The following is a 230,686-nucleotide window of genomic DNA, read 5'->3' on the forward strand; positions in this document are numbered from 1 at the left end:
TGAAACATTCACAGTCTGGAAGAAACCTAAACCTTCCAAACGACGCTTTGCACGTTGAACCATAGTTTGATTAAAAGCATCACCTTCACTTAAATCAAACTCACGACGAATAACATAATCACGGGTTTTATTATTACCACGAATCTCGATTCGCTGAACATAAGCGCGAGGACCTTGATCTACGCTATAAACCAGTGAAATTGTATGATTATTAAAATCACGATTACCTAAAGGCTCAACTTTAGCAAAAGCATAGCCAGAATCAGCAATACGATCACTCAATGCAAGAACTGTATCTTCAATCCGCTTAGCACTATAAACATCGCCATTACGGGTTTTAAGCGCACGCGACATACTTTCGGTATCAACACCAGGAACGGTACTTTCAACCTGAACGTCACCTAAACGGTACCGCTGCCCCTCATCAATTACAAAGTTAATTGTATATTTATTGGTTGTCGGATCAAGAGTAGCATTCGATGAAATAATACGGAAATCTGCATAACCACGATTGAAGTAGAAACGACGAAGCGCCTCTTCATCCGCCTCTAAGCGATCTTGAGTATAAACATCACCACGTGTCAACCATGACAACATATTACTGCGTTTTGTAGTAATAACATCGCGCAAGCGACGATTACCGAAAGCGTGATTACCTTCAAAAACAATATCATTAATCTTGGTGCGCTCACCTTCATTAACGTCAAAAACGACATTAACACGACCTTGGCCTAGATTAACAACATTAGTGCTAACAGTTACATTTTCACGACCAACTGAAGCATAAGCCTGCTTAATTGTATCTTCATCAGACAAAAGCTTTGCACGATCAAATGGCGAACGAGGCTTCAACGATAAAACACGCTCAAGATCCGCATCTTTAATACGCTTATTACCGTGGAAAAGAACCTGATTAACCACTTCATATTCAACAACATTAACAACAAGAGCATTACCCTGCTGACGAATAGTCACATCAGAAAAAAGCCCCATATTGAAAAGACGCTTCAAGGCCTCATCAATATCATTATTGGAAAAATTACGGCCAGACGTGATGCCAATATTATCGCGTATAGTCTGCGCATCAACACGCTTATTACCGCGAACTTCAACCCTACTAACAACAGCAGCTTGCGCAACACTAGCAGTAGAGACAGAAACCACAACCGTTGAAGGAACTGCAATCGCCACTGTTAAGGCAATAGCTGAGGCTGCACCAAGAAATTTTGTTTTGGCCGTCATTGGCTTTTATACCCTTGTTTCAATTATTTCGGATCAACCGAATAGATATTACATTTATTAGCGTTTTTTCTGCTACAAGCAACTAGTTTTGTAAAATTCTTTCAGTTTCACAATGATAGTGACTTAGAAGTCACGCCTGCCACTATGCTGAACACGCCGTTTTAAAATTCTTGCTCTTTTATACAACAAAAGCATTATTGTTTTCTTAATAACCAAGGTCAAATTAATTTAACCCCAATCAACAAATGATACTGATCGCCAATCTCTAATGCAGCACCTAAACTTGTAATGTAACATTAATGATAAAAGCGATTAATTAAAAATCCTTTAGCCCTCATATCTTAAAATGATTAATCTTGAAACAAGAAAAATCTATTTTTTATAAAAAATGGTCAATTCTTCGCAGAATATAGCCAATTTTTCATTTTTTTTCATCATAGAACCATGTCAGCATTGTGGTTTATCGATACAATAAACAGCTATTTTAAATCTAACATTAAAATACACTCTACACCTCAACCGGCGATTTCAGCACTTTTGCGAACGACCAGCATCTTAACATGGAATCATATTATTAATCACAGCAAAGAAGATAAAAGCAAGCACTACCATCAAACCGGCCTTAAAAACTACCTCTTGAACAGCTGGCTTCACAGGCTTACCAATTACTCCTTCAATTATATAAAAAAGTAAATGCCCACCATCGAGGGGAGGAATGGGTAAAAGATTAAAAAGACCGATACTTAAAGAGAAAAAGGCAATCAATCTTACTAATTGGACAAATCCAGATTCCGTTACCTTCCATGTAATTTGGATACTTTTCACTGGCCCACTCAATTGGCAGCGATCCGCCCTACCCTCTATTAAGCGACCCAAAAATTTTCCTGTTTGCACGACAATATAGCTGCTCTCTTTGAAGCCTTCACCAATTGATTGAAAAAATCCATAACGAATATGACTAAGAGTCTCTGGAGTTACTTTACTCGAAACGCCAATTTGACCAACTCTGATTTTCGCGCCTGTTCCATCATCAATAGGAACTTCTTTTGGTACAACATTTAAATTTAATGTTTCACCACCCCGTTCAACAACAAAAGCAATAGTATCACCTTCATGCATCATAACATAACGCGATACTTCGTCAAAACTGGTGATTTTTTCACCCTGCACCGTAACGATTTTGTCGCCTGGCTTAAATCCGGCAGCGGATGCAGGCATATCAGGTAAAACATCAGTAACTATAGGAGCCAAAATGGGTCGTCCATAGAAAAAGAAAAGAATAGCCAACAAAACAACTGTTAGAATTCCATTAAATAACGGACCGGCAAAAACTGTTGCGGCTCGCCGCCATGCCGTGGCGGCGGCAAAAGAATCAGAGCGCTGCATTGCAGATGCTTTAGAAGGCATACTTGCAGCATCTTCATCACCTATAAACTTGACATAACCACCCAATGGAATTGCTGCAATACGCCAACGCGTACCACGCTTATCATTAAAGCCCCACAATTCGGGACCAAAACCAATGGAAAATGCTGATGCACCAATACCACACCAACGCCCCACAAGATAATGGCCCATCTCATGTATAAAAATAATAACAACAAAAACCGCAACTACGCCAAAAAGACGAATGATAATAGTTACAAATGAAAAAAATAAATCTAGGAGTTCCAAAAATCACCTTCAAGCAATAAACCAACACTTTTCACTGCGATCATACGACCAATCACAATGAAAATTCCAAGCTAATAAGCTAAAGCACTAAAAGCCAACTCACTTAGAAAGAAATAACAAACAAAAACCTTTACCCTGAAGCCATTGATCAAACTGAAGAAAATTAATGCTTCAATTATTTCCCAACAAAACAGGTTACTTGAAGCCCTTTCAATTGTTCGCAAAGCTGATTAGCTGCAGCCTGATTGGTAGCTGCAATACGAACGCGATAATAAGTACCGCGCCCAGGTATATCAGCGGCAACGATAACGACCTGACGATTACCTATGGCAGAGTTAACCTGCGCTTGCCTTTTTATATCAATAAGTGATTGCTGGGCAGCTTCACGACTAGGCTGTGAAGCGATCTGCACATAAAAAGTACCTGCAGGAAGATTTGAACCGCCCTGCGTAGATTGGCGCTGCTCAGTAGAGGTGGCAGCGTTGGAAGATTGTACTGAAGGTGTTGCTGCATCATTTGCCGCTGAAACACTATCAGCCGTAGTAGGCGATACCCCTAATTGATTTGCCGAAACTCCATTATTATTCGATAATGATGCAAGACCAGCATCATTACTGTGCACGTCCCCTTGCCCATCGCCATTTCCTAAAGTTTGAACATCTGACAATGACGCCGTATCATCATCTTGATTAACAGATTGCTGATCATTATTACCATCTAATACCGACGCCATATTATCAGCCTCCGTACCACTATGGATCGCATTATCACTACCTATACCGGAGCTGCTGGCCAATAAATCTTCATTCGGCATCGCCTGTTGCCCATCATTTTGGGTTTGCAAATGCTCTCTAAATGATTGACCCGGTGTCACCACATCATCTTGCTCATTGGCAATAATAGCATTTATATCATCCCCACTGACGCTATTGCTATCGCGAATAGTAACGGTTGGCACTTCGTGAATTGACAAACTATTTTCAGCAGCTTGCAATACACGCGCCTCAACTGAATTTGGCTCAAGACTTGTCTCATTAGCACGAGGAGCCTGCTCGTCAACCTTATCCAGATCAACAGGAGCCTCACTTTTATCAACCAATTCAGACTGCTGTGCTTGAGCTCCAACTCCGTTTTCAACACGATTATAGACATTTTGATCCTGATTGGTATCGGACGCATTCGAATCGACTTCGGGAGCTGCCCTGACAGCACCCTCATCGCGCTGTATAACAACAGGCTTAGTTGGAGCATCGTTACCGCTAAAGAAAACATAATAGACGCCAACACCTGCAAAAATGAGCGCTAAAAAAGCTAATAAAAATAGTATTTTTTTACCGCTGCCTGCCTTTTGGTCGGCATTTCTCACACTGCTATCTGAGGCTGCCCAATCATATTTGCTTGCATCACCTGCAGCATCGTCAAGAGGTAAAGCCCCCGATTGCGTCAAAGCAACATCAGCAAACTGAGTACCCCTTAAACCATTATTTTCCGAAGATCCATAATTGACATCGTTATAAGATGAAAGACTAGCATCGTGAAGACCAGGCGCTAAAACATCTGAAAATTCATGATCCAATGGATTTTGAACTTTATCCAACGGATCAACGCCACCATAACTAACAGTGGGCAAATCAAAATTTTGCGTTTCAGGAACTGCGTTTTGATCTGGGCGAACGGTTTTCACATTTGGATCACGCTTATATCGTTTTTTACCATCACCCTTAATGGTAAGGTTAAAATCGTTAAGCGCGTCTTCAAAATCACCATCATTACTTGAAGTCGTTGCATTTTGATTAACATTAGGCGGCACTTTGGCGGATGTAAAAGGATTAATACCCCGACCAATCGGCGCGCTATTACTGCGCTCTTTAACGTTACCTGCAGATTTATTGGCTTCAACAGGGTTAGCCCGACCTAAAGCAAAACCCGATTTTTTATTTGCTTTACTTGCTTGTAAAGCTGAATCCTGCGCAACATTTTTCGAAGGCAAAACGGCTACCGCTTGACCATAACCAAGGAATGACTGCTGTTGAGTTGCCATGCGCATTGGCGCGATAACTGCTCCTAATGGTCGACCTTGCTCAAAGTAATCGCTCTCAAAAACATCATTTTCATTAGCTGGAAAACCAAGTTCCACGTCATGATCAATAGGCCGCGAAACATTATTTTGACCATTGGAAAAATTATCAAAAAACTGAGGACCGGCATCATAAGACGAGTCATTTGACCTAAGTGCCGCATCATCACTCGCTAAATGTGGATTTGAATTGTTTTCATAAACGCCACTATTAGCCTCTACTCCAAACTCATTATCAAATTTCGCAGTTTCATCCACTGATGGTGTCCACGGCTGCCCTTGGCTCTCTGCAGTTACATCTGCCGAAATATCAGTCCAATATTGTGTCTCATTAGCAGAAAATTCATCATTTATAGCATTCGCAACAGCTACATCATCACTTTGAGCAAAAGGAGCATCATAATATTGTTCATTGCCAACTACAGGATGTCTTTGCGATGCATAGACATCCTCTTCATAAAGGGGCTGACCTTGTTGATTATTTAATTGACCAGACGCATCATAACCATAAACTTGTGCATTAGAAGAAGCCATTTGATCATCTTCAGACCACTGATAATTGGGTGCATTATTGTCCTGATAATCTAACTCTTCATATAATTCATCTGATTGCGACTGATAAGCATTAGGATCATTTGCATAATAGTTATTATCTACAGTGCTGCCACCCTCAGAAACATAATTTTTTTGCGGATATCCATCATCATAAACAGTATCTTCATTAGACCAATAGGCGTCTTCTTGACCTGGATAAACTGCGTCTACATTTTCTGCATAGCCGTCTTCAATAGGTTGATTATACGCCATGGAGGAGTAAGCGTTTGTACCATAAGGATTAAGACCTGCTTCTTGTCCAGCATCATATTGTTGATCTTGTTGACCCGACACTAGCGATGGATGGGATTTAACCTGATTAGCAGACGGCGAATTATTCCGACCGAACAAACGTGTCAACTCCATCATGGGATCAGACCCATTGGAGTTATTATTCTTTTTATCACCAGGTTTACGCTCAAAGTCGGTCATTTTGCATCCTAATTCATCAGGCAAAATCAATATTGCCTAATTTTTAAAATATTTGAAGGCAATCTAAAGAAAAGATTCTAAATTTCAATAACCTAATTATTGACTTTATGAAATATACATAAGGTGTCTTTTTAAAGCAAACTAGCCTAGAAAATGAATTTCCCCGATTTCAACCCCAAGTCGCTAAAATTAGACAACATATTATTTATAACAAATAAGTGGAGCATTTACATCTATCAATTCCCCACTTTATATGATTATCGAACAAATTTCTTAACTTATCGTAATTGTGTTAGGGCTTCAGAACCAATAATGCTCAAACCAGAAGCGATAACATCGCGCACTGCACACACCAAACCAAGACGAGCAAGGGTGACTTCCTTGTCATCAGCTTGCACAAACCTAAGTCCATGAGCATCATTTCCCTTATTCCAATGCGCATGAAATGAACTTGCAAGATCATAAAGATAGAACGCAACGCGGTGGGGCTCTTGATGTAATGCACCCTGCTCGACAACACGTGGATATTCTGCCAATTTACGAATAAGTACCATTTCACTCTCATCAACAAGGCGATGAAGATGCGAAGCCGTAATACTATTATCTATTTTATCAAAGCCATGAACATCATAGGCTTGCCTCAAAATAGAATGGCATCGTGCACTGGCATATTGCACATAAAACACCGGATTATCTTTAGATTGCTCAGTCACCTTATCAAAATCAAAATCGAGCGGTGCATCGGCCTTACGATAAAGCATCATAAAGCGTACAGGATCAGGTCCAACCTCATCGATTAAATCGCGCAAGGTTACAAAGTTACCAGTTCTTTTACCCATAGTAAAAGGAACACCATTTCGATAAAGCTTTACCAATTGGCAAATAAGCACGGTTAAATGAGCTTGATCGCCTGCAACAGCTTTTGCCACAGCCTCCAAACGCTTGATGTATCCACCGTGATCTGCTCCCAGAACATAAACCATTTCGTTAAAGCCTCGTTCAAACTTATCTTTAAAATAAGCAACATCGGCAGCAAAATAGGTGTATGTACCATCAGACTTCATTAATGGACGATCAATATCATCACCCACATCGGTTGAGCGCAACAAAATCTGCTCACGATCTTCCCAATCTTCACTAGGCATACCTTTTGGTGGTGGTAATTTACCTTTATAAACAAAACCACGCATTGTCAGGTCATTAATGGTCGAACGAATAGCTTTTTCATCATCAGCGTGCAAAGTGCGCTCTGAGAAAAATACATCGTGATGAATATTAATTGCGGCAAGATCATCACGTATAAGCTGCATCATAGCATTAATGACACGCTCTTTCACCAAAGCCAAACGTTGTTCATCATCACTCTTGAGCAAACTATCACCAAACTCTGCAACGAGTTCCTTTGCAACAGGCACAAGGTAATCACCTGGATAGAGCCCCTCAGGAACCGGTAGAGAAACAAGACCCAAGGCCTCTTTATAGCGCCAAATCACAGAATCTGCCAGAACATTAATTTGTCCACCAGCATCATTAATGTAATATTCTTTAACAACATCAAACCCTGCGAAGGTCAACAAATTAGCGAGCGCATCGCCAACAACCGCGCCGCGGCAATGCCCAACATGGAGCGGACCGGTTGGATTAGCTGACACATATTCAATATTGACCTTTTTACCTAGCCCCATGGTAGAATGACCAAATAATTTGCCCTCAACATTAATTTGCGCTAATAGGCTGCGCCAAAAATCATCCGTCAAGCGAATATTAATAAAACCTGGACCAGCCACATTTACGCTTGCAACATCTTCGCTTTGCTCGATCAATGGCACCAAACGTGCAGCTAATTCGCGAGGATTTACGCCAACCGCTTTGGCGAGAACCATAGCCGCATTTGTAGAAAGATCTCCATGGGACGGGTCACGCGGGGCCTCCACAGCGACACGCGCAAAATCTAAACTCCCATCATCTTGCGATTTAAGCCCAGACTTTTCCAATATTTCTTTAACGCGCTTCTCAAATACGGTAAAAATATTCATTCACTAAATTCCACTGTCTACAAGACGAGCCTCGATAGGATTCATCGCCAACCAACTTTTTGCACTGTTTAAATGAAATTTTACCTCTGGTCAAACAGGCGTTTATATTCTTTTATCGCATATTGATCAGTCATACCTGACAAAAAATCAGAAATGACCATCGCACGACCGCAATCCCTATGACTTTTTGCCTGCAATTGCCAATCATTCGGCAAAAGTTTAAAATCGTCCATATAAGCACCAAACAATGCTTTGACCATCATTTCACCTTCACGTCGTCGCACTAAAACCTTTTCATGATAATAAAGATTATCAAATAAAAATTTTTTCAATTCCTTTTCTTCCCGTCTCATTCCTTCGGAAAAACTGACGACCGCATGGCTTGCACGGTAGATGTCTTCAACACTTGTTGGTCTAATAGCATTTAAACGCTTGATAGATTCGCCAATTACATCTTCAACCATAACGGTTATTTGACGACGAACAATTTCATATGCAACACGCTCATAAGCTACTTCACCGCTGACAAACGCAGTTTTTTTAAAACCATCTTCTGCATTCTCAATGACTGTTTCAACTTCATTGATCAAGCGAGCGGTCAAACCAATACTTCTAAGTTGATCAATAGTAATTAAGCCCGCGCGCAAGCCATCATCTATATCATGAGCATTGTAGGCAATATCGTCTGCAATTGCCGCACATTGCGCTTCTGGGCCAGCAAATTGGTCCAAATGCAAATTAAAAATATTATTAAAATTTTGAATAAAAGGAGAAATCTTTTTCTTATCTGCATATTGGCCAAGCAATGGACCATTATGTTTGACTAATCCCTCAAGCGTTTCCCAAGTAAGATTTAATCCATTAAAACCAGCATAGCGATGTTCAAGAGCCGTTACAATATGCAAAGCCTGTGCATTATGGTCAAAACCGCCATAAGGTTCCATAACTTCATTCAATGCATCTTCTCCGGCATGCCCAAAAGGCGTATGGCCAAAATCATGGGCAAGTGCAATAGCTTCTGCTAACTCCTCGTCAAGACGCAAGGCACGAGCAAGGGCGCGCGCAATTTGTGACACTTCAATACTGTGAGTTAGCCGTGTTCGGTAATGGTCATCTTCAGCAGCAACAAAAACTTGCGTTTTATGCTTTAATCGCCGAAATGCATTGGAATGAATTATCCTATCTCTATCTCTTTGGAAAGGTGTTCTGGTTGGACTTTCATTTTCTTCGATTAACCGTCCACGGCTTAAAGCTGGTAAAGTGGCAAAAGCGGCGCGAGGCTCATAGCCATAACCTATGCTGTTTATTTCGTCTTTTTTCGTTAATCCCATTGCACTTTCCCTAATCTCACCTTAGATTTAAGGCAGAATTCGACCTGCTTGGTTATAAGCTAGTGCATTTTCGGATAAGTATGAAGTATTTTATTAACAAAAATGCAAAAAAACAAAGCATTAGGCACATTAACGATTCAATTTAAAGTAAATGCGCTTAAGTTGTTTAGCATGAGGAATAAAAAATGAGTGTCGCAGTATCAGATTCTGCTGCCAAGCGGATAAATATAATTCTTGCCAAGGAACCCGATAAGAAAGCCCTGCGCATTTCAGTTGAAGGTGGTGGCTGTTCTGGTTTTTCATATAAATATGAACTTGTTGACGCTCAAAATGAAGACGATTTTGTTATTGAGAAGAATGGTGCACAGATTTTAATCGATTCCATTTCACTCCCTTTTATCGAAGGATCTGAAATCGACTTTGTTGATGATTTGATGGGGCAATCCTTCCAAATCAATAATCCCAATGCTGTTTCATCTTGCGGTTGTGGTACAAGTTTTTCAATTTAATTTAAAATTAATGCATATAATTTGGGTTGTGAAATAATCATTCTATAAGTTTTGAAGATTTTAGACATTAGAATATTTATGAAATGCATTATCTTTATTATAAAAAAATTCAGTATGAGCAAAAATTTGTAGCCACTTTTTAAAACCCTGCAATATTTAAGAAAATTTCTTAATATATCAACATATTATGCGAAAATATTAAAATTTAATATTAAGGTGATAAATTTGTATTTTACTTGTCGTTTCTTATTCATTTTAAGCCTTATCACCTTTTGGGCGCCCTTAGCTTATAGCCAAACAATCAGCGGTGGTAGCGATGGCATTGACGATTTACCAGCAATAAGCGCGCCAAATCATAATAATGGCGAAGCAAGCCCATCTGGCACGATGGATTATTCTATTAATCCATTATTAGGCTCAAGTACCATTAACCTTGAAGCAAGACTTACTGAAAAAACACAACCAATTACTAAAGGCATTGTTTGGCGCGTTTTTTCACCAATTGCAGGAAGCAATAATACTCTGCCACTTATTGCAGCGAAAGAGGGTGGCAATGTTACCTTTAACTTGCCTGCTGGCGAATATCTTATTCACGCAGCGTTTGGACGCGCCGGCATTACTAAAAAAATTCTCGTTGAAGACAATAAAACATATCATGAAAATTTAGTATTAAATGCGGGCGGCATAGAGCTTAAAGCGACAATTCCTAACGGCAAGCTAAATGAAAGCCGTATAAAGTTTTCCATTTATGTGGGTGACAATGAAAACAATGAGCAATCGCTAATAATTCCCAATGTAAAGGTAAATTCGATTATTCGTTTGAATGCAGGGCAATACCACATTGTTTCGAGCTACGGAAATGCCAATGCAGTCACCCGAACAAATGCGACAGTTGAAGCAGGCAAATTAACCGAAGTAAACCTTGAGCATTATGCAGCACAAATAACACTCAAATTAGTGAGGGAGCCTGGCGGAGAGGCATTAGCCGACACTAGCTGGGTTATCCAAAATGACTCAGGCGATATCGTTCGTGAAGCCGCAAATGCATATGTATATATTGTCTTATCTGAAGGTGATTATGTTGCAATTGCCAAAAATAAAGATCAGATATTTCAAAAGGAATTTTCAGTCCAGTCTGGTAAAGATAGTGAAGTTGAAATTGTTGCATCACCACAAAATTATGTTCATGGCAGTGGTGATATTGACTAAACTAGACAATTATATTGAATAATAAGCCTAACAACGCATAGTACTAAACTCATGAATAAAATGGATGGGTTAAATTAAATAGCTCTAGTACATCAATTAACAGTGCAAAGATAATGCTTTTATCTGCCAATAAGGTTAATTAATGCCACATAACCGCAGAAAAAGTGTAAAAAGATAACAACATTATGGAAAAAACTTAAATTGCCTAATCTTGTTAATCTCCCACAACCATTAAAGTGGCTATTATTGCTGGTTGTTACGGCAATTTTCATCATTGCCCTTGAACTCATTCAGATACCTGCGGCCTTATTATTAGGACCAATGATATGCGCCATTATTCTTGCAATCAGCAACATTGAAACCAAAATACCCAAATTTTTCTTTGCTCTGGCACAAGGTGTTGTCGGTTGTATGATTGCACGCGCTATAAAGCCCGAAATAGTTTTAGAGGTTTGGCATGACCTGCCTTTATTTCTAGGCGGCGTTTTCTCGGTAATTTTTGCATCAACTCTTATTGGTATATTTTTAGCAAAAAAACAAATATTACCTGGCACCACCGCCATTTGGGGTTCTGCTCCAGGTGGAGCATCGGCCATGGTGGTTATGGCAGAAGCCTATGGAGCAGATGAACGTCTTGTTGCGGTTATGCAATATATGCGTGTTGTTATGGTCGCAGCACTAGGCTCTATTCTTGCCAGATTTTTTTCACCTAGTTCCAATACCACTTTTGACATTATTTTTTTTCCTGCAGTTTCATGGAACGCATTTGCAATTACTTTGATAATTGCGTTTGGCGGGGCAATAGGTGCAAAATATTTAAAAATTCCTGCTGGGGGGATGCTGCTGCCATTTCTTATAGCTGTTATACTACAAGATTTTGGATTGGTGACCCTTGAGCTACCCCCTTGGCTGCTAGCCATAAGTTATATCATTATTGGTTGGACTGTAGGCTTAAGGTTTACCCGTAAAATACTATTGCATGCTTTACATGCAATACCAGTATTATTCATATCAATATTAGCATTAATTATGCTTTGTGGTGGTTTTGCACTTTTTTTAAGCTATTTTACCAATGTTGATCTTTTAACTAGCTATTTAGCAACCAGTCCTGGCGGTGCGGATTCAGTTTCAATCATTGCTGCAAGTACAACAGTCAATTTACCCTTTGTCATGGCTTACCAAACTGTGCGTTTTATCATTGTTACCATCACCGGTCCAATTATTGCTCGTTGCACCGCCAAATATATTATGACGCAAAACAGCAAGAATGATCTCTAATCAGTAACTTCTTCCCATTTATCGCGCAAAAGATATTCAAGCGGCTTAAATTTTTGCTTATAATCCATTTTATTGGAGCCCTTAACCCAATATCCAAGATAAATATAAGGAAGCATCAATCTTTCTGCCCGCTTAATATGGTCTAAAATCATCATTGTGCCCAATGAGCGTTTAGTTTGCTTAGTGTCATAAAAAGAATAAACCATTGAAAAGCCATCACCTAAGACATCGGTTAAAGCGACCGCAATTAAATGAGAATTTTCCTTATCATTTTGTTTTAAACGATATTCAAATAGACGTGTATTGATAGGACTTTCTTCCACCATAATCTTAAAATCTTGACGGCTCATATTAGCCATACCACCATCCATATGGCGGCCATCAAGATAAGAGCGAAATAAGGAAAACTGCTCATCGGTTGTCTTAGGAGCCACCACTTCACAAACCAGATCACGATTCATATTAAAAATCCGCTTCATGGATTGTGACATTTTAAAATCGCAGACAGGTATACGCACTGAAATGCATGCATTACATCCATCACAAATGGGACGATAAGCAATATTTTGCGAACGCCTAAAACCATTAAATGTCAAAAGATCATTTCTCTCAATTGCACTATCGCCATCAAGATAGGTAAAAACCTTGCGCTCTGTTCTTCCACGCAAATAGGGACATTTCCCAGGCGCAGTCAAAAAAAACTGTGGTGTCTGTGTTAATTGATCTGTCATTAGCATTAGGTTTCTTCATGATCTATCATGTCAATCTAGCCCATCTTACGAGCAGCTATCAAGTTGAATTGCATTTTGAATGGATTAATTCTTCATTGCCGAACAAACTTGATTTTTATACTCTTCTTATCCAAATATGATAAGTGTAAAAGTTGATTTTTCCCATTAAAACACTCATTTTTGATTAATTGCGAAGATTAAACCGAAAGACAAATATTCAATTGAATGCTTGCACTATTTTATTTTATAATAAATTTAATCTAAGAGGCTTCACAGCCTCAAAAAATTATTCTAAAACGCAAATAAGCATGTACAATTAGATTATTATCTAAATGTCAGATATTAACAACCCACCCGCATCCGTTCGCGGGACTGGAATATAGAGGCTTTTATGTCACAAACAATTTCCCTTAAATTTCCTGATGGTTCTGTGCGCGAATATGATTCAGCCATAACAGGACTCGAGCTTGCCCAATCCATTTCCAAATCATTAGCTAAAAAAGCAGTTGCTTTTGCTATTGATGGTGAATTGCGCGACCTTGCCGATCCCATTCAAAAATCTGGCGATATTGAATTGATTACGCGCGAAGACCCAAAGGCGCTGGAACTCATTCGCCATGATTGCGCCCACGTTCTTGCAGAAGCTGTGCAAGAGCTTTTTCCGGGCACTCAAGTTACGATTGGTCCTGTTATCGAAAATGGCTTTTATTACGATTTTGCTCGCAATCAACCATTTACCAGTGAAGATCTACCCGTCATTGAAAAAAAGATGCGCGAGATTATTGCACGCAATAAGCCATTCACCAAAGAAATCTGGGCGCGCAACAAGGCAAAGCAAGTATTTGCAGATAAGGGCGAACTTTACAAAGTTGAATTGGTTGATGCGATTCCTGAGGATCAGGACTTAAAAATCTATTATCAGGGCGATTGGTTTGACCTTTGCCGCGGCCCCCACATGACATCAACTGGCCATATTGGCAATGCTTTCAAATTGATGAAAGTTGCTGGCGCCTATTGGCGTGGCGATTCCAATAATCCAATGCTAACCCGCATTTATGGTACGGCCTTTGCTAGCGATAATGATCTAAAAGCATATTTAACCATGCTTGAAGAAGCTGAAAAACGCGATCATCGCCGCTTGGGGCGTGAGATGGATCTCTTCCATTTTCAAGAAGAAGGTCCAGGCGTTGTCTTTTGGCATGCCAAGGGCTGGAAAATGTTCCAGAATTTGGTAAGCTATATGCGCCGCCGCCTCGACGATGACAATTATATGGAAGTAAACGCACCGCAGGTGCTTGATAAATCCCTTTGGGAGATATCAGGCCATTGGGGTTGGTATCGCGACAATATGTTCAAGGTAACACCCGCAGGTGATGAAGCTGATGATAATCGCGTTTATGCGTTAAAACCAATGAACTGCCCCGGCCATGTTCAGATATTTAAACACGGTTTAAAATCTTATCGTGATTTACCGATTAAAATGGCGGAATTTGGTGCAGTTCATCGCTATGAGCCTTCTGGATCGCTCCATGGCTTGATGCGTGTTCGTGGCTTCACACAGGATGATGCGCATATTTTCTGTACCGATGAGCAATTGGCAGAAGAATGCCTCCGCATTAATGACCTTATTCTTTCTACCTATGCTGATTTTGGCTTTAATGAAATTATGGTCAAGCTTTCAACCCGACCTGAAAAGCGCGTTGGTTCTGATGAGCTATGGGATCGTGCTGAGCAAGTCATGAGCGACGTATTAAAGACCATTGAAGAAAAATCCAACGGCCGCATTAAAACTGGTATCCTACCGGGTGAAGGCGCGTTTTATGGCCCTAAATTTGAATATACGCTAAAAGACGCTATTGGCCGTGAATGGCAATGTGGTACTACCCAAGTTGACTTTAACTTGCCGGAACGCTTTGGCGCATTTTATATCGATAATGAATCAGAAAAACGTGAGCCGGTTATGATCCATCGCGCAATTTGTGGCTCTATGGAACGTTTTCTTGGCATTTTGATTGAAAACTACGCTGGCCATATGCCACTTTGGTTTGCACCACAACAAGTTGTTGTCGCTGCAATCACATCTGAAGCAAATGACTATGTTCAAAGCGTCACTGCCAAACTAAAAGCTGCAGGCTTATTGGCAACAGCTGATTTACGCAATGAAAAAATCAATTATAAGGTACGTGAACACTCACTACAAAAAGTACCCGTCATATTGGTTTGCGGCAAAAAAGAAGCGGAAGAAAACACTGTCAACATGCGCCGACTTGGCTCGCGCGACCAAGAAGAACTAAGTTTGGTTGATGCAATTGCTAGACTTAAGCAAGAAGCAACACCGCCAGATTTATTGCGTAAACAACAAGCAATTGTTTGATCCTGTATAAAAATCAATAAAAAAGGCGCTTTAAGCGCCTTTTTTATTATCTAGCTTTTCATAAGCTTTATTAATTTTCCTTTGGGTGCTCATAATTAAATACAAACACCCAAAATAAATATTTAATAAAGCATAACAGTGCATCGCCTCACATCAAATTACTGATTGGCCTTTACATCAAGTTTAAGCAAATCAATAAGATCCTTGCGTGAGGTCACTGCGGTAGAAGTAATCACTGCAAAAGGCGTGCTATGATCAGGCTTTGCCGTAATTTCGATATTTTCAGGATTATCTAAATATTTGCCAATTTCGGTCGATACTTTTTCTGCAAAATCAGGATGCTGTAATTGAGCTAAGCCAAATGGCACAATCATTTTAATTTTTGCGACAAAATCTTCACGCTTTTCATTTGGTTCTTTTTGCAGATCAATAATTTTATTGGTAATAGAATTATCTACAAATTTTATATCAATGCTATTAAGGCTAAGCTGTTGAAGCAATCCAATGATCGACATTGCAGCGATTTGTTGATCTTTGTCTGAAGTTGATTTTGCTTGATTGCTAAGACGAATAAGTTCATTAGCAAGATCTTTGGTAAGACCGCCAAGACCAATCGTAATATTCAATTGACCAGCTTCATTCATATTACCTTGCAGTGCCACATCAACATGACCATCAACAAGGTTAGCATCAAATTTATAATTGCCCTGAATTTCAATATTATTGAAACCCATTTTCGTAAACGTTTCTTTTTGTTCACTATTTGGCAAACTTGATACGTCTACGCGTAAATTACCAATTTCACCGCTAAACTTAATGAATTTTTCTGGATCATATTCTGAAAATCCAAATGAAAGATCATCAAGATTTAAAACAGGCTTACCTTTTTCTTCGGCGACCATTTTCTTGAGTAAGATTGTTCCATATGGAAGCTGTCCTTCATAGGCCGCATCATTTTTTTCTGACTTAATTAATAATTTGGTTATTTCCAAGCCATGCAAGGTTGTAACCATATCGGAATTTTCTGTTGCTTCTTGTGCCATCTCTTCAACGAAAGTACGACCGACAAGATAGCCACCATCTTTATCTTCTTCAACATTTTCAAAAACAATTTCTTTAGCTATACCTTTTTTAGCATTTGGAACGTCTTTAGAAATAATTGTTGCGTTGTTAATTTTTACTGTCGTGCCATCAACGGTGATTTTTCCAGCTTCAATAACTTGACCATTCTTTTTCATTTCGGCTTGAACGCGGGCAAAAAAAGCATCACCATCAAGAGCCAATGCAGGTAAAGCAAAGCTTACACCAAGCGCCGCGGTAAGAGACAATATTTTAATTGATTTATTAATTCGTGAAACAATTTTCATAGCATAACTTTCTTAGTTAAAGATAAATAGTGATACGTCATGATGCGGTGTTAAAAAAAGAAAACTTTATCCAATCTTAAACTTTGCCCCCGAAAAAGCACCCCCATGATAGCTAGGTTAAGTGTTAGCAACAACAGTTTAGACCTGCAAGCCCATTCTTTAATAATGACAATTTTGTAAGATTGAATAATATCGTTTTCGCTTAAAAGTAAGCGTTGATTTATTCTAATAATTGATATGATGACTGATTATAAAGATGAGATAGCAAACATATATCATCCACAAAAATATTTGATATCATCACACTTGGTAATTTACCTAAACAGATATTGGTAGGCTATTCCAACTGGTATGCCTCTTTCAAGCATGCAACTTGCCTGAGTAAGCAGTAAAAGCATTATTATACACACCTACCGGCAAAGAAAAGCCCCATCAATTTAGAACAAATGAATGAGGCTAATAATTTAAATAAGCAAATAACGAGATTTCATCTATTTTTATATAACGACAGTTAAATCAATTCGTTATAAAATTTCGATTTCAATCAAAATGGTACTTCATCATCAAGATCACGCGAGAAGTTACCCCCACCGCCTTGATTGCTAAAATCATTACCGCCGCCAAAGCCACGATCTGCATTAAAATTACCAGAGTTATTTGAATTGTTGAAATTAGAATTACGGTTATTATTGTAACCACCGCTATTATAATTACCGACTTCGCTGCGCCCTGCATTACCGCCATCGCCGCGACTATCTAACATTTGCAATTCGCCGCGATATTTTTGTAAAACAACCTCAGTTGTATAACGGTCATTGCCGTTTTGATCTTGCCATTTACGGGTTTGCAACTGCCCTTCAATATAAAGCTTAGCACCTTTTTTGACATATTGCTCAACGACCTTAACCAAATTATCATTGAAAATCACAACATTGGTCCATTCAGTGCGCTCTTTACGCTCACCAGTATTTTTATCGCGCCAGCTTTCTGAGGTAGCGATGCGAAAACTTGCAACGGCATCACCAGAACCCATACGGCGAATTTCTGGATCGGCTCCAAGATTACCAACCAAGATTACCTTGTTTACGCTACCGGCCATTACTATCTCCATATATTATGCAAATTAAAGAGGTGAATCAGTTCACCTTATCTCTTTCCCTTATCGGGATAAAATATTCAACCTATTGTTTTTAAGTAAAAACATATCACATTCTTAACAAGAGAGATAAATATTTTATGTTTTGAAACGTCACCTTATACGCTTTATTCGAGAGGTTAAAACAAATAGCGATAAATAAACATCCTTTCCACAGATGTTAACATTTTTGTGCCTTGCCCTCGTAAAATGCCATTTCAATCTTATATTAGATTAAACCATTAAAACAATTTATTTTGCCATATTGTAATATAGGCGAAATTGCATTATTTAGCAATTGTTCTTTTTTTGTTCTACTCTTTAATTTTGGATTTTTTATGTCTGAGCAGAAATTTATTTCTATCCGTGGCGCGCGCGAGCACAATCTTAAAAACATTGATATCGACCTGCCCCGTGATAAACTCATTGTTATGACAGGCTTATCAGGTTCTGGTAAATCGTCATTGGCGTTTGATACTATTTATGCAGAAGGGCAAAGGCGCTATGTTGAAAGCCTTTCTGCCTATGCGCGTCAATTTCTTGAGATGATGCAAAAGCCGGATGTTGATCAAATTGATGGTCTTTCACCTGCAATTTCAATTGAACAAAAAACAACGAGTAAAAATCCGCGTTCGACAGTTGGGACCGTTACCGAAATTTATGATTATATGCGGCTGCTATTTGCCCGTGTTGGTGTCCCCTATTCGCCTGCGACTGGCTTGCCTATTGAGAGCCAAACAATTAGCCAAATGGTTGATCGCATTATGGCTTTAGAAGAAGGAACGCGGCTTTATATTATCGCACCGCTCGTACGCGGTCGAAAAGGCGAGTTTAAAAAGGAATTTGCCGAACTACAAAAGAAAGGCTTTCAACGGGTTAAGGTTGATGGCACTTTTTATGAGATTAGCGATGTGCCTAATCTTGATAAAAAATTCAAGCACGATATTGATGTCATTGTTGACCGCGTTGCTGTGCGTGATGACCTTAAAACCCGACTTGCCGATAGTATAGAAACAAGTTTGCGCTTGGCTGATGGCTTAGCCATTGCCGAATTTGCCGATAAGCCCTTGCCTGATGATGAGTTAGCTTCCAATTCAGCGAATAAATCCAAAAACGACACGCATGAAAGCATTTTATTTTCAGAAAAATTCGCCTGCCCTGTTTCCGGATTTACCATTGCTGAAATTGAGCCAAGGCTCTTTTCCTTCAATAATCCAGTAGGTGCTTGCCCGACTTGTGATGGCCTTGGACAAAAACAAGCAATTGATGCAGCATTAATTGTACCTGATGATAGCATAAGCCTTAAAGCTGGAGCTATCGCCCCTTGGGCGCGATCTTCATCACCTTATTATAATCAAACATTGGAAGCTATTGGCCGCGCTTATGGGTTCAAACTAACCGATATATGGAATAAACTAACGCCGCAAGCCCAACAGGCTGTACTTTATGGCACGGGCAAAAAGGATATTGAGTTTGTTTACGATGACGGTGCGAGATCTTACAAGGCTGTAAAACCTTTTGAAGGTGTTATCCCGAATATGGAACGCCGTTGGAAAGAAACAGATTCAGCTTGGTCTCGCGATGAGATTGAGCGTTATATGACTGCAACGCCCTGCCCTGCTTGTCACGGCTACCGGTTGAAGCCAGAAGCTTTGGCGGTAAAAATTGGTGGAATGCATATTGGGCAAGTAACCGCCATGTCAATTGCCAAGGCTGATGGCTGGTTTGGCAATATTGACAAAGGTTTTACTGACAAGCAACGGGGCATTGCTGAACGAATTTTGAAAGAAATTCGCGAAAGGTTGCGTTTCTTAAACGACGTTGGTCTTGAATATTTAACATTAGCGCGCAATTCCGGTACGCTTTCTGGTGGTGAAAGCCAGCGTATTCGCTTGGCATCGCAAATTGGCTCGGGCTTGACAGGCGTACTTTATGTGCTTGATGAGCCCTCGATTGGTCTTCATCAACGCGACAATGAACGCTTACTTGAAACATTACGTCATTTGCGTGATTTAGGTAATTCAGTAATAGTGGTTGAGCATGATGAGGATGCGATTTTAACCGCTGATTATGTAGTGGATATTGGTCCTGCAGCTGGTATTCATGGTGGCAACATCATTGCTAAGGGAACGCCAAAGGAAGTCATGGATAATTCGGCCTCCTTAACCGGGCAATATTTATCAGGCAAAATGTTTGTGCCTTTACCAAAACAAAGACGAAAAATTGATAAGAAAAAAGCAATTAAAGTTATTGGTGCAACCGGCAATAATTTAAAAAATGTTAGCGCTGATATTCCGCTTGGCACCTTTACCTGTGTAACCGGTGTTTCAGGTGGCGGCAAGTCTACCTTTCTTATTGAAACCTTGTATAAAGCTGCGTCACGCCGCATCATGGGTAGCAGGGAAATACCATCAGAATTTCAACGTATTGATGGGTTGGAATTTATTGACAAAGTGATTGATATTGACCAGTCACCGATTGGCCGCACACCACGTTCCAATCCGGCAACCTATACTGGGGCATTTACACCAATTCGCGATTGGTTTGCTGGCTTACCTGAATCAAAAGCACGCGGCTATCAAGCTGGACGCTTTTCTTTTAACGTTAAAGGCGGTCGCTGTGAAGCTTGCCAAGGTGATGGTGTTATTAAAATTGAAATGCACTTCCTGCCAGATGTTTATGTCACCTGCGATGTATGTCAGGGCAAACGCTATAATCGTGAAACTTTAGAGGTAACCTTTAAAGAAAAATCCATTGCTGATGTTCTTGATATGACCGTAGAGGAAGGTGCAGCATTCTTCTCAGCCGTGCCTGCTGTGCGTGACAAGCTTGATACATTGGTGAAAGTTGGTCTTGGATATATAAAGGTAGGACAGCAGGCAACCACACTATCAGGTGGTGAAGCACAGCGCGTTAAACTAGCCAAAGAATTATCACGCAAAGCCACGGGCAAGACCCTTTATATTCTTGATGAACCAACAACTGGTTTGCATTTTCATGACGTTGCAAAATTATTGGAAGTTTTACATGAATTGGTTGATCAAGGCAATACCGTTGCGGTTATTGAGCATAATCTTGAAGTCATCAAAACCGCCGATTGGGTAATTGATCTTGGACCTGAAGGCGGAGACGGCGGCGGCGAAATTGTTGCAGTTGGAAGACCTGAGGATATTGTAAAAGAAGACAGGTCTTATACTGGGCACTTCCTCAAAGAACTATTGGAACGCCGCCCGACTTGAATAAAACTCCCACCATATATCTTAATAACAAAGATGATATATGGTGGGTAATTTATTGTAATATATTAGATAAAATTATTTAGTTTAATACAACGACACCAATATTCAATGCCGCTGCTAAAGCAAGCCAAAATGCATATGGAATAAATAAAACGGAAACCAATTTGTCACTATTCCATGCCTTTAAAATAATCATCACTACTAATAGCAACATGATTAAACACGCAAGAAGCGCGATAACTGTTTGATGCAAACCAAAAAACAGCGGTGTCCATGCAAAGTTGATCACCAATTGCGCAGACCACATTGTTTTTAAGAGATCATTTGGCCTATCAATAAATATCCGCCAGCCCACAAAGCCAATGATTATATATAGAATTGACCAAACAGGAGCAAATAACCAATTAGGAGGGGTAAAAAAAGGCTTATTTAATTCTTGATACCAAGAAGTTGGCGCAAATTTATATCCAATAGCGCCGCCAATAATAAAAATCGCAACAATAAACAAAACTGCATATAATGATTTGCGCATATTTTTCTTTTCCACTTTTCGCGATTTATAAAAGCCTTAAAGTTAAAGCTCTATTATTTTACTATCTAGCAAATCATGTAAATTACAATTTGACTAAAAATTAAACGTTTTAGCTTGGAAATTGGTTGCAGATTATTTCAATTTAATAAAAAAACAATAGATAGAATATATCTATTGCTTAAACTCTTGCTTCAACAAAAACCTATTGATATTCAATCTTATGGCAAAAAATGTGATTCCTTCAGCTCTTGATGAGCATATCGAAAAAGTCGGTTTGAAATCTGCTCTTGAAGAGCGTTATCTTGCTTATGCATTATCAACCATTATGCATCGTGCCCTGCCCGATGTGCGTGATGGTTTAAAACCTGTGCATAGGCGCATTATTCACGCGATGCGGCTTCTTCGCTTATTTCCCGATCAAGGCTATGCCAAATGCGCTCGTATTGTTGGTGATGTCATGGGTAAGTTTCACCCGCATGGTGATGCATCAATTTATGATGCACTTGTGCGCCTAGCACAAGATTTTGCCGTTCGCTATCCGTTAATTGATGGCCAAGGTAACTTTGGCAATATTGACGGTGATGGTGCAGCAGCAATGCGTTATACCGAAGCCCGAATGACTGAAGTATCTACATTATTGCTTGAGGGTATCACTGAAAACGCGATTGATTTTCGTCCAACCTATAATGAGGAAGATGAAGAACCAATCGTATTGCCGGGTGCTTTTCCCAATATCCTTGCTAATGGTTCATCAGGTATTGCCGTTGGTATGGCAACATCCATTCCTCCGCACAATGTTGCCGAACTTTGTGATGCGGCCTTACACATTATTGCCCATCCCGAAGCAACATCGGATGATTTGATAAAGTTTATTCCAGGGCCAGATTTTCCAACTGGCGGTATTTTGGTGGAAACTAGCGAATCCATTGCTGAATCTTACCGCACAGGACGCGGCTCATTCCGCTTACGTTCGCGTTGGCACAAGGAAGAAGGGGCACGCGGCTCATATGTTATTGTGGTAACAGAAATCCCCTATCAAGTTCAAAAAGCCCGTCTTATTGAAAAAACAGCAGAGCTTTTAATTCAACGTAAACTACCATTACTTGAAGATATTAGGGATGAATCTGCCGAAGATATTCGCATAGTTTTAGAGCCTAAAAACCGCAGTGTTGACCCAGAGATTTTAATGGAATCGCTGTTTAAACTAACGGATTTTGAAACGCGGATTTCACTTAACTTAAATGTTTTGACCTTAGGCAAAATTCCAAATGTCTTATCATTAGATCAAACATTAAAACAATGGCTTGAACATCGAAAAGAAGTTCTTATTCGCCGTACGCAATATCGCTTAAAAGAAATTGAAAAGCGCTTGGAGCTTTTGAGTGGCTATCTCATTGCCTATCTTAATCTTGATGAGATTATTCGTATTATCCGCGAAGAAGATGAGCCTAAAAAGCAACTGATTGCCACTTTTAATTTAACCGACAATCAGGCGGAAGCTATTTTAAATATGCGCTTACGCTCACTGCGTAAACTCGAAGAAGTAGAAATTCGGACTGAATTTGACAAGCTAACGGTTGAAAAACAAGAACTCGAGGAACTTATTGCCTCCAATGTCAGACAATGGAAGGCAATTTCTTCCGAAGTTTCAAAAGTAAAATGGATTTTCTCACAAAATACCGATCTTGGCAAACGTCGCACTAGCTTTGAAAAAGCGCCAGACCATGACATTGATGACATTCAACAAGCGATGATTGAAAAAGAACCAATCACCATTGTTGTTTCCGAAAAAGGTTGGTTACGCGCTTTAAAAGGTCATATTTCGGATTATTCTAGTCTATCATTCAAAGAAGGTGATAGCCTAAAACTCGCCTTCCCCGCACAAACAACCGACAAAATTTTAGTATTGAGCACTGGTGGTAAGTTCTACACTATTGCGGCAAATAGCTTGCCTGGTGGGCGAGGACATGGCGAACCAATCCGTATTCTTGTTGACATGGATAACGACCAAGACATTTTGACTGCTTTTGTGCATGAAGCAGATACTAAGCTGCTCATCACGTCACATCTTGGCCACGGCTTTATTGTGCCTGAAAATGATGTCATTGCAACAACCCGCAAAGGCAAGCAAGTGATGAATGTGAAAGCTCCTGATGAAGCGGCAAGTTGCATTAGAGTAAATGGTGACAGCGTTGCAATTGTTGGTGAAAATCGTAAATTACTAGTTTTCCCGATTGAACAAATTGCTGAAATGTCGCGTGGCAAAGGTGTTCGTTTGCAACGCTATCGCGATGGTGGCATGAGCGATATTATCACCTTTAATTTAGATGATGGCTTAACCTGGAAAGATTCAGCTGATAGAAGTTTTGTTCGCAGCAAGGAAGAACTGATTGAATGGATTGGTAACCGTGCCGGTGCGGGGCGTATGGTACCCAAAGGTTTTCCACGATCTGGCAAGTTTAATTAATAGTTCTTAAGTTTAAAAATTAACGCGCCGGTTTATTCGGCGCTTTTTTATGAAATAACTAGTTTAAAGCAAAACCATATATACAAAGCAATTTATAGCGGGCTGGATAATTAACAATAGTTAAACTTAATAACGTGAGATTAATAGAATTATTGACGTCTATAAACCCTATATTAACGTATCTATCATTGGAAACCATTTAAGACTACTAATAATAAAAACAGTAAATTAAGAATTTATTGCCACTTAATAAGAGGGTTCCATTTTAGCAATAAATGAAACGGCATAGAGATTCTTACTTCCGTAGCCTACTATTTTTTGTTATTCATGAACGAAAAAGCCACATAATGTTGATTATACATATAATAAATAGGACGGCAAAAAAACCTTTCTTGGCAAAGCGATCCATAATGGAACGATTAAAACCGCAAACCCGCTAATCCATTACCTTTGAAATGATATGACCTTTTCTAAACATTACGAGTTGATACAAAGGCTAAAACTGTAAAGATGGTTTTGCACTGCCTATGCTCCCTGCAAAAAGACAGCGTAGAAAATACCAATGGATGCATCTCACCATGGCTACTATGAGAATTAGATCTTGACGCTGTATCCCAGAAGGATATCATGAAATATCTATACCCAACAGTGAAAGTGCCTTAACTTTTAAATATCCTTTCAAGCCTTCAAAAAAGAACTTGGAAAAGACATAAAATTAAGATCAAATAAAACCGTGTTGCACTTTGCGCGGTAATCGACCTACCATTAATAAGCTTTTTTAGTTTATTAATTAGTAGCACTCTAAATTGGAGAGAATAACATGCCAACTAATTATGATGAAAACAACATTTTTGCAAAAATTTTACGTGATGAAATCCCTTCTATCCGTGTTTTTGAAGATAGTAACGTTGTTGCGCTTATGGATGTTATGCCCCAGGGGGACGGCCATGTTTTAGTTATCCCACGCAAAGCTTCGCGCAATATTCTTGATGCAGAACCCGAAGCATTAATAGCCTCAGTTCTTGCTGTGCAAAAAATTGCCAATGCGGTAAAAAAAGCTTTTAATAGTGATGGTGTAACAATTATGCAGTTCAATGAACCAGCCGGTGGACAAAGCGTTTTCCACCTTCACTTTCATATCATTCCACGCTTTGAAAATATCGCCCTAAAACCACATACTGGTAAAATGGCTGATCCAGAACAACTGGAAGAGCAAGCAAAAAAAATACGAGCTGCACTTAACTAACTATTTATAGAGCAAAAAAACAAAGCTTAGGACTTATTAATCAAGATAAAAGATGACGGCTATAGCGATGCAAATTGCTGAGAAAAAGTATGAGCGAAACTTTATTTGGCATATATAGTTGCAATACGCTGCAGATTTTCGAATTTTGCAAACAAGTTCTCAACTTTATGCCGCAATTTATAAATTGTTTTGTCAAAGCAGATGGTTGCTCTTCTACCTGCTAGGGGAGGAATACGGGGCTTAATTTTCAATCAAGCAAGGCTTGCCTGAACCAGTCACGTCAATACCTTTGTCAGCAATGAGTTCTTGCGCATCAGGTAGAATTAGTAACAGAAGGGCTACGCCTTTATAGTCACTCATTTGTTGTTTTCACAAGAATAGACATGTTGGCTTTCTATGTTGGTCAACCACCCTATGCAGTTTTGAGTTAAAGTCACCTTTTGTGCATGCAATAAAGGGGTGAACATCGCCTTTTTCAATAAACTTGCCAGAGTACAATGCGTTTTATGCAAACCATAGCCAACAGCTACATCTTTCTATCGCAAGCAATGCTTGTTAACCCGCTAATAATGCGCTTATCATCGACATGCGCGCCAATCGGATAGTGGAAAATAAGGCGATATCCGCGTCATCTGATCTTTACTCAACGCACGAAAATCAATCTTTGGCTACCTGCGCAGCCCCCAATAATCCTTAATCAACTAAAATAGGAATTCACAAAATTAATAGGTTCTGCAGCTGGGATAGGCAAGCTAATCAAAAAACAAAAAATCAGTTTGCGTAAATTTTCTTTTTTTGAGCTCGTTTTTGGTTTAAAAAGCTGCAACTATGAGTCCTATGATAAAAATATCACAATCATCTAATACAATAACAAACTATAAGCATATAAAATGTATTTTAGAACTGGAAGTAAGATAGGCATCCAGTTCCAAAAATCGCAAAAAATTAATTCACATGTTTAAGAAAATCACGAAGACGAGGATTTTGGGGATTATTAATCATTTCAACTGGGTTTCCATCAACACTGATTTTACCATTTTCCATAAAAATTAATCGCGTTCCCACATCCCGTGCAAAACCAACCTCATGGGTTACAACTATCATTGTCATACCCTCAGATGCTAGTCCCTGCATCACTTTTAAAACTTCTTGTCTAAGCTCGGGATCAAGAGCCGACGTAGGCTCATCAAACAACATCAGTTTTGGCTTTACTGCTAACGCCCGTGCAATAGCCACGCGTTGTTGTTGTCCACCCGATAATTGTGACGGATAATGGTTTTCGCGCTGTGACAGGCCCACCTTATTCAACAACTCGCGTGCAATTGCATAAGCTTCACGTTTGGGCAGCTTTCGCACTTCACGAGGACCAAATGCAACATTTTCTAATGCCGTCATTTGCGGGAAAAGATTAAATTGTTGAAAAACCATACCAGCTTCTTGGCGGATGGTGCGTACTTTACTGCGCCCGCCAAGTACACTGATATTATCGACAACCAGATCACCACCATTAATTTTTTCAAGCGCATTAATACATCTAAGCAGTGTGGATTTGCCCGAGCCAGATGGCCCAATCAATACAACCACCTCGCCTTTTTTAATCTTTAAATCAACCTTATCAAGCACTATGAGTTGGTCGAAACGCTTTGATACTTGTTTAAATTCGACAATTGTTTCACTCATAATATATGTATCCGCTTTTCAATAATTCTCAATATGATCTTTATCAAGAATTGCAAGCTTTAAACTAAACTCGCTGGTAACTGTTAATTCTAAATTGTCATTTTCCATTCATAGTTCATTCTTTGGATAAAATATCTAGTTTTAGCCACGATTTTACCGGAGGAAATGCAAATAATAATTTAATTATACCAAGTTTTTACATAGTCTTAGCAAAGCCATTTTCATTTGTCTTTGAAGAAAGATGAATAGTCTTTTAATAATATTGACTTAACAATCCAATTTTCTATAATAAACAAATAATAAGAATTAACTTGGCTTCAATATATAGGTGTTTAGTAGCAAACTTTCTAAAAATTCTTATAGTGTTTTTAATTAAATTATGGACAAATTTCATACAAAAAAGGAGAGCATTTCGCCCTCCTTGATTAATAAATTTAAAAATAAGATAGAACTTCAAGCTAATTCAAAATAATTCTTAGCAAATTCTCAAACATATTGAACCTAAAAACTTTACGGCAGCTCAACTATTTTTCCATTTTCAAGAGTAATTCGGCGATCCATTTGCTTGGCAAGTGCATGATTATGAGTTGCAATCAATGCGGCAAGCCCAGATTGCTTAACCAAAGCTTGTAACGCCTGAAATACATAATTGGATGTAACTGGATCAAGATTACCTGTTGGCTCATCAGCTAGCAACACCATCGGTACATTCGCAACTGCGCGCGCAATGGCCACCCGCTGCTGCTCACCACCAGATAATTCCGATGGGCGATGCTTAATGCGATGCCCTACCCGCATATATTCAAGAAGCTTTTCGGCGCGAGCCGCAGCCTCCTTCTTCTTTAAGCCACTAATTAATTGCGGCATCATTACATTTTCAAGTGCAGTAAATTCTGGCAACAAATGATGGAACTGATAGACAAACCCAACTTCGGAACGGCGAATGGCCGTACGTTCATTATCGGATAATTTTGAACAGCTCTTACGACATAATTCTACTTCACCACCATTAGGCTTTTCTAACAAGCCTGCAATGTGCAATAAAGTTGATTTACCCGCACCTGAAGGTGCAACCAAGGCAACTGTTTCACCGCTATTTAAGGTAAAATTCGCTTTGTCTAATATTGTTAAAGCTTGATCGCTATCATTATAGGTGCGATCAACATTAATGAGTTTTAAAACAGGCTCAGCCATTATTCATACCTTAATGCTTGAACGGGATCGAGGCGAGACGCACGCCATGCAGGCAAGATGGTTGCCAATAATGACAGCGATAAGGTCATAATAATGACCATTCCAATTTGACCGACATCCAAACGCGATGGTAATTGCGTTAACATATAAATCTGCGGATTAAAGACTTCCTCTCCAGAAACCCAAGTAACGAATTTCTGAATATGTTCGATGTTAAGGCTAGTAACGACACCGAGTAAACTGCCCAACAATGTGCCTATCACTCCAATGACCGCGCCAGTCATAATGAAAATACGCATTATAGCACCGCGCCTTGCACCCATAGTGCGCAAAATAGCGATATCATGCCCCTTATCTTTAACCAACATAACGAGTCCAGAAATAATATTAAGAGCGGCGACAAGAACAATCAGTGATAAGATAATAAACATAACATTGCGTTCAACTTGCAATGCTGAAAAAAATGTCTGATTGCGCTGTCGCCAATCAATCATATAGACATTTGGAATGGTACCATTTTCGATCATTGGCTGAACTTCTTGATCAATTGCCAATCGAATATTATCAACCTCATCGGGGTTTTCAATAAAAACCTCAAGTGACTGAACTTTATTTTCTTGATTAAAGAATAGCTGAGCTTGCGATAAAGGCATAAATATCACCGCTGAATCAAACTCAAACATACCAACTTCAAAAATACCACCTACTTTATATGCTTTTTCGCGGCGGGTAACGCCAAAGGGGGTAACATCCCCTTCAGGACCAAGAATGGTGACATAGTCATCAACGCTAACGCCAAGCTTTTGTGCAAGTCCGCTACCTAACAAAATAGTTTCACCATCATCAAACTTATTGATGCCGCCTACCTTGATATTATCAGCAACTGCTGACATTTTTTTTAGATCAGCTTCGCGCATGCCGCGTACAATGGCTCCGCTACCATTTTTGCCATATGTAGCAAAGGCTTGCCCTTCAAGCACAGGTAGAATAAATTTAACACCGTGTAACTTTTCAAGCTGCGGAATGAGATTATTATAATTATCAAATGATCCAGTGTCTGACTGGACAATTAGATGGCCATTAAAACCTAAAATGCGATCAAGCAAATCAGCTCTAAAACCATTCATAACCGACATCACTACAATCAATGCACAGACACCAATCATGATACCTATAAGGGATATGATGGAAATAATTGAAGTAAAAGCTTGTTTCTTGCGTGGTATCATATAGCGGAAGGCCACCATCCACTCAAAATAAGCGAATGGTTTGCCTTGTTGAATTGGCTTTGTATCTTTACTCATTGGGCTTCAATAATCCGGTTTAAGGCTGCATCAAGAGATAGAGTGATTTTTTCACCGCTTTTGCGATTTTTAACTTCAACTTCTCCATTAGCTGCACCGCGTGGTCCGACAACAATTTGCTCTGGCAGACCAATAAGATCCATAGTCGCAAATTTTGAACCAGCACTTGCATCTGTATCATCAAGCAACACGTCAAAACCGGCATTATTAAGACGCTCATAAAGAATATTTGACATTTCATCACATTGTTCATTGCCAGGCTTCATATTGATGAGGCCAATGTCAAATGGTGCCAGCGCTTTCGGCCAAATAATACCCTTATCATCGTGAGATGCTTCAATAGCTGCAGCAATCAAACGCGAAGGCCCAATACCATAAGATCCCATCGAAACCAGATGATCCTTACCATCAGGACCAGTCACTTTTGCCCCCATTGGCTCTGAATATTTAGTGCCAAAATGGAAAATATGGCCGACTTCAATACCGCGAGCAGCAACTTTCTTATCATCTGCAACAGATGCCCAAGCGGATTCATCATGCATTTCTTCGGTTGCGGCATAGGGCGCTGTCCATTGTGCAACAATATTGGCAAGAGATTCGCTATCATTAAAATTAGTGTCGGCACCAGGAACTTGCATATCAAGATATTGTTGGTCGCAGAAAACCGCGCTTTCACCAGTATCAGCAAGAATAATAAATTCATGGCTCAAATCGCCACCAATTGGCCCGGTATCGGCGCGCATAGGAATAGCATGAAGGCCTGCGCGAGCAAAAGTGCGAAGATAAGCTACAAACATGCGATTATAAGCAGCCTTGGCGCCATCATAATCAAGATCAAAAGAATAAGCATCTTTCATCAAGAACTCACGCGAACGCATAACGCCAAAGCGTGGACGTATTTCATCGCGGAACTTCCATTGGATATGATAAAGATTAAGCGGTAAATCCTTGTAAGAACGCACATAGGACCGGAAAACTTCCGTCACCATTTCTTCGTTAGTAGGGCCAAACAGCATATCGCGATCTTGGCGATCCTTAATGCGCAACATTTCCTTACCATAATCATCATAACGACCACTTTCACGCCAAAGATCCGCGGGCTGAATGGTGGGCATCAAGATTTCTAATGCACCTGAGCGATTTTGCTCCTCGCGAATGATTTTACATACTTTGTCCAATACTTTCTTACCCATCGGCAGCCAAGAATAGATACCTGCTGTTTGCTGATGTATCATGCCTGTACGAAGCATCAACCGATGAGAAACGATTTCCGCTTCTTTAGGATTTTCCTTAAGGATAGGGAGAAAATATTGTGAAAGACGCATAGGTAATACCAATCCTGTAATGTAAACACGCGATTCGCGATTTTTATTTTTTCTACAATAACGACAATCATTAAAGAATGAAATATAAGAACGTAAGCGCGCAGTTTTATCGAAAAAAGGCGAGAATACGGCTTCCAGTCATATTGTGGCAAAATTACGCCATTTATATTTTTTCTAATGACAGCCATAATAAAACATGATAGAAAACTGGTGATAACAAACTTAGGTAGATTAAACTACCTAAATGACGCGAGAGTATTTGGGAGGATCAGGTTTTAGGGCGCGTATACCGCTGCCCCCTTAAGTTTAAGGATTAAAACCATCGCGTATAATTATCAAAGCAAGGCTTTCGAGCCTTGCTTTTTTTATGCCCTATTTTTAAACTATTTTAATTTCAGTTTTATGACATATTTTTTACTTATGTATAGACATACCTATATTATTAAAACTGATACTAATCTAAAAAATATCTATTTTGTGTCGCCAGTGCGCTAAATCTTACAATATGTCTAATCCATTAAACAAACTCATGTGATATATTAGATTAAAAAACTTTTATAGCTTGGCTAATACAAACACGCCGCCACTCACAGCGGTTATACACCCTGTAGTTTTTGGATAAGTCAGCGGCAAAGATTTTATCGAACGTATAGCAAGATAACCCCATGCTTCAGCCTCGATAAATGCTGAATTAAAACCAATATCATCGGCTGCAATAATATTTATATCGCAAGGTTCTGCAAGTTGTTGCAAATATTTGATGATCGCTTTATTTTTAACGCCACCACCACTAATGATCATTTGCCTTGGCTTTTCACTTAAAAACTTAAAAGAAGAGAAAATCTGTTTGGCAGTTAAAAATGCCAAGGTCGCTGCGCCATCGTTTAGCGATATAGTTTTATCGGTAAGGGGTTTGAAATTTCGCCAATCAAGGGATTTTTTGGTATTTTGTTGATAAATATTATCCAACATAATACTACTAAGGACTTGCTGATTAACTTTTCCTGCTAGTCCCGCCTGACCATCCTTATCAAAATGTCCTTGATTATTAAAAGCCATCCATTGATCAATCAACACATTACCAGGCCCACAATCAAAAGCAATGATATTATCATCTCTTTCTAGATCTGCTGTGTTTGTACCAATGTTAGGTTAGATATGCCGCCAATATTAATAAAAGCAACCGGAAAGTTTAAATAATCATGCTGCATAGCGGCAAGAGCCGCATGATAGATCGGCACAAGCGGCGCACCCTGCCCTTGATGGAGCATATCATTGGCACGCATATCGTAAACCACATCAATGCCAGTTTCACGAGCAAGTAAAGAGCCATCACCCAATTGCAAGGTGACCCCCTCATCAGGTCGGTGCAAAATGGTTTGTCCATGAAAGCCAATAACATCAATCAGTTCTGACTTTAGTTCAAGCTTTTTTAAAAGTGATTTAACCACCATTACATGTTCTAGGGTTAAGTCGCGCTCAAGCGCATCAAGCCCATTAGGGCGCGCAGTGCGATCTGTAATTTTCTGTGCAAGATCGAGGCTTTTTTTAAGGCGGTTACGGAAATCGTTTGAATAAGAGTGACTGAAAGTCGATATAACGCGCGATTGGCCTAAACCATCGCTTTCAATAAGCGCTGCATCAATACCATCCATTGATGTACCGCTCATTAATCCGATCGCCATTTTTAAAATCTTGTTTTTTCATTTTGCACCCAACACTGATTCCTTGTTATTTATAGCCGATTCATGCTAGCAAGGCATAGCGCGTTTCATTGCGTGTATAATTTCAATTTTATAAATTCAGGAAAGATCGATGTCGGGCTTTAAATCAGATTTTCTTCGCGTCATGCAAGAGCGTGGTTTCATTCATCAAGTTTCAGATGAACAAGGTCTAGATGACCTTTTTGCGAAAGAAACCGTTTCAGCCTATATCGGCTTTGATCCAACAGCGAACAGCCTTCACGTTGGCCATATGATGCAAATCATGATGCTTTATTGGCTGCAAAAAACTGGACACCGTCCCGTTGCACTTATGGGCGGCGGCACGGGTATGGTTGGCGATCCATCCTTTAAGGATGAAGCTCGCAAACTAATGACTGTTGAAACAATTGCAGACAATATTGAGGGCATTAAACACGTCTTTTCAAATTACATCACTTTTGGCGATGGCCCAAATGATGCAGTTATTGCAAATAATGCTGATTGGTTGCGCAACCTCAACTATCTTGAATTTTTGCGTGACGTTGGCCGTCATTTTTCAGTTAATCGCATGTTGTCTTTTGACTCGGTTAAATTGCGCCTTGATAGAGAGCACTCACTGTCATTCCTTGAATTTAACTATATGATTTTACAGGCCTATGACTTTGTTGTACTTAATCAACGTCATGGCGTGACCCTGCAAATGGGCGGCTCGGACCAATGGGGCAATATTGTCAATGGTATCGAACTTGGCCACCGTATGGGAACAAGCCAATTATATGCGCTAACTACCCCACTTTTAACCACCGCTTCTGGCGTAAAAATGGGTAAGTCCTTAAACGGTGCGGTTTGGCTAAATGCCGACCTTGTTAGCCCATATGAATTTTGGCAATATTGGCGCAATACCGAAGATGCAGACGTTATTCGCTTCATGAAGCTTTATACAACTCTGCCAATGGACGAAATTGCGCGCCTTGCTCAATTACAAGGCGCAGAAATTAATGATGTCAAAAAAATCTTAGCAACAGAAATTACTGCAATGCTACATGGCCGCGAAGCTGCCGAGCTTGCTGCTGAAACGGCTCGTCAAACCTTTGAAGAGGGAAAGCTAGGTCAAGATTTGCCAGTAATGGAAATTGCAAGTTCTGAACTTTCAGATGGTGTCGGCATCTTATCTCTATTGGTAAAAGCTGGTCTTGTAAAATCAAACGGTGACGCTCGTCGCAATATTCAAGGCGGCGCGATCCGTGTTAATGACATTGCAGTAAGTGATGAAAGCCGCATAATCAATAACAGCGATTTAGGCACTGAGAATGTGATTAAGCTATCATTTGGTAAGAAAAAACACATATTGGTAAAACCAATTTAATTCTTTTTGCGATGTAAGACATTTTAAAAGCCGCTTAATATCTTAAATATTAAGCGGTTTTTTATTAAACATCATAGAACTAACAGCTTATTACCCAAAGGAAATCAATGATTGCTGATCGCTAGTAATAATGCACTTTTTATCTATAAAATTACGCAATGTTTGCGGATAAAGTCGATGCTCTTGCTTTAAAACACGCGCACTTAAACTATCAGCATTATCTGAGGCTAAAACAGGCACTACTGCTTGGGCCAAAATAGGCCCCTCATCCATACCTTCCGTAACGATATGCACAGTGCAGCCGGCAATTTTTACCCCCGCATCAATTGCTCGCTGATGGGTATGGAGACCTGGAAAAAGTGGCAATAAGGAGGGATGAATATTTAAAATCTTTCCTTCATAAGGCTTGATGAAACTTCCAGAAATAATACGCATATAACCCGCAAGACAAATAATATCAGGAGCCAACGCATCTAATTGCTGCAAAATTGCATCTTCATGAGCTTGCTTTGAAACAAAAGACGCGCGTTCAAAAACAAAGGTCTCAACACCCTGTAATTTTGCTTTATCCAAACCACCTGCATTGGCTTTATCTGAAAAAACAGCAATAATTTCTGCCGGATAATCTGCAGCTTTGCTTGCTTCAATGAGTTTTTCCATATTCGAGCCGCCGCCCGATATAAAAACGACAACCCGTTTACGACTCATAATGCTAATTGCCCCTTATAGACAACACCCTTATCTTGCCGCGCTATAAGTTGGCCAATCTCGCTGACTGTTTCGCCACCATCTTCTAATGCTTTTTTAACCGCATCAACATTTTGTGGTGCAACAACAACAATCATGCCAATACCACAATTAAAGGTACGTAGCATTTCATGCATTTCAATATTGCCAGTATTTGCTAACCACTTGAATACTGAAGGCACGGTTACGCTATTAAGATTAATTTCCGCACTTAAATTTTTAGGCAAAACGCGCGGAATATTTTCAGGAAAACCACCACCTGTAATATGGGCAAGAGCTTTAATAGATTGGGTCGCTTTTATCGCTGATAATATCGAACGCACATAAATACGTGTTGGCGTTAATAATGCGCGGCCAAGTGGCAAAGCTGTATGAAACGGCGCAGGATCGTTCCATGACAACCCCGAATGTTCAACAATCTTGCGCACTAATGAAAAACCGTTGGAATGAATACCTGAGGAGGAAAGGCCTAAAATAATATCACCCTCAGCAATATCCTTATGCGGTAATAATGAACCTCGCTCTGCTGCACCAACAGCAAAGCCAGCAAGATCATAATCGCCATCGCGATACATGCCCGGCATTTCAGCCGTTTCACCACCAATTAATGCAGCCCCCGATTGACGGCAACCTTCTGCAATACCCGATACGATCGCGGCACCTTGGTTGGGGTCGAGTTTACCAGTTGCAAAATAATCAAGGAAGAAAAGCGGCTCAGCTCCCTGCACGACAAGATCATTTACACACATAGCAACAAGATCAATGCCAACGTCATCATGATAGCCCGCGTCAATCGCGATTTTAAGCTTTGTACCAACACCATCATTAGCAGCAACGAGAATCGGATCTTTAAAACCGGCGGCTTTTAAATCAAACAGCCCACCAAAACCACCAATTTCTGTATCGGCCCCTGCCCGGCTTGTTGAGCGCACCAATGGCTTAATGAGGTCAACCATATCGTTCCCCGCATCAATATCCACACCTGATTGTGCATAAGTGAGGCCGACAGTTTGGTCTTTACTATCTTTAACCATTTTTAGGTTTCCTTGCATTAAAATAGCGCAATAATTATGCATTTGCCATGCCACGCCCAAAGCCGCAAGAAAAAATCGCATAATTTTCAAAAAAACACACTTTTAAGCAAAAGACTTATGGATAGCAGCCTTGACCAATGACACTTCAACACATATCTGATGGACTTATGCTCCTTAGTATTCATCTAAGATTTGGTCACTATGTGGTCATGAAGCAATGTTAAAACGCTCAGGCAAAAATGAGTTATGATAAATTAGGCGGTCAATATGCAAGATGAAACGCAAGATGCTGGCAACAAAAAAAGCGATGATGTCGTAACGATTTCCGCCAGCCAATTGCGGCAATTAAAGCGGAAGGAGCGCCAAGAAGCGCGAGCCTTGCGCTCTAAGGCCAATTTTGTTCTTGTACCTTTACAGGGTAATGTGCGTAAACAAGCTTTTTTTTGGCTTGGAACACTACTATTTTTCATTATGTTTCTGATTGTTTTCAGCGATGTATTATTGCCTTTTGTTGCCGGTATTGCCCTTGCCTATTTTTTAAATCCTGTAGTAGAATTTTTGGAAAAAGTTGGCTTTTCTCGAATGTGGGCCACTGTTGCGATTGTCATATTTGTCGTAGTCATATTTGCTCTGGCAATTATCATACTTGTACCTTTGCTTGCCCAGCAATTGGCCGGCTTTGCTAGTAATATTCCAAGCTATATAAAGCCATTACGCGAATTTTTGAAAAATCAAGATCTATCTTGGTTACATCAATTTAATATTGATACCTCTACTCTGCAAGGTAGCCTACAAAGCTTACTTGACAAGCTTTCAACTATTGTGACAGGACTTTTCCAATCACTTTGGGATTCAGGTCGCGCCATTGTTAACGTGTTCATCTTATGGATCATGGCGCCAGTCGTGGCATTTTACATGCTACTCGATTGGGATAGAATGGTTGACACGGTCGATTCATGGATCCCACGGGATCACCTTTCAACTATTCGTAGTATTTTTGCGCAAATGGATCGCGCTGTTGCTGGCTTCATTCGTGGTCAAGGTTCGGTATGTTTGATCCTAGGTTGCTATTATGCCATCGGGCTAACCATTTCCGGATTGAACTTTGGTCTATTGATCGGTCTTTTTGTTGGTTTTATTAGCTTTATTCCTTATGTGGGGTCGGCTATTGGGCTTTTATTGGCCGTTGGTATGGCAGCATTTCAGTATTGGCCAGACAGTTGGGGCTGGATTGTTGTCGTTGCGTGCCTTTTCTTTGTTGGACAATTTGTTGAAGGCTATATTTTGCAGCCAAAGCTAGTTGGTTCGTCGGTAGGACTTCATCCTGTTTGGTTAATGTTTGCCCTTTTTGCCTTTGGTGCAATATTTGGGTTTACCGGTATGCTGATTGCTGTACCGGCGGCAGCGGCGGTTGGAGTTCTTGTACGTTTCGCTCTTCATACATATTTAGAATCACCCGTTTATAAGGGTAATGATGGCGCGGAGCGTGGTGAATGAATGTAACACCAAGGCAACTACCTTTGGCTTTAGAGCCCGAGGCACGCTATAGTATTGACGATTTTGTTGTAACACCTGCCAATCATACCGCATTTAACCTATTGGAAAGTTGGCCAAACTGGCCCTCACCCGTGACGGTACTTGTTGGCCCAAAAGGCTCAGGCAAAACTCATCTATCAGCAGTATGGGCTGCGCAGAGCTATGCGCACGAATTTAATCATAAAAAGATAGACGCAGCTATAAGGGCGGCATTATCTGGTACACCGATCTTGATTGAGGATATGGCGCCACATAAATTTGATGAAACGGCGCTTTTTCATCTTATCAATACGATAAGGCAAACACGTATTGAAAATGCGCAAAGTTCGCTTTTAATGACATCGCACTTGCGACCAATTGATTGGCAGGTTGCCCTGCCTGATCTTGCCTCACGATTAAATGCGGTTTCATTAATAGAGCTCTCACCTCCTGATGAAATGCTATTAAGTGCGGTCATTACCAAGCTATTTGCCGATAGGCAGCTTAATATTGACCCTAATTTGATCCCATTTATTGCTAGCCGCATTGAGCGATCTTTAGCTGCGGCGGCAAAATTTGTTGCTCTTACCGATGCCATGGCACTTGAAGAAAAAAGTCGCATAAACCGTAGCTTAGTTGCCAATGTATTAGCAAAAATGGAATTTGATTCTTGATCATTATCCATAACGCAATTAAACTTAATTTATATTAGAAGGTTCACAATTGTGGTTCAAAGTAGGTTTTCCTATAATTGTGAATAAAAAAAACTATTAAAAGGCTTTTCAACATAATTGAAAAATTCTAAGCTGCTTATTTTACATAAGCACAAAATGATAAGATCGGGAGCATATAGCGTAATGGGTGTTGACATAAGTCGTTTAAGCAATGGATTAACAATTGCAACCCATACCATGCGGCAGGTTGAAACTGTTGCGCTTGGCATTTGGATAAAGGCTGGCTCACGCAACGAAAAGAGCAACCAACATGGCATAGCCCATCTGTTAGAACATATGGCTTTTAAAGGTACTGCAAAACGCACATCTTTACAAATAGCTACAGAAATTGAAGATGTCGGCGGCGAAATAAATGCCGCAACTAGCGTTGAAACCACTGGTTATTTTGCCCGCGTTCTTGCTGATGACGTTCCGCTTGCAATTGATATCCTGTCCGATATTATTACCAATCCTCTTTTTGACGAAGAAGAGCTAGAGCTTGAAAAAAACGTAATTTTACAAGAAATAGGTGCAGCTCACGACACGCCCGATGATGTTGTTTTCGACCATTTTTCGGAAACGGCATTTAGACACCAGACTATAGGCCGCCCCATTTTAGGCACTGCAGAAACAGTTTTAAGTTTTAGCGCTGATGATTTACGCAAATTCATGCAAGATCATTATTGTGCGAGTCATATGATTGTTGTTGCTGCTGGGGCTGTTGAGCATGAAAGCTTCGTTAAAGAAGTTGAAATGCGTCTTGGCGACTTTAGAAGCCATTCATCTGGTACAATTCCTGATCTTGCCAATTATGTTGGCGGCGATTTTCGTGAATATCGCGATTTAAAAGATGCGCAATTGCTACTCGGTTTTGAAGGCCGCGCCTACCATATGCGCGATTTTTATGCTTCGCAACTTTTAGCAATTGTTCTTGGCGGCGGCATGTCCTCACGTCTATTTCAAGAAATACGTGAAAATCGTGGCTTATGCTATTCTATTTACTCATTTCATTGGGGCTTTTCTGATACCGGACTATTTGGTATTCATGCGGCAACTGGGCATGATGGCTTAGAGCCACTTGTACCCGTTATTCTTGATGAACTTTATAAGGCCAGTGAAAATATTACCGAAGCCGAGGTTAGGCGCGCCAAAGCGCAATATCGTGCAGGGCTGATGATTTCGTCTGAAAGCTCGATGAGTAAAGCACACCATATTGCGCGGCAATTATTGCTTTATAATCGCGTTATTCCAAATTCTGAACTGCTAGAGCGACTTTCGCAAGTCAATAGTGATAGATTAACCGATCTTGCGCGTCGTTTATTTTTAGATTCAAAACCAACAATGGCTGCAATTGGACCGATTGGCAAACTTATGCCATTTGAAGATATGCAAATGAAATTACGGATCCATTAAATTGCATGAAGGCAATATTTGATAATTTTTACCAAGCTTTATAATAAAGTCGTCATGTTAAAATGACAAAATTACATCTGCATTCACAGGTAAAGTTTTCAATGGCAGTCAATCTTGCTATTCAATTTTTGCATGTTGGCAAATGGAAAGCAATTACTTATATAGAAATGCAGCATAACATTTATTGACTATTATTCCTTTAACTTTAGGAGCACTTTATGAAACACCTCGACCGCCTTGATAATATATTTGGTCAATACGACATTTTCTTTTGTGATGTATGGGGTGTTTTACATAATGGAATACATGTTTTTCCAAAGCCGCAAGCAGCCCTAAAAGCAGCGCGGAACGCAGGAAAACATGTTATTCTTATAACCAACTCACCAAGACCGCGCGATGGCGTTGCACAACAACTTGCGGATATGGGCGTTGATGACAATTGTTATGATGACATTGTCACCTCTGGTGATGTAACAAGAGATTTAATCGCAGAAGGTCCTAAAAAGCTATTCCTTATTGGACCAGATCGTGATCTAGCCTTATTTGATGGGCTTGACTGTGAATTGGTTGAAGAATTTGAAGCAAGTGGTGTGGTGGTCACTGGCCTTTATGAAGACGAAACTGAAACACCTGATGATTATGCAGAACTATTACAGCGTTTACGTATGCGCAATTTACCGATGATATGTGCCAACCCTGATATTATGGTAGAGCGTGGCGACAAGCTTGTTTGGTGCGCGGGTGCACTGGCCCGCGACTATGCACAATTGGGTGGGCGCACAATGATTGCCGGCAAGCCACATCATCCAATATATGAATTAGCTTTAAAGAAAATGCGCGCTATTTTAAACCAAGAAGCCAATAAAGAAAAAATCTTAGTTATTGGAGATGGCGTTTTAACCGACATTAAGGGCGGTGTTAATAATGGCTTTGATACGCTTTATATTGCGCGTGGTATTCATGCCAATGAATATTGTATTGATGGTGAGATCAATCAAAAGCTGCTTGAGGAATTCTTTGCCCCTTATTCTTTAGTGCCCAATTTTGATATGATGGAGCTTGAATAGGCGTGCAACCCAAAAAAATTATCCGTCTGCCTGACGTTGGTGTACTGCCAAGCCAGTTACAGGGCGGCGTTATTGCCATTGGTAACTTTGACGGTGTTCATCGTGGTCATCTAGCTGTGTTAGAAACTGCGCTTGAAAAGGCGCGGCTGCTTGGAAAACCAGCTATTGTTCTTACCTTTGAACCGCATCCGCGCAGTTTTTTTAATCCAACTAAGCCCTTATATCGCCTTACTCCTGCCGATGAACGTGCTGAAATTTTAGAAAAACTCGGATTTGACGCAGTCATTGAACAACGCTTCACCAAGGATTTCTCATCCCATCAGGCAAAAGAATTTACGGATACGATCTTGCGTGACTGCTTAAAGGCAAGTGTCGTTGTTACGGGTGATAATTTTCACTTTGGAGCAAAGCGCTCTGGGACCCCCGAATTTCTTATCAATGAAGGTAAGAATTGCGGTTTTGATGTCGTTATTGTTGATGGCTTTCTTGATGAAAATCGTGAACTCGTATCTTCTAGCCGCATTAGGCAAGCTTTAAGTTGCGGCGCAGTAGAAGAAGCAGCAGGTCTTCTTGGTTACCGCTATACCATTAAATCCAATGTCGTTCATGGTGCCGCTCTAGGGCGACAAATTGGGTTCCCCACCGCCAATATGCGGTTAGATAGTGATACTGGTTTAAAATTTGGCGTTTATGCGGTACGTTTTCGCACGCAAAATGGCAAAATTTTTAACGGTGTTGCAAGCTATGGATTAAGGCCGACAGTTAATGAATTAAAGGAACCATTATTAGAGACCTTCATTTTTAATTTTAATGAAGATATTTATGGGCAAACATGTTTTGTTTCATTCTTTTCCTATTTGCGTGGAGAATTAAAGTTCGACGGACTTGAGCCTATGATTGAGCAAATCAAAAAAGATGAAGAAGAAGCACGTGAAATACTAACACATATTGCCCCACTCAATCCAATAGACAAATATTTAGCTTTTGATAACTGGGATAAATAGTAATATTTTTTAATTTTATTTGCTTATAATTTGAAAAAAATTATAGATTGCTCCAACAGCACATTATCTATAGCAATATATTTGCGAAAAAATATTATAATAGGGATTTTAACATGCGGTTATTATGGATTTGTCTCACTGCAGTTGGTGTTATTGCTTTAATTTTTTATCTAGGCAATGACAATATTAGTTCATCCTCCCTAACAAATAGTGATCTAGCCAGAATAACAACTGGAGGTTTATTTGCCACAATCCTTGCGGCAGGACTACTGTCGTCTGGCATTACCCTTAGCCATGTTCTTAAAAATATACTTATTTGGGTAGCTATTATAGGCGTTCTACTTATTGGTTATAATAATCGCTTTCATCTGCAAGATATTGCCCATAATATCAGTGGCGGCTTAGTTCCAGCAAGCGTGCTTTCAGTTGACCTAACTAGTAGGAATACAGTTACCATTGATCGTGGAAGCAACGGACACTACCAAATAACCGGTAAAGTTGATGATCATAGGGTAAAATTCTTAATAGATACTGGCGCAACATCGATAGTCCTTACCAATGAAACAGCTATTGATATTGGTATAGACATTCAAGGGTTAAATTATACCACACCCGTATCAACAGCAAATGGCAGTCTTAACACAGCGCGTGTAAGATTAGATAGTATAAGCATCGGTTCAATTACCCGTAAAAAATTAAATGCTTTAATTGCACCATCAGGTGCTTTATCAGATAATTTGCTTGGTATGAATTTTATTAATACACTTTCAAGTACCTCTATTAGAGGTAACCAACTTATCTTGATTGACTAAGAAACGTAAAATTTAGAGCATTTTCAATTAAGTGCTCTAAATTTTTTGTATTTTAATCTAAAAAAAAGCGCATACTTATTAAAATTATCAAGCTCGAGATATCCGCTTTAAATCTATTATCTATCCCTCTAGAGCAAGATTACTCATCCAATATCCTTTGCAAGCGCCGTTTTTCTTCAACTGTAAGTTCAACTTGCTGGGAAGGTTTCTTTTGCCTAAAATTATAAAGAATATAAGCAAAAGCTGCTAAAAGAATTAAAATTGGAGAAAGCCATAATAGTATAGTAGAACCTTCAAAACGTGGCTTTAACAAGACATATTCACCATAGCGGGCAACAATATAGTCTATTGCTTTTTGATTACTATCACCTTCACTTAGGCGTTCTCGCACCAACATTCGCAAATCACGAGCAAGTGGCGCATTAGAATCATCAATGGACTCGTTTTGGCATACAAGACAACGCAGATGCGAAGAAATCTCGCGTGCTCTTGCTTCTAGATTAGCATCAGGCAATATTTCATCAGGCTGAACAGCTTGAGCAACACTCATAAAGCCAACAAACAAGATAAATATCACCAATCGGATAGTATTTTTCATCTCTATGCCTATTTTTTATCCAAAAGCAAAGCGGTCGAAAGCTTTTGGCGAGTTTTAGCCCCTTTAGGCGCACCAATGCGTAGTCGTCGATCTGAAAGAGACAGAAGCCCCCCTAACATCATTAAAAATCCACCACCCCAAATCAATAACACATTAGGCTTCGACCAAATATGCACAATCATGGCATTATCTTCGACATAATTACCTGGTGCAATATAATATTGTGATAATCCTCGCCATAAAAGGCCAGCTTCAGTCGTTTGCATGGTTTGGGATGGAAAAGTTCTTTTAGATGCGGTTACTTCACCAATATATTTATCTGCATCGCGATTAAACATGGTAAAATGCATCCGATTTTCTTGATAATTCGCGCCATTTAAAGACTGATATCCATCAAAACGAATAGTTTTCCCTGCAATTTCTACACTTTGACCCGGCTTCATAGTTAAGATACGCTCTTGGCCAAAAGTTGCAACTGCAACAATCCCGAAAAGCGTTACGCCTAATCCCATATGGGCGAATGCCGCCCCCCAATCCGCACGAGGCAAGCCCTTAAGGCGCGCAATGCGCGTTTTGAATGATGTACCCCATTTGCCACTTTTCAGCACAACTTCAGCAAATGAACCAAAGATGACAAAAACTCCAAGCCCTATCCCTACACATGATAAGATTTCTTTATAACCACTTAGGTAAAAGCTAACAATCATCGCAATAAGCGCCAAAATAAAACACATAGAAAGGCGGCCAGCTGCGAGCATAAGATCACCACGCTTCCAAGCAAGCAATGTTCCAAATGGAACACCTACCAACAAGGGAATGAATAGTGGCCCAAAGGTCATATTGAAAAATGGTGCGCCAACTGAAATCTTTTGGTCCCATAGCATTTCAGCGATTAAAGGATAAAGTGTGCCAATTAAAACTGTAGCGCTAGCAGTGGTTAAAAAAACATTATTAAAAACCAAAGCACCTTCGCGGGATATTGGCTGAAAAAGTCCACTATTTTTGATATTTGGTGCACGTATTGCAAATAATAATAAAGCAACACCAATGAAAAAACCTAAAATGGCTAAAATAGCAATACCGCGTTTCGGATCGACAGCAAAACTATGTACAGAAGTCAATATGCCTGAACGTACTAAAAATGTGCCAAGCAAAGATAAGGAAAATGCAATAATTGCCAGAAGAATAGTCCAAACTTTTAATGCTGCGCGTTTTTCAAGCACAATAGCCGAATGTAGCAAGGCAGTTCCCGCAAGCCATGGCATCAAAGATGCGTTCTCCACCGGATCCCAAAACCAATAACCGCCCCAACCAAGCTCATAATAAGCCCAATAAGACCCCATGGTAATACCACCAGTTAAAAACACCCACGAAATAAGTGCCCAAGGGCGCACCCACCGGCCAAAAGCCGCATCAACTCGGCCGGTTATAAGTGCAGCAATCGCAAATGAAAAACAGACTGAAAAACCAACATAGCCAAGATAGAGCATTGGAGGATGCAAGGCCAAGCCAATATCCTGCAAAATAGGATTAAGGTCATTACCCTGTAATGCAGGAGGATCAATTCTTGCGAATGGATTAGATGTAAACAGAATAAATGCTAAAAATGCACTCGCAATTGCACTTTGGCAGCATAACGTCAATGTCGAAAGATTTAACGGTAAGTTTTTGCCAAAAATTGCAACCAAAGCACTAAAAAAGGCAAGAATAAGCACCCAAAGAAACATTGATCCTTCATGATTTCCCCAAACACCGGTAATTTTATATAATAAGGGTTTTTCTGAATGAGAATTTTGTACAACATTGAGAACAGAAAAATCTGAAATTACATAAGAATAAGTTAGTGATAAAAAAGCAAAGCCAATTAAAATGAATACGATAATACTAATCGAACGGTTGGCAAGCATAAGTCCAACATTATTGCGATAAACCGCAATAGGTACAATGAAGGTTTGAAAAAAGCTAAGACAAAAGGCAAGAATTGTAAGGAATAAACCAATTTCATTTATCATGTTTTTGATATTCCTCCCAAAGGCCTTGGGCCTTCAACCGATCAGCTACATCTTTGGGAACATATTTTTCGTCATGCTTGGCTAAAACACGGCTAGCTATAAATACCTTATCACCATTAAAGTTACCTTCAACGATAACACCTTGATCTTCCCTAAAAAGATCAGGCAAAATACCATTGAACTTAACATATTCTACTTTGCCAAAATCAGTTACATTAAAAGATACCTCCGTACCTTCACCGCGAACAACGCTACCCTTCTCAACAAAACCGCCAAGTCGTAATGGCCTTTGCGAGGCTATATCCTCTTCAGTGATCTCTGATGGCATACGAAAATAACTTGCCGTATCCCCTAAAGCAAAAACCACAAGACCAACTGCTGCAGCCATGACAAAAAGCGCTAAAAACAATAACATATAGCGTTTTCGGCGCGCTTTTTTTAAATGCATTTGAAAACTATTGGATTTTGCACTCATTGACATGTCAGTGTGCCTCTTTTGCATGCGAGGGAGAAAAGCCTTTATCTTGTAGAGTATTAATCAATTTTTCTCTATTTTCAGGAGATAAGAGACGTAGAGCTTTTTCATAAGTAGAACGAACTTTTTCAGGTTGCTCCAAAAGAAAATAAGCATTGATCAACATCAACCAACCTTGTAAATCCTGCGGGCTTTCTTGTAGTTTATCTTCGAGTTTGCCAACATTATCGGCAATAAAATCATGCTGCTCTTTTGTCAATTTAGTAGGAGCTTGTGGCTCTATTCCCTTTAGCTGATCGATAACCAGCTGCATATCAGCCACCCAAGCCTGCCCCTTACCATGATCATTTACAAATTTTTCTAACAATTCAATAGCTTGTTGCTGTTCACCATTTTGAATGAGACCACGTGCTAGGAAAATTTGAGGCTGCGGATTTTCTGGATTTAATTTGGCGGCCTGTTGTAAAGCAATTTCTGCATCCTTATTGACAACACCGTTTTCCAATCCCATGAGAGCAATGCCATAACTTAAAAACCTTTTTGAGCTTTCGCCATTCACGCCGAGAGATCGATTAAACATATTCGCAGCATCGCGAAAACGCCCTGTCTCTAAATAAAGATCACCAAGTTTATCAAGTAGGTCACCTTGATCTGGATTACGAGCTAACAGAGCTTCGCTCTTTACAATTTTTTCAGAAAGATCAAGGGTTGAATCATCCTTAGACATCAAGATTTCAAAAGGTCGCTGAGGCATATCGGGGCTTCCCAAAAGCGAATAAATCCCCCAACTGCCGGCTATAATAAACAAAATACCAATAAAAACTATTATTTTCATACCATGATCTTTTGAACCATTGGTCGTATTTAGCCCATTTTTCATCGGCGTTTTTTCGCTAGAAAGAATACGCCTTGCAAGCTCTAGCCGCGCCTCTTTAGCATTTTCATGAGAAATTTGCCCATCAGCTTCTTCTTCATCGATTTCTATGAGCTGACTCTTATAAACAGCTATATCGCTTTGAGCATTATCTTCAGATTTGCTTTTTGATAAAATAGCATCGCGGCCAAGTGCATACACCAGCAAAAAAACGACACCAATAGTTATTAGAATTAGAATAAACCAAAAGAACATAGCCTATAAAAACCAATTGTCATCAAATGTCCAATCACAATGCTTTTAATTTTTACTTTTTTCACCTTTTATTTCTAATTTTCTAACACGCTTTAAAAAATACGTAAAAAGGACTTGCTCGCTATTGGTAACAAGCAACTTTTTTAGATCAACAAACCCCAATTGATTACTAATCATACAAAAAAGTAAATTTATTACAATTCTAACAATACTTTATAATATTAACAATTAAAAATATATTTCAATAAATTAAAGTATAATTATAATAATTTTAATGCGTTACTTAAATAACACAACTTAAATTTTTTTTAATAATTAGCACCATTTTAATACAAACGATCTTGATAAAACATGACTAATAAAGTCAAGAATAAGAGGTAAAAATTTAAAATGAGGGTATTTTTATGGAGTTTTCAAATAACAGGGCGGCCACCAGTAATGGCCGCATCATTAGTAATATGGCAATCAAAGCAGGGCTTGTTGCATCTTTGGCAACACTTCCAAATGCAGTAAGCGCTCAAGTTCAGAATTCAACGAATAGCAACACAACAAATGTTGCAAGTAATGATGGTGACAATTCCACTTTGGAAACAATAACCATCAGTGGCAATGCAAGTATTTCTAATATTAACGCAGCACAATCTGGCTCCTCGCGTTTACCAGGAACAATTCGTGACATTCCACAAGTTGTTAATGTTGTACCAGAGCATGTCATGATTGAGCAAAACGTCATGACACTAGAACAAGCGTTGCAAAATGTGCCCGGTATCACCACAACGATTGGTGAAGGCGGTGGTGGCATGAATGGCGACCGCTTTAGAATCAGAGGCTTTGACGCAACGGGCGACACTTACAGTGATGGATTACGCGATATCGGCGTTTACGTTCGCGACAGTTTCAACATGGAACAAGTTCAGGTATTTAAAGGCCCTAATGGCGAAAATTTTGGCGTTGGAACTACAGGCGGAGCTGTTAACTCGACGTCAAAACGCGCTCGTTTAGGTACTTTTGGCGCGGTAAATTTTTCAACAGGTAACGGTCCGCTTTATCGTCCCACAATCGATTACAATCAGCAAATCAATGATACAACGGCTGTCCGATTTAATGTAATGGGCAATTGGCAAGATGTTGTTGACCGCAATCATGTTACATCTAACCGTTGGGGCTTAGCGACATCTGCAGGTTTTGGACTTGGTACAAATCAAACATGGCATTTAGGTTACTTTTACCAAAAAACTGATCGCCTTCCCGATTATGGTATTCCATTTGTTGCTGATCCAAATGGCATTTCACGCCCAGTGACTGAATATGGTGTGCCAAAAAACATTTTTTACGGAAAAAATAGCGATCGTGATAAATCCGAGATTCACATGGTCACTTCAAATTATCGCAATGAGATCAATGAGTGGCTGACCTTTACAAATGACACACGCTATACTCATTTCAAACGCTATTTTAGCGCAACGCCTATTCGCTGTGCGGTTGCTGCTCAATGTACCAATGCCCTATTTGGCGGCGGTGGAAATCCGCTTATGGCCTATGGCGGTGGTGGCGGTGTCACTTACGATCAAAAAAGCTGGGGGTTACAAAATATTTCAACTGCTGTTGCAAAATTTGAAACTGGCGCATTCCGCCACCAAGCCGTATTTGGTCTTGATATGATGTATCAAGATGATCAACGCCAAGGTTATAGATACACATCTCCCAAAAGCTTACGCGCACCAAGGCTTTGGACAGAAAACATGGATTCTAGCTATTATAGCCTTGTGCCAAACCCTGATAATTACAAGGACTCAAACTCACGTTCTGTGGCAATTTTTTTAAGCGACCGCATGTGGCTTAATGAACAATTCTCGATTATGGCAGGCTTACGTTGGGATTATCAAAAAATTAATTATGATGTAACCACAGCGGCGGGAATAAATTCGCTGATGGCAAAAGCAGATTATATTAGCCCTAAAGCAAGCGTTATTTGGGAACCAACAAAAGCACAAACTTACTATTTTTCATGGTCTGTATCTAATAACTTACCTTTTGGACAATATATCACTTCTGATTTCAATCCAGTTACGGCTGCGCGCATTGATTGGGATCCGGAAAAAAGTGAATTATTCGAACTTGGCGGTAAAATTGACTTACTCGATGGCCGCATTGGTTTAACTGGCGCATTATTTCAAGTAGAGAAAAATAACGCGCTTTATAATAATCCTGATGGCTCAGTTACAAGATCTGGCGAAAAACAGCGGGTACGCGGTTTTGAAGCAGGTCTTACAGGAAAAATTACAGAACAGTGGGATGTTTATACTTCTTATACCTATTTGCAAAGTAAAATTCTCGACTCCGCAACAAGTTCAGTGATCGGCAACAGCGTTCCTGGCGCTGCAAAAAATGCCGCATCCCTTTGGACAACCTATGATCTTGCTCCGCATTTTAATAGTTTGAACGGCAAATTGCTGATCGGTGGCGGAATGACCTATCGCGATGCAGTTCCAGTTGCTAGCAATGGCCTAAGCCGCATTCCCCATAGTTTTACTCTTGACGCAATGGCATCTTATGAAACTGAAAAATGGCGTTTTAGTGCTAATGCTTATAACCTTACCGATAGAACCAATTATACATCCTATATGGGCGGGTCGCGGGCTATTCCAACATCAGGGCGCAGCTTTGTTATTAATATAGGCGCAAAATTTTAATTAGCCGATAAGCCGACACTATATATTTTCCGGCAAAAACGCCAAATTTAAAGCCATTTCCAACCGCCGGAAATGGCTTTTTGCTTTCCATCTATTTAAAAAAGTAGCCTCATGAATTACACAAAAATCATTTAATATCGTTTTTAATTTGCCATCACATTAATGAATTTCACTCATAACTATTAGTGAAAATAAACTATTATCGAAAAGAATTATATACCTTAAAATTAAGCCATGAAGATATTTGTATTTATAGCATAACCATCCCTCATAAATTTACCGTAACCTTTAACACGTCATATGTGATGCGGCACAAAGCAATTTTAAAAAGGCCGATGTAAATTTTCCATAATTAAAACCGCACATAAATACAAAGACTTGCAATTTTTTTATCTAAACCCAATCTAACTGGAATGATCTTAAACAATAATTTTAATATTTAAATTGGAGCTTTTAAATGTTTATTTGTGACGGCTTTGCCGTATCCTCAGCTAACGACACGTTTCAGCCCTTTAGTTTTGAACGTCGCGATCCCCTTGCTTTCGACGTTGACATTGATATTGCTTTTTGCGGTGTTTGCCATTCAGACTTGCATACCGCACGTGGTGAATGGGCTGGCACCCAATATCCTTGTGTTCCTGGCCATGAAATCGTTGGTACCGTTCGCCGGATTGGCAGTAAAGTAACCAAATTTAAAGTCGGCCAACGTGTTGGTGTTGGTTGCATGGTCAATTCTTGCCAAAACTGTGATTATTGCAACCAAGGATTGGAACAATATTGTGAAAATGGTAATACATTAACCTATAACAGCCAAGATCCGGAAACTGGTCCTGATCGTCATACTTTTGGTGGCTATTCCAAGCGCATTGTCGTAAATGAAAATTTTGTTTTATCGATCCCTGATAATCTTGATCTTGCTGCGGCAGCACCACTTCTTTGCGCAGGTATTACCACTTTTTCTCCCCTTCATCATTGGAAGGTTACCAAGGGAACAAAAGTAGGGGTAGCGGGACTTGGTGGCCTTGGTCACATGGCGGTTAAACTCGCACATGCCATGGGAGCTGAAGTCACCATGCTCACAACGTCCGTCAATAAAGTTGACGATGCACATCGTCTTGGCGCTGATAATATTGTATTGACTAGAGACGCAGCAGCTTTGGCAAAAGCTGATAAAAGCCTTGATCTGATCATTGATACCGTTGCAGCGCAGCATGACATCAACCAATATTTTAATCTGCTTAAAGTCGATGGTACATTAGTACAAGTCGGAGCACCGGTTGAGCCCCTCCCCGTACAGGTATTCAACCTTATTCCCTATCGCCGCTCTTTCGCCGGATCGGCCATTGGTGGCATTGCAGAAACACAAAAAATGTTAGACTTTTGCGGCAAGCATAACATTACCGCAGATATCGAACTCATAGCACCAAATCAAATAGAAAACGCTTATGCACGCATGTTAAAAAGCGACGTGAAATATCGTTTTGTTATTGATATGTCGCAAGCCTAGGCTGCTAGATGCACTCTCATTTATCGTTATAAATGAGCATTTTTTTAATTTAAAAAATATGCTTTTTACTTTTTATAAGGGATTAATATCATGGAAATAATTCGCTCTGGCACCCGATCATCGGTTAAATTATCGCCTGATTATTTTACTGGGACCGCCCGTCTTGATGCAGTCATTGATGAGCATCAAGGTGCCAACGTCACATGTGGTCATGTAACTTTTGAACCATCTGCCCGTACTAATTGGCACACCCACCCAAAAGGCCAAGCGATTATTATTACATTTGGTCTTGGCCTTGTACAAAAAGACGGTGGTCCGATTGAAGAAGTGCGCCCCGGTGATGTTGTGTGGTTTGAACCTGGAGAAAGACATTGGCATGGAGCCTCCCCAAACACAGCCATGTCACATTTTGCTGTGCAAGAGCTTGAAAATGGCAAAACCGTTGAATGGTTAGAACCAGTCAGTGATGCACAATATTCACGCTAATAAACACTTAAAATCATTTATCACACATAACTGAATGATAAAAAAGCCGCCCTTGTCAAACAATGGCGGCTCCTTATAAAACGTTTTTAGATTCAAGATTCAGTAAATGCTAATTCACTAGCGCCATCCATGTGATAAATATCACCGCGGAACTGCACTACCCCATTACCGGTTGACCAGGCTGAAATATATACAAAGTGCAAAGGAATTGGATCTTTAACGGCAATAGGCGTATTAACACGCTGGCCAATAACCTGCTCCATACGCGTTCTATCCCAATCTGGTGTATTTTTCAAAACCCAGACGTTAAAATCTCTAATATTATGAATACGAATACAACCAGAAGAGTCAAAGCGCATCAAATTATTGAAAAGGGTTTGCTGCGGTGTATCATGCATATATACCGAATGAGTATTATGGAAATTAATTTTGGTTGATGACATCGCATTGATTTTGCCAGGATCCTGACGGAAACGCAACCTCGTTGCTTCATCGGTATTCCAGTTAACCGATTGAGGGGAAACCTCTTGCCCCTGACCATTAAATAAATGGATATTATTATCGGTTAGATAATTTGGACTTTTGCGCATCAAAGGAATAATATCCTTTTTAATAATTGACGCAGGAACTGTCCAAGTTGGATTTAAAATCACTTCATGAATTTTTGAATCAAGAAGTGGCGTTTGGCGATCTATCTTACCAACAACTGCCGTGTAACGCTGAGCAACAGAACCATCTTCAACAGCTTCAATTTGCGCTGCAGGGATATTCACCATAACAAAGCGCTGTTCACGCGCTGTTTTTTCTGCTTCTTTTTGCAAGCGATCAAGATTAACGCGTAATTGCTGCAAGCGTGCATCAGCACTAACATTCATGGCGCGGTAGGTTATATCTCCGACAACACCGTCTGCAGGCAAACCATGACGCGCTTGAAAACGACGTACAGCGGCATCAACATAAGTATCAAAAGCTACGGACAAACCAGCTTCACGCGCTAAATCACCAGAAATAAACAAACGTTGACGCATAATTTCTACAGCAGGATGATTCATGCCCAGCTGTAATTTGCCTTGCTCGGCTGGAACGTGAGGCCAACCACCTTGCGCAACGATGGCCTCATATTGAGAAATGGCAACTTGTGTGTAACTTACAGTGGCACCACTTAGAACAGGTATATTAGAGGCAACCTGCTGCCCACCAGCTGCTTGCGTGTCAAACTGGTCACCCCAAGAAGACGCCCTTTGCGCTGTTGCACTACCTACCAAACCGAAAAGCCCCAACCCTAAAGCTGAACCCAACACCATCCGGCGATTTACCTGTTTTTTCATTTCTCGACATCCATGTAATAAAGCTACCAAATTTATAAGTGGATAGCCTTAAAATAACCTAAACAGGCTAATAATTATTAAGCCTGCCGCATTTGCTGAAATTTTGCTACTATTTTATGGTGATAAAATGTCAAGAATAAAATTCTTGACATAAAAACGCATATTTCAAATGAATGAAGCTTCTGTAAAAAAGCGCTAAAACACTTTAATAGCAACACAACAATTGATATAGAAAATTAGGTCAATGGTGACCAGCTACCATCATCATTTCGGCATGCACTACCACGATTAGTTTGCGGCACACCGCGAATCACAAAACTATGGCTATATTGACGGCAATTTTGTGATCCAACACGATAAGGCTGACCCGGCGTTACTGTACCTGATGCAACTCCATCATTGGTCGCCCAATTAATGGTATTGCCAGAACGTGTATATTCTAATGCCTTATATTCAGCCTCTAAAGCAAGGCTGCGCTGTTTCGCAGGAATTCTTGAAATAGAATCACCAAGAAGTCCTGTCCCCATTGCAGAATATATAAGGTTTTCTGTTGCTGTAGTTGTGGTCTGTGGTTGCTTGATACAACCCGCAACAAGTGACGGAATACACAACATTGTTATAAGGACGGCCGATTTTTTCATTTTCAATACCATGAATCACTGTAACTAAAATTTAGCTACATAAAAATATAAACACTTAATATCTAGAGCATTTTTGAAAATCTGTGAAGCGATTTGAGTGAAAAATATGATAAATCAATCAAATAATGCATTTCAATAAAGTGATTTAAGGGTAATATTGCTGTTTCAACGCTCCATCAATTGTAGAAAGCCTATTTTCACGCCAGATCAATACCTTAACCGCTTAAACTACATCTAAAAAATTAACAATTGACTTTATCAAGCATCATAATTTGAATTCTAAACAACTATAACTTAATTAAAAATTTTATTTTTTACTAAGTAAAGTTTTGACAATTATCATTCATTTTATGCAATGCTAATTTGCCGCTCCCAATAATTTTACTGGTAATCATTTATAATTCGGCCATTTTAGCATGTTGATAGAATTGAGAATGCCCCGACAAACTTGTCACTAACCATTATTAACATTTATAGATGCAATTTGTAACAGTAAAACATTAGTATTTTAGCAGCTATGTCGTTTAAGATCCCCCCAGCGCTAAAAGAAATATTTTACAATATGCCTCATTATTTTTAAAACTAATAATTCGAGATAGATAAAGCCATGAGACGTTTGCATATCAATACAATGATTTATGGGTTAGGCAGCCATATATCGGCATGGCGCCTACCTAATAGTGACCCACTCGCGGTCACCAAGCTAAATTATTGGGAAAATCTAGCCAAGAACGCTGAAACCTATGGTTTTGATGCCTTGTTTTTTGGTGATGTACTGGCTCTTCATCATAATTCTCCGGCAGAAATTATCGGTTCACTCGATCCTATTCTTATCTTATCGGCTATTGCCTCTATCACCCAGTCAATCGGCCTTATCGGTACTTCGTCCACGACCTATGATCACCCTTATCACATAGCCCGCAGATTTGCGTCTCTTGATCATATTAGCAATGGTCGAGCAGGTTGGAACATAGTTACTTCATCAACTTTGTTAGAGGCTAAAAATTTTGGACGAGATGTGCTTGCTCCTCATGAAGAGCGCTACGCAAGAGCACGTGACGTGGTTGAGGCCACATCACACCTTTGGACGAGTTGGAAACCAAATGCGCGTATAGGCGACAAAGAAAATGGTATTTACTATAGTGAGGGTGCAGTTGAAAAAGCCAATTATCGCGGCCATTACATAAGAAGTTCCGGACCACTTAATGTACCTCCGCCCCCACAAGGGCATCCTGTACTTACGCAAGGGGGCATATCCGATCATGGTCGAAATTTTGCCAGTCAATATGCTGACATATGCTTCACAGTACAATCCGATCTCGATGATGCAAAATTCTTTTATAAGGATATAAAGCAACGCGCACTGCAATTAGGGCGAAGCAAAGAAAAAATTTTGGTATTTCCAGGAATCGTACCGGTTATTGGCGATAGTTACGAAGCGGCAGAGCAAAAAATTGCAAAACTCAATGACCTTGCACCTGCAAATTTTGGTTGGCATGAACTATTCAAGATATTGGGTATTGATCTCTCCTCCTATAAACTTGACGATCCGTTACCAACATTTCTACTAGATCAGGCAGATGAACCAGAAAATTCGCACCGCGCAAGGCTTTTGCTAAAAGAAGCACGACAAAAAAATTATAGCCTACGTGAATTCAAAGCTCGCTTTTTATGTTCACGCGGTCATTTTCTTTCAATCGGCACGCCTGATAAAATTGCTGACGACATGCAAAAATGGTTTGATGAAGAAGGAGCCGATGGCTTTAACGTTATTTTTCCAACATTGCCCGACGAACTGGACCTGTTTGGCAAAACCGTAATTCCCATCCTTGAAAAACGCCGATTACGTACACCACCCATTGCAGGCGAAACTTTGCGGCAACGATACAATCTGCCTGACTATGAGTTAACAAGGGCTGCATAATAGGACAATATTTATATTACGTTCTATTGAGAAAGACTGTGCTCACTATCTAGACGTAATTTTCCCTGTCATTTGACTGGAGCCTTTTCAAGGCAGCCCCCATAAAATTTGTCAATTTATACTTCAATAAAGAGAGATTAATCTTCGGCCACTGGTAAATAAATGCGAATACGCAAGCCCCCCAATTGAGAGCGATCAAGTTTAAGTTCGCCACCATATTCTCGCACCGTATCAACGACAATAGACAAGCCCAATCCGGTACCCGGAACAGTTTCATCTAACCGCCTACCCCGCTTTAAAGCTTCATTGACGTCATCGTCCTTTAGCCCTGGTCCATCATCTTCAATGCAAATTAAAAACCTTTTTTGGGATTTATCATCACGATGTAATGGAGCTACTTCAATTTTTATAAAATCCATCGCCCATTTGGCAGCATTTTCCAAAAGATTACCAATAATTTCTTCAATATCTTCTTTTTCACCGGCAAAAATAATTTGCTCTTCTGGAAAATAACTTTCAATTTTCTTATCGGGATTAAGTTTACGCATAACTCGAATAATCGGCTCTAACGTAGGCACAATGGCGGTGCGATAAACAACACTATCACGTTGAGCAGCAATTCTTGCTCGTTCAAGATAATGTCTAATCTGTGTTTGCATTGCCAAGCTTTGCTCCCGAATTATCTTACCCTGTTGACCGCCAATTTTTTCTGATTCATTACTTAAAACAGCTAATGGGGTCTTAAGTGAATGAGCAAGATTACCAACTTGGGTGCGAAAACGCTCCACAATACGTTGATTATTATCGATGAGCGCATTCATCTCACGCGCAAGAGGTGCAATTTCTAGCGGCAAATTTGTATCAAGCCGATCTGCTTTACCCGTACGAATAGCCTTTAAGGTTTTACGCACCCTAAAGAGCGGTGAAAGACCAAGCAATATAACAATAACATTGATAATGATACTGGCGATACAAAGGCCAACAAGATAAAAACTCATTGTATCACGGAATTTTATAAATTGTTTTTCAACTTCATAAAGATTGCCAATGATGCGAAACCTTGCCACTCGATCTTCCTGATCAAGTAGCACATCGCCTTCTACAACCAATACATCCTGCCCTTGAAAGCCTTTGGCAGTGTAAGAGCGCATAAAGTGGCTATCAAAAGGCACGTCACTTTCAGAAGGTGACAATACACGCCCAGCCCCACTACTATAGGACTGTAACCTGCCACGCAAATTAGAAGAAACAGCTGTTACTTCCCAAAACCAACCCGAATTTGCATCGGTATATCTTATATCGCCAAGCTCTGGCTTACCACGCAAAACACCTTGCGGCGAAACATCTACAAAACCGATAAGTGAGTATAAATGGGCAGATAACAAATCTTCAAAGCTTTGTTCATTTGCTTCACGATAAAGGGCTGATGCAGTAAAGGCGACAATTATCAAAGCCACCATCACCCAAAGGGTTGAGAACAACCCCAAGCGTAAGGTAAAAGATCTTCTGGAAAAAAAATTCAAAACAGCGCCTTTGGTGATTTTTACCTCGATAAAAAAGCAAATGGAAAGATTAGATAAAAGCTACTTACTATACAGCAGATGGCTTCTTTAACCGATAGCCCATACCACGAATAGTCTCAATAACATCAACACCGAGCTTTTTACGCAAACGCCCAACAAAAACCTCAATAGTATTGGAATCGCGATCAAAATCTTGATCATATAAATGCTCAACCAATTCAGTACGCGAGATCACCTCACCTTCATGATGCATAAGGTAAGCAAGCAAGCGATATTCATGTGAGGTAAGTTTTATAATTTGGTTATCAACTGTCACTTTGGAAGTCTTAGTATCCAATAAAACTGGGCCACAATGAAACTCGCTCGATGCGTGACCGCTAGAGCGCCTGATTAAAGCGCGCAACCTAGCTAAAACCTCTTCCATATGAAATGGCTTGGCAACGTAATCATCAGCGCCAGCATCAATACCAGCAACTTTATCAGACCATCTATCACGTGCCGTCAACAATAAAACCGGCATGCGATGCCCGTCTTTTCGCCACTCTTCCAAAACCTTGATGCCGTCCTTGATTGGTAAACCAATATCAAGAATAACGGCATCATAGGGCTCTGTATCACCAAGGAAGTGCCCTTCCTCACCGTCAAAAGCACAATCAGCAACATAGCCAGCCTCAGTCACTGCCTCCACAAGCTGGCGGTTCAATTCCCGATCATCTTCAACAATTAAAATACGCATTAAAAAATCCGATTTCAGAGAAAATAGCAACCAAACTAAAATTCAAATGGCTTAATAAATAAATTTTAATTAGCTGGTACTGCAACTTCTACACGGCGTGGCTGCTCTCCATCCTTACCTCGAATGATAACCACCACGACGCAAACATCTTTACCATTTTGAACGGTTGGCGTCGCCTTAGAAAGCTGACCACCTTGTTCATCGGCAATTTTTTGACCCACAGCGTTGCAATCTGCTGCCAAAGCAGGAGAAATGCAAATGCTAGTTAAACCAAGTGCGATAATTGAATATGTAAGTTTTTTCATCATGACCCTCTTTTAATATAGTTTACCTGAATATTGCATGAACAACGACCAACTGCCCTTTATAAATATTCAGCATAGAAAAACGCTTAGCCTTCAGACATTGAAACTACTTAATAATATTTTTGCAAGTAGAATCACTTTTCGAAAAATGACATTAATGAATTGATTTAACCATTTACACTTTTTGTGCAAGATCTGACTGGCTAAAGCTTAAAATCCATTTATTTTGTTTGTTCCGTCAAGGTTAAGCAACGCCAACCACAAAAAAGCATTATAAAATTGCACGAATTATATTAGCTTCTACTATAATTAGCATTAACCAAATTGCGATTTTTTTAAGTCTCAATCAGCAATTTTTAACGATAATGATTGTAATGGACACGGTGAAAGGTTACAAACTTTTACAGAAAGTTTAATTAAAGAATATAAGAATATAGCGGATTTTAATCAATATAATTACTCTATCTAACCCATGGGCAGGGACAGCACAATGTTCGGTCGGAAAGAAAAGTCAAAGAGTACAAAAACCGGTAAAGGCTTTCGCAGTCCTTTATTTATCGGTTTAGACGCTTGGGTCGATAATGCATTATATAAATTTGCTTATTCGTTCGGTCGAATTTGGGATCGCCTTTCAATATTTTCAAATAAATTCAGAGTTCGTGGTACAAAACGGTTTTTCGTTGAACTTGCTGACGAAGCAATGACACTTGGTCTCATTGGTTTGACATTATTTGTTGTTTTAGGGCTTTCCGTCTATAAAGCCACCGATGGCGACTGGCGCGCACCAGATGAATTTGCCATGACAATGCTTGATCGCCATAATAATATAATTGGGCAACGTGGCGCAATGCATGCAGAAAATGTTGCGATTGGTGACATGCCAGATTTCGTTATAAAGGCAGTTCTTGCCACAGAAGATCGCCGTTTTTTCGAGCATTGGGGCATAGATTTTTATGGCCTTTCGCGTGCACTTAGCCAAAATATGCGAGCAAATGGTGTAGTTCAGGGCGGCTCCACCCTCACCCAACAATTGGCCAAAAATGTATTTCTATCCAATGAGCGGACCTTCAAACGCAAAGTTAAAGAAGCTTATTTAGCGCTTTGGCTAGAAGCTAATCTGAGCAAGAACGAAATATTACAGCTTTATCTTGATCGCGCCTATATGGGCGGTGGCAATTTTGGTATTGCATCAGCAGCAAAATATTATTTTGGTAAAGATATAAGAGATGTAACCCTTTCAGAAGCTGCAATGCTTGCTGGGCTTTTCAAGGCGCCAGGAAAATACGCCCCGCATATTAATTTGCCAGCCGCCCGTGCCCGTGCCAATGTCGTTTTATCCAATTTAGTAGATGCTGGCTTTATGGGTGATGGTGAGGTAGCAGCGGCGCGTCTTCACCCTGCAACAGTAGTTGCTAGCCTTAACAATGATTCACCAGACTATTTCCTTGATTGGATCTATGACGAAGTGCAAAAAATGGGTGATAAATTATCAACCCGCATGCTTGTTGTGCGCACGACCCTTGATCTTGGCTTACAAAAAGCTGCAGAAGAATCAGTCGAATATCACATTGCTCAATATGGTAAACAGTATCGCGCGACACAAGCATCAACAGTCATCATTGAAAATGATGGCTCTGTGCGAGCAATGGTTGGCGGCATTGACTATGCCAAAAGCCAGTTTAACCGTGCTGCCCATGCGCAGCGCCAAGCTGGTTCATCCTTCAAGCCTTATGTTTATGCAATAGCTATGGAGCATGGTCTTACGCCACAAACAGTAATATCAGACGCGCCAATAAATTGGGCAGGATGGCAGCCACGCAATTATGGCCGCGGTTATGCTGGGCGCGTAGATCTTGCAACAGCGCTAGTCAAGTCTTTAAACACTGTACCGGTGCGCATTACCTATCAATACCTTAATCGTTCCACTAAGGAAATTGTTGATCTTGTTGAAGCGATGGGAATTGAATCCCCCATTAGCTCGCATAAAACCATGGTTCTTGGCACCTCTGGCATGACACCGCTTGATCAAGCCACTGGCTTTAATGTTTTTGCCAATGGCGGCATGGCAGGCAACCGTCATGGCTTTACCCAAATCATGACTGAAGACGGCCGCATTTTATGGGATTGGCAACGCGATGGCGAAAAACCTCACCGCGTTATGAGTGAAAAAGCCACCCAAGCAATAAATTCGATGCTCGTACAAGTACCAGAACGGGGAACCGGTCGCCGTGCCGCCCTACCGATGACGCGGGTTGCGGGCAAAACCGGTACATCACAAAATTATCGCGATGCATGGTTTGTCGGCTATACGGGAAATTATTCCGCCGCGGTTTGGATGGGGAATGATAATTTTACACCGATGAGCAGATTAACTGGCGGCGTGGTGCCGGCTATGATTTGGCAGCGCATGATGCTATATGCCCATCACAATATTGAATTAAAGCCTCTTTATGGCGTTGAAACCAATATTTCGTCCAATCAGAATATCGCGACGAATACTGAACAACCATCGCCATCAGCTAACCTACCACAGGTTTTGGCACCTGCTTCTATTGCAGTATTAAAAGAAATTAATGGCCTTTTATCATCGCCTCCATCATTTAATAGTATGGACCGTACGCGTCTTGTTTCATCAGATATCAAGCAAATACGATAAAATACTTTATAAAATAATTTTATTTTTGATAGTTAATCTTAAATTATGGTATTTGCGTTTTTTATGATGCAAGGATTTATGGTATGATCTGTTAAACTTGTTAAAAACTTATAGCAGTATTTTTTAATTTCGACTATTTTGCAAGCCTTTTATTCAAACCATTGGTATTCATGTTACGCTATATTATTTCGGTTTTCATTGCCCTTATAATCGCCATTCCAAGCGGCTTTTATGGCAGCGAATATATATTCAAAAACTTTGGTGGATTTTCACAATTTTCAATTGGTAGCTGGCATGCGGCACCACTTGCAGGAACCATTGAAGCGGACGCTTATGCCAAAGCACATCGCTTAGCGCTAAACAACCTTACACTTGGAAGAGCTGGAGGGCTGACCTTTCATGCTTGGCGCGACGACAATGACCAACCACTTAATTCTAATTGTCATTATAGGATTATTGGTCAATTGCCTTCCTTGCGGTTCTTTACCCTTTATGCGATTGATGAAAATGCACAGCCACTCAATGCGTCACCACCTTATTTGGCCGAATTAAATTCCGATGCGCTTATTTTTGAAAGTAATGGCGATATAGATATTGCAATCTCGTCAACAGCAAAGGCCGGTAATTGGCTATATGTGGCACGAAATAAGCGCTATGGCCTTGTGATGACACTTTACGATACTCCGGTGGCTTCCGAAACAGGGTTAGTCAATCCAATATTGCCAAAAATTGAACGCATACAGGACGGGCGCTGTGGTTAGAGTTTTTTATATTGCGCTTATGGCAATATTGGGTACAATTATTGTCCATATTACTCTTTTATTTTTATATCCGGCATTGGAGCAGGATGCTTTTTGGAATGAAATAAAACAATTGGCACCAACCAACCAGTTTATTGCATTATCTAACCAAAACTCTATCGTACAAGGTGCAGATCCAATTGCAAAGCTACGCCTATGTCATTTTGATTTAACGAATAATCCCGTTCACTTTCAAGCAAAAGGTGTTGTGGCCTTTTGGTCACTTTCGATCTATAATGACAAAGGTGATAATCTTTACAGCATCAATGATCGGACCTCTCCCAACCAAATATTGGATCTTGTTCTTGGTGATCCAATTCAAATTATGGACTATAGGCAAACAATAGCTGACAAGCCAAAAAAGCCAGTCCTTACTCAACAAAATTTAGATCATGGATTTGCAATTCTGCGTGTTTTACAGCCAAGTGAAGATTGGCAAAAAAATATCGACATATTTTTAGGCTCGGCTAGCTGTAATGAAATAATAAATTAGCCGTCACTCTAACTGCTTTGGGCTACACGTAGAGATGTGAAAAACGCCATTATATTTTGACTATATGTTCCTTATTGATAAGCGATGATGTTGAACAAAAGTAAGATGCGCTCTATATAGCAATATTAGTATTGAAAATAATTGAAGCCATGGCCAGAACCAATTTATCGATGGTCAATTAGCTGTTTTATGATGTTATCACGCTATATTGGAGATTTTTTATTTTCATAAAAAACAATGAAAACATATGATTAAAAAATATTTATAAACTTATAAGTGAAAGAGATTGACACTTGATGAATAATAGCCAACCCGTGGCACTCATTACCGGTGGCGCTAAACGCCTTGGGGCTGCAATAGCAGAAGATCTTGCGCGTCATGGTTTTCAAGTTGCAATACACTGCAATGGATCTCAAGAACAAGCTGCAAGTTTCGTCAACAAGTTACGTCATGAAGGGTTTCAAGCCAAATCATTTCAGTGCGATCTTTTAACTGCCAATTTAGATATATTCATGCAGTCAATTAATGATCAAATGGGGCCGGTCACCTTATTGGTTAATAACTCTTCAATTTTTTTAGAAGACAGTATTGGTAATTTTAACGAAAAAATCTGGAACGATCATTTTAATCTACATGTCAAGGTGCCGGTTATGCTAGCCAATGCAATGCATAATTTGCTCACGGATGAGCAAAAGGGACTAATTATTAACATGATCGATCAAAGGGTATTAAAACTCAACCCCAATTTTATTTCCTATACCCTATCTAAAGCAGCATTATGGACAGCAACCCAAACCTTAGCGCAAGCACTTGCACCGCGTATTAGAGTCAATGCCATTGGCCCTGGACCCAGCGTCAAAAGTCCACGTCAAAGCGAAGAAGACTTTGACAAGCAATGCCATTCCCTTTTGTTAGAGCATGGGCCGAAAATATCTGAATTTGGTGCAACCGTACGTTATTTGTGGCAAAATCATTCGATTACAGGGCAAATGATTGCTCTTGACGGCGGCCAGCATCTTGCTTGGCAAACTCCTGATATAATTGGCCAAATTGAATGAACGAGCTAAAAAAGCAACCTCATGGCGATATAGAGTCGTTAAGACTTCAGGACCCTGCCGATAATGATCTTGCAGGGCAAGATTATGCACAAGTTAACAATAATGATGCAAACACAACCGATATGCAATTGCTTGAAGAACAAGACGGATCAATCCAAGCTATAGAATGGGAAAACTCTGGCGAGGAACGCGATAGCGATGGTCTAACAGGCGCGGAGCTTATTGCTGCTTTCGTTAAACGCTTACCCAACAAGGCAGGTGTTTATCGTATGTTTGATAAAAATAATGAGGTACTTTACGTTGGGAAAGCCCGCAATTTAAAAAAACGCGTCTCCAATTATACACGCCCGACAGGTCATTCTAATCGTATTAGCCGCATGATCCGCGCGACCTGCAATATGGAATTTGTGGTCACGAATACAGAGACGGAGGCACTTTTATTAGAAGCTAACCTTATCAAAAGGTTACGTCCAAGATATAATGTTTTACTTCGAGATGATAAGTCCTTTCCTTATATTGTTCTCACTAAAAATCATCGAGCCCCTGGCTTATTTAAGCATCGCGGTGCACGCAGCCAAAAGGGCGATTATTTTGGACCTTTTGCCTCCGCAGGAGCGGTAAACCATACAATAAACAGTTTACAGCGTGCTTTTTTACTACGTACTTGCACTGATTCAGTATTAGAGACGCGCACTCGCCCTTGCCTGTTATATCAAATCAAACGCTGTTCTGGCCCATGTACCCATGAAATATCTGAAAGTGATTATGCGCTTTTAGTCAAAGAGGCCAAGGATTTTCTCTCAGGTAAAAGCCATGCCGTTAAAGAAGATATGCTGAAATCAATGCAGCAAGCCTCACAAATGTTGGATTTTGAGCATGCTGCTGTTTATCGCGACCGCCTTGCTGCCCTTGCCCATATTCAAGGCCATCAAGGTATTAATCCGCAAGGGGTTGATGAAGCTGATGTATTTGCCTTACACTTTGAAGGTGGGCAAAGCTGTATTCAAGTATTTTTCTTCCGAACCGGCCAAAATTGGGGTAACCGCGCCTATTTTCCAAAAGCTGATCCATCCATTTCCACAAGTGAAATATTATCAGCTTTTATCGCACAATTTTATGACGACAAGCCTATTCCATCCCTTATTTTAACCAGTGAAGTGATCGAAGAGGAAGATCTTCTCTCCCAAGCCCTAAGCCTTAAAGCAAATCGAAAAATCACGATAGCCCAACCACAGCGCGGCGAAAAAAAAGATCTGGTAGATCATGCGTTAACCAATGCCCGTGAAGCACTAGGGCGGCGATTAGCAGAAACATCAACGCAAGCGCGATTGTTACAAGGCTTTGCTGAGACATTTAAACTAGACCATGTGCCAAAACGCATCGAGGTATATGATAATTCACATATTATGGGCACCAACGCCGTTGGCGGCATGATTGTTGCTAGCCCTGAAGGTTTCGTTAAAAATCAATATCGTAAATTCAACATCAAATCGCAAGACATCACGCCAGGCGATGATTACGGAATGATGCGTGAAGTGATGGAACGCCGGTTTTCTCGACTATTGAAGGAAAAGGGACTACCTGTGGAGAATACCACACAGGATGATGATAGTTTTCCGCAATGGCCAGATGTTATTTTGATTGATGGTGGACAAGGTCAAATGAAAGTTGTGCATGAAGTATTGCGCGAACTAGAAATAAATGACGCGGTGATTGCTATCGGCGTTGCTAAAGGTATGGATCGAGAAGCTGGCCGTGAACGTTTTTTTGTGGAAGGCAAGCCATCATTTACACTACCACCGCGTGATCCGGTTTTATATTTTGTACAAAGACTACGAGACGAAGCCCACCGTTTTGCTATTGGTAGCCATCGCGCCAAACGTAAAAAGGAAATGATTAAAAATCCACTTGATGAGATTGAAGGTATTGGGCCTGCCCGCAAACGCGCACTACTCAGCCATTTTGGCACCGCAAAAGCAGTATCACGTGCCGCGATTGAAGATCTTATGCGGGTTGAAGGAATTTCTCAATCCATGGCAAAACTGATCAATGATCATTTTAATGAAAAATAATATTTATTGTTTTGTAAAAATTTTTTCTATCACCTACAGGCTATCTCACTCTTAATAAAATACTTATGTTTTTAAAGTGAAGTACTTATTCTTAAAGGTAATATTAATCATGGAAATGCAGATACAGATTATTATTGGCAGTGTGAGAAAAGGGCGTATCGGCCCCCAAATTGCAAGCTGGGTAAAAGATGAAATAAGTGCCAATTTTTCAGCTGAGGTTATTGATTTGAAAGATTGGAATTTGCCAATGGATGACGAACCTAATTTGCCCGCTGAGGGCATTTATCTCAATTGCCATACACGTTTATGGAGTGAAAAAATATCAAGTGGTGATGCTTATATATTTGTATTTCCGCAATATAATTGGGGCTATCCAGCAGCATTGAAAAATGCGATAGACCACCTTTACCATGAATGGGGTAATAAGCCTGCGCTTATAATCAGTTATGCCAATAAAGGCGGCGGCAAGGCAGCAACCCAATTAAGACAAGTATTGCAAGGCGTGCACATGAACGTTGCAATGAATAATATTGAAATTAAATTATCAGAAATTGACTTTAGCAAAGAACTTGGCAACAATGCTTACCCGCAAGATCTAGCTAATTATAGAGAAAAACTTGCAGCAGCAATGAACGAAATAAACAAAATCTATAGCAAAGCATAGCTCTAGCCATTTATTTCTATATAGATCTATTAAATTAGGTTTCAGTCGTGGCGTTAGGTAATTATTAATAAAGCACTTACTTTAGTCCTAATCTGAACCATTTGGAATTAACTTCTTTTCTAATCGTTTAACATAGAAAGAAACGCCGTTCTCACTCTCTATCTTTTTATGCACATTATTAATGAGAACAAATAGATGGTGGCGATCCTTAGCAGATATTTGCTTATTAACTAGCATTGATGCTTCATCAATGACCAATAACCGATCATTAAGTTTAAGATAGATATTTTCGGCTACAACCAAGGAGGAACGGGCGTTTACTTTATCGGTTAACTGCAATAATATATCGCTTTCAATCATATTACCCAATTCATTATCGCCACCTTTATAAGACAAGCTTGCTAAACATAGCAGTGCAGCTAAAACAGTAGGCTCATCTTGGACCGATAAAAGCGAAGATAGCTTATCTTCAATTGGTTGGCGAGGAAGAGAAGGCTTATTTTTATTTTTGTTATAATGATAAGCACCGAACAAAATTCCTAATAAAAGAACCAATAATAATAACGGCATAACACCCCTATACGCTAAAACGCTTTACACATATTATATTTTTTCAATATATATATTATTATTTCACAACTTAATAAATGTTATATTCAATTTCAAGCCTTTTTATTACTGAATATAAAATATAGATTATAATCATACTCAATATTTAAAGATGTACCAATATTTTAGCCAATATCGGCAAGGTGAGTAGCTCACCAAATTACATGATCATAATATATCTCAGCAACAAATTTTGGGCGGTCACTTATAAAAGACTATATGTTTTGAACCTTTAAATGCAGTTACACAATCTCAGTCAGCAGTGTTTCAAAGGTGTAATATTTTCTAAAAAACGTAGCATAGCAGGACTTTGATAACGAGCCTTATTGCACAAAATTGAAAAAGGTCGCTTCTGCAATTTAAACGGAAGAACTTCCAAACTATTAGTTTTAATATAATGTTGAACTACCAATTGTGATAAAGGGGCTGCATAATTACCCGACAAGACAGCGCTAAGCACCGCCTCATTTGATGGCAAGGTGAATTTCACCCTAATTCTACTAGCATCTAAGCCGGCCGCCTCAATAGCTTGATAAAAACTACTTCTTGTACCAGAGCCCTCCTCGCGCATAATCCAGTTTAACTCATAAAGTTTATAGTTGATATCCCTACTACTATTATCAAATTTAAAATTAAATACACTGGCAAGGCGCGGAGATGTTACAACTAATAATTGATCATCCATGATCTGTTTACGTTGTAAGCCACTAAATTGTAGATCGGTTTCAATAAACCCAATATCACAAATGCCTTCTTGCACAGCGCGAGCAACCTTATCGCTATTAACAATAGTAAGATCAATCGTAACAGCAGGATATTCATCATTGAAAGAAGATAATATTGATGGCAACCAATAATTAGCAATTGTATGACTGGCATAAAGCGTCAAACTACCACGGCTCAAACCAGATAGCTCTTCTAATATTCGTTCAGTCATAGCGGCACGCTGCAAAGTTGCGCGCGCCTCCTCTAGAAAAACCTTACCAGCTTCAGATAGTTTAATTTGCCTACCTACACGATAAAACAACGCTAGATTAAAATTGTCTTCCAAATTGTGGATAGAGGTTGATAAGGCCGACGGCGTTAACCGCAATGAAGTTGCAGCTTGGGTTAAATGCTCTCGTTCGGCAACAGCTACAAAAATGCGTAATTGCTCTAATGTTATCATGACAACCGTTCAATTAAATTTAACAATCTATACTATATTTTAAAATGGACGAAATGATTATTTTCTATATTGATAGGAATAAATAAAAAATTTTTAAAAGCAGTATCTATCATGAAAAATTCACCTACGGACTTATTATTCCGTTTTTTCCCCGGCATTGCATTATGCGGCGTTATTTCTGCTGCAAGCTTTGGCCTTCAAGCTGTTGGACAATTATTTTTTGGCCATTACTTTCCAGAAGCACTGGTATTGGCAATTATTTTAGGCGTTATTTGCCGTAGCATATTTGGTTCGGTGCAGTTTCCTGCCTTTAGGCGCTTTGATGAAGGCATCGGTTTTTCGGCTCATTTTTTGCTTGAACTTGCGGTGATGCTATTAGGGGCTTCTATTTCGACCACCATTATCATGCAAAGCGGATTACCGGTCCTTGCTAGCGTTGCCATTGTTGTTTTCTTGTCCATTTGTATTTCATATTGTATTGCCCGTGCACTAAAACTGTCATCAACCATATCACTTTTACTCGCTTGCGGTAATTCCATCTGCGGTAACTCTGCAATTGCGGCTGTTGCACCAGTTATCGGGGCTAAAAGTGATGATGTTGCCCCTTCTATTGCATTTACCGCTGTGCTTGGTGTTATAGCTGTCTTGTGCCTACCTTTACTCGTACCAATTTTTGGCTTTAATAACTATCAATATGGTATTTTTGCTGGCATGACTGTTTATGCCGTACCACAGGTCCTCGCAGCAACAGCACCGATTTCTGCTGTTTCCGTACAAACCGGTACTATTGTAAAGCTTATTCGTGTGCTTATGCTTGGACCTGTTATTTTTATAATCAGCCTTATTAAGGGCAGCAGCCAAGCTAAGAAAACTCCCTTATCCCGCATGGTGCCATGGTTCATTATTGGCTTTATAGCGCTCGCCATTTTTCGCTCATTAGGATTCATACCAAATGCTGCCCTTACACCTATCAATATGACAACCGTCATCTTGACTAATATTTCAATGGCTGCCTTGGGCCTTGGTGTGGACATTCGTGCCCTCGCCCGTTCTGGTGCGCGTGTTATTTTCGCAGCATTTTTATCGCTTATCGCGCTTTGCACCTTGGCAATGATCTTTATATTTTATGTTTTATGAAACGCACTTTATAATGAAGTTAGAGCTTTTCTAACAAAGGTTAGATCAACCTTTGCATCTGGACAATGCAACAAAATAAAAAATTTAGAGCACGTCACGGCTTTAACATTCAGAATACGCGCTTAAGCGCTTTTTTTAGCAGATATTGCATTACCTTTATTCAAAATAAATCCGCAAACAAAATCTATAAATCATGAATATAAAAATTAAGACTAAAGCAGTAAAATGATAAATTTTAATTTTTTTCCTAAAAATTACTATTAACAGCAAAAACAATGAGCAGAAAAAGATCATCAGTTCTCTAGAAATATCATCAGTTAAAGGCAAAGCTCGAAACGATTGAACCTCCCCTTGGGCTAACATCCACTCATAATCATGAACGGATGAAAAATAAACGAATAAAAAAACAACGATAGATAATAAGTAATAAATAATATAAGCAGGGCTAAATATATTACGCAACAAAACCTCCGCAATAAAATTGATTTTTAAAAAATAAAATTACTACCGATCTCATTTCTAAGCTACAATGAAAATCTCATCATTAATTTTTTCCTTTAATCATCAATTAAAGCTAAGGATATTAAAATAGCGGCGGCAGGCAAATCATCCCCTCGTCAACAAAGCCTAATTATATAACACAACAGATAATAAGATATGCAGAGATTGCAAATGCTGCATTGACAGCCGCGATTACTGTTTCCCCGCAAAGAACGTTCACAAGAAATTTCTGAAATAGGGTAATTTTTTATGTGACGCTCTTTCAAACATATCACTAATCCCGCAAGGCTTATAAGGCTCATATCTATAACAACTATATGTTGGAGCAATATATTGCCCAAAGATTGCCTTAAACCAAATTTTGCTCAATACAAACATTATCTATAACAATATTTCTTATACGAAAATCTTTCGAACAATAAGCTAATTCACTAAAACGAACTTTTATAATGAATTTTGCAACGTGAAACTTATGTTAGGATAAAAGCATTGTAACATAAGGTAATCAGACTGGCTTGTGATACCTAGCCTAACAGACTTGCGAAAACTCACAATTAATCAAGTATTTGCGCTCTAAACTTCAGATCCAACAATCGGCGACCTATTGCTTCGTAAATCCGGTGGACCAAAGAATTTCAAAGCTTTCGGGGGGTAGGTAATCAGTTTTTAGCATTTCAAATTTTGTAGGCGAAATCTTTTTTACATTTTCACCACAAAAACTAATCAAAGAGTTTGCATCTCCCTTATCTACAACCAAGCGAAAATTTTTCACTTTACCTAAATTGTTTGCAGGTGAAAAAGTTAAAAAATGATCCATCCAAAACGTAAACCCATTTTGATGTCTCTTTTTAATTGCCGGTAGATAATCGTCTTTTACGCAATACTCATTTTCAGTATCATTAAATCCACCGAACTCGCCCGCAACTGCAGGTTCATATTGTAAAGTGATTTTCACCTCTTTACCTGGTCTAAAACGATGAGACCAAAAATAAGTGGTCTGCTCTAAGCAATCATCATTGCCATCCACACAAGCCCCTTCAGCTTCATCAACGTTGATAGTTGTAAAAGACGGAAAAATTTCAGTATTATTATGAAAAAAACGAAAATTACCGGGGTGACTTTCATCAAGATCAGGATATTGATCTACAGATGGTAAAATAAATTTAACATCAGTCAAAACATCATTATTTCCCGTGTTCTTAAATATATAGTCGCTCTTTACCAATCCTAAAGACAAATAAAGATCTTGCGATACAACCTCTATATTTTTTTTGTCGGTTATTGTTAAGCCTCCGACAGCATAACCACCCCACGCCAAAACAATAGAAGGCTGAATTAAAAGCAATAAAATGCCAAAAATTAACGACTTCAAATCCCCCACTCCAATTTTACTTAATAATTAAAATTAAAATACGTATCTAATCATAAAAAAAACAATTCGCCGCTAATTGCTAAAAAAGCCAACATAGATCATTTTTAAACAGTAGCAAACCAATTGCCAACAGCAAAACTAATCGTTCAAAAAGTATAAGCCTTTTTCACATAGTTAAAAAGCAAAAAATCTTGTAAGTCTGATCAAACTGCGATGATAACTTTTTGTTGCAAATCCGCCAAAATTAAATTCTACACCCCTAATTTCATTTAAGTGAATTTATAATATTTTCGGCGAAGATAGATCAACAATCTTAGACGTTAGATAAAATCAATGACAATGGGTTTTACTGATAAACAAAGTAAAAATTATTTTCCAAGCACATACCAGATATACGGCAGAAAAGTTTCAGAGACCGAGTTTAAATAATTTAGGTTTTGTAAAATTTCTTTGATTTAAAATATTATCAATTATTACCGGCGGTAAACCGCTCGGCAACAACATAAATAAAAGAACACATCTATCCAAACTAGAAAAAGTACGGATTTAATGACTATAAATAGTTTAAGCGTTATTCTAATAAATTCTATTAATCACTGCCTAAACTTAGTAATCTAAAAGAACGACTTTATAGCGCTAACGATAACGAAAAAAGCCGGGAGAAAAACACCCGGCTTTCAAAAATTATATTTATAAAGTTTACTCAGCAACTGCTGATAATAGCTTAACGGAACCGCCAGCCTTTTCAACTTTTTCAATAGCGGATTTAGAAGCACCAGCAATTTCAAAAGCAACTTTGCCAGTCAATTCACCATCAGCAACAAGACGAACACCGTCTTTAACGCGGCGAAGAACACCGGCAGCTTTTAAAGCTTCTACAGTTACAGCTTGCTTGCCATCAAGTTTGCCTGCATCAATCGCAGTTTGAACGCGACCAAGTGAAACAACATTGAAGTCTTTAGCAAAAATATTATTAAAACCGCGCTTTGGTAAACGACGGTAAATAGGCATCTGACCGCCTTCAAAACCATTGATCGCTACACCTGAGCGCGACTTTTGACCTTTAACACCGCGTCCAGCTGTTTTACCAGAACCAGAACCGATACCACGGCCAAGGCGCTTACGGGCTTTAGTCGCGCCATCTACGTCGCGTAATTCATTAAGTTTCATAACTATCTCCTGCCCTTGTTATCAAGCCTCATCCACTACGCGGACGAGATGTTGAACCTTGGCAATCATACCACGTACTGCAGGGGTATCCTGCAATGTACGACGACGGTGCATTTTATTAAGACCAAGACCAATCAACGTTGCACGTTGTTCAGCCGGACGGCGGATTGGGCTACCAGTTTGTTCAACCGTTACCGTCTTGCCGTTCTGAGATTTTTTCTCAGCCATTGTACTATTCCTTTTTATCAAGCCGTAAGGCTATTATTCTTCTGTACCAACAAGACTTTGGCGACGTGCTTGCAAAGTCGAATACTTAACGCCGCGCTGCGCAGCTACATCCTTAGGATGCATCTGGCGCTTCAAAGCATCAAATGTCGCACGAACCATGTTGTATGGATTTGAAGAACCAAGCGACTTAGCAACAACGTCTTGCATGCCAAGTGTTTCAAACACTGCACGCATTGGACCACCTGCAATGATACCAGTACCAGCTGATGCACTGCGCAACAATACTTTACCTGCGCCATGACGACCTTCAACATCGTGATGAAGGGTACGACCTGAGCGAAGTGGAACAAAAATCATTTCACGCTTTGCAGCTTCTGTTGCTTTGCGAATTGCTTCAGGTACTTCGCGAGCTTTACCATGGCCAAAGCCTACGCGGCCCTTTTGATCGCCAACAACAACAAGCGCGGCAAAACCAAAACGACGACCACCTTTAACAACTTTAGCAACACGATTAATGTGAACGAGCTTATCAACAAACTCGCTATCACGTTCTTCGCGATTACGTTCTTTCTGTGCCATTCCTAATTCCTTTTTCTTTTCCGGAAGCACTATACAAACCTTGTAATTTAACAAGGAACTAAAATCACACTGTAAGCTTTATAAGTGGGAAATCCCAATAAGCTAACAATATGAACAAATCTAAGGCGCCTAGCAAAAAGCAAGGCGCCTCGAATTATTAGAAGCTTAAACCACCTTCGCGGGCAGCTTCAGCAAGAGCCTTAATACGACCATGATAAATATAAGCACCACGATCAAAGACAACTTCCTTAACACCAGCTTTTGCAGCACGTTCAGCAATCAATTTGCCTACTGCACTCGCTGCGCTGCAATCTGCACCACCTTTGATAGTGCCTTTTAAGTCACCATCAAGTGTAGATGCCGCAGCAACTGTATGTCCGCGCACATCATCAATGATCTGCGCATAAATATTCTGATTCGAGCGATGCACACTCAACCGTAAGCGGCCATTAGCGACCAATTTAATCTGACGGCGAATGCGATAAGCACGACGCTGTAGAACTTCTTTACGCGAAGCCATAACGCAGATTCCTTATTTCTTCTTGCCTTCTTTACGGACGATACGCTCACCAGCATATTTGATGCCTTTACCTTTATAAGGTTCTGGACCGCGATATTCACGGATCTCAGCAGCAACTTGTCCAACCTTTTGTTTATCAATACCAACAACAACAATTTCCGTTGGCTTAGGAACGCTCACCGTAATATCGGCGGGCACTTCATAAACAACTTCATGGCTGAAGCCGAGAGAAAGCTGAAGGTTTTTGCCCTGCATAGCAGCACGATAACCAACACCATTTATTTCTAGCTTCTTTTCGAAGCCGTCCTTAACACCCTGCAAGATATTTACAAGCATTGTGCGGGACATACCCCATTTTGATCGGGCATCCTTGGACGCATCACGCGGTGTTACAGTTAAAGCATTATCTTCAAGCTTAACTAGAACTTCGTCGTTAACAACAAATGATAATTCGCCTTTAGCGCCTTTTGCTTTAACAACTTGTCCATCGACCGTCGCGGTTACACCAGCAGGAACCTGAACGGGTTTTTTTCCAATACGAGACATTGTTCAACCTGTCTTTCCTGGGTTAAAGCTAATACCACATCAGAAGATGCGGCAAAGAAGCTCTCCACCTACATTCTGTTCACGAGCTTCATGATCGGCCATCACACCTTTTGGCGTTGAAAGGATATTAATACCCAATCCATTTGCCACATGAGGAATAGACTTAACCGAAACATAAACGCGGCGACCTGGTCTTGATACGCGTGAAATTTCACGAATCACAGGCATACCTTCGTAATACTTCAATTCGATTTCGATTTCAGATTTACCGTTATCAAAATCGCTTTGGGTATAACCACGAATGTAACCTTCTGACTGAAGAACATCAAGAACGCGAGCGCGAAGCCTTGAAGCAGGAGTTACAACTTTCGTTTTACGGCGGCCGATCGCATTGCGAATGCGTGTCAACATATCACCGAGAGGATCTGATACAGACATATCTTATCTCCTTCTTACCAGCTAGACTTGACAATACCTGGCACTAAACCAAGTGAGCCAAGTTCACGCAATGCGATACGTGACATTTGCAATTTACGATAATAAGCGCGTGGACGACCTGTCACTTCACAACGATTGCGAACACGAACTTTCGCTGAATTGCGTGGAAGCTCTGCAAGCTGAATAGTCGCTTTAAAACGCTCATCAAGCGAAACAGACTGATCCATAACAACAGCTTTAAGCTTTGCACGACGATCAGCGTATTGCTTAGCCATCTTCTGACGACGCTTATTTTTCTCTACGGCACTAACTTTGGCCATTTCTATACCTCGCTACGCTTGCCGTTACGACCGGAATGGGAAGTTGAATGCGCGTAACAACTCACGTGCTTCATCATCCGTATTAGCCGTCGTACAAACGATAATATCCATGCCCCAAATTTGATCTACTTTATCGTAGTTGATCTCTGGGAACACAATGTGCTCCTTGATACCCATAGCGAAGTTGCCACGACCATCAAAGCTTTTCGGATTGAGACCACGAAAGTCGCGAACACGCGGCAATGCGATAGTCACAAGACGATCTAGGAATTCAAACATGCGATCTTTACGCAAAGTAACCTTTGCACCTAAAGGCATATCTTCACGAACCTTAAAGGTCGCAATAGAATTGCGAGCACGTGTAACAACAGCGCGCTGACCAGCAATGAGAGTTAGATCTTCAGCAGCAATACCAGGCTTTTTAGAATCGCCAGTAGCCTCACCGACACCCATATTCAAGACAACCTTGTCTATGCGTGGAATCTGCATTTCATTTGCATATTTGAATTTTTCGAGAAGCTCCTTACGGATCTCTTCACGATATTGCTTTTTCAAGCGCGGTTCAATTTTAGTATCAGCCATCGATCAGATCTCCAGAACGCTTAGCAACACGGACTTTACGACCATCAGCTTCCACACGGAAACCAACACGAGTAGGCTTACCGTCACTTGGATCAGCAATAGCGATATTCGACAAATTAATCGGCGCTTCCTTAGAAACAATACCGGCTTCCTGAGTCTGCGTCTGACGCTGATGACGCTTCACCATATTAATACCGCGAACAAGCGCCGTATTTTCCTTAGGGCTTACTTTGATAACTTCGCCACTTTGACCTTTATCTTTTCCGGTCAAAACTACGACTTTATCCCCTTTACGAATTTTCTGCATTTGTACCGCTCCTTAAAGCACTTCGGGAGCAAGCGAAATGATTTTCATATGGTTCTTCGCGCGAAGTTCGCGTGGAACCGGTCCGAAAATACGCGTACCGATTGGCTCTTTTTTGTTATCAATGATAACAGCAGCATTTTTATCAAAACGAATAACGCTGCCATCGGCGCGACGAATATCCTTAGCGGTACGAACCACTACTGCCTTCATCACGTCACCTTTTTTAACGCGGCCGCGCGGAATAGCTTCCTTAATAGAAACGACAATAATGTCGCCCACAGAAGCATATCTCCGCTTCGAACCGCCCAGCACCTTGATGCACATGACACGACGGGCACCGGAATTGTCCGCAACGTCGAGGTTTGTTTGCATCTGAATCATGACTGGCCGCCTTCTTTTATGTTGTAGTCCCGGACGCCATACAGCATCCTGACTAGCCTGTCAAACCACGATTTAAACATTTTCATGAATAAGCGAAAAAAGGTTGCGTATAACGCACCCTTTTTACACTTCTCACAATAAATGCGCTAATTATTTTGTTGCGCTGCTGTTAACAACGACCCAACATTTATCTTTTGAAATTGGCGCTGATTCTTGAATTGAAACAAAATCACCAATTTTGTACTGATTGTTTTCATCATGCGCTTTATACTTCTTAGACTGACGAATAGTCTTTTGAAGAAGCGGATGAGAATAACGGCGTTCGACCTTGACTACAATAGTCTTGTCGCTCTTGTCGCTAACGACAACGCCCTGCAGAATGCGTTTCGGCATGATCTATTCCTTATGCCTTGCTATCGGCCGCCTTCTGGCGGGCAATTGTTTTAATACGCGCGATGTCACGGCGAACCTCTTTCACGCGCGCGGTCTTTTCTAACTGGCCTACTGCTTTTTGAAAGCGCAGGTTAAACTGCTCTTTCTTAAGCGAAGCCAATTCTTGATTAAGCTGGTCGAGCGTCTTGGCCCGAAAATCAGCGGCTGTCATCGCAAAACCCTTTACTCAGCAATACGCTGGATGAAACGTGTCTTAATTGGAAGCTTTGCAGCTCCCAAACGAAGAGCTTCACGTGCGATTTCTTCAGATACGCCATCAAGCTCAAACATGATACGACCAGGGGCAACGCGAGCTGCCCAATAGTCTACACTACCTTTACCTTTACCCATACGAACTTCGGTTGGCTTAGAAGTAACCGGAAGATCTGGGAAAATACGGATCCATACGCGACCAGCACGCTTCATATGACGCGTGATGGCACGACGGGCGGCTTCAATCTGACGCGCAGTTACGCGCTCAGGCTCAACTGCCTTCAGACCGAAAGCACCAAAATTCAATTCCGTTCCGCCTTTTGAATTGCCGTGAATACGACCTTTAAACTGCTTACGGAACTTTGTGCGCTTGGGCTGCAACATTGTTCTTTACTCCAAAAATCTCTGTTTTACCGTCAATCAAGCGTTGTCGCGACGACGGTTCGACGGAGCACCTTGACTATCGCTTTCAAGAGCGCGGCGTTCAGAAGCCATTGGGTCATGTTCAAGAATTTCGCCCTTGAATACCCAAACTTTAACACCACAAATACCATAAGCGGTTTCGGCTTCAGCTGTACCATAATCGATATCTGCACGCAATGTATGCAAAGGCACACGACCTTCACGATACCATTCCATACGAGCGATTTCAGCACCACCTAAACGACCGGAACAGTTGATACGAATACCTTCTGCACCCAAACGCATAGCTGACTGAACAGCACGCTTCATAGCACGACGAAATGCAACGCGGCGTTCTAACTGCTGAGCAATTGATTGAGCGATCAAAGTCGCATCAACTTCTGGCTTACGAACTTCAACGATATTCAATGACGCATCAGCGTTAGTCATATCGCTTAACTTACGGCGAAAACGCTCAATATCTGCGCCTTTTTTACCGATAATTAAACCAGGACGTGCAGCATGAATGGTTACGCGGCATTTTTTATGAGGACGTTCAATAACAATCTTGGCAATACCAGCTGTTTTGAGCTCATTCATCAAATACTTACGGATAGCTAGATCTTCATGCAATAGTTTACCATACTCACCAGTATTTGCAAACCAACGTGAATTCCATGTGCGATTGATACCGAGACGAAGCCCGATGGGGTTAATCTTCTGACCCATTATGCGGCCTCCCCTGTTGCAGCGACTTCACGCACCACAATGGTAAGATGCGAGTATGGCTTTTCTACACGGCTTGCACGACCGCGACCGCGAACGTGAAAGCGCTTCATTACGATTGACTTACCTACATGTGCTTCAGCGACAATCAACGAATCTACATCAAGATCATGATTGTTTTCTGCATTTGCAATAGCAGACTCAAGAGTCTTTTTTACAGTTGCAGCGATACGCTTACGCGAGAAGGTCAAATCCGCCAGTGCCGTATTGACGTTTTTTCCGCGGATCATGGCAGCAACCAAATTTAACTTTTGGGGACTGACACGGATTGTACGAGTAACTGCTTTAGCCTCGTTATCTTTGAGCTGGCGCGGAGCCTTGGCTTTGCCCATTCTTATTTCCTCTTCGCTTTTTTGTCCGCACCATGACCATAATAGGTCCGGGTCGGAGCGAATTCGCCGAATTTTTGTCCGACCATTTCCTCGGATACGGAAACAGGAACGTGCTTGTTACCGTTATATACACCAAAGGTCAAGCCCACAAATTGCGGCAAAATAGTGGAGCGACGGCTCCACATTTTGATAACTTCATTACGACCACTCGCGCGTACCTTCTCAGCTTTCTTGAGAAGATAGCCATCGACAAACGGTCCTTTCCAAACTGAACGAGCCACTTTAGACTACCTCTCTTATTTCTTACGCTGATGACGTGAGCGCATGATAAACTTATCAGTCGCTTTATTCGAACGCGTACGTTTACCTTTTGTTGGCTTACCCCAAGGTGAAACTGGATGACGGCCACCAGAAGTACGACCTTCACCACCACCGTGTGGATGGTCAACAGGGTTCATAGCAACACCGCGTACATGAGGACGCTTACCGCGCCAACGTGAACGACCAGCCTTACCATCATTGATATTACCATGATCGGCATTAGATACTGCGCCAACTGTTGCAAAACAGCTACCTGAAACCAAGCGTTGTTCACCTGAATTCAAACGCAAAATAGCCATGCCTTGATCGCGACCAACGAGCTGGGCGTAAGTACCAGCAGAACGGGCAATTTGACCGCCCTTGCCTGGCTTCATTTCCACATTGTGGATAATTGTACCAACTGGCATCGCGCTAAGTGGCATTGCATTACCAGGCTTTACGTCAACGCTAGCGCCGGCAATAACCTGATCTCCAACAGCTAAACGCTGTGGTGCAATGATGTAGCTTAACTCACCATCCTGATAACGGATAAGTGCGATAAAGGCTGTACGATTAGGATCATATTCTAAACGCTCAACTGTTGCTGGAACTTCGCGCTTTAAACGCTTAAAGTCCACAAAACGATATGTACGCTTATGACCACCACCTTGGAAACGAACGGTTACCCGTCCAGTATTATTACGACCGCCTTTAGAGGAAAGACCTTGGGTCAAAGCCTTCACAGGCTTTCCCTTATAAAGACCTGACCGGTCAACAATAACAAGCTGACGCTGGCCTGGCGTGGTCGGATTGAAATGCTTAAGTGCCATTATTCCTACTCCACGGCCTCTTATAGACCGGTCGATACGTCAATTGTCTGACCTTCAGCCAATGTGACAATCGCTTTTTTGACATCGCTCTGGCGCCCGACAATGCCACGGAACCGCTTAACCTTACCCTTACGGACAAGAGTATTAACAGCTACTACTTTAACGCCAAATAGCGCTTCAATTGCAGCCTTAATTTCTGGTTTCGTAGCCTTAGGGGCAACGTTGAATACAACCTGATTATTTTCTGAAATCAGGTTGGACTTCTCGGTAATAACCGGACTGACGATCACGTCATAGTGTCTAAGATCCGTCATTTAAACCGCTCCTCAAGGGCTTCAACTGCAGCCTTGGAAAGAACAAGCTTACCACGACGCAGAATGTCATAAACATTAATGCCCTGAACCGGCAACACATCAACATTAGGAATGTTAGATGCAGCGCGGCTGAAATTAACATCGATTTCAGATCCACCGATGAGCAAAGCGTTTTGAAGACCTAAATTTGCAAATAAGCCGGTCAAAACTTTAGTCTTTGCATCTTTAACTGCAAGCTCGTCAATAATGATAAGATCATTATTTTTTGCCTTAGCCGAAAGAGCATGTTTCAAACCAAGCGCACGAACCTTTTTAGGAAGATCATGAGCATGAGAACGCATAACTGGGCCATGCGCTTTACCACCGCCACGAAACTGTGGAGCACGAGCGGAATGGTGACGAGCGCGACCTGTACCTTTTTGTTTGTACATTTTCGCGCCAGTACGGGAAACATCAGCGCGGGTTTGCGCTTGATGAGTACCTTGTTGACGACGAGCAAGCTGCCAACGAACAACACGCTGAAGAAGATCTTCGCGTGGCTCAAGACCGAATACTAAATCCGATACATTGAGCTTGCCGGCTTCGCTGCCCTCAAGTGTAGTAATATTGAGATCCATTATTCGGCTCCCTCAGCTGCGGGTGCGGCAACTTCAGCTGCTGCGTTACCTGACTGGCGTAGAGCTGCAGGCTTTGGTGCATTAGCAGGAAGAGCATGCTTTACGGCATCACGAACAAGAATCCATGCGCCCTTTGAACCAGGAACTGCACCACGAACAAGAATAAGTCCGCGAGCAAGATCTGTAGACACAACTTCAATATTCTGAGTGGTGATACGTGTCTGGCCCATATGACCAGCCATTTTCTTACCCTTAAAAACTTTACCCGGATCTTGACGCTGACCAGTAGAACCATGTGCACGGTGGGTGATGGAGTTACCATGCGATGCACGATGACCACCAAAATTGTGGCGCTTCATAACACCAGCAAAACCCTTACCGATCGAGGTACCGGTTACGTCAACTTTTTGACCCGGAACGAAATGTTCTGCAGTAATTTCCGCACCAACATCCAGAAGGTTTTCTGGAGTTACGCGGAACTCTGCCAATTTTGCTTTAGGTTCAACCGAAGCTTTGGCAAAATGACCACGCAATGGCTGCGTTGTATTTTTAACCTTAGCAAGGCCTACACCTAATTGGACAGCGGTATAGCCGTTTTTATCGACTGTACGCTGTGCGATAACCTGACAATTCTCCATACGAAGAACAGTAACAGGTACATGCTCACCTGCATCATTATAAATGCGGGTCATGCCCAGCTTTTGTGCAATTACACCTGAACGCATTGGATTTAATCCTTCCGTCCCAAGCTTAAAGCTTGATCTCGACATCAACACCAGCAGAAAGATCGAGCTTCATAAGAGCATCAACTGTCTGTGGAGTTGGGTCAACAATATCAAGAAGACGCTTATGGGTGCGCATTTCAAACTGCTCACGGCTCTTCTTATCGATGTGTGGCGACCGGTTAACCGTGAATTTCTCGATCCGTGTTGGAAGAGGAATAGGTCCACGTACATTGGCGCCGGTACGCTTGGCTGTCGAGACGATCTCTCGTGTCGACGCGTCAAGGATCCGATGATCAAACGCCTTAAGGCGAATGCGGATGTTCTGACCGTTCATTATTATAGTTCCTTGTTATGCGGAACACTTCACAAGGAAGTGTTCCTCAACGAAATTTTGCCAATTATTCAATGATTTTCGCTACAACGCCCGCACCAACGGTACGACCACCTTCACGAATAGCGAAGCGGAGCTTCTCTTCCATTGCGATTGGAACGATCAAAGCTACATTCACAGAAATATTATCACCAGGCATAACCATTTCTGTACCTTCAGGAAGCGTAACAATACCTGTCACGTCTGTCGTACGGAAATAGAACTGAGGACGATAATTTGTGAAGAATGGAGTATGGCGACCGCCTTCTTCCTTCGTCAAGATGTAAGCCTCAGCTTGGAATTTTGTATGAGGTGTTACTGAACCTGGCTTTGCCAAGATCTGACCACGCTCGATACCTTCACGATCAACACCGCGAAGCAACGCACCAATGTTATCGCCAGCCAAACCTTGATCAAGAAGCTTGCGGAACATTTCAACGCCAGTAACAGTGGTTTTTGAAGTTGGACGAATACCAATGATTTCAACTTCTTCACCAACCTTAACAATACCACGCTCAACACGGCCAGTTACAACAGTACCACGACCTGAAATTGAGAACACGTCTTCAATTGGCATCAAGAAAGGCTGATCGATTGGACGCTCTGGAGTTGGAATATAAGCATCAACTTCGCTCATGAGAAGACGGATTGCATCTTCACCAATGGTCTTATTGCTGTCTTCAAGTGCTGCAAGAGCTGAACCCTTAACGATAGGAATTTCATCGCCTGGGAAATCATATTTTGAAAGAAGCTCACGAACTTCCAATTCAACGAGCTCAAGAAGCTCTTCATCATCAACCTGATCAACCTTATTAAGGAAAACCACGATTGCAGGAACACCAACCTGACGAGCAAGAAGAATGTGCTCGCGGGTCTGTGGCATTGGACCATCTGCTGCAGAAACAACAAGAATAGCACCATCCATCTGAGCCGCACCGGTGATCATGTTCTTAACATAGTCAGCGTGGCCTGGGCAGTCAACGTGAGCATAGTGACGATTTTCTGTCTCATACTCTACGTGTGCAGTTGAAATGGTGATACCGCGTGCCTTTTCTTCAGGTGCAGCATCAATCTGGTCATAAGCGCGAAACTCACCAAAATACTTGGTGATCGCAGCCGTCAAACTGGTTTTACCATGGTCAACGTGACCAATTGTGCCGATATTAACATGCGGCTTATTACGTTCAAATTTGCTCTTAGCCATTTGAGCTCTCCGTATAATGCCCTAAGGCAATGTTTAAAACTGTAACGCAATCAGCGATTACGCATATTTCTTTTGAATTTCCTGAGCGACAGCTGCAGGAACAGGCTCGTAATGATCGAACTGCATAGTATATTGTGCACGACCCTGACTCATTGAACGGAGTGAATTAACATAACCGAACATATTTGCCAATGGCACATTTGCATTAACAACTGTTGCAATACCACGAGCTTCAGTACCTGAAATCTGACCACGACGGGAATTCAGATCGCCGATAACATCACCAACGTAATCCTCGGGAGTTACAACTTCTACCTTCATGATTGGTTCAAGAAGCTGAGCACCTGTTTTCTGCGCACCCTCGCGGAATGCTGCACGAGCAGCAATTTCGAAGGCAAGAACAGAAGAGTCAACATCGTGATAAGCACCATCAATGAGTGTTGCTTTAACACCAAGCATAGGGAAGCCAGCAAGCGGACCTGCACCCATGACGCTATCAATACCTTTTTGAACACCAGGAATATATTCCTTAGGAACAGCACCACCAACGATCTTTGATTCGAAGATGAAGTCGTCACCATCATGAGGTTCAAAAATAATCTTAACGCGAGCAAACTGACCAGAACCACCAGACTGTTTTTTATGAGTATAGTCAATTTCAGCTGCACGAGTGATTGTTTCACGATATGCAACCTGCGGTTGACCAATATTTGCTTCAACTTTAAACTCGCGACGCATACGGTCAACAAGAATATCAAGATGAAGTTCACCCATACCAGCGATGATTGTTTGACCTGATTCTTCATCCGACTTAACGCGGAATGATGGATCTTCAGCTGCAAGACGATTAAGTGCAAGACCCATCTTTTCTTGGTCAGCCTTAGTTTTAGGCTCAATTGCAATTTCAATAACTGGCTCTGGGAATTCCATACGTTCAAGAATAACAGGCTTCAATGGATCACAAAGAGTGTCACCAGTTGTTGTTTCCTTAAGACCAGCCAAAGATACGATATCACCAGCATAGGCTTCTTCGATATCTTCACGAGAATTGGAGTGCATTTGCAACATACGGCCAATACGCTCACGTTTACCTTTAACGGTATTCTCAAGAGAAACACCCTTGGTCAACTTACCGGAATAAATGCGGCAGAAAGTCAAAGAGCCAACGAATGGATCATTCATGATTTTGAAAGCAAGCATAGAAAGCGGAGCTTCATCTGAAGATTCACGAGTTGTTTCAGTTTCAGTCTTAGGATCAATACCCTTAATCGCAGGAACATCAAGCGGTGAAGGAAGAAAATCAACAACACCATCAAGAAGTGGTTGCACACCCTTATTTTTAAAGGCGGAACCACAGAAAACAGGATGGAATTCAACAGCACAGGTACCACGACGAATAAGCGAACGAAGCTCGTCATTTGTAGGCATCTTGCCTTCAAGATAGGCTTCCATTGCAGCTTCATCAACTTCAACAGCAGCTTCAATCAATGCTTCACGATATTCAACAGCACGATCTTTAAGATCATCAGGAATCTCAACCACATCCCAAGCAGCACCAAGCTGTTCGTTCTGCCAAATAAGAGCCTTCATTTCAATAAGATCAACAACGCCTGCAAATTCACTCTCAGCACCAACAGGCAACTGCATAACAACAGCCTTTGCACCAAGACGAGTCTTTACCATATCTACCGAACGATAGAAATCTGCACCGATCTTATCCATCTTATTAACAAAGATCATGCGAGGAACATTGTACTTTTCAGCCTGACGCCAAACAGTTTCAGTCTGCGGCTCAACACCAGCATTCGCATCAAGAAGAGCAATAGCACCATCTAGAACACGCAATGAGCGCTCAACTTCAATGGTAAAGTCAACGTGACCTGGCGTATCAATGATATTAAAGCGACGCTTCTTACCATCACGACCTTCCCAGAAAGTAGTTGTAGCAGCAGAAGTAATGGTAATACCACGCTCTTGCTCTTGCTCCATCCAATCCATGGTCGCAGCACCATCGTGCACTTCACCAATTTTGTGCGACTTACCGGTATAGTACAAAATGCGCTCAGTGGTAGTTGTCTTACCAGCATCAATATGCGCCATAATACCAAAATTACGATAGTCTTCAATTTTAAATTCGCGGGCCATTTTCTTTGCCTTTGATTAGAAATGCCGAATTACCAGCGATAATGGGAGAATGCACGGTTAGCTTCAGCCATACGATGCGTATCTTCACGCTTCTTAACAGCCGAACCACGATTATTGGAAGCATCCAACAATTCACCCGAAAGACGATCAATCATTGTTGTCTCATTACGCGAGCGTGCCGCATTGATAAGCCAACGAATTGCCAAAGCCTGACGACGATCTGGACGAACATCAACAGGAACCTGATATGTTGCTCCACCAACACGGCGTGAACGAACCTCAACATGAGGAGAAACATTTTCAAGCGCCTGATGAAACAAAGCAACAGGCTCTGATTTTGCCTTAGCTTCAATAGCATCCAAAGCGCCATAAACGATACGCTCTGCCACAGATTTCTTACCGTCAAACATAACGGCATTCATGAATTTTGTAATAACCAAATCACCAAACTTTGGATCTGGATTAATTTCGCGCTTTTCAGCTTTATGACGACGGGACATATTATCGGTCTCTCAATCTTACTTCGGACGCTTCGCGCCATACTTGGAACGGCGCTGCTTACGATTCTTAACACCCTGCGTATCAAGAACACCACGAATGATGTGATAACGCACACCCGGAAGATCCTTAACACGACCCCCACGAATCATCACAACAGAGTGCTCCTGAAGATTATGCCCCTCACCAGGGATATAACCGATAACCTCAAATCCATTCGTTAGACGCACCTTAGCAACCTTACGAAGAGCCGAGTTAGGCTTCTTTGGGGTCGTTGTATAAACACGTGTACAAACGCCACGCTTTTGCGGATTGGCCTGCAAAGCAGGAACCTTATTACGCTTCACCGACGCTACACGCGGCTTGCGGATCAACTGGTTTACGGTAGGCATTGAACCTTCCTCTACTAAAAACTCTTCAAATAACCCAAAAGGGCTGCTTCACACATGCAAAAAAACCGGACAGAACCACAAAAGTAGCTTGCCCGACAAAAACAGAGGAAGCCAAAGGCCTCATGCAATGCATGCACATATACAAATTATGTAAAACCAACCCTGTTTGAAGCTAACTTCTTAGCGAGACGCCTAGAAAAATGCCGCTTCACATTGGTTTAGATGGGCTTCTGATACATGGATTATCGCATCGCGTCAAGTGCAATATGTGTAAAACTCGGCTTTTTTTGCGGTTTTTCTCGTTTTTTTTCAGCTTTTATCACAAAACTGAAACATGGTTAACACGGAGTTAAGGTTATTTATGTTTTTTGAATAGAATATCGTAATAGCGAGTCGATTTTTACAAAAACAGGAAAACAAGTAAGTATTATAATTAAGACAATAGACATAATTTTATACTGCAAAACACGATTTACATTGTCAATGATAAATGGCTTGAAGTGACAGATTTGCCTTGCTCTTTTCCGAATATACGCTTTAAAATGCAAGCACAATAATATACAGCCCCACAAAATGGTAAGGACGCTATGAAAATCGCAACTTGGAATATTAATGGCGTAAAAGCACGAATTGAGAACTTGCTTGTTTGGCTTAAGCAAGATGCACCTGATATTGTGTGCTTACAAGAAATAAAGAGCATTGACGAGGCTTTTCCACGTTCCCAGATTGAAGCTCTTGGCTACCATGTCGAAACTCATGGGCAAAAAAGCTTTAATGGCGTGGCTTTATTATCCAAAAAATCCCCAGATGAAGTTCTACGCGGACTACCAGGCGATGAAAGCGACGAACAGGCACGATTTATTGAGGGGGTATTTTCGACCTCTACAGGTTCTATTCGTATTGCTAGCCTATATTTACCCAATGGTAATCCTGTTGATACAGAGAAATATCCTTATAAATTAGCTTGGATGGAACGTCTTGCAAACCTAACAAAAGACCGACTTACCTTTGAAGAACCTTTCATCCTTGCTGGCGACTACAATGTTATAACTAACCCTATTGACGCTAAATCGCCTGAAAAATGGACAGATGACGCCTTGTACCTACCACAAACAAAGGCCGCCTTTCGTAAAATTATCAATTTAGGCATGCAAGACGTTATTAGACTGGCAACCAATGATAAGGTTTTTAGTTTTTGGGACTACCAAGCTGGTGCATGGCCGAAAAATGAAGGTATCCGCATTGATCATTTCCTAGCATCACCCGAAGCGATTGATAAAATAACGGCCTGCGGAATAAGCAAAAGCCTTCGCGGTTGGGACAAGCCGTCCGATCACGTTCCGGTATGGATTGATATCAAAGACTGATAAAAGCAGACAATGTCTTGCTTAACGTCAAAACGGTTAAATAACTGGCTTCCATAAAAATTGCACTACCGTCGCAACGTAAATACTAAAAACACAAAGGAATTACAGTGCGCAGATCAGAAGTAGTTTTAGAGTTTGGCTTATTTGACAACCCAATTTCACCCAAAGAAATATCAGAACGGCTTGACATAAAACCTTACACAGAAATGGAAAAGGGCGGGAAAAATCCGAAAAATGTTGTTCCAAGAACAAATTTATGGATTTATCAAACAAGCGCCCTTCCCACACTTGAAGATGAGTATATCGAATTTATTTCAATATTTAAAAGTAAATGGCGGCTATTAAAAGAAATTACAAATGAAGGTGGCAATGTTGAGATATCGATAATTGTAAATATATTGGATGAATATCCCAGCATAATAATACCAAAAGCATTAATACAAACAGCCAGTGAATTTAGGTCATGCATAGATATAGCATTTTATGACTATATTAATGATGATGATGAAGTCTCAAAAGTAAAACTAGACTTTATAGATATTCAAAAATCGTCCCAATTAAATATCAATTCGGCCATATCTTCGGGTTGGCTTGAAGATATAGGCAAAGCGTGGGATAAATTAAAATTAGTACCAATAAATTCCAACACACATAAGAACAAACTTATAATAAATGTGAATAAGAAAGTTAGATTGCCATCGGGTTACATCACCAATGAAATTGTCAATGAATTAGCAAACTTAAATCTAGATATTGAGTTAAAATATGTTGATCTATATGAATAAAACTTTGACATAAATTTATAAGATTAGCAGTAGTATAGATAATCAAATTCAAACGCCACGCCAAACACCCAATGCAAGACAAGTGAAAAAACCTTACAGAAAAAAACGGCAGTCTATCACTGTTTCTACAAAGGTTTATTAGGCAGGCCATTTCTGACAATTACCATTGGCAGATAAATTTACACAGTACAACAAAAAAGCAACCACTCTTACACTTCATGGTTTATGCTCCATTGGTTATAACCTGTTTAAAATAAAAGGATTCGATAGTTAAAAAAATATAGCTATATTGCGGCTATCCACCGCACTTATATCAACAAGTTATAATGTATTTAATCTTATTTAATCCCTGATATTTAGCGCTAGGGCATATTTATTTTTTTTAAAGGGCTTATTTTTCTTTCACAAATGTGCCACTATTTTTCTAAGGCTATACGTCTTTAAACAAAATGAACACTTTGATCGTCATATTTAGGAGGAAATTCATGAAAAAGGCACTTATCGCCTTCGCAGCTACAACCCTATTAGGTCTTAGCACTGCGGCACAGGCACAAACTGCTGACACTCTTGAAAAGCTTAAGCAAACAGGTGAAGTCACTTTAGGTGTGCGCGAATCTTCTGGTCTTGCCTATACATTAGGCAATGGTAAATATGTCGGCTTTCATACCGAAATGGCAGAACGTATCATTGACGACATCTCAAAAAAAATTGGCAAGCCCTTAAAAATTAATTATTTACCAATTACTTCAGCCAATCGTATTCCGCTTGTACAAAATGGTACTTATGATTTTGAATGTGGCTCAACCACCAATAATCGTTCACGCGCAGACGAAGCTTCTTTTGCCTATACCACCTATGTAGAAGAAGTAAGAATTGCAGTTAAGAAAGAATCTGGAATTAACTCGATTAACGACCTTAACGGTAAAACCGTTGCTACCACTACTGGAACGACCTCCGTGCAAACCTTGCGCCGTAACCAACGAGCTGAAAATATTCGCTTCAAAGAAATGCAAGGTAAAGATCACGCCAACAGTTTCCTTTTGTTAGAAAGCGATAGAGCGGATGCATTTGTTATGGATGGCTCCATTCTAGCTGCCAATATCTCCAAAGCTAAAAATCCTGCCGACTTTAAAATTCTAGATGAAGTTTTGTCAGTTGAGCCTATAGCGTGTATGCTGCGCAAGGGTGACGATAATCTTAAAAAGGAAATTGATGAAAGTATTGTGCGCCAAATTACAGATGGTTCACTTGAAAAGCTTTACAACAAGTGGTTTCTTGAGCCAATTCCACCAGCAAATGTTATTGTGAATCTCCCACTTTCTGCAAGCACGCGTAATGCGTGGGAGCATCCTAACGATAAGCCTATGGAAGATTATCCAGAAAATAAGTAAAATTAATTCCTTGCTAAAAGGCAGTTTACGCTGCCTTTTAGCAAAACACTAAGAAACAGCCATATCTAACTGTATTATATAACAATATTAACCTAAAGCTTGCCAGTAATTATTAAAGCTGATGCGAAGCTAAAAGGGGCTATATTAGTTAACTGTTGTATGATTAAAATTAATAAAATCAATTAATAACATAGACTTAATCAGCCAACTTAACCTTAGAAATATTAAACTTGAAAATTTAGCACTCATATTATATAAGGTTCAATGTTCTAATGAGGATAAGGAACTGTTCTTTCAAATGAAATGATATAAAAATAACTCGGTGAAAGCTGATGCTGCATCAAGAATGATGCTCAGAATATCTGACTTAATTGGTCTTTGTAGAGCCATTACTATAATTTTATAATGATTTTCAAAGCTATTAAGTTATTTCTAATTGAACAGGCAAAAGTTTTCCTACATTGTTGGTTCTCTTAAGGTAGTACCGCAATTTATTGTGTAGTTTTATTTCAATTAATAGTCCCTGCATCAAAGCATTTTAACATTGTAATTAGTATGTTTTGAATTGTACTTTTTAATCCTGCCAACCATTAAATGTTGAAACAGATAAATAGCATAAGGGATATTGATAGACCATACTACAATGAATTTATAAGTGCTAGCCATAGGTGAATTTTATTCTCCACTGGCAACCTATTGGCACTTTTTAGCTTAAATATGTCGTTGAATTTTATGGCTTTGTGTAACCGATTTCACCCTTTAAAGCAGTTAGATATTGCTTTTATGACAGAGGTCACTCCAATTTTAGTTAAACTAAAATTGATAAACCCCATAAAATCAAAGAAATATAATGTTTTTTTCCTTTAAAACATTATGAAATATCAAAGTTAAAAATGAAGTTTCGTTTTTAACACAGTGGAGCAGCTCAATGGCGCTTGATTTTAGTTTTTTGTGCAAGGATACAGCCGATCCGATATCTTCTGCATCAACCATACCAGGATGCTTTGGTAATCCTAATGACTTCACACAGACCTATATGGATCTGCTTGTAACTGGCTTTATTAATACGGCCATTCTATCTGTTAGCGCCCTCTTGGTTGCTATCGCATTGGGCTTTGTTATAGGCACGATGCGAACGCTTCCCAATAATCCCGTATTGAAGTTTTTAGCTACTTGCTGGGTAGAAATATTTAGAAATATTCCTATCCTTGTCATGGTTTTTCTTTGTTATTTTGTTTTGCCTGATATTATCTTGCCATTAAAAGATTTTGCCAAGTCCCACGATAATTTCGGCCTATTTTTGGTAGTGATCGCCCTTGGATTATTTACCTCGGCACGTATTGCCGAGCAGGTAAGGGCTGGTATTATGTCCATTTCCACCGGTCAACGCTATGCAGCTCAAGCTTTGGGCTTTACGACATTTCAAACATATCGCTACATATTACTGCCACGCACTCTACGTACCATTATGCCACCTCTTACGTCTGAATCTATGGGTATCGTCAAAAATTCGGCGGCGGCAATCGGTGTCTCAATCGCAGAGTTAATGGCTTTTTTAAATAATACCGTAGAACAAACCAATCGTAGCTATGAAGTATTTATTATCGTAACAATCCTTTACGTGTTGTTAGCCCTCATTATCTTTTTTGTTATGACCTTAATACAACGCTCACTCCGTATTCCCGACAATAACAGTTCTGCCAAAGCGGAGGAGGCTTAATATTATGACTTTCCTCGATTTTCTTTATGATCACGGTATCAATTTACGCTTTAATTTTTCTTTCGTAAGTTGGGACTTTTTTAGCAATTATCTTTTAAGAGGCTTACAATTTAGTGTTACAATGACAATTGTTGCAACACTATTTGGCGTAATTTTTGGCACATTACTTGCCCTAGCCCGCCTATCTCGTTTTGCACCATTATCTATGTTAGCAACCTTTTATATCACTGTAATGCGATCAATTCCGCTGGTTTTGGTTATTTTATGGTTTTTCTTAATTATTCCGGCCATTATAGGTACGAGTATCGATGTCTACTGGTCGGCACTCATAACCTTTTCCGCGTTTGAAGCTGCATATTTTGCTGAAATTATGAGAGCTGGTATTCAATCCATTTCGCGGGGACAGTTTCAGGCTGGCGAAGCACTTGGCATGACCTATTGGCAAAGAATGAAAATTGTTATCCTACCTCAAGCATTCCGTAACATGCTGCCAGTATTGTTAACGCAAGTTATCATTCTTTTCCAAGACACTTCTCTTGTTTTTGCCATAGGCGGCTATGATTTATTAAAAGGCTTTACCATTGCTGGCCAAATCTATAATCGGCAAACAGAAACTTATATTTTAGCCGCCCTCACCTATTTCGTTATTTGCTTCACACTTTCACTTTGTGTCAAGCAACTACAAAGAAGAATTGCAATTATTCGCTAATTGAAGGAAAAACTAATGTCCTCTACTCATTCCCATATGATTGAGATGAAAAATGTCTCTAAATGGTACGGGCCATTCAACGTCTTAAAAGACTGCTCAATGAATATTGACAAAGGCGAGGTTGTGGTTGTTTGCGGTCCATCAGGCTCTGGTAAATCAACATTGATTAAGACTATCAACGCTCTTGAGCCCTTCCAAAAAGGTGAAATTTGGATTAACGGCACTGCTGTTCACAGTAAGCAAACAGACTTACCCAAATTGCGTAGCCGCGTTGGCATGGTCTTCCAGCATTTTGAGCTGTTTCCGCATTTGTCAGTTTTAGATAACCTTACCATCGCGCAGATTAAGGTTTTAAAGCGCAATAAGGCCGAGGCCGAAAAAAAAGCATTAATTTATCTTGATCGTGTTGGCTTAATCGAACATAAAAACAAGTTTCCTGGTCAACTTTCAGGTGGACAACAACAGCGCGTTGCTATCGCTCGTGCTTTGACCATGGACCCAATTGTTATGCTGTTTGATGAACCAACATCGGCATTGGACCCTGAAATGGTTGGTGAAGTGCTTGATGTTATGATTAGCCTTGCCAAAGAAGGTATGACCATGATTTGCGTCACCCACGAAATGGGTTTTGCCCGCAAAGTATCAAACCGCGTCGTTTTTATGGATAAGGGTCAAATCTTAGAAGATTGCAGCAGTCAAGAGTTTTTTGATGATGCAAGCGCAAGAACACCGCGCGCCCAAGACTTTTTATCAAAAATTCTTAATCATTAACGTCCATAATAATATTCCCATTTTCTACAAAACGCCGTTTATGATTTACTTCATAAACGGCGTTTTCTATCTATAGAAATCGTAATAGCTTTTTTTTGAAACTTGATGCAAATCGTCGAAAAAACAATTGAAACACCATCATAACTTAGGCAAATATTAGGGCTGTTAATTATTATCCAATTCAATACGCTCTTATTAAACAAATAGCTATAATACTAATTTTTGATGTTACATAATATCATAAAGTCAATTTGAAGTCTGTCCGATAACGTCATATTAAATAGCTATTATTCCAAATATGTTTTTATTTATTGCTTGCCTATTACCACAACGTCTTCATAGTATTACTATAATCACATGACTGACTATAATCATGACTATATTAAACCGCCGCAAAAATTATTCATTTTCAAACTTTTGAATACATCGAAAAATGTCATTTTAAAATAGTATTTATGGCAAGAATATAAATCATAAAGGATATAATATGAAATATAAATTAGCAAATATTGACGATGATTTTGATGAAATTGTATTTAGAAATGCTATTGCAAATGACCTTAGAAAGTTTGATGAAGAAGCAAGCTATTCATTTACAGATATTCAGATAATTTTTGTAGCTATGATTATAGATTTATCATCTTTGTTTCCCAATAACTTATTAGAATATCTCGATGTAGCGATTAAAAATCGCTTAGGAGAAGTAAGTGATGACATCAGAGCTGAAAAACGTAATGAATTAAAAAAAATTATAGATTCCAAAAACTGCCCGCGAGATATCTATATACGCGGTTGGCTCATATATTTATATTTAAATGAATATAGCCAAATATGCGGCAGTGACATATGTATGTATTTAGACCATATAGAATATTTTGAGGAGCTTGATCCTGACATCTATATTGATTTAGACCAAATATGCTTTTCATATTATTATGACAAAAAAAATAAAATCAATCCGTTGATCAAATTGAGCCACAAACTTACAGGACGAATGGAAGCGCAAACCACACCTCGCAATTAATGATATAAGAGTAAATTAAAACGAATAAAAAATTTATTTTTTTGTATTTCTTGAAAGAATAGTCATGGAAAGTAACATTTTAACACTTAAAGCTACTTTGATGCAACCCATAGATGAATTCTTAAAGATTAATAATCTACCTGACAGGTTTATATTAGATAGATATCTTTTATGGGGTGGGAATGAAGGTGAATTTAATACGAAGCCTTTTCATGTTTCATATAATGCTATCGGTTGGAATGAAAATCCTCCTTTTGGCTATACCATTGAATTACTAGATCTAAATTCTTTAACTTTGCCTATGGCCAAAAGCATTACGTTAAGTGTTGAAGATAATTGCCTTACAGAAATCATACTTCGATTATGCTATAACAACTACTTAGATGACATCAAAGCTATGACCAATATGATTGACATTTCCTTTCGAAAAGCTGGCTATCAGCTTAAAGAAAGCCAAAAAAAAATGACTGAGGATAGCTTTGCGGCTGATCGCTCCGAAGGAAGCCTTACTTATAGCAAGTGGGAAATTGCTGGCAAGCAAGATAAATGCCGTTATATCTTACAAGTTAACGAAACTGATAGCTATAGTGACCCCAAAAAATATAGCCTTGTTTTTAAAGCACAAGTTATAACAGAAACAATGCGACAAACTTTTGAAGCACGAAAAGCATATAGGCTAGAAATGCAAAAAAAGATGAACGAAAATTTATCTAAAAATTAAAAGCAATTGATCTATTAATACTTTGACTTCGATTATGTTTTAATATTCAAGACCAAGTTTTAATCTGCGGCTGCAGAAAGCTTGCCAAGGTACCTATTGCAAGGTCAAAAAACGGTGAAATATTTTTAAAAAATGCCCCTTACCTATTCGCCACTCATGAAAATCGCCGATGAGTATAATTGGCATATCTAAGTAATTTAAAGAAAGTGGCGGATGGAATACGATAATTTTTTTGAAAAATTGTAGCTATTGCACACCCTATTACAAATAAGATCAGCGTTGCTAGCGATATTATAATGCAATTGCAAGCAAGCTCTAAAACCTTGCCAATAGGTTTTCTTGTCTTACAATGCGAATTTATTCAACCGATTTTTTGTTGCTTTGCGCTGCATATTTAATGATAAGTCTAATTTCATATCAAGCTACGCCTAGACCAAACTTAACGAAAGCGCCATTATTATAAACACCGATTAGCAAGAGTGCTATTTGTTGATATGACAAAAAATAGCACTCTCTGTTTTTTTGACAAATTACCGTCAGCCAAGCTCTGGTGCAATATAACGCAAGATAGATTCAATCACATGGGTATTATACGCCACCCCCAATTGATTGGGAATGGTCAGCAATAAAGTATCGGCTTCCTTAAGTGCTTCATCTTGTGCCAATTGCTTAATAAGTGCTTCTGGCTCATCAGCATAGCTTCTACCAAAGACAGCGCGAGTGCTTTCACCAAGATAGCCAAATCTATCACTATCATCGCGTGTACGACCAAAATAAAGCCGATCTTCATCACTTACCAATGGGAAAATACTGCGGCTTACCGACACGCGCGGTGTAAAACCATGCCCAGCCTCAGCCCATGCAGCCTTATAGGTGCGTATTTGCTCCGCCTGCTGAACATGAAATGGCTTACCATTTTCATCATCTTTCAAGGTAGAACTTTGTAAATTAAAGCCCATTTTCGCCGCCCAAACCGCGGTTGAATTGGAACCTGCTCCCCACCAAATACGGCGTTTCAAGCCTTCTGAATGAGGCTCCAATCGCAATAATCCTGGCGGATTTGGAAACATTGGCTGCGGATTGGGCTTGGCAAAACCAACTCCATCAAGTAAATTGAAAAACTCCACACCATGACGGCGCCCCATATCGGCATCGCTTTCACCTTCACGTGGTTGATAGCCAAAATAACGCCAACCATCAATGACTTGCTCTGGTGAACCACGGCTAAGACCAAGCTGTAAACGACCACCAGAAATAAGATCAGCCGCACTAGCATCTTCCACCATATAATGGGGATTTTCATAGCGCATATCAATAACCGCTGTACCTATCTCGATACGTGATGTTTTAGCCGCAATTGCACTTAAGAGTGGAAATGGTGATCCTAATTGATGCGCAAAATGGTGAACGCGTGAATAAGCACCGTCCGCCCCAATTTCCTCAGCCGCAACGGCAAGGTCTATGGTTTGTAACAAAACGTCAGAAGCGTTGCGTGTACCCGAATGTGGATCATCGCGCCAATGGCCAAAGGATAAAAAACCGATCTTTTTCATATTATATACTCCTAAAGAGCATAGGCTCTTGTTGACTATAGAATAATGGCGCTAACACTTAGAAACAAGAGCGTTAACATCGGAAAACTCCAGACAGATTGTTCACAAAACGGCAACAATTGGTAAAACTATAAAGCATAGCTCTAAATAAAAAATCCAGCAATAACCGCATTTACGCCGTTTATTACTGGATCAATATTAACTATAAGCACGAAAGACGAGCTATCAATTACAAAAGCGATTTATACACACTCACCTCAATGCCAGTACCAACGGGCAATAATAGGCTTGTAAGATCAGCTTTCTGTTTTAATGCGGCACTATAACGGGCAATTTCTTCACCACCCGGCTTAATCATATTATCAGCGACAATGATGGCACTGTCGTTTAATTTTGGATAAAAAAGATCAAGACACGGTGTATACAAATCTTTCCAAAGGTCTAAAAAAACAAAATCAAATTTACCATCTGTCTTTTCTAAAAAATCAAGCGCATCAGTCACCCGATAATCGACATATGCATCAAGTCCTGCCTTCACAGCCATTTCTTTTGCATATTGCGATTTATAATCATGATATTCCAATGTGGTAACCTTGCCCCCAGTTGCCCTTGCCGCATCTGCTAGCCAAAGGGTTGAATAGCCAAAAGATGTACCAATTTCTAAAATATTGGGGTTGCGCAAACTACGGATCATAATATTAAGCAATTGACCAGTTTGCGGACCAATTGCCCGCATTCTTTGATCTTGCCCACCATCTCGGCCACCAACAATTTCGCGTCTCATTTCCTGCCGCTCGTGCCGCATGCGATCATGATATTGGTCTAACACTGCAGATAATTGCAAGTCAGGATTGACCAGAGAAAAATCCTGTAATGGTCGCTCTTTATTGCCTTTGCCAGATTCTAAATTTTCATTATTCATCATGTTCTCCTGCGGTGATTGGAAATTCTATTTCAATACGGGTAATGGTTTCATTGACAATCTGCAAAATTTTTGCTGATACGTCTTCATCGCCTTGGTGACGAATTTTGGATTTAATCACATGTCGCAAATGATCAAAAGCCTCGCGCAATTGCGGGTTACCGCGCCTTGTCTTTGGTCTTTCATCTTCGTTAAAGGTTCGAATGAGCAGTTCATCAGCCAATTGGCGATTTGCTTGCAAAAATGCGTTACCTTCACCGGTTAAGCTATATTGCTTTTTACCATTTTCCGCCACAGCAATTTCAGTATATCCCATGTCTTCCGTCCACGCCAAAGTAGGATACATAACGCCCGGGCTTGGAACATATTGTCCAGCAAAACGCTCCTCAATCTGGCGCATTAATTCATAACCATGAGCCGGCTTTTCACATATCATCGCCAATAATAATATACGCAGTTCACCATAATCAAAAAGACGGTTACGACGATGACCTTCACCACGAGGCCTGCCACCCCGATGACCACCTTTATGGTGATCACCTTGATGATGACCACCTTGATGATGACCACTTCTATGATGTCCGCGTTCCCCACGGCGCTCCGCACCTCGCCCGCCACGTTTCTCGCGGCGACCATAACTCTCCTCATTCAACTCTTGCTCAACAAATTTATGCTCATACTCTAAATTAGATTGATCGTTATTCATTACTACCTCAATATTATTTGATTGTTATTTTATGGATAGAACGACTTATGTTTTTCGTTCAGATTTTATTTTCCACAAAGCAGATATATTACGATACATATCTAAAATCAAGATATATATCGAAATATTCCATTACAAATAATTAAGCTAATAAAAACCTACAAGAAAACATAAAAACTCTGACACAACCTATTGTTTTAAAATGAAAAAACGCGACCTATAAAAATAAGCCGCGCTTTATTAAAAACTAAATTTTTAGCATATGAGATATATCTTAGATATGAAATTGGTTCATAAAACCAATGTAATATCCCACCGTATTTAACATTAAAAGAAACCCTGCGGATTAACCGAATAGCTTACCAAAATATTTTTTGTTTGCTGATAGGCTTCGAGGGTCGTCTTATACATTTCGCGACCAATACCAGATTTTTTATAGCCACCAAAGGCGGAATGGGCCGGATAGACGTGATAACAATTTGTCCATACACGACCAGCTTGTATTTTACGACCAAAACGGTAAGCTTTATTGACATCACGTGTCCAAATACCCGACCCCAAGCCATACATAGAGTCATTGGCTATCGCTAATGCTTCTTCATCGGTTTTAAAAGTTGCAACCGCTAATACAGGGCCAAAGATTTCCTCTTGGAAAATGCGCATCGTATTGGTGCCCTTAAACACCGTTGGCTCAATATAGCAGCCATTGGCAAGATCGCCGTCCAATGATGATTTTTGCCCACCAATTAGCAATTGCGCACCTTCTTGCTTGCCGATGTCGATATAGCGCAAAATCTTATCCATTTGTTCTTGCGAGGCTTGGGCACCAATCATAGTTTGCGGATCAAGCGGATTACCGCGTTTTATATCAGCAACCCGTTTTAATGCCCGTTCCATAAAGCGGTCATAAATGCTTTCATGAATAAGAGCACGGCTTGGACAGGTACAAACTTCGCCTTGGTTTAAGGCAAACATCACCAACCCTTCAATCGCCTTATCGATAAAGGAATCTTCAAAATCCATGATATCGCCAAAGAAAATATTGGGCGATTTACCACCAAGCTCCAAGGTTACCGGTATGATATTTGCAGCTGCGGCTTCCATAATCTTCCGCCCAGTGCCTGTTTCACCCGTAAAGGCAATTTTAGCAATACGTGGACTGGTTGAAAGTGCCGCGCCGGCCTCTTCACCAAAGCCGTTGACAATATTAATCACCCCGGCAGGCAATAGGTCAGCAATTAATTCCATCACATATAAAATAGACGCTGGTGTTTGTTCTGCAGGTTTTAAAACAATGCAATTACCTGCCGCCAAGGCTGGCGCTAGCTTCCATGCCGCCATAAGAATAGGGAAATTCCATGGAATAATTTGCCCCACAACACCAAGCGGCTCATGAAAATGATAGGCAACAGTGTCATCGTCAATTTGTGATATGCCACCTTCTTGGGCGCGCAATAGACCAGCGAAATAGCGGAAATGGTCAACGGATAATGGAATGTCAGCAGCCATAGTTTCGCGTATGGGCTTGCCATTATCGAAAGTTTCAGCAATTGCTATTTTTTCTAAATTTTGCTCAATGCGATCAGCTATGCGCAATAGCACCATGCTGCGTTCAGTAGGGCTTGTCGTCCCCCATTTTTCTTTTGCTGAATGCGCCGCATCAAGCGCCGCCTCCACATCTACGGCCTGTGAGCGTGGCACTTCACATAATAATTTACCATCTACCGGTGAATGATTATTAAAATATCGGCCATCTTTTGGCGCAACCCATTGCCCACCGATGAAATTTTCATAACGCTTTTTAAAAGGTGATATAGGATGTGTGGTAGTATTCATATTAACTCCTCCCAAAGGACTAAAAAATACATAAGCACCCATAGTTCAAATTTACTCGTGATATTATAGTGTTCAATCAAACTATGGCGGTTATATCAAAAATCTCATCTCCCACGCATGAAAGGCATTTATTGGCTAAGCATTTCACTGCTATTAAAACCATCTTGTCATGCGAAAATTTATGATAGGTCTGCCGGTGGAAGCGGTCAAGGCTTTTAAAAACGCAACTTTTATAATACCTGAAAAAACAACTAAAGTTAGCAACTCGACTTAAATCTCAGAGCCTTTTGGTAAAAAGCAAACGCGACTAAATGCCGCTTTAGCGCATAATAACTTATCTATTTAGTCCAATACTGGCGATAATAATAGTTTAGCCAACACATCTAAACTATTTAATTTTAGCCATTAAAATCAGTTTATTAATGACTTATGCACACAGCGAAAACCAACCATATCCATGCAAAGAATCAAAAAACATTGAAAAATTCTAATTTTCGTGTATTTTTCCCACAGTCTAGCGCTATTTAATAAAAAGTAACAAATATTGAACACTGTGTTATTTTTATCATGTTATAGTAATTATTGCCTGTAGTTAAAGTACCTATTAACCATTCACTGCAATAATAGGTTAGCAATTAGGGCAAGGCAACGTTTGGCATTTAATGCTACACGACAACAAGGCTGTTATAAATGTTTAGCAAAGCGCATAAAAAAACACATAATAAGGCGATTTTTATGTTTAAAAATATCCTCGCAATGATTATTGCTTCTTGTGGATTTTTATTATCAGTTCAAGCTGCAAGCAGTGAAACCAGATCGCTGAAGCTTTATTATATCCATACTCGTGAAAAAGCCGAAATTGTTTTTAAGAAAAACGGTAAATATGTAGATAGCGGCTTAAAGCAACTTAACGTATTTCTGCGCGATTGGCGCCGCAATGAGCCAACCAAAATGGATCCACGCCTTTTTGACCTTATTTGGCAAGTTTATAAGCTTAGCGGTTCTCGTGATTACATCCATGTTGTTTCTGCCTATCGCTCGCCTACCACTAACAATATGCTACGCTCACGCTCTGCTTCTAGCGGCGTTGCGAAAAATAGCCAACATACTTTAGGGCGCGCAATGGATTTTTACATCCCTGATGCAAATTTATCAAAATTGCGTCAGATCGGCTTAAAACAAGAAGTTGGCGGCGTCGGATATTACCCAAGATCAGGCTCGCCATTTGTTCATATGGATGTTGGTAATGTGCGCCACTGGCCACGTATGAGCCGCAGTGAGCTAATGGCACTATTTCCAGATGGTAAGACCATTCATGTTCCAAGTGATGGTAAGCCACTTGCACGTTATCAGCAAGCCATGGCGGAATATAATGCGCGCAAGGGGCGCCCTGCCCAAACTGTTATAGTAAAGGATGAAGGCAACTCAAGTGGCAGTCTATTTGCACGACTTTTTGGTGGCAAAAAGAAAGAACCAGTTCCACAAAGACAAACAGTTATAGCTTCCCGTCCGCAAAATATGCGCCCACAGACACCACAAGTTTTACCGCAAGAAGTTGAGCAAGAAGCAATTGATGATATGTTTGATTTGCCAGATGGTGGCGAAGCACCAATTCCATTAGCCTCCCCTGCTCGCACGCCTGAATTACCAACACCAAATGCACCGATGGATAATAATCCTGCGCCACAAGACAACGTAAGCAATTTAATAGCCAGTGCAAATTCTATTCCAGTACCAGGCTTTAAGCCCGGCGATGTTCCTGTATTGGCAGTAGCTGCGCAACCTGCTGCAACTGGTAGCAATGATGCTATCAATGCGGTAAATGACGTAATTGGTGACACCATAAATGCCCAAACAAACCAACCAGGAACTTTAACGCCTTCTACTGATATGGCGACAGCATACAATATTCCTATTCCAACACTACGTCATCAAAAACCTGAAATTACCCAAAAAGGCGATGAAATTGCTGCAGCAATTGCACGAACGAGCGTAAATCCGCCAAAGGCTGAATCTACACCAAATAAAGCCCCTATTCGTGCTGATGAAGTGCATAATATTATTAATAATACCAGTGAGCTAATCCCGCTACCTGATGAAGATTTAATTGATAATAATGGCGCTACATCACAAGCCAGCAACACAACAAAAAGCCCAGAGATTGATAATAGCCTGTTTGTAGCATCGGTTCCTTCACGACAAAACACTAAAACAAATAGGGTTACAAGTCAGCCCCAAAGTGTCGAGCAATTAATCAACAACAATGAAGACAAGGGCGCAACGCAGGAGCTTCACAAAATTCCTGCATTAGTTTTTGCATCGGGTCTAAAGAAAGAAAAAGCTCAGCCACAAAATGCAAAATTAACCGGACGCGCTATCAACTTTCAAGCTATAGCTCGTATTAACAACTAAAACGAGTATATAACTTATAAAGAATAATGTTCTTAGCGGATCAGATTTTTATCTGGTCCGTTTTTATTTTTACAAGACCAAATTGAATGATAAAAAGCGATATTTGTTAAAACTCTTCTTGACCTTCCCATGATAGTAAGCCCTATCTTATCACTAAGATGAAAGGGATATAACATGTCCGAAACAAAATCAGGCTCTTTACAACCGCAAAATACATCAGATCAATTTACCACCAATTTGCCAATTGATGGCATGACCTGTGCAAGTTGCGTGCGCCACGTTGAAAAAGCAATTGGCAAATTGCCAGATATTGATGAAGTGAGTGTAAACCTTGCCACTAATATGGCGACAGTCAAATCGCGCCAAACGCCAGATATTGCTGCAATCAAGAACGCCGTAGAAAAGGCTGGTTACAACATAGATGAAAAAACACTGGACTTTGATATTGAAGGTATGACCTGCGCAAGCTGTGTGCGCCATGTTGAAAAAGCCTTTAAAAATACCGCTGGTGTGAGCGATGCGAGCGTTAACCTTGCAACAAACCGCGCCCATATTGTCTATATTGGTGACGACAATACGATCGCATCTATGGAAAAGGCGGTAGAAAAGGCAGGCTATAAGGCAACCCCAATATCAGACAAAACACCGCAAATAGACAGACAAGAAGTTGAATCAAAAAGCCTTTGGCGCTCATTTATTACTGCCATTGCTCTAACCTTGCCAGTTTTTATTGTTGAAATGGGTGGCCATATGGTTCCGTCATTTCATCATTGGCTATTGATGACTTTTGGCGAAATGCCAATTCGACTATTTCAATTCCTATTAACAACCCTTGTGGTTTTTGGTCCGGGTTTACGTTTCTTTAAAGCTGGTATTCCTGCACTTTTACACGGTGCCCCCAATATGAATTCATTGGTTGCAGTTGGCTCGTTTACCGCATGGGGCTATTCAACCCTTGCAACCTTTGCTAGTCAAATATTGCCTGAAGGCGCAAACCACGTTTATTTTGAAGCCGCAGCGGTTATTGTTACCCTTATTCTTCTTGGCCGTTGGCTTGAGGCAGGCGCGCGGGGACGCACTAGCCAAGCCATTCGCGCTTTAGCTGGACTAAAACCTAAAACCGCACGAATTGATGTCAACGGCACACCTAAAGATATTGCACTTGAGGATGTGGCCATCGGCGATCTCGTCATTATCCGCCCTGGTGAAAAGCTAGCCGTTGATGGCGTTATTGTTGATGGCGCAACGCATATTGATGAATCAATGATGACTGGGGAGCCGATTGCCGTTGCTAAAAATATTGGCGACCAAGTATTTGGTGGCACGGTAAATGGTCAAGGTGCCTTTACCTATCGCGCTGAAAAAGTTGGCGCAGATATGCTTATTTCGCAAATTCAAAAAATGGTTGAAGATGCGCAAAGCTCAAAGCTTCCTATTCAAGCCATGGTTGATAAGGTGACAGCCATATTCGTGCCAGCCGTTTTTGCGGCGGCTTTTTGTACCTTTTTAATCTGGCTATTTGTTGGCGGCACCAGCCATTTAGGACAAGCTATTGTTGCGGCAGTATCGGTTCTTATTATTGCCTGCCCTTGTGCTATGGGCTTGGCCACACCAACCTCAATCATGGTTGGTACAGGGCGCGGCGCACGCCTTGGTGTTTTATTTCGCAAGGGCGATGCGCTACAGTCTTTAAGTGAAACCAAATTGGTAGCTTTTGATAAAACTGGAACACTAACCCTTGGTAAGCCAGAACTCATTCACTTTGAAACGGCAGAGCCATTTAATAAGGACGAAGTTCTTGCGATGGTTGCCTCGATCGAGGCAAAATCAGAGCATCCACTTGGTAACGCGATTATTGACGCTGCAAAACAAAAGCAATTGTCACTTTTAAACGTTGATGAATTTGCGTCCAAATCGGGTTATGGATTAAGTGGCACGGTTGAGGCTAAAAATATTGCTATTGGCAATGCTCACTATATGGAAACATTAGCCGTGAATATAGCACCATTTACAGAGCTTGCACAAAGCTATGGCAAGGAAGGCATGACCCCATTTTATGCAGCAATAGATGGCAAGGTTGCCGCTATATTTGGTGTAGCAGACCCAATCAAACCACGCGCAGTTGAAACAATCAATGCCTTGAGCCACATGGATATTGATGTTGCAATGATAACCGGTGATAACCGCCTTACAGCGCAAGCAATTGGCCAAAAACTCAATATTAAGCATATCGAAGCCGAAGTTTTGCCTGAAGGCAAATTGGATGCCGTCAAACACCTGCAAGAAAAAGCCAAAAAAGTCGCTTTTGTTGGTGATGGCATTAATGATGCGCCTGCCCTTGCTACAGCCGATACGGGTATTGCTATTGGCACGGGCACCGATGTTGCGATTGAAAGTGCGGATGTAGTTTTGATGTCTGGTGATCCAGCAGGCGTCATTAATGCCATTGCTTTATCACGCGCAACAATTAAAAATATTAAGGAAAATCTATTTTGGGCCTTTATCTATAATATTGCCCTTATTCCAATTGCAGCTGGTATTTTATACCCACTATGGGGCATTTTATTATCGCCAATGCTAGCCGCAGGCGCGATGGCATTATCAAGCATATTTGTTTTAACCAATGCATTGCGGCTTAAAAACTTTAAACCGGTCATTTAATCGTATTTATCTTTAAAATAGAGGCGCAATGCCTCTATTTTACAATATGTGTTTATAACCAACTCACTGTAATTGACAATTGCCTCAAGATTATTCGAAATTAACAATATTAAGGGGATATATCATGGCATTGCATTTAGTTGATAAAGTCGCAGAATTTTTAACAAATAATCCGAATCAAAAATTCACTGCACGTGAAATTGCTCAATGGATTTACGATACCTATCCAGATGAATGCAAAACAAAGCAAAAAAATCAAAAGCAAAGGTTGTCGTTCTAGATAACGCAGCTGCCTTGATACAGCAATTAGCAGGTGAAATTGGTGCACGTCGCCCGCAAATAAGTAAGCTTATTCCATTAAAAACTACGGAAGATCGTCCTCGTTACTATTATTATAGTAAAAAGAGCGACAGTGATGAAGTTAATGAAGCTGAAAAAGAAGATAAAGCACTTATCATCGAGAAAAAAATAAAAACGGCTTTAAAAGGCGAACATGCCCTTTATCCGTTGTTAGCAGAATATCTAACCCAAGAATTTCAACTTTATAGCAAAAGAGTAAATGAACAAACATCTTCGAATAAACATGGATCTAATGGCAATAAATGGCTTCACCCTGACCTTGTAGCAATGGAAGATTTAAGCAACGATTGGGATCAGGAAATTAAAGCCTGCGTAAAAGAATACTCTCAACAAAAAACGCGCCTTTGGTCATTTGAAGTCAAAATTCTTATTAATAGATCTAATGTTCGCGAAGTCTTTTTTCAAACGGTTAGCAATTCATCATGGGCTAACTTTGCCTATCTCGTTACCAGTGAAATTAATAGCGATGCTCTTAAAGAAATAAGAATATTATCGAGCCTACATGGCATTGGTCTTATAATTTTAGATAAAGATAACGTCAGCGAAAGCCAAATTTTGATACCAGCGCGCGAAAAAATTGAAGTTGACTGGAACAGCGTTAATAGGCTTGTTATTGAAAACAAAGATTTCCGTCAATTTGTCACACAGGTAAAACATTTGGGGCTGTACCAGATAACTGAGAAAGTTTACTGGTATAAGTATGAGAAAGAGTCGCTTATCGAAAGCTAAACAAGATCGATTGATGGAGCATTTTGTAGCATGCACAACTGCACGATGCGCAGCTGATTTAGTTGGCGTCAATTTCAAGACATCTGCCTATTATTATCAAAGACTTCGCGAGCTGATTGCCTATCAAACAGAGCAAGAAGCGAGTGAGGTTTTTGACGGTGAGATTGAGGTCGATGAGAGTTATTTTGGCGGTCACCGCAAGGGCAATCGTGGACGTGGAGCAGGTGGTAAATTTCCAGTATTTGGCCTTCTCAAGCGCGGTGGACGTGTATATACGAAGATTATTCCAGATGCATCAAGTGCCAGTTTATTGCCCATCATTAAACGCAAAGTTGTGCCCGATAGTATTGTCTATAGCGACTGTTGGCGTGGATATAATGCTTTGGATGTATCAGAGTTTAAACATTATCGCATCAACCATTCAAACTTGTTTGCAGACAAGGGAAATCACATCAACGGCATTGAGAATTTTTGGAACCAAGCCAAGCGCCATATGCGCAAATTTAATGGTATACCAAAACAGAATTTTGGACTATTTTTAAAGGAGTGTGAGTGGCGTTTCAATAACCCATCGGCCCAATCGCAATTAAGACAAATTAAACAATGGGTTAAGCAATTTATGGGTTAATTAAATGGTACAGCCCCAAACATTTTTATCAAACTGGCTATATTAATAAAAATGACTGGATTAAACCCATAGTTTATGAAGACTAATAATGCACTCCAATTACTTATAAGTCACGTAGTGTTTCAGCTGTACGCAAATCAACCGATACCAATTGCGATACACCCTGCTCTCCCATTGTCACACCGAAAAGTCGATCCATACGCGCCATGGTGATTGGATTATGGGTAATGATAACAAAACGTGTATCGGTTAATTTGGTCATTTCATCCATTAGGTTGCAGTAACGCTCGACATTATGGTCGTCTAATGGCGCATCAATTTCATCAAGCACGCAAATTGGCGCAGGATTGGTTAAAAACACTGCAAAAATTAGTGCCATTGCCGTCAATGCCTGTTCACCGCCAGATAAAAGCGTCATGGTTTGCGGCTTTTTACCAGGGGGACGCGCTAAAATCTCAAGCCCTGCATCCAATGGATCGTCAGACTCAATCAATTGCAATTCCGCTGTACCTCCGCCAAACAAATGGGTAAATAATCTTTGAAACTCGCTATTTACTTTAGTGAAAGCTGCAAGCAGGCGTTCTCTCCCCTCACGGTTTAGAGCATGAATGGCTTGGCGTAGTTTTTTAACTGCTTCAATCACGTCATCGCGTTCGACCGTCATTGAAGCATAGCGTTCTTGCAATTCGCTACTTTCTTCTTCTGCCCGTAGATTAACTGCACCTAAGCGCTCGCGCTCAATACGGGCACGATCAAGATCACGCTCCAAATCAGCAATATCTGGCATTGTATCAGACGGGTTAAAACCAGCCATTTTTAGCGTTTCAATGGGCTCAACATTAAGCGTTTCCAAAATACGTGCTTCAATATCTTTACGCCGGTCAATCGCGGCATTAAAACGCTCTTCATTACGGGCGCGTACCTCACGCGCATGAGAAAGGGCTTGAATGGCATTGGTTGCCTGAAGATCCAATCGATTTTGAGTATTTTCAGCAAGTGCCAACGCATCACTAACCGACTTTACCTCATCTTCCGCTTTAGCAATAAGTTGGAATAATCTATCACGCCGTTCGTCAAAATCATCTGGTGCACTGGCAAGATCCTCCATTTCCATCATGGCTTCACTTACCCGCTCTTGCAAATCTGCAAATTGCTGATTACTAGCGCTTAAACGCGCTTGCCAAGTTTTACGCTCTGGCGCAATAGCCTCCAAGCGCCGTTGTCTTTGTAAATTATCCCTTTGCCAAGTTTCAAGGCTAGAACGCAACTGAGCAAGCATTGCCCGCTCGCTTTGCAACAGCGCATGAAGTGCGGCAATTTTAGCATCCAATTCATCAAGTGGTGCTAATTCTTCCAGCTTAATTGCCGTCTCTTCATTTAAAACAGCGTTTTCTTCAAGTTCGAGTTCAAGGCGCTGATAATTTTCTTGTAAATGGTTTAAACTGCTCAGGCGCGCATTAAGACTAATTTCAAGTTCCTTTAGCGCTGTCTGCTTTTGGCTATGGCTATCACGCATTTGGCGCAAAGCTGCACGGCATTCTTTTTCTTGACTTAATAATTCTTCCAATTGCTGATAAGCAATTGCTTCATCGCTTTTTGCACGCTCTCCTTGCTGATGGCTCTTTAAAATAAACTCCTGTACTTCAGCAAGCCGATTTTTTTGTGCCAAACGTTGCGCACTAGCCGTTGGTGCATCTGCCTTAGCAACCAAACCATCCCAGCGCCAACATGCTCCTTCACGGCTTACTAAAACTTGGCCTAATTGCAAATCTCTTTGCAAGCCATCGCCCTCATCTGCTTTCACCAAGCCGATTTGCTTTAAGCGGCGCATCATATTATCTGGTGCTTTAATATAATCTGCAAGGGGTTCACAGCCAATTGGCAATTGTGGATCTGCACCACTAAACTTTAAATCGCGCCAAAATAGCAAAGCATCTTCATCAAGGGCGGCTTGCAAATCATCACCAAGTGCTGCGCCCAATGCTGCTTCATAGCCTTTTTCAACGCTTAAATGCTCAACAACAGTATCGCCGACATTTAATGAAGATGCGGCTATAATTTGTTCAAGCGTTCGTGCTTCTGCTTCAAACCCGCTTAATTGCCGCTTTAATTCATCATGAGTTTTGCGGCACTGATCATAATTATTTCTCTTTACCCCTATTTCATCTTCAATTTGCGGCAACTGCTTTTCAAGGCTATTTAATTGCTCAACTATTGCTTCTAACGCCTCGTTTAACTCATCAGCTTGCTGTTGACTTTCAGTCTCTTTTTCCAAAGCCGCAATCGAACTTGCCAATGCTTGCAAGTCTTGGTTTAATTTATCACGACGACGACCAAGATCAGATAATAGACGTTGCAATTGCTGCTCGCCTGCATTTAACTCGGCACGTTCCGTATTAAGCTTGGCAAGATCCGCCTCTTTGTTTTGGGTAACTGATTGTAAATCTTCATATTGGATGCGCAGTTCTTCTTCCTCTGCACCGCCATCACTTTGAATATCTTTTAGCTTTTGCTCTTCATTATCAAGGCGGTTGATAAACTGCTTATATTCAGCAATTAACCCTTCTTCGCGTATAACATCGCGTTGTAATTGCTCTATACGCCGCATTAACTCCGATTGTCGATGGAGGCTTCTTGATTTTTCATCTTCCAGTGCTTGCACTTCCAAAGTAATGCGTTGGTGCCCTGCCCTCGCCTTGGCCATATTATCACGCAATGGCGCTAGAAGAGTTTTATTTTCCGCCTGCTCGCGTGCAAAGCGCATTTGCGCTTCCGCTTCTGAGCCAACTTTCAAAGTGGCTTTAGTTAAAGCCGCTTCCATTTCAGCTTCTTGGCTTTTGGCTTGCGACCAGCGCAAATAGAATAGGCCGGCTTCTAACTGCCTTATCTCAGCCGACAAAGTTTTAAAACGATTGGCTTGCCGCGCTTGACGCTTTAGGCTTTCAATGCGGCTGCTTACATCCGCAACCACATCATCAAGCCGCTCAAGATTGGTTTCTGCGGCACGCAGACGCAATTCAGCCTCATGGCGGCGGCTATGAAGCCCAGAAATGCCAGCAGCCTCTTCCAACAAAGCACGACGTGCTTGTGGCTTTGCTTGGATAAGCTCGCCAACGCGCCCTTGTCCCACCATGGACGGTGAACGCGCACCGGTAGATTGGTCCGCAAATAGCAATTGCACATCTTTAGCACGCACTTCTTTGCCATTAACCCGATAGGTAGAGCCTGCACCGCGTTCAATACGGCGCGAAACCTGCAACTCATCGGCATCATTAAAACCGCTTGGTGCGCTATGATCGCGATTATCAAGATATAACGTGACTTCAGCAAAATTTCTTGGTGGGCGTGTGTTATTACCAGAAAAAATAACATCATCCATGCCTGAGGCACGCATGTTCTTATAGGAATTTTCACCCATAACCCAGCGCAGCGCCTCGACAAGATTAGATTTGCCACAGCCATTCGGGCCAACGACACCTGTTAGCCCGCCCTCGATGAAAAACTCCATCGGTTCGACAAATGATTTAAATCCAACCAGTCGCAGCTTGCTAAACTGCATATAGCGCACCCACCATGCTTATCCTGCTTACGTATTTCTTGTTTGTTTATTTTTATAGCTGCTACACTATTTAGTAGTAAAATGTAACTTAAATAGTGTGGGTTATTGGCTGTTAACCGTTAAACAAGCAGCTATAAACAAAAATTACACAACAAATTCTAAAATTGCACCATTGGCATATTGTGGATCTATATATATTGTTTGATATGGCGTTTCATGCCAAACAATATTTTGCGCTTCCAATAGCTGCTTTACCTTGCCAAGATTATCAACCACAACAGCAAAACCTGCATAGGCCTGTTGCGGTAAATCATCAAAATTAATATGGCCAAAAATACGGCTTAGCACATGAGGGGGGAAGAAAACCAACTGCGCTGAATTTTCCCCTGTTGTAAGCTTAAACAGATCACCTTCTTGCACAATACTACTATTTGCAAATAATGAAGCATAAGCCTGTGCGGTATGATGGGGATCTTTAGATACAATATAAATTTTTCCTAGCGCCTTTGCGCCATTTTCATGCTGCATCAAATGAGGTTGCCAAACTGTATTTTTAGTTTTTTGCTCACATAAAAAGAAAATACCATTGGGGACATGTTTTGGATCGACCGTTACGGTTTCAAAGGCAGCAATATCTTCCTCGCCATTCGCCATAACAACTGGTCTTGAAAAACTTTGTACATCGCCAACATCAATACCAAGCGCGATTAGAGCGTCATGGGCGCGTTGTGCATTGTCAATACGCCCAACAACAGCGTGTAAACCTTCGCCTTGGCTGGAAAGCTTTCTGCTCTGCAAATCACTTAATGGTGTTTCACTCACCACACCTAGCAGCTCAAAATAATCATGGCTTAGCATAATTGTATAATTGGCAGTTCCCATATGGCTAGAGTGTAAACCACGCGGGCTTAATGTAAAGCCAAGTTTTTTGTAATCTTGCGCAGCCTTTTCGAGATCATTTACAAGAAGATAACAATGATCAATACCTTTAACCGGATGTGTCATACTCAAAAACCCTTTAAACAAGATTGTAATAGCTAACGCCATTATATAGCGTATAGATATTTTTAGTAAAATAAAAATCCCGCCATAAGCAGTGTTATAGCGGGATTTCAAATAGTATGCAGAATTATGCTTCAGCTAGCTTATTACGTCGATATTATTGTGCTTCACCCTTTGGTGCGTCATTCACACCAAGTTCTTGAAGTTTGGAATCTAAAAGAGCTGACATTTTGTCAAAGCTCAAACTTCCTTCAATTGGATCACCATTGATAAAGAATGTAGGCGTTGCCTTGACACCAAATTCTTGATTTCCACGTTTTAAATTCGCCTGCAAACCATCAAGCACTTTCTGATCGCTTAAACAGGCTTTGAACTTTTCATCATCAATACCAGCAAGCTTAGCAAGCTGCTTAAGTGGTGTTTCAGCGTCTTTAACAAATGCCCATTCGGCTTGCTTTTCAAACAATAATTGAATGAATGGGAAATAACGATCTTCAGGCACGCAACGTGCTAACAAGAAACCTGCTGCAGCACGTTCGTCAAAAGCAAATTCGCGAAAAACGATACGTGCTTTACCAGTATTGATATATTTTTCGCGAATTTGTGGCAAAGTATTTACAACAAAATCCGCGCAATGGCTGCAAGTCAACGATGCATATTCAACGATAGTGATTGGCGCATTTTCATCACCCTCAACCATATCCTTCATCGCACCTGGCTTTAGCAATTCTTCAGCAGCGACATGGATTAATGGCTTTTGCGCAGGTTGCTGATCTGTTGCACTTTGTGCAAAAGCAAAACCACTTACACCACCTAAAAAGATAGCTGTTGCAGCAACAAGTGAAAGGAGATGTTTTTTTGTGTTAATAATGGCCATATGACTTCCCTTTAAATATATTCAAAGCTTGTACCGATAATAATCTAAGCCTTGTAAAACGCAATTTAACTTGCTTGCCTATAGCGTCAAGCACTAGTTGATAAACTAACTGTCAAATAGAACAGGACAATAGAAAGCCATCAACCTAATAAGTGTCCCTAACTATTACCCACCTTAGCAGTTTTATTCATTGTGTCACATGCTATTTTATTAAAAAAAATTTAGCAAAAAGCGACTGAAGTACGGTTAAGCGCTTATTGTGACTATTTTGCGTTAGCACCCTTTGATAATATGTGGCAGCCAAGCTCGGTGAGGCATTTACGCAATCGGTCCGAACCAATATCCGCCGTATTTTTTTCCACTTTCGCAATACAAGCCTTGTCAATAATTTTAGGAGGAAGCTGTCTCTTTTTAAAAGACGAAACCGGCTTTTGTTCAATTTTCAAACGATCTATCGCATGAAAGCCAAAGAAAGCATTGACCTTTTGGATAATTTCCATGCTTTGGTGTTGAATGGACATTGCAGAAAAGCCTTCACAAGCTACCAATAGCGTTGCAGGCTCATAAGAATCATATTGGGAAACACGCCGCCGCCAATTAATTTTTAATGGCAAGCAGTTATTTGCTATATCATCGCCAACAATTTGCGACCAGGCCTCAATCAGTTCTATACCAATTCCTGCCCTTTTACGTAATAATGGGTCAATCAAAGGCGATGCAGTATCAGCAAGAGGTGTAAAACCAAACTTTTTATGTTTGTCAGGCTGCACTTTAAAAACCACCTTACTGCATTATAATAAATTAAAAACAAATGACATAACACGACTTACATCTGTTAAAGCCAATATTTCATATCATAAGTAAAAAAATAAGCATAGAATTTTAGTGCAAATGATATTTAAAATTACTCTTTATGGAGAGTAGCAATTGCCGGTTAACAAATGCTGTGCTTTTAAAAAAGCAAATAACATAAGCCAATGTAAAACAAAGAATTAAGTGGTACGCCCAAGGGGAATCGAACCCCTGTTTCCGCCGTGAAAGGGCGGCGTCCTAACCGCTAGACGATGGGCGCCCAAGCAGTGATTGCGCTTATAAACACAGATTTTAAAAACCGCAAGTCGTATTTTAGAAAAAATTCAATTTTTTTACAAAATGTGGATATCTTTTTTAAATTTGCAAAAATTTTGTGCTAAAGCGCCAGATTTCAAGTCAGCATTTGCCATAAGCAGCATTTAAAATAACTTTACTAGAAAATGCGCTCAGCTATTGCAAAATGCGATAGGGCAATAGCTGCTGCCGTTGCAACATTTAGGCTATCGAAATCAGCGGCCATTGGTATTCTTAACGTGTTAAATTGTTGCAATATTTGGTTAGGCAGCCCCTCGCCCTCGGTACCAAATAGCAAAGCAGTCCGCTTTGCCGGCTGACTATTTAATAATTTTTGATGAGATGATGGGCTAAAAGCAAAAACCTCAAAGCCAGCATTTTGCACCCGATCAATGATATTAAAAATATTACCGCTTTTAATATGTGGCACTTTAAGCGCAGCTCCAACCGACACTCGGATGGCCTTGCGATAAAGCGGATCACAACAAGTTTCATCTAAAACAACACCATCAGCTCCAAAGGCCGCGCTATTTCTAAAAATACCACCAATATTATCATGGTTAGAAATACCACATAAAAGCACCAGCAACGATTGTTCTGGTAAATTTTCCATAAATTCATCAAGTATTGCGGGGCGTTTTCGCTGTCCTATAGCTAAAATACCGCGATGAAGGTGAAAGCCTGCAATTGCATCAATAACATCTTGGCTTGCCACATAAATTGGACATTGAACTGTGTTGCTTTCTAATAAAGATATAAGCCCGTTTAAACGATTCTGCGCAATAAGAATTGATTGTGCCTCAAAAATCGGTGAGTTTAATAAAACATTTAAGACAACACGCCCCTCAGCAATAAAAAGATCATTGCGACCAACAAGATCCCTTTCTTTGATATTTGTATAGGAGGCGATACGAGCATCACTAGAGCTTTCGATTGCGATATAATTTATTTGCGTCATATTTAAATCTTTTATTTTGCGAATTAAAAGCTAAGAAAGTAACGATATCTTTACGGCAGATCTATCACCTTTTTGCGGCAAATTGCGAGTCCTTGGAAATAGGAAGCACTACGTAAAACATCAATGCTAACAAAAATAAACCATATATGAGCTATAGATAAAATTGCATTTATTTAATATTTAACATATTTTTGTGTTGTGGGAATCCAGCTTCTTCCAAAACAGGCTATTTACTTTTGGTATAGCAATATTATGAATTTTGCACCAAATAACTTTTGTGCAATTGAAAAGCATTTAATTATGCTCTTAGTGAAAATACGTCGATAAACACGACCTACATCCTTACCGCTCTTATCGTTAAGACCGCATTGAAATATTATAGAGGTGGATAGTAAAAGCGAAAAATCCTTATTTATCTATATTATCGCAAGATATTTGGTATAATTTTTTGCTCTTCAAATTTATATAAGACGAAGCTTAATCTATATGCGCGTCACTCTGTATATACCCAATAGATAACTATTTTGAATTGCGGCAAAATCACGATCAAAAAGTGATTTTGGTATTTGCATATTGCCTCCTCCTATAACAAAATCTAGAAATTTTTGGGTTAATTATATTTAGATAAAAACTAAACCCAACTTGTATATTAAACAAACATGTAGCATCACCATGCAGAGGTAAAAGCCAAAAATTTAAATCTGCCGCTATTATGCTTTCTACCAAAATAAATTTTGCGCATAAAAAAACACCTGCTGCGGGAGGAGGTGCAGCAGGTGTTTGAATTGAAAACCGACTGGGAGGAGGAGGAGATGTCGGTCTTCCAAAATTTTCAGGGCTTGGGAGGAGGAGATAAGCCCTGAAAAAACTCTCAAACATCAATTTAATGTTTGTATTGCATTTAACAAGCTCTCAACTCATAAGCGAGCGCTTTAATTAAACTTTAATTAACGTGTTGCGCGACGAGCAATTGATGGAATCTCAGCGCGATTGATGCCAAGATCATTAAGCTCACGATTAGAAAGACGGCTTAACTCGTTAACCGTTGTGCGGTAACTACGCCAGTTATTGAAAGAGCGTACCAAATTCATTTTTATCACCTAGATATTGTTTATTATGCTTTATTGCTTTGTTAGGTAATATATAGGCCTATCGTTCAATTTTGAGTAGAGCTAAATTTGCATGGCTGCCCCACCGATTTGGCAAAGATAACGCAGTAAACAAGAAAAACCTCAAGCACCTTAATACAAGTGGAGGTTTAGCGCATAAAACGATCTATCATTTTCCAAAAGCGCATCTAAAAAGACGGTTAGATGCGCTTTTTTAGTCACCTAACGAGGCAATAAAGTTGACCCCATAAGGTATTTATCAATTGCGTGGGCAGCTTGGCGCCCTTCACGAATAGCCCAAACCACCAAGGATTGACCACGGCGCACATCACCTGCAGCAAAAAGCTTATCAATACTTGTTTGATAATCGCGGTCATTCGCATTAACCGAACTACTGCCACGGCGGTCAACATTAATATTTAATGCATCACCAAATTCGTCAAGCACGCCTTTTTGATAAGGACCAGAAAAGCCAATAGCAATGAACGCAAGGTCAGCGCGGATAAAAAACTCGGTTCCAACAATGGGCTTGCGCTTTTCATCTACATGGCAGCATTTAACATGGGTTAAATTGCCTTCTTCACCAATAAATTCAAGCGTTGCCACCTGAAACTCGCGAATAGCTCCTTCAGACTGGCTAGTTGAGGTGCGCATTTTGGTTGCCCAATAAGGCCACACAGCTAGCTTATCCTCTTTTTCAGGAGGTTGCGGACGAATATCCAACTGCGTTACTTTAACTGCACCTTGGCGAAATGCAGTCCCAACGCAATCTGATGCGGTATCACCACCACCAACAACAACCACATGCATACCGTCAGCGACAATAGCAGGCGATGGCCAGCCAACAGAATCGATATTTTCGCGACCAACACGGCGATTTTGTTGGACTAGATAATTCATAGCATCATGAACGCCATAAAATTCTGAACCTGGAATACCTGCAGGGCGCGGCGTTTCAGAACCACCGCAATAAAGGACCGCATCATATTCATCGAGCAACTCCTTAGCGGGCTTATTGACACCAATATTGACACCGCAATGAAAGGTTACCCCCTCGCCCTTTAATTGATCCAAACGGCGATCAATTAACGTTTTTTCCATCTTGAAATCAGGAATACCATAGCGCAGCAAGCCTCCTGGACGGCTTTCACGCTCATAAACATCAACATTGTGACCAGCGCGAGCCAATTGTTGAGCTGCTGCCATTCCTGATGGACCAGAACCGATAATAGCAACGCTTTTACCTGTCCGCATGGCCGCAGGTTGCGGATCTAAAAAGCCAAGTTCATAAGCCTTATCAGCAAGCGCCTGTTCAATTGTTTTAATATTAACTGGCGCATCTTCCAAATTAAGCGTGCAAGATTCCTCGCATGGAGCGGGGCAAATACGGCCCGTAAATTCTGGAAAATTATTGGTAGTGAGAAGATTGCGGATAGCTTCCTCCCAACGACCATTATAGGTTAGATCATTCCAATCTGGGATCTGGTTATGGACAGGGCAGCCTGTTGGCCCATGACAATAAGGCACGCCACAATCCATACAACGGGCAGCCTGTTTCTTTACTTCATCTGAACTTAATGGAATGGCAAATTCGCGAAAATGGCGAATACGATCCGCCGCTGGTTGATATTTTTGCGACTGGCGGTCAATTTCAAGAAAACCGGTAACTTTTCCCATAATGTTTTATCTTTCTTTAATCTGCATAAGGCGATGGGCTGCGCGATTATTTGCCGCGCAATCCCGTTAAAAGCAGTCTATTCGGCTGCTGTGCCCACACGCAAAATTTCCATTTCTTCCAATGCACGGCGATATTCAACAGGCATAACTTTTACAAATTGGGGTCTAAAAATTTCCCAATTATCCAAAATTTGTTTTGCCCGCGTTGAGCCAGTATAATGGTGATGATTAGCTATCATTTGCATCAAACGCTCTTCGTCATGACGCGTCATATTAGCCGATACATCGACACGCCCCTTATGCATAAGGTCGCCACCGCGATGATGCAGCTTTTCAAGCATATCATCTTCTTCTGGTACTGGTTCTAATTCAACCATCGCCATATTGCAGCGGCGTGAGAAATCTCCAGCCTCGTCAAGCACATAAGCAACGCCGCCCGACATGCCAGCAGCAAAGTTACGCCCTGTTTGGCCAATAACAACCACAACACCGCCAGTCATATATTCACAGCCGTGATCACCAACGCCTTCAACAACAGCAGCAACACCAGAATTGCGCACCGCAAACCGCTCACCAGCAACACCGCGGAAATAGCATTCACCTTCAATGCCGCCATATAGAACTGTATTGCCGACGATGATTGAATCCTCGGCTATGATTTTGGAATCATCTGATGGTCTGATGATAATGCGGCCGCCTGACAAGCCTTTACCCACATAATCATTACCATCGCCAATAAGTTCAAATGTAATACCTTTGGATAAAAACGCACCAAATGATTGCCCAGCCGTGCCAAAAAAACGAGCCGTAATTGTATTATCTGGAAGACCGCGATGACGATAACGCTTTACCAACTCGCCTGAAAGCATAGCACCTGCGGAGCGATCAACATTGCGAATGATCGTTTCAATTTCGACCTTTTCGCGCCGTTCCAATGCAGGCTCGGCAAGCTTGATTAATTTACGGTCAAGAACATCATCAATCGGATGGTGCTGCAATTGCGTATGATAAGTATCTTCTTTCTTAGCTTCTGGCATATGGAACATTTTGGAAAAATCTAAGCCTTTAGCCTTCCAATGATCCACTAATGCTGTTTTATCCAATAGATCAGACTGGCCAATAATATCATCTAAATGACGATACCCCATCGCAGCCAAGAAACCCCGTACTTCTTCAGCCAAGAAAAAGAAAAAGTTAATCACATGTTCAGGCGTGCCCTTAAAGCGCTTACGCAAAACCGGATCTTGGGTAGCAACACCAACTGGGCAGGTATTTAAATGGCACTTACGCATCATGACACAACCAGCAGCGATAAGTGGCGCAGTGGCAAAACCAAATTCGTCAGCACCAAGCAAAGCACCAATAATCACATCGCGCCCCGTACGCAAACCACCATCAACTTGCAAAGCAATGCGTGAACGAAGACCGTTTAAAATAAGGGTTTGCTGCGTTTCAGCAAGACCAATTTCCCAAGGGCTACCAGCATGTTTCAGCGATGTTAATGGTGCAGCACCTGTACCACCATCATAGCCTGACACGGTAATATGATCCGCTCTTGCCTTAGCAACACCAGCAGCAACCGTACCAACCCCGACCTCAGACACCAATTTTACTGAAATATCAGCCGCAGGATTAACGTTTTTAACGTCATAAATAAGCTGTGCCAAATCTTCAATCGAATAAATATCATGGTGCGGCGGCGGCGAAATAAGTCCAACGCGCGGGGTTGAGTGACGGGTTTTAGCAATGGTTGCATCAACCTTATGGCCAGGAAGCTGCCCGCCCTCGCCCGGCTTTGCACCTTGTGCCACCTTAATCTGGATCATATCAGCATTGACAAGATATTCAGTAGTCACACCAAAGCGGCCAGATGCCACCTGCTTGATCGCAGAACGCTCAGGATTTGGCGTACCATCAGGCAATGGATAAAGCCGATCTGGCTCCTCACCGCCCTCGCCAGTATTAGATTTGGCGCCAATGCGGTTCATGGCAATAGCAAGAGTAGTATGGGCTTCACGCGAAATAGAGCCAAAGGACATTGCACCGGTTGAAAAGCGTTTTACAATATCAATTGCAGGCTCAACCTCATCAAGAGCAACAGGTTCTAAACCGCGCTCGCTTGCGAGCTTAATATGGAAAAGACCGCGAATATTTCTGTTTCTTGCGCTTTCACCATCAATACGTTCGCAATAGGCTTTAAACAATTCTGGGCTAGTTGTGCGCACAGAGTGCTGCAATTCGGCAATTGCATCGGGTGTCCATGCATGTTCTTCACCGCGCATACGGTAAACATATTCACCGCCCACATCGAGAAAATTCTTCAACACTGGGTCATTGCCAAATGCCCCCTTATGGCGAAGCGCGCTTTCTTGGGCAACTTCCCCAAGATCAATGCCTTCAATAGTTGTTGCTGTACCAGTGAAAAAACGATCAACAAAGGATTGCTTTAGACCAATTGCATCAAAAATTTGTGCACCACAATAGGATTGATAAGTAGAAATGCCCATTTTTGACATAACTTTAAGCATGCCCTTACCAATAGACTTAATAAAACGATAAACAACTTCATCATCGCTTACTTCTACTGGAAATTCACCGCGCCGATACATATCAATGAGTGTATCAAAAGCAAGGTAAGGATTAATTGCTTCAGCACCAAAACCCGCAAGACAGCAAAAATGATGAATTTCGCGCGGTTCACCCGATTCAACCACCAAACCAACCGAGGTACGTAAACCACGGCGGATAAGATGATGATGCACCGATGCCGTTGCGAGCAGTGCTGGAATAGGAATACGATCTGGCCCAACTTGGCGATCAGAAAGAATAATGATGTTATAGCCACCATGCACCGCAGCCTCGGCACGTTCGCAAAGGCGGCTAACGGCACCCTCCATGCCATTTGCACCTTCTTCAGCCGCATAGGTCATATCAAGTGTTTTGGTATCAAAACGGTCTTCCGTTTGGCCAATAGCGCGAATTTTTTCCAAATCGCCATTGGTCAAGATAGGCTGGCGCACTTCTAAACGCTTGCGGCGCGATGTGCCAACAAGATCAAAAATATTAGGACGCGGCCCTATGAAAGACACAAGGCTCATTACCAATTCTTCACGGATTGGATCAATTGGCGGATTGGTCACTTGGGCAAAGTTTTGTTTAAAATAAGTATAAAGCAATTTTGACTTTTCCGACATGGCCGAAATTGGCGTATCGGTTCCCATTGAACCAACAGCTTCTTGCCCCGTGGTTGCCATAGGCGACAATAATAGCTTGGTATCTTCTTGCGTATAGCCAAAAACCTGCTGGCGGTTAAGCAATGTCACATCTTTGCGCAGTGAGCGCGGCTCAACCGGACTTAGCTCTTCCAGAATAAGCTGGGTGTTATCCAACCACTTTTGATAGGGGTGACGTGTTGCTATTTCAGACTTTACTTCCTCGTCAGAAATAATGCGGCCTTCCTCAAGATCAAGCAGCAACATGCGACCAGGCTGCAAACGCCATTTACGCACGACTTTTTCCTCAGCTACTGGCAGCACTCCAGCTTCAGAAGCGGCAATGACAAAATCATCATCGGTGACAATATAGCGCGCTGGGCGTAAACCATTACGATCAAGGGTTGCACCAATTTGGCGACCATCGGTAAAAATAACCGCAGCAGGTCCGTCCCAAGGTTCCATTAACGCCGCATGATATTCATAAAATGCGCGCCGTTCATCCCCCATAAGTGCATTGCCAGCCCAAGCTTCTGGCACTAACATCATCATGGCATGAGCAACGGAATAGCCACCTTGCACCAAAAACTCTAAGGCATTATCAAAACAAGCAGTATCGGATTGACCTTCATAAGAAATTGGCCAAAGCTTAGAAATATCATTGCCAAATAATTCTGAATCAACCGATGCTTGGCGCGCTGCCATCCAGTTAACATTGCCGCGCACAGTATTAATTTCACCATTATGGGCAACCATACGGAAAGGGTGCGCAAGCTTCCAAGATGGAAAAGTATTGGTTGAAAAGCGCTGATGCACCAAAGCCAAGGCACTTTCAAAACGCTTATCTTTCAAATCCTTATAATAAGCACCAACTTGATAGGCAAGGAACATGCCTTTATAAACAATGGTACGAGATGAAAGCGAAGCGATATAAAAACCATCATCACGCCCTTCTGTCTCGTCAAAAATGCGGTTTGAAATAACTTTACGCAAAACAAATAGACGGCGTTCAAAATCATCCTGGGTGGTTAAATTGGCATTGCGACCAATGAAAACCTGACGGTGAACTGGCTCAGTCGCAACAATTGCGGCGGCTTTAGATAGGGATGCGTTATCAACCGGTACATCACGAAACGCTATAAATTGCTGCCCTTCAGCAGTAATTACTTCACGAATGATATTTTCAATATGGGCGCGCATGGCTGCATCTTGCGGCATAAAAATATGACCGACACCATATTGCCCTATTTCCGGCAAAGTTACATCTTGCAGCGCCATTTCCTCACGAAAAAAGCGGTCTGGTATTTGCACCAATATGCCAGCACCATCGCCCATTAATGGGTCAGCACCAACTGCGCCACGATGGGTCAAATTTTCAAGAATAAACAACCCATCTTCAATAATCTTATGGCTTTTTTGGTTCTTTAAATGGGCGATAAAACCCACACCGCACGCATCGCGCTCATTAATCGGATTATAAAGACCTTGCACATCTGGAAAACCGAAAGGCTTCGTGGTTTTTTTTTGTGCTGTTTTGGCTAAAACAGAACTGGAAAAACCATTTGAAGAGGATGGCGTAAACTGCGTCATCGTGAAGCCTTTCTTTAAACATGTTCCTATTTTTTAACAATTCAAAGGAACGGATTATTCATATGCTTGCTTTTCATAAAAATAGTGGCTTAAACTTATTGTTTTGCTGAATTTTCTTTACAATTCAAAAAGATAATATACTCGCCCCCAAGTGCCAATTGCTCTTACCAAATATGCTTTTTGTCACTTATGACAGCAATACTGTCCTATTAATGACAGAAAAATTAGAACTCTTCAAGTACTTAATGAAAACTATTTATGCAAATTGGGTAATTTTATTGCTTAAAAGGCGGGCATTTATTGCAAAAAAAATCATCATATTTTTGACGATCGTCTATTATTTATGCGATTAGCGCGCATTTTTGACGGCACGGTGCAAATTTCGCTCACATTTTGATTGTTTAATGATGAGTTTTTAGAAAAGTTGCACAAATTATAAGCAGTACAAATTTTAGTCATTGCGGTAATTTTTTTATGCAACATGTGGAAAAAAGCATCTTTTGATCAAAAAATTAGCATAAATCAATTGAAAATCCGCTTGAATGCCTAAAAATTTGATTTTTTTCACACACAAATTAGTGGTGATCTTCTTTAATCGCCCTATTCAATAGCTCAAGCATATTAAATGCGGCTTTTATTGCTATCCTAGAAGCAGCGATTAACAACATAAATTACATATTTATGGTTTGGGCATAAGAAATATAATTATCCTATGCTCAAACTAGAACCAAATATCGGCCTTCATGCGTTAGAAAAGCGTGTTTCAAGCAGATCAACCTCACGAATAAATTTATCGACTGCTTCTTCGGATAATTGATGGCGGCGGCCATAATTATAATAGACTTCGCGCTCTGCTTTCAAAGCAACAAGGCGTAATTTTCGCTCAATTTCAGCAGCATGCAAATTCGCATTCACTTGTTCATCGGTTGCGGAAAGTTCTGCCAAGCGGTCACGATACCCCTCCATCACTCGCGATCCAGCAAGCGTATAAAGATCGGCATCATTGCGCCCCTCACTCATGCTATGAACGGCTTGTTCAACCGCTTTAATGGCTGCTTCTGCCGCACTGGAGCGCGCCCTTTCTTCTTCTTTTTGATGGGATGGCTCAGGTGGCAATTCGATATTATTCAATAAATAAGGCAAGCTGATACTTGCAACAATTAAAGATAATAAAATAACGCCGGCTGCTAGAAAAATGGCTAGTTCACGACCGGGAAATGGGGAATTATCTGGCAAGAACAAAGGAAATGTTAAAACACCCGCAAGGGTAACCGTTCCACGAACACCCGCAAGAGATGTTGCAGTAATCAAACGCCAACCCGGTGCATAAGGCTTTAATCCCTTTTTATGGGCGCGCGCCAAGGTAAACTTTAGAGAAATCCAAACCCAGATGAAACGTAAAACTGCCAAAGTTGCGTTAATAGCCACTACATAGAAAAGCAACCAAAGCGGATTTTCATGCCCAGCTTGCTCAACAACTGAATGAGCACTAGCGATAATTTGTGGCAGTTGCTCACCAAGCAATACAAAAATAATACCATTTGCAGTAAATTGAACCGTATTCCAAACTGCGTTTCTTTGTATGCGAATAGCGGCAAGGTTTTTCAACTTATCTTCGGTAAAACTCATTGAAATACCAGCAGCAACGGCGGACAAAATACCAGATGTATGGGCCTCTTCTGCCAATAGATAAGCCGCAAAAGGAATAAGCAGGCTAACTAACACATTAGATCCGGCTTCATCGCCGAATTTTCGTGTCCAAAAACTTGTGAGCTTTGTAATAATAAAGGTAGTTGCTACACCAATTACCAAGCCACCGACTGCCGTCCATAAAAAAGTTGATATAACAACAGTAATTGAAAAAAGACCATACATTGCCGCGTCAAGTGCAAAACGCATGCTAACAAGTCCAGACGCATCATTTAGGAGCGATTCACCCTCCAAAATATGCATGAGCCGTTTTGGCACTGCTACACGCTTAGCAATGGCTGAAACAGCTACTGGATCGGTTGGGGAAATAACCGCCGCCAATGCAAAGCTAACCGCCAATGGCATTGTTGGAATAAGCCAATAGATAAAAAAGCCCGCGCCAATAACAGTTGCAACCACCAAGCCAAGTGCCAAGGCTAAAATTGTCCATTTATCACGCTGCAAACCTTCCTTGGGAATGCGCCAACCATCAAGAAACAATAAAGGCGGTAGAAACAAAAACATGAACAATTCAGGTCTCAACTTAACGCCAAGATCTGCAACGCTGGCGATAAAAAAACCAACAGCAATTTGAATAAGTGGGATGGGAATCGGAATGGGGGAAGCGCGCGAAATACCACTGCTTAACACGACCGCAACAAGAAGAATAAGAACAATAAAGACAGATTCCACAACTAAACCCCAATATGCAACACTTTAATCCAGCCTAAAGACTCAAATTTAAAAAAGCTATAAATCATCAAATAAATAGAGACAAATGTGATTTAGCAAAAACTTGAATCATTCTTGTGTCAGCAATAGGGCTATAATCATCTATATTTTATGACTACTCAATCACAGTTTCTTGAATACCAGCTGAGTATTTCTAAATGTGAATGACACTGAATAGTTTAGTATTTCAAAAAATTTCTTCTTCTCTTTCTTCCCATCCTTCAGCTAGCGGTACACAATAGTTTTCTTCATTATCATACCAATCAAGTTCATAATTGCTGGCAATAACTTGGTCTTTGATTTGATCAAATACAATAATATATGGAACGTTAATTGATATATTTACATCATCTAAACGGCATAAAAATTTATTTGCTAAATAGGTATCTCCATATCCAAATAATGCCATATAATAACTAAAATATTGTTCTACATCATCCTTTAAAACATTTTTTCCATAAACATATAAAACATCGCGGAAGTCTTGCTTAATTGAAATTTCAGGTACCGATTTATCAAAATCATTTTGACTAAGAAATAGCGTTCTTTTTATATTATCTTTATCCAAAATTACGAAATAATTAGAATATGGAACTGCACCAGGTATAATATCAGTGCATAAATCTTGAACCTTTTTTATAATTTCCTCGAGAGGATTTTTCGTTAAAATTAATAAATCTTTAGTCATTAATTTTGCCTCTTTTAATTTACCAAGCGGAGCAAAAATTATTAATATTTTATGACTACTCAATCAAAGATTTGTTAAATATAAATAATTTACAAGAAAAAACAGTAAATGGTTTTAATCTATGAAGCAACCGTCAGAAAAACAGTCTATCATTGTAATGTTGACTTATCTGTTAATCGGGCCATTTTTTAGGGCGCTACCTTATTTTGTTGTTTTCTTCATATTCGGCATTATAAAAAGCGAAACACTTTATTCCTTGATTAATCCCGATTTTTACATAGAATTTATTAAACTTCTAATAGCAATTATAGGTTTCGCTTATTTATTAGGTTTGCCTGCTGCTTTTTTACAAGGTCTATACAGGTGTTGGCGTCTAAACCACCTTAGTACGCATAAAAAATTGGCAAAATTCCTATTAGTCGTTATAAGCTCATTCATCATCTCAATGAGCATTATTACATATTTTACGTATAGCGAGACGACAATAGCAATGCTCTTTTTACGCAGCATTTTAATGACTTTCCCGTATACATTATCATCTTTGCTAGCTATTTACCTATGCAATAAAATCATAAAGCGCTTAATGGGAACAAAGCCCATCAAGCAGTTTATCATTTAAGTTGCAAGCGCGCTTCTTGCTGGACGCGGCCAACCATAGAGCGCAATCCATTTGAGCGTTGCGGCGTTAAATTTTCATCCAAGCCCAATTTTTTCAATAATGCTTCAGCATCGATTTCTAAAATTTCTGAAGCCTTATGGCCAGAATATAATGCCAATAAAATATAAACAAGACCACGCACAATATGCGCATCGGAATCGCCGATAAAATACATGACTGGATCATTTTCACCGTCAACCTTATAGTCTAGCCAAACTTGGCTAACACAACCTGGAACCTTGTGAACATCATCACGCGATGTTTCTGGATAGGGTGATAATTCATGACCAAGTTCAATGACATAACGATAACGATCCTCCCAATCTGTTAGGAATGAAAAGTTTTCAATAATTTCATCAATTGTCTCGGTCATTTTCACTTCTTTCGCTTTTTACGCGCTTACTGTTATGCTTGCTCACAAGCTATCATCTTACTAAAACTTCGCGGTGCTTATTCATATTACGCAGCCGGTGCATCATATATATGCAAATCAAAAAATTAAACAATCTTTTAGCTCTATGATATGATCATTATGCTCATTACCAAAAACGCTTAAACCATAATGGCAATCCTAACAAAGACATAAATACAGCCATTTCATTTGAAACTACAAACCATCAACACATAAATATTGCTTATTGTTCATTATGTTATTCAAATAGGCTAAAAACCTATCTAAAAATAAAAGAAAATGTTGCCGTATCTCTAAAAAATTATTTTTAATAAAATCAAGCTTAATATCTTGAAAAGCAGGTAAATAATTTTCGCTTAATTGTTTAGAAAAACAATCATTAGATTGCCACATGGATTTTAATACCACCATATCATCAACAATATCGGCAACCTCGTCTCCATTAAATAGCGTTTGCCCAACGGGACCATAATTTTTATATTTTTCATATTTGAAAAAACAATTTTCTATAAAACCAAAAGCAATACAATTTATTGCAATACCATTTTCAAGTAAAAGCTTGTCTATTAAATAATCAGAACGTACTTTGCCATATGAGCAGGGAAAGATCCAATATCGATCTCCCTGCCTTCCAGGAACTATATTATAAAAATCAAATAATTTCTTAAAATCCATTTATTAAACCTCCCTTAAATAGTGTAATTTTGTCAACAGAATTAATATCTATATTAAATAAAAAAAGAGAGAGATTTGCATATGTTTTATTATATTGACTATGCGCAACGTAGCTGTAAAATTTGCCAATCTCACTTTAGCAAGCCTTATTATTAGATATAGAAAATTTACATCAATTAAGCAGAAAAATACTGTCCCTAGAATACAAAAATTAATAAAGCTTGTTCCATCATACCGCAACTAACAATAGCCCTATTTTCTGCAACAAGTTATATTTTATAAGGAAGGGAATTGGGTGCAAACCCATTTTGATTTAAATATGTCAAATAAGCAAGCCACGCTGATTATTGATGCGAAACAAATAGTTGATTCACCATTTAACGGTATTTACCCCTTAAACTCTCATTTTAATTTTTTTATATATTACATTAATATAGCAATGGCAGGAACTTACCTTATCAAAGGCTTTGAAATTAATAAAAATCATGAAGAAGTTGAAAATTATGATATATGGTTTAAGTGCGTTGAGGAAATTAATGGCACGCCAACTCTCAATGGAATTGACTATATTAAAGTTCAAAAATTTGAAGAACATATTATAGTAAAGCTCGCCAATAAGGATACTAGCCTAACCATAAAATGTCTATCAGCTTCTATTTATAAAAGCTTTCAGAGTGTAACTAGTTTTTATCCATATTTAGATCCCGTCCCTATGCCTGCATATCAAGACTATCCTGAATATTTGCAAAAAAGACTTATTGAAATAGATGAGACTATTGCGCGCTGCGAAACATTTAAAAATAATGATCCTTTAAATATTTATGAAATATCAACCATAGCGCGTGAAGAAATTTTAGAAAAATTAGATTTCCATAAAAAATTGAAAAAATATAAAACACGATATGATCGGTATATTATAAAAGAATAATTTTAATTTTGATTATATCGTTATAAAAATATATTCGAAAAACACGCAACAAAAGAAAAAGCTATGAAATATAATTTAAGCAATATTGACAGCGACGAGTTAGACGAGATTATATTTAAAGGCGCGATCTTAAATGGCTTAAAATGTCCGGAAGATGACTTAAGCTATTCGATGGATGACGTACAAACCATCTTCTTAATGATGATTGTTAGAACATCTTATTTGTTTCCCAAAGATCTATTGGCATATATTGATGTTATAATAAAATATCACTTAGGCGAAATAAGCGATGAGGTAAGAATAGAAAAACGTAAACAACTTGATAGGTCTTTTAACATCAATCAAATGCCAGAGCCTCTTTATATGCGTTATATGGCTATATACCAGCAATTTTTTACAACAAAAGAAACAATTCAAAGCGGACTTACAGATCAATACATACTTGTAGATGACTACCTCGATTACTTCAAAGAAATAGAAGATAATATATGCCTTGATTTAGATGAAATTTGCTTTTCATATTACAATGACAAGAAAAACAAGGCCAATACATTTCAAAAACTCAAACCATTGATATCGACATGATATTTAATCAACAAGAGAAGATTTATGACAAAGGATATCCAGATATTTAAAACCGCTTTACGGCAATCAACACAAGATTTCCTAACTATTAATGACCTCCCTCCTCAACACATAAGCGACAAATTTCGATCATTTGATGATGACGATCCTCAGGAAAACACCGAAAAATCGGCTGTTTATAGTGCTGGTAATGGTTCAGGTAGAAATCCACTTGGTTATGTCATTCAATTACTAGATTTAGGCATTGTATCACTGCCCACAGCGCCCCATTGCGCGATAAGTATTGCAGATAATCAGATCGTCGAGCTAATGGCACAATTTTCTTTATTGGGCTTAAGCTTTGATGACGTTAAGATCCTAGCCCAAACTATCAATAATTCGTTTCATGACGCTGGCTATGTTTTTAAAACAGGTCAAACGGATATGACACAAGCGAGCTTTTTAATTGATGGACCTACTGTTACCCTTACCTATGGCGAATGGCAGATAAAAGGTAAAGAAGACCAGCTTCGCTATCGACTGCTAATTAGTGAATGCAATCGCTTCAACAGCCCACAAAAATACGTCCCATTTTTTAGAGCAACAGTCGTAACGGAAAAAATGCGCAAGACCATTGAAATGCGAAAAGCCTACCTTTCAATGAAATAAATTGAGATCAACACCGCGTACAAAAATAGAAATTTCCATAAGAGCAGAAATCTATTGAGTGGCCGAAAGGCTACGCAAGATGACTATTGGGAAGCTTTTGATTATTTAAAAAACAATCTGATGGTTTTGATTTTAGCACGCCAAATTATTTAACAAATCCATCATATGGAATAATATTAGTAGCTCATAGATCTTGGAAAAAAGAATTAAAAATCAAATTAGCCAAGTTATTCATTTCATTTGTTCACTGCGACTATTTTTTATAAGGCAATTTATAAAAATTATGAGCCCCAAACTACTTTCCTATATCATATTTGAACACGTAAAAGAAAACCCAATAGATTTAGACCTTTTACAGTATTACTTTAGAGCCGCTATCTATGAAAAATTTGGGCATGGCGGCAATTTATTAGGATATTTAAAAGCAATGATAAAACTGCTACTATTTTAAATAACCTATACAGAGTGAAGGTTAAACATCCTTTGAATATCAAAATGGATCAAGGAAATTTTAATGACGAAGATTTTATTTGATATAAAACCATTGGAACCAATAACAACACAGGACAAGGTCATATTTTCTAACCAATATATTAATCAAGAATTATATGAAACAGAAGGTGAGGAAGTCGCAGCAATTTATGACATATGCCGATATTTAGAACGTCAAAAAAAGTGCTTATTTTACTCGCCTTTTGAAAACGATGAATTCTATTATCCAGGGACAGCTTTAGACTTTTTTGTTCTTGATAGTTATGATGAAATTAATAAGATTATTTCAAAAGAAAACTTTTCTTACAATTTAGAATTAGGTGAAACGGATGAAAATTGTCGTTTTAATTTTAGCTATAATGGCGATAAAGTAACTGTATTGAAAACGGAATTATTTGAGCCTGATAAATTTTTATATTCTGTTGATTACACCTATGAAGAATTTTATCATATGATGAAAAAAATTTATAATTATTTATATGGTGTTGCAGAGGTTTTATTGCCTACAATCTATTTTGATATGGTTGTAAATGCCAATTTTTTAAGAAAATTACCATAAAATTGTTTTTAATATCGCTTATTCAAGCATTTATTGTTTTATCGCAAAGCATTTGAAACACAAAAGGGGGCATTACGCCCCCGTTTCATTAATTATTAAAATCATATCAATTTAAATGCCAGCGCCTTCTTCAAAGTCATTTTGCCCTGTTTTAGTATGGTCATCAATAACCAGTCGTAAAAATGGGCGAAATAGAAAATCAACGGCAAAGATTGCGCAAGCAGCCAATGCTGGTGCACCAAAAGCCAAAGGAATAGCTGCGAGCACCAGCGAAGCAATTGCACGCAGCAAAATAATTGCAGGAGCTTTACTGAGCGGCGCATTTAACCAAATTTGTGCCAAATGATATAAGGTAGGTGTATTTGTCGCCTTTTCAGCTTCATCATTTAAAAACTTATAATCAAAGCAATTGCGCACAACGCCAAGGGCGACGGTTTCATTGCTTATCGCATCTATCAAAATGAACGATCCAAGCCCCCTATTATCATTATAAGGCGTTGCCACCACTGGCTTTTCAACCGTGATATAAATATGGCCAATTTCGTTCATTTGCAGCGATTGGCTAGGGCTACCCTTATAGCTGTGAATATCAAATTTTTGCTCAATTGTGTCCGTGGTTGCTGGTGTTACATTGCTAGCGAGTTTTAAAATCAACCGCCGACCATTTTCCAATGGTGTTTCACTCATCCATAGGATTTCACCCTTAAGCGTTTTAGACGGGCGAATAGGATCATCTTGGCGTACCAAAACATCACCGCGCGAACTATCAATCTCATCTTCAAGCGTAACAGTTATTGCGTCGCCATTTATGGCTTGGGTTACATAGCCTGATGGGGTAATGATTTCCTTAACGCGGCTTGTACGGCCACTTGGCAAGGACTTTACCTTATCACCGACATTTAAAACACCGCTGCTTAATGTGCCGCAAAACCCACGAAAATCATGATTGGGACGATTAACCCATTGAATAGGCAAACGCGGCGGCTCATCAAAATTAATATTTGATGTCGATGGCGTGATATCTTCCAAATAATCAAGCAGCGTTGGCCCTTGATACCAGCTAAGCTTATCATCCTTTTTGGTGACATTAACGCCAAGTTTGGCACTCAATGGAATGAAGATAATATCTTGAAAATTCAAACTTGGCAGCAATGCCCGATAATCTTTTTCAATGCGTTGAAATGTTTCTTCATCATAATCAACAAGGTCCATTTTATTAACCGCAACAATAACCGAGCGGATGCCAACCATTGAGGTTATAAAGGAATGGCGTTTGGTTTGTGGCAATATGCCTTTTCGTGCATCCACCAAAATAATGGCAAGATCGGCACTTGATGCCCCCGTTGCCATGTTACGGGTATATTCTTCATGGCCGGGTGCATCAGCAATGATGAAGGAACGCTTTGGCGTTGAAAAGTAACGATAAGCCACATCAATAGTAATGCCCTGCTCGCGCTCGGCAGCAAGACCATCAACCAAAAGTGCAAAATCTAATACATCGTCCTTATTGCCAAATTTGCGCGAATCTTGCTCCAATGTTTCAAGCTGGTCATCAAAAATAGCGCCAATGTCGTGTAAAATCCGCCCAATCAAGGTGGACTTCCCATCATCGACCGAACCACAGGTAATAAAGCGCAATAGCGAGCGTTGTTGCGGCATTTGCTCTGGCAAAGAAACATCAAGCGATGAGTTTAAAACCTCATCAGATGGTGAAACTTCATCAGAAGGTGAATGATCTATTTTCAAAGCAGCCGACATCAAAAATACCCCTCTTGCTTTTTTTGTTCCATGGAAGCATTGCCATCCTTATCAATCGCGCGGCCTTGCCGTTCTGATGTGCGAGATAGGCGCATTTCTTCGCGAATATCATCTAGATTTGCAGCAGTGGATTGTATTGCACCCGTTAATGGATAGCAGCCAAGGGTGCGAAAGCGCACCGATAATTGCTCAATCTTTTCACCATCACGTAAAACCATGCGATCATCATCACGCATGATAAGCATGCCATCACGCTGCACAATAGGACGAGGTTTGGCAAAATAAAGCGGCACAACTGGTATATTTTCCAAAGCAATATAATCCCAAATATCTTTTTCAGTCCAATTCGATAGCGGAAACACCCGAAAACTTTCTCCACTATTTTTGCGCGTATTAAATAATGACCAAGGCTCTGGCCGTTGTTTTTTAGGATCCCAGCGGTGTTCGCTTGAGCGCAGCGAGAAAACCCGTTCCTTTGCCCTGCTCTTTTCCTCATCTCGCCTTGCACCACCAAAGGCGGCATCAAATTTATATTTGTCCAATGCTTGCTTTAAGCCTGCTGTTTTCATTACATCGGTATGGATGCGTGAACCTGAATCAAAAGGATTAATTCCTGCCTTGATGCCTTCTTCATTTTTGTGAACGATAAGATTTAAACCAAGACGCTTTACCGTTTCATCGCGAAACTCGATCATCTCGCGAAATTTCCACCCTGTATCCACATGCAGCAATGGAAATGGCGGAATACCAGGGTAAAAGGCTTTCATCGCAAGATGAAGCATAACCGCAGAGTCCTTACCAATAGAATAGAGCATTACCGGATTATCAGCTGTTGCCGCAACTTCACGGATGATATAAATGGCTTCCGATTCAAGGCGTTGCAAATGACTTTGAGAAGCATGGTTTTTATTTGGGGTTTGCGGCTTGCCGCTTTGTTCTAAATACATTGTCAAACTTTCTCAAAAGCTGCTTGGGCTTGATTGGTCTTTTTTGCGGACAAGGAATGGCTATTTTGCACATGTAAGCCACATTCGCGGGCAGTTTCAGTTTCCCACCACCAACGGCCGGCACGCTCCTCCTCTCCAGCGCGTATGGCGCGGGTACATGGCGCGCAGCCAATAGATAAAAAGCCTTCCTTGTGTAGGCTATTAATCGGAATGTCATTTTGCTGGGCAATCAACATAAGATCGTTGCGGCTCATGTCATAAAGCGGATTTGCTTTAATAAGATTGTAACCACCATCAAAGGATACAAATGCCAAATCATGACGTGCAGCAGATTGGTCACCACGCAAACCGGTCACCCAAAGCTGTTGCCCCATTAATGCGCGGCCTAAAGGTTCGATTTTTCGGGTAAAGCAGCACTGTTTGCGCATATCAGGTGAAAAATAAAAACCATTAATGCCCTGATCATCAATCAATGCTTCTAGCCCCTCAGTTTGGGGGTACTTTGCTTTAATTCTAATGCCGTATTTTTCTTCTGTTTCCTGCCAAAGACCATAGGTTTGGGGAAACAAGCGCCCCGTATCCAAGGTAACAATTTTTATAGCAAGGCGGTTTTGTGCAATAAAATGAGTAAGAACTTGATCCTCAAGGCCAAAACTGGTGGTAAAAACACAGCCCTTAGGAAAAGATTTAGTTACGGCTTCAAGGCGTTCAAGCACGGTTAAACGCGCGAATTTGCCATTAAGTTCACCTGCAATATTGGTTAAATATTCCGTCATGTCCAACCCCGCAATCAAAATAGCAAAATGCACTTTTTCGCCGATTACAGGAATTTAAACTTATTCTAGTTATTTTGCGCCGATAGGGTTTTTAAAAAATGCCGTACAACTGAAACAAATTTTTACATTCGTTGCATTTAAGATAAATTTTATCTGCATGCAACGATGGCCCCAAATTTTGGCTCATTTTGCGGAAAAGCATGGCTAGCGATTAAGGCAATTACAGGCTTTATGCCCATTATTCAGCAATAATAAAAGGCTGGAAATAGACTATTAGAATTGGCAAAACCATTTCCAATTATTGTCTATTTCCAACCTTAATTAACTTTTAAGCTGACTTTAGTTCATCACCACCCTTAATAGAGTGATGGCCGATCATAATAGCCGCTATCATCATCACGGTAAACTGGCCGTTGGTTTTGGGGCCTTGGCCGTGGTGGGTTATAATTTGGGCGGTTATATTGCGGCCGCGCATTTGGATTATAAACTGGCCTATCGTAATCCTGACCATGTGGTCCTTGATAATTTGGTCTTGTGTCTAAGGGATAACCATGGCTATCTTGCGGTGGCATCGGACGCGGTGGATGCGGTCTATCATATTGTGGCGGCATTGGACGCTGCGGATAAGAATTATCATATTGAGGACGATCATATTGTGGAGGCATAGGGCGTGGTGGATGCGGCCTATCGTATTGCGGTTCAGATGGCCCTGGCACAACAATCGGCCGGTCATTTTGCGGCGGCATAGGGCGCTGTGGACGGTTGCCACCTGGTGGTGGTGCAGGCTGCACAGGGCGCACTGGATATTGATTTTGTGCAGGTGGTGTTGGTGCTACTGGTGGCAATGGAGCAACAGCTGTTGGTGGATCGGTATAAATTGTCATTTTGGCATAACTAACCGATGGCATTATTATTGCCGTTCCAAGCAATGTCAAAAAAAGTGCCGAAATCTTATTCATAAAAGTAACCTCATATCATTGCTTAAAAGATAGCCCATTAATCTGAACTGTTGCTGAACAGCTCACCTCTGCAATATTTACATAGTAATCAACAAAGCGCAAAACTAAGGCGAGCATAGGCCCTATCAATTCAACAATTATTAATGACCGTTTAAACCGATTGAACATAAAATAACACTAAACGACCCAATGCTAATTTTGCCGAAGCGTTAGCGGCGAAAATCCTACAATTATATGCCCAAAAACAAAATATTCGGTAATATATTGTAATAATTTTGAATTTAACTTGACAGCCCTTGCTGTTGGCATGCTATGAAATAAAAATAATTAGTTATGCGGTTCGCAATAAAAGGTAAAAACAATGGCAGAACGGGCGCAACATCTTCAAGATTTATTTTTGAATGCCGTAAGAAAGCAAAAAATTTCATTGACAATTTTCTTGGTAAATGGCGTCAAGCTTACCGGTATTGTCACTTCCTTTGATAATTTCTGCGTATTATTGCGCAGAGATGGTCATTCGCAATTGGTTTATAAGCATGCTATTTCAACAATCATGCCAAGCCAACCAGTGCAAATGTTTGAAAATGAAGAAGATTAATTCTTCGACATGCAATATTTTTTGATAAAATGCCGGCTATACAGCCGGCATTTTTGTTTAAAAGCATTAAATCTAATAAGCCAATAAAAACAGTACTTAACCAGATTATAAAATTGTAATGCCACACAAAAATTCCAATTTAATTTAAATTATTTGCCCTATTGCAGAACAATAGTGGAACATATATGTTATGTTCACTATTTGTGCCAATGATTCGACTTATGGGGCTATTATGTTAACGCGCAAACAACGTGAATTGTTGATGTTTATCCATGAAAAACTGGAAGAAACAGGAATACCACCATCATTTGATGAAATGAAAGATGCACTTGAGCTAGCATCTAAGTCAGGTATTCATCGACTTATCACCGCTTTGGAGGAGCGTGGTTTTATCCGCCGCCTACCAAACCGCGCCCGCGCAATGGAAATTATTAAACTTCCTGACATGCCCCACCGCCCCTCCTATAATTATGGAAGCATGGCGGAAGATAGTAATATGGCTTCGCCCAGTTCGCTTGCAAAATCTAAATTTCCTGTTGTAGGTAATGAAACAATTGCGGCTAATCGCCCTGTCGCTGCCAATAGCAATGTTGACATCCCAGTTATGGGACGAATTGCAGCCGGTGTACCCATATCGGCAATTCAGCACCAAACAAGCAGCATTACTATGCCAATTGATATGATTGGCAAGGGGGAACATTATGCTCTTGAGGTTAAGGGCGATTCGATGATTGAAGCTGGTATTCATGATGGCGATACGGTGATTATCCGTAAGGCTGACGTGGCACTAACGGGCGAAATTGTGGTTGCCTTGGTTGATGATGAAGAAGCAACCTTAAAGCGCTATAAGCCTAAGGGTAGCTTTGTTGAACTTGAAGCCGCGAACCCCGCTTATGAAAATCGTATTTTTCCTGCTAATAGGGTCAATATTCAAGGAAAGCTCGTGGGGCTATTTCGCAGTTACTAAAGCGAACGCCTTCATTTTTCTTTTTAAATAGGTAAAAATTCTAATAATGCACCAATTTTTGTCGACAGGAAAACAATTCGATAAAAACAACCCAAGATGCAATACTCAAAGTGCTAATGAGTTTGTTAACTTTTAATGCCCTGCAAATAAACTTTGTAATGGGTTAACTAGATTAGTTAAGGATTTGGCATTGGGGACTAAAGATAGGGATTGGTACCAAATGGGTAAGTCCATTGCTTAAAAATCGTCTCAAATAATTAGAAAAAGATGGAATTATTTAGGTGTTTCTCTGCGCCTCTCCTTCTTGTTTTCATGATATTTAAATACCATTTTTTCAAAATTAATAGACCTTGTTCCAATCAAGGCCCACCATCTATTGTTTATTCTGGCACCTATTGTTTATTCTGGCACCTATTGTTTATTTTGTTCTGATTGCCGCAATAGATGAAATGCGATTAGCACCAAAAATCCAACACCTAAAATTAGAACAGCCCACAATACAAATTGCCGCCAGTTAAATTGATCCACCTTTTCTATTTCCGGCACTTTAGAAATTTTTTTTAATGGTTCGGCTAAAACTGCGCGGCTAATTCGCGGATCATCAATATCGACAGCACCCGGAACCAAATCAGCAAATGCAAGCTCCATTGACTTTTGCTGACTTTTCCCAATTTGTATGGCATAGGGCGATTTGCCGCGTGCTAAAAAAACAAGATTGTTAGGCGCAAGCGCAATTTCCATCGGTAAAGCATCTAAGTCGAGTCCTCCACCGCGCTTATCTATTTCAATTCTTATCGCTGTAAAGTCACCATCTGGCAATTCTACACTATCAAGGCGCGTTAGCTCGCCATTTTTTCCCTGCAATTGATAAAACATGCCTTGGCGTAGGGGAATCCAATTACCACGGCTGTTGGATTTGGAGCCGTATAGCCAGAAGGGTGCCAAACTATAACCATCAGGCAAATTAACTTTTATAACTTCTAATTTATGAGGTGCGGCAAAACTTAACTCATAAATTTCATGATTGGGGTCATCGATTAAAATTCTTTTAGCTTCTAGCGTATTACTCCAAATTAGATTAGGTTTTAAGCTTGTTTCGGTAACAACCATCTTGCTTATTATCGCTTGCGTTATAAAAGGTGCTTTTGCGCGATCCACCCACATTAGTCGTAAAAAACGACCTTGAGTTTTTTTAATGGCAATACTTGTTTTCGTAATCTCACTATTATTATTCGATAAGCGGTAAAGTTGGCCATTTTCAATCAAACGCCAATGCACCAAATCGTCACTCACCTCTAAACGATAGGAAAAAAAACCATCCTGACTTGGTGTCCACACTATGTCTATTTGGTCAATACCATAAGTCACCTTCTTCAAGTCAATAATATAGCCAAGTAAGGCATCCTTACTACTAGCACTCGCATCATCATTATTAATTGAAATTGAGGTGCCAGCGCGTGTATTATTAACCGTAATACTTGATTGGTAACCATTTAGGGGATCGCTCCCGCGCAATGGATATAGTTCAGCCTGTACGGTTTCATGGTAAACAGCGCTAAGCTCGGTAATTTTAACGTTAGAACTAATAAGAAATGCATAAGGCTGCGCCTTACCATCTTGATCTAAAATGCGAATATCAGATAGCCCCTCGCTGCCTGCTTGCAATTGCAGCATTGCATCAAGCTCTAACTCATACCAAGGGCCGTTACCTTCAAGCACCAATGGAGCTTGCTGCTCTATTGCCTCAGAGGCCCAAACTACCAATGGCGCTTGAATGGACAATATAAGGACAATAAAAAAATTTAAAAAGCGTTTCATAATGGCTGTTCCTCATTATGCTTAACGTCATCAGCTTGTTGAGTTTTTTCTTTTGGTGGTAATGGCGCAAAATAACCAATAATTAACAACAAAAGTCCAACACTGGTAAAGGAAATAATTCGCTCCATAGTGCCACTTCCACCAAGATCAATGGCAAATAGCTTAAACACAACCACGCCAATCAAACTTGTGCCACAAATCCATAAAATACGAAGCTTTTTGCGATTTCCGACTAACATAGCTGACAGAGCAACAACTGTCCACACAATTGCCAAAGTTGTTTGGGCGGTCGTTGATGCAAAGAGTGCTGCGGCGCGCCAATCAACGCCAAAGAAATGGTGAACTGAGCGTAAAATTGTTGCAGTCAAAATAGCAAAGCTTGTGAAACCGAAGGCTACGAGAATTGAATACGGAGGTAAGTTTTTCTTTACTAAAGGCTCGTTATTGCTCCATATAAATAAAGCAAAAAGCGTAATGAAGAGCCCAAGCTCAAGTGGATTAATTAATGGAATATAAGGAAGCGGCGTAGCGCTACCATCATTGATAACATTTGCAAACCAAATCCAACCGAACGCAATAACAGCTACTGGCCAAGCTGCAAAGAAACGATAGGCTGTCGGGTCGGTTTTCAACGGCCATCTTGGTTTGTTTGCTGCAACCATTAGGAGATAGATAACTGGCCCTACTATCCATCCTAGCCAACGCCAAGCATTAAAATTACCCGACACATCCATGAGCATTGCACTGCAAGTTGCTGATACCAAACCTACGGTCAACCAAGCGCCGGTAACATGCACAATACGTGTTAGCATTTGGTTGATTAAAGGCAACAAAGCAAACAAAATAGCACAATGCAATAAAATGCTAGCAGGCCAAAGTAACCATCCCCAATTTACCCACGGCTGATAAAGCGATAAAAAAATCACCTTGGAAATATCAGGTGTACCAACAATCAAAGAAATATTGGTTCCAAAAGCACAGATAAACAAACAAAATGCATAGGGTGCCCAACATAGACTTACATTGGCTAATAGACGCCATTGGTAATAACGCGCAAGCAAGCTCCACACGGAAAAACTCGCAATGGAAACAGCTAAGATACCGTGAATTTTGGTTAATCCTACCGCACTATAATTGATCGTTGCAAAAACCGCAAAAGCCCATACAAAGACCATATAGCCGACAAAAATTCCTTCCAAAATCTTATCCGTCAAGTCGTCATTTTTACCCAGATATTGGATACTTAAAGCCGAGAATAATAGTGATAATGATAAGATAAATACCGGAATAAAATCCGCACTGAATAATTCGTAAATATATTGGTCAGAAACGCCCACCAGATAAATATATCCAGTATAGAAAAAGATAATTGTCGCCGTAATTTTAATAACAATATCTGAAAGCTTTAAACCGCCCACAAACATAATAGCCGACAATATTGCGGTCAAAATTGTTGCGCCATAATACGAAAAGAAAACAGATGGCGCCAAACCAATTGAAATGGTTGATAAGCAGCCCAAAATTGCTGGAATATTATGTTCCCATGCCATCATACGTGATTTATTTGCACGCGATGCATGCCACCAAGTAAAGACCAAAGATAAAGCAATAAGCACTATACCTAGCTTTGATGCAACAATAACTGTTTGCTGTCCACCTTCCCTAATAGTTACAAACCAACTTACAACAGATCCAGCTAAAACAATCAAAGAAAAACAACGCGATGAAAAATGATTTTGTCGCAACGAAAGCCAATAGATTGCCGCCGCCTCGACTGCCCATATTGACGTTGTCCATTCAGCATCAAAAGCCAGAGGAACGGCTAAAGAGGCGAAGACTAAGCCCAACACCAAACAGGTCTCGAACAATAATTGCAAAGCATTTTGGCCGCGTTTTAGTGTGCCAAATGCCAATGCAATGTAAAAACCGCCAAGAATAAAAGCCGAATAAGCTGGCCCCATCTCTATGTGCTGCACCAATGCATATTGCAAACCAAAGCCAATAATGGGAACGCCAAAGAAAAGTGTTCCATCAACATAATAAGTTTGCAGTGCAGCACTGCGCAGCGATCTTTCATTGCCGCTTTCGTCATGACTGTTTTCCAACAGCTGACGCCTAGCAAATAGCAATGCGATGGCAACAAAAAGCAAAAAGAAAAAAATCAAAAATAGTTGGGTGCTGACATAAAAGGAAGATTGATATGAGCTGGAGGCCCAAGCCATACCTATCGAAAACGTACCAAAAAATCCAACAATGTTAAGAATTCGCCAAGATTTAAACCAAGCGATAATTAAAATGGCCATATCTAAAATAGCAAAATAGGTAAATAATCCAATATGACTACCACCCCCTGTCGATGCTAATATTGGCGCTGCAAAACCGCCTATTGTTGCCGCAAGCATCAAACTGATTGAGTTTTGCAAAAGTGCTAAAACAATTGCAGCGGCAGCAACCACAACCAAAATAACAAATCCCATAAAAGGAGGAATAAGTGGATGAAGCTTAATTGCTGCAAAAATAGTAAGATAAAAAACACCTATACCTAAACCTTGCAAAATAAGGGCAGTTGGTGGGTTTTTCTTACGCACCTTCCATCCAACTGCGGTAAGAGCAAATGCCGCAAAAGCTACGGATGCATAGCGTAATTCAATTGGAAAATAAGTATGTTGTGCGACATAGCGTAATAAAAACGCAAGTCCAAGGAAAAGAATAATAGCACCAACTTTTAAAATTGGATTGCCGCGTAAAAACCAGCTCGATACCTTATCTACAATTCTCATAAAAGGAAGCTCTTCAGCCCCTTGCTGATTACTATTGCTTGACTGTACCGCCTTTTCTTTTTCGTTTAGATCAAGTGTAATATCAGCATTGCTATTTGCTAGCGACAGCTTATCGGCATTTTCTTGAGCAGCGTCATGCTGCAATGATTGCTTAACTGTATTTACAAAAATGGGTTCTGCATCAGGAACATTCTCTTTTAAAACAGGCTCACTAAGGGCTTGCTCGAATACTATCGCAGTTGAAAGATCATTACTTGACGTTTCAACCCGCTTTTTTCCATCATTATGAATTTTTTCAGCACTGTTTCTAACACCATCTAATGAGGCACGCGTTTCATTCATCACTTTTTCTAAAGCAACAGCCTGTTCCGCGTCAGTTCGAACATCCTCATTTACATGCATAGGCTGGAAGTTTTCCAGTGCTTTTTCAGCTACGACATCAGTTTGATTTAAAACTTCACTGGATGGAGCTATTTCAAGTTCTGCAATTTTAGCTTCAAGCTCAAGGATTTTAATATCTTGGCTATCAATTTTTTTGCGCAAGGACAAAAATTTATTGGCTATATCTGAAGATGCTATTTGTGCAGTAATGCATAAAGCAATAATTGCGCCAAACAATGCACCCCACCCCTGAAAAAAAGCTGCACCTATAAAGCTACCTAATAATAAACCGATAATGTGCATACAAATCCCCTGCCACACGCCATCAAACAGCTAAAATAGTTCAAATATAACTTAAGTAAAATTTATAATATTAAAAAAAACCACTAAAGCAAATAGAATAACTTAGTGATGCTTGCCATTTTAATAAAAGTCAAGTTACATTAAATTACTATTGATATTTGAAAGCCAAGCAATATCGCTTTATAAGGTTTTTACTAGAGATGGCTTATCTTAACGATCTATTTTTTTTGCAAGGACATCATAGTAATTGGAAATGCTTGACGCCATACAAGATAATTACCAAGTTCTTGCGCAGTGCTTAATGCGATTTTAGTCAGATCACCACCAAATTGGCGACTAAGCTCCAACATCAAAGCCTCACTCTCTAAAGTAACAGCATTAACCACAAGGCGACCGCCCAATTTTAGCTTCTGCCAACATTGCTCAAAAACACCATCATTACTGAAACCGCCACCGATAAAAATTACATCTGGCTCTTCTAATTGCTTAAGCACATCACTAGCATTGGCTTCTATAACTGTTAGCTGCGATGAGACACCTAGGTTTTTAGCATTTTGACGGATATTTTGTACACGTTGTATATTTTTTTCAATAGCAATTGCTCGACATTTATAACCAAGGCGCAACCATTCTATTGAAATAGAGCCACTGCCAGAACCTATATCCCATAATAATTGATGGGAGGTTGGCGCAAGATGCGCCATTGTAATTGCCCGCACATCTTGCTTCGTTATTTGCCCATCATGCCTAAAAGCATCGTCTGGGAGAGTAGCAAAATTAGGTATTTGCTGCATATAATCATCAATCAAACAATTAACCGCAATTATATTTAATTTTGCAAAACATTGACCTATAAAATCTTTAGCAAGAAAAAAATGGATTGCTTCTTGTTTACCTTCTAAATGCTCTAAAACAAATATCTGGCTTCTGCCTAAACCTCGCTTGCATAATGCTTTTGCAATTAACCCCGCACTAGAACCATCATTGGCAAGAATCAGCATTTTTTTCTCATGAGCAATGGAGCGTATAAAGCAATCCATCGATCGGCCATGAATTGAAAGGCAATCAACATCTTGTAACGCCCAACCAAGACGCGCTGCGGCTAACGAAAAAGATGATGGATGCGATAGGACAGATAATTCAGCGAGATCAAAATAGCGGCTAAAAGTTGCCCCTGCACCATAATGCATAGGGTCGCCACTGGTCAAAACGACCACATCCTCGCCACGTAACTGCTTCAGTTCATCAATGGCATTTAAAAATGGTTGTGGCCAAATATGGGATGTGCCGTTTATAATATTTTCGAGTAAAGCAAGATGTCGCATACCGCCAAAAACATGTTTTGCATTGCGAATAACAAGGCAAGCGGCTTCGCTTAGGCCTTCAACACCATTTTCACCCACACCAATAATTTTAAGCCACGCTTTTGGCTGATTTAGCTCATTTTCAAGCCGTGGCAATGTTGCATCTTGATTTGTCATGAATAAGCAATAAAATCAGTTTCGATCGAGCGCAAGATAAAACGCAGCTCAAAAAAAAGAAAATGACATGACTAAAATTAAATCAACTAACCACCTCGTTGAAGATAGACGTTGGGCTTGTCCTGGACTATTCCGCATGCCATTATCAGCCGATGGGGGAATTTGTAGAATTAAACTGGATCAAGGTCATGTCAGTGCAACCCAACTAAGGGCGCTTGCAAGGTTAGTTAAGAAATATGGCGATGGACTTTTAGAAGTAACAACAAGAGCCAATGTCCAAATCCGAGGTGTTTTTCCAGAAAATTCTAGCATTCTTTCACAGCATTTGATTGCAGCAGGTTTTGGCCCCAAAGTTGAAAATGGCGATGATGTTCGCAATATCATGATTAATCCAACAGCAGGCTTTGATAAATACGCTTTACGTGACATTGTTCCTTTTGCTAAGCAATTGTCCTTATATGTGCAAAAGAACTATCAAAGCCTTTCGCCTAAATTCTCATTTTTAATTGATGGTGGCGAGGGCTGTTGCGTCCTCGATCATAAAAGCGATATCTGGCTATCGCTATGCGATGGTGGCGACAATTTTGCTTTTGGTCTAGCTTCTTGTCCAACGACAAAATTATCTAAAATTGGAGCTATAGGCAAAGTCGCTTTTGAACATGGTCACCAACTTATTTATGCCTTAATCGATTTATTAATCGATAGGCGAAAGCAAGCGCCGCACCTGCAACGCATGAAACATTTAGTTGAAGAATGTACTATAGCTCAAATTATTGATGAATTAAAAAAACAAAATCTTGATATACTTCCTGCTTTTGATTTTTTTAGAGATGAGTTAACCAGCCATTATCTTGGTATTCATGAAGCAAAACAAGAAAAACAATATTATATAGGTGCAAAGCCCCCCTTAGCTAGAATGACGCCTTTAATGCTAAATTCATTAGCAACCACCATCGACCAATATACAACGCACCAAGGGCTTATTTTCACCCCTTGGCAAAGTATTATATTTCCAAATTGTAGCTATCAACAAGCAAAAGAGATACGCCACATATTGAAAACACAGGACTTTATAGTCTGCAAGGATGATGTTCGAGGTAAAATTATAGCCTGCGCAGGCGCGCCTAAATGTGTAAGAGCCCAATCCAACACATTGTCGGATGCAAAAAAACTACCAGATTTATTGCAAGATAAAAATACAAACCGCATTCATATTACTGGTTGCCCTAAATCATGCGCAGCCACCAAAACATATCCAACAACTTTACTTGCTAAAGATAACGGCATTTATGATATTTATAGCACCAAAGAAGATTCACTTGACAGTGGATTTGGTACTTTGATTGGAGAAAATCTAAATATCAAACAGATAGCAAAACTCATTTCTTCAAAAGATTAGGCATTAAGTCAATCTATGATAAGGCTAGCTGAGCTATTTGTCTTACAACTTATCCGCATAAATTACATTTATAATTATTATTAAATGATATTTTATTTCGCATTTGTCGCTAAAAAGGGTATGAGAAGGATTCTGTATGGGGCCTGTCAATTTTAATTATCAAGCCGAAATATTTGAAAATGCGCCTGTTTTGGTTTTAATGAAAGCCCTATTTAATTTAAAAGGAAAGCAATGTACGACTATATTAAAAACGGCCAGAATATTTATGACCGCTCCTTTGCGATTATTAGGCAAGAGGCAGACCTCTCAGCCATTGATAACGACATGGAAAAAATTGCGGTTAGAATTATCCATGCCTGCGGTATGATTGATATAGTTGACAATCTTTGCTTTTCAAAAAACGCTGGGACAATTGGCAGAACCGCAATAAAAAATGGTGCAAAAATTTTATGTGATGCCCGCATGGTCTCAGATGGGGTTACCCGTAAACGTCTAGCCCAAAATAATGCAGTATTATGTACTTTAAACGATGAAAGAGTACCAGAACTTGCCAAACAACTTGGCAATACACGTTCTGCCGCTGCACTTGAATTATGGCGGGATGATCTTGAAGGGAGCATTGTTGCTATTGGCAATGCCCCAACAGCTTTATTTTATCTTTTAGAAATATTGGCGAATGGTGCACCGCGCCCCGCCCTTATTTTAGGCTTTCCAGTTGGATTTGTAGGGGCAGCAGAATCAAAGCAAGCATTAATCGAAAACGATCTTGACATCCCTTATATCGCCGTCACAGGACGGCGCGGCGGAAGTGCCATGGCAGCAGCCGCAGTAAATGCCCTTGCAAGTGAAATTGAATAAAGAGCAAACATAATGAAAAAAGGAAAGATTTACGGGGTTGGTGTTGGTCCAGGAGATCCAGAACTCATTACAATTAAGGGGTTAAGAGCGATTGAAGGCGCTGACATTATTGCCTTTCATCAAGCAATGGGCAAAAAGAGTAATGCACTTACAATCGCTGAATGTTGGATTAAAGAGAGCCAAACCCTATTACCCCTTACTTATCCTATTACGACACAAGCACCACCTCTAAACACTAGCTATGATGACATTTTGTCAAAATTTTACGGTGACATCACAACAGAGCTTGAAAGCCATCTTAGTCAAGGCAAAATAATAACTGTTTTAGCAGAGGGCGATCCCTTATTTTATAGCTCATTCATGTATATTCATGACCGTTTGGCAGATAAGTTTGAAACGACCATTATACCGGGCATTACATCTATTTCAGGTGCATCTGCGGCTCTCGCTACTCCCATATGTTATCGCAACGAAACTTTTACTGTGCTTTCTGCTGTTCTTGATGAAGAAAAGTTAGAAGAAAAGCTTAAAGAAAAAAGTGCATTTGCGATTATGAAGCTTGGACGAAATATTGATAAAATCATCAAAATTTTGAAACGACTAAACCTTTTTGATAAAGCTCTTTATATCGAACGCGCAACGATGAAAGACCAAAAAATACGACCACTAACGGAAGTCAATAGCAATTGCAGCCCATATTTTTCTCTTATTTTAATCCCTGGCGAGGCATATAGCTCAACACAATATAAGGGCAAAAATCTGTGAGAGATATTGCAATTATAATTCTATCTGATTCAGCATTTGCAATTGCTGAACAAATAAAATTTAAAATTCCAAATGCAACGATTTATGGCTTTGAAAAACGCGTCACTAACTGCGACCAAACTTTCACGTCTTTTAGCGATTTAGCAACAAGCTTATACAAGCAAAATATTGCAATCATAAGCTGTTGCGCGACAGGAATCATTATTCGGGCACTTGGCTCGCTTTTACAAGATAAATATCAAGAGCCTCCAGTCATTTGCATAAGCGAGGATGGCAAACTCATTGTACCTCTACTTGGTGCTGCCAATGGTGCCAACAGACTTGCAAATGATTTGGCTCAAATAACCGATGGATTAAGCGCAATCACTTCAAATGGCGAAAGACGATTAGGCATCAACCTTCTTGACCCACCCAATGATTTGCAGCTCATCAATCCTGAATATGCGAAATCATTTATTTCACAGATCATCAATGGGGAATCATTAAAGATTATAGGTAGCCATTCGTGGCTCAATCAAGCAACGCTGCCAATTAATGACACGTCATCTTTAACTATTGAAATAATTGATCAAGACCAACCTATAAAACCAAAAGAGCAAACCTTACTTTACCAAAAATCAGCACAGCTTAAAAAGGGTAAGATAACAATTATTGGACTGGGTCCGGGCGACAAGGCATATCGCACAATATCTGCACAAAAGGCACTTGCTGAAGCCGACGATATTTTAGGCTATGATTTTTATATTAAATTGGCGGCGCCTTTTCATGCCAAACAAACTATTCATGAAAGCGATAACCGTCAAGAATTAGATCGCGCCAAATACGCAATAGCCTTGGCAGCCAAAGGCAGAAATGCTGCAATTGTATCTTCCGGTGACCCAGGAGTTTTTGCAATGGCAGCGGCCGTCTTTGAGATTATTGATACAATGAATAATGAGATGCCCCATATTGAAGTTGTTGTCGAGCCTGGTATTACCTCTGCCTTTGCAGGGGCAGCATTAATGGGGGCGCCACTTGGACATGACTTTGCCATGATATCTTTAAGTGACAATTTGAAACCTTTTGATGTAATTGCCAAGCGCCTAAAACTTTGCGGTGAGGCAGATATGGCTTTAGCACTTTTTAATCCTGTTTCAAAAGCTCGCCCTGAGCAAATTATAAAGGCATTGGATATCGTAAAAGCTATCCGTCATAAAGATACGCCTGTGGGACTTGGTCATGATATTGCTAGACCAACACAGGACTTTAAAATTACGACCCTTGGTGAATTAAAGACTGATGATATTACCAGCCGAACCATTGTAATTATAGGCTCTTCTAAATCAAAAATAATTTCGGCAAATGGAAGAAAATGGTTTTATACACCAAGAACTTACCTGCAATAAAACAAGGAATTTAGGGGCAGATAATTTCTTTATATGAAATAGTATAACAAATTTTTTGTGAGAACCTTAAGTTTATATTTCTAAAAATATGCTAGAAACTAGGCATCCCCTTAAGACACTTTGCTAAACTATTGTAAAAAATTACAATAGCATCATATATGCACAGCATAGCCAAAGAGTATTAAAATATTTTATACTTCAAAAAATAATGGAAATATATTTGCAAATTAACTATACAAGTGTCTAAAATTAGACTCCTTTAACAACAAGCCTTGCGCTATGCTTACCTTGTCGATAATTGCCTTTTTACGAATAATTATAGTATAACATCTCAAAAACAACCGAACAGTATAAACGCCTGCGCGGTGGTTTTTGAGTTCATCTAGTAAATAAACTGCAGCTATTCGTCGCGATAAACTTTTTCACGACGTTCATGGCGCTCTTGGGCTTCAAGAGAAAGCGTCGCAATTGGTCTTGCATCTAAACGTTTAAGCCCAATTGGATCGCCAGTTTCCTCACAAAATCCATAAGTACCTTCATTAAGACGTTGCAGAGCTGCATCAATTTTTGAAATTAGCTTACGTTGACGATCTCTGGCTCTTAACTCGATAGACCTATCTGTTTCTGATGAAGCTCTATCAGCCATGTCAGGAAGGTTGGCGTTTTCTTGTTGAAGATTTTCTAGCGTTTCACGCGATTCCCTTAGAATATCATTTTTCCAAAAGATAAGCTTTGAGCGGAAATAAGCCTTTTGACGCTCATTCATAAATGGCTCGTCGTCACTTGGGTGATAGTCCAAATTAATTTGTTCGCTCATGTACGAAGCCTCCACAGCTTGGTTGAGAGCCCCTATATATTGTGGTCTTTTAAAATATACAACACAAAAATTTGAAAAACACACAATTAAATATTAAAAATCAAATCGATTAGCGCCATACAGCAATTAAAAAATTTTTAAAAAACACATATTTATTTCATATATATGACAAACTAGTTATATTTTGAATTAATCAACTATTTTTATAATTATTTTGTATAAATATTACTATATTAGCACTTTAAAATATTAAATTTTTTCTAAATAAAACCATTGCAAGAAAAATAATTTACTTGCAAATTTGCCGACATCTCAAATATAAATTTAATTTTTAGCGCAATATTAAATGCTGTTTTTTTGATTCTCCTTTAAAAGGATTAGGTATAGCTTCACTTATAAGTCCAACATGCTAGTTCTAAAACTCAATTTTTTTTGACGAACAAACTGCAAAAAATATATTTTATTATTTTCCTAGGGTAAGAGATTAATTTTTGTAAAATACTTTCTCTTTCAAGCTATTATTGTAATATGTGCACCAATCAATTCAATTTGTATTCATAGGCTTTAAAATGAACCATTTGAAAAGACTCTTTCTTTTACGTCATGCGGAAGCATTACCAGCACAAATGGGGCAGTCTGATTTTGATCGCCGCCTTAGTGCTAATGGAAAAGCAGATGCTATAAAAATTGGCAATATTATCCTGCAAAACTATTCCTTGCCTGAAAAAATATTATTGTCGCCATCTATACGAACAACTGAAACTACAAAAGCTTTAAACCTATTTGATAAAACCAACTTGATATCGCTTGATGCTATTTATGACGGGGGACCTAAGGAATATCTCGATATTTTAAAGCAGAATAGTCAGTTTGCCAGTCTTTTATTGGTTGGGCACAATCCTTCAATTTTTGCACTGTTACAATATCTAGCCTCGCCAAAATCGGCAATCCAAATACCGCAAAACTATCCAACCGCTGGGCTTGCAATCATTGACTTCTTAGGGCCTGATGTTCATTTAAATCATCATCAAGGGGAATTGGTCGCTTTCCATCATCCTTAAGTGTATATAAATTTGTTTTACGTTTCCCCGTTATCAACAAAAATCAAAAACTAAAATTCTTTAGCCTCGCACCAATAAGCCTCCATTTTTTCCAAGGGGCAATCACTTAACTCTTCCCCCAACTGGGTTAAGCGTTGTTCAACATACTGAAATCTTTGTCTAAATTTTGCATTAGTTCGAGCAAGCGCTTTTTCAGGATCAACATCAAGTTTGCGGGCAAGATTAATAAGCGTAAAATAGATATCGCCTAACTCAGTCTCTACTTCCTCTTTATTTTTTGTCTTTATCGCATCAATAATTTCAGTAGTTTCTTCTTTAAGCTTATCAATCACCTCGTCTGCCTTCGGCCAATCAAAACCCACACTTGCTGCTTTATCCTGCAATTTCATCGCCTCAATAGGTGCAGGAAACACGGTTGCAACATCAGCCAAAATTGAAGCTTTTTCAACGGTTTCAAAATTACTAGTCTGACCAGCAGCGAGTCTTCTTTCATGGCGCAACTCTTTTTCTTGCTGTTTGATACGCTGCCACTGCCCTTTTTGCATACCTTGGGCGCGTTCTTTTTCACTGCCAAAGACATGTGGATGGCGACGAATCATTTTTGCGGTGATAGCTTCAACAATATCACCAAAAGAAAAGAGATTTTTTTCACTACATATTTGTGCGTAATACACGACCTGTAGCAATAAATCGCCAAGCTCGTCACAAAGATCAAGCGGGTCGTTGCGTCTGATTGCATCCACCACTTCATAAACTTCTTCAATAGTATAAGGAATAATGGTTTCACAATTTTGCTCAATATCCCAAGGGCAGCCAATTATTGGGTCGCGCAACACCATCATTATATCAATAAGGTCATTTATATCGCGTGAAACTTTTACTTTGTTAATATCGACTTTAACGCTACTCATTGAATAGGACTTTCTTTATCTTACAATCGTCGAGTTCAATTATATAGCTAAGTAAACATATGGATGATAGTTTTCAATTGACTTGTTTTAATTTTTACAAATAGAAATATTCCTGCTATTTAAAATAGTTGCAGTTAATATCATAATGGATGATTAAATGACGATTTTAGTGACAGGTGGCGCCGGTTACATTGGTTCCCATACATGCGTAGCCCTTCTAAATGCCGGTTATAATGTGGTAATTGTTGATAATTACGATAACAGCCATCCAGAAGTTATTAGGCGAATTGAGACAATCACCGGACGCACTGTCATTAATGAACCTGGCGATATTCGCGACCGAGAATTTATGGAATCTGTATTAACGCGCCATAAATGCACCGCGGTCATTCATTTTGCTGGATTAAAAGCCGTTGGCGAATCTGCAGAAAAACCACTCCTTTATTATGATTGCAATGTGAGTGGTACTTTAAGGCTTTTGCAAGCGATGCAACGAGTTGGCGTAAAAAAATTAATTTTTTCATCAACGGCAACCGTTTATGGCACCCCTTCTTATCTTCCTTATGATGAAAAGCACCCCCTCGCCCCAGAAAGCGTTTACGGCAGAACGAAGCTGACCGTTGAAAATATGCTATGCGACTTATACACTAGTCAACCTGACTGGAGTCTTGTTATACTGCGTTATTTCAATCCAGTGGGCGCTCATGAAAGCGGCTTAATTGGCGAAGACCCAAAAGGTATTCCGAATAATCTTATGCCAATTGTTGCACAAGTTGCGGCAGGACGGCGGGATCGCTTAATGATATGGGGAAATGATTATAACACCCGTGACGGTACAGGTATCCGCGACTACATCCATGTTGAGGATTTAGCGGCAGGCCATGTTAGCGCCTTAAAACTTACCAATGAACCAAATTGCGAAATCATTAATCTCGGCTGCGGCCGTGGCTACAGCGTTTTGGAGGTTGTAAAAGAATTTCAGCATATTTCAAATCGCGACATTAAATATGAAATAGGTCCCCGCCGTGCTGGCGATATTGGCGAATTTTATGCAAATCCTGAAACTGCAAAAAGAGTTTTAAACTGGGAAGCCAATAGGAATTTAAGCAAAATGTGTGCTGATATGTGGAATTTTCAGGTAAAAAATCCAGAAGGATATAAATAAAAACACTGGACCTAAGCTTATTTTAATTTAGATAACTCAATAAACTATATTTCTTTTCTACTTTCGCAAAAAAGTGAATTGAAAACTGTATTAAGGAAAAGATTGCCCATATCATCTTTAATATAAATTACTTGAAGCAATTGCACATTTGAAAAACTATGCAATATGACGACACAAAGCAAAGCCATGTGATCTTTTTAAACAACATAGATTTTAAATGATGAATTTTTTTTACCATCCATTATTCTAATTCCAATATAGCTCTTAGCGTAAGGGCATATGGAAAAAAATCTTTTAAACTAAAGTTCGCAACGGATAAAAGGTAAATTGGTCGTAGTTTCGCGGGGTACCTCAAAGCAATCGACATATTTTTACGTCTTGGTCCTACCCGCGCATAGATATCATTAACGTTACAATAACCATAAAGGATATGCATTTTGGCATTTTGTAGATTATTAAAGGTTTGGGCGCAAACAACATCCGGAAAAGATCAAAAATATAAAGCTAAAGCTTAGTGTTTGGCAAAAAACTTGACCAAAAATCTCAACCTCAAATGATTCCCAAATCTCTAAATGCCGCCACTTAATCAAGTATTTTAAAACGTATGAATACAAGACAATTGCTGTGACAGGTAAAAATAGACCTTAAGGTTACTATAATAATTGATATATGCTCGGCGCCCTTAACGCAAAACAAATTCATAGCCCCAGAACAGTCTATTAGTCTAAGTTTTATTAATAAAAAAGCAGCTTCACCGTAAATTTCGGTAAAGCTGCTTCTATATCATATTGATTTTACAAGACGACCTCAAAAACAAAGATCATGCTCAAGTCATTTTTGTTACTAGACGTAACTCAAATGTTGTTCATCATAGATGTTTGGCATTTGCGAACTACTAAATGCGTCAAAGGCAGGAATGTCGCTATAGCTTTCATTATTAGCAACGCTGGTATCACCATCTAATAGATCGTCAATGGTTAAATCAGAAGCATCATTAGAAGCCTGATTATCTGCACCTTGAACCTCATCGGCCTGAGCACTGTCAGCTTGTACACTGTCAGCTTGAACATCATCTGCTTGGCTGTTGCTATTTTGATCGCTGCTAACCTCAACATCTGTATTTTGGCTATCTGCACTTTGAGCATCTGCTGCTTGGCTGTCGTTGTCGCTTACATCGATGCCAATTTCACCAAGAATATCACTTGTTGGTGTAATTGTATCATTTGCTGATGCATCATTGGCAGAAGCACTGTCCGCGTTTTGGCTATCTTCGCTTGAAGATGCTTGGCCGCTTGCAGTTGCATCGCTTTCATCCAAAAAGTTGCCCAAACGATAAGAGAATGGATTTGCTGATTCATCACTAGAGCTGCTAGAAGTGTCACTTTGCTGCGATGAAGCGCTATCATCGGATTGAACATCATCACTGCTGCTTGGATTAACTGCAGCGATGCGCGTATTGCCGGAATTATCATCAGTGTTATTGTCTGATGAAACTGTATCAGCACTAGCACTTGCTGAACCATCATCTGGCGTGCTGCTTGTGTCCGTAGCGTCGGCAGAAGTTGGTGTTGCTGTTGCTGAAACGATAAATTGTGCAACATTGGTTCTAGAACTGCGATTACCTGCAGCATCGATCGCTTCAAAACTAAAATTATGTGATCCGAGGCTAAGATCATTTTCAGGTGAAAACTGCCATTTACCATCTGTGCCAATTTCTGCTCGGCCAATAGAAATGCCATTATCAAAAATCTCAATCCATTTAGCATCATAGCCAGCGCCTACAGCATTGGCTATGCCGGAAAGAACGACTTTGCGTACAGTTGAATTGACGGTGGTACCGGTTGTAAATTGTGTTGCATCGCCGCCGTTTGCATCACTCCAATAAATGGAGGAGGCACTAATTGCAGAGGGAGCAATTGTGTCAACAGTAAATGAAAATTCACTCGTTTTGCCACTCTCATTTCCTGCAGCGTCAGTTGCAGTAATTTGAACGCTATGAACACCGTCAGAAAGGTTTGTTCCAAGCTCAATCGACCATTTACCATCGCTGCCCGTTGTTGTTGTGCCAACAACCGTACCATCGACATAAATACTAATTTTAGACCCAGCTTCGGCAGTGCCTTTAAATTCAGGTGTTGCATCATTAGTGATACCGCCATTTGCAATGGTGCCGGTAGGTGTCACATTGTCATTAACAGTTTCAAGCTGTGGGACGTCTGGGGCAATAGTATCTACCGTAAATTGTAAACTGGTTTCTTCACTCGTGGCGCCACTTGCATTGGTCTGAGTAATGACTACATTATAAACGCCATCTGCAAGCTGTGGGAAAGTATAGCTCCATTTACCATCCTGCCCAACAGTTACATAGACTGGATCACCACCATTAACCCTAATTGCTATTTGAGCACCCGGAACGGCATCTTCACCCTGCAAGGTCGGCGTATTATCATTGGTTGATGCACCATTTCTGATTACTTCAGTAGGGTTTTTATCATCATTAATAATATCGGCATCTGGCGAATCTGGACGGCCAACGGTTGCGGTTGGCGCCGTATAGCTATTGTCATTATCATCACCGCTCTTGCCAAATACAGAATAAATACCAGCGCCGCCTACAGCTGCACCACCCAGAATACCAAGCAATGTGGCAACCGATAAGGATTCACCCAATTGCGAATATTGGATAAGACTATCATCAATACCGTCACCCTCATTGGTAACTGCTTTGGTAAAATCGACTTCAATCCGGTTGCCGTTTTCCACAATCATTAACTTATGAAAAGCTGGCCCATTAATGAAAAAGTTATTGATGCGCAATTCCTCGCCAGAGGAAAATTGAACAATGAGATCATTTCCCCATTGAGCATAATTGCTTATACTGGCCATGCCAGATGTGATTACATAATTTTGGGAATCAACTAATGGAGCTGAAACTTGTCCACCCACCCCTACGATAACATCCTTATCTGGGCTAACAATCATTGCGTATCCTACTTTAACTTTAACAATTAATAAAACTGCGACAACTATATTTGTAGACTATGTCTATAACATTAATAAAGCTATATGCAATAATAATTAACGAGTTTACAATGGATAAAACAATTTTTTTATGGATAGTTGCATTTTTTATTTTGTATAATTTTTTTCTAAAATAAAAATCCAATATACACTTTTGAAAATTTTCGGTTTTTATATAATATAATACAAGTTAGGGATTACACGCCACCATATATAGCCATAGGTAATAGGAGTGTTATACACCTTAAATATAAATGACCTTTATTTATTGAGTTTTGAATTAAAACTTGTTGTGTGTTTTTTCTATTTTCCCCTTGTGAAGACTTGTGGTGTGAAGATTTGCTGTTTCCACAAGGGGAGTATTGGTGAATATTCTAGTTTTTTAATTTAATGCATCCGCATCACTATCTTTTATTTGGCTAATGCGAACTTTACTAATATTGCGTCTTTCAAGCTCAATCACTTCAAAGCGCAGCCCTTGTGCTTCAAATGATTCGCCAAGGCTTGGCAAATGGCCAAATTGCCAAAGCATATAGCCGGCAAGGGTCGTATAGCGGTCATTGTCATCAACAAGATCACAGTCAAGAAAACCGCTTAAACGACGAATATCTGCATAGCCTTCAACCACCAAACTATTGTCAGTATCACGCTCCACCAGCATTTGTTCTTCCTCATCATCAGGGAAGTCGCCAGCAATCGCTTCTAATATATCAGTTGGGGTTACAACGCCTTCAAAAGAGCCATGCTCATCAACAACAATGGCAAGCTGAATGGGTGAGCGGCGTAATTGTTCCATAAGGCGCAAGACATTGGTATTTTCATGAACAACCAACGGCTGACGCATGGCTTTTTGCCAATCGATTTTTTTGCCCTCTGCCAAGCTCAGTAAAATATCCTTGGTTAGGGCAACACCAACAAATTCATCTACCTTTTCATGGGCAAGTACAATGCGTGTATGGCGAAAATTTGGAATTTCCTTACGCATTTCTTCGTCACTGCTTGAAACATCAAGCCATTCCACCTCTTGACGGGGCGACATGATCGAGCGCACGGGACGTTCTGCAAGATCAAGCACCGAGCGGATCATTTGCTTTTCTTCTGGCTTAAAGACTTCAGACGCCGCCGATTGCTCGGCTATGACATCAACGGTTTCAGCAAGGTTACCCTCATTGCGGCCGCCGCCAAGCAAGCGCAACACAGCGCCGGCTGTACGCTCACGCAGATCATTGGTGGACACCAATTTTTCGCGGTTGCGCCGGCCAATCTGATTAAAGGCTTCGATAAGGATAGAAAAACCAATAGCTGCATAGAGATAGCCTTTGGGGATATGATAGCCAAGTCCTTCAACAATAAGGCTAAAACCAATCATCATCAAGAAGCCAAGACAAAGAATAACCACGGTTGGGTGGCGGTTAACAAATTGCATCAATGGGCCAGAACCCCACATCATCACGCCCATAGCAACAATAACCGCAATATACATAACCGCCATTTGTTCATGGGGGATCATGCCAGTGGCGGTAATAATACTATCTAGCGAGAATACCGCATCTAGCACAACGATTTGCACAATAACTTGCCAAAATATCGCATGTGTGGCGTTGGTTTTCTTGTCATGAGTATCACCTTCAAGCCGCTCATGCAGTTCTAATGTGCCTTTGGCAAGCAGAAACGCACCACCAATAAGCAGAATAATGCTGCGCCAGCTAAATTCAAATTCACCGATAGAAAAAATAGTTTCTTTTAGTGAAATAACCCAGCCGATAATAAGTAGTAAGCCAAGGCGCATGACAAGCGCCAGCGAAAGGCCGGTTAGTCGGGCGCGGTTACGTTGGTGTGGCGGCAGTTTTTCTGCAAGAATTGCAATGAAAACAAGGTTGTCAATACCAAGTACAATTTCGAGAAAAATCAGTGTTACCAAGCCTAGCCAAGCATGGGGATCGGCAATCCATTCCATAATTTTATCCTGCTGTCTTATATAAATAGTACAAGATTAAAAATCTTGCCAAAAAATAACATTTAAGAAATTTAAATTTTTAGTTTGATTCGCAGAATACTTGGCTATTCAAGCAATCTGCTTTCTGAAAAATGTTTTTTGATGCTTCTTGAAATAGAAGAAAGAATAGCATTGAAGCCGAAAGCGGTTTGGCTTTTCAGTGATTTAACTTTTTTTGCTAAACTAATGTTTTTATAAGGAAAAAATGGCGACATTAAATGCCGCCTCATACTGCTTGCAGGGTCTTCACATGATGTGCCGGGCATTACGCTCGATCAACCTTTTCAATAACACAGCTTTGGAAAAAATCGTCAAAGCCGAAGTTGGAAACAAAATACAGTGTCTATAATGATATTTTTTGTTAAAACTATCAAGAGGCTATGTATGGTTTTTAATAAACGATAATGCAAATTGAAAATTTCCGCCTGAAAAATTATGGATTATGACAAAAAAATGAAAAAAAATAAATTATGGACTAGACATGATGTTTTTTGATGTTTATAGATCGCCACACAAGTCGTGTGACTGATTTGGTAAGGGTGATTAGCTCAGTTGGTAGAGCAGCTGACTCTTAATCAGCGGGTCGCAGGTTCGATCCCTGCATCACCCACCAATTAACTCAACAAATATGCGTTATGCTTTCCAAACTGAAAAAATAAAAGTTAGATGCTTTTTGCTCCAAATCTATGATAACTGGAGTTAATTGTACTATAGTCAACCTTTGATGGCATGCTCCAATAAAATATCCCAAACCCCGGCAGCTTACAAATAGTTAAGATATTCGGCCCTAGCCTGCATATTGATTATCACATCAAAGTATTAAATATTAAAATCGGCTATAAAATCATTCCTCGTTCGACAAAAAATTTGTTCTTTAATCTTGTTATAATAGCCATGCCAAACGAAAATAAGTAAAGATAGCCTCAAGCTCTCATATTTTATGCCAACAAATAATAATAACATCAATAGCATATCCCTCTCTATAACTACAAAGCTTTTGACCACCCATAACCTTAGTCGTCGTATTAGTCATGGCAAACTTCGCTTGTTTTCATATCACGGATTTCTTGCCAAGGAATTAGTCCAGCAAATGCTTCTTCCGTGTAGCGATTATCTTTAAAGTCTGGGTTTTCTTTTAAAATAAGCATAGATAATTGTTTTAAATCATGCTCCCTTGCAATATTTTTCGGACCGCTAGGAGCAAACCACTTAATAGCTTCATTAACCTGCTCATATGTTGCATTTTTATAATAGCCTTTACAAACTATATATTTTAAAAGCTTGCGGCTTTCCTCATCATATTCAGTTGCTAATGACATTATAGTTGAGTGACCGAGACTTCCTATCCAAAGTGGATCAGCACCCTGATCAATAAGCAATTTAACTGCATCATAATTTCTTTTTAGAGCATGCATAAATAGGAGTGAAAGTGGATTTTTCGCCGGAATGATATGATCGGCTTTACCACCATTTTTAAGATAAATTTCTGTTAATTCGTAACGAAATTTCTCAGTTGCCTCTGGGTCAAAACTATAATCAGGCTTGACCATAGTAACCGTGGCTGTATAGTAAGTGAAATCTCTTGCTGACCCTTGCGATGGCCTATCAATCATATAAGGGTCTGCACCTGCCGCCAAAAGCACATCAATAGCTTGTAAATTACGCGCGGTTAGAGCTAAAAACAGCAATGTTATATCATTGTCATAGCGGGCGTTAAGAGTGCCTTCAGGTAAGATTTCGACATCTTCAAGCGTGATTGGTTCTTTTTTTTCAATCTTGCGGGCTAGTTGATAAACAATTGGATCTGCATTTTTAAAATATCTATCGGTTCTTGGCGAAGTATTATCTATTTTTTCGTTCACCACCTTTAAAATAATTTCACTATCTTTTTTGGTTTTAAAAATAGTAAAGAAACTAAGCCCCAGAACCAAAACAAGCACAATAAAAGCAAATAACACCTTATGTTTACGGGGCGACTTATTTTCTTGTTTAACTTGGTTCTCACCCGCCATAATGTCCCTCAATATTTAACCTTGTTGCTACCTTTTTTACAAATCTATACTATCCATATATACTTACAAGCCAAGTTTTCCTATTAAAATGAAACATACCTTGTTAATTAATGCTGTAAGTGTATGTTAAATTCCTTGCCCCAATAATAGGCATCATAGACAGTGATGCAGACGCCTAACAATAAGGGTGTCACTTTTATAATCAATAGCGTAGCGGAAGACGCTTTTATAAAAATATACCGATCTTCGATCAGTTGGGTTTAATTGCTAATATTGCTTGGGCAAATCAGCCAATGAACGAGCTAAATAGTAACAAAATATAACAAGGGATGTTCATCTCAGAATATAATAAATTTTCATTCAATTTAATGGCTCCTGCTTTTAGAAACATTCCTTAAGTAGATTATGGCTAAAGATTCAAATCTTTTAATAACGCGTCTCGTTTTGCTAAAAAGCCGCTATCAATCCAGTTTTGTTCCATTTCTTTAAGCAATTGACCTATTTTAACCCCCGGCTCAATGCCCAGCGCAATTAAATCTTCACCGCTTATTGGCATTTCTGGCACGGGCCAATTTTCAACCAAGTCAATCATTCGCCCATAATTGGCAGCCTCAATCAAAGCCGCCTCGCCCTTTGCATTATGGGCTTCATCAATACCGTAGCTTCGCGCTTTAGCTTGCATTAATCGCAAATGATCAAGCATTGCTTGCGCACCATTTTGGTAAACCAACTTTTTAATCAGTATGTCGGCATCGCTGGATTTTGGCGTTGGTAATAATGCCCATTTCGACAAACGTTTTTTTTCGATATTAGCAAGTTTTAGGCGGTTACCAAGGGTAGAAACCCGTGCTGCATCGGGTGGAATAATCGCTTCTAAACGCAAAAATGGATCAACATCCCAGCCAAAATGCTGCTCACTAGCAATTAAGCCATGAATAAAATCAATGCCCCATTTTTCACTTTCGGGCAAAATAGCAGTTAAAACGCCAGCTTGGCGCATCCATAATAAAGCGCGGCTTGGGTCTTTGGCGCTTAGCAATTTTTTAAGCTCTGCCCAGATACGTTCTGCCGATAATTTGCTTAGGCCATCTTTCAATCGTGCGGACGCTTTTAAGCCCTCCACATCTGGGCGGCCTTTACCATAAAAGGCAAAAAAGCGGAAAAACCGCAAAATGCGCAAATAGTCTTCTTTGATGCGGTCTTCCGCATTGCCAATAAAACGTAATGTTGACGTTTCAATATCAGCAAGCCCGCCGACATCATCATAAATGACCCCTTCATGGTCGCAATAAAGCGCATTAATAGTAAAATCACGCCGTTGTGCGTCCACCTGCCAGTTTTTACCAAAAACCACACTTGGGTGACGGCCGTCACTTGTTACATCTTGCCGTAAGGTTGTAACTTCAAATGGGTGATGATCTACCACCACGGTAATGGTGCCAAAGCCTTCGCCAGTTGGCACAGCATGAAAACCAGCTTGTTGCGCAAGGCGCGTTGTTTCATCTGGCAAATGGGTGGTGGCAATATCAATATCGTTAATTGGCTTGCCCATTAAAGCATTACGCACAGCACCACCAACAATGCGTGCCTCGCCATTTTGACTACCTAAAACTTTTAGCAATTTTTGTAGTCTTTCATCAAAAAGCCAATTTGCTTTGTCTTTGGTTAATTTCACGCATAAAGCCTTTCATAAAGATGCACAATCATACCAGCCGTTGCGCCCCATATAACATAGTCTTTATAATAAAGCGCGTACCAAGAGCGTTGTTTACCATCAATCTCTTTATGCATTTTTTGATGATTTTTAGGATCCATCAAAAAAGCCATTGGTACTTCAAATATTTTTTCGACTTCGGTGGGATTAGCGATAAAATCTTGCTGTTTTTGTAAGGCTGCAACAATCGGGGCAATTTTATAACCTGTACCCGTAAAATAACTTGGCAATTTTCCTAAAATAGCAACATTATCATCTTGCAAAGCTATTTCTTCACGCGCTTCACGCAAAGCCGCATCAATATCATTCTTATCGCTAGAATCAACACGCCCACCGGGGAAAGAAATCTGCCCTGAATGATTGCGCAATTTTGAAGAACGCTCGGTAAATAGGATTTTTGCACCGTCATTGTGGTCAATTACGGTGATTAATACCGCCGCTTTTTTCCAAGTTGGGGCATGATAATCAATAGGCTCGGCTTTATTGGCAGCACCCATAAGGTGATAAGAAATGGAAAGATCACTGTTAAAATTTGCAGCGTCATCATGGGTATGAACAATGGATTGCTCTTTTTTATAAAAACGTTTGGTAAAATCAGCTAATGAAAAATCGTTACCCATTTGCATTCCTTCATTGCAAACTCATTTGCATTATTTTATTGCAATAAGCGATAAAATTTGCAGCATCTCACATAGTTTTATCAACCAAACCATTGATATTTTTATTAGTTTATTAATCCTACGTCAAAAATAATTGTTGGAATATCCTTAGTTTAACGGTCGGTCGATATCTTTATAGATATTTTAGTGCAAAGATTTTACATAATTTGGGCAAGAAGTCATGAAATAGTCATTGTTGACGTTTTTTCAATGGATTATTTATCAAAAGCCAATAAAGTCACTTTGAACATATTACAATAATGATGCTATTGCAAAAAGCACGATATTCACTTGGTATTGAGGACGACATGAATCAGACAATGGAAGACAATAATGAACAAGCTACAAGCGATGCTTCATCCCATGAGGATATTATTGCAAAGGCGGATGCCGTTCATGATGAATTGAAAAAAATTCGCGGTTCCATTGGCAAAGTTATTTTTGGCCAAGAACAAATTGTCGAGCTTGCACTTACTGCCGTTCTGGCTGGGGGCCATGCTTTGCTTGTTGGCGTCCCCGGCCTTGCTAAAACGCGCCTTGTTGAAACTTTAGGACGAGTACTTGGCTTAGATGAAAAGCGCATCCAATTTACTCCCGATCTTATGCCATCGGATATTATCGGTTCTGAGGTGATGGAAGAAGGCGAAGATGGGCGGCGTAATTTTCGCTATATTCAAGGACCAATTTTTGCACAATTGCTAATGGCCGATGAAATCAACCGTGCTTCACCTCGCACTCAATCGGCATTATTGCAAGCCATGCAAGAATATCATGTCACCGTTGCTGGTAGCCGCTATGACTTGCCGCGCCCTTTCCATGTGCTTGCAACCCAAAACCCACTTGAGCAAGAGGGAACCTATCCACTTCCTGAAGCACAGCTTGACCGCTTTTTAATGCAAATTAATATCCATTATCCAGACCTTGATACTGAACGGCGCATTTTGGTTGAAACAACCGGCATTAATGATACCAAGGCGGAAGCGGTTATTACATCACATCGTTTGATTGAAATGCAAAAAATCATTCGCCAAATGCCCGTGAGTGAGCAGGTTATTGATGCAATTTTAAAACTTGTACGCTCTGCCCGTCCTGATAGCGATAATGCAATTGCCCAAAAATATATTTCATGGGGACCCGGCCCACGCGCTGCGCAAGCCTTGTCCTTGTGCGTACGTGCACGTGCCCTATATCAAGGCCGACTTGCCCCCTCAATTGACGATGTCTATGCTTTGGCTGAACCTGTTTTACAACACCGCATGGCGCTTAATTTTACAGCGCGGGCTGAAAACATTCCTGTATCTCGCATTATTGCTGACTTGGTAAAGGCACAAAGCTAATGGCCATCGGCGCGCTTACTCCACCAATTAAGGTAAACTCCATTCTAGCTAATGCTGGAAAGGATGCCCGCCAAATCAGCGCGCTGGTTCTTCATGCCCGCAAAATTGCGATGAGCATTTTGGGCGGTTGGCATGGCAAACGCAAACAAGGAAGTGGCGATAATTTTTGGCAGTTTCGCCCTTATGATGGCGGTGAATCTGCAAGCCGCATTGATTGGCGCCGTTCTGCCCGCGATAATACGCTTTATATTCGTGACCGCGAATGGGAGGCGGCACAAACAGTGTTTTTATGGCCAGATCAAAGCCCCTCCATGCAGTATAAATCAAAATTTTGCGAACATTCAAAAGAAGAACGCGCTTTATTGCTAACTCTTATTTTAGGTGAAGTTTTTGCGCAAAATGGCGAGCGCATTGCCATACCTTCTATTTTACCGCCCATTTCAGCACGCAATGGGGCAGAGCACATGGCAATAAGCCTTGTTAATCATCAGCCTGCAGCTATTAGCATGGATTTGTCAGTATTAAGCCACTACAGCCATCTTATTATCGCCAGCGATTTTCTAGATGATATGAGCGTTTTGGAACAACGCTTTACCAAGCTTGCAGAACTTAACATTCGCGTTCACCTCATACAAATATCAGACCCAAGCGAAGAGGTTTTTCCCTATCAAGGCCATGTGTTATTTCAAGACCCTGAAAGCGGAGTTGAACTTGACGCAGGACGCGCGCAAATATATCAACAAGATTATTGTCGGCTTTTTGCCGCAAGACGCGCTCACTTAAAAGATATTTGCCGCCATTATGGTTGGGGTTTTTGCTTAAGCCTTACCGATGAGCCAGTCACCAAAACCTTAAGCGCCTTAAATATTGCCATGAATGCCGATCTTGGCTTTCGGCGAGGACATATTGCATGATACCACTTAGCTTTGGCACCCCTCTTATTTTAATAAGCCTTGTTGTGCTGCCAGCAATCTGGTGGCTATTACGCATGACGCCGCCCCGCCCGCAACGTGAAGTTTTTCCACCGCTTCGTATTTTAGCAAGCCTTATTAAGAAAGATCAAACCCCCACTAAGTCACCATGGTGGTTGGTTTTATTACGCCTTGCCATTGCTGCTCTTATTATTATTGCCTTGGCACAACCTTCATGGCGCGAAGACAAGGAACTTGTGCAAAATAAAGGCGCACTTGCTTTGCTGATTGATAATAGCTGGCCATCAGCCACCAATTGGCAAAACCATAAACTCACCGCACGCAAATTGATCGAAGAAGCCAATAATCATAATTTGCCAATTTATATTTTAGCGAGCAACGAGCCACAAAATAGCGAAACGGGCCCATTTACTGGCAGTGCCGCCTTAAGTCGGCTTGACGCTATAAAACCAATGCCTCTTGCTGCCGACCGCACGAAACTGGTTGAAAGGCTTAAAAATATTGGTCAAAACAATCCAAATTTACAAACAGATTTACAAATTGCCTATCTCACTGATAGTTTAAGTGAAAAAAGTGATAAAGCTAGTTTTGATCAGATCCAGCAAATTCCCCATAGTATTTTTCAAATATTTAGCAATGACAAAGCAAATTGGATTGGCTTAACCAGCGTCAATAATCAAAGCGATAAAATGATTATTAACGCCATTCGCAGTGATGAGGGCAAAATGGAAAATATTCCACTTTCAGCCTTTGATAGTGATGGCCGCAAAATTGGTGAAGCACAATTGCATTTTGATAATTCAGCAATAAAAGGTCAGGCAGAAATAACCACGCCGCTTGAAATCCGCAATGATATTGCGTGGCTACGCCTTGATGATAAAGCCTATGCTAGCGCAACCTTAGCGGTGGATGCATCAAATAAAAGACGGCGCATTGCCATGCTTGCACCCTTAACCAGCGAATTGCCACAACCCTTATTATCGCCGCTTTATTATCCTGCCAAAGCTTTGGCGCCTTATGGCGATATGATTTATAGCACAAAAGGCGATATTGACGAAAATATCAAAACATTATTAGCATCAAAACCAGCAATGTTGGTAATTGGTGATATTGCCAATATACCGCCGCAAAGTGAAGAAGCCATTGCACGCTTTATCCATGATGGCGGCACATTGCTGCGTTTTGCTGGCCCTAATTTAGCGGCAGCAGAAAGCAATGATGGTCTTTTACCAGTGAAGTTAAGACGCGGCGAGCGTAATCTTGGCGGTGTAATGAGTTGGGCCAAGCCGCAAAGCATTGCCCCATTTGCAGCCGACAGCCCATTTGCAACCCTTACGCCGCCACAAGATATTGAAATAGCGCGTCAAATATTGCCTGAACCATCTGTTGATCTACATGATAAAAGCTGGGTCAATCTTGCCGATGGCACACCACTGGTGACAGCGCAAACACGTGGCGCTGGGCGCATTATTTTCGTCCATACCTCAGCTGGGCCAGAATGGTCAAACCTGCCATTAAGCGGATTTTTTGTCGATTTACTGCGCCAATTCGTGGCTCTTAGCCATCAACCAGTTAGCGTTAATGATGGGGAAAGCAGCACCAAGACGCTTGCACCATGGCGCATATTCAATGCTGAAGGCTTTCCGCAAGCGCCATCGCCAAGCGATAAGCCTATCAGCCTTAATGGCAAAACGCCAATCACTGCCAGTCTAGATCACCTACCTGGTCTTTATGGGCAGCAAGACGCACTTTACGCACTTAATTTATTAAATAGTGACAGTGACTTTAAACGAGTAGAGCTGCCAAAAGGCGAAAAAATTGCCCATAATAGCTATGACGAAAATGATACAATATCTTTAATTGGCATTATGTGGGGGCTGGCTTTCCTATTATTTATTCTTGATAGTATTATCATGCTCATCTTAGGAGGCTTAAATTTCAAAAACTTAAAGCGCAATAATTTGTCACCTTTAATCTTATTAATAGTGTTTTTCTGCGGCTTCGCATTGAGTGTGACAGCACCCAATTTGGCGCAAGCGCAAGCAACAAATGCGGACGATAGCACAACCCAAAGCGAAGCAGATCTTGTCATGCGCGCCAGTAAAACCCATCTTGCTTACGTTAAAACTGGAGATGATACCATTGACGCAACCAGCAAGGCAGGGTTAGAAGCTTTAAACCAATTTATTGTGCAAAGAACCACCATTGAACCTGGGCAAGTTATTGAACTTGATCTTGATAAGGATGAGCTTGCTTTTTATCCACTCATCTATTGGCCGATTGATGCCTCAACCAATATGCCAAGCCAAAAAGCAATTGGCAAAATAGATGCTTTTATGCATCAAGGCGGTACAGTCTTATTTGATACACGAGATGAAATAACTTCAAATCTTAATCTTGACGGTTCACCAACAGCCAATACCAATCGTTTAAGAGAAATTTTGGCAGGGCTTAATGTTCCACCATTGGAGCCACAACCTCAAAACCATGTCATTGGCCGTTCTTATTATATTATGCCAGATTTTCCAGGCCGATATCGCGGTTCGCAATTATGGCTTGAAGCAACCCAAAACAATGGTGAAAACCGGCCAGTCAATGCTGGTGATGGCGTTAGCCCAATTTTAATAACCGCAAATGATTTTGCCGGTGCTTGGGCGCATAATGGCAAGGGTGACTGGCAATATCGGCTTGTTCCTGATGATAATATGCAACGTGTATGGGCTTTTCGCGGTGGTTTAAACATTGTTATGTATGTGCTTTCTGGCAATTATAAATCCGACCAAGTTCATGTGCCTGAAATTTTAAAACGCCTCGGCCAGTAGGAAAAAGACAATGCAATATTCTATTGAATTTGAACCACTACTGCCAATAATGCTCGTTTATATATTAATTGCCATTAGTTTTTTAGTGGTAATCATCACCATTATTTCGCGCAAACGCGGTTCATTTTTGCGCGTCATTATGGCTATTTTATTTGGTCTTGCCTTGATGAATCCAGTCTTTTTACAAGAGCAACGTGAACCAACCAAAGCGGTGGTGGCAATTATTGTTGATAAAAGCCAAAGCCAAAAAATGGATAACCGCGAGCAAGAAACTTTAGATGCGCTTGAAAATGTCAAAACCGCATTAAATACATATCCGCAATTTGAAACACGCATTATCGAAGCTGGCAATCCATCAGCCAATGATGATGGCACAGCCACACGGCTTTTTGGACCACTTGAAAAAGCCCTTGCCGATGTTCCCCCTGCCCGCCAAGGTGGTGCAATACTCATTACCGATGGGCGGGTGCATGATATTCCTGATCTTTCAGCCTCGCAATCCAATAGCAAGACTCATAATGGCGCCAATAGCCAATTGAACATTCATGCACCGATTAACGCGCTGATTACCGGAAATAGTGAAGAATATGATCGCCGTATCCGCTTTATAAAAGCGCCGCGTTTTGGCATTGCTAATCGTGAGGTGGACTTATCCATGCAAGTGGATGATGCAGGAAAAATTGCTGGACACTCCAAAACCGCAGATGTCACCATAACTGTGAATGGCGAAACATTATCCAAACAAACCGTTGAAATTGGCAAAGAAACCAGCTTTTCTATCACCCTTCCCCATGCCGGCAATAATATTATTGAATTATCCACCCCAGCATCAAGCGATGAAGTGACCGACATTAATAATCATGCAGCGATTATGATTGATGGCGTGCGTGAAAATCTAAAAGTTTTGCTGATTTCTGGCGAGCCGCATAATGGCTTACGCACGTGGCGCGATTTATTAAAAAGCGATACCAGTGTTGATCTTGTGCATTTTACTATTTTAAGACCACCGGAAAAACAAGACAATACACCCATGAACCAGCTTTCCTTGATTGAGTTTCCAACAAGGGAATTATTTGTTGAAAAGATTAATGATTTTGATTTGGTCATTTTTGACCGCTATCAACATTATGACGTGTTGCCGCTCATTTATTATGATTATTTGGCCAATTATGTAAAACAAGGCGGCGCCTTGCTTATGGCAACTGGGCCAGAATTTACCGGCGAGAACTCACTTGCCCGCACACCCTTATTTAGCATATTACCAGCCCTTCCCAATGATATGATTGAGGAAGAGGCCTTTTTGCCAAGCCTTACCGATCTTGGGCATAAGCATCCGATTACTCGTGGCCTTGAAGGCAGCAATGTCAATCCCCCAAAATGGGGACATTGGTTACGGCAAATAGATGTTGTACCCAACCAAAATGCGCAAATATTAATGAATGGCGTTAAAGATAAGCCGCTTTTCCTTGTTGCCCATGAAGATAAAGGGCGCGTTGCTATGCTGCTTTCTGACCAAGGTTGGCTATGGGCGCGCGGTTATGAGGGCGGCGGCCCTTATGCTAGCCTTTATCGACGCACAGCGCACTGGTTAATGAAAGAGCCAGAGCTTGAAGAAGAAGCACTTTTTGCGACCAGTAAAGGCAATGATATTCACATTCGCCGCCAAAGCATGAAAGATAGCATTGGTAAAGTGCAAATAACTCTGCCATCGGGCAAAAGCCAAGAACTAACCTTGCAAGCAAAGCTTGATAATAGCACTGAGAATGACAAAGATAATCAAGGCGGTAAAAACCAAAGTAATACAAATAAGAGTAACGGCGTATTTACCGGCGATTATCGCAGCGAGGAAATTGGACTTGTTCATATAAAAAATGATGAATTTGAAACACTAGCCTTGGTTGGTCCGATTAATGCGCCTGAATTTGGCGATCTTATTTCAACACCCCATCTTTTACAGCCAATTGCAGATGCTACTAATGGTGCGGTAATAAGGTTAAAAGATACCAAAAACGCGAACTTAACAAAACCAAACATCGAAATATTAAAAGATAATGCCAAGCCGCTTAAAAATACCATTCACTTGCGTGAAAGTAGCGATAGTAAGCTGATTAGTGTTGCAAGCTATCCACTTTATACTGGATTATTAGCCTTGCTAATCAGTTTATTGATTATAAGCGGCATGTGGTATCGCGAGGGTCGGTAATTCTATTAAGAGTCATGATTGATTAACCTAAAAGCCTTGGCTTATAGCTAAAAAACCTCTTCATTGCAGGTATTGCAATGAAGAGGTTTTTTATTGAGCACATTTTTCAAAAGCTTAAAGTTAAAATCTTCTAGTCATTCACCTTGAATTTTTGCCAATAGAATCAACATTATTGCTGTCTTACAGGTTGGTATATTGAAGATGTCATTTTGCACTAAATAGTACTATACTTGTTTCATATTGGTAATAATCATAAAATGAACTTAATATAATCACTTTGTAGTCCTTCTTTGGCTTATTTTATCTATCATAAAGTAAGCAATAAAAATGATTAGCCGGTTGAGCAAGTGCTCACACAAATGAAAGACCGCCATTTAGGAAACCTTAAACTAATAAAATTTTTTGCCCAAAGAACAGATTAAAAAACCGCAATTGTCGTATTCTGAACTGATGCAACTTGCATAGGTTTTTTATTGATCATTTTTTGCGAGCATATTTGGGAATCGAAATTTTCGATATTCCCACGGAACCAATCTACATCATAGGCGTTCAACACACTCAAACTACAATATAGTTTGAAATAATTTTGTGCGTGCATTGTTTAATTCCATTGAAAAATAGCAAATTATTAAAAATTTGCAATATAAGCAAGAAGATTACAGAAAACATGAAAATAATAAGCTTTATAACTTTATTAATTACCTTTTTTGCGGCCTCCTTCCAAATCGCAAATGCTGTCCCCAAAATTGATAAAAAAATTGAGCGCACTCAAAAGCTTGATAAAAGCAAAGCGCAAAACAACGACGAAAGTCGCCCTTATGAAGATATTATTAAAAGACATGCAGCCGCCAATAATGTGCCAGTAGATATGGCCCATGCAGTGGTTAAAACCGAAAGTAATTATAATAAAAACGCTCGCGGACGCGCAGGCGAAATTGGTCTTATGCAAATTAAACTATCAACCGCGCGTAGCCTTGGTTATCGTGGCTCTGCAAAGGCCCTTTACGACCCGCAAACCAATATTGAATATGGAATGAAATATCTTGGCCTTGCCCATCAATTAAGCGGCGGCAATATGTGCAATACAATTTTAAAATATAATGCTGGCCATGCAGCCAAACGTATGAATCCAGTTTCTGCCCGCTATTGTAGCAAAGTTAAATCTTATTTGGCCTCGTTAAACTAAATTATTAATCTTCAACTACAATTAAACCAATATAAAACAGAAATTTTTCGTGTCACGCATAATTATGCATGACACGAATAGGCTAAGGCCGATATTAGAGCGTTTTCCGAAAAGTGTGAAGCGGTTTTCGGGCAAAAACGCGGAGTAAACAATGGATTAGAGCGCTGATCTGATCCAATCAGATTGAAATGCGCTCTAATGAAACTCTAAAGCATCACCAACTATTGCTTCAACAACCTTGGTGTTTGAACCTTCTAAGCCTGCAATAAATTTATCTGCCGTTTGGTCAAGCAATGGGAAAGTGCCATAATGGCAAGGAATTGCAGTTTTAAGATTTAAATAGCGTTGACAAGCAAGGGCCGCAACTGTGCCGCCCATGGTGAAACAATCGCCAATTGGTACAATACCAATTTCTGGCGCATGTAATTCGTCAATTAATTTCATATCAGAAAAAATATCAGTGTCGCCCATATGATATAGAGTTGGCGCATCTTCAAAATGGAAAACCAACCCATTAGGATTTCCAAGTGAAAAAGATTGGCCATTTTCATTCATCATAGCCGATGAATGAAGGGCGTTGACAAAGGTAACACTATAACCATCATGATGCTGCGTACCACCGGTATTGCCTGGACAAATTTTGGCAACACCCTGTGCGCTTAACCAATCTCCCAAATCAGCATTGGCGGTAACAGGTATATTTTTTTCAATAGCAATCCTAACCGTATCACCAACATGATCACTATGGCCATGGGTTAAAGCAATATGGGTGACGCCATCGGTGATTTTTGCCAAATCAAGCGCAGCTGCTTTTGGATTTCCAGTTAAAAACGGATCAATCAAAATAATAGCAGAGCCTACTTCAATGCGAAATGCCGCATGTCCAAGCCAAATAATCTTCATAAAAATTTCTCCTATCGGTCTATCTTTGGTTACCATGCCAAGCGGCTGTTTTATTTATCAAGCAGTAAGATAAGCCAAATGGTACAGAAATAACAATTAAATTATAATCAATTTAAATATAGCTTTTTTTAAAAAGTCAAAGCATGATGATATCGTCTTAACTACCCACTAACGATTTGAATATTTTTATAATTTATGCAAATGATAGCCAATTGATTTTGTCTATTCAAAATTTAAAATCCACGTATGTAATATAGTTCTCCCTAGAATAAGGAAACCGTAATGACGGTGATTACCATTGAAAACGCCCCTCAATATCTTGTTGATGGTCAAAGCATTATTGGCCTTGATCTTGGCACTAAAACAATTGGCCTTGCGGTTTCTGATATTGGTTTAAGCTTTGCCAATCCGCGTCCGGTTTTAAAACGCAGTAAATTTACCAAGGATGCGCAGGATTTACTTAGCGTTTTAGAAAAAGAAAATATTTGCATTATGGTTATTGGCTTGCCGCTTAATATGGATGGCTCTAGTGGCCCAAGAGTACAGGCAACGCGTGCCTTTGTGCGCAACATGGAAAAACTCACCGATATACCCTTTATTTATTGGGATGAACGATTATCGACAGTTGCGGCAGAACGCAGCCTAATTGATATGGATGTGTCACGAGTCAAGCGATCTGAGCGCATTGATTCTGCGGCTGCAAGCTTTATCTTACAAGGCGCTCTTGATCGACTTGCAAATTTATAATACATGCCAAATCTAATATTTTTGAAACCTATGAATGCTGGTTTCAAAACAAATAAAATAGACGTCAAACTTAATCACCACATGCAATAGCATAGGTAAAACCACAGCAAACGGTTTTGGGAACAATGATTTTGGCGTTGCCATTAAATGCGACAAGCGCTAAAGCTTCAGCAATACCATAATAGCCGGTTTTTTGAAAAACCTTCCATGAAGGTTTTTCAATATGTGGTTGATATTTTAGTAAAGAACTGATTGGTAAAAGAAAAATTGGCACTGCAAAATACCTTTCTAGATAAGGTAGCCATGCAGAATGACCAAATTTGTCTAATGTTGCAATATAAGAGAATTGAATTTCAAGTGCATCCAATACTTCCTGTAATTCTTTTACCGCATCAATGCTATTAGCTTTGGATGAGGCACCAACACCTAAACAATATTTTCTATCAATTATATCATCCATCACTATGTCATAAAGCTTTATAATCAATCAATGAAGCTACTATTAGAGCGTTTTCACGAAAAGTGTGAAGCGGTTTTCGGACAAAAAACGCGGTTTAAACAATGGATTAGAGCGCCGATCTGATCCAATCAGATCAGCGCTCTAGCCGGTAATTTCTACCCTAGTTGCTTTTCCAGATTTCATCAACCTCTTGGGGGCTAATACCCAAAATCGCGCTAACGCGCTCAATAAAGGCAACTTCATTCTCATCAATATAATTATCAGCTGAGGCAACAGCCATCAAATTACGCACCAATGATATGCGTCGTTCAGGTGCTAAATCACTAAACAACGCTGCAGCTTGGGCGGTGGTTGTTTCATATCCATAATCGCCCAAATAGCGGATTACATCAGGCAGGGCATCGGCAGGAATATCAAATTGTTGCTGTGCAATTTGCGCAAAAACTTCGGTTTCTGCGTGGCCGCGTTCACCATCGGCAAAAATAATTTTGATCAGCAGAAGAAGCTCAGCTGCAATAGCTGGATCGCCTGCGACTTTACTTACCACACTATTTCGAGTGAAGTAATTAGCAATTTTATGAAAGAAACCTTCGCTCATCAAGCGCTCCGATGTAAATAGCTATTTTGTAGTTAAAGAACCATAGCTGATTAATGACTGTTATTTAATTGGGTAACCCATTTATAAACATATATTTTTTGAAAAAGTTCAATCAGTTGTAAAAAATATTTTTTTCCGTAAATAATTTACTGCACAAGGTTACTCCATCACATTAAAATTACCTTCGCGATTTTGAAATTGCAGAGCATCGACAAATAGTGCAAAACGGTTGAAGGTTTCAATCATGAGAAGAATGTTGAAATCATACTATATAAAGGAACGATATGATTGATTTTCTTCTTGATCCAACAACATTAATGTTGATCGCAGCTGCTCTCATTGCTGGCATTATTGATTCTATTGCTGGCGGCGGCGGGCTAATTACTGTACCGGCCCTTTATCTAGGGCTTGGCGGCTCACCCGTTGCAGCACTTGGTACTAACAAATTGCAATCACTTTTTGGCTCACTATCCGCAACTATTGCTTATGCGCGTGCTGGCCATGTTGATCTTAAAAGTCAAGGATGGGAGGCATTATTAGCATTTGCAGGCGGATTACTAGGTGCATTGTTAGCAACCAAGCTTCCCAAAGAAGTATTAACTGCCTTTTTGCCAATTTTACTTATAAGCGTCGCCCTTTATTTTGCACTAAAACCCAATATAGGCGATGTTGATCGCACGCGTCGCATGGGGCAGTTTTTATTTACCATGACGATACCGCCTTTAATCGGCTTTTATGATGGCGTTTTTGGCCCAGGGACCGGTTCTTTTTTCATGCTGGCTTTTGTTTCTCTTGCAGGTTTTGGTATGCTAAAAGCAACTGCCCATACAAAGCTGCTTAATTTTTCATCTAATATTGGTGGTTTTGCAGCTTTTGCGGCAGTTGGTGTAGTTAATTGGAAAATTGGTCTTGTCATGGGGATGGCTCAATTTATCGGCGCGCAAATTGGCGCAAGGCTAACCATGAAAATAGGCACCAAACTTATAAAACCACTTCTTGTTATCATATGTACAATATTAGCAATAAAATTAATGCTAGAGCCAGATAATCCTCTTAATCACTTCATCCGCAGTGTATTTAATCCATCATAAAAGGACCATTAGGGTTAAATTTCTTTTGTTCAGCAACTATATGGCTATATATTAACAAAATTCAGTTTGATTATTTGATAAAGGATGTTGCAAAAACGGGCAACAATATAAAATATGAAAGCAAATCAATTAGATATATTAATGGTACCTGGATACCAAGGGTCTGATGAAAACCATTGGCAATCACGCTGGGAGCGCAAATTAACAACTGCGCGTCGGGTTGAACAAGACGCGTGGTCAAAACCAGTGCGCAGCGAATGGATTGCACGACTTCGTGAAGAAGTTGAAAAATCTGAACGTCCCGTTTTGCTTGTTGGTCATTCTTTGGGCGTTGCAACCATTGTGCAAGCAGTACCTTTACTTGGCAAACGCGTAAAAGGCGCTTTTTTAGTTGCTGCTCCCGATGTTGCCAATCCCAATATCCGGCCTAAGCATTTAATGACTTTCGGGCCCTACCCAACTGAAAAGCTACCCTTTCCATCTGTGTTAATTGCAAGCCGCAATGATGAATATTGCGAGTTTTCAGTAGCTGAAAAGCTGGGGGAAGATTGGGGTTCACTATTTTTAGATGCTGGCGAAGCAGGTCACATTAACACTAAATCCGGTCATGGCCCTTGGCCAGAGGGCCTTATGGTATTTACGCAATTTATAGGTAATCTATCGTAAGGGGCAAATTGCATTTATAAGGCTCATTGTAGCGATTATGGGCCTTATTTTCCCAAAAACATATAATGATTTAATGCAAGTGGTAGTTTAAGGCTAAAAACCTTTTAAAACAAAATATTATGCAAATAATCTATATAATATCACATTTGCAACCTATAGCTTTAAATCGATTTATATTTTTGCCAAACTCAGATTTTAGAATTGCTTTGCAATCCCTTTCAACCTATAGATAATACTATAAAAAGTTTTCAGGCTTTAAATGGCTAGGCAAATTCTGGGTCGCAATTTTTGGGGCAATGCGCCCATAAGATTACAAAAGCAAAATGCTCAGTAAATGTTTATATAAAAAAAACAGCGCAATATGGTCAGCACCTAAATGTTGATATGCTGTTTTTAAACATTTCTATGCGCTCATTTAACCTGCCTTTTTGATTTTATTTGTTTTTCTATAATTCTTCGTTTTTTTGAAATGCCAATAAATTAAAGTCAGGTGCCACCAATTATATGGATTTATAACCCAATAAAATGCATATAAATAAAAAACCTAAACCATTGATAAATATTTAAAAATAAACCGACCATATGCCGAATAAATACGGCCTGTTATTGAAAGACTAAAGACAAAACTATGACCCAAGATATGGCACAAGAACAGCATATCGCAGCAATAAAGCAACGTGTTGGCGTAAAAGAATTCATTATTCTTATTGCCGCTCTCATGGCGACCAACGCCGTTGCCATTGACATTATGTTGCCCGCCTTTGACGACATTAAAGCAAGCCTTGGCGTAGTCGGGGAAAATGCGCATCATTATATTATTTTTTGCTATTTGCTCGGCTTTGGTATTACGCAATTATTTGTCGGCCCACTATCGGACCGTCTAGGCAGACGTGTGCCGTTAATTATCGGTCTAATATTTTATGCAATTGCCTCTTTTGCCTGTGCATTTGCGCCATCTTTTATCGGCCTTTTAATTTTGCGCGCCATACAAGGCATTGGTGCCGCAGCAACGCGCGTGCTTTGCGTTTCAGTGGTTCGGGATCTTTATGGCGGCCGCCAAATGGCAGAAGTTATGTCCATTGTGATGATGGTTTTCATGGTAGTGCCAATTATTGCCCCAGCAACAGGGCAAGGTATTCTCATGCTTGGCCCATGGCAGCTCATTTTCTTTGTCATGGCAGCAGTCGGTATTATTATGGCGGCATGGGTTTGGAAGCGTTTACCGGAAACGCTTTTTGCTCCCCGCCCATTAACATTTTCCGCCATTACTCAAGGCTTTAAAACCGTTTTATCTAATAAGATTTCATTTTGCTATAATTTGGCTTTTTCGGTTATTTTAAGTGCACTTTTTGGCGCACTTAATACCGCACAACAAATTTATGACGGAATTTACGGTTTAGGTAAATGGTTTCCAGCCGCATTTGCCGCCGTTGCTACTTTCCAAGCATTGGCTGCATTTTTAAATTCTCGCTTTGTTGGCCGCTTTGGCATGCGCCGTATTTCGCATTTTCTACTTTTAGCTTTTGTGGCAGCCTCATTTGTATTATTTTTATGGGCATGGCTAACCCCAACCCATGTGCCCTTTATTCCCTATATGCTGTTATTTACCGTCATTATGTTTGCATTTGGCGCGATTGGCGCCAATTTCAACTCTCTAGCAATGGAACCTTTAGGCGCAGTTGCCGGTACCGCATCATCAGTTTTTGGCTTTATGCAAACGCTCATTGGTGCTGGCGGTGGTTTACTTATCAGCCATTTTTTCCACGGCACGATCACCCCAATTGCCGCAGGCTTTTTCATTGTTGGCATTTTAGCATTAATACTCGTTCTTATTGCTGAAGATGGCAAATTATTTAGAACCGTAAGTGCAGATCCCAGCAAAGCGAAAATGAAAACTATTAAATAGCGGATATTAAGCGAAACAAAATGCCCTTAACGGGGCATTTTCTATATTGATAATGGATTTTTGGCGTTTTATATTTTACCAAATACATTCTATAATAGCTTTTTTGATTTATTGTTAAAGTCAACTAAAACAACAATTGAAAATGAATGAAATCTAATTAATTTACACTCTTCAGGCTGGCTAAATGCGTCCATCAATTACTGATCCATTTTTTGTTTCCATTCGCAGCCTTGCTGGTGTTGGCCCCAAGATTTGTGCCTTAATAAGCAAATTGCTCGACCTTAGCCATGATATTGGTGAACCACGTTTGGTGGATATTCTTCATTTAATGCCAACATCAATAATTGACCGCCGCAATAGACCTTTCATTGCTGGCGCCAAACAGGATGAAATTGTAACCTTGGAGCTGGTGGTTGATACCCACTACCCGCCTGAAGCAAATAGAAAGAATATTCCCTATCGCGTTTATTGTCATGATGATAGCAGCGATATAGCCTTAGTGTTTTTCCGTGGGCAAAAAGCTTGGCTTGAAAACCTACTGCCGGTTGGATCGAAAGTTCTTGTTTCTGGTAAGGTGGAGCATTTTAATGGCCGCGCCCAAATGGTGCACCCCGACCATATTATTAGCGCTGATGAAGAAGAAAAGCTGTTACTGGTAGAACCCGTTTATCCGCTCACAGCTGGCCTTTCACCTAAAACCTTATCTCGCGCTATTATAGACGCCCTAACCCATATCCCTAACCTACCCGAATGGCAGGACGAACACCTTATTAAACGCGAAAGCTTCCCAAGCTATCAAAATGCTTTAAGCCAAGTCCACACACCTAAAACACCTGACGATATTGCACTTTTAAGCCCAGCGCGCCGCAGGCTTGCCTATGATGAATTTTTAGCAGGACAATTGGCGCTTGGCTTGGTGCGCGCAAAAACCAAACGGCTTTCAGGCACCCCACTTTTAACCACTGGCAAATATATCAATGCATTAAAATCTTACCTACCCTTTGAACTTACCCAAGGGCAAAAAATAGCCATTGAAGAAATATCAAAAGATCTTGCTTCTTCTGAGCGCATGCTACGCTTATTACAAGGCGATGTTGGATCAGGCAAAACCATCGTTGCCCTTTATGCTATGTTGCAGGCGGCAGAAAATAATGGCCAATCAGCGTTAATGACACCAACAGAGGTATTGGCGCGCCAACATTATGCAACCATTGCACCTTTAATTGCCAATATTGGTCTTAGAGCAGTTTTATTGACAGGGCGTGAAAAAGGCAAAGAACGGCAAGCCATTTTGGACGATATTGCCAGCGGTGAAGCAGCAATTATCATTGGTACCCACGCGCTTATTCAAGAAAAAGTCGATTATCATAATCTTGTCCTTGCAATTATTGATGAGCAGCACCGCTTTGGTGTCCATCAACGCTTGCAACTCACAGCTAAGGGCCAAGCCCCCGATATGCTGGTGATGACAGCCACTCCCATTCCGCGCACCTTGGTGTTAACCGCTTTTGGCGATATGGATGTGTCAAAGCTGCGTGAAAAGCCAAAGGGGCGTAAACCAATACAAACCGCCACATTGCCATTGGAACGGCTTGATAAATTATTGGAGCGGGTTGATGCCGCATTAAAAAAAGGTGACAAGATCTATTGGATTTGCCCCTTGGTTGAAGAATCGGAAGTGCTGGAACTCACCTCTGCAACTGATCGCTTTTTGAATTTGCAAAAATATTTTGGCGACAAAATTGGCCTAGTTCATGGCAAAATGGCTAATGCTGAAAAAGATGAAGCCATGGCCAAATTTAAAAGTGGCGACATTCGCTTGCTGGTTGCCACTACTGTTGTTGAAGTTGGTGTCGATGTTCCCGATGCTTCAATTATAATTATTGAACATGCTGAACGCTTCGGGCTTGCGCAATTGCACCAATTGCGCGGACGTGTTGGGCGCGGCGATAAGGAATCATCGTGCATTTTGCTTTATAAATCGCCACTATCGCTGACAGCAACTGCAAGGCTTAATGTTATGCGTGAAACGGAAGACGGTTTTCGTATTGCTGAAGAAGATTTAAGATTGCGCGGTGAAGGTGAATTACTAGGAACCAAACAATCAGGTCTTCCCGGTTTTGAGTTAGCCAATCTAGAAAGCCATGCTGATTTATTGGAAATGGCGCGCCAAGATGCGCGTCTTATCCTTGAAAAAGACCAAGACCTTACCTCGCCAAGAGGACAAGCCTTACGGCTTTTGCTCTATTTATTTAGGCGTGATGATGCAATACGCCTGTTACGCGCAGGGTAAAATTGGCAATTTGACTAAAATTACTGCCGTCGAATGACAAAAAAACTGTGTATGATCTTTGTTTTGGCAAAAATTCATATTCTGTTAAAAATTGCTATGACAAAATAATTAAAATCGTCATTGCTAATTATGGTAATGTTGAGCATTTTTAATAATTGGCTAACCAAGCATTAGATATTTTATTTCATAAATATTTAAAATTGCTATGCTGATTAAACTTTTAAACTCGATGACAGGATAGCATAGTGATATTTCGCTTTTTTACCAAGGCTACAGGCAAATTCAACAAGTCCGCTTTGACGGCGTTTTTGTTAGCATCCGCATCACTATCCATAACAGCATGTGGTTTTTCAAATCCCATGAGTGGTTTATCGCAAGGCATTGCACCTAAAAGCAATACTGCCAATATAGCACCTAGTGCGGCAGTTGCGCAAAACCGCCCGGCACCATCTATCGAGACAACAGCCAGCGTTACAGCCTATCGCCCAACCAATCCAGCCAGTAACAGCTGGGCAGTCGCCCATGCCGCTTACAGCAAAAAGGCGGAAAAATATTGGGATGATGTTTCAGCAAAGCGTAAACAGCGCAATGAAAAACGCCGTAATGGTCAAGCCATCACCCAAAATGATTATGTTTTAAATCAGCCTCCAGTCTATGATGGCCCACCAAAACCCGCAATGCCTGGGCAAATAACCCCAGCAAAACCAAGTGCAAGAATTCCAGGTACAGGTGATTTTCTTGCTGCGGCTAAATCTGTCTATGGTTTTACCCCCGACCGCCCACGCAATGAAGAAGAATTCATGCGCGCTTATGCCAATGCAGCTTCGCAAGCTGGCCTAACACGCTACCAACTGGTTGCGCTTTATGCTTTTGAAACAGGTGGCGATGGTACTCATGACTTGCAAGCCGGCATGCTAAAAAGCAATGCCAATGCGCGACCAATTTCCACTGCTATTGGTTATAATCAGCTCGTTGCAACCGCAAGTGTTAGCGTTATGCATGAGTTTGGTCCTGAAATCGTGCGCGAACTTAAAGCCCAAGCGCAAAGGGCACAAGGGGCAAATCGCCAACGCTTATTACGTAAAGCAGATGTTGTCAGCGCAATGACTGCAAGGGCGCGTACCGTACCCCATCAATGGACTGCGCAGGCAGAGCTTGCCAAAACGCCAGCCGGCCTTGGTATCCATGCTATGACATTAGACAAAGATGTTGGGCCGCTACTGCAAACCCATAAATTACGCACATCGATGCATTTTCTTCATGCCAAGGGCGTAACGCGCCAATTAACCGGCGCAGAACTTGAGATGCTTAACCTTACTGGTGATGGCAATGGCTATGACATGATTAGCATGCCGCAAGAATTGCGTGAAATTGTGCCAACTGCGAATTTTTTCTTGCGTAAAGGCTATGAGCGAAATCCCGTTGCCAAGCGCAATAATACCGTTGCTAAATTATTAGCAGCAACTGAAGAAAAAATGCGCATCAATATGCAAAAAGAAGGCGCACAAGCCATGCATCGCGCATTTCAATCTTCTGAAATAGCGCGAAACTAAGTTTTGGTATTTTGCAAAATTAAACAGTTTAAGGATGTTGAGTATAGCATCCTTAAACGGAAATAGGCTGCTTTTTAAGTAGTGAAGTTACCAATCAACGCTTAATTATAATAACAAAAAACATCAACTAGCTTCATTTCATCTCAATATTTTTAAAAAAATAAAATTGTAATATCGTTGGGCAAAACCTCATCTAACGTGATTTATATTCTGCATTGTTTTTTAAAATTACTGCAAAACTTATCAAAAACTTGCGGAACACTATGTTAAACCAATGCTTCCTCTTGCCTTTTTTGCTCATTTGCAGTAGCCAATATCTTCAGAATTTCTTTGAATTGATTTGAATATATGGATTGGCAATGACCATCATTGATAATAGAATTCCAGAACCAAAACGTTTCATCTCTGGTGCCACTGGTGACTGGGAAGTCATTATTGGTTTGGAAGTACATGCCCAAGTAACCTCAAACTCGAAATTATTTTCGGGCGCTTCAACTTCTTTTGGCGCTGAGCCCAATGCAAATGTTTCATTGGTTGATGCAGCAATGCCAGGAATGTTGCCAGTTATTAATATTGAGTGTGTAAAACAAGCCATTCGTACTGGCCTTGGCCTAAAGGCGCAGATTAATCTAAAATCGGTTTTTGATCGTAAAAATTATTTTTACCCAGATTTGCCGCAAGGTTACCAAATTTCGCAATTCAAACAACCCATCGTTGGCGAAGGTGCAATTATCATTTCAGTTGGCCCTGATAATAAGGGACAATTTGAAGATATTGAAATTGGTATTGAACGCCTGCACCTTGAGCAAGATGCTGGTAAATCAATCCATAATCACCATCCAACCATGTCTTGTATTGACCTTAACCGTTCTGGCGTTGCTTTGATGGAAATTGTGTCAAAACCGGATATGCGCTCAGCTGATGAAGCCAAGGCCTATGTCACCAAATTGCGCACTATTGTTCGCTATTTAGGCACTTGTGATGGCAATATGGATGAAGGCTCCATGCGCGCCGATGTTAACGTCTCGGTTCGTCGCCCAGGCGGTGAATTTGGCACACGCTGCGAGATTAAAAATGTTAATTCCATTCGCTTCGTTGGCCAAGCCATTGATTATGAAGCAAGACGCCAAATTGCAATTTTGGAAGATGGCGGTACAATTGACCAAGAAACACGGCTTTTTGATGCGGCAAAGGGCGAAACACGCGCCATGCGTTCTAAAGAAGAAGCGCATGATTATCGTTATTTCCCAGATCCTGATCTCTTGCCGCTGGAATTTAGCCAAGAATTGGTCGATCAACTAGCCGCAGACTTGCCTGAGCTACCTGACGATAAAAAAGACCGTCTTATTTCATCTCTTGGTCTTTCAGCCTATGATGCATCAATCCTCATTACTGAAAAAGCCATTGCTGATTATTTTGAGGAAGTCGCCAAAGGCCGTGATGGCAAACTTGCAGCAAACTGGGTGATTAACGACTTGCTTGGTGCTTTAAATAAAGCTGGTCTTTCAATTGAAGAAACGCCTGTTAGCCCCTTGCAGCTCGGCACTATCATTGAGCTTATTGTTGAAGGCACTATTTCAGGTAAAATTGCCAAAGACCTTTTTGAAATCATCTGGGCTGAGGGCGGTAATCCGCGTGAAGTTGTTGAAAGCCGCGGGCTAAAGCAGGTAACAGATACCGGCGCCATTGAAAAGGCGGTTGATGATGTTATTGCCGCAAATCCAGACAAGGTGGAGCAAGCCAAAGCCAAGCCAACACTTGCTGGCTGGTTTGTTGGGCAAGTGATGAAGTCAACAGGCGGCAAGGCAAATCCGCAAGCAGTTAATGACATTGTTAAGGCTAAACTAGGGTTGGAATAAATATTATGTGGCTTAGAACCGCTACAAAAAATGATATAGAATCAATTCGCGAACTTTTATTCGCCACTTGGCATGAACTATATGATGATCTTATCAGCAGTGAAGCTGTTGATAAGATTATCGGCAAATGGCAATCCGTTGATCATTTTAAAAAGTGCCTCACGCGCCCCTCTTCTGAGTTTATTGTTGCAGATGATGGTGACGAACTACAAGGTGCAGCATATGCCTTACAAGGTGGCGTAAAAGGTTTTCCAGAAACTGTTCTTATTCAACAGCTGATGGTGCGCCCCAAATATCAAGGTCAAGGCATTGGTAAACGTCTTTTGATCGAGGTTGAAGAATCTTTTCCCAATGCACGTAAATGCCGTGTTATAATATTGGAAAAAAGTACAGACGCACAGAAATTTTATGAAAGCCAAGGCTACAAGAAAATTGGATTTCCAACACCCATTCAAGAGCAAAAAGATGTTTTTGAAATAATAATGGAAAAAGAACTATTCTAATTATTTCTTGCATTTATGCAATTATAGGCTCATAAGAGACCCTACATATTCATTTTGTGCCCTTTGCTGGCATGATTGAGGAGTTTAAGGCTATGGCCGGTTTAATAAGACAAGTTTTCACTTGGTGGAATGGTACGACAATTGGCACAAGATTTTTCACCTTTCGTAAAGGTAAACGCGTTGGTGAAGATGAGTTTGGCAATGTCTATTATGAAGGTGGTTGGCACGTAGATGGCTATAAACGCCGCTGGGTAATCTATAATGGCTATTCTGAAGCGTCAACAATTCCACCCGGTTGGCATGGCTGGATGCATCACCGCGTTGACACGCCACCATCTGCTGAAAATTATGTACCGTTTGAGTGGGAAAAAGAACATTTGTCAAACCAAACTGGTTCAGCAAATGCTTATACACCTAAAGGCTCTATTGAGAATCACGGTAAGCGCCCCAAAGTTACCGGCGATTATAATGCTTGGTCACCAGAATGAGCAGCGGGAAATATTATACTGGACTTTGAAATTTAGCACCATTGATGCAGATTTTTTCTATTTCAGTTGATATAAAACATTCCAAACATGCATAATTAATTTTATGCATGTTTATTTTTTAAAAAAAGCCAATTTAATTATGATTATTTGTAAATTTGGTTTTTTATTGCCATAGTTTGTGTTTAAAACTCATGACTTGTATTTATAACAAATACAGCCACATAATTTAAAGTTTCGAATGGTCGCTATGATAAAATTGTTAAAGCCTTTTTCTTTTGTGAAATCTTTAAGCCTTGCTGTTTTGGCCCTAGCTGCTGTTGCAAGCCCAACATTGGCTGAGCGCATTAGCAATCCCATTGCCGAATTTTCTGGCCTTGATAAAATAACCGGACGCACGACAACTTTTCATATCACCATAGGTGAGACCTACCAATTTGGCGCTTTACAAGTGACACCACGTGCCTGCTTTACCAGCAGCGCCGATGAAGCAACTAAAACCGATGGTTTTGTTGAGGTAAATGAGGTCACTTTGGACCAAAAAATTAAACCCATTTTTAGAGGCTGGATGTTTGCCGATAGCCCGGGTCTAAATGCGGTAGAACACCCAATTTATGATGTTTGGCTTACCAATTGCAAACAAAGGCTACCAGCGGCCAATTAGTTTTTGTTTGGTGATTTTTAAACCATATAGTCATCTGACGCTTTATAACTTAATTGCTGTGATATTTTATCATTGATCATCGCGCAATAAACTTGACTAGAAATAGTAAAAGATCTCGCCATATAAAAGCGGTTGCGCGTCAATGCTTGCCTTATATTAATCGCTGTATTATTGTTTCCGTTAAAGCGTTTTTTTCGAAAAGTGTGAAGCGGTTTTCGGAAAAAAACGCGGTGTAAACAACGGATTAGAGCGCAGATCCGATACAATCAGATCGAAATGCGCGCTAATATAAATATGGGGATATAATCATGGCGTTTCGCTTCATTCATACGGCAGATATTCACCTTGATTCACCCTTACGCTCGCTATCCTTACGTGATGAAGAGTTGGGCAATCTTATCGGTAATGCCAGCCGCACCGTATTATCCAATATTATTAACCTTGCTATTGAAGAAAAGGTTAATGCAGTTATCATTGCTGGCGATCTTTATGATGGCAGCCAAACCTCGATGAAAACCGCACGCTTTTTAAGCATGGAATTAAAGCGGCTTGATGACGCTAATATTGCCTGCTTCATCATTCGCGGCAATCATGATGCAGCTTCTACCATTACCCATGAATTGACCTTACCACAAAATGTAACAGTTTTTAAAACACGCGCCGGCGTTGAAACCATTAAAACCGATACGCTCAATATTGCACTTCACGGCATTAGTTTTAAAGAAAAAACGGCCCCCGATAGCCTTTTACCGCTTTATAAAGCGCCACTTGCCGACCATATTAATATTGGCCTCATGCATACCAGCCTTGACGGCCAAAGTGGCCATGACCCTTATGCGCCTTGCAGTGTTAAAGATTTGCAAAATTGTGATTTTAACTATTGGGCTTTGGGGCATATCCATAAAAGACAAGTCATTGAAGATAAAACGACAAAGACTACAATTGTCATGCCGGGTATTCCGCAAGGACGAGATATTAATGAAAATGGATATAAATCAGTAACTTTAGTCACGGTGGCAGATGATGGCAGCATAAGCTTAGATGAAAAGCCGATAAGCCTAGCGCAGTTTGACCCTATTGCTGTTGATGTTAGCGGTATTGAAAACTTTAATACTATTGTTCCAAAAATCGAAAACGCTATGCTGCTTGCCAAGGAAAAAGCACTTTCTCAGCATCTGGTTGCCCGCATTGAATTAATTGGTGCAACGCCTTTAAACTGGCGGTTAATCAATGACAGCCAATTGTTAGAGGAAGCCAAACTCATTGGTGAGAGAATGGGCAATATGTGGATTGATAAGCTTTTGGTGCGCACCACGCCCGCAATTGCGCAAAACAGCACCGCTGACCCAACAAGTGAACTTGCATTAATTATGGCAGATATTGCAAAAAACCGCAGCGATATACGCGAATTCATCAAAGAAACAGCCACTTCACTACGCAATGATCCCCAACTAGGCCTCAATAGCCTTATGGGCAATGATGAGGAAAGCTTTGATAGCTTCATTGACCAGCTTATTAATGAGGGGAGCCGTGATATTATTGCACGGTTAAAAGCATAATGAGAATTAAGCAGCTCCACCTTACCCGTTATGGCAAATTTACCGATTTCACCTTGGATTTTGGCGAAAAACAAGCAGGTATCTGTGATTTTCATATTATTTACGGCTTGAACGAGGCTGGCAAATCAACCACTTTTACCGCTTGGCTTGATTTTTTATTCGGCATGGGAAAAGAAAATTCCTATAATTTTTTGCATGATTATCCATTGATGAAAATCGGTGCAAAGCTGGAAACAAGCGACCAAATATTAGATTTGCAACGCATAAAAGCCAATAAAAACTCCTTACTCGATGGCTCTGCCAACCCATTTGGTGAAATAGCCTTACTAAGCAATATGGCTGGTCTTAACCGCGACAGCTATCAAGCCATGTTTTCGCTTGATGATGACAGCCTTGAGAAAGGCGGCAATGATATATTAAACAGCAAAGGCGATCTTGGCGAAATTTTATTTTCCGCCACCGCAGGGCTTGATGGTGTAAGCCAAAAACTTGCTGAAATAGAAAAAGCTGCCGATGCCATTTATCGAAGCCGCGCGTCATCCACTGCAATCCAGCAAAAAAAGAAGCGCTTAATTGAGCTAAAGCAAGAAAGTGCCGAAATTGACGTGGCGGCATCTGCCTATAAAAGATTGGTTAAAGAAAAGCGCGAGGCAGAAGAAGATTATAACCAAAAAAGTCAAACACTACTTAGCAAAACAAACGAAATAGACCGTTTAAACCAGCAAATTGAATTGCGCAAAAAATTAAAAAACTACACTGAAATAATTGAAAGCCTTGAGCATTTTGCTGGTTTTCCGGTGCCGCCAAATGATTTACTTAACCTTTGGCGCAGTGAAATGGCGCAGCTTTGGCAAAATGATAGTGCTTTTAAGCAAAGGAAAGACTATTTAACCACGCAAATTGCAAGTTTAAAGGAAAAACTTCAGCAAAGTAATTTTGAACCAAAGCTTATTAAGCTTGGCGACACAATAAAGCTGCTGGCAGATGAACCAAAATCGCGCTTTATCACCGCAAAAAATGATATTGCAAAACGCCAAGATGAGCTTATGCAAAAGAAAGCGGAACTATCTGCACTTATAAAGCAGCTTAATCAACCAGAACGCTTAACGGATGAGCTTTTAATTGATAAATTACGCCTTGCGCCTTTAAAAGATTTGTTACACAAAAAGCCTTTAATCGATAGTCGGATTGCCTCCACACAAGGGGAATTACAACTGGCTGAAAAAACCTTGCAAGAGCTTGAAACAGGTTTTAACACCCCATCACTAGCCTTTGATGAAGATAGAGTACTTTTGCTAGAAGCAAAGCTAACTGAGTTAACCGACAAAGGCTTGCTTGTTGAAAGCCAAAATCTTGCCAGCAATCTCACACGCTTGCAAAATGAACAACAGCAAGCTTTTGCTGCGCTTGCGCCATTTAGCGGCACAATAAATGATCTTAATGGGCTAATTATTGCTGACAAAGATTATTGGAACGAGCAATATCACCAGTTGCAGCGATTAAACCAACAATTGGATGATTTTGCTTTAGAAAAACGGCAAATTGCTGATAAGCTTGCCAACATTGAAACGCGGATTAAAACCCTTAAAAAACAAAGCAATCTGGTTGACAGCGAAACCTTAAAAACATTGGCACAACAAAAGCTGCTTGCTTGGCAAAACCATTATAAAAAACTTGACCATGAAAGCGCTAATCAATTTTCTCTTGCTATGGGCCATTATGATGATGCCTTACAAGGCCGCCTCACCCATTTTGAGCGCATTGCGCAGTTAGAGCAAGCGCAAATAGATTGGAATGAGGAACAAAAAAAGCAAACTAACCTTGAAGACAGCATGCAGCATAAAGAGCAAGAGCGCGTCAAGATTGATGAATTTGTAACTGAGACTTTGCGAAAAATTGGTATTGAACAAGTAATGCCAAGCCTTGCAGCCATGAAATTTTTGCAAGATTGGCTGATAAAACGCCAAAATTATCAAACAATAAGCAATGAAATCATCACGATGCAGGCGCGTTTTGATGCGGTGCAAGCAGATATTGAAAAAATCCACGCTGATATTTGCCAAAATGTACCAAATGCCAATGACACTATGGATATTAAAGCACTAATGGTGCTTGGCAAAAAATTTATCGAAAGCCAAACCGAACAAAAGCATAAAAAAAGCGAGAGCGAACGCGCTTTTAAAAAAGCCAATCATGATATTTCAGAAAGACGAAAATTAAGCGAGCAAGCCCTGCAAAAGGCAACGCAATGGCAAAATGAGTGGAATGAGGCATTAAACGGCCTTTGGCTTGCAGAAATATCCCCTATTGAAACTATTGAGCATTATATCAATAAGTTAGAACTTTTGCCTGATTTAAAGCAGCAATGCGATAATCTTCAGCACCGTATAACCGCAATGGAAAAGGATATGGCAAGTTTTCATAATGAGGTCTTGTCGCTTTATCGCATTGCCAAACCAGATTTTGATGAAAGTGATTTTAACGATCCGCTTATTGCTTTTAGTGATTTACAAACAAATGTTATTGATGCAATCCAAAAAGCCGATCAAAATCAAAAAAACTATAATGAGTTGCAGGAAGTTGAAAAGCAATATCAAACCATCATTCATGACCTTGCGGCGCATCATCAAATAATTAAGCAACGGTTTGACCATTTTGCCAATTCCGATTTTGCCGTTGATGATTTAAATGATCTGGCACAAAAGCTGGAATTGGCTAAAGACATTAGCGATAAAAGACAAGAGCTAGCCAAATGCGTGCATGAAATAAAAAGCGACTATAATTGCAATGATATTCATGCAGCCCTTGAAAATATAGATTTAGATGGGGGACCAAGTGATATTATTGCGCTTGGTGAGTTAAAGCTTGCAATGCAACCTTTAAGCGCTGAAAAAGAACAAGCCTTTGCTTTATTTGATGAAAAGCGCAAACAACTTGATGCCATTGGCGGTGATGATAAAGTGGCAAGGATTGAAAGTGAAAGGCAAACCATAAGGCTAGAAATAGAAGAACTGGCCTTTCAATATTTAAAGCTCAAAACAGGCGAAAGATTAGCACAAGAAGCCTTGGTACACTATCGTGATCGCCATCGTAGCTCAATGCTAAAACGCGCGTCGCAAGCCTTTCATGAAATAACATCGGGTCATTATAGTGGCTTAACCACACAGCTAAAAGGCAGCCAAGAAACACTTATCGCCATCGCCAAGGACGGTAAATCTAAATTATCATCAGACCTTTCCAAAGGCACTCGCTTCCAGCTTTATCTTGCCTTGCGCTTTGCTGGCTATCAAGAATTTGCACAAAACCATGAGCCAATTCCCTTTATCGCTGATGACATTATGGAAACCTTTGATGAACCGCGTGCAAGTGAAGCCTTGCGGCTGATGGGCTTAATGGCAAAAAGCGGTCAAGTCATTTACTTAACCCATCATCGCCATATATGTGATTTAGCGCTTGCGGCGGTTGATAATGTAACCATTCATAGTTTGACATAATGCTTAAAAAAACAAAAAACTGATTGCCTTTTAAAAGCAATCAGTTTCACATCTTTAAAAATGAAAAGAATTAAGCACCAGTGGCTGCAAGATCACGGCGGATTTGTGCCCGTAATTCATCAATGAGTTTTAGCTTGCCATCTTCTTCAAAATGCCAAAAAGTCCAACCATTACAGCTTTCACTATTTTGCGCCTTACGTCCCATCATATGGATTGAACCAGCATCGCCTTTACAAGCAACCGTACCGTCGGCACGAATGATTGCCGCATTTTTACGCTTTTTATCATAAAGCACCATGCCTGGCTTTAATAGGCCTGCTTCAATAAGGCTGTTAAAGGCGATGCGCGGCTCGGCACGCTTGCCTTTCATCAGTTCTAGCTCAACCTTACCCAAAGGCTCTACCGCATCAATACGCGCTGTTGCAGCGTCGATATAATCTTGTTCACGCTCAATACCAACAAAATTACGTCCTAAACGCTTGGCAACCGCGCCAGTTGTGCCAGATCCAAAAAATGGATCAAGAATAACATCACCCGGCTTGGTAGAAGAAAGCAAAACACGAGCAAGTAAAGCTTCTGGCTTTTGGGTTGGGTGAACCTTATGGCCACTATCATCTTTCAAACGCTCACTGCCGGTGCAAATAGGAAATAACCAATCAGAGCGCATTTGCACATCTTCATTGGCGGCTTTCAAAGCATCATAATTAAACGTATAGCTTTTGGCATTTTTATCGCGCGATGCCCAAATCATAGTTTCATGGGCATTTTGGAACCTACGACCACGGAAATTAGGCATAGGGTTGGTTTTGCGCCAAATAATGTCGTTAAGCAACCAAAAGCCCATATCTTGCATAATGGCGCCAACACGGAAAATATTGTGGTATGAACCAATAACCCAAACCGTCCCGGTTGGTTTTAACACACGCCGGCAAGCCAGCAACCATGCACGGGTGAAAGCGTCATAGGCTTCAAAACTCTCAAACTGGTCCCAATCATTGTCAACAGCATCAACCAATGATTGGTCGGGGCGGTGTAACGCACCTTCAAGCTGCAAATTATAAGGAGGATCAGCAAAAATAACGTCAACAGAATGGGTTGGCAATTTTTCCAATGCCGAAATGCAGTCTCCTTTTATGATTGTATTGCACCACTCTAATTCCGTGGCTTCTTTTGGCAATGCATTCACAACACTCAATTTTTGCATGGGATACTCAACTAACAATTTGGACACCGTTACTAATGAACCCCATAATCACCCAACATGGTAAACATGACGTTAAGCATGGCAAATAAAATTCTTGTTGAAAGCATTTTTTCGCCTTTTTTAAATTTTCTTATCCATTAGCGAGTCGCAAAAAGTTGAGCAAAGCCTAGTTAGCCTTTTTATAAAACTTCGCTTCATCATTGTCTTGGCTAAGGCACACTTTAGATATTCGGGTTAAGTCCATTTAAGAATAGATATTGGATAGAAATTTATTTTATCGACGATATTTTTTGCAATATAAGCCAGTTACCCTTATCTATAGAAACATAATTATAAATTTTACCAATAGAGCTAGATTTAAGGAATAACAATGACTGCGATAAAACTGGTAATCTTCGATTGCGATGGTGTTCTGGTTGATTCAGAATATTTATCGTCGAAAGTTAAAGCCGAATTATTAACTGATGCCGGCTTTGCCACAACTGGTGAAGAATTATCCGAACGATATAATGGCATGACCTTTGAAGACACTTTAATAGCAATTGAAAAGCAAATTGATATTCCACTATCGGCCAATTTGCTCGATAAAGCCCATAGTGAATTTGTCCGTCGGATAGATAGTGAATTGCTTGCCATTGATGGCGTTCGTGATTTGGTCAACTCGCTTGATCTGCCCTATTGCATTTGCTCAAACTCTATCAGTGAAAATATTAAAAAAATGCTTCAGGCGACCGGTCTTTATGACCTGTTTGAAGGCAAGATTTTCTCGGCGCCAGAAACTGGATCAAAAAAACCAAAACCTGCCCCCGATGTTTTTCTGTCTGCGGCAAAATCTTTTAATATTGCGCCAGAAAATACCGTTGTTATTGAAGATTCAGTTCCCGGCGCAACAGCTGCGGTTGCGGCTGGCATGCGCGTTATTGGCTTTACCGGCGGCACCCATGTCTATCCCGGCCTTGCAGACGCTCTAACTGAAGTCGGCGCAGCAACGGTCGTAAATCGCCACAAGGATATTAAAGCTGTCATTACCGCAATGGAAAGCTGGCAAGACGTTCTTTAACCAAGCCATTTAAGCTTAAAACTTGGGCCGCTATCCATAGAAATAGCGCCCCACTTTGTATTTGCCAAAAACCTACAGATTGAGCGCCATTAAAACGCAAAACAAGCCAAGTAAATTGAATAAAGATTCAACCAAAAATGAAATTAGCGATAAAGGAAAATGAGATGGTGAGCGCGCAGGGATTCGAACCCTGGACCTACTGATTAAAAGTCAGTTGCTCTACCGGCTGAGCTACGCGCTCCCTTACAGAAAGTTTCTGCGAGAAGTGGGCGGAACATACGTTCGAGAACCGCTAACGTCAACAGTTTTTATCCAAAAAACACAATTTTCTTTTATCTTAAAGCTAATATACTGTTTTTAAACAAAAAAAATAATTGCATAAAATTTATATTAGATGAAAGAAATAGACAAGCCATCATTCTGCAAAGCCAATTTTTAAGAATCATGGCCTTTTTTCTGATATCAGTAAACTATTATCACGTAAGACAAAATCAACTTGGCAACGGATGAGTGAAATCGATTTTATGAAAACCAGCCGAAAGACTAAAGCAAAGACACAATCTAATAATTTTAATTTTTTGGGATAATTTGGAAAAAGACATAGATCAAACATCAATATGTCTAAATGGCGGAGGGGGTGGGATTCGAACCCACGGTACAGTCTCCTGCACGCCGGTTTTCAAGACCGGTGCCTTAAACCGCTCGGCCACCCCTCCTTGTTAGGTGAACACCTCTTTATAGAAGTATTCTGAAACGTCAACATTAAAATGCATTTTTTTTAAAAAAAAGACATAGATAAAAAAGAAATATTGTTTAACCTTTCAATAAAATTAATGATATCAATTAATTAGCAAAAAATTATAAAATTCATCAAAAAAAATACTCATGGATAAATTTCATTATCATTGGTCAGTTTGCCCTAATTTATATTAATTTTATAAAAATAGCCTGAGTGATTCCACCCAGGCCTTTCTTGATAGAACGCAATAGCCACTTTGATTTGGTAATTTCAAACTATATAGATAACTAAAAATGTCGCAATTATTCTATTACCAGCAAATCTCGACAAATGTCGTAAACGCGCATATTACCTATTGCGGCATCGCCTCAACACCAACAACATCAGGCACAAAATGGCGCAATAGGTTTTCAATACCATGTTTAAGCGTAGCAGTAGATGATGGGCAACCAGAGCATGCGCCACGCATATTCAAATAGACAACACCGTGTTCAAAGCCACGAAACGTAATGTCGCCACCATCTTGAGCCACCGCAGGACGGACACGAGTTTCAAGTAATTCCTTGATTGTATCAACAATTTCCTGATCCTGAGGGGCAAAGAATTCTTCCTCGTCATGATTAAGCTGATTTGCACTTATCGCCATTATCGGCAAATCAGCCATCATATGCTCCATAATTGTGCCAAGAATAGCAGGCTTCAAATGCGCCCATTCGCCATCAGCCTTAGTTACAGTTATAAAGTCAAAGCCAAAAAACACCCCTGAAACACTTGGTATTGCAAATAATTTAGCTGCAAGCGGCGAGCGCGCGGAGGCTGTTTCGGCATCGCGAAAATCTTCAACGCCATCTTGAAGAACAATTTTACCGGGCAAAAACTTTAGCGTTGCCGGATTAGGGGTAGTTTCTGTTTGAATAAACATAGTGCATAACCTTATTCTATTGCTGCTATTAATAAGCTGCCATCACCAATAGGTGTCTTAAAGACAATTTCCGTTAACTAAATACTTAACCAGCGCGACAGAAAAATAATTCTAAAAAGAGAAATAATACTAAAAGCAGCCCAATTTTTAATATTCTTTAGGCAGTTATATAGGAATTTATGTCACCGCATCAATATCAGCATCGCTTAGATTTGCCGGAATAATAGTAACAGGAATTGCAAATGACGAATTGCGCCCTGCAACCGCCTCCACCAATGGCCCCGGCCCTTCGGCATTAGCACCAGCGGCAAGAATCAAAACCGCAATATCCTGATCATCTTCAATCAGACTTGCTATTTCTAAGGCAGCTTTACCTTCGCGGACAATTTGTTCTGCTTCAATGCCCAAACCTTCACGTACCTCAGCTGCAATTTGTGACAAGGTGGTTTTGGCCCGTTCTTCCGCCTCAGCCCGCATCACATCGCCAACGCCAAGAAAATGCTGGAATTCTGAACTATCAATCACAAACAGCAAAACAAGGGCGCCATTTGTATTTTTTACTCGCCGTGAGGCATAGGCAACAGCTCTTTTACATTCTGGCGTCTCATCAATAACTACCAAAAACTTGCGACGATGCCCATCTTCATGACTTAATCTTTTAGATACCATATAATTAGCCTGCCATTTTTCTTTGGCTACCTGCTATGCAGTTGATAGGGACAAAAACAAGCGCCATTTTTTAATTATAATCTAATTGGAAGAATTTTCCCCATTGCAACATATTTTATCATTGCGTGAAAAAAGTGAAAGTAATTATAGATCAATTTAACATCATATTACTTTATCACAGCCGCAGATGCAAATGGTCTCTTGTTAACTTTTATATAGGAAAAAATTTAAAATGCTGGCTAAGCTGCCGCTGCAGATTTTTCAAAAACTTTTTATTGATATATTTAGCTTTCTAATGGGAGCATAGAGAAAACTCCCATATAGATAACTTGCAAGAGATATGGCTATAGATAACTTATTTTTCGACCACTTGACCGCCAAGCTTTTCATTTAAGAACTCATATGAAATACGAGCTCCTTCAAGCGCCTTATCTTTGATAGTGGCAAAAAATGACTTACCAGTTATACATGTTTCTGGATTTCTATCACAAAACCCACCCATATCATTTACGGTTGATTTGAAAGCAAATATGCCATCAAGCATTGAATAAGATTGGCCATTACTATGAGGCGCATGTTCTGAAGGCGCAAAATATGCAACTGCAACAAAAAGCAGTATGAGAAAAAAAGCAACTTTAATTAAGAATCTCATGCAATCTAACCTTAGCAATCCTTACAAACCAATTAAAGAAATGCGATTAATTAATTGATTTTAAAGATATAAAACCTCTAACTTCATATTTAGACCGTAAAAATATTATTGACAAAGCGAGATCTTTAAATTTTGTAAAACCAGCGCCCCTATAATAAGTTTACAAGAGCTGCAAATCTAAATAATTAAGAAAAAATCATTTTCCAGCCCCTGATAAATCCATAATTCTGAAATCTGATTATTTCAGTTTCACAATATCTCCTAAATATTGATGAATCATTTATTTAAAATATTTTTATCAAAATGCCGGCTACTTTCCGCGCTCTCCTCCCCAAAACATTCCATCAACATAAAAACTAATATAAACAACTGATTTGTTTAAAAAATATTTAGTCAAAAAATTTGTGCACCTCAAAACAACTATATTTTCTTCAAAAAAGCTCTTATCAAACCCAATTCACGGATTATAATTTATTAACCATAATTGCAGCTTCAAGGGTAAAATGCGGCAAAAAAAAGATCAGTTATCCTTTCATTAAGTCCTTACAAGGCATTTTGACGCAAACATACTCGTGGCCTATTGGCATATTAATGTTGGCTAGAGCAAAAAAATGGTAACCATGAAACATAAAGCAATGATCAAACTCACCGTTTCAACTCAAGGCTACATTAGAGCTTTTCAGGGTGAAACACATCTCTATGGCTTTTTTCAAAAAGGTAAACACCTTGCCGAAAGCGTCCATATAAATGATAAAATTGCTTTAGTCACACTGCTGGACAATGCACGCATAGGCAAAAAAGACAGTGGCTATAGCAATTTTCGTTTTATCAACAAGGATGGTATGTTTATCATCTTTCAACTGGGCAATGTAACTCTTGGGATAAATGGCATAAACATTGACTGCCAATTAATTGATAAAGCCGTATCAAGGCAAATATCCGCGCCTACTTCACCTATTGGCAACATGGAACAAGATAGCAATGCAATTTTAAATGAATTGCCACCTCTTACTCTTGTTGCCCATGAAATGCGTGAACCACTAAATGCCATCATTGGCTTTACGGATTTTCTACTTCATGAATTTTCTGGAAAATTTGAAACTTCGCTACAACGCCAATATGCCATGCATATTAAAGAATCTGGAAATCACCTACTGCAATTGATAACAACCTATCTTGAAAAACAACCAGAACAAGATAATGTCATTGATCAAGATGTGGACAGCACCATTGCTGAGGCTATTGTGATGACTAGCCATTTAACCCAGCATAGCAAAGTAGTATTTACATCAGATCTCCATGGCAGCTGCTTTACAACATTAAAGAGCTTACAATTAAAACAAGTAATGATTAATCTGATTACAAATGCTGCTAAATATAGCGGTGATGGCTCGATTATTACCATTCAACAACGTGTTTTAAAAAATAATCATCTTTTACTTACGGTTAGCGATACCGGCACCGGTATTGCTGAAGAAGAAATAGAAGAACTTCGCCACCCTTTCAAAAGAGCAAGTAATGTATTATCCTCCAATATTGATGGATATGGCATTGGTCTTTCACTGGTATTTGGTATTGTTGAAGCTGCTAAGGGTAGAGTTAATATCAGCAGTAGAAGAAACAGAGGTACAACCATTTCGCTCACCCTCCCCCTTGGGAATGGACCTCAACTAGATAAAGTGAATAAGCATCAAAAAATCGAAGCTGACAATTTGCATTTTTTTGCAATCAACAATAAAACCCAAACAGTAGAACTTCATGAAAAATATTTAGGCGATGGCAAAAGTAAACAAAAGATCGACAAAACAGCGTAAAACAAAAAAGAAAAAACAACACAACGTTACAGCGCTAATATCATCAACGATCACGCAGCTAATAAAATGGCTGTGTTATTCTGCTGCCCAAATAATCCGTAAAAACCCATTAATCTTTCTTGGTTTTTGTCTATTTTTATGCTTTTTTTCTTTCCTTGCTTATCACATGTTTTACAATCAAAATATGGTAACACGCAGTTTTTTCTTTTCTGAAAGCCATGAAAAGCAAGATAATTCAACATCAAACCAGCTTACTATTGAAGCTTTATTAAAAGAGCAAAACAATCTTCATCCTAACACATTTGATAATCGTACCCCAGCAATACCAAAGCCTCGTCCACAAGCGCCTCTAACTCAAGCTACCGAAAACACACCTACTAACCAAGCTCCTATGGCACTAGCAGTGCCGCAAATAAAGCCAACGCCATTAAAAGATAATAAACCAACAGCAATATTGTCAAAAGAAAAAGCCCAAATAATGCGAATACAAACAGCACTACGCAGTTTTGGCAATACTCATCTTGTTGTAAACGGCATCAGCGATGATAATACCAAAAAGGCAATTTTGGCCTTTCAAAAAATGTTTTCATTGAAAGAAACCGGTATTATCACCCCTGAGTTAATAAACAAAATGCGAGAGATTGGACTTTTGGAAAATGACACCAATGGCCTTTATTAGCTCGTATTTGATTATCCAACCAAGCTCCTAAAAAGATTGTCAGATATAAGCTAGCCTTTTTCTAAAAAATTAAGCAGTTTTGTAATGCATTTGAATTAATTGTTATTTTGTAATTATCACTCAATCTTCTTTCAAAACAGTTTTAAGAGCTAAATCTGAGTTATCAAAATACTAATGCGATTTTCCAAATATGCCTTTTATTTTTGAAAGAATTCTTTTGGATAGCGATATAATAGCCAAGCCGTTAACAGTATCAATAGGCCTGTTTGAATGATTTTTGTATCAGGATTAGTTTGGAATAATTCGTTCGCGATACTTGCAGCAAGGTGAAAAATAATTGCAACAATAATGCTGCGACCAGCGCGGTAATATAACCAGTTCATAATAAGAACAAAAGGCAATAAGCTAATTGCAAAATTTAAACTATATTGCCACCCCTCCTCTACAAGATTGGCTTGATAATAATTAGCAATAAAGCCAAGTGGCATATGCCAAAACACCCAATAAACTGCAAAAATAATCGAAGTCCAAAACATGCAAAAACTGCGCCGCAGACAATCGGTGCCATAACTATGCCAGCTTAACTCCTCAATAATTGGCGCAAGCAACAATGCCGCCCAACCTGATAAAATACCAGCGCTAAAGGATGCATGTTTTGATATTAAAAACTGGCTTGAACTGTAGCCTAAAAATAAAGATATTACAGTTGCACCCAATATACTACCAAACATAATGACAATCGCGATAAAACATGCCTTTAATTGCGGGGTTGAAAGCAGTGTTAAACGTGAATAAAAATCTGACTTTAACAACGTGTTTTTGCGCACCATCAACCAAGATACACAAAATGGAAAAATTAAGCCCAAAAGCTGTAAAATAGTAATTAAAGGCCAATATGAATTTTGTGGTAAATGGCTTAACCAAGCTGCCATAAACCAAAGAGCAAAACATCCAATTGTGACTATGCTATAAAAACGCCAAGGGTGAGAAAATAACCTCAAAATATTTTTTTCATTGGACATTATTAATCTTTCTTTTGGTATAAATGGTTACCTAAAAAGGCTTCAAGCAATTGGTTTGTTTTTACTCCCAATGCTCTTTCTGCCAATTTCAAGACAGAAACAAAATGGGCTTGATATTCTATCTCGCTCCATGAAAACTGCTTATTGCCAAGTAAGTAGGCTTGACCTGCTAAAATGAATTGAAGAGTTGATAAGGCATCATCAACATTAAAATCTCCTTCTCTTACCCCTCGCTCAACCAGAGGGGCGAGTGCTTTACCTATCTGCTTAACCCAAGCAACATTGATCTGCTCGTGCAGATCAGCATTATTGGGCGTATCTAATGCTGCATGGAGATAAGGATGATTATTCTCAATTTCTTTCAAGGATGAAAAAGCAGCAATAAAGAGCTGAAAAGCACGCTCGTCAGTTTTTGATGCAATTTCATTTACTTTGCCAACCATTTGACTAACCCAATCTTCTGCGAGATAGCAAAGCAACTCTTTTTTTGATGTAAAATATAAATAAAACGTACCCTTAGCTATTCCTGCATTTCTTACAATTTCATCAATTGAAACGTCTTTTACGCTGCGCTGGCTAAAGAGTTGGGTTGCCGCTATTATAATTGCTCTTTTCAGCTCATCGCCTTTTTTTACACGCATGAAATCTCTCAACTGGTTAAATCGCCATAGATAAACACGTCAAAATAGCTAATAATGACCATTAGTCATTTATAGATTTTTAAAAAGATTGCAAGCGTATTTTGTTTGAAATTGAATAAGTTGCCCAGCAACCAGTCTAAAAGCACAAATTTTATGGGATAAACGCAAGCTATTGCAGCTTGCTATTGATTAGTTTTCAAATACAGCTTTAATGGATGAAGTTAAATTTAATGGGGGTTAAACTATGACTAATATTTTGAAAAACATTTTTGCTCTTTTGGTACTTGCTATTTTTTCTTTTGCAAGCCTACCAGCTTATAGTGCAAACACACCTTGTAGCGGCAAAAAAGGCGGTGTAAAGCAATGCACAAGCGATGGCAAATTTCTCTGCAATGATGGATCCACAAGCAAATCTAAACAAAAATGTAGCCGCTAACGTAACTGGGTAATTTAGGCTTTACGCTCATCATTTTCATGATTCAATAGTCTTGCAACCATTTTAGGGTGGGTAAAATACACCCCCCTAGCTGGTGGCGGCGTTGTACACAAAACCATCAAAACTACCCATAAAACTGTAAAGACCACTTTGCCCAATATACTAGAATGAGATGCGCCCTGCTCCTGCTCAAGTCGATATGTGGCAATCAATTCTTTTACAGCTGGCCAATCACTTGTAAAAACCCACATATTTATACCTTCAGTGGCAAAAACATAATGCGGGGACGCTGCAGAAAAATAGCTATTATCTAACATCACCTCAATACCATAGCTATTAAGATAAGTTTTCAATGTATAAGTATCCAAAGTACCAAAACCAGTTGCGACCCTAATCATATCAGGATTTTGATACAAAAATACTACCCCCAATTTTTATAAAACAATCGAACCAACCCACTGCAACAAAGTAATTATACATAATCAATATATAATTACAAATAAAAATCGAGATAATTATTTAATAAAAAAAGCATAAACCACAATGAAAAATCATCCTTATGGTTTAAATTCATGTAATTCTATTAATAAATAAATTACATCTCTGCGACACCTATGCACTTAACACCATCCGCATCCGTTACACCAGATGACGCACCGCAGGAAAAGCAAAAGGGTGAAAAATTACTTTTACGACTATGGCAATTATTGCAATGACTAAAAATATGCAAACCGCAATGGGGACAAAAATCGGTTTTTCCATCCTTAAGCGGTATATTGCGCTCGCAACTTGGGCAGCGTTCTTTTTGTAAAAAAGTTAAAGCTTTGTCATATTCTATATTCTTGCGGCGCTGCAATTCCGGCTCGGCTTCAAGTTCCTTCATCCTGTACAAATAGCCCTGAAACGCACGAATTAAGTAAATGCCAATCACAACAGATGTTATAATACCAGTTATTATCCTTACATAACCACCATAACTTGGAAGATATGGCACCAATTCTACAAAAAACGTGAAAACTGCAAAAATAATAAAACCCCAAGCAAATGGCCAATAGATAGTTTTGCGCTTTTTAACAAAAGCCCAACCAGCGACAAGCAACAAAGGCAAGGTTAAAATTAAACGATAGACAAATACTTTTAATTCTTGCCAAGCCACGGCCTTTTGCAACTGAATTTCAGCAGCGGCACGAATATTGGCAATATCTTTATCGATATCCTTACCAATTGCATAAAACTCTGCTTGCGCTAACTGATATTGTATCTGTTGAACTTCATAATCATGCTCGGCTTTTTGCTTTGCTTGTTGTAAGGCATTCAAATCATGCGTACGCGCAATCAAATTGTCATCTTGTGAATTAGATTGGATACTACGACGAGTTGCTAACCAATTATCAAATTCGGTTTTGCTGGAGTTGTACAAACTAGTACTTAACTCGACTTTTTCGCGAAGCGCGTGCAAAATCTCTTGCTGTTTTTGCATTTCTTGGAGAGGCTCTAAACGCTTGGTCTCGATATGCGCAATTGCGGCATCATCAATAAAATCACCAACTGTAAGCTTTGCCTCAACTTTAGGCAAATCCGCAATAATGTTACTACCAAGTTGCAACAAAAACCATGCAAAAATGAAAGTGAGCCCCCAAAGGAATAACTTAAAACATTTTTCAGTCCATCGTTGAGATTTTTTCATTATATTACTCCGTGAATCCGATCAATAATGAACAATGTTCATTTTTATTTGAAATTGCAAGTAATAATTATATTTTCATCGATTATTTATTAATTGAAAGGCATTTTCAAAAAATAAAACTTTATAGTTGAAATAAAATTTTGTTATTAAATCAATTATTTTTAAATCATATCTACCTTAACAAAATCTCGTAACTATTTATTTTCGTGTCTTTTTTCAATAAAAATCAGTTTAAAAACCTTACTTAAGATAGTGTTACCGACAACGAGGGATGAAATTCGACAATTATTTTAGCTTTTAGGGCTTGTGAAATATTAATTTTTCGCTATATTGCCGCCACAATGGTGAGGTGGCCGAGCGGCTGAAGGCGCACGCCTGGAAAGTGTGTATACGGGGAACCGTATCGAGGGTTCGAATCCCTCTCTCACCGCCATTGAATTTTTGCAACTAATTGTTTTTATTGAACTTTTTCAATTGTAAAATGATTACTATTGCAAAAACGCCAAATCTATCACACAATATAGCATACAAACTGTCACACAAATCGTTGGGGCTATGCATTATTGTGGTTGCAAAAACATCAAATCTAGATCGTTACCTCATGCTACGCAATGGCAATTACGTCTATAAAAGACGTGTGCCCACACCACTTATTGTACTAGATAAACGCAGCCCTATTATTCAAATTTCACTTCGCACAAGTGATTTGATTATTGCTCGCACGAAACGCGATTTGCATGAAAAAGCTGACAATGATTTATGGGCAGCATTGATGCTAGGCACGAACAGCGATGCTGCGATGGAACGCTATAAGGCGGCAATGAAACAGGTTGAAGCATTTGGTTTTGCATTTAAAACCGCCGGCGATCTCGCCAAGGCATCATTAGATGAAATTATCAGCCGCTTTTCTGTTATCACTGACAAAACCTTGCCGCCGCCTCTACAACAAAGCTTGCTTGGTGCGGTAAAAGCGCCAAACACACTACTAAGCGATGCCATCAAGCTTTATTTTGAAGATATAATCCCCCATACGCTAACGGGCAAAAGCCAACATCAACGTGAACGTTGGATACAAGGGCGAAGCGCAACTTTGCGTTTATTAAGCGATGCCATTGGTGACAAAGATATAGATGACATCACACGCCAAGACGGTTTAGCCTTTTATAAAAGCTTGGGAAAATCAATCTTAGATTCAAGCGGTGCCGCCACCCATTCAGCAGCATGGGGCAATCGCCAAATTAGCAATGCCCGCGTTTTCTTAAACTCCTATTTTGCGCATATAGGTAAAATTGACTATAATAATCCATTGTCTGGCCTATCTTTTAAAGAAGTCAATAAAACACGCCCTCCTTTTTCAACCAACTGGATTAAAGACAAGCTTTATCAACCAGGTGCTTTAGCAAAGCTTAATGACGAAGCACGGCATGTGGTTTTTATTTTGGCTGATACGGGTGCGCGCCTTGGTGAAATTTGCAATCTTGGCACAGAAAATATTCACCTAAATGGCGAAGTACCCTTTATTGATATTGCACCGCGTATAGACCCTGCAGACCCACGCGAAATTAAAACAAGCTCTAGCGTTAGGCGCATTCCACTTATTGGCGTGGCATTAGAGGCTATAAAACTACATCGCAACGGCTTTACCCGCTATCGCGATAAGGAAACCACCCTATCGAATACTTTAAATAAATTTTTTAGGGAAAATGGGCTATTTGAAAAAGACAATCAGGTGATCTATTCCCTTAGACATGCCTTTGAAGATAGAATGAAAGAAGCCGATGTCGATCATGAATTACGTATGGCATTGATGGGCCACGCTAACAACCGCCCACGTTATGGATCTGGCGGCGGTTTATTGTGGCAGTGGGAGCAACTTAATCGGATTGCTTTGCCGTTTGATTTTTCAATTTTTTAACAGCAGGCTTTTCTTGTTTTAGTTTGTTAGCCCGTGCATAAACAGCCGCCATGCGCTTTTCTTTATCTTTTAATATTTCAATCTCCGCCTCCAACCGTTCATAAAGCGGTAAACAAGCATCAAAATCTGGTGCATAATCCACCATAAGATGGGCCAAATGATCAAGATATGATTCTAACAATTCAACGGTAACGGGTGGATTACGCACGACCATAACAATCCCCCCTACTGTCTATTAAGCTTGTCGATAAATTGCGCTTGATATTCTTGTGATGAAAGAAGCCGCACAGTGCCACCCGTTTTGGCGGCTTTTTTATAAGCTTTTGCTAGACTTAAATATAAGTCGGCTTGTACGACAAGGCTGCCTTCAAATTGCGCAGGATTAGCAATAAACTCAACTGCTTTTCCTTGGCTATCGAAACAACATAAACTCCTTTTTCTAACCCCTGCCCTTGCGTTGGCGCTTCTTTTATAAAGCCGCATTGCTCGGTAAAAATATTAAGGGCAAGGTTAAGCGCTTTTAACCATTCGTCATGGTCAAAAACATTGGCAAAACCTGCCTTTAAGCTTTCAACACCTGCTTTAATAGCTTTTTGGCGTGCTTCATCTTGGGTCATTGTAAAAACCTTATTAAAAGACAATAAAACTCCACTGCAAACGCTGCCGCGCTGCATGAAAAATACCTATTTCTGATGGGGCATTATTTTATAGGATAAAAGTTGGGAGCCATTTCATCCATTAGCTTACCTATATGATAAGCATCACGAATAACTTCCGTAAACTCAACAATATCAGAGTTGCCATTGCTTAAAAGCCCGGTAAGCGCGTGGCCGCTAAAATAGTCGCAACGAGTAAATGCTGATATTATTGGTCTTTCCGCCTCATTTAAAAATGGTAAAATGCTTTGCTTAATATATGTATCAATCACCGTTTCAAATGCTTGTCTAAGGTCAGCCTCACTAAACTCTGCATCAGTGTAGCCTCGCAATTTTTCAACGCCTGCATTAATGGCTTTTTGTCGTGCTTCATCTTGGGTCATTGTAAAAACCTTGTTAAAAGACAATAGAACTCCACTGCAAACGCTGCCGCGTTGCATGATGGTCTCTTAAAAAATGTGGGTTGGGTTATGGCTTAGTTGGCCAAAGGCGCTTTGGCTTTTCTACCTTCTTCTTCCGCTTCAATAATGCGGATAAAGGTAGCAATCGTCTCGTCTTTGCTCATATTAAGCGTATTACAAACCGCCATAAAGGTCATTGCTAATACTTGTTGTGCCAATTCGTCATTATCTATTGGTAAAATATCAACAATCTTAGCAACTGTTTCAATGGCTTGCGGTGCGATGGGTTTTTGCATGAGCCTACACTTTTGATAAAGCGGAATGGCCCGCAATTGCGCTTCGACTTGGCGGATAATGGCGGCGCGGCTTGCTTGGCCAATGTTAACCGCCGCTAAATATTGCGCAAGCATAGCAATGCAGCGCTCACGCACGGAGTGCCATGGGGGCAGCTTAAAAGCAGCGACACAAGCGCAATAATCGCGCCAAAACTTGCCTAGCTTGTCATTATTGATGATATTATCAAATTGCGGTGGGGTGGCTTCACTTGCCGCAATGATAAGCGGCACTTGCGGCAAGCTCTATTTGGGTTTGCATACTGCTTTAACTGCAAAACTTTGGGCAAGGCTTGCGGCTTTATCGCTATGGGCGGCAATTTCATCATCAGCAAAGCCAGCATTTTATAAATCAGCAAAATCAACATTGCCCTTAGAAGCCGCAATATCTTGCATGGCATGCATCATAGCATGGCAGCGTGTGGGAATTAGGTTGTGTGTAAAATTGGTTGATGCAGCAGCACTGCGCTGCAAGGTCATGGAATGTGGCATAATACCCTCCTAATCATAATGATTAAGAGCAATATAACGCGGTTAATTACCCTCGTCAATCTAAATCAGTATAATTAACCGCATTCTAACGAAATTTTTTAAATATATAAACTTTACCATTTCCTTTTTTTTAACCACTGTTAAATATGAGGTTTCAGTGTTACATACTGGTCGGCTTTATGTTAAAGGAATTTAAATAGTGACTAACCACTTTATAAAGAGTGACGAATGTTTAGCAATTAATGTTATAGACTTGTTCTGTGGAGCTGGCGGATTAACGCATGGACTAGAACAAGCAGGACTTAATGTTAAAGTAGGAGTAGATATTGATCCTTCATGCAAAACACCACTTGAAGCTAACAACAACGCAGCATTTATATGCCGAGACATACGAACTATTACTAGATCTGAATTGGTTGAATGGTTCGGAACAAATGGTATTAATGTTTTAGCCGGCTGTGCACCATGTCAGCCATTTTCTACTTATTCCAACACACGTAAATCTTTAGATGAGCGATGGTCTTTGCTAAAAGAATTCGAACGCTTAGTACTTGCAACGAAACCAAACGTGTTAACCATGGAAAATGTCCCAGGTTTAGCACGTCAGCCAGTTTGGAAGGAATTTGTAAATAAATTAAAAGACAATAATTACTGCGTTAGCTGGTCAATAGTTGATTGCATCAAATTTGGTATCCCGCAAACTCGACGACGCTTAGTGTTACTTGCATCAAGTCTCGGTCCAATTGAACTCAATCAACCTAAAGATACAGCTATTAAGACCGTTAGAGATACTATATCGCTCCTACCTAAAATACCAGCAGGCAATACAAGTGATAAAATAGACTTACATATATCAGCCAAACTATCACCTTTAAATCTCAAAAGAATAAAAGCATCAAAGCCGGGTGGCACATGGCGTGATTGGCCAATTGAAATACAAGCAAAATGCCATCAAAAAATTACGGGGAAAACATACCCATCCGTTTACGGAAGAATGGAGTGGGATAAACCATCACCAACATTAACAACACAATGCTTTGGCTACGGCAACGGACGCTTCGGTCACCCTGAACAAGATCGCGCCATCTCTTTACGAGAAGCGTCAATGTTACAATCATTTCCTCCCAATTATATATTTAATAGTTTGACCAATAAATTAAGCTTCAATAAAATCGGCATGCTCATAGGAAACGCTGTCCCTCCCCTACTTGCGCTACACATAGGGAAAACAATCAAAACGCATATAGAAAAATATTACACAACTTAAACAATACAAATTTTAAGGATCCTCTTTCAAATATTTTTTTGAATCGATATACTGACCAAAGTTCGAAACCACACTTTCAAGATACTTAAACACTACCCAACAAAAGGAAACTAAATCACGATAAACTACGCTGGCTGCACACTGCGCAAAAGAGATATCACCATGTGCAAGTTTGTTTCTTAGATCAACGACCATACCTAAAACACCTTTATCATCCTTAATATGTCGGTTAATAGCCCGCAACGTGCGACGAGGAATTCGTAACTCTAATCCTATCTTTTCACAATAAGACTTAATCTCTGTATGTCTCCATTTACCTCCGCCACCTTTAGAAATTTCCCACTCAGTAATATCACTACCGTTAGAAACTATATCAAAGAGATTTCTAACTTTTTTTGCTCGTGCTTTTTCATTAATTTCTTTAGTCACACCTGCTGTATCGTTTATCCACATGTCTAGCAGCTTTGGAGATAAATTAATCGGAAACTTGGCATGGTGCTTACAGGCCAATAGCAACTCTGCTATACATTGATTAACTGTTCCTTCAACTAAATTATACAACATTAAATAAATGCTTGAATACAAAATTTTCTGTTGCACCGCATTAATTTGATAACTAGGTGGCGTTGATAATTTAGCCGACAATATTGCTCTTCCGCTACTTGCTATACATTTATCAATATTTTTTAAAAGCTTTAAAACATTTAATATTTCTGATTTTCTTTCTCTGTAATTTTTCATCAACTCAGTCATTGGCAACCTGCAATAAACAAGATGCGACAAAATTGATACGATTTTCTATTTTGCTTTTTACGTTTGCCGAACCAGAAGAGACCAAATCAATAAACTCATTACAGTTAAGCCAACTAACATCAATAGCTGTTGATTTTAAAAGTAATGGATTTTTTCTTATTGCCAAATCAACTCCTATTGCAATTGCTTCAAATCTAACTTGGGGGGTCGCTTTTGCTTTTGTTGATTTCGTAAAACCATTTGGGAAATGAAGATCAACAAACTTCAACATATTTTTAAAGCGCTCTTCATAGTCTTTTAAAAGCATTTGGGATTTTTGCACTTGCTGATTCATTTTTTTTACATATGAGAATAAAAAATTTTTAGGACTATCTTTGTAAGTATCTAAGCCGTCACCATATGCAAAAAAACGGGTAACCATATCATCATGCGTGCGTAAGTTTTTCGATACCTGTGATATCGGTGCAAGTTTAGATAGAAGATCCTCCTGAGCTAACTTTTCAATCAAGTTTTGGAACTCTCCACGCAATGCTCCACGCCTAACTTCAACAGGTTTAGCTGTAAGACTACCAGTATTAATTCTTTCGAACATATCAAATCTAACAGCCTCATCTGCATTTTCACCTAAAACAGCACCTCTAATTGGGATATTTAAGATTTTTAATTGCCTTGATCTTGGTAGATCTTCAAACTTTGTGCCTATCAGCGAAGGTATTTTATCAAGATTAACCAATGTCAAATTATTAGTTACATATTGCTCAATAGTGCGTAGACGTTGAGAACCATCAATGACCTCCAACTCCCCTTTAGGTGTCTCCCAAAAGAATAGAAACGGCACCGGAAGCCCCATAATTAAAGATTCAAGAAATCGAGATTTCCGATCATCATCCCAAGTAAAATTTCGCTGATAATCAGGAATATAAAACTCTTGTCTTTCCATTTTTAACGAAATAATTTCAAGATTATATTCGGTCATAAAAAAGTTCACTTCCTTTTTTATAGCCAGAATCTCCTTTTCAGCTTGCTCGACTTGCTGCACTTTAGTAATTGTTGAGGCAATCATGATTTTCATTTACTCCAAAAATGTTGATGTTTTTGAAAGAGTGCACTTATGCGGTTTAAACTCCTAACAAATCATTCAAACTTAAAATGCGATGAATAGCAATTACGTTTTCCTCGTCAAAATTAAGAATATTCTGCGGATTTAGCTTTTCAATTTCAATTTTTGAACCGCTGCGCTTATGCAATATGCCAATAATTGCCTCTTGATAGTCTGCTTCCCCGCGTTTGAATTGCACCACAACTGAATCACCAATGCGTGCTGGACGGTATGGGTGGGCAATAATGAGATCGCCTGCATAATAGCGCGGCTCCATTGAATCACCCTCAACATAAACGGCATAAGCATCTTTAACAGCCTCCACCCCCGGAGGACGGCGGACATATTCAATAATATTGGCTTCAAGAGACAAAACACCATTTGTGTGGCTTCCCGCTGCTGTACCAAGCACCGGCAAATCCTTATGCATGTTAGTTTGGCTTGGAACTGGCATATTTACAGGCGTAACTTCATGCACTGTTTTTGTTGCTTTTCTATTAGTAGCAGCACTTTCCTTGGGTGAGACATTCACCACTTCCCCAACGCCATGCATTAACCACTCAGGTGAAGTTTCAAGCGCTGTTGCAAGCTTCGCCAATGTCTTAACTGTTGGTGAAGACTGTTGACGAAACAAGGTGCGCAAATAATCGCGCGTGAGCCCCGCCTTTTTTGAAGCTCCTTCAGGACTAAGGTCAAGCGCTGCAAGTCTTTGATTTATACGGTCAAAAATTGATTCTGTCATAATGCGGATTATCTCCCGCTTTTAAAAAAAGATAAACGAGGTTAAAAACATGATTGACAAAGTGGTTAATTAACCGCATATTTGAATTATGAATTTACACGAGCAACTCATCACTGTTTCTGATCTTTACGGCCAGGCGCGTGGCATTGGTCGCATGCGTGTATCAACGATCGTGCTTAACCAAGGTTCCAAATTAGATGCAATTGCTTGCGGTAAATCTGATGTAACCACCAAGACTTTTGAAAAAGCCATGGTGTTTTATTCACAAAACTGGCCGGACGGGGTTGTTTGGCCAATAGGTATTTTGCGCCCTACTACAAATAGCAGCGTGCAAACTGCCAATGTGGAAAAGGTTTAAGGATTTGGAGCACCACGAAGATTTTGCGCTTTTGACAACCCCCTCGCCCAAAAGCGCAAGATTTGAAGCCTGCAAATTGCGTAACAGCATTTTTGTAAACAGTGGTTTTAAAATTTGTTTCATCAAATGTGCCTTTCGCCTTTGGTGCGGTTTTAAGTGTTTTTGGTAGCGCTATTAAAACCATAAAAAATCTATTCCCACTATGGGAAAATTTTGCGGAATTTCCCGCCACGGGAAAGCTTTGCTTAAATTAAGGGGTTGTTTAAAATGGCAATGATTAACGAGGCTTGGTTTCACCGCTTAAAGGCGGCGCAGCGCGATTTAATCAAGACATGCGGCGGCATTGAGCGCTGCGTTGAGATTACCTCACTTTCTAAAAGTCAGGTTGGCCGTTGGAACAATGCCACCGACCCCGATTTAATGCCCACCAATGCAATTTATATGCTGGAAAATGAATGCGGCTTGCCACTTGTGACCACTGCTCTTGCTGCGCTTACCGGCTATCGTCTTATTGCCCCGGATGAAGAGGGTAAAAGCATGGGCTCGGTTTTAGCCAAGTTTTCAGACCTTGTGGCAGCATCGGGTGATGTGATGGCAACAGGCAGCCGCGCCTTTGCGGATGGTAAGCTAACCCCTGCCGAGGCTGCCGACATTGACCGCGCATGCAGTGCCATGGAAATTAAAATGCTTGAGCTGCGCCGGCAATTGTCACGCGCCAAGGTTTCCACACTGCATGTGGTTGGTGGAGATTACTAATGAGCAGCACCGCCCCTTTAAATGCCTTTTGGACAAAAGAGCGCTTGGAAAAGGCTGCTTTTATGTGGAAGCGCGGCAAAAGCGGCGGTGAGATTGCACATGCCTTGGGCTGCAAGCCACAGCGCGTCCATGAAGCGATTTATAACCATTATCCGCAGCATTTCCCGCGCCGTGTCAAATCACAAATATTGCTTAATTTGCAAAAGCAGCGTGAAGGCACATGTGAGCAGCCCAATAAACCCAACTTGGGCGTCAACTTTAAACAATTACAGCAAATACCCTTCATTGTGGTGCCAATGAGTTATGAGCGCGCCTTGCGTGAAGACCGCTGTTTGTTTTTTGCAGCAAGCCCGATGAGTGAGGCAGGGCCATTAATGCCTGTTTGTGGTTGCAAACGCGCTAGCAAACATGGCCGCCACTACTGCACCCACCATTTACGCGCGAGCCTTAGCCAAAATGAAAATGAGGGCGAATGATGATGTGTACACTTACCCACCATAGCAAGCAAGTTAATGCACCAAGTTTAAGCACGCAGCGCGCCCAATTGATTGATTGGGGTGTTTTTGGCCTGATGATGGAGCGGCGGCGCGTTTTTGTAAAGCTAAGCCAACAACAGCTTGCGCAAAAAATTGGCTTGCCGGTACCGAGTATCATTGCGGCGGAACAAGGTGCGCCCTTATGCACCAAAAGCTTTTTAAAATTATGCGCTTGGTATGGCATAGAACCAAAGATGTTTTACGCCGCTGCGCTGCAAACAAAACGCGCCAAATTCATGCAAAGCGAGGCCGTATGATGCCGCCCTTTGGATTTGAAAATTGCGTTGATGTAAAGCAGCTGCGCTTTATGCCGCTGGTGGAGCAAAAGCAGGGCATTTTGCTGCTGCAACAAATGGGCTTTAACAAGCGCAAAATCATGCAAATGACATGGCTATATAGCGAAGAATATGATGCCGCGCTAAAAACCCCGCCTTTTGCCCTTAGCTATAGGGATTATTAAGATGATAGAAACGCAAGCCAATAGTGCAACAAAGCATGATAGCGGCAAACCACGCCTTGACCTATTGCCAGTGGAGCCTTTGCTGCAAATAGCAAAGGTTTTAGCCTTTGGTGCGCAAAAATACGGCGACCATAATGGGCGCAGCCAAACAGATGGTGGGTTTGTGTGGGGGCGGCTTTACGCTGCCACCCTGCGGCATCTATTTGCCTTTTGGAATGGTGAGGATTTGGACGCGGAGTCCGGCTTGCCCCACCTTGCCCACGCCGCCTGCAATATCATCTTTGTGAAAAAGGAGGGCGTGTGATGGTGGGGTTAAAGAATATTTTCTTGATTTACTCAAAGAAAAGAGGAGGAGGATTGGCTCAGAGGAATAATTCCATTGTTTTCGCAAAACTTAATTTTCCCAATGCCTATCATATCACTGTCATCATAATAACAATCAGTAAACAGATGGATCACATCAGAAGGGTGAGAACCATAACTAAAGTAGGATTGGTCTGTAACATTTACAAAAGTGCAATCCAAAAAATGAGACTGTCCAAGGGACTTGGCCCATGCAGTCGAAGAACCGTCTTTAATTTTTTTAGTCTTAAAGCGAATCGCGCTGTCTATTTTACAGTTAAGGAAGGTACAAGTTTCGATGTAAAAGGAAGGAAAGTCATTAAAATCAATATCTTGAAAGCTAAAATTTTTATAATTTATTTCCTCAAGATTTGGCCAATATGTATCCTCTTTTTGCTTGGAATATCCTGTAAGTTCCACACCATAAACAGATGTTTTTATATCATTCACGCTGGAATATTTCTGAAGAATATCCATCGCATAAAAAAACCATGTGTAACTGACATCATGAATATCAATTCCTTCATTATTTTCTCTGCTAAAAGCAATAATGGAGGATTTAATTATATCAATCGCTTGTTTAACAAAACTACTTTTGCCGCCAATAATATTATCCAAGCAAGCAAGACCAGCCATTTTTTCAGCTTCTGTCGTGTCTTTACCCAGAAATTTTGTACCATCAACCAGCAATTTTGCAATGTTATTGTTTTGCGTTTCTATGAGGTTTTCGGTCGCCAACTCAAATTGTTTATTCGCCAATTCAAATTGACGGTTACCCAAAATAATTTGATCTGCCGCGATTTTTGCTTGTTTGCTTTGTGCTTTTTCTTGGAGAGAGTGCAGCGCGCCGCGCCACACCGCAATCATAAGTGTACACAGAGCCAAAATGGCAATACAGACTTTAACAGCACTATCATATTTGAGTTCACTCAGCTTAAAACCGAAATGATACAAAGCCAATTCCGAAAGCGTGTTATAGTAGTGAAGCACAGTATAAAGTACTATCAAATAGCACAAAACAATAAATACGCCAAAGCTAAATGCGCGAAAACTACCAAGCCCCTCTTTATTTTTGGTCTTGAACCTTTGCAGCTTTGGATAAACATATCTGCTTATGTGATAACCTGCAAAAATATAAACTCCTGCAAGCATGACGATCAGAAAAAAGCCCCATGGACCAATACTCGTTGCCCAACCGTAAAACGGCAACAATATACTAATGTAAAAAATACCACTTCCGATAAGTATCGCCATGAAGGTAGCAAATCCACTAAGTATAGCCTTTCTATTTTGCTTCGTGGCTTTAAGTATTTCGTTATCTCTCATGCTTTTCCCTCGCGTTTCACACAAGGGAGATAGTTAGCATGAGTGGTTCAATAGTCAATCTTTTTATTGATGAAGCGGGTAGCATAAAAATTGCCAATTGTGTGGCTGATCTTGGCTTGCCAACAGTTTCCCACAATGGTGAATATGCTGGCCCATGCCCGCAATGTGGTGGCAAGGATCGCTTTTCTTACAATATCCGCAAAGATGTTTGGAATTGCCGTGGCTGCTCCAAAGGTGGGCATAGTGCTTTATCACTTACTGCCCATGTTTTGGGGCTTGATTTGCATGTGCGGGCGGATTTAATTAAAGCTGCTGAAACCGTGCTTGGCCGCGCTGCGCCGAAAAATGAAGTTAGCGAGGAAGAGCGTTTAAAAGCCAAATGGCTTTTTGAGCAAAGGAAAAAAAGGCAAAGCACCGCTTGACGACAAAAAAGGCAAAATTACGCTTAATCTTCTTGAGCCGCAAAATAGCGAAGAAAGCGTCTATATTGGTGAAGGGCTTTACAGTTATCTCAAGCAAAAGCGCGGTGATCGAAAAGTTACCTTTGCGGGCTTGCCCTATTGGGCTTCGCGTCAAAACATTGAAAAATGTGGTCGTGACGAACCTAACTTTCATGAAGGATTGATGGGTTATGATGGCGTGATTATGGAAGACATTTCATGTGTTAATATTTCAGCACAAAACGCAAAAGGTAAAACTGATCTAACACCACTTACCCAATTTGATTCCATCGATAAAATCATTTTACCAAGGCTTCAATTTGCCCATATTGAAGCCTTATCTCAGTTAAAAGATTTACGCCTGCTTGACCTTTCTAAAACTGACATTGCGGATATAAGTCCTTTTGCTGCACTCCCCAAGTTACGTGGTATATTTTTAAGTGAAACCAATATTAGCGACTTAACCCCGCTTAGGCAAAATCAAGCTTTACGCACCGCTTTTCAAAAGGCGCTTTTTTATGATGATGCACCACAAGTTGGTTATCCTGCTTATGCAAGTTGGATCGATATATCGCGCACAAAAGTTAAATCCCTTGAAGGATTAGAAAATCTTACTGCATTAGAGAGAATTGATCTTGAAGAGTTGGAATTACAAAATCTTGCGCCTCTTCAAGGTGCGACAAGCCTAATAGAGCTCAATTTGCACAAAGCTAAAATAGGCTATGATTTTACCCCACTCAGTGCAATATCAAAGCTTAGAATTCTCAATCTAAACCATAGCGATGTGACAGATATCTCATCGCTTGCTCATCATCCATCTCTTTATAAATTGAGCTTAATTGGTACTAAAGTTCAAGATTTAAGCATAATTTCAACTTTAAAGCAGCTTGATTTTCTTGATGTGCGTGGCATTGAAAATATTGATTTTAGCAAGTTTGTCGCTCCGCCTAATCTAAGCCGTCTTTATATTGGCAAAATACCAAACCAAAAAAATGAAGAATTAAGCTATTATATCCACATGCCAATAAATATAGAGGGGGAATATTATGAAGGCAGTGAGCTTGTAGATTTTCTGGTGAGCAAAGGCGCACCCGGACCTATTATAAATGGTAAACCAATCGCACTTGATAGCGTAACCCTCACCCTTCGCAACCTTGATCTTGGTGATATCTATGAAATTAGTCGATTAAAAAAATTAGAGCATCTTGATCTTACGCAAAGCCATATCAAAGACCTAGCATTTCTACCACTTTTGAAAAGGCTGAAAACCCTTAACCTTAAACAAGCAATAGTAGATAATCCCTCACCGCCTACTCCTTATAGTCACGTTCATGAAATTGATATAACCGGCGCTAAAATCAATGATTACCAAAGCTTTTTCCAATCTTTGCCTTCTTTAAAAACCCTAAAAATTGGGCGAGCGGAGGATGTAGATCTAAGCTCGCTTCGTCAAGATAATGAAATTGAAACCTTGGTTATGACCGAAAATGGCAAAGAGGTGATTTTACAGGGTAAAGATGCTATAAAAGTTTATTTGAATAAAACCTATCCCCCCACACCATCCACAAAGGCAGATTAACCACCAACGAGATAGCACGACAATTTTAAGTACAACCAAATTATTGCGAGATAAACTGACCATCTATCAGCTGATATATTTTGCTGCTATAATCTAGTAATTGCACCCTATGGCTAATACTAATAATGATTTTATCAGCAAAGGCTTTATATATTTGGTCGTAAACTAATTTTTCAGTTGAAATATCCAAGCCTGAAGTCACTTCATCTAATATAATGACATCAGGATTACTCAAAAATAACCGCGCAATAGCCAAACGTTGTTTTTGGCCGCCAGATAATAAATTGCCATGGTGGCCAAGCAGTGTATCCATACCATCTGGTAGGGCGCAAAGTTCATCATAAAGCCCAACCGCTTTTACTGCATTTTCCATTTCTAAAATAGTTGCATTGGCATTGGCAAGTTGCAAATTAAAATAACTGCTAGCATTTAAAATATAGCTATGCTGGGTAATGACACAGATCTTATCACGCAAATTAATGGCGGCTAAATCCAATGCATCTACATTAGACAAAAATAATGTTTGCGGCTTTGCAACATCAAGGTCGTATAAAATTTTTGCAAAAGTAGATTTACCAAGGCCACTTTTACCAATAAGTGCAATTTTATCCCCTGTCGCAATATCAAGGGACATATTTTTAAAAATTAAATTATCAGAATCTTTATAGGCATAAGAAAAATCAATAAAACGGATATTGTCAATGGTCTTCAGCATCCTGCCTTTTTGAGGCTCTTCTCCATTAAAATCAACTTCTTTGATGAAGTACAGCACTGCTGAAAATGATTGTCTAAGCGCAGTATAAACACCGCCAATTTGTTCAATTGGCATTATCAGCATCATGAGATAACCATTCATCATAATGAAATACTCAATACCTTGTGGCCTAAAAACCACTTCGCTATAGCTGTAAAATAAAACAATATTACCAATTAAAAAACCCAAAAGATAATTGATAAAACTTAAACCTATGTAACACTTAAAATAGGGCTTTTGAACTTTAAGGTCATCGGCAAGCTTAGATTTAAAAGCATCAGATAGAATTTTAAGCGTGTTAAACCTCACGGCTACATTAATATTATTTAAAAAATCCTCTAGCAAATCATAAACCGAGCGGCCAGATTCCATCAATTCAAGCTTATATTTCACAAAGAGCCGAGAAAAATAAAGTTGAATAAACATATATAAAGCAAGGTAAATATAAATGGCGATTAAAAATAAATATTGCTGTAAAAGCAAAAGGATAGCAGTGGAAAATACAAACTGGCAAAACGGAATCAATATTTGTGAGGTAAGGTGATTATAAATAATATATATTTCATTATTCACTTGGTTTATATGGCTCGCCACTCGTGCCGGTGTTTTATATAAAGTTACGTCATCACTATATTTTTTAAAATAATTTAAATAGGTATCGGTAACAAAGCCATAGGTTTCAGCTCTAATCTTTGCATTAAGATACGTAATTAATGGGCTCATTAAGCGAGCAAGCCCAATAATTCCAACAAAAGCAATAATTTGGACGAAAATTATTGAAGAATGGCTGTTAACAGTGAATGTTTTCAAATTTTTTATAATGTTTGCAAGCAATATAGGCGCATAAGATGAAAGCAATGCGACGAAAATCGAAATTACAAAAATTATTGTTAAGTAGTGAAGGCCTTTAGAACCAAAGGATTTTAACAATAAGCGAATTAGATTTTTATTCATTTTCAAACATCGCTTCCTTCTACATTTATTTGGGATTAATCCCATGGCTCACCGCTATGCGGTATACTCCAAGATCATAAATTTAAGGGATGCTTACCATATTGCATAGCAAGGATTTTGCAACAGTGACTTAGCGTGTAAAAAAACAAAAGACCATAAAAAAGGAAGACAAAATACCATGCCTTCCTTTTATTTAACACATAAGGCAATCAATGATTGGTAATTCCAAGCAAAGATTACACCATAATATTATTGAGCGTTTTTAGCCTTTTCTTGTGCTTCACGCATCTTATCATCTTCCTCTTGCTGCTTGTCTTGAATTGCCTTTTGCAATTTTTCTTGTTCAGCTTGGAAGTCTTGTTCACGCATACCAGGACCGTCGAAGACTTTAGCAAAACCAGCTAAAGACACTTCTAAAGGATTTGGTGCTCCTTGAAAGTTAACTGACGTCACAACAAGCTTGGTACCTTTTTTTAGTTGGGCAACAAGTTCATCGCTTAAACTATCATTAGCGATACATGTTGGACCATTACAAATCATGTAAGGAATGGTCTTTTCAGCATTACCATCAACTTTGACGGTAATTCCGGCAGGAATAAGACGACCGGTTGGCACCTGAATACCAATGCGTTTTTGGCTCTTGCCACCTTCCTTAACTTCGATAAGATTGATCATTGTTAAATATTGGCCTGTTTCAGACACAATATTATTCATAGTGTTGCAAACACTAACTTTCTTTTTTTCAGCATTTTGCTGTTCGCTGCAAACCTTGTTCCAGCCATCCATCGCACTTTGTGCCGATGCGGGAACCACGAAAGCGGCAAGCAAGGCAGCAGCGCTGGCAAACAACGACAAAGTGGTAAGGGTTTTTGCTATCGGCATAATAAAATATATCCTTTCAACATTTGATATTTTATGGTCGAAACCATATCGAGAAATTCCTGCAATCGAATTAGGGCAATAACATGACCGGCCCAATCATCCAAGGCAATACAACAAATTAAAGACGTTTTTTTTAAATTATATTCAAGCAAGGCATATATCAACAACAATATTATATGCTGCGCTTACTTCAATAAATAATTGAAAAGAAAACAGAAAATCATAAAATTCTCAGCAATAGCCAACAGAGCGATCACTGAGAATTAAATAGAGTGCGCATCTAAAAACTAAAACCGTGTTTTTAAATTAAACTCTAGCACCAATTAAGCTACAATTTTAACCCAATTATGCGGATCAGCCTTTTCGCCGCGCTGAATATGCACCAATTGATTGCGCAAGGCACGGGTAACCTCTCCCGTCTCATTATTATTGACAACAAACTCACCACCTTCATAACGAATTGTGCCAATCGCCGTAATAACCGCCGCTGTACCGCAAGCAAAAACCTCTTTTAACTTGCCACTTGCCGCGTCATTCTTCCATTCATCAAAAGAATAAAGACGCTCTTCAACCTTAAATCCATTATCATGAGCAAGCTGGATAAGCGATGCACGGGTAATTCCTGGCAAAATAGTACCCGTAAGTGGCGGCGTCACCAATACATTACCTTCATGAACAAAAAAGATATTCATGCCGCCAAGTTCTTCAACCCAGCAATGTTCAGCCGCATCTAAAAACACTACTTGGTCGCAGCCTTTGTCATAAGCTTTTGCTTGTGCTGCAAGGCTAGCGGCATAGTTTCCACCGCATTTTACCGCGCCAGTGCCGCCACGCGAAGCGCGGGTCAATGTTTCTTCTACCCAAACGCTAACTGGCTTACCCTCACCTTTAAAATATGCACCAACTGGCGACGCAATAACGCAAAAAATAAAACTATGTGCGGGACGTACCCCAAGGAAACTCTCATTTGCAAACATGAAGGGACGCAAATAAAGGCTGCCATCTTCTTCTGTTGGTATCCAATCCTTATCAATTTTGACAAGCTGCTCAACAGCTTCAAGAAAAATATTTTCAGGTAAAGCAGGCATCCCCATCCGAATGGCAGATTTTTCCATACGCTGTGCATTTTGATCTGGCCGAAATAATGTAACCTTGGCATTATTACCATCAGTATTGCGATAAGCCTTCATGCCTTCAAAAATTTCTTGGGCATAATGTAATACGGCACCTGCAGGATCCATTTCAAAGGGCTTACGCGCGCAAATTCGTGCATTATGCCAACCCTTTTCATTGCTCCATTCCACCACAGCCATGTGATCTGAGAACACTTTGCCAAAACCTGGATTCTTTAAAACTTCTTCACGTTCAGAAACTCCAACTGGATTTTCATTGGGAAGAATCTGAAATGTAAGATCCGAAGACGCCGTAGCCATTTTTAAATACCTTATCAAGATGACGTAAATTAATTGATACAATGATCATTAAACTTTATGCCGCGATATTTCTGATTTTTCAATATAATTTTGTAAATAGGTCAGCATTTCAGACCAATTTCAAAAAAAATTGAATATTTTATAAAAAAAAGTTGGAACTTTATTCTGTCTCAAGCATTTTACCTGCAACAAGACGAATGAAATGAAAGATTGCAAATCGTTTGGTTGATGTTTTCAACGATAACCAAACAAAAAATGCTTAAATAAAAGACTACCCCCCCTTTTTTTTAAGCTTTGGTGCACTAATTCTAAACATGAAATCTTGGATAGCTCCTAAGCGATTATCCTTTGATACTTTTTAAGTCCCCCGCATAAAAAGTATCTATGCCCGGTAACTGGGCTAAACATACTGATCTTCCCCGTGCTCAGTATGTTTCATGACAACTCCACTTAGATTTTCCCTCTTTATTGCCTAAGTGGAGTTGTCTTTTTATTTTGCTTCCTCCCATCTTAACCCATAATCAACCTTTGACCGTCTGTATTACACAGCTTATATTGAGTGTGAAACAGAAGCTAAATTTGCGCAAAAGACTGGTTTAAATCACCGATAATATCGTCAATACTCTCAATACCAATCGACAGACGGATAACTTCTGGCCCTGCACCAGCGGCATGTTTTTGTTCATCATTTAATTGACGATGCGTGGTTGAGGCGGGATGAATCACCAGTGAGCGCGTGTCACCAATATTAGCAAGGTGGGAAAACAGCTTTAACCCTGCAACAAATTTCACACCTGCCTCATAGCCGCCTTTAATGCCGAAGGTAAAAACCGAGCCAGCTCCAAGCGGCGCGATACGCTGCTGTAAAGCATAATAGGGGCTATCCTCCAAACCCGCATAAGAAACCCATGAAACTTGTGGGTGATTTTGCAAATATTCAGCTACCGCCAAAGCATTATCACAATGCCTTTGCATACGCAGCGAAAGAGTTTCAACTCCTGTTAGCAGCATAAAAGCATTAAATGGCGATATGGTTGGGCCCAAATCACGCATGCCAAGCACGCGCGCCGCCAATGCAAAAGCAGCTTTTCCAAAAGCATCAGCAATGACAAGACCAGCATAATCGGGGCGCGGCTCTGTCAATTTATTAAATTTACCTGATTTATGCCAATCAAAATTACCGCCATCAATAATAACACCGCCCATAGAATTGCCATGACCACCAATAAACTTAGTCAGCGAATGGATAACAATGTTAGCGCCATGTTCAATTGGCCGCACAAGATAGGGGCTTGCCATTGTATTATCGACAATAAGTGGAATATTATGAGCCTTAGCCACCTTGGCAATTTCTGCAATATCAATAATAATGCCACCGGGATTAGCAAAACTTTCAATAAATATTGCTTTGGTACGCCCGTCGATTTGCGCCGCAAAACTCGCTGGGTCTGTAACATCTGCCCACCGCACCTGCCAATCAAAAGATTTAAATGCTTGGCCAAATTGATTGACCGAGCCGCCATAGAGTTGACGGGCGGCAATAAAATTATCACCTGCCTCCATCAAAGTATGGAAGGTTAAAAATTCTGCGGCATGGCCGGTAGCCGTTGCAAGCGCTGCGACACCGCCCTCCAATGCTGCCATGCGCTCCTCAAGCACCGCTTGGGTGGGATTAGTTATGCGTGTATAAATATTACCAGCCTCTGCCAAAGCAAATCGATTTGCCGCCTGATCGGCATCTTCAAAAACATAAGCAGTTGTTTGATAAATTGGCGTTGCACGCGCACCAGTTGTCGGGTCAGGTGCAGCGCCTGCATGTATTGCTAAGGTGTCGAAATGCTTTGCATTGTCACTCATTATATATTCCCTTTTAATTTACAAACAACACAACAATAGTCGTCAATTAGTACAATTATATTTTAAGAAAATTTCTCTAACTCAATATGGGGGCAACGATCCATCACTACATTAATACCCGCTTCAATCGCGCGTTTAGCTGAAATAATATCGGCAATGCCAAGCTGCATCCAAAAAAGAAATGGTTTATGGGGCAAAGCCAATACTTCATCCAAAATTGCAGGAACAGCATCAATATTGCGGAAAATATCAATCATATCGATTGGTTCATCAATATCTGCCAAACGGGCATAAACTTTTTGCCCCAAAATTTCTTTGCCAGCCTGCCCCGGATTTACCGGAATGACCTTATAGCCGCGGCTTAACAAAAATTCCATTACTACAAAACTTGGTCGCGCCGCATTGGGCGATGCACCAAGCAATGCAATGGTTTTTACACGATTAAGAGCTGATAAAATCTCATCATCATCTAAAAGTAAATCGGCCATAAGACATCCTCCTTGATTCTTATAAAACTATACCGCTTTTTTCAGCTATTACACGTAAAATAAACCATGACTTTAGCCCCCAATAAGCAAAATCAAACCAAAATTATTATGGTATTATAATACCCTACAAATAACAACTTGATTTAATTATATTAATTAATTTTATTGCAAAATAATTTTGCTTGCTTTTTAAGCTTTCACGCTTTATTGACAAGGACTGGATTGGGATATCACATCCCTCACCTTTTGTAGCATGTGATGCTGCAATATAAGCAACAAAAAAAGCCTGCCTCATTATGATTTATTATCATATTTGTGTATGGATCTATTTTAAGGAAAACTTCTATGGCAACCTTTTCACAAAAGCCAGCCGAAGTGGTAAAAAAGTGGGTTATTATTGACGCTGAAGGCCTAGTCCTTGGTCGTCTTGCCTCACTTGTTGCCAATCGTTTGCGCGGTAAACATAAACCAACCTTTACGCCTCACGTTGACGATGGTGACAATGTCATTATCATTAATGCTGACAAGGTGGTTTTGACCGGTAAGAAATTTACTGATAAAGTTTACTATTGGCATACTGGCTATATTGGTGGCATTAAACAACGTACAGCTCGCCAAATTCTTGAAGGCCGTTTCCCTGAACGCGTCGTAGAAAAAGCCGTTGAGCGTATGGTTCCACGTGGCCCACTAGGCCGCCGCCAAATGAAAAACCTGCGCGTTTATGCAGGCACAAATCATCCCCATGAAGCTCAGCAGCCGGAAGCGCTCGATGTTGCAGCGCTAAACCGTAAGAATAAAAGGATTGCTTAATCATGGCCGAGCAAATCAATTCCCTATCTGACCTTGGTGCAGTAGCAGGCAATGTTGTTGCCGCTGCAGTTGAAAGCGCACCAGTTCACGTACAAAAGCTTGACAGCCTTGGCCGTGCCTATGCAACCGGCAAGCGTAAAGACGCTGTTGCCCGCGTATGGGTAAAGCCAGGTTCAGGTAAGATCATCGTAAACGGCAAAGAATTTGATAAGTATTTTGCCCGTCCTGTTCTTCAGATGGTTCTTCGTCAGCCAATCGTTGCAACAAACCGTGATGGTGAATTTGACATCATTGCAACCGTTGCTGGTGGCGGTCTTTCAGGCCAAGCTGGTGCAGTTCGTCATGGTATTTCCAAGGCGCTTACTTATTATGAACCAGCATTGCGCGCTATTCTTAAAAAGGGTGGTTTCCTTACCCGTGATAGCCGTGTTGTTGAACGTAAAAAATACGGTAAAGCTAAAGCTCGTCGTTCTTTCCAGTTCTCAAAGCGTTAATATTTCGCTTTATATTTTTTGGAAAACCCCGCTTTATGCGGGGTTTTTTATTGTTTTTTTTCCATTGCAAATTAAGTAAAATTATCCATTATAAATGATAACCAATCAAACTAAGCATTAAAGCGCAAAGAGTTATCAATGGAAAACCAAGCCCATAACGCAGAAGTTGCAGCCTATATTAAAGATTATCTCAACAATGAAAACTTCGCACAATTTGCCGTATTACTAACTGGCAAATGGGGCAGCGGCAAAACCCATTTTATTTTTGATTTAAAAAAGCAATATGAAAATTTAACACCATATGAAAAATATTTAGGCAATAAAGAATTTAATTGGATTTACGTAAGCCTTAATGGCATAGAAACAGTTGAAGAAATTGAAAAACGTATCATTCTTGCTGCGTATAGTTGGCTTAACAATAAAGCTTTAAATTTGGGACAAAGCTTTTTGAGCAGCATCGTTGCTTCACCGCAAATCTACGGCGTTGGCTTTGATACTAAAAAATTTGCAAAAGATTTAAAAGAATTATTGCCGAAAGTTAAAAACACCGCTTTTATTTTTGATGATATTGAGCGCTGCCGCCTGCCCTTATCCAACCTCTTTGGCTACATTAATAATTTTATTGAGCATGATAGACTAAAAGTTATTTTAGTTACCGATGAAGACAAGCTCAAAGAATATTACGCTAAGGAAATAACTGCCCCACAACAAGATCGCAGCTTTTCGAGTTACGAGCAAGTTAAAGAAAAACTTGTTGGGCAAACTTTGGAAATAAAGCCAGATATTACAAGCGCTATAAATAAATTCATAATCAATTTAAAAGCTGATGATATTCGTAAAATTATCTTAAACAATCAAAATGATATTTTAGAAATTTTCAAACAGTCAAAAGCAAAGAATCTACGCAGTTTAAAAACAGTGTTATTTAATTTTAAGAGGTTATTTGATTATTTAAAGACTATAAAAACTGCGTCAACATACGACCACCATATCTTTGATGACCAAATAAAAGATGTACTATTAAAAATTTCAGCCATTACTTTTGCTCATCTGAATGGCGACATTAGCGATACGAATGAAATTTATCTCGGCACGAGCGCTCAAATGAAAAATGTAATCGATAGCCTCTCAAACACGAGCAAAAATACTGCTTCCGCAGCCTCGAAACGCCATTATCCCAATTTTTCTTTTTCTGAGGTACACAGATCACTTAATTGGTATCAAAACCCAATTAACCTATTCGAACTTGGTAATTTTGTAAAAAGAGGCATTTTACCTTCGGAAAAATCGATAATCACATCTTTTAAAGAAGACTTTCAGACACGCAAGGCAAAAAAAGAAGCTGAGGATGTTTCGATTTTATGGATAAAATTAGTTAGGTGGCAATTTAATGACCCGAATAAACTTGATGAAAACCTACAACCTGTAATGAAGGCATTAAGAAATTTTAAATTCACAAGAATGGGAGATATCTTACAAGTTGCAAGTCAAATCAATCTATTGATCGAAATGAATTACAACCCTCTGCCTAATGGAGAGAGTTTGGAGGAATATTTTACTAAGTATTTAACTTCGCTAAACGCTCAAAATATACCTGCTAGCTTTGATGAATTAAACGACTTGAGATTTAATGGATATAGTGGATATGAATATTATTTAGAAGGCGCTCAGAGTCTAGTGGCTAAAATTAAAGCTAACACTACAAAAAGAGCTATAAAAACTTTAAGAAACAGCCGAAGACTTATCGATTTTATATCAAAAGATGATTTCAAAAATATGAGTGAGGAACAGTATATTTCATTTCCGCTAATGAATTATGTTGATGTAAAAGACTTTGCCAGACTAATTAATATAGCGGGCGAAATACATGACACGCCCCCTTTGGCTATTAGAGCACTAATAAACCGCTACCAAAACGCAGCCAACTTGAAACAAGAAGAACAAAGCTGGTTAAAACAACTAGAAGACGAATGTCAAAAACAAATAGCAATGCTGCCCGAGCCATTTAAAACCCATAGACAACTTCTTTTAGATGTGTATTTTAAAAATTTAATTTTGAATTAGATTAAAAATTGATTGTTTTTAAAGCAAATGCAGCACATAGCCAAGCACTGGTGCCAACATTACATTAACGATACCCACCAACACCATCACAAGGCCGGCGATTGATCCTTCTTCAACGCCTATTTGGTGGGCGCGTGCCACCCCTGCGCCATGCGCGCCCATACCAAATAGTGCGCCGCGCGCAATTTTGCTGCGCAAAGGCAAAACTTTCATAACCAACTCGCCAAGAGCTGCACCAAAAACACCGGTTAGAACAACGAAAATTGCCGTTAAATCAGGTATGCCGCCAATATCACTTGATACGGTCATGGCAAAAGGCGTACTCATCGAACGAGGCAAGAGACTAAGCCGCATAGATTCATCTAACTGCAACATAGTTGCCAAACCATAGGCGGTAAGCATGGCAGTTGTGGAACCCGCAAAAACACCAATAGCTAAAATCACCCAATTTTTCCGGATAACCTCACGTTGCTGCCAAATGGGAATTGCAAAAGCAACGGTAACGGGCCCTAAAATTGCCATTAACCAATGGGTGGAGCTGATATAATGCGCATAATCGCCTTTTAGCAGCACCACAAAAACCATGACCAGTAAAGGTGTTACGGCAAGCGGTGTTAGCCACCAAAAGGTAAAGCGGCGATAAAATGCTTTTGCAGCATAATAAAGCCCAATAGTAAGCAAAGACCAAAAAACAGTTTGCACAAGTGGATTATAGAAAAAATCAACGCTGCTCATGACGTAAAGTCCAACGGTAACAAAGATCTATCGTCAAAGCGGTAACGCTCATCACCACTAAGGTCCCTGCAAGAATGACTAATAGAATTTTTAAACCAAGAAAACCAATAAACTCTTTATGGTCAAGCAGGGCCAATACTGCCGGAATAAAAAACAACAGCATTTCAGCCAATAACCAATTGGCACCGCGCTTCATGCTTGAAAGACTAAGCCAGCCAAAACCCAATGCTATTAAAACAAGACCAAGACCAATAATGCCGCCAGGCAAAGGTAAATGCGCATAGCGAGCGATCACCTCACCCAACAGCCAAAAAGCACCAATAAGCATCATTTGTGCAATTAAACTGCGATGCATAAAAAAGCGTGACTGAATGAATAAACGACGGCTCATGGCAAAAACTCCTTGACCTTTTATATAGATCATTATTATCTATTCTTAAAGTGAATTGATTTCATCAAAACTATTCTAAAATGGAATATCATGCATACACGTTCGTTAAAAGCCTTGGTTGAAGTAGTACGTTTAAACAGCTTTTCGGCCGCAGCCCTTGCCATGAATGCGACCCAGTCAACCATCAGCAAGGCGATTAGTCAGCTTGAATCATTTTATGACGTGACCTTGCTTGAACGCGGAAAAAACGGCGTTCGCCTTACTGCAATTGGCAAGCGCGTTCACCAACATGCATTGCGAATATTGGCAGAAGAAGACGCTATTTTACGTGAGGTTGCGGATATAAAAGGCATGAAGCGTGGCTTGTTGCGTATTGGCCTACCACCTATTGGTAGTTCGGTACTATTTGCCCCTGTTTTAGCACAATACACAACGCAATACCCCAATATTGATATTGAAATTGTGGAACATGGCGGCAAAAAACTTGAAGAAATGGTGCGTCACGGTGATATAGAACTTGCGGCAACCTTGGTCCCAACCACCAAAGGCTTTAACTACCAAGAAGTACGGAACGAGCCCTTAGTCGCCTTAATGTCGGACAATGCTGCGGCAGGGCGAAAAAAAGCATCATTGGCAGAACTTGCCATTCATCCCTTTATTTTATTTGAAAGCCAATTTGCTTTAACACCAATTGTTTTAGATGCCTGCACCGAAGTTGGAATTGCACCTAAAATATCAGCCAAATCAAGCCAGATAGACTTTATCTTTGGTTTGGTTGCCGCAGATATGGGGGTTGGATTTTTACCTAAAATGATTGCTGAAGCCCGCCCTTATCCCGGCGTGCAACGTATTGAAATTGAAGACCACCCGATCGCATGGCATATGGTAATTCTTTGGCGAGAAAATGCACATCTATCAGAGGCAGCAAAAGCTTGGCTTCAACTATCAAAAAAATTCCACAATAATTGAACAAAATTGCAGATAAATATCAATGAAGGTCTAATATTGTAGAGATTTATAAAATGAAAAATAAGCATTCAATATTGAAAATAATCTTTTCAACTGCTGCAATCATTTTATTGCTTATTATAGGATATCAAACTTATAATCATATGACTTTAGTGCCAACCCCACAATCTGATCGTTTGTTTCGTGATTATGATCGTGATGTCTATCATTTGGCACAAAAAATTGAAAGACATCAAGATATCGGCGAAAGCGATTTAGCAAAACTTCCGCAGGGAGCAATAAATCAACGTTATGGACAAGAAATAACTTTGCTTTTCCATGCCTTGTCGAGGCGCAATATACAAGCAATTGATACGTTGATTGGTAATGGCGCGGACATAACTATGGTAGATAGACCATCAAAGCGTCTTCCCATGAATTTTATGAATTATTTAGGAATGCCGGGTGGTGGCAATGATGAGGCTGAAGATTTAATATTCATCAATGAACTTATAAAAATTTATCTTAAAACTGGTGGCGATCCTAATTATATACAAATAAACAGTAATGATACACCACTGGTTTTAGATGTTGCTATTGCACAAAATTTTGAAGGCGTTGCTATTCTTATAAAGGCTGGAGCAGATATTTGGACACGCAATGAAATAGGAATTAATTTAGTTGATTGTTTAGCCATGGATCCTTCAGGATATAATGAGTTATCAGCAATTTTAAATCAAGGATACCTGGATAATGGAAAAATAGACGATATTATTAGTGTTATCATTCATCTTTCAGGATATACTCAGCGCGGTGATGAGCGCAGCATCAGAAATCTTAACTTAGCGATGAGAATATTAAAACGCTATCCCGAATATCAAGATGATCAATTTACTAAAAGGCTATTTGATGGACCAATTCCCTGGATTAAAATCAAAGCTCTAAATAATTGAAGACATCAAATCTTTAATAAATTCCCCAAAAATCTAATGCCTTTGCAAACAAAGACATTAAAAATAAAAAATATGGTTAGCCCCTAGATGAAAGCATCACTTCAAGAACTGATATTGAGCCATAACTATATTTTATTATTCTGGATCAATAGGTAAAACCGCAAATGCACCATCGCTCGGAGTAAGATATTGGAATAGCTCCTCGATATTTTGAAGCTGACATAGACCTGTACCCTTTTCCATCACCGCTGCGCTTCCGCAAGCAACACCTAAACGGAAAGCATCCTCGATTGATTGACCATGAGCTAGCGCGTGCACCATGCCACCAATAAAACTATCACCTGCCCCAGATGCACTAATAACTTTAACCGGGGGTGATGGCAAATAAAGTGTCTTATCATTCATCGCCAAAACTGCGCCTTGATGCCCAAGAGTAACAGCAATAATCTGGCTCTTTTTTTGGCATACCAGCTTATGTGCAGCTTCAGCCAAATCAGCAACGGTTCTAAATTCCCGTCCCATGGCGTTTTCAAATTCGCCCTGACTTGGCTTAATAAGCGTCAATCCACCAAGATCAAGCACATGGCGCAATGCTGGCCCAGATGTATCGATCACAATCTCACCGCCACGTTGACGAGCAATCGCTATCATTTCATCATAAACATCCATCGGCACGCCGCGCGGCAGAGAACCACTAACAACAAGCCAGTGCCAAGACGCAGATTTTACTGAGTCAACTACGGCTTTCCAATCATCCTCGGTAAAAATAGGCCCTTCGGCAATAAAGCGATATTCCATACCAGTCGATGTTTCATAAATCACATTATTGATACGGGTATTACTAGCAATTTGTATTATATGAGCATCTACACCACGTTTTGCCAATAGCTGATCCAAAACGCTACCCATAACGCCACCACGAGCGTAAAGCGCCTTTACCGAACCACCAAGACGATGAATAACACGCGCCACATTAATACCACCGCCACCTGGGTGAAAACTTTCATCACGCGTGCGTACTTTATGGGTTGGCTGTACACGATCGACTTCACTAGCTGCATCAACCGTTGGGTTAAAGGTAACCGTTAAAACATTCGCCATAAATACAACCCCTGATCTCACAAAAATAATGCTTGCGTAAAATCAATGTTATTTAAATCGATTTAAAAAGCAATAAAAGATTTTAATAATTGCAATTTTTTTAGCCAATAAAACGAAGCTTTCGGATTTTTAAAAACTAATAACAAAATAAAAATACCGCCTAGCAATGCTAATAAATAAGCTAAGCCAATTTATCAGATTTCTATGGCGGTTTTATTGCAAATTATTTTACCGTTTCGATAAGTTTAATCCGGTTATTTTCAAAACTAATAGCAAGGGAACCTTCAAGCATTTGCAAAGCTTTTTTACCAAACATTTCATAGCGCCAACCATGCATAGCTCCTATTTTCGCAGCAACGCCATCAACCACTATTTTTTCAATATCATCACTGCTTGCGATAATTTTTGCAGCAACATTATTTTCTTCACTAATAATTTTTAATAATAGCTTTAAAATATCAATAGCACTATTGGCACCTTCAGGCAGATTTTTAGGCGGCTTTACAATTGGTAATTGTTCTTTAGGCAAGGCCATAGCCTCTTTAATTGCAGCTAATAAATCATTGGCAAAATGCGAACGCTCAAAACCTTTGGGTAAAGCACGCAACCGTGATAAGGCATCCATAGTTTGCGGTTGCTGTATAGCTATTTCAACTAATGCATCGTCTTTAACAATACGCCCACGCGGCAAATCACGTTTTTGTGCCTCCCTTTCACGCCAAGCCGCAATTTTTTGTAAAACTGCAACTTCACGAGGTTTCTTAAACCGCCCCTTGATCCTCGCCCATGCGTTTTCCGGCAAATATTCATAGGTTTTTGGACTGGTTAAGATTTGCATTTCCTCATCAAGCCAATTTGTGCGCCCACTCTTTTTCAACTGGCGAACAAGATCTAAATAGACATCACGTAAATAGGTAACATCTGCTAAAGCGTATGTGAGCTGGCTTTCACTTAATGGCCGGCGACTCCAATCAGTAAAGCGTGACGACTTATCAAGCTGTTTGCCGGTAGTTTTTTGCACAAGATGATCATAAGAAATCGAGTCGCCAAAACCTAAAACCATCGCCGCAATTTGTGTATCAAATATCGGCATGGGGATAAGGTTGCCAAGATGATAGACGATTTCAACATCTTGCCTTGCCGCATGAAAAACTTTCAAAACTTTTTTATTACCCATCAATTCAAAAAATGCGGATAGATCAATTCCAGTCGCTAATGGATCAATCAGCACCTCTAAATCGGGCGAAGCCAATTGGATTAAACATAATTGCGGCCAGAAAGTCGATTCGCGCAAAAATTCTGTATCAACGGTCACAAAGTCAGACTTGCTCAAGGCGGCAATGGCGGCTTCAAGGTCTTTTGTTGTTGTAATTGAGTGCATAATTGCCCCCTATATCTCTTTTCTTTGAATCTGTCTTGCACCATTGCGCTAAATTTTGCATCAATCAATCTGTTAGGCTTGACAAATCAAGGGTAAAATGTGCTTTTGCCCAATAGTTTTACATATTTTTTGAATTTTTAGCAGAAAGCAGTTAAAAATGCATCGTTATCGCACCCATAATTGTGCAGCTTTGCGCAAATCCGATGTTGGTTCTACCGTTCGCCTCTCTGGCTGGGTTAATCGCGTTCGTGATCATGGTGGAATTCTATTTATTGATATTAGAGACCATTATGGTTTGACGCAAATTGTAGCTGATCCTGATTCTTCTGCCTTCAAAATGGCAGAAACCTTACGTGGCGAATGGGTTATTCGCGTTGATGGCGAAGTTAAAGCCAGATCAGAAGACACCGTAAACAACCAACTTCCTACTGGTGAAGTCGAAATTTTTGCCAAAGAGATTGAAGTCCTCTCTAAAGCAGATGAGCTTCCCTTGCCAGTATTTGGTGAGCCAGACTATCCTGAAGATATTCGTTTAAAATATCGCTTTTTGGATTTGCGCCGCGAAACATTGCACAAGAATATCATGCGCCGCCTTGATATTATCAAGTCAATGCGCCGTCATATGCATGATATTGGCTTTTCAGAATTTTCAACCCCTATTTTGACCGCCTCTTCACCTGAAGGTGCGCGTGACTTCTTGGTACCAAGCCGTATCCATGAAGGCAAATTCTATGCTTTGCCACAAGCTCCGCAGCAATATAAGCAGCTTTTGATGGTTTCCGGCTTTGATCGCTATTTCCAGATTGCACCATGCTTCCGCGATGAAGATCCACGCGCAGATCGTTTACCTGGTGAGTTCTATCAGCTTGACCTTGAAATGAGCTTTATCGAGCAAGAAGATGTTCTTACCACAATGGAGCCGGTTATCCGTGACATCTTCAAGGAATTTGCCGGCGTTAAACCAGTCAATGATGTAATGCCACGCATTACCTATGATGATGCGATGCGTAAATATGGTAGTGATAAGCCAGATCTTCGCAATCCAATTATTATGGAAGAAATCTCTGAGCATTTCCGTGATTCAGGCTTTAAGGTATTTGCCAATATTCTTGCCAATGATGACAAGGCTGAAGTTTGGGCAATCCCGGCCAAAACCGGTGGTAGCCGAGCATTTTGTGACCGCATGAATAGTTGGGCTCAAAAAGAAGGCCAACCAGGTCTTGGCTATATTTTCTGGCGTAAAGAAGGTGAAGTGCTTGAAGGCGCAGGTCCAATTGCCAAAAATATTGGTCCAGAACGCACTGAGGCTATCCGCGTACAGCTTGGGCTAAATGATGGTGATGCTTGCTTCTTTGTTGCAGGCGACCCTAAAAAGTTTGTGTCCTTTGCAGGCGCGGCTCGTACACGCGCGGGTGAAGACCTTGGTCTTGTCGACCATAATCGTTTTGAACTTGCTTGGATTATCGACTTCCCATTCTATGAATGGAATGAGGATGAAAAGCGCATTGAATTTGCACATAATCCATTTTCTATGCCACAAGGTGGAATGGATGCGTTGGAAAATCAAGATCCACTTACCATTAAAGCATTCCAATATGATATGGTTTGTAACGGCTTTGAAATTGCATCTGGCGGTATTCGTAACCACATTCCAGAAACAATGGTTAAAGCCTTTGAAATTGCAGGCCTATCGCGTGAAACAGTAGAAGAGCGTTTTGGCGGTCTTTATCGTGCATTCCAATATGGCGCACCGCCGCATGGTGGTATGGCAGCAGGTGTTGACCGTATTGTCATGTTGCTCACAGGCGCACAAAACTTGCGTGAAATTTCACTCTTCCCGATGAATCAACAAGCATTTGACTTGTTGATGGGCGCACCTTCTAATGTCTCGCCTGCGCAAATGCGTGATTTGCATATTAGATTGGCGCCAACAACAAAGGCATAATACAAAACAACATAAAGGCCGGTTTTACCGGCCTTTTTATTTCATGCAGTTTTTAATTTACTCTTTGGATGATTTTATCGGATTTTTGCCAAAGGTAAATCCGGTCTCTACTGCTTTTGATCCAAATTTATCACGCAATTTATCTATCGCTGTTTCAGCGGCAGCTCGTTTTGTAGCCTGTTCATCAACTAAATCAATCGGATCAGCTTGTTCATCATCACTTAATTGCTGAACACCAATGCCAAGAAGGCGAAAAGAACTACCATCTAATTCACGATCCAATAAGTCCACCCCTACACGAAAAATGCGATCGGCTATTTGCGTCGGATCACTCAAATGACGATTGCGCGTACGTAATTTAAAATCCTTGGTTTTTAATTTTAACACTACGGTTTGCCCCGCAATATCACCTTTTTTCAAACGCTGTGAAACCAGCTCACTTAAATGGCGTAAAACCGCAATAAGGTCTTCACGTTTTGATAAGTCTCTTTCAAAAGTGCGCTCAGCTGAAACGCTCTTCATTTCATTTTCAGGCTCAACACTGCGATCATCGACACCACGGGAAAGACGAAACAAACGTTGCCCCATCACGCCGTAGCGGCGCATGAGCTCAACCTCTTCCATTTCTTGCAATTGGCCAATCGTGAATATGCCATCATTATTAAGTTTTGCCGCCATCATTTTACCAACGCCCCAAATCATTTTTATTTCTTGGGTAGCTAAAAAGGACAAAGCTTCATTTTGGCCAATAATTGAAAAACCGCGAGGCTTATCAAGATCAGAGGCAACTTTGGCCAAATACTTACAATAAGAAAGCCCGATAGAAACACTAATGCCAATTTCATTCTCAATGCGCTTGGCAAAACGTGCAAGAGTAAAGGCCGGTGGCGACTTATGCAATTTCTCAGTGCCATGCAAATCCAAAAACGCTTCATCAATGGAAAGCGGTTCAACCAATGGCGTAAGTTCTAGCATCATCTGGCGAATTTCTTTACCTACTTTACCATATTTTGCCATATCTGGAGGAATAACCACTGCTTGCGGGCATGCTTCTAATGCTTTAAACATCGGCATGGCTGAACGCACACCATAAATACGCGCAATATAACAGCATGTAGACACTACGCCGCGCGTGCCGCCACCAATAATTACTGGCTTATCGCGCAATTCAGGCCTATCACGCTTTTCAACAGAGGCATAAAAGGCATCACAATCAATATGCGCGATGGAAAGGCTATAAAGCTCATCATGAGCGATAATGCGGGGGCTGCCACATTTCACACATCGCTTTCGCTTATCGCGCTGTATGGTGAGGCAATCTCGACAAAATCCAATAATTGGTGTTGAGAAATCGTTTTGCTTTTCCATTAAAACTCAATCGGTGAGCCACCTGGCAGCGCAGCAAATGCTTCGGCAACCCGCTCTGGTTGAATATTGGAACTCTGGCAAAACATCAACAAACTTGGCTCATGATTTAGCAAAAAGCTCAAAACACCTGCTAAAAAACCTGGACTGCTAGCGGCTTGCCGGATATCTTGACCAGCAATGCCACTTATTGCCATAAACCGCTCCAATAATTCTTGATCACCAGCTAAAAAGCCAAGCGCAGTAATTGCGATAGCTTCAGCCTGCTCATGATTAACATTATGTTTCATTAACCCATTTACCTCATTATGTGAGTTGATCCATGCTACACCTTGCTAATAGCACTAAAATAACTACTTATGCTTTTGAACGTGCAAAAGCTTGCCATTTCCTTATAGCAAATAATCTGCTAATTGGTATCATGTAATTTTGTCGAGCTTTTTGTAAAGCTGAGCAAAAAATATTCATTCAAAGGCGCTTTAAATTCTCGGAATTTTGCAAATTGCCGCAAAAAGACAAAATTAGAGCAGGAAGACTTAAACCATGGCTAAAAAAGTTTTAATTGTTGAAGATAATGAACTCAATATGAAGCTCTTTCGCGATCTTGTTGAAGCGACCGGCTATGAAACAGTAACAACACGTAATGGTTTAACGGTTCTTGAGTTAGCGCGCGAGCACCAACCAGACCTCATTTTAATGGATATTCAATTACCAGAAATTTCAGGCCTTGATGTAACACGGCAATTAAAAGCTGATAGTGAACTTGCATCTATTCCAGTTATTGCGGTGACAGCCTTTGCTATGAAAGGTGATGAAGAGCGCATAAGAGAAGGCGGCTGCGAAGAATATATGTCAAAACCAATATCCGTTCCGCAATTTATGGAAACAATTAAACGCTTTCTTGACTAAAACGACAACGGGGCTTTATTGCCGCTACACCATGATGTCCATAAACCCGAAAATGGCTTTAAACTGTAAAATTTAATCGCAGTATCATTTGTTTCAAGGCCTATTATCGTTGCAGTTTCGCCTTTTTTCCG

General features: G+C 40.1%; 200 protein-coding genes, 5 tRNA genes and 1 pseudogene (1 of these 206 only partly in view). 89 read left to right on the forward strand and 117 right to left on the reverse strand.

The annotated features are described in order from the left end of the window. From bamA to H3299_RS06620, 5 genes are all read right to left on the reverse strand, one after another. Positions 1–1,242, reverse strand: the 5' portion of a protein-coding gene (gene bamA, locus H3299_RS06600) for an outer membrane protein assembly factor BamA (protein ID WP_182419469.1). 1,170 nt of this gene lie to the left of the window's left edge; 1,242 of the gene's 2,412 nt are visible here — the first part of the coding sequence; its start codon is at positions 1,240–1,242; the stop codon falls past the left edge of the window. 555 nt (positions 1,243–1,797) lie between these two features. Further along, positions 1,798–2,916 carry an RIP metalloprotease RseP gene (rseP, locus tag H3299_RS06605; RefSeq protein ID WP_182419470.1) on the reverse strand — a complete coding sequence of 373 codons (1,119 nt, stop codon included), beginning with the start codon at positions 2,914–2,916 and terminating at the stop codon, positions 1,798–1,800. A gap of 175 nt (positions 2,917–3,091) precedes the next feature. Next, complete coding sequence (locus H3299_RS06610; RefSeq protein ID WP_182419471.1) at positions 3,092–6,019, reverse strand: SPOR domain-containing protein; 2,928 nt, start codon at positions 6,017–6,019, stop codon at positions 3,092–3,094. Between the two features lie 278 nt (positions 6,020–6,297). Next, positions 6,298–8,055 carry an arginine--tRNA ligase gene (gene argS / locus H3299_RS06615; protein WP_182419472.1) on the reverse strand — a complete coding sequence of 586 codons (1,758 nt, stop codon included), beginning with the start codon at positions 8,053–8,055 and terminating at the stop codon, positions 6,298–6,300. A gap of 80 nt (positions 8,056–8,135) precedes the next feature. Next, the gene (locus tag H3299_RS06620) at positions 8,136–9,386 is read right to left on the reverse strand and encodes a deoxyguanosinetriphosphate triphosphohydrolase (RefSeq protein ID WP_182419473.1); all 1,251 of its coding nucleotides are present in this window, start codon (positions 9,384–9,386) and stop codon (positions 8,136–8,138) included. A 185-nt stretch (positions 9,387–9,571) separates the two neighbouring features. Between H3299_RS06620 and erpA the strand changes: the two genes are divergently transcribed. The 3 genes from erpA (at position 9,572) to H3299_RS06635 (ending at position 12,382) form a co-directional block, all read left to right on the forward strand. Continuing rightward, positions 9,572–9,895 carry an iron-sulfur cluster insertion protein ErpA gene (gene erpA / locus H3299_RS06625; RefSeq protein WP_182419474.1) on the forward strand — a complete coding sequence of 108 codons (324 nt, stop codon included), beginning with the start codon at positions 9,572–9,574 and terminating at the stop codon, positions 9,893–9,895. A gap of 225 nt (positions 9,896–10,120) precedes the next feature. Further along, the gene (locus tag H3299_RS06630) at positions 10,121–11,104 is read left to right on the forward strand and encodes a hypothetical protein (protein WP_182419475.1); all 984 of its coding nucleotides are present in this window, start codon (positions 10,121–10,123) and stop codon (positions 11,102–11,104) included. A 201-nt stretch (positions 11,105–11,305) separates the two neighbouring features. Then, a complete protein-coding gene (locus H3299_RS06635; protein WP_246708173.1) occupies positions 11,306–12,382 on the forward strand; it encodes an AbrB family transcriptional regulator in 1,077 nt (358 codons plus the stop codon). Here H3299_RS06635 and H3299_RS06640 read toward each other — a convergent pair. Then, entirely contained in the window at positions 12,379–13,113 is a 735-nt protein-coding gene (locus H3299_RS06640; RefSeq protein WP_182419476.1) for an arginyltransferase, read from the reverse strand. The genes H3299_RS06635 and H3299_RS06640 overlap by 4 nt on opposite strands. Before the next feature lie 391 nt (positions 13,114–13,504). Between H3299_RS06640 and thrS the strand changes: the two genes are divergently transcribed. Then, on the forward strand, positions 13,505–15,487 hold the full coding sequence (gene thrS / locus H3299_RS06645; protein WP_182419477.1) for a threonine--tRNA ligase: 1,983 nt from the start codon (positions 13,505–13,507) through the stop codon (positions 15,485–15,487). Positions 15,488–15,645: 158 nt separating this feature from the next. On the opposite strand, the gene H3299_RS06650 is transcribed toward thrS, so the two are convergent. Next, positions 15,646–16,854 carry a hypothetical protein gene (locus H3299_RS06650; protein ID WP_182419478.1) on the reverse strand — a complete coding sequence of 403 codons (1,209 nt, stop codon included), beginning with the start codon at positions 16,852–16,854 and terminating at the stop codon, positions 15,646–15,648. 544 nt (positions 16,855–17,398) lie between these two features. Further along, positions 17,399–17,953 (reverse strand): single-stranded DNA-binding protein, encoded by a 555-nt coding sequence (ssb, locus tag H3299_RS06655; RefSeq protein ID WP_182419479.1) that lies wholly within the window; start codon positions 17,951–17,953, stop codon positions 17,399–17,401. A 374-nt stretch (positions 17,954–18,327) separates the two neighbouring features. On the opposite strand from ssb, the gene uvrA reads away from it, so the two are divergent. After that, complete coding sequence (gene uvrA, locus H3299_RS06660) at positions 18,328–21,228, forward strand: excinuclease ABC subunit UvrA (RefSeq protein WP_182419480.1); 2,901 nt, start codon at positions 18,328–18,330, stop codon at positions 21,226–21,228. Between the two features lie 79 nt (positions 21,229–21,307). Here uvrA and H3299_RS06665 read toward each other — a convergent pair whose 3' ends face one another. After that, complete coding sequence (locus tag H3299_RS06665; protein WP_182419481.1) at positions 21,308–21,760, reverse strand: TspO/MBR family protein; 453 nt, start codon at positions 21,758–21,760, stop codon at positions 21,308–21,310. Between the two features lie 220 nt (positions 21,761–21,980). On the opposite strand from H3299_RS06665, the gene parC reads away from it, so the two are divergent. Together parC and H3299_RS06675 are read left to right on the forward strand one after the other, a co-directional pair. Next, positions 21,981–24,227 carry a DNA topoisomerase IV subunit A gene (gene parC / locus H3299_RS06670; RefSeq protein WP_182419482.1) on the forward strand — a complete coding sequence of 749 codons (2,247 nt, stop codon included), beginning with the start codon at positions 21,981–21,983 and terminating at the stop codon, positions 24,225–24,227. Between the two features lie 820 nt (positions 24,228–25,047). Further along, the gene (locus H3299_RS06675; RefSeq protein ID WP_182419483.1) at positions 25,048–25,473 is read left to right on the forward strand and encodes an HIT family protein; all 426 of its coding nucleotides are present in this window, start codon (positions 25,048–25,050) and stop codon (positions 25,471–25,473) included. Positions 25,474–26,418: 945 nt separating this feature from the next. On the opposite strand, the gene glnQ is transcribed toward H3299_RS06675, so the two are convergent. The 5 genes and pseudogenes from glnQ to H3299_RS06700 all read right to left on the reverse strand — a co-directional run bounded on the left by glnQ (position 26,419) and on the right by H3299_RS06700 (position 32,661). Continuing rightward, complete coding sequence (glnQ, locus tag H3299_RS06680) at positions 26,419–27,153, reverse strand: glutamine ABC transporter ATP-binding protein GlnQ (RefSeq protein ID WP_305852533.1); 735 nt, start codon at positions 27,151–27,153, stop codon at positions 26,419–26,421. Between the two features lie 510 nt (positions 27,154–27,663). Next, positions 27,664–28,347 carry an ABC transporter ATP-binding protein gene (locus H3299_RS06685; protein ID WP_305852534.1) on the reverse strand — a complete coding sequence of 228 codons (684 nt, stop codon included), beginning with the start codon at positions 28,345–28,347 and terminating at the stop codon, positions 27,664–27,666. Then, a complete protein-coding gene (locus tag H3299_RS06690) occupies positions 28,347–29,651 on the reverse strand; it encodes a lipoprotein-releasing ABC transporter permease subunit (protein WP_246708174.1) in 1,305 nt (434 codons plus the stop codon). The genes H3299_RS06685 and H3299_RS06690 overlap by 1 nt, the downstream gene beginning before the upstream one ends. Then, on the reverse strand, positions 29,648–30,976 hold the full coding sequence (proS, locus tag H3299_RS06695) for a proline--tRNA ligase (protein WP_182419484.1): 1,329 nt from the start codon (positions 30,974–30,976) through the stop codon (positions 29,648–29,650). Before proS ends, H3299_RS06690 begins: the two co-directional genes overlap by 4 nt. A gap of 555 nt (positions 30,977–31,531) precedes the next feature. After that, positions 31,532–32,661, reverse strand: a pseudogene (locus tag H3299_RS06700) (anhydro-N-acetylmuramic acid kinase). 130 nt (positions 32,662–32,791) lie between these two features. On the opposite strand from H3299_RS06700, the gene tyrS reads away from it, so the two are divergent. Then, a complete protein-coding gene (tyrS, locus tag H3299_RS06705; protein WP_182419485.1) occupies positions 32,792–34,045 on the forward strand; it encodes a tyrosine--tRNA ligase in 1,254 nt (417 codons plus the stop codon). A gap of 90 nt (positions 34,046–34,135) precedes the next feature. Here the strand turns inward: tyrS and purN are convergent, their stop codons facing one another. Then, positions 34,136–34,753: a phosphoribosylglycinamide formyltransferase gene (gene purN, locus H3299_RS06710; RefSeq protein ID WP_182419486.1), complete on the reverse strand. Its 618-nt coding sequence runs from the start codon at positions 34,751–34,753 to the stop codon at positions 34,136–34,138. Next, positions 34,750–35,826: a phosphoribosylformylglycinamidine cyclo-ligase gene (gene purM, locus H3299_RS06715; protein WP_182419487.1), complete on the reverse strand. Its 1,077-nt coding sequence runs from the start codon at positions 35,824–35,826 to the stop codon at positions 34,750–34,752. Before purM ends, purN begins: the two co-directional genes overlap by 4 nt. A gap of 267 nt (positions 35,827–36,093) precedes the next feature. Here purM and H3299_RS06720 point away from each other — a divergent pair, with 267 nt between their 5' ends. The 6 genes from H3299_RS06720 to H3299_RS06745 all read left to right on the forward strand — a co-directional run bounded on the left by H3299_RS06720 (position 36,094) and on the right by H3299_RS06745 (position 42,350). Then, entirely contained in the window at positions 36,094–37,323 is a 1,230-nt protein-coding gene (locus H3299_RS06720) for an AI-2E family transporter (protein ID WP_246708176.1), read from the forward strand. Beyond that, the gene (locus tag H3299_RS06725; RefSeq protein WP_182419488.1) at positions 37,320–38,015 is read left to right on the forward strand and encodes a DnaA ATPase domain-containing protein; all 696 of its coding nucleotides are present in this window, start codon (positions 37,320–37,322) and stop codon (positions 38,013–38,015) included. Before H3299_RS06720 ends, H3299_RS06725 begins: the two co-directional genes overlap by 4 nt. Before the next feature lie 183 nt (positions 38,016–38,198). After that, positions 38,199–39,467, forward strand: coding sequence for a pitrilysin family protein (locus H3299_RS06730; RefSeq protein ID WP_182419489.1), 1,269 nt, complete (start codon positions 38,199–38,201; stop codon positions 39,465–39,467). 218 nt (positions 39,468–39,685) lie between these two features. Then, the gene (locus H3299_RS06735; protein ID WP_182419490.1) at positions 39,686–40,534 is read left to right on the forward strand and encodes a TIGR01459 family HAD-type hydrolase; all 849 of its coding nucleotides are present in this window, start codon (positions 39,686–39,688) and stop codon (positions 40,532–40,534) included. Positions 40,535–40,536: 2 nt separating this feature from the next. Further along, the gene (locus H3299_RS06740) at positions 40,537–41,538 is read left to right on the forward strand and encodes a bifunctional riboflavin kinase/FAD synthetase (protein ID WP_246708177.1); all 1,002 of its coding nucleotides are present in this window, start codon (positions 40,537–40,539) and stop codon (positions 41,536–41,538) included. A gap of 113 nt (positions 41,539–41,651) precedes the next feature. Next, on the forward strand, positions 41,652–42,350 hold the full coding sequence (locus H3299_RS06745; RefSeq protein WP_182419491.1) for a TIGR02281 family clan AA aspartic protease: 699 nt from the start codon (positions 41,652–41,654) through the stop codon (positions 42,348–42,350). Positions 42,351–42,489: 139 nt separating this feature from the next. Here H3299_RS06745 and H3299_RS06750 read toward each other — a convergent pair whose 3' ends face one another. Genes H3299_RS06750 through ccmI form a run of 4 tightly spaced genes read right to left on the reverse strand, consistent with a single transcriptional unit; the run spans position 42,490 to position 46,564 of the window. Further along, the gene (locus H3299_RS06750; RefSeq protein WP_182419492.1) at positions 42,490–42,948 is read right to left on the reverse strand and encodes a cytochrome c-type biogenesis protein; all 459 of its coding nucleotides are present in this window, start codon (positions 42,946–42,948) and stop codon (positions 42,490–42,492) included. 8 nt (positions 42,949–42,956) lie between these two features. Then, on the reverse strand, positions 42,957–44,960 hold the full coding sequence (locus H3299_RS06755) for a heme lyase CcmF/NrfE family subunit (RefSeq protein WP_182419493.1): 2,004 nt from the start codon (positions 44,958–44,960) through the stop codon (positions 42,957–42,959). Further along, complete coding sequence (gene ccmE, locus H3299_RS06760; RefSeq protein WP_182419494.1) at positions 44,950–45,441, reverse strand: cytochrome c maturation protein CcmE; 492 nt, start codon at positions 45,439–45,441, stop codon at positions 44,950–44,952. Before ccmE ends, H3299_RS06755 begins: the two co-directional genes overlap by 11 nt. A 1-nt stretch (position 45,442) precedes the next feature. Further along, positions 45,443–46,564 (reverse strand): c-type cytochrome biogenesis protein CcmI, encoded by a 1,122-nt coding sequence (gene ccmI / locus H3299_RS06765; protein ID WP_182419495.1) that lies wholly within the window; start codon positions 46,562–46,564, stop codon positions 45,443–45,445. Between the two features lie 404 nt (positions 46,565–46,968). Between ccmI and H3299_RS06770 the strand changes: the two genes are divergently transcribed. The 3 genes from H3299_RS06770 to H3299_RS06780 all read left to right on the forward strand — a co-directional run bounded on the left by H3299_RS06770 (position 46,969) and on the right by H3299_RS06780 (position 51,250). Next, the gene (locus H3299_RS06770) at positions 46,969–49,257 is read left to right on the forward strand and encodes a TonB-dependent siderophore receptor (RefSeq protein ID WP_182419496.1); all 2,289 of its coding nucleotides are present in this window, start codon (positions 46,969–46,971) and stop codon (positions 49,255–49,257) included. 457 nt (positions 49,258–49,714) lie between these two features. Next, complete coding sequence (locus H3299_RS06775) at positions 49,715–50,764, forward strand: NAD(P)-dependent alcohol dehydrogenase (protein WP_182419497.1); 1,050 nt, start codon at positions 49,715–49,717, stop codon at positions 50,762–50,764. A 90-nt stretch (positions 50,765–50,854) separates the two neighbouring features. After that, positions 50,855–51,250: a cupin domain-containing protein gene (locus H3299_RS06780; protein ID WP_182419498.1), complete on the forward strand. Its 396-nt coding sequence runs from the start codon at positions 50,855–50,857 to the stop codon at positions 51,248–51,250. 92 nt (positions 51,251–51,342) lie between these two features. Here the strand turns inward: H3299_RS06780 and H3299_RS06785 are convergent, their stop codons facing one another. Both H3299_RS06785 and H3299_RS06790 read right to left on the reverse strand, forming a co-directional pair. Further along, complete coding sequence (locus H3299_RS06785) at positions 51,343–52,578, reverse strand: murein L,D-transpeptidase (RefSeq protein ID WP_182419499.1); 1,236 nt, start codon at positions 52,576–52,578, stop codon at positions 51,343–51,345. 236 nt (positions 52,579–52,814) lie between these two features. After that, positions 52,815–53,219 carry a hypothetical protein gene (locus H3299_RS06790; RefSeq protein WP_246708178.1) on the reverse strand — a complete coding sequence of 135 codons (405 nt, stop codon included), beginning with the start codon at positions 53,217–53,219 and terminating at the stop codon, positions 52,815–52,817. A 607-nt stretch (positions 53,220–53,826) separates the two neighbouring features. Between H3299_RS06790 and H3299_RS06795 the strand changes: the two genes are divergently transcribed. After that, positions 53,827–55,143 carry an NtaA/DmoA family FMN-dependent monooxygenase gene (locus H3299_RS06795; RefSeq protein ID WP_182419501.1) on the forward strand — a complete coding sequence of 439 codons (1,317 nt, stop codon included), beginning with the start codon at positions 53,827–53,829 and terminating at the stop codon, positions 55,141–55,143. 137 nt (positions 55,144–55,280) lie between these two features. Here H3299_RS06795 and H3299_RS06800 read toward each other — a convergent pair whose 3' ends face one another. From H3299_RS06800 to H3299_RS06810, 3 genes are all read right to left on the reverse strand, one after another. Beyond that, a complete protein-coding gene (locus H3299_RS06800) occupies positions 55,281–56,603 on the reverse strand; it encodes an ATP-binding protein (protein ID WP_182419694.1) in 1,323 nt (440 codons plus the stop codon). Positions 56,604–56,733: 130 nt separating this feature from the next. Continuing rightward, positions 56,734–57,402, reverse strand: coding sequence for a response regulator transcription factor (locus H3299_RS06805; RefSeq protein ID WP_182419502.1), 669 nt, complete (start codon positions 57,400–57,402; stop codon positions 56,734–56,736). Between the two features lie 65 nt (positions 57,403–57,467). Beyond that, the gene (locus H3299_RS06810; RefSeq protein WP_182419695.1) at positions 57,468–57,707 is read right to left on the reverse strand and encodes a hypothetical protein; all 240 of its coding nucleotides are present in this window, start codon (positions 57,705–57,707) and stop codon (positions 57,468–57,470) included. Between the two features lie 472 nt (positions 57,708–58,179). Between H3299_RS06810 and H3299_RS06815 the strand changes: the two genes are divergently transcribed. The 6 genes from H3299_RS06815 to H3299_RS06840 all read left to right on the forward strand — a co-directional run bounded on the left by H3299_RS06815 (position 58,180) and on the right by H3299_RS06840 (position 65,450). Further along, positions 58,180–60,363: a transglycosylase domain-containing protein gene (locus H3299_RS06815; protein WP_371739817.1), complete on the forward strand. Its 2,184-nt coding sequence runs from the start codon at positions 58,180–58,182 to the stop codon at positions 60,361–60,363. A gap of 170 nt (positions 60,364–60,533) precedes the next feature. After that, positions 60,534–61,124: a DUF1214 domain-containing protein gene (locus tag H3299_RS06820; protein ID WP_182419504.1), complete on the forward strand. Its 591-nt coding sequence runs from the start codon at positions 60,534–60,536 to the stop codon at positions 61,122–61,124. Beyond that, entirely contained in the window at positions 61,117–61,656 is a 540-nt protein-coding gene (locus H3299_RS06825) for a hypothetical protein (RefSeq protein ID WP_182419505.1), read from the forward strand. The genes H3299_RS06820 and H3299_RS06825 overlap by 8 nt, the downstream gene beginning before the upstream one ends. Positions 61,657–61,952: 296 nt before the next feature. Further along, positions 61,953–62,714 carry an SDR family oxidoreductase gene (locus tag H3299_RS06830; RefSeq protein WP_182419506.1) on the forward strand — a complete coding sequence of 254 codons (762 nt, stop codon included), beginning with the start codon at positions 61,953–61,955 and terminating at the stop codon, positions 62,712–62,714. A gap of 122 nt (positions 62,715–62,836) precedes the next feature. Next, on the forward strand, positions 62,837–64,786 hold the full coding sequence (gene uvrC, locus H3299_RS06835) for an excinuclease ABC subunit UvrC (RefSeq protein WP_246708212.1): 1,950 nt from the start codon (positions 62,837–62,839) through the stop codon (positions 64,784–64,786). 109 nt (positions 64,787–64,895) lie between these two features. After that, positions 64,896–65,450: an NADPH-dependent FMN reductase gene (locus H3299_RS06840; protein ID WP_210276145.1), complete on the forward strand. Its 555-nt coding sequence runs from the start codon at positions 64,896–64,898 to the stop codon at positions 65,448–65,450. Between the two features lie 87 nt (positions 65,451–65,537). On the opposite strand, the gene H3299_RS06845 is transcribed toward H3299_RS06840, so the two are convergent. Both H3299_RS06845 and H3299_RS06850 read right to left on the reverse strand, forming a co-directional pair. Further along, positions 65,538–66,020: a hypothetical protein gene (locus H3299_RS06845; protein ID WP_182419508.1), complete on the reverse strand. Its 483-nt coding sequence runs from the start codon at positions 66,018–66,020 to the stop codon at positions 65,538–65,540. A 295-nt stretch (positions 66,021–66,315) separates the two neighbouring features. Further along, positions 66,316–67,227, reverse strand: a complete 912-nt coding sequence (locus tag H3299_RS06850) for a LysR substrate-binding domain-containing protein (protein WP_182419509.1) — start codon at positions 67,225–67,227, stop codon at positions 66,316–66,318. Between the two features lie 111 nt (positions 67,228–67,338). Between H3299_RS06850 and H3299_RS06855 the strand changes: the two genes are divergently transcribed. After that, positions 67,339–68,364 (forward strand): YeiH family protein, encoded by a 1,026-nt coding sequence (locus tag H3299_RS06855; protein ID WP_182419510.1) that lies wholly within the window; start codon positions 67,339–67,341, stop codon positions 68,362–68,364. A gap of 1,102 nt (positions 68,365–69,466) precedes the next feature. Here H3299_RS06855 and H3299_RS06865 read toward each other — a convergent pair. The 26 genes from H3299_RS06865 to rpsL all read right to left on the reverse strand — a co-directional run bounded on the left by H3299_RS06865 (position 69,467) and on the right by rpsL (position 84,868). After that, on the reverse strand, positions 69,467–70,237 hold the full coding sequence (locus H3299_RS06865) for a DUF4424 family protein (protein WP_182419512.1): 771 nt from the start codon (positions 70,235–70,237) through the stop codon (positions 69,467–69,469). A 699-nt stretch (positions 70,238–70,936) separates the two neighbouring features. Beyond that, positions 70,937–71,407, reverse strand: coding sequence for a 50S ribosomal protein L15 (gene rplO, locus H3299_RS06870; protein WP_182419513.1), 471 nt, complete (start codon positions 71,405–71,407; stop codon positions 70,937–70,939). A 21-nt stretch (positions 71,408–71,428) separates the two neighbouring features. Beyond that, entirely contained in the window at positions 71,429–71,635 is a 207-nt protein-coding gene (rpmD, locus tag H3299_RS06875) for a 50S ribosomal protein L30 (protein WP_182419514.1), read from the reverse strand. A gap of 33 nt (positions 71,636–71,668) precedes the next feature. Then, positions 71,669–72,214: a 30S ribosomal protein S5 gene (rpsE, locus tag H3299_RS06880; protein ID WP_182419515.1), complete on the reverse strand. Its 546-nt coding sequence runs from the start codon at positions 72,212–72,214 to the stop codon at positions 71,669–71,671. A gap of 157 nt (positions 72,215–72,371) precedes the next feature. Continuing rightward, positions 72,372–72,734 carry a 50S ribosomal protein L18 gene (gene rplR / locus H3299_RS06885; RefSeq protein ID WP_182419516.1) on the reverse strand — a complete coding sequence of 121 codons (363 nt, stop codon included), beginning with the start codon at positions 72,732–72,734 and terminating at the stop codon, positions 72,372–72,374. A 12-nt stretch (positions 72,735–72,746) separates the two neighbouring features. Continuing rightward, on the reverse strand, positions 72,747–73,280 hold the full coding sequence (gene rplF / locus H3299_RS06890; RefSeq protein ID WP_182419517.1) for a 50S ribosomal protein L6: 534 nt from the start codon (positions 73,278–73,280) through the stop codon (positions 72,747–72,749). 39 nt (positions 73,281–73,319) lie between these two features. Beyond that, positions 73,320–73,718, reverse strand: coding sequence for a 30S ribosomal protein S8 (rpsH, locus tag H3299_RS06895; RefSeq protein WP_182419518.1), 399 nt, complete (start codon positions 73,716–73,718; stop codon positions 73,320–73,322). 14 nt (positions 73,719–73,732) lie between these two features. Further along, complete coding sequence (rpsN, locus tag H3299_RS06900) at positions 73,733–74,038, reverse strand: 30S ribosomal protein S14 (RefSeq protein ID WP_182419519.1); 306 nt, start codon at positions 74,036–74,038, stop codon at positions 73,733–73,735. A 24-nt stretch (positions 74,039–74,062) separates the two neighbouring features. Continuing rightward, positions 74,063–74,620: a 50S ribosomal protein L5 gene (gene rplE, locus H3299_RS06905; protein ID WP_182419520.1), complete on the reverse strand. Its 558-nt coding sequence runs from the start codon at positions 74,618–74,620 to the stop codon at positions 74,063–74,065. Beyond that, positions 74,613–74,927 carry a 50S ribosomal protein L24 gene (gene rplX, locus H3299_RS06910; RefSeq protein WP_182419521.1) on the reverse strand — a complete coding sequence of 105 codons (315 nt, stop codon included), beginning with the start codon at positions 74,925–74,927 and terminating at the stop codon, positions 74,613–74,615. Before rplX ends, rplE begins: the two co-directional genes overlap by 8 nt. Positions 74,928–74,939: 12 nt before the next feature. Next, a complete protein-coding gene (gene rplN / locus H3299_RS06915; RefSeq protein WP_182419522.1) occupies positions 74,940–75,308 on the reverse strand; it encodes a 50S ribosomal protein L14 in 369 nt (122 codons plus the stop codon). A 150-nt stretch (positions 75,309–75,458) separates the two neighbouring features. After that, positions 75,459–75,701, reverse strand: a complete 243-nt coding sequence (gene rpsQ, locus H3299_RS06920) for a 30S ribosomal protein S17 (protein ID WP_182419523.1) — start codon at positions 75,699–75,701, stop codon at positions 75,459–75,461. Between the two features lie 10 nt (positions 75,702–75,711). Beyond that, positions 75,712–75,912 carry a 50S ribosomal protein L29 gene (rpmC, locus tag H3299_RS06925; RefSeq protein ID WP_182419524.1) on the reverse strand — a complete coding sequence of 67 codons (201 nt, stop codon included), beginning with the start codon at positions 75,910–75,912 and terminating at the stop codon, positions 75,712–75,714. Positions 75,913–75,923: 11 nt separating this feature from the next. Beyond that, entirely contained in the window at positions 75,924–76,337 is a 414-nt protein-coding gene (rplP, locus tag H3299_RS06930; protein ID WP_182419525.1) for a 50S ribosomal protein L16, read from the reverse strand. Positions 76,338–76,373: 36 nt separating this feature from the next. Continuing rightward, positions 76,374–77,084, reverse strand: coding sequence for a 30S ribosomal protein S3 (rpsC, locus tag H3299_RS06935; RefSeq protein WP_182419526.1), 711 nt, complete (start codon positions 77,082–77,084; stop codon positions 76,374–76,376). Continuing rightward, positions 77,084–77,473 carry a 50S ribosomal protein L22 gene (rplV, locus tag H3299_RS06940; RefSeq protein ID WP_182419527.1) on the reverse strand — a complete coding sequence of 130 codons (390 nt, stop codon included), beginning with the start codon at positions 77,471–77,473 and terminating at the stop codon, positions 77,084–77,086. The genes rpsC and rplV overlap by 1 nt, the downstream gene beginning before the upstream one ends. Positions 77,474–77,475: 2 nt before the next feature. After that, positions 77,476–77,754: a 30S ribosomal protein S19 gene (gene rpsS / locus H3299_RS06945; RefSeq protein ID WP_182419528.1), complete on the reverse strand. Its 279-nt coding sequence runs from the start codon at positions 77,752–77,754 to the stop codon at positions 77,476–77,478. Between the two features lie 15 nt (positions 77,755–77,769). After that, positions 77,770–78,603, reverse strand: coding sequence for a 50S ribosomal protein L2 (gene rplB, locus H3299_RS06950; RefSeq protein ID WP_182419529.1), 834 nt, complete (start codon positions 78,601–78,603; stop codon positions 77,770–77,772). Between the two features lie 20 nt (positions 78,604–78,623). Then, on the reverse strand, positions 78,624–78,917 hold the full coding sequence (locus H3299_RS06955; protein WP_182419530.1) for a 50S ribosomal protein L23: 294 nt from the start codon (positions 78,915–78,917) through the stop codon (positions 78,624–78,626). Then, on the reverse strand, positions 78,914–79,534 hold the full coding sequence (rplD, locus tag H3299_RS06960) for a 50S ribosomal protein L4 (protein WP_182419531.1): 621 nt from the start codon (positions 79,532–79,534) through the stop codon (positions 78,914–78,916). Before rplD ends, H3299_RS06955 begins: the two co-directional genes overlap by 4 nt. After that, complete coding sequence (gene rplC / locus H3299_RS06965) at positions 79,534–80,259, reverse strand: 50S ribosomal protein L3 (RefSeq protein ID WP_182419532.1); 726 nt, start codon at positions 80,257–80,259, stop codon at positions 79,534–79,536. The genes rplD and rplC overlap by 1 nt, the downstream gene beginning before the upstream one ends. A 25-nt stretch (positions 80,260–80,284) precedes the next feature. Further along, positions 80,285–80,593, reverse strand: coding sequence for a 30S ribosomal protein S10 (rpsJ, locus tag H3299_RS06970; RefSeq protein ID WP_002964363.1), 309 nt, complete (start codon positions 80,591–80,593; stop codon positions 80,285–80,287). A gap of 64 nt (positions 80,594–80,657) precedes the next feature. After that, entirely contained in the window at positions 80,658–81,833 is a 1,176-nt protein-coding gene (gene tuf / locus H3299_RS06975) for an elongation factor Tu (RefSeq protein WP_182419000.1), read from the reverse strand. Positions 81,834–81,890: 57 nt separating this feature from the next. Then, positions 81,891–83,978 (reverse strand): elongation factor G, encoded by a 2,088-nt coding sequence (gene fusA, locus H3299_RS06980; RefSeq protein WP_182419533.1) that lies wholly within the window; start codon positions 83,976–83,978, stop codon positions 81,891–81,893. A 29-nt stretch (positions 83,979–84,007) separates the two neighbouring features. Beyond that, complete coding sequence (gene rpsG, locus H3299_RS06985; protein ID WP_182419534.1) at positions 84,008–84,478, reverse strand: 30S ribosomal protein S7; 471 nt, start codon at positions 84,476–84,478, stop codon at positions 84,008–84,010. Positions 84,479–84,496: 18 nt separating this feature from the next. Then, positions 84,497–84,868, reverse strand: a complete 372-nt coding sequence (gene rpsL / locus H3299_RS06990) for a 30S ribosomal protein S12 (RefSeq protein WP_182419535.1) — start codon at positions 84,866–84,868, stop codon at positions 84,497–84,499. A gap of 587 nt (positions 84,869–85,455) precedes the next feature. Here rpsL and xth point away from each other — a divergent pair. The 8 genes from xth (at position 85,456) to H3299_RS07030 (ending at position 93,356) form a co-directional block, all read left to right on the forward strand. Then, positions 85,456–86,235: an exodeoxyribonuclease III gene (gene xth / locus H3299_RS06995; protein ID WP_182419536.1), complete on the forward strand. Its 780-nt coding sequence runs from the start codon at positions 85,456–85,458 to the stop codon at positions 86,233–86,235. 107 nt (positions 86,236–86,342) lie between these two features. Beyond that, positions 86,343–87,020, forward strand: coding sequence for a DUF4279 domain-containing protein (locus H3299_RS07000; RefSeq protein ID WP_182419537.1), 678 nt, complete (start codon positions 86,343–86,345; stop codon positions 87,018–87,020). Between the two features lie 485 nt (positions 87,021–87,505). Then, on the forward strand, positions 87,506–88,411 hold the full coding sequence (locus H3299_RS07005; RefSeq protein WP_182419538.1) for a transporter substrate-binding domain-containing protein: 906 nt from the start codon (positions 87,506–87,508) through the stop codon (positions 88,409–88,411). Positions 88,412–89,339: 928 nt separating this feature from the next. Beyond that, entirely contained in the window at positions 89,340–90,131 is a 792-nt protein-coding gene (locus H3299_RS07010) for an amino acid ABC transporter permease (protein ID WP_182419539.1), read from the forward strand. Between the two features lie 4 nt (positions 90,132–90,135). Then, entirely contained in the window at positions 90,136–90,840 is a 705-nt protein-coding gene (locus H3299_RS07015) for an amino acid ABC transporter permease (protein WP_210276147.1), read from the forward strand. A gap of 36 nt (positions 90,841–90,876) precedes the next feature. Continuing rightward, positions 90,877–91,611 carry an amino acid ABC transporter ATP-binding protein gene (locus H3299_RS07020; protein ID WP_182419698.1) on the forward strand — a complete coding sequence of 245 codons (735 nt, stop codon included), beginning with the start codon at positions 90,877–90,879 and terminating at the stop codon, positions 91,609–91,611. Between the two features lie 487 nt (positions 91,612–92,098). After that, a complete protein-coding gene (locus tag H3299_RS07025; protein ID WP_182419540.1) occupies positions 92,099–92,635 on the forward strand; it encodes a hypothetical protein in 537 nt (178 codons plus the stop codon). Positions 92,636–92,699: 64 nt separating this feature from the next. Continuing rightward, positions 92,700–93,356 carry a hypothetical protein gene (locus tag H3299_RS07030; RefSeq protein ID WP_182419541.1) on the forward strand — a complete coding sequence of 219 codons (657 nt, stop codon included), beginning with the start codon at positions 92,700–92,702 and terminating at the stop codon, positions 93,354–93,356. Between the two features lie 536 nt (positions 93,357–93,892). Here H3299_RS07030 and H3299_RS07035 read toward each other — a convergent pair. The 4 genes from H3299_RS07035 to H3299_RS07050 form a co-directional block, all read right to left on the reverse strand. Then, on the reverse strand, positions 93,893–94,909 hold the full coding sequence (locus H3299_RS07035; protein WP_182419542.1) for an LLM class flavin-dependent oxidoreductase: 1,017 nt from the start codon (positions 94,907–94,909) through the stop codon (positions 93,893–93,895). Positions 94,910–95,138: 229 nt separating this feature from the next. Continuing rightward, positions 95,139–95,714, reverse strand: a complete 576-nt coding sequence (locus H3299_RS07040) for an O-methyltransferase (protein ID WP_210276157.1) — start codon at positions 95,712–95,714, stop codon at positions 95,139–95,141. A 109-nt stretch (positions 95,715–95,823) separates the two neighbouring features. Next, on the reverse strand, positions 95,824–96,537 hold the full coding sequence (locus H3299_RS15650; RefSeq protein WP_182419543.1) for a PadR family transcriptional regulator: 714 nt from the start codon (positions 96,535–96,537) through the stop codon (positions 95,824–95,826). A gap of 327 nt (positions 96,538–96,864) precedes the next feature. Further along, positions 96,865–98,373, reverse strand: a complete 1,509-nt coding sequence (locus tag H3299_RS07050) for an aldehyde dehydrogenase family protein (protein ID WP_182419544.1) — start codon at positions 98,371–98,373, stop codon at positions 96,865–96,867. Between the two features lie 756 nt (positions 98,374–99,129). Here H3299_RS07050 and H3299_RS07055 point away from each other — a divergent pair. The 5 genes from H3299_RS07055 (at position 99,130) to H3299_RS07070 (ending at position 105,163) form a co-directional block, all read left to right on the forward strand. Beyond that, on the forward strand, positions 99,130–100,785 hold the full coding sequence (locus H3299_RS07055; RefSeq protein ID WP_371739835.1) for a DUF882 domain-containing protein: 1,656 nt from the start codon (positions 99,130–99,132) through the stop codon (positions 100,783–100,785). 174 nt (positions 100,786–100,959) lie between these two features. Beyond that, on the forward strand, positions 100,960–103,446 hold the full coding sequence (locus tag H3299_RS07060) for a heavy metal translocating P-type ATPase (protein WP_182419546.1): 2,487 nt from the start codon (positions 100,960–100,962) through the stop codon (positions 103,444–103,446). A gap of 124 nt (positions 103,447–103,570) precedes the next feature. Then, positions 103,571–103,726 carry a hypothetical protein gene (locus H3299_RS15655; RefSeq protein ID WP_246708179.1) on the forward strand — a complete coding sequence of 52 codons (156 nt, stop codon included), beginning with the start codon at positions 103,571–103,573 and terminating at the stop codon, positions 103,724–103,726. Next, the gene (locus tag H3299_RS07065) at positions 103,681–104,535 is read left to right on the forward strand and encodes an HrgA protein (RefSeq protein ID WP_246708180.1); all 855 of its coding nucleotides are present in this window, start codon (positions 103,681–103,683) and stop codon (positions 104,533–104,535) included. The genes H3299_RS15655 and H3299_RS07065 overlap by 46 nt, the downstream gene beginning before the upstream one ends. Beyond that, positions 104,507–105,163 carry an IS1595 family transposase gene (locus tag H3299_RS07070; protein ID WP_182417446.1) on the forward strand — a complete coding sequence of 219 codons (657 nt, stop codon included), beginning with the start codon at positions 104,507–104,509 and terminating at the stop codon, positions 105,161–105,163. The genes H3299_RS07065 and H3299_RS07070 overlap by 29 nt, the downstream gene beginning before the upstream one ends. Positions 105,164–105,266: 103 nt before the next feature. Here the strand turns inward: H3299_RS07070 and H3299_RS07075 are convergent, their stop codons facing one another. The 13 genes from H3299_RS07075 to H3299_RS07135 form a co-directional block, all read right to left on the reverse strand. Continuing rightward, positions 105,267–108,722, reverse strand: a complete 3,456-nt coding sequence (locus tag H3299_RS07075; RefSeq protein WP_182419547.1) for a chromosome segregation SMC family protein — start codon at positions 108,720–108,722, stop codon at positions 105,267–105,269. Positions 108,723–108,866: 144 nt separating this feature from the next. Further along, positions 108,867–109,727: a VOC family protein gene (locus tag H3299_RS07080; RefSeq protein WP_182419548.1), complete on the reverse strand. Its 861-nt coding sequence runs from the start codon at positions 109,725–109,727 to the stop codon at positions 108,867–108,869. A 154-nt stretch (positions 109,728–109,881) separates the two neighbouring features. Beyond that, positions 109,882–110,601, reverse strand: a complete 720-nt coding sequence (locus H3299_RS07085; RefSeq protein WP_182419549.1) for a DsbA family protein — start codon at positions 110,599–110,601, stop codon at positions 109,882–109,884. 263 nt (positions 110,602–110,864) lie between these two features. Further along, on the reverse strand, positions 110,865–111,371 hold the full coding sequence (locus tag H3299_RS07090; RefSeq protein WP_182419550.1) for a DUF721 domain-containing protein: 507 nt from the start codon (positions 111,369–111,371) through the stop codon (positions 110,865–110,867). A gap of 227 nt (positions 111,372–111,598) precedes the next feature. Then, positions 111,599–111,673: transfer RNA gene (locus H3299_RS07095), tRNA-Glu, on the reverse strand. Between the two features lie 174 nt (positions 111,674–111,847). Then, the gene (locus H3299_RS07100; RefSeq protein ID WP_371739819.1) at positions 111,848–112,666 is read right to left on the reverse strand and encodes a TrmH family RNA methyltransferase; all 819 of its coding nucleotides are present in this window, start codon (positions 112,664–112,666) and stop codon (positions 111,848–111,850) included. 947 nt (positions 112,667–113,613) lie between these two features. Further along, on the reverse strand, positions 113,614–113,757 hold the full coding sequence (locus H3299_RS07105; RefSeq protein ID WP_182419551.1) for a DUF1127 domain-containing protein: 144 nt from the start codon (positions 113,755–113,757) through the stop codon (positions 113,614–113,616). Between the two features lie 240 nt (positions 113,758–113,997). After that, positions 113,998–115,452: a glutamate synthase subunit beta gene (locus H3299_RS07110; RefSeq protein ID WP_182419552.1), complete on the reverse strand. Its 1,455-nt coding sequence runs from the start codon at positions 115,450–115,452 to the stop codon at positions 113,998–114,000. A 77-nt stretch (positions 115,453–115,529) separates the two neighbouring features. After that, positions 115,530–120,254: a glutamate synthase large subunit gene (gene gltB, locus H3299_RS07115; protein WP_182419553.1), complete on the reverse strand. Its 4,725-nt coding sequence runs from the start codon at positions 120,252–120,254 to the stop codon at positions 115,530–115,532. A 741-nt stretch (positions 120,255–120,995) separates the two neighbouring features. Continuing rightward, positions 120,996–122,636 carry a Na+/H+ antiporter gene (locus H3299_RS07120; protein WP_182419554.1) on the reverse strand — a complete coding sequence of 547 codons (1,641 nt, stop codon included), beginning with the start codon at positions 122,634–122,636 and terminating at the stop codon, positions 120,996–120,998. Positions 122,637–122,862: 226 nt separating this feature from the next. Beyond that, positions 122,863–123,363: a hypothetical protein gene (locus tag H3299_RS07125; RefSeq protein WP_182419555.1), complete on the reverse strand. Its 501-nt coding sequence runs from the start codon at positions 123,361–123,363 to the stop codon at positions 122,863–122,865. Between the two features lie 611 nt (positions 123,364–123,974). Further along, positions 123,975–124,394, reverse strand: coding sequence for a SufE family protein (locus tag H3299_RS07130; protein ID WP_182419556.1), 420 nt, complete (start codon positions 124,392–124,394; stop codon positions 123,975–123,977). A gap of 234 nt (positions 124,395–124,628) precedes the next feature. Beyond that, positions 124,629–125,108: a hypothetical protein gene (locus H3299_RS07135; protein ID WP_182419557.1), complete on the reverse strand. Its 480-nt coding sequence runs from the start codon at positions 125,106–125,108 to the stop codon at positions 124,629–124,631. Between the two features lie 295 nt (positions 125,109–125,403). On the opposite strand from H3299_RS07135, the gene H3299_RS07140 reads away from it, so the two are divergent. The 4 genes from H3299_RS07140 (at position 125,404) to H3299_RS07155 (ending at position 128,320) form a co-directional block, all read left to right on the forward strand. Further along, positions 125,404–126,036, forward strand: a complete 633-nt coding sequence (locus tag H3299_RS07140; protein ID WP_182419558.1) for a hypothetical protein — start codon at positions 125,404–125,406, stop codon at positions 126,034–126,036. Between the two features lie 63 nt (positions 126,037–126,099). Then, positions 126,100–126,621, forward strand: a complete 522-nt coding sequence (locus H3299_RS07145; RefSeq protein WP_182419559.1) for a hypothetical protein — start codon at positions 126,100–126,102, stop codon at positions 126,619–126,621. A 24-nt stretch (positions 126,622–126,645) separates the two neighbouring features. Beyond that, on the forward strand, positions 126,646–127,269 hold the full coding sequence (locus tag H3299_RS07150; protein ID WP_182419560.1) for a hypothetical protein: 624 nt from the start codon (positions 126,646–126,648) through the stop codon (positions 127,267–127,269). A gap of 514 nt (positions 127,270–127,783) precedes the next feature. Further along, positions 127,784–128,320 (forward strand): hypothetical protein, encoded by a 537-nt coding sequence (locus H3299_RS07155; RefSeq protein ID WP_182417018.1) that lies wholly within the window; start codon positions 127,784–127,786, stop codon positions 128,318–128,320. A 111-nt stretch (positions 128,321–128,431) separates the two neighbouring features. Here H3299_RS07155 and cysN read toward each other — a convergent pair whose 3' ends face one another. From cysN to H3299_RS07175, 4 genes are all read right to left on the reverse strand, one after another. Further along, positions 128,432–130,078: a sulfate adenylyltransferase subunit CysN gene (gene cysN / locus H3299_RS07160; protein ID WP_182417019.1), complete on the reverse strand. Its 1,647-nt coding sequence runs from the start codon at positions 130,076–130,078 to the stop codon at positions 128,432–128,434. Beyond that, positions 130,078–131,025: a sulfate adenylyltransferase subunit CysD gene (gene cysD / locus H3299_RS07165; protein WP_182417020.1), complete on the reverse strand. Its 948-nt coding sequence runs from the start codon at positions 131,023–131,025 to the stop codon at positions 130,078–130,080. The genes cysN and cysD overlap by 1 nt, the downstream gene beginning before the upstream one ends. Positions 131,026–131,027: 2 nt before the next feature. Beyond that, positions 131,028–131,801: a phosphoadenylyl-sulfate reductase gene (locus H3299_RS07170; RefSeq protein ID WP_182417021.1), complete on the reverse strand. Its 774-nt coding sequence runs from the start codon at positions 131,799–131,801 to the stop codon at positions 131,028–131,030. Positions 131,802–132,157: 356 nt separating this feature from the next. Beyond that, positions 132,158–132,760: a hypothetical protein gene (locus H3299_RS07175; RefSeq protein WP_182417022.1), complete on the reverse strand. Its 603-nt coding sequence runs from the start codon at positions 132,758–132,760 to the stop codon at positions 132,158–132,160. Between the two features lie 361 nt (positions 132,761–133,121). On the opposite strand from H3299_RS07175, the gene hfq reads away from it, so the two are divergent. Further along, entirely contained in the window at positions 133,122–133,358 is a 237-nt protein-coding gene (hfq, locus tag H3299_RS07180; protein WP_182417023.1) for an RNA chaperone Hfq, read from the forward strand. 232 nt (positions 133,359–133,590) lie between these two features. Then, a complete protein-coding gene (gene lexA / locus H3299_RS07185; protein WP_182417024.1) occupies positions 133,591–134,325 on the forward strand; it encodes a transcriptional repressor LexA in 735 nt (244 codons plus the stop codon). A 411-nt stretch (positions 134,326–134,736) separates the two neighbouring features. Here lexA and H3299_RS07190 read toward each other — a convergent pair whose 3' ends face one another. The 3 genes from H3299_RS07190 to cbiE form a co-directional block, all read right to left on the reverse strand. Continuing rightward, the gene (locus tag H3299_RS07190; protein WP_182417025.1) at positions 134,737–136,143 is read right to left on the reverse strand and encodes a DUF3999 domain-containing protein; all 1,407 of its coding nucleotides are present in this window, start codon (positions 136,141–136,143) and stop codon (positions 134,737–134,739) included. Further along, entirely contained in the window at positions 136,140–139,607 is a 3,468-nt protein-coding gene (locus H3299_RS07195; protein WP_182417026.1) for a DUF2339 domain-containing protein, read from the reverse strand. The genes H3299_RS07190 and H3299_RS07195 overlap by 4 nt, the downstream gene beginning before the upstream one ends. Positions 139,608–139,825: 218 nt before the next feature. Further along, positions 139,826–141,088, reverse strand: a complete 1,263-nt coding sequence (cbiE, locus tag H3299_RS07200; RefSeq protein ID WP_182417027.1) for a precorrin-6y C5,15-methyltransferase (decarboxylating) subunit CbiE — start codon at positions 141,086–141,088, stop codon at positions 139,826–139,828. 67 nt (positions 141,089–141,155) lie between these two features. Here cbiE and cobG point away from each other — a divergent pair, with 67 nt between their 5' ends. The 4 genes from cobG (at position 141,156) to cobJ (ending at position 145,495) form a co-directional block, all read left to right on the forward strand. Further along, positions 141,156–142,487 carry a precorrin-3B synthase gene (gene cobG, locus H3299_RS07205; protein WP_182417028.1) on the forward strand — a complete coding sequence of 444 codons (1,332 nt, stop codon included), beginning with the start codon at positions 141,156–141,158 and terminating at the stop codon, positions 142,485–142,487. Between the two features lie 231 nt (positions 142,488–142,718). Further along, the gene (locus H3299_RS07210) at positions 142,719–143,345 is read left to right on the forward strand and encodes a precorrin-8X methylmutase (RefSeq protein ID WP_182417029.1); all 627 of its coding nucleotides are present in this window, start codon (positions 142,719–142,721) and stop codon (positions 143,343–143,345) included. A 9-nt stretch (positions 143,346–143,354) separates the two neighbouring features. After that, positions 143,355–144,110: a precorrin-2 C(20)-methyltransferase gene (locus H3299_RS07215; protein WP_182419701.1), complete on the forward strand. Its 756-nt coding sequence runs from the start codon at positions 143,355–143,357 to the stop codon at positions 144,108–144,110. Further along, the gene (cobJ, locus tag H3299_RS07220) at positions 144,107–145,495 is read left to right on the forward strand and encodes a precorrin-3B C(17)-methyltransferase (RefSeq protein WP_182417030.1); all 1,389 of its coding nucleotides are present in this window, start codon (positions 144,107–144,109) and stop codon (positions 145,493–145,495) included. Before H3299_RS07215 ends, cobJ begins: the two co-directional genes overlap by 4 nt. Positions 145,496–145,895: 400 nt before the next feature. Here the strand turns inward: cobJ and dksA are convergent, their stop codons facing one another. Beyond that, the gene (gene dksA, locus H3299_RS07225; protein WP_182417031.1) at positions 145,896–146,312 is read right to left on the reverse strand and encodes an RNA polymerase-binding protein DksA; all 417 of its coding nucleotides are present in this window, start codon (positions 146,310–146,312) and stop codon (positions 145,896–145,898) included. A 569-nt stretch (positions 146,313–146,881) separates the two neighbouring features. Here dksA and H3299_RS07230 point away from each other — a divergent pair. Continuing rightward, the gene (locus H3299_RS07230; RefSeq protein WP_182417032.1) at positions 146,882–147,373 is read left to right on the forward strand and encodes a histidine phosphatase family protein; all 492 of its coding nucleotides are present in this window, start codon (positions 146,882–146,884) and stop codon (positions 147,371–147,373) included. 50 nt (positions 147,374–147,423) lie between these two features. Here the strand turns inward: H3299_RS07230 and mazG are convergent, their stop codons facing one another. Beyond that, entirely contained in the window at positions 147,424–148,284 is an 861-nt protein-coding gene (gene mazG, locus H3299_RS07235; protein WP_182417033.1) for a nucleoside triphosphate pyrophosphohydrolase, read from the reverse strand. 157 nt (positions 148,285–148,441) lie between these two features. On the opposite strand from mazG, the gene galE reads away from it, so the two are divergent. Further along, positions 148,442–149,449: a UDP-glucose 4-epimerase GalE gene (galE, locus tag H3299_RS07240; RefSeq protein ID WP_182417034.1), complete on the forward strand. Its 1,008-nt coding sequence runs from the start codon at positions 148,442–148,444 to the stop codon at positions 149,447–149,449. An 843-nt stretch (positions 149,450–150,292) separates the two neighbouring features. Here galE and H3299_RS07245 read toward each other — a convergent pair. Further along, complete coding sequence (locus H3299_RS07245) at positions 150,293–152,431, reverse strand: Ig-like domain-containing protein (protein ID WP_182417035.1); 2,139 nt, start codon at positions 152,429–152,431, stop codon at positions 150,293–150,295. A 421-nt stretch (positions 152,432–152,852) separates the two neighbouring features. Continuing rightward, a complete protein-coding gene (locus H3299_RS07250) occupies positions 152,853–154,427 on the reverse strand; it encodes a TerC family protein (protein ID WP_182417036.1) in 1,575 nt (524 codons plus the stop codon). A gap of 576 nt (positions 154,428–155,003) precedes the next feature. Between H3299_RS07250 and H3299_RS07255 the strand changes: the two genes are divergently transcribed. After that, positions 155,004–155,079 (forward strand) — tRNA-Lys (locus H3299_RS07255). A gap of 412 nt (positions 155,080–155,491) precedes the next feature. On the opposite strand, the gene H3299_RS07260 is transcribed toward H3299_RS07255, so the two are convergent. The 3 genes from H3299_RS07260 to H3299_RS07270 form a co-directional block, all read right to left on the reverse strand. After that, positions 155,492–156,478 carry a hypothetical protein gene (locus tag H3299_RS07260; protein ID WP_182417037.1) on the reverse strand — a complete coding sequence of 329 codons (987 nt, stop codon included), beginning with the start codon at positions 156,476–156,478 and terminating at the stop codon, positions 155,492–155,494. Between the two features lie 409 nt (positions 156,479–156,887). Beyond that, on the reverse strand, positions 156,888–158,153 hold the full coding sequence (locus H3299_RS07265) for a CCA tRNA nucleotidyltransferase (RefSeq protein ID WP_182417038.1): 1,266 nt from the start codon (positions 158,151–158,153) through the stop codon (positions 156,888–156,890). After that, on the reverse strand, positions 158,150–158,812 hold the full coding sequence (locus H3299_RS07270) for a CoA pyrophosphatase (protein ID WP_182417039.1): 663 nt from the start codon (positions 158,810–158,812) through the stop codon (positions 158,150–158,152). The genes H3299_RS07265 and H3299_RS07270 overlap by 4 nt, the downstream gene beginning before the upstream one ends. 359 nt (positions 158,813–159,171) lie before the next feature. On the opposite strand from H3299_RS07270, the gene H3299_RS07275 reads away from it, so the two are divergent. The 5 genes from H3299_RS07275 to H3299_RS07295 all read left to right on the forward strand — a co-directional run bounded on the left by H3299_RS07275 (position 159,172) and on the right by H3299_RS07295 (position 167,331). Then, positions 159,172–160,188: an AAA family ATPase gene (locus H3299_RS07275; RefSeq protein ID WP_371739836.1), complete on the forward strand. Its 1,017-nt coding sequence runs from the start codon at positions 159,172–159,174 to the stop codon at positions 160,186–160,188. Next, positions 160,188–161,102, forward strand: a complete 915-nt coding sequence (locus H3299_RS07280) for a DUF58 domain-containing protein (RefSeq protein WP_182417041.1) — start codon at positions 160,188–160,190, stop codon at positions 161,100–161,102. Before H3299_RS07275 ends, H3299_RS07280 begins: the two co-directional genes overlap by 1 nt. Continuing rightward, a complete protein-coding gene (locus H3299_RS07285; RefSeq protein ID WP_182417042.1) occupies positions 161,099–163,942 on the forward strand; it encodes a DUF4159 domain-containing protein in 2,844 nt (947 codons plus the stop codon). Before H3299_RS07280 ends, H3299_RS07285 begins: the two co-directional genes overlap by 4 nt. 10 nt (positions 163,943–163,952) lie before the next feature. Beyond that, positions 163,953–166,145: a glutamine amidotransferase gene (locus H3299_RS07290; RefSeq protein ID WP_182417043.1), complete on the forward strand. Its 2,193-nt coding sequence runs from the start codon at positions 163,953–163,955 to the stop codon at positions 166,143–166,145. 667 nt (positions 166,146–166,812) lie between these two features. Continuing rightward, positions 166,813–167,331: a lytic transglycosylase domain-containing protein gene (locus tag H3299_RS07295; protein WP_182417044.1), complete on the forward strand. Its 519-nt coding sequence runs from the start codon at positions 166,813–166,815 to the stop codon at positions 167,329–167,331. A gap of 195 nt (positions 167,332–167,526) precedes the next feature. Here H3299_RS07295 and H3299_RS07300 read toward each other — a convergent pair whose 3' ends face one another. Continuing rightward, positions 167,527–168,234, reverse strand: a complete 708-nt coding sequence (locus H3299_RS07300; RefSeq protein WP_182417045.1) for a metal-dependent hydrolase — start codon at positions 168,232–168,234, stop codon at positions 167,527–167,529. Between the two features lie 282 nt (positions 168,235–168,516). On the opposite strand from H3299_RS07300, the gene ruvX reads away from it, so the two are divergent. Beyond that, positions 168,517–168,981: a Holliday junction resolvase RuvX gene (gene ruvX / locus H3299_RS07305; RefSeq protein WP_182417046.1), complete on the forward strand. Its 465-nt coding sequence runs from the start codon at positions 168,517–168,519 to the stop codon at positions 168,979–168,981. A gap of 70 nt (positions 168,982–169,051) precedes the next feature. Here ruvX and H3299_RS07310 read toward each other — a convergent pair whose 3' ends face one another. Both H3299_RS07310 and H3299_RS07315 read right to left on the reverse strand, forming a co-directional pair. Further along, entirely contained in the window at positions 169,052–169,441 is a 390-nt protein-coding gene (locus H3299_RS07310; protein WP_182417047.1) for a cobalamin biosynthesis protein, read from the reverse strand. A 160-nt stretch (positions 169,442–169,601) separates the two neighbouring features. Continuing rightward, a complete protein-coding gene (locus tag H3299_RS07315; protein WP_182417048.1) occupies positions 169,602–170,039 on the reverse strand; it encodes a TerB family tellurite resistance protein in 438 nt (145 codons plus the stop codon). Positions 170,040–170,323: 284 nt separating this feature from the next. Between H3299_RS07315 and H3299_RS07320 the strand changes: the two genes are divergently transcribed. The 11 genes from H3299_RS07320 (at position 170,324) to H3299_RS07370 (ending at position 186,112) form a co-directional block, all read left to right on the forward strand. Beyond that, entirely contained in the window at positions 170,324–171,130 is an 807-nt protein-coding gene (locus H3299_RS07320; RefSeq protein WP_182417049.1) for a TSUP family transporter, read from the forward strand. A 114-nt stretch (positions 171,131–171,244) separates the two neighbouring features. After that, positions 171,245–171,796 (forward strand): alpha/beta hydrolase, encoded by a 552-nt coding sequence (locus H3299_RS07325; RefSeq protein ID WP_182417050.1) that lies wholly within the window; start codon positions 171,245–171,247, stop codon positions 171,794–171,796. A gap of 628 nt (positions 171,797–172,424) precedes the next feature. Further along, complete coding sequence (locus H3299_RS07330; protein WP_182417051.1) at positions 172,425–173,702, forward strand: multidrug effflux MFS transporter; 1,278 nt, start codon at positions 172,425–172,427, stop codon at positions 173,700–173,702. Positions 173,703–173,886: 184 nt separating this feature from the next. After that, complete coding sequence (recG, locus tag H3299_RS07335; protein WP_182417052.1) at positions 173,887–175,995, forward strand: ATP-dependent DNA helicase RecG; 2,109 nt, start codon at positions 173,887–173,889, stop codon at positions 175,993–175,995. A gap of 359 nt (positions 175,996–176,354) precedes the next feature. Then, positions 176,355–177,548 carry a hypothetical protein gene (locus H3299_RS07340; RefSeq protein WP_182417053.1) on the forward strand — a complete coding sequence of 398 codons (1,194 nt, stop codon included), beginning with the start codon at positions 176,355–176,357 and terminating at the stop codon, positions 177,546–177,548. 359 nt (positions 177,549–177,907) lie between these two features. After that, positions 177,908–179,407, forward strand: a complete 1,500-nt coding sequence (gatB, locus tag H3299_RS07345) for an Asp-tRNA(Asn)/Glu-tRNA(Gln) amidotransferase subunit GatB (RefSeq protein WP_182417054.1) — start codon at positions 177,908–177,910, stop codon at positions 179,405–179,407. Between the two features lie 5 nt (positions 179,408–179,412). Continuing rightward, positions 179,413–179,910, forward strand: a complete 498-nt coding sequence (locus tag H3299_RS07350) for a GNAT family N-acetyltransferase (RefSeq protein WP_182417055.1) — start codon at positions 179,413–179,415, stop codon at positions 179,908–179,910. Between the two features lie 92 nt (positions 179,911–180,002). Further along, positions 180,003–180,398, forward strand: a complete 396-nt coding sequence (locus H3299_RS07355; RefSeq protein ID WP_182417056.1) for an NADH:ubiquinone oxidoreductase subunit NDUFA12 — start codon at positions 180,003–180,005, stop codon at positions 180,396–180,398. A gap of 247 nt (positions 180,399–180,645) precedes the next feature. Next, the gene (locus H3299_RS07360) at positions 180,646–181,059 is read left to right on the forward strand and encodes a DUF2155 domain-containing protein (RefSeq protein ID WP_182417057.1); all 414 of its coding nucleotides are present in this window, start codon (positions 180,646–180,648) and stop codon (positions 181,057–181,059) included. A 308-nt stretch (positions 181,060–181,367) separates the two neighbouring features. After that, complete coding sequence (locus tag H3299_RS07365; RefSeq protein ID WP_182417058.1) at positions 181,368–182,618, forward strand: DNA repair exonuclease; 1,251 nt, start codon at positions 181,368–181,370, stop codon at positions 182,616–182,618. Continuing rightward, entirely contained in the window at positions 182,618–186,112 is a 3,495-nt protein-coding gene (locus tag H3299_RS07370) for an AAA family ATPase (RefSeq protein ID WP_182417059.1), read from the forward strand. Before H3299_RS07365 ends, H3299_RS07370 begins: the two co-directional genes overlap by 1 nt. A gap of 70 nt (positions 186,113–186,182) precedes the next feature. Here the strand turns inward: H3299_RS07370 and H3299_RS07375 are convergent, their stop codons facing one another. Next, positions 186,183–187,316, reverse strand: coding sequence for a site-specific DNA-methyltransferase (locus H3299_RS07375; protein ID WP_182417060.1), 1,134 nt, complete (start codon positions 187,314–187,316; stop codon positions 186,183–186,185). Between the two features lie 370 nt (positions 187,317–187,686). Between H3299_RS07375 and H3299_RS07380 the strand changes: the two genes are divergently transcribed. Further along, on the forward strand, positions 187,687–188,376 hold the full coding sequence (locus H3299_RS07380) for an HAD family phosphatase (protein WP_182417061.1): 690 nt from the start codon (positions 187,687–187,689) through the stop codon (positions 188,374–188,376). 165 nt (positions 188,377–188,541) lie between these two features. Here the strand turns inward: H3299_RS07380 and H3299_RS07385 are convergent. From H3299_RS07385 to H3299_RS07405, 5 genes are all read right to left on the reverse strand, one after another. Next, positions 188,542–188,617: transfer RNA gene (locus H3299_RS07385), tRNA-Lys, on the reverse strand. Positions 188,618–189,002: 385 nt separating this feature from the next. Then, positions 189,003–189,092, reverse strand: a tRNA-Ser gene (locus tag H3299_RS07390). 375 nt (positions 189,093–189,467) lie between these two features. After that, positions 189,468–190,037, reverse strand: coding sequence for a NifU family protein (locus H3299_RS07395; protein WP_182417062.1), 570 nt, complete (start codon positions 190,035–190,037; stop codon positions 189,468–189,470). A gap of 177 nt (positions 190,038–190,214) precedes the next feature. After that, positions 190,215–190,706: a universal stress protein gene (locus tag H3299_RS07400; protein WP_182417063.1), complete on the reverse strand. Its 492-nt coding sequence runs from the start codon at positions 190,704–190,706 to the stop codon at positions 190,215–190,217. A gap of 355 nt (positions 190,707–191,061) precedes the next feature. Next, a complete protein-coding gene (locus H3299_RS07405; RefSeq protein WP_182417064.1) occupies positions 191,062–191,358 on the reverse strand; it encodes a DUF5330 domain-containing protein in 297 nt (98 codons plus the stop codon). A 620-nt stretch (positions 191,359–191,978) separates the two neighbouring features. Between H3299_RS07405 and H3299_RS07410 the strand changes: the two genes are divergently transcribed. Then, a complete protein-coding gene (locus tag H3299_RS07410; protein ID WP_182417065.1) occupies positions 191,979–193,172 on the forward strand; it encodes a HAMP domain-containing sensor histidine kinase in 1,194 nt (397 codons plus the stop codon). A gap of 166 nt (positions 193,173–193,338) precedes the next feature. Then, the gene (locus H3299_RS07415) at positions 193,339–193,851 is read left to right on the forward strand and encodes a peptidoglycan-binding domain-containing protein (RefSeq protein ID WP_182417066.1); all 513 of its coding nucleotides are present in this window, start codon (positions 193,339–193,341) and stop codon (positions 193,849–193,851) included. Positions 193,852–194,048: 197 nt separating this feature from the next. Here the strand turns inward: H3299_RS07415 and H3299_RS07420 are convergent, their stop codons facing one another. The 4 genes from H3299_RS07420 to H3299_RS07435 form a co-directional block, all read right to left on the reverse strand. Further along, complete coding sequence (locus H3299_RS07420) at positions 194,049–194,873, reverse strand: CPBP family intramembrane glutamic endopeptidase (protein ID WP_182417067.1); 825 nt, start codon at positions 194,871–194,873, stop codon at positions 194,049–194,051. Positions 194,874–194,875: 2 nt separating this feature from the next. Beyond that, positions 194,876–195,514, reverse strand: coding sequence for a TetR/AcrR family transcriptional regulator (locus H3299_RS07425; protein WP_182417068.1), 639 nt, complete (start codon positions 195,512–195,514; stop codon positions 194,876–194,878). Positions 195,515–195,964: 450 nt separating this feature from the next. Next, complete coding sequence (locus tag H3299_RS07430) at positions 195,965–196,366, reverse strand: hypothetical protein (protein WP_182417069.1); 402 nt, start codon at positions 196,364–196,366, stop codon at positions 195,965–195,967. 179 nt (positions 196,367–196,545) lie between these two features. Then, the gene (locus tag H3299_RS07435) at positions 196,546–197,637 is read right to left on the reverse strand and encodes a zinc ribbon domain-containing protein (protein WP_182417070.1); all 1,092 of its coding nucleotides are present in this window, start codon (positions 197,635–197,637) and stop codon (positions 196,546–196,548) included. A 343-nt stretch (positions 197,638–197,980) separates the two neighbouring features. Here H3299_RS07435 and H3299_RS07440 point away from each other — a divergent pair. Together H3299_RS07440 and H3299_RS07445 are read left to right on the forward strand one after the other, a co-directional pair. Continuing rightward, positions 197,981–198,070: transfer RNA gene (locus tag H3299_RS07440), tRNA-Ser, on the forward strand. A 132-nt stretch (positions 198,071–198,202) separates the two neighbouring features. Further along, on the forward strand, positions 198,203–199,552 hold the full coding sequence (locus tag H3299_RS07445; protein WP_182417071.1) for a DUF6538 domain-containing protein: 1,350 nt from the start codon (positions 198,203–198,205) through the stop codon (positions 199,550–199,552). Here H3299_RS07445 and H3299_RS07450 read toward each other — a convergent pair. The 5 genes from H3299_RS07450 to H3299_RS07470 all read right to left on the reverse strand — a co-directional run bounded on the left by H3299_RS07450 (position 199,512) and on the right by H3299_RS07470 (position 201,433). Then, on the reverse strand, positions 199,512–199,766 hold the full coding sequence (locus H3299_RS07450; RefSeq protein ID WP_182417072.1) for a hypothetical protein: 255 nt from the start codon (positions 199,764–199,766) through the stop codon (positions 199,512–199,514). The two genes, H3299_RS07445 and H3299_RS07450, sit on opposite strands and share 41 nt — an antisense overlap. Positions 199,767–199,884: 118 nt before the next feature. Next, complete coding sequence (locus tag H3299_RS07455) at positions 199,885–200,169, reverse strand: hypothetical protein (RefSeq protein WP_182417073.1); 285 nt, start codon at positions 200,167–200,169, stop codon at positions 199,885–199,887. An 83-nt stretch (positions 200,170–200,252) separates the two neighbouring features. Next, positions 200,253–200,591: a hypothetical protein gene (locus H3299_RS07460; RefSeq protein ID WP_182417074.1), complete on the reverse strand. Its 339-nt coding sequence runs from the start codon at positions 200,589–200,591 to the stop codon at positions 200,253–200,255. A 92-nt stretch (positions 200,592–200,683) separates the two neighbouring features. Then, a complete protein-coding gene (locus tag H3299_RS07465) occupies positions 200,684–201,175 on the reverse strand; it encodes a hypothetical protein (RefSeq protein ID WP_182417075.1) in 492 nt (163 codons plus the stop codon). A 111-nt stretch (positions 201,176–201,286) separates the two neighbouring features. Beyond that, entirely contained in the window at positions 201,287–201,433 is a 147-nt protein-coding gene (locus tag H3299_RS07470; RefSeq protein ID WP_182417076.1) for a hypothetical protein, read from the reverse strand. 199 nt (positions 201,434–201,632) lie between these two features. On the opposite strand from H3299_RS07470, the gene H3299_RS07475 reads away from it, so the two are divergent. Beyond that, on the forward strand, positions 201,633–202,700 hold the full coding sequence (locus H3299_RS07475; protein ID WP_182417077.1) for a DNA cytosine methyltransferase: 1,068 nt from the start codon (positions 201,633–201,635) through the stop codon (positions 202,698–202,700). Positions 202,701–202,712: 12 nt separating this feature from the next. Here H3299_RS07475 and H3299_RS07480 read toward each other — a convergent pair whose 3' ends face one another. From H3299_RS07480 to H3299_RS07490, 3 genes are read right to left on the reverse strand one after another with little or no spacing between them, the layout of a single operon-like run. Continuing rightward, positions 202,713–203,453, reverse strand: a complete 741-nt coding sequence (locus tag H3299_RS07480; protein WP_182417078.1) for an MAE_28990/MAE_18760 family HEPN-like nuclease — start codon at positions 203,451–203,453, stop codon at positions 202,713–202,715. After that, positions 203,446–204,525, reverse strand: coding sequence for a DUF262 domain-containing protein (locus tag H3299_RS07485; RefSeq protein ID WP_210276087.1), 1,080 nt, complete (start codon positions 204,523–204,525; stop codon positions 203,446–203,448). The genes H3299_RS07480 and H3299_RS07485 overlap by 8 nt, the downstream gene beginning before the upstream one ends. A 46-nt stretch (positions 204,526–204,571) precedes the next feature. Further along, positions 204,572–205,294, reverse strand: a complete 723-nt coding sequence (locus tag H3299_RS07490) for an XRE family transcriptional regulator (protein ID WP_182417079.1) — start codon at positions 205,292–205,294, stop codon at positions 204,572–204,574. 88 nt (positions 205,295–205,382) lie between these two features. Between H3299_RS07490 and H3299_RS07495 the strand changes: the two genes are divergently transcribed. The 6 genes from H3299_RS07495 (at position 205,383) to H3299_RS07520 (ending at position 207,708) form a co-directional block, all read left to right on the forward strand. Next, the gene (locus tag H3299_RS07495; RefSeq protein ID WP_182417080.1) at positions 205,383–205,652 is read left to right on the forward strand and encodes a hypothetical protein; all 270 of its coding nucleotides are present in this window, start codon (positions 205,383–205,385) and stop codon (positions 205,650–205,652) included. Between the two features lie 267 nt (positions 205,653–205,919). Then, complete coding sequence (locus H3299_RS07500; RefSeq protein ID WP_182417081.1) at positions 205,920–206,408, forward strand: phage regulatory CII family protein; 489 nt, start codon at positions 205,920–205,922, stop codon at positions 206,406–206,408. Beyond that, positions 206,408–206,884, forward strand: a complete 477-nt coding sequence (locus H3299_RS07505) for a hypothetical protein (protein ID WP_182417082.1) — start codon at positions 206,408–206,410, stop codon at positions 206,882–206,884. Before H3299_RS07500 ends, H3299_RS07505 begins: the two co-directional genes overlap by 1 nt. Next, positions 206,881–207,201, forward strand: coding sequence for a hypothetical protein (locus tag H3299_RS07510; RefSeq protein WP_182417083.1), 321 nt, complete (start codon positions 206,881–206,883; stop codon positions 207,199–207,201). The genes H3299_RS07505 and H3299_RS07510 overlap by 4 nt, the downstream gene beginning before the upstream one ends. Beyond that, on the forward strand, positions 207,198–207,404 hold the full coding sequence (locus H3299_RS07515; protein ID WP_182417084.1) for a hypothetical protein: 207 nt from the start codon (positions 207,198–207,200) through the stop codon (positions 207,402–207,404). Before H3299_RS07510 ends, H3299_RS07515 begins: the two co-directional genes overlap by 4 nt. Before the next feature lies 1 nt (position 207,405). Next, the gene (locus H3299_RS07520; protein ID WP_182417085.1) at positions 207,406–207,708 is read left to right on the forward strand and encodes a dATP/dGTP diphosphohydrolase domain-containing protein; all 303 of its coding nucleotides are present in this window, start codon (positions 207,406–207,408) and stop codon (positions 207,706–207,708) included. Between the two features lie 32 nt (positions 207,709–207,740). Here the strand turns inward: H3299_RS07520 and H3299_RS07525 are convergent, their stop codons facing one another. Next, complete coding sequence (locus H3299_RS07525; protein WP_182417086.1) at positions 207,741–209,072, reverse strand: hypothetical protein; 1,332 nt, start codon at positions 209,070–209,072, stop codon at positions 207,741–207,743. A gap of 38 nt (positions 209,073–209,110) precedes the next feature. On the opposite strand from H3299_RS07525, the gene H3299_RS07530 reads away from it, so the two are divergent. Next, positions 209,111–209,494: a primase-helicase zinc-binding domain-containing protein gene (locus H3299_RS07530; protein ID WP_182417087.1), complete on the forward strand. Its 384-nt coding sequence runs from the start codon at positions 209,111–209,113 to the stop codon at positions 209,492–209,494. Then, positions 209,460–211,091, forward strand: a complete 1,632-nt coding sequence (locus H3299_RS07535) for a leucine-rich repeat domain-containing protein (protein WP_182417088.1) — start codon at positions 209,460–209,462, stop codon at positions 211,089–211,091. Before H3299_RS07530 ends, H3299_RS07535 begins: the two co-directional genes overlap by 35 nt. A 40-nt stretch (positions 211,092–211,131) precedes the next feature. On the opposite strand, the gene H3299_RS07540 is transcribed toward H3299_RS07535, so the two are convergent. The 5 genes from H3299_RS07540 to H3299_RS07560 all read right to left on the reverse strand — a co-directional run bounded on the left by H3299_RS07540 (position 211,132) and on the right by H3299_RS07560 (position 217,459). Next, a complete protein-coding gene (locus H3299_RS07540; RefSeq protein WP_182417089.1) occupies positions 211,132–212,799 on the reverse strand; it encodes an ABC transporter ATP-binding protein in 1,668 nt (555 codons plus the stop codon). 249 nt (positions 212,800–213,048) lie between these two features. Further along, on the reverse strand, positions 213,049–213,681 hold the full coding sequence (locus H3299_RS07545) for an invasion associated locus B family protein (RefSeq protein ID WP_182417090.1): 633 nt from the start codon (positions 213,679–213,681) through the stop codon (positions 213,049–213,051). Positions 213,682–214,004: 323 nt separating this feature from the next. Further along, on the reverse strand, positions 214,005–215,114 hold the full coding sequence (locus tag H3299_RS07550; protein ID WP_182417091.1) for a branched-chain amino acid aminotransferase: 1,110 nt from the start codon (positions 215,112–215,114) through the stop codon (positions 214,005–214,007). Positions 215,115–215,687: 573 nt separating this feature from the next. Then, complete coding sequence (locus H3299_RS07555) at positions 215,688–216,971, reverse strand: O-acetylhomoserine aminocarboxypropyltransferase (protein WP_182417092.1); 1,284 nt, start codon at positions 216,969–216,971, stop codon at positions 215,688–215,690. Between the two features lie 62 nt (positions 216,972–217,033). Then, a complete protein-coding gene (locus H3299_RS07560; protein ID WP_182417093.1) occupies positions 217,034–217,459 on the reverse strand; it encodes a CoA-binding protein in 426 nt (141 codons plus the stop codon). A gap of 345 nt (positions 217,460–217,804) precedes the next feature. Here H3299_RS07560 and rplM point away from each other — a divergent pair, with 345 nt between their 5' ends. The 3 genes from rplM to H3299_RS07575 all read left to right on the forward strand — a co-directional run bounded on the left by rplM (position 217,805) and on the right by H3299_RS07575 (position 220,827). Continuing rightward, on the forward strand, positions 217,805–218,269 hold the full coding sequence (gene rplM, locus H3299_RS07565; protein WP_182417094.1) for a 50S ribosomal protein L13: 465 nt from the start codon (positions 217,805–217,807) through the stop codon (positions 218,267–218,269). Between the two features lie 2 nt (positions 218,270–218,271). Next, positions 218,272–218,763 (forward strand): 30S ribosomal protein S9, encoded by a 492-nt coding sequence (gene rpsI, locus H3299_RS07570; protein WP_182417095.1) that lies wholly within the window; start codon positions 218,272–218,274, stop codon positions 218,761–218,763. 138 nt (positions 218,764–218,901) lie between these two features. Further along, positions 218,902–220,827: a P-loop NTPase fold protein gene (locus tag H3299_RS07575; protein ID WP_182417096.1), complete on the forward strand. Its 1,926-nt coding sequence runs from the start codon at positions 218,902–218,904 to the stop codon at positions 220,825–220,827. 18 nt (positions 220,828–220,845) lie between these two features. Here H3299_RS07575 and H3299_RS07580 read toward each other — a convergent pair whose 3' ends face one another. Further along, positions 220,846–221,562, reverse strand: coding sequence for an LrgB family protein (locus tag H3299_RS07580; protein WP_182417097.1), 717 nt, complete (start codon positions 221,560–221,562; stop codon positions 220,846–220,848). Continuing rightward, complete coding sequence (locus H3299_RS07585; RefSeq protein ID WP_182417098.1) at positions 221,549–221,953, reverse strand: CidA/LrgA family protein; 405 nt, start codon at positions 221,951–221,953, stop codon at positions 221,549–221,551. Before H3299_RS07585 ends, H3299_RS07580 begins: the two co-directional genes overlap by 14 nt. Before the next feature lie 90 nt (positions 221,954–222,043). Between H3299_RS07585 and H3299_RS07590 the strand changes: the two genes are divergently transcribed. Together H3299_RS07590 and H3299_RS07595 are read left to right on the forward strand one after the other, a co-directional pair. Then, complete coding sequence (locus tag H3299_RS07590) at positions 222,044–222,922, forward strand: LysR family transcriptional regulator (RefSeq protein WP_182417099.1); 879 nt, start codon at positions 222,044–222,046, stop codon at positions 222,920–222,922. Between the two features lie 53 nt (positions 222,923–222,975). Then, entirely contained in the window at positions 222,976–223,854 is an 879-nt protein-coding gene (locus tag H3299_RS07595; RefSeq protein WP_182417100.1) for a hypothetical protein, read from the forward strand. Between the two features lie 135 nt (positions 223,855–223,989). Here the strand turns inward: H3299_RS07595 and H3299_RS07600 are convergent, their stop codons facing one another. Both H3299_RS07600 and rnd read right to left on the reverse strand, forming a co-directional pair. Further along, on the reverse strand, positions 223,990–224,955 hold the full coding sequence (locus tag H3299_RS07600; RefSeq protein ID WP_182417101.1) for a 1-phosphofructokinase family hexose kinase: 966 nt from the start codon (positions 224,953–224,955) through the stop codon (positions 223,990–223,992). 223 nt (positions 224,956–225,178) lie between these two features. Then, positions 225,179–226,336 carry a ribonuclease D gene (gene rnd / locus H3299_RS07605; protein ID WP_182417102.1) on the reverse strand — a complete coding sequence of 386 codons (1,158 nt, stop codon included), beginning with the start codon at positions 226,334–226,336 and terminating at the stop codon, positions 225,179–225,181. 157 nt (positions 226,337–226,493) lie between these two features. On the opposite strand from rnd, the gene aspS reads away from it, so the two are divergent. Continuing rightward, positions 226,494–228,281, forward strand: a complete 1,788-nt coding sequence (aspS, locus tag H3299_RS07610; RefSeq protein ID WP_182417103.1) for an aspartate--tRNA ligase — start codon at positions 226,494–226,496, stop codon at positions 228,279–228,281. A 57-nt stretch (positions 228,282–228,338) separates the two neighbouring features. Here the strand turns inward: aspS and H3299_RS07615 are convergent, their stop codons facing one another. Continuing rightward, positions 228,339–229,649, reverse strand: coding sequence for a DNA polymerase IV (locus H3299_RS07615; RefSeq protein ID WP_182417104.1), 1,311 nt, complete (start codon positions 229,647–229,649; stop codon positions 228,339–228,341). Beyond that, positions 229,649–229,936, reverse strand: coding sequence for a DUF3572 domain-containing protein (locus H3299_RS07620; RefSeq protein WP_182417105.1), 288 nt, complete (start codon positions 229,934–229,936; stop codon positions 229,649–229,651). Before H3299_RS07620 ends, H3299_RS07615 begins: the two co-directional genes overlap by 1 nt. A 253-nt stretch (positions 229,937–230,189) precedes the next feature. On the opposite strand from H3299_RS07620, the gene H3299_RS07625 reads away from it, so the two are divergent. Further along, on the forward strand, positions 230,190–230,555 hold the full coding sequence (locus H3299_RS07625) for a response regulator (RefSeq protein WP_182417106.1): 366 nt from the start codon (positions 230,190–230,192) through the stop codon (positions 230,553–230,555). Positions 230,556–230,686: the final 131 nt, after the last annotated feature.

This window comes from Bartonella sp. HY038 (assembly GCF_014117425.1).
Lineage (GTDB): Bacteria > Pseudomonadota > Alphaproteobacteria > Rhizobiales > Rhizobiaceae > HY038.

Excerpts from the sequence above, each read along its gene's own strand:
- H3299_RS06610 (WP_182419471.1), bottom strand. The coding sequence starts at position 6,019 with ATGACCGACTTTGAGCGTAAACCTGGTGATAAAAAGAATAATAACTCC.
- argS (WP_182419472.1), bottom strand. The coding sequence starts at position 8,055 with ATGAATATTTTTACCGTATTTGAGAAGCGCGTTAAAGAAATATTGGAA.
- H3299_RS06620 (WP_182419473.1), bottom strand. The coding sequence starts at position 9,386 with ATGGGATTAACGAAAAAAGACGAAATAAACAGCATAGGTTATGGCTAT.
- erpA (WP_182419474.1), top strand. The coding sequence starts at position 9,572 with ATGAGTGTCGCAGTATCAGATTCTGCTGCCAAGCGGATAAATATAATT.
- H3299_RS06640 (WP_182419476.1), bottom strand. The coding sequence starts at position 13,113 with ATGACAGATCAATTAACACAGACACCACAGTTTTTTTTGACTGCGCCT.
- thrS (WP_182419477.1), top strand. The coding sequence starts at position 13,505 with ATGTCACAAACAATTTCCCTTAAATTTCCTGATGGTTCTGTGCGCGAA.
- H3299_RS06650 (WP_182419478.1), bottom strand. The coding sequence starts at position 16,854 with ATGAAAATTGTTTCACGAATTAATAAATCAATTAAAATATTGTCTCTT.
- ssb (WP_182419479.1), bottom strand. The coding sequence starts at position 17,953 with ATGGCCGGTAGCGTAAACAAGGTAATCTTGGTTGGTAATCTTGGAGCC.
- uvrA (WP_182419480.1), top strand. The coding sequence starts at position 18,328 with ATGTCTGAGCAGAAATTTATTTCTATCCGTGGCGCGCGCGAGCACAAT.
- H3299_RS06665 (WP_182419481.1), bottom strand. The coding sequence starts at position 21,760 with ATGCGCAAATCATTATATGCAGTTTTGTTTATTGTTGCGATTTTTATT.
- parC (WP_182419482.1), top strand. The coding sequence starts at position 21,981 with ATGGCAAAAAATGTGATTCCTTCAGCTCTTGATGAGCATATCGAAAAA.
- H3299_RS06675 (WP_182419483.1), top strand. The coding sequence starts at position 25,048 with ATGCCAACTAATTATGATGAAAACAACATTTTTGCAAAAATTTTACGT.
- glnQ (WP_305852533.1), bottom strand. The coding sequence starts at position 27,153 with ATGAGTGAAACAATTGTCGAATTTAAACAAGTATCAAAGCGTTTCGAC.
- H3299_RS06685 (WP_305852534.1), bottom strand. The coding sequence starts at position 28,347 with ATGGCTGAGCCTGTTTTAAAACTCATTAATGTTGATCGCACCTATAAT.
- H3299_RS06690 (WP_246708174.1), bottom strand. The coding sequence starts at position 29,651 with ATGAGTAAAGATACAAAGCCAATTCAACAAGGCAAACCATTCGCTTAT.
- proS (WP_182419484.1), bottom strand. The coding sequence starts at position 30,976 with ATGCGTCTTTCACAATATTTTCTCCCTATCCTTAAGGAAAATCCTAAA.
- tyrS (WP_182419485.1), top strand. The coding sequence starts at position 32,792 with ATGTCGGGCTTTAAATCAGATTTTCTTCGCGTCATGCAAGAGCGTGGT.
- purN (WP_182419486.1), bottom strand. The coding sequence starts at position 34,753 with ATGAGTCGTAAACGGGTTGTCGTTTTTATATCGGGCGGCGGCTCGAAT.
- purM (WP_182419487.1), bottom strand. The coding sequence starts at position 35,826 with ATGGTTAAAGATAGTAAAGACCAAACTGTCGGCCTCACTTATGCACAA.
- H3299_RS06720 (WP_246708176.1), top strand. The coding sequence starts at position 36,094 with ATGCAAGATGAAACGCAAGATGCTGGCAACAAAAAAAGCGATGATGTC.
- H3299_RS06725 (WP_182419488.1), top strand. The coding sequence starts at position 37,320 with ATGAATGTAACACCAAGGCAACTACCTTTGGCTTTAGAGCCCGAGGCA.
- H3299_RS06730 (WP_182419489.1), top strand. The coding sequence starts at position 38,199 with ATGGGTGTTGACATAAGTCGTTTAAGCAATGGATTAACAATTGCAACC.
- H3299_RS06735 (WP_182419490.1), top strand. The coding sequence starts at position 39,686 with ATGAAACACCTCGACCGCCTTGATAATATATTTGGTCAATACGACATT.
- H3299_RS06745 (WP_182419491.1), top strand. The coding sequence starts at position 41,652 with ATGCGGTTATTATGGATTTGTCTCACTGCAGTTGGTGTTATTGCTTTA.
- H3299_RS06750 (WP_182419492.1), bottom strand. The coding sequence starts at position 42,948 with ATGAAAAATACTATCCGATTGGTGATATTTATCTTGTTTGTTGGCTTT.
- H3299_RS06755 (WP_182419493.1), bottom strand. The coding sequence starts at position 44,960 with ATGATAAATGAAATTGGTTTATTCCTTACAATTCTTGCCTTTTGTCTT.
- ccmE (WP_182419494.1), bottom strand. The coding sequence starts at position 45,441 with ATGTCAATGAGTGCAAAATCCAATAGTTTTCAAATGCATTTAAAAAAA.
- ccmI (WP_182419495.1), bottom strand. The coding sequence starts at position 46,564 with ATGTTCTTTTGGTTTATTCTAATTCTAATAACTATTGGTGTCGTTTTT.
- H3299_RS06770 (WP_182419496.1), top strand. The coding sequence starts at position 46,969 with ATGGAGTTTTCAAATAACAGGGCGGCCACCAGTAATGGCCGCATCATT.
- H3299_RS06775 (WP_182419497.1), top strand. The coding sequence starts at position 49,715 with ATGTTTATTTGTGACGGCTTTGCCGTATCCTCAGCTAACGACACGTTT.
- H3299_RS06780 (WP_182419498.1), top strand. The coding sequence starts at position 50,855 with ATGGAAATAATTCGCTCTGGCACCCGATCATCGGTTAAATTATCGCCT.
- H3299_RS06785 (WP_182419499.1), bottom strand. The coding sequence starts at position 52,578 with ATGAAAAAACAGGTAAATCGCCGGATGGTGTTGGGTTCAGCTTTAGGG.
- H3299_RS06790 (WP_246708178.1), bottom strand. The coding sequence starts at position 53,219 with ATGAAAAAATCGGCCGTCCTTATAACAATGTTGTGTATTCCGTCACTT.
- H3299_RS06795 (WP_182419501.1), top strand. The coding sequence starts at position 53,827 with ATGAGACGTTTGCATATCAATACAATGATTTATGGGTTAGGCAGCCAT.
- H3299_RS06800 (WP_182419694.1), bottom strand. The coding sequence starts at position 56,603 with ATGGTGGCTTTGATAATTGTCGCCTTTACTGCATCAGCCCTTTATCGT.
- H3299_RS06805 (WP_182419502.1), bottom strand. The coding sequence starts at position 57,402 with ATGCGTATTTTAATTGTTGAAGATGATCGGGAATTGAACCGCCAGCTT.
- H3299_RS06810 (WP_182419695.1), bottom strand. The coding sequence starts at position 57,707 with ATGAAAAAACTTACATATTCAATTATCGCACTTGGTTTAACTAGCATT.
- H3299_RS06815 (WP_371739817.1), top strand. The coding sequence starts at position 58,180 with ATGGGCAGGGACAGCACAATGTTCGGTCGGAAAGAAAAGTCAAAGAGT.
- H3299_RS06820 (WP_182419504.1), top strand. The coding sequence starts at position 60,534 with ATGTTACGCTATATTATTTCGGTTTTCATTGCCCTTATAATCGCCATT.
- H3299_RS06830 (WP_182419506.1), top strand. The coding sequence starts at position 61,953 with ATGAATAATAGCCAACCCGTGGCACTCATTACCGGTGGCGCTAAACGC.
- uvrC (WP_246708212.1), top strand. The coding sequence starts at position 62,837 with ATGCAATTGCTTGAAGAACAAGACGGATCAATCCAAGCTATAGAATGG.
- H3299_RS06840 (WP_210276145.1), top strand. The coding sequence starts at position 64,896 with ATGGAAATGCAGATACAGATTATTATTGGCAGTGTGAGAAAAGGGCGT.
- H3299_RS06845 (WP_182419508.1), bottom strand. The coding sequence starts at position 66,020 with ATGCCGTTATTATTATTGGTTCTTTTATTAGGAATTTTGTTCGGTGCT.
- H3299_RS06850 (WP_182419509.1), bottom strand. The coding sequence starts at position 67,227 with ATGATAACATTAGAGCAATTACGCATTTTTGTAGCTGTTGCCGAACGA.
- H3299_RS06855 (WP_182419510.1), top strand. The coding sequence starts at position 67,339 with ATGAAAAATTCACCTACGGACTTATTATTCCGTTTTTTCCCCGGCATT.
- rplO (WP_182419513.1), bottom strand. The coding sequence starts at position 71,407 with ATGAAACTTAATGAATTACGCGACGTAGATGGCGCGACTAAAGCCCGT.
- rpmD (WP_182419514.1), bottom strand. The coding sequence starts at position 71,635 with ATGGCTGAGAAAAAATCTCAGAACGGCAAGACGGTAACGGTTGAACAA.
- rpsE (WP_182419515.1), bottom strand. The coding sequence starts at position 72,214 with ATGGCACAGAAAGAACGTAATCGCGAAGAACGTGATAGCGAGTTTGTT.
- rplR (WP_182419516.1), bottom strand. The coding sequence starts at position 72,734 with ATGGCTTCGCGTAAAGAAGTTCTACAGCGTCGTGCTTATCGCATTCGC.
- rplF (WP_182419517.1), bottom strand. The coding sequence starts at position 73,280 with ATGTCTCGTATTGGAAAAAAACCCGTTCAGGTTCCTGCTGGTGTAACC.
- rpsH (WP_182419518.1), bottom strand. The coding sequence starts at position 73,718 with ATGTCTGTATCAGATCCTCTCGGTGATATGTTGACACGCATTCGCAAT.
- rpsN (WP_182419519.1), bottom strand. The coding sequence starts at position 74,038 with ATGGCCAAAGTTAGTGCCGTAGAGAAAAATAAGCGTCGTCAGAAGATG.
- rplE (WP_182419520.1), bottom strand. The coding sequence starts at position 74,620 with ATGGCTGATACTAAAATTGAACCGCGCTTGAAAAAGCAATATCGTGAA.
- rplX (WP_182419521.1), bottom strand. The coding sequence starts at position 74,927 with ATGCAGAAAATTCGTAAAGGGGATAAAGTCGTAGTTTTGACCGGAAAA.
- rplN (WP_182419522.1), bottom strand. The coding sequence starts at position 75,308 with ATGATTCAGATGCAAACAAACCTCGACGTTGCGGACAATTCCGGTGCC.
- rpsQ (WP_182419523.1), bottom strand. The coding sequence starts at position 75,701 with ATGCCGAAACGCATTCTGCAGGGCGTTGTCGTTAGCGACAAGAGCGAC.
- rpmC (WP_182419524.1), bottom strand. The coding sequence starts at position 75,912 with ATGACAGCCGCTGATTTTCGGGCCAAGACGCTCGACCAGCTTAATCAA.
- rplP (WP_182419525.1), bottom strand. The coding sequence starts at position 76,337 with ATGTTGCAGCCCAAGCGCACAAAGTTCCGTAAGCAGTTTAAAGGTCGT.
- rpsC (WP_182419526.1), bottom strand. The coding sequence starts at position 77,084 with ATGGGTCAGAAGATTAACCCCATCGGGCTTCGTCTCGGTATCAATCGC.
- rplV (WP_182419527.1), bottom strand. The coding sequence starts at position 77,473 with ATGGGCAAAGCCAAGGCTCCGCGCCAGCTCAAAGATAACGAGGCTAAA.
- rplB (WP_182419529.1), bottom strand. The coding sequence starts at position 78,603 with ATGGCACTTAAGCATTTCAATCCGACCACGCCAGGCCAGCGTCAGCTT.
- H3299_RS06955 (WP_182419530.1), bottom strand. The coding sequence starts at position 78,917 with ATGACGGATCTTAGACACTATGACGTGATCGTCAGTCCGGTTATTACC.
- rplD (WP_182419531.1), bottom strand. The coding sequence starts at position 79,534 with ATGGATCTCAATATTACTACACTTGAGGGCAGCGAAGCCGGCAAGCTC.
- rplC (WP_182419532.1), bottom strand. The coding sequence starts at position 80,259 with ATGCGTTCAGGTGTAATTGCACAAAAGCTGGGCATGACCCGCATTTAT.
- rpsJ (WP_002964363.1), bottom strand. The coding sequence starts at position 80,593 with ATGAACGGTCAGAACATCCGCATTCGCCTTAAGGCGTTTGATCATCGG.
- tuf (WP_182419000.1), bottom strand. The coding sequence starts at position 81,833 with ATGGCTAAGAGCAAATTTGAACGTAATAAGCCGCATGTTAATATCGGC.
- fusA (WP_182419533.1), bottom strand. The coding sequence starts at position 83,978 with ATGGCCCGCGAATTTAAAATTGAAGACTATCGTAATTTTGGTATTATG.
- rpsG (WP_182419534.1), bottom strand. The coding sequence starts at position 84,478 with ATGTCCCGTCGTCATAAAGCTGAAAAGCGCGAAATTAATCCAGATCCA.
- rpsL (WP_182419535.1), bottom strand. The coding sequence starts at position 84,868 with ATGCCTACCGTAAACCAGTTGATCCGCAAGCCGCGTGTAGCGTCGGTG.
- xth (WP_182419536.1), top strand. The coding sequence starts at position 85,456 with ATGAAAATCGCAACTTGGAATATTAATGGCGTAAAAGCACGAATTGAG.
- H3299_RS07005 (WP_182419538.1), top strand. The coding sequence starts at position 87,506 with ATGAAAAAGGCACTTATCGCCTTCGCAGCTACAACCCTATTAGGTCTT.
- H3299_RS07010 (WP_182419539.1), top strand. The coding sequence starts at position 89,340 with ATGGCGCTTGATTTTAGTTTTTTGTGCAAGGATACAGCCGATCCGATA.
- H3299_RS07015 (WP_210276147.1), top strand. The coding sequence starts at position 90,136 with ATGACTTTCCTCGATTTTCTTTATGATCACGGTATCAATTTACGCTTT.
- H3299_RS07020 (WP_182419698.1), top strand. The coding sequence starts at position 90,877 with ATGATTGAGATGAAAAATGTCTCTAAATGGTACGGGCCATTCAACGTC.
- H3299_RS07025 (WP_182419540.1), top strand. The coding sequence starts at position 92,099 with ATGAAATATAAATTAGCAAATATTGACGATGATTTTGATGAAATTGTA.
- H3299_RS07030 (WP_182419541.1), top strand. The coding sequence starts at position 92,700 with ATGGAAAGTAACATTTTAACACTTAAAGCTACTTTGATGCAACCCATA.
- H3299_RS07035 (WP_182419542.1), bottom strand. The coding sequence starts at position 94,909 with ATGAAAAAGATCGGTTTTTTATCCTTTGGCCATTGGCGCGATGATCCA.
- H3299_RS07040 (WP_210276157.1), bottom strand. The coding sequence starts at position 95,714 with ATGCGGCACGAGCGGCAGGAAATGAGACGCGAAATTGTTGGTGGCCGA.
- H3299_RS15650 (WP_182419543.1), bottom strand. The coding sequence starts at position 96,537 with ATGAATAACGATCAATCTAATTTAGAGTATGAGCATAAATTTGTTGAG.
- H3299_RS07050 (WP_182419544.1), bottom strand. The coding sequence starts at position 98,373 with ATGAATACTACCACACATCCTATATCACCTTTTAAAAAGCGTTATGAA.
- H3299_RS07055 (WP_371739835.1), top strand. The coding sequence starts at position 99,130 with ATGATTATTGCTTCTTGTGGATTTTTATTATCAGTTCAAGCTGCAAGC.
- H3299_RS07060 (WP_182419546.1), top strand. The coding sequence starts at position 100,960 with ATGTCCGAAACAAAATCAGGCTCTTTACAACCGCAAAATACATCAGAT.
- H3299_RS15655 (WP_246708179.1), top strand. The coding sequence starts at position 103,571 with ATGGCATTGCATTTAGTTGATAAAGTCGCAGAATTTTTAACAAATAAT.
- H3299_RS07065 (WP_246708180.1), top strand. The coding sequence starts at position 103,681 with ATGCAAAACAAAGCAAAAAAATCAAAAGCAAAGGTTGTCGTTCTAGAT.
- H3299_RS07070 (WP_182417446.1), top strand. The coding sequence starts at position 104,507 with ATGAGAAAGAGTCGCTTATCGAAAGCTAAACAAGATCGATTGATGGAG.
- H3299_RS07075 (WP_182419547.1), bottom strand. The coding sequence starts at position 108,722 with ATGCAGTTTAGCAAGCTGCGACTGGTTGGATTTAAATCATTTGTCGAA.
- H3299_RS07080 (WP_182419548.1), bottom strand. The coding sequence starts at position 109,727 with ATGACACATCCGGTTAAAGGTATTGATCATTGTTATCTTCTTGTAAAT.
- H3299_RS07085 (WP_182419549.1), bottom strand. The coding sequence starts at position 110,601 with ATGGCCATTATTAACACAAAAAAACATCTCCTTTCACTTGTTGCTGCA.
- H3299_RS07100 (WP_371739819.1), bottom strand. The coding sequence starts at position 112,666 with ATGACGCAAATAAATTATATCGCAATCGAAAGCTCTAGTGATGCTCGT.
- H3299_RS07105 (WP_182419551.1), bottom strand. The coding sequence starts at position 113,757 with ATGAATTTGGTACGCTCTTTCAATAACTGGCGTAGTTACCGCACAACG.
- H3299_RS07110 (WP_182419552.1), bottom strand. The coding sequence starts at position 115,452 with ATGGGAAAAGTTACCGGTTTTCTTGAAATTGACCGCCAGTCGCAAAAA.
- gltB (WP_182419553.1), bottom strand. The coding sequence starts at position 120,254 with ATGACGCAGTTTACGCCATCCTCTTCAAATGGTTTTTCCAGTTCTGTT.
- H3299_RS07125 (WP_182419555.1), bottom strand. The coding sequence starts at position 123,363 with ATGACTAAAGATTTATTAATTTTAACGAAAAATCCTCTCGAGGAAATT.
- H3299_RS07130 (WP_182419556.1), bottom strand. The coding sequence starts at position 124,394 with ATGACCGAGACAATTGATGAAATTATTGAAAACTTTTCATTCCTAACA.
- H3299_RS07135 (WP_182419557.1), bottom strand. The coding sequence starts at position 125,108 with ATGGATTTTAAGAAATTATTTGATTTTTATAATATAGTTCCTGGAAGG.
- H3299_RS07145 (WP_182419559.1), top strand. The coding sequence starts at position 126,100 with ATGAAATATAATTTAAGCAATATTGACAGCGACGAGTTAGACGAGATT.
- H3299_RS07150 (WP_182419560.1), top strand. The coding sequence starts at position 126,646 with ATGACAAAGGATATCCAGATATTTAAAACCGCTTTACGGCAATCAACA.
- H3299_RS07155 (WP_182417018.1), top strand. The coding sequence starts at position 127,784 with ATGACGAAGATTTTATTTGATATAAAACCATTGGAACCAATAACAACA.
- cysN (WP_182417019.1), bottom strand. The coding sequence starts at position 130,078 with ATGTCGGCTGCTTTGAAAATAGATCATTCACCTTCTGATGAAGTTTCA.
- cysD (WP_182417020.1), bottom strand. The coding sequence starts at position 131,025 with ATGTATTTAGAACAAAGCGGCAAGCCGCAAACCCCAAATAAAAACCAT.
- H3299_RS07170 (WP_182417021.1), bottom strand. The coding sequence starts at position 131,801 with ATGACGGAATATTTAACCAATATTGCAGGTGAACTTAATGGCAAATTC.
- H3299_RS07175 (WP_182417022.1), bottom strand. The coding sequence starts at position 132,760 with ATGAATAAGATTTCGGCACTTTTTTTGACATTGCTTGGAACGGCAATA.
- hfq (WP_182417023.1), top strand. The coding sequence starts at position 133,122 with ATGGCAGAACGGGCGCAACATCTTCAAGATTTATTTTTGAATGCCGTA.
- lexA (WP_182417024.1), top strand. The coding sequence starts at position 133,591 with ATGTTAACGCGCAAACAACGTGAATTGTTGATGTTTATCCATGAAAAA.
- H3299_RS07190 (WP_182417025.1), bottom strand. The coding sequence starts at position 136,143 with ATGAAACGCTTTTTAAATTTTTTTATTGTCCTTATATTGTCCATTCAA.
- H3299_RS07195 (WP_182417026.1), bottom strand. The coding sequence starts at position 139,607 with ATGCACATTATCGGTTTATTATTAGGTAGCTTTATAGGTGCAGCTTTT.
- cbiE (WP_182417027.1), bottom strand. The coding sequence starts at position 141,088 with ATGACAAATCAAGATGCAACATTGCCACGGCTTGAAAATGAGCTAAAT.
- cobG (WP_182417028.1), top strand. The coding sequence starts at position 141,156 with ATGACTAAAATTAAATCAACTAACCACCTCGTTGAAGATAGACGTTGG.
- H3299_RS07210 (WP_182417029.1), top strand. The coding sequence starts at position 142,719 with ATGTACGACTATATTAAAAACGGCCAGAATATTTATGACCGCTCCTTT.
- dksA (WP_182417031.1), bottom strand. The coding sequence starts at position 146,312 with ATGAGCGAACAAATTAATTTGGACTATCACCCAAGTGACGACGAGCCA.
- H3299_RS07230 (WP_182417032.1), top strand. The coding sequence starts at position 146,882 with ATGAACCATTTGAAAAGACTCTTTCTTTTACGTCATGCGGAAGCATTA.
- mazG (WP_182417033.1), bottom strand. The coding sequence starts at position 148,284 with ATGAGTAGCGTTAAAGTCGATATTAACAAAGTAAAAGTTTCACGCGAT.
- galE (WP_182417034.1), top strand. The coding sequence starts at position 148,442 with ATGACGATTTTAGTGACAGGTGGCGCCGGTTACATTGGTTCCCATACA.
- H3299_RS07245 (WP_182417035.1), bottom strand. The coding sequence starts at position 152,431 with ATGATTGTTAGCCCAGATAAGGATGTTATCGTAGGGGTGGGTGGACAA.
- H3299_RS07250 (WP_182417036.1), bottom strand. The coding sequence starts at position 154,427 with ATGGAATGGATTGCCGATCCCCATGCTTGGCTAGGCTTGGTAACACTG.
- H3299_RS07260 (WP_182417037.1), bottom strand. The coding sequence starts at position 156,478 with ATGGCGGGTGAGAACCAAGTTAAACAAGAAAATAAGTCGCCCCGTAAA.
- H3299_RS07270 (WP_182417039.1), bottom strand. The coding sequence starts at position 158,812 with ATGGGTAACGATTTTTCATTAGCTGATTTTACCAAACGTTTTTATAAA.
- H3299_RS07275 (WP_371739836.1), top strand. The coding sequence starts at position 159,172 with ATGGAAGACAATAATGAACAAGCTACAAGCGATGCTTCATCCCATGAG.
- H3299_RS07280 (WP_182417041.1), top strand. The coding sequence starts at position 160,188 with ATGGCCATCGGCGCGCTTACTCCACCAATTAAGGTAAACTCCATTCTA.
- H3299_RS07285 (WP_182417042.1), top strand. The coding sequence starts at position 161,099 with ATGATACCACTTAGCTTTGGCACCCCTCTTATTTTAATAAGCCTTGTT.
- H3299_RS07290 (WP_182417043.1), top strand. The coding sequence starts at position 163,953 with ATGCAATATTCTATTGAATTTGAACCACTACTGCCAATAATGCTCGTT.
- H3299_RS07295 (WP_182417044.1), top strand. The coding sequence starts at position 166,813 with ATGAAAATAATAAGCTTTATAACTTTATTAATTACCTTTTTTGCGGCC.
- H3299_RS07300 (WP_182417045.1), bottom strand. The coding sequence starts at position 168,234 with ATGAAGATTATTTGGCTTGGACATGCGGCATTTCGCATTGAAGTAGGC.
- ruvX (WP_182417046.1), top strand. The coding sequence starts at position 168,517 with ATGACGGTGATTACCATTGAAAACGCCCCTCAATATCTTGTTGATGGT.
- H3299_RS07310 (WP_182417047.1), bottom strand. The coding sequence starts at position 169,441 with ATGGATGATATAATTGATAGAAAATATTGTTTAGGTGTTGGTGCCTCA.
- H3299_RS07315 (WP_182417048.1), bottom strand. The coding sequence starts at position 170,039 with ATGAGCGAAGGTTTCTTTCATAAAATTGCTAATTACTTCACTCGAAAT.
- H3299_RS07320 (WP_182417049.1), top strand. The coding sequence starts at position 170,324 with ATGATTGATTTTCTTCTTGATCCAACAACATTAATGTTGATCGCAGCT.
- H3299_RS07325 (WP_182417050.1), top strand. The coding sequence starts at position 171,245 with ATGAAAGCAAATCAATTAGATATATTAATGGTACCTGGATACCAAGGG.
- H3299_RS07330 (WP_182417051.1), top strand. The coding sequence starts at position 172,425 with ATGACCCAAGATATGGCACAAGAACAGCATATCGCAGCAATAAAGCAA.
- recG (WP_182417052.1), top strand. The coding sequence starts at position 173,887 with ATGCGTCCATCAATTACTGATCCATTTTTTGTTTCCATTCGCAGCCTT.
- H3299_RS07340 (WP_182417053.1), top strand. The coding sequence starts at position 176,355 with ATGAGTGGTTTATCGCAAGGCATTGCACCTAAAAGCAATACTGCCAAT.
- gatB (WP_182417054.1), top strand. The coding sequence starts at position 177,908 with ATGACCATCATTGATAATAGAATTCCAGAACCAAAACGTTTCATCTCT.
- H3299_RS07350 (WP_182417055.1), top strand. The coding sequence starts at position 179,413 with ATGTGGCTTAGAACCGCTACAAAAAATGATATAGAATCAATTCGCGAA.
- H3299_RS07355 (WP_182417056.1), top strand. The coding sequence starts at position 180,003 with ATGGCCGGTTTAATAAGACAAGTTTTCACTTGGTGGAATGGTACGACA.
- H3299_RS07360 (WP_182417057.1), top strand. The coding sequence starts at position 180,646 with ATGATAAAATTGTTAAAGCCTTTTTCTTTTGTGAAATCTTTAAGCCTT.
- H3299_RS07365 (WP_182417058.1), top strand. The coding sequence starts at position 181,368 with ATGGCGTTTCGCTTCATTCATACGGCAGATATTCACCTTGATTCACCC.
- H3299_RS07370 (WP_182417059.1), top strand. The coding sequence starts at position 182,618 with ATGAGAATTAAGCAGCTCCACCTTACCCGTTATGGCAAATTTACCGAT.
- H3299_RS07375 (WP_182417060.1), bottom strand. The coding sequence starts at position 187,316 with ATGCAAAAATTGAGTGTTGTGAATGCATTGCCAAAAGAAGCCACGGAA.
- H3299_RS07380 (WP_182417061.1), top strand. The coding sequence starts at position 187,687 with ATGACTGCGATAAAACTGGTAATCTTCGATTGCGATGGTGTTCTGGTT.
- H3299_RS07395 (WP_182417062.1), bottom strand. The coding sequence starts at position 190,037 with ATGTTTATTCAAACAGAAACTACCCCTAATCCGGCAACGCTAAAGTTT.
- H3299_RS07400 (WP_182417063.1), bottom strand. The coding sequence starts at position 190,706 with ATGGTATCTAAAAGATTAAGTCATGAAGATGGGCATCGTCGCAAGTTT.
- H3299_RS07405 (WP_182417064.1), bottom strand. The coding sequence starts at position 191,358 with ATGAGATTCTTAATTAAAGTTGCTTTTTTTCTCATACTGCTTTTTGTT.
- H3299_RS07410 (WP_182417065.1), top strand. The coding sequence starts at position 191,979 with ATGAAACATAAAGCAATGATCAAACTCACCGTTTCAACTCAAGGCTAC.
- H3299_RS07415 (WP_182417066.1), top strand. The coding sequence starts at position 193,339 with ATGTTTTACAATCAAAATATGGTAACACGCAGTTTTTTCTTTTCTGAA.
- H3299_RS07420 (WP_182417067.1), bottom strand. The coding sequence starts at position 194,873 with ATGTCCAATGAAAAAAATATTTTGAGGTTATTTTCTCACCCTTGGCGT.
- H3299_RS07425 (WP_182417068.1), bottom strand. The coding sequence starts at position 195,514 with ATGCGTGTAAAAAAAGGCGATGAGCTGAAAAGAGCAATTATAATAGCG.
- H3299_RS07435 (WP_182417070.1), bottom strand. The coding sequence starts at position 197,637 with ATGAAAAAATCTCAACGATGGACTGAAAAATGTTTTAAGTTATTCCTT.
- H3299_RS07450 (WP_182417072.1), bottom strand. The coding sequence starts at position 199,766 with ATGGTCGTGCGTAATCCACCCGTTACCGTTGAATTGTTAGAATCATAT.
- H3299_RS07455 (WP_182417073.1), bottom strand. The coding sequence starts at position 200,169 with ATGACCCAAGATGAAGCACGCCAAAAAGCTATTAAAGCAGGTGTTGAA.
- H3299_RS07460 (WP_182417074.1), bottom strand. The coding sequence starts at position 200,591 with ATGACCCAAGATGAAGCACGACAAAAAGCCATTAATGCAGGCGTTGAA.
- H3299_RS07470 (WP_182417076.1), bottom strand. The coding sequence starts at position 201,433 with ATGCCACATTCCATGACCTTGCAGCGCAGTGCTGCTGCATCAACCAAT.
- H3299_RS07480 (WP_182417078.1), bottom strand. The coding sequence starts at position 203,453 with ATGACTGAGTTGATGAAAAATTACAGAGAAAGAAAATCAGAAATATTA.
- H3299_RS07485 (WP_210276087.1), bottom strand. The coding sequence starts at position 204,525 with ATGAAAATCATGATTGCCTCAACAATTACTAAAGTGCAGCAAGTCGAG.
- H3299_RS07490 (WP_182417079.1), bottom strand. The coding sequence starts at position 205,294 with ATGACAGAATCAATTTTTGACCGTATAAATCAAAGACTTGCAGCGCTT.
- H3299_RS07495 (WP_182417080.1), top strand. The coding sequence starts at position 205,383 with ATGAATTTACACGAGCAACTCATCACTGTTTCTGATCTTTACGGCCAG.
- H3299_RS07500 (WP_182417081.1), top strand. The coding sequence starts at position 205,920 with ATGGCAATGATTAACGAGGCTTGGTTTCACCGCTTAAAGGCGGCGCAG.
- H3299_RS07505 (WP_182417082.1), top strand. The coding sequence starts at position 206,408 with ATGAGCAGCACCGCCCCTTTAAATGCCTTTTGGACAAAAGAGCGCTTG.
- H3299_RS07510 (WP_182417083.1), top strand. The coding sequence starts at position 206,881 with ATGATGATGTGTACACTTACCCACCATAGCAAGCAAGTTAATGCACCA.
- H3299_RS07515 (WP_182417084.1), top strand. The coding sequence starts at position 207,198 with ATGATGCCGCCCTTTGGATTTGAAAATTGCGTTGATGTAAAGCAGCTG.
- H3299_RS07520 (WP_182417085.1), top strand. The coding sequence starts at position 207,406 with ATGATAGAAACGCAAGCCAATAGTGCAACAAAGCATGATAGCGGCAAA.
- H3299_RS07525 (WP_182417086.1), bottom strand. The coding sequence starts at position 209,072 with ATGAGAGATAACGAAATACTTAAAGCCACGAAGCAAAATAGAAAGGCT.
- H3299_RS07530 (WP_182417087.1), top strand. The coding sequence starts at position 209,111 with ATGAGTGGTTCAATAGTCAATCTTTTTATTGATGAAGCGGGTAGCATA.
- H3299_RS07540 (WP_182417089.1), bottom strand. The coding sequence starts at position 212,799 with ATGAATAAAAATCTAATTCGCTTATTGTTAAAATCCTTTGGTTCTAAA.
- H3299_RS07545 (WP_182417090.1), bottom strand. The coding sequence starts at position 213,681 with ATGCCGATAGCAAAAACCCTTACCACTTTGTCGTTGTTTGCCAGCGCT.
- H3299_RS07550 (WP_182417091.1), bottom strand. The coding sequence starts at position 215,114 with ATGGCTACGGCGTCTTCGGATCTTACATTTCAGATTCTTCCCAATGAA.
- H3299_RS07555 (WP_182417092.1), bottom strand. The coding sequence starts at position 216,971 with ATGAGTGACAATGCAAAGCATTTCGACACCTTAGCAATACATGCAGGC.
- H3299_RS07560 (WP_182417093.1), bottom strand. The coding sequence starts at position 217,459 with ATGGCCGATTTACTTTTAGATGATGATGAGATTTTATCAGCTCTTAAT.
- rplM (WP_182417094.1), top strand. The coding sequence starts at position 217,805 with ATGGCAACCTTTTCACAAAAGCCAGCCGAAGTGGTAAAAAAGTGGGTT.
- rpsI (WP_182417095.1), top strand. The coding sequence starts at position 218,272 with ATGGCCGAGCAAATCAATTCCCTATCTGACCTTGGTGCAGTAGCAGGC.
- H3299_RS07575 (WP_182417096.1), top strand. The coding sequence starts at position 218,902 with ATGGAAAACCAAGCCCATAACGCAGAAGTTGCAGCCTATATTAAAGAT.
- H3299_RS07580 (WP_182417097.1), bottom strand. The coding sequence starts at position 221,562 with ATGAGCAGCGTTGATTTTTTCTATAATCCACTTGTGCAAACTGTTTTT.
- H3299_RS07585 (WP_182417098.1), bottom strand. The coding sequence starts at position 221,953 with ATGAGCCGTCGTTTATTCATTCAGTCACGCTTTTTTATGCATCGCAGT.
- H3299_RS07590 (WP_182417099.1), top strand. The coding sequence starts at position 222,044 with ATGCATACACGTTCGTTAAAAGCCTTGGTTGAAGTAGTACGTTTAAAC.
- H3299_RS07595 (WP_182417100.1), top strand. The coding sequence starts at position 222,976 with ATGAAAAATAAGCATTCAATATTGAAAATAATCTTTTCAACTGCTGCA.
- H3299_RS07600 (WP_182417101.1), bottom strand. The coding sequence starts at position 224,955 with ATGGCGAATGTTTTAACGGTTACCTTTAACCCAACGGTTGATGCAGCT.
- rnd (WP_182417102.1), bottom strand. The coding sequence starts at position 226,336 with ATGCACTCAATTACAACAACAAAAGACCTTGAAGCCGCCATTGCCGCC.
- aspS (WP_182417103.1), top strand. The coding sequence starts at position 226,494 with ATGCATCGTTATCGCACCCATAATTGTGCAGCTTTGCGCAAATCCGAT.
- H3299_RS07615 (WP_182417104.1), bottom strand. The coding sequence starts at position 229,649 with ATGGAAAAGCAAAACGATTTCTCAACACCAATTATTGGATTTTGTCGA.
- H3299_RS07620 (WP_182417105.1), bottom strand. The coding sequence starts at position 229,936 with ATGAAACATAATGTTAATCATGAGCAGGCTGAAGCTATCGCAATTACT.
- H3299_RS07625 (WP_182417106.1), top strand. The coding sequence starts at position 230,190 with ATGGCTAAAAAAGTTTTAATTGTTGAAGATAATGAACTCAATATGAAG.